Origin of the sequence: Delftia sp. GW456-R20, assembly GCF_001622915.1 — a bacterium.
Classification (GTDB): Bacteria; Pseudomonadota; Gammaproteobacteria; order Burkholderiales; family Burkholderiaceae_C; genus Comamonas; species Comamonas acidovorans.
On record NZ_LWCN01000005.1, the window covers coordinates 850739 to 1077871 of the forward strand.

Annotated in this window: 196 protein-coding genes, 1 pseudogene and 1 riboswitch (2 of these 198 only partly in view); of the genes and pseudogenes, 89 read left to right on the plus strand and 108 right to left on the minus strand. The window is 67.7% G+C overall.

The window, feature by feature from the left end:
• The 5 genes from A4F85_RS27705 to A4F85_RS29950 form a co-directional block, all read right to left on the minus strand.
• Positions 1 to 128: the 5' end (the start) of a RidA family protein gene (locus A4F85_RS27705; protein ID WP_063328441.1), read on the minus strand. 343 nt of this gene lie to the left of the window's left edge; the window shows 128 of its 471 coding nt (coding positions 1–128); its start codon is at positions 126 to 128; the stop codon falls past the left edge of the window.
• A 68-nt stretch (positions 129 to 196) separates the two neighbouring features.
• Positions 197 to 1012 (minus strand): ABC transporter permease, encoded by an 816-nt coding sequence (locus tag A4F85_RS27710; RefSeq protein ID WP_043796569.1) that lies wholly within the window; start codon positions 1010 to 1012, stop codon positions 197 to 199.
• 6 nt (positions 1013 to 1018) lie between these two features.
• The gene (locus A4F85_RS27715; RefSeq protein ID WP_063328442.1) at positions 1019 to 1870 is read right to left on the minus strand and encodes an ABC transporter permease; all 852 of its coding nucleotides are present in this window, start codon (positions 1868 to 1870) and stop codon (positions 1019 to 1021) included.
• 5 nt (positions 1871 to 1875) lie between these two features.
• Positions 1876 to 2730, minus strand: a complete 855-nt coding sequence (locus A4F85_RS27720) for an ABC transporter ATP-binding protein (RefSeq protein WP_063328443.1) — start codon at positions 2728 to 2730, stop codon at positions 1876 to 1878.
• A gap of 60 nt (positions 2731 to 2790) precedes the next feature.
• A complete protein-coding gene (locus tag A4F85_RS29950) occupies positions 2791 to 3702 on the minus strand; it encodes a hypothetical protein (protein ID WP_081816280.1) in 912 nt (303 codons plus the stop codon).
• Positions 3703 to 4034: 332 nt separating this feature from the next.
• Between A4F85_RS29950 and A4F85_RS27730 the strand changes: the two genes are divergently transcribed.
• Positions 4035 to 5819 carry a monovalent cation:proton antiporter-2 (CPA2) family protein gene (locus tag A4F85_RS27730; RefSeq protein ID WP_063328444.1) on the plus strand — a complete coding sequence of 595 codons (1785 nt, stop codon included), beginning with the start codon at positions 4035 to 4037 and terminating at the stop codon, positions 5817 to 5819.
• Between the two features lie 33 nt (positions 5820 to 5852).
• On the opposite strand, the gene A4F85_RS27735 is transcribed toward A4F85_RS27730, so the two are convergent.
• The 8 genes from A4F85_RS27735 to A4F85_RS27770 all read right to left on the minus strand — a co-directional run bounded on the left by A4F85_RS27735 (position 5853) and on the right by A4F85_RS27770 (position 15697).
• Positions 5853 to 6242: a VOC family protein gene (locus A4F85_RS27735; RefSeq protein WP_063328445.1), complete on the minus strand. Its 390-nt coding sequence runs from the start codon at positions 6240 to 6242 to the stop codon at positions 5853 to 5855.
• 88 nt (positions 6243 to 6330) lie between these two features.
• Positions 6331 to 6684, minus strand: coding sequence for an energy transducer TonB (locus tag A4F85_RS27740; protein WP_012207609.1), 354 nt, complete (start codon positions 6682 to 6684; stop codon positions 6331 to 6333).
• 79 nt (positions 6685 to 6763) lie between these two features.
• On the minus strand, positions 6764 to 9118 hold the full coding sequence (locus A4F85_RS27745) for a helicase C-terminal domain-containing protein (RefSeq protein ID WP_063328446.1): 2355 nt from the start codon (positions 9116 to 9118) through the stop codon (positions 6764 to 6766).
• Entirely contained in the window at positions 9115 to 10791 is a 1677-nt protein-coding gene (locus tag A4F85_RS27750) for a VRR-NUC domain-containing protein (RefSeq protein ID WP_063328447.1), read from the minus strand. Before A4F85_RS27750 ends, A4F85_RS27745 begins: the two co-directional genes overlap by 4 nt.
• A gap of 109 nt (positions 10792 to 10900) precedes the next feature.
• Entirely contained in the window at positions 10901 to 11713 is an 813-nt protein-coding gene (locus A4F85_RS27755) for an SDR family NAD(P)-dependent oxidoreductase (protein ID WP_082848312.1), read from the minus strand.
• A gap of 82 nt (positions 11714 to 11795) precedes the next feature.
• On the minus strand, positions 11796 to 13655 hold the full coding sequence (locus tag A4F85_RS27760) for a CocE/NonD family hydrolase (protein ID WP_063328448.1): 1860 nt from the start codon (positions 13653 to 13655) through the stop codon (positions 11796 to 11798).
• Positions 13656 to 13666: 11 nt separating this feature from the next.
• Complete coding sequence (locus A4F85_RS27765; RefSeq protein WP_063328619.1) at positions 13667 to 14644, minus strand: Bug family tripartite tricarboxylate transporter substrate binding protein; 978 nt, start codon at positions 14642 to 14644, stop codon at positions 13667 to 13669.
• Between the two features lie 36 nt (positions 14645 to 14680).
• On the minus strand, positions 14681 to 15697 hold the full coding sequence (locus A4F85_RS27770) for a porin (protein WP_012207617.1): 1017 nt from the start codon (positions 15695 to 15697) through the stop codon (positions 14681 to 14683).
• A gap of 165 nt (positions 15698 to 15862) precedes the next feature.
• On the opposite strand from A4F85_RS27770, the gene A4F85_RS27775 reads away from it, so the two are divergent.
• Positions 15863 to 16789, plus strand: coding sequence for a LysR family transcriptional regulator (locus tag A4F85_RS27775; protein WP_063328449.1), 927 nt, complete (start codon positions 15863 to 15865; stop codon positions 16787 to 16789).
• A 21-nt stretch (positions 16790 to 16810) separates the two neighbouring features.
• Here A4F85_RS27775 and A4F85_RS27780 read toward each other — a convergent pair whose 3' ends face one another.
• The 7 genes from A4F85_RS27780 to A4F85_RS27810 form a co-directional block, all read right to left on the minus strand.
• A complete protein-coding gene (locus A4F85_RS27780) occupies positions 16811 to 17563 on the minus strand; it encodes an ABC transporter permease (protein ID WP_170962118.1) in 753 nt (250 codons plus the stop codon).
• A complete protein-coding gene (locus A4F85_RS27785) occupies positions 17560 to 18801 on the minus strand; it encodes an ABC transporter substrate-binding protein (protein ID WP_047219193.1) in 1242 nt (413 codons plus the stop codon). Before A4F85_RS27785 ends, A4F85_RS27780 begins: the two co-directional genes overlap by 4 nt.
• Before the next feature lie 81 nt (positions 18802 to 18882).
• Positions 18883 to 19698 (minus strand): ABC transporter ATP-binding protein, encoded by an 816-nt coding sequence (locus tag A4F85_RS27790; RefSeq protein WP_063328450.1) that lies wholly within the window; start codon positions 19696 to 19698, stop codon positions 18883 to 18885.
• Complete coding sequence (locus A4F85_RS27795) at positions 19695 to 20783, minus strand: acyl-CoA dehydrogenase family protein (RefSeq protein ID WP_063328451.1); 1089 nt, start codon at positions 20781 to 20783, stop codon at positions 19695 to 19697. Before A4F85_RS27795 ends, A4F85_RS27790 begins: the two co-directional genes overlap by 4 nt.
• Positions 20773 to 21357 (minus strand): carboxymuconolactone decarboxylase family protein, encoded by a 585-nt coding sequence (locus A4F85_RS27800; protein WP_063328452.1) that lies wholly within the window; start codon positions 21355 to 21357, stop codon positions 20773 to 20775. The genes A4F85_RS27795 and A4F85_RS27800 overlap by 11 nt, the downstream gene beginning before the upstream one ends.
• A gap of 130 nt (positions 21358 to 21487) precedes the next feature.
• Positions 21488 to 22429, minus strand: coding sequence for an AraC family transcriptional regulator (locus A4F85_RS27805; RefSeq protein ID WP_016448374.1), 942 nt, complete (start codon positions 22427 to 22429; stop codon positions 21488 to 21490).
• 154 nt (positions 22430 to 22583) lie between these two features.
• Positions 22584 to 23357, minus strand: a complete 774-nt coding sequence (locus A4F85_RS27810; protein WP_063328453.1) for an AraC family transcriptional regulator — start codon at positions 23355 to 23357, stop codon at positions 22584 to 22586.
• Positions 23358 to 23538: 181 nt separating this feature from the next.
• Between A4F85_RS27810 and A4F85_RS27815 the strand changes: the two genes are divergently transcribed.
• Positions 23539 to 24807, plus strand: coding sequence for an MFS transporter (locus A4F85_RS27815; protein ID WP_063328454.1), 1269 nt, complete (start codon positions 23539 to 23541; stop codon positions 24805 to 24807).
• Positions 24808 to 24816: 9 nt separating this feature from the next.
• Here A4F85_RS27815 and A4F85_RS27820 read toward each other — a convergent pair whose 3' ends face one another.
• The gene (locus A4F85_RS27820; protein WP_063328455.1) at positions 24817 to 25845 is read right to left on the minus strand and encodes a Bug family tripartite tricarboxylate transporter substrate binding protein; all 1029 of its coding nucleotides are present in this window, start codon (positions 25843 to 25845) and stop codon (positions 24817 to 24819) included.
• Between the two features lie 203 nt (positions 25846 to 26048).
• Here A4F85_RS27820 and A4F85_RS27825 point away from each other — a divergent pair, with 203 nt between their 5' ends.
• On the plus strand, positions 26049 to 27827 hold the full coding sequence (locus tag A4F85_RS27825) for an IlvD/Edd family dehydratase (RefSeq protein ID WP_063328456.1): 1779 nt from the start codon (positions 26049 to 26051) through the stop codon (positions 27825 to 27827).
• Between the two features lie 57 nt (positions 27828 to 27884).
• The gene (locus A4F85_RS27830) at positions 27885 to 28577 is read left to right on the plus strand and encodes a GntR family transcriptional regulator (protein WP_043821684.1); all 693 of its coding nucleotides are present in this window, start codon (positions 27885 to 27887) and stop codon (positions 28575 to 28577) included.
• Positions 28578 to 28609: 32 nt separating this feature from the next.
• On the opposite strand, the gene A4F85_RS27835 is transcribed toward A4F85_RS27830, so the two are convergent.
• Positions 28610 to 28885: a ribbon-helix-helix domain-containing protein gene (locus A4F85_RS27835; protein ID WP_063328457.1), complete on the minus strand. Its 276-nt coding sequence runs from the start codon at positions 28883 to 28885 to the stop codon at positions 28610 to 28612.
• A gap of 66 nt (positions 28886 to 28951) precedes the next feature.
• Positions 28952 to 29785 (minus strand): AraC family transcriptional regulator, encoded by an 834-nt coding sequence (locus tag A4F85_RS27840; RefSeq protein WP_047474474.1) that lies wholly within the window; start codon positions 29783 to 29785, stop codon positions 28952 to 28954.
• Positions 29786 to 29855: 70 nt separating this feature from the next.
• Between A4F85_RS27840 and A4F85_RS27845 the strand changes: the two genes are divergently transcribed.
• The 5 genes from A4F85_RS27845 to A4F85_RS27865 all read left to right on the plus strand — a co-directional run bounded on the left by A4F85_RS27845 (position 29856) and on the right by A4F85_RS27865 (position 34233).
• Positions 29856 to 30518 carry an MSMEG_1061 family FMN-dependent PPOX-type flavoprotein gene (locus A4F85_RS27845; RefSeq protein ID WP_063328458.1) on the plus strand — a complete coding sequence of 221 codons (663 nt, stop codon included), beginning with the start codon at positions 29856 to 29858 and terminating at the stop codon, positions 30516 to 30518.
• Between the two features lie 28 nt (positions 30519 to 30546).
• Positions 30547 to 30951, plus strand: a complete 405-nt coding sequence (locus A4F85_RS27850) for a hypothetical protein (RefSeq protein ID WP_063328459.1) — start codon at positions 30547 to 30549, stop codon at positions 30949 to 30951.
• A gap of 123 nt (positions 30952 to 31074) precedes the next feature.
• Positions 31075 to 33318, plus strand: a complete 2244-nt coding sequence (locus tag A4F85_RS27855) for a TonB-dependent receptor (RefSeq protein WP_063328460.1) — start codon at positions 31075 to 31077, stop codon at positions 33316 to 33318.
• A gap of 97 nt (positions 33319 to 33415) precedes the next feature.
• Entirely contained in the window at positions 33416 to 33745 is a 330-nt protein-coding gene (locus tag A4F85_RS27860) for a type II toxin-antitoxin system PrlF family antitoxin (RefSeq protein ID WP_016448384.1), read from the plus strand.
• Positions 33742 to 34233 carry a type II toxin-antitoxin system YhaV family toxin gene (locus A4F85_RS27865; RefSeq protein ID WP_063328461.1) on the plus strand — a complete coding sequence of 164 codons (492 nt, stop codon included), beginning with the start codon at positions 33742 to 33744 and terminating at the stop codon, positions 34231 to 34233. Before A4F85_RS27860 ends, A4F85_RS27865 begins: the two co-directional genes overlap by 4 nt.
• 14 nt (positions 34234 to 34247) lie before the next feature.
• Here A4F85_RS27865 and A4F85_RS27870 read toward each other — a convergent pair whose 3' ends face one another.
• The 3 genes from A4F85_RS27870 to A4F85_RS27880 form a co-directional block, all read right to left on the minus strand.
• Positions 34248 to 34760, minus strand: coding sequence for an MgtC/SapB family protein (locus A4F85_RS27870; RefSeq protein ID WP_063328462.1), 513 nt, complete (start codon positions 34758 to 34760; stop codon positions 34248 to 34250).
• A 115-nt stretch (positions 34761 to 34875) separates the two neighbouring features.
• Positions 34876 to 36315 (minus strand): chloride channel protein, encoded by a 1440-nt coding sequence (locus tag A4F85_RS27875; RefSeq protein WP_063328463.1) that lies wholly within the window; start codon positions 36313 to 36315, stop codon positions 34876 to 34878.
• Positions 36316 to 36472: 157 nt separating this feature from the next.
• Positions 36473 to 37366, minus strand: coding sequence for a LysR family transcriptional regulator (locus A4F85_RS27880; protein WP_013800520.1), 894 nt, complete (start codon positions 37364 to 37366; stop codon positions 36473 to 36475).
• Positions 37367 to 37507: 141 nt separating this feature from the next.
• Between A4F85_RS27880 and A4F85_RS27885 the strand changes: the two genes are divergently transcribed.
• Complete coding sequence (locus A4F85_RS27885) at positions 37508 to 38563, plus strand: NAD(P)-dependent alcohol dehydrogenase (RefSeq protein WP_063328464.1); 1056 nt, start codon at positions 37508 to 37510, stop codon at positions 38561 to 38563.
• Between the two features lie 6 nt (positions 38564 to 38569).
• Here the strand turns inward: A4F85_RS27885 and A4F85_RS27890 are convergent, their stop codons facing one another.
• Positions 38570 to 39508, minus strand: coding sequence for a LysR substrate-binding domain-containing protein (locus tag A4F85_RS27890; protein WP_013800518.1), 939 nt, complete (start codon positions 39506 to 39508; stop codon positions 38570 to 38572).
• A 136-nt stretch (positions 39509 to 39644) separates the two neighbouring features.
• Between A4F85_RS27890 and A4F85_RS27895 the strand changes: the two genes are divergently transcribed.
• The gene (locus tag A4F85_RS27895; protein ID WP_063328465.1) at positions 39645 to 40670 is read left to right on the plus strand and encodes a Bug family tripartite tricarboxylate transporter substrate binding protein; all 1026 of its coding nucleotides are present in this window, start codon (positions 39645 to 39647) and stop codon (positions 40668 to 40670) included.
• A 7-nt stretch (positions 40671 to 40677) separates the two neighbouring features.
• On the plus strand, positions 40678 to 41565 hold the full coding sequence (locus tag A4F85_RS27900; RefSeq protein WP_063328620.1) for an N-formylglutamate amidohydrolase: 888 nt from the start codon (positions 40678 to 40680) through the stop codon (positions 41563 to 41565).
• A gap of 69 nt (positions 41566 to 41634) precedes the next feature.
• On the opposite strand, the gene A4F85_RS27905 is transcribed toward A4F85_RS27900, so the two are convergent.
• From A4F85_RS27905 to A4F85_RS27925, 5 genes are all read right to left on the minus strand, one after another.
• Positions 41635 to 41964 carry a DHCW motif cupin fold protein gene (locus A4F85_RS27905; RefSeq protein ID WP_013800515.1) on the minus strand — a complete coding sequence of 110 codons (330 nt, stop codon included), beginning with the start codon at positions 41962 to 41964 and terminating at the stop codon, positions 41635 to 41637.
• Between the two features lie 63 nt (positions 41965 to 42027).
• Positions 42028 to 42825, minus strand: a complete 798-nt coding sequence (gene cobF / locus A4F85_RS27910) for a precorrin-6A synthase (deacetylating) (RefSeq protein ID WP_063328466.1) — start codon at positions 42823 to 42825, stop codon at positions 42028 to 42030.
• Positions 42822 to 43712, minus strand: coding sequence for a precorrin-4 C(11)-methyltransferase (gene cobM, locus A4F85_RS27915; RefSeq protein ID WP_063328467.1), 891 nt, complete (start codon positions 43710 to 43712; stop codon positions 42822 to 42824). Before cobM ends, cobF begins: the two co-directional genes overlap by 4 nt.
• On the minus strand, positions 43709 to 44206 hold the full coding sequence (locus A4F85_RS27920) for a cobalamin biosynthesis protein (RefSeq protein WP_047219211.1): 498 nt from the start codon (positions 44204 to 44206) through the stop codon (positions 43709 to 43711). Before A4F85_RS27920 ends, cobM begins: the two co-directional genes overlap by 4 nt.
• Positions 44203 to 45405, minus strand: a complete 1203-nt coding sequence (locus A4F85_RS27925) for a bifunctional cobalt-precorrin-7 (C(5))-methyltransferase/cobalt-precorrin-6B (C(15))-methyltransferase (RefSeq protein ID WP_063328468.1) — start codon at positions 45403 to 45405, stop codon at positions 44203 to 44205. Before A4F85_RS27925 ends, A4F85_RS27920 begins: the two co-directional genes overlap by 4 nt.
• Between A4F85_RS27925 and A4F85_RS27930 the strand changes: the two genes are divergently transcribed.
• Positions 45404 to 46189 (plus strand): cobalt-precorrin-6A reductase, encoded by a 786-nt coding sequence (locus tag A4F85_RS27930; RefSeq protein ID WP_063328469.1) that lies wholly within the window; start codon positions 45404 to 45406, stop codon positions 46187 to 46189. The genes A4F85_RS27925 and A4F85_RS27930 overlap by 2 nt on opposite strands.
• Here A4F85_RS27930 and cobJ read toward each other — a convergent pair.
• The 4 genes from cobJ to cobG are packed head-to-tail and all read right to left on the minus strand — an operon-like array spanning position 46132 to position 49589.
• Positions 46132 to 46956, minus strand: a complete 825-nt coding sequence (gene cobJ / locus A4F85_RS27935) for a precorrin-3B C(17)-methyltransferase (protein WP_063328470.1) — start codon at positions 46954 to 46956, stop codon at positions 46132 to 46134. The genes A4F85_RS27930 and cobJ overlap by 58 nt on opposite strands.
• Positions 46950 to 47720, minus strand: coding sequence for a precorrin-2 C(20)-methyltransferase (gene cobI / locus A4F85_RS27940; protein ID WP_013800508.1), 771 nt, complete (start codon positions 47718 to 47720; stop codon positions 46950 to 46952). The genes cobJ and cobI overlap by 7 nt, the downstream gene beginning before the upstream one ends.
• Positions 47710 to 48339 (minus strand): precorrin-8X methylmutase, encoded by a 630-nt coding sequence (locus tag A4F85_RS27945; protein ID WP_034397236.1) that lies wholly within the window; start codon positions 48337 to 48339, stop codon positions 47710 to 47712. Before A4F85_RS27945 ends, cobI begins: the two co-directional genes overlap by 11 nt.
• The gene (gene cobG, locus A4F85_RS27950; protein ID WP_063328471.1) at positions 48339 to 49589 is read right to left on the minus strand and encodes a precorrin-3B synthase; all 1251 of its coding nucleotides are present in this window, start codon (positions 49587 to 49589) and stop codon (positions 48339 to 48341) included. The genes A4F85_RS27945 and cobG overlap by 1 nt, the downstream gene beginning before the upstream one ends.
• 247 nt (positions 49590 to 49836) lie before the next feature.
• On the opposite strand from cobG, the gene A4F85_RS27955 reads away from it, so the two are divergent.
• Together A4F85_RS27955 and A4F85_RS27960 are read left to right on the plus strand one after the other, a co-directional pair.
• Complete coding sequence (locus A4F85_RS27955; protein WP_063328472.1) at positions 49837 to 51600, plus strand: methyl-accepting chemotaxis protein; 1764 nt, start codon at positions 49837 to 49839, stop codon at positions 51598 to 51600.
• Positions 51601 to 51618: 18 nt separating this feature from the next.
• Positions 51619 to 52752, plus strand: coding sequence for a FecR family protein (locus A4F85_RS27960; RefSeq protein WP_063328473.1), 1134 nt, complete (start codon positions 51619 to 51621; stop codon positions 52750 to 52752).
• A gap of 54 nt (positions 52753 to 52806) precedes the next feature.
• Here the strand turns inward: A4F85_RS27960 and A4F85_RS27965 are convergent, their stop codons facing one another.
• Positions 52807 to 53517 carry a LexA family protein gene (locus tag A4F85_RS27965; RefSeq protein ID WP_063328474.1) on the minus strand — a complete coding sequence of 237 codons (711 nt, stop codon included), beginning with the start codon at positions 53515 to 53517 and terminating at the stop codon, positions 52807 to 52809.
• A 70-nt stretch (positions 53518 to 53587) separates the two neighbouring features.
• Here A4F85_RS27965 and A4F85_RS27970 point away from each other — a divergent pair, with 70 nt between their 5' ends.
• The 3 genes from A4F85_RS27970 (at position 53588) to A4F85_RS27980 (ending at position 55789) form a co-directional block, all read left to right on the plus strand.
• Positions 53588 to 54286 (plus strand): hypothetical protein, encoded by a 699-nt coding sequence (locus A4F85_RS27970; protein WP_063328475.1) that lies wholly within the window; start codon positions 53588 to 53590, stop codon positions 54284 to 54286.
• A gap of 164 nt (positions 54287 to 54450) precedes the next feature.
• Positions 54451 to 55053, plus strand: a complete 603-nt coding sequence (gene dsbG, locus A4F85_RS27975; RefSeq protein WP_063328476.1) for a thiol:disulfide interchange protein DsbG — start codon at positions 54451 to 54453, stop codon at positions 55051 to 55053.
• 58 nt (positions 55054 to 55111) lie between these two features.
• A complete protein-coding gene (locus A4F85_RS27980) occupies positions 55112 to 55789 on the plus strand; it encodes a glutathione S-transferase family protein (protein ID WP_231890638.1) in 678 nt (225 codons plus the stop codon).
• Positions 55790 to 55813: 24 nt separating this feature from the next.
• Here the strand turns inward: A4F85_RS27980 and A4F85_RS27985 are convergent, their stop codons facing one another.
• The 3 genes from A4F85_RS27985 to A4F85_RS27995 are packed head-to-tail and all read right to left on the minus strand — an operon-like array spanning position 55814 to position 61721.
• A complete protein-coding gene (locus tag A4F85_RS27985; protein ID WP_063328477.1) occupies positions 55814 to 57304 on the minus strand; it encodes an efflux transporter outer membrane subunit in 1491 nt (496 codons plus the stop codon).
• Between the two features lie 5 nt (positions 57305 to 57309).
• A complete protein-coding gene (locus A4F85_RS27990) occupies positions 57310 to 60465 on the minus strand; it encodes a multidrug efflux RND transporter permease subunit (protein ID WP_063328478.1) in 3156 nt (1051 codons plus the stop codon).
• A 26-nt stretch (positions 60466 to 60491) separates the two neighbouring features.
• Positions 60492 to 61721 (minus strand): efflux RND transporter periplasmic adaptor subunit, encoded by a 1230-nt coding sequence (locus A4F85_RS27995; protein WP_063328479.1) that lies wholly within the window; start codon positions 61719 to 61721, stop codon positions 60492 to 60494.
• Between the two features lie 137 nt (positions 61722 to 61858).
• Here A4F85_RS27995 and A4F85_RS28000 point away from each other — a divergent pair, with 137 nt between their 5' ends.
• Both A4F85_RS28000 and A4F85_RS28005 read left to right on the plus strand, forming a co-directional pair.
• A complete protein-coding gene (locus tag A4F85_RS28000; RefSeq protein ID WP_034397250.1) occupies positions 61859 to 62425 on the plus strand; it encodes a TetR/AcrR family transcriptional regulator in 567 nt (188 codons plus the stop codon).
• Positions 62426 to 62569: 144 nt separating this feature from the next.
• Positions 62570 to 63484: a LysR family transcriptional regulator gene (locus A4F85_RS28005; RefSeq protein WP_063328480.1), complete on the plus strand. Its 915-nt coding sequence runs from the start codon at positions 62570 to 62572 to the stop codon at positions 63482 to 63484.
• Here A4F85_RS28005 and acnD read toward each other — a convergent pair.
• Genes acnD through A4F85_RS28020 form a run of 3 tightly spaced genes read right to left on the minus strand, consistent with a single transcriptional unit; the run spans position 63472 to position 67751 of the window.
• Positions 63472 to 66099: a Fe/S-dependent 2-methylisocitrate dehydratase AcnD gene (gene acnD, locus A4F85_RS28010; protein WP_063328481.1), complete on the minus strand. Its 2628-nt coding sequence runs from the start codon at positions 66097 to 66099 to the stop codon at positions 63472 to 63474. The genes A4F85_RS28005 and acnD overlap by 13 nt on opposite strands.
• Before the next feature lie 60 nt (positions 66100 to 66159).
• Positions 66160 to 67356, minus strand: a complete 1197-nt coding sequence (prpC, locus tag A4F85_RS28015; RefSeq protein ID WP_063328482.1) for a bifunctional 2-methylcitrate synthase/citrate synthase — start codon at positions 67354 to 67356, stop codon at positions 66160 to 66162.
• Complete coding sequence (locus A4F85_RS28020) at positions 67353 to 67751, minus strand: acyl-CoA thioesterase (RefSeq protein ID WP_043821632.1); 399 nt, start codon at positions 67749 to 67751, stop codon at positions 67353 to 67355. Before A4F85_RS28020 ends, prpC begins: the two co-directional genes overlap by 4 nt.
• A gap of 117 nt (positions 67752 to 67868) precedes the next feature.
• Here A4F85_RS28020 and A4F85_RS28025 point away from each other — a divergent pair, with 117 nt between their 5' ends.
• Entirely contained in the window at positions 67869 to 69281 is a 1413-nt protein-coding gene (locus A4F85_RS28025) for a short-chain fatty acyl-CoA regulator family protein (protein ID WP_047218765.1), read from the plus strand.
• A 36-nt stretch (positions 69282 to 69317) separates the two neighbouring features.
• On the opposite strand, the gene A4F85_RS28030 is transcribed toward A4F85_RS28025, so the two are convergent.
• Positions 69318 to 70283, minus strand: coding sequence for a ferritin-like domain-containing protein (locus tag A4F85_RS28030; protein ID WP_012207662.1), 966 nt, complete (start codon positions 70281 to 70283; stop codon positions 69318 to 69320).
• 332 nt (positions 70284 to 70615) lie between these two features.
• Here A4F85_RS28030 and A4F85_RS28035 point away from each other — a divergent pair, with 332 nt between their 5' ends.
• Positions 70616 to 70966: a hypothetical protein gene (locus A4F85_RS28035; protein ID WP_063328622.1), complete on the plus strand. Its 351-nt coding sequence runs from the start codon at positions 70616 to 70618 to the stop codon at positions 70964 to 70966.
• Positions 70967 to 71030: 64 nt separating this feature from the next.
• Here the strand turns inward: A4F85_RS28035 and A4F85_RS28040 are convergent, their stop codons facing one another.
• On the minus strand, positions 71031 to 71237 hold the full coding sequence (locus A4F85_RS28040; RefSeq protein WP_013800491.1) for a hypothetical protein: 207 nt from the start codon (positions 71235 to 71237) through the stop codon (positions 71031 to 71033).
• A gap of 271 nt (positions 71238 to 71508) precedes the next feature.
• On the opposite strand from A4F85_RS28040, the gene A4F85_RS28045 reads away from it, so the two are divergent.
• The 3 genes from A4F85_RS28045 to A4F85_RS28055 are packed head-to-tail and all read left to right on the plus strand — an operon-like array spanning position 71509 to position 72648.
• Positions 71509 to 71832, plus strand: a complete 324-nt coding sequence (locus A4F85_RS28045) for a hypothetical protein (RefSeq protein WP_013800490.1) — start codon at positions 71509 to 71511, stop codon at positions 71830 to 71832.
• A gap of 27 nt (positions 71833 to 71859) precedes the next feature.
• Positions 71860 to 72381, plus strand: coding sequence for a low affinity iron permease family protein (locus A4F85_RS28050; protein ID WP_043821626.1), 522 nt, complete (start codon positions 71860 to 71862; stop codon positions 72379 to 72381).
• 33 nt (positions 72382 to 72414) lie between these two features.
• Positions 72415 to 72648: a hypothetical protein gene (locus A4F85_RS28055; RefSeq protein ID WP_013800488.1), complete on the plus strand. Its 234-nt coding sequence runs from the start codon at positions 72415 to 72417 to the stop codon at positions 72646 to 72648.
• Between the two features lie 7 nt (positions 72649 to 72655).
• Here the strand turns inward: A4F85_RS28055 and A4F85_RS28060 are convergent, their stop codons facing one another.
• The gene (locus tag A4F85_RS28060) at positions 72656 to 73534 is read right to left on the minus strand and encodes a c-type cytochrome (protein WP_063328483.1); all 879 of its coding nucleotides are present in this window, start codon (positions 73532 to 73534) and stop codon (positions 72656 to 72658) included.
• Between the two features lie 72 nt (positions 73535 to 73606).
• Between A4F85_RS28060 and A4F85_RS28065 the strand changes: the two genes are divergently transcribed.
• From A4F85_RS28065 to A4F85_RS28105, 9 genes are all read left to right on the plus strand, one after another.
• Complete coding sequence (locus A4F85_RS28065; protein WP_063328484.1) at positions 73607 to 73993, plus strand: c-type cytochrome; 387 nt, start codon at positions 73607 to 73609, stop codon at positions 73991 to 73993.
• A complete protein-coding gene (locus A4F85_RS28070) occupies positions 73990 to 74928 on the plus strand; it encodes a cytochrome c oxidase subunit II (protein WP_063328485.1) in 939 nt (312 codons plus the stop codon). Before A4F85_RS28065 ends, A4F85_RS28070 begins: the two co-directional genes overlap by 4 nt.
• Positions 74907 to 77456, plus strand: coding sequence for a cbb3-type cytochrome c oxidase subunit I (locus tag A4F85_RS28075; RefSeq protein ID WP_063328623.1), 2550 nt, complete (start codon positions 74907 to 74909; stop codon positions 77454 to 77456). The genes A4F85_RS28070 and A4F85_RS28075 overlap by 22 nt, the downstream gene beginning before the upstream one ends.
• Before the next feature lie 100 nt (positions 77457 to 77556).
• Positions 77557 to 78312, plus strand: coding sequence for a trehalose-phosphatase (otsB, locus tag A4F85_RS28080; protein ID WP_197485535.1), 756 nt, complete (start codon positions 77557 to 77559; stop codon positions 78310 to 78312).
• The gene (locus A4F85_RS28085) at positions 78309 to 79835 is read left to right on the plus strand and encodes an alpha,alpha-trehalose-phosphate synthase (UDP-forming) (protein WP_063328487.1); all 1527 of its coding nucleotides are present in this window, start codon (positions 78309 to 78311) and stop codon (positions 79833 to 79835) included. Before otsB ends, A4F85_RS28085 begins: the two co-directional genes overlap by 4 nt.
• 112 nt (positions 79836 to 79947) lie before the next feature.
• Positions 79948 to 81036, plus strand: coding sequence for an acyl-CoA dehydrogenase family protein (locus A4F85_RS28090; RefSeq protein ID WP_063328488.1), 1089 nt, complete (start codon positions 79948 to 79950; stop codon positions 81034 to 81036).
• The gene (locus A4F85_RS28095) at positions 81024 to 81782 is read left to right on the plus strand and encodes a PIG-L deacetylase family protein (RefSeq protein ID WP_063328489.1); all 759 of its coding nucleotides are present in this window, start codon (positions 81024 to 81026) and stop codon (positions 81780 to 81782) included. Before A4F85_RS28090 ends, A4F85_RS28095 begins: the two co-directional genes overlap by 13 nt.
• Complete coding sequence (locus tag A4F85_RS28100; protein WP_063328490.1) at positions 81779 to 82396, plus strand: class I SAM-dependent methyltransferase; 618 nt, start codon at positions 81779 to 81781, stop codon at positions 82394 to 82396. Before A4F85_RS28095 ends, A4F85_RS28100 begins: the two co-directional genes overlap by 4 nt.
• A complete protein-coding gene (locus tag A4F85_RS28105; protein ID WP_063328491.1) occupies positions 82393 to 83151 on the plus strand; it encodes a glycosyltransferase in 759 nt (252 codons plus the stop codon). Before A4F85_RS28100 ends, A4F85_RS28105 begins: the two co-directional genes overlap by 4 nt.
• On the opposite strand, the gene A4F85_RS28110 is transcribed toward A4F85_RS28105, so the two are convergent.
• The 3 genes and pseudogenes from A4F85_RS28110 to A4F85_RS28120 form a co-directional block, all read right to left on the minus strand.
• A complete protein-coding gene (locus A4F85_RS28110) occupies positions 83121 to 83681 on the minus strand; it encodes a DinB family protein (protein ID WP_063328492.1) in 561 nt (186 codons plus the stop codon). The two genes, A4F85_RS28105 and A4F85_RS28110, sit on opposite strands and share 31 nt — an antisense overlap.
• A gap of 22 nt (positions 83682 to 83703) precedes the next feature.
• Positions 83704 to 84561 (minus strand): PhzF family phenazine biosynthesis protein, encoded by an 858-nt coding sequence (locus A4F85_RS28115; RefSeq protein WP_063328493.1) that lies wholly within the window; start codon positions 84559 to 84561, stop codon positions 83704 to 83706.
• 63 nt (positions 84562 to 84624) lie between these two features.
• A pseudogene (locus A4F85_RS28120) lies at positions 84625 to 85028 on the minus strand (VOC family protein).
• A 69-nt stretch (positions 85029 to 85097) separates the two neighbouring features.
• Here A4F85_RS28120 and A4F85_RS28125 point away from each other — a divergent pair.
• A complete protein-coding gene (locus A4F85_RS28125) occupies positions 85098 to 86465 on the plus strand; it encodes an aminotransferase-like domain-containing protein (RefSeq protein WP_063328495.1) in 1368 nt (455 codons plus the stop codon).
• Here A4F85_RS28125 and A4F85_RS28130 read toward each other — a convergent pair.
• From A4F85_RS28130 to A4F85_RS28165, 8 genes are read right to left on the minus strand one after another with little or no spacing between them, the layout of a single operon-like run.
• Positions 86449 to 86889, minus strand: a complete 441-nt coding sequence (locus A4F85_RS28130; protein WP_043782985.1) for a nuclear transport factor 2 family protein — start codon at positions 86887 to 86889, stop codon at positions 86449 to 86451. The two genes, A4F85_RS28125 and A4F85_RS28130, sit on opposite strands and share 17 nt — an antisense overlap.
• 5 nt (positions 86890 to 86894) lie before the next feature.
• The gene (locus A4F85_RS28135) at positions 86895 to 87686 is read right to left on the minus strand and encodes an SDR family NAD(P)-dependent oxidoreductase (RefSeq protein ID WP_012207677.1); all 792 of its coding nucleotides are present in this window, start codon (positions 87684 to 87686) and stop codon (positions 86895 to 86897) included.
• Between the two features lie 5 nt (positions 87687 to 87691).
• Positions 87692 to 88252 carry a DUF3833 domain-containing protein gene (locus A4F85_RS28140; RefSeq protein ID WP_063328496.1) on the minus strand — a complete coding sequence of 187 codons (561 nt, stop codon included), beginning with the start codon at positions 88250 to 88252 and terminating at the stop codon, positions 87692 to 87694.
• The gene (locus A4F85_RS28145; protein ID WP_063328497.1) at positions 88249 to 89583 is read right to left on the minus strand and encodes an MFS transporter; all 1335 of its coding nucleotides are present in this window, start codon (positions 89581 to 89583) and stop codon (positions 88249 to 88251) included. The genes A4F85_RS28140 and A4F85_RS28145 overlap by 4 nt, the downstream gene beginning before the upstream one ends.
• Before the next feature lie 18 nt (positions 89584 to 89601).
• The gene (locus A4F85_RS28150; protein ID WP_063328498.1) at positions 89602 to 90228 is read right to left on the minus strand and encodes a hypothetical protein; all 627 of its coding nucleotides are present in this window, start codon (positions 90226 to 90228) and stop codon (positions 89602 to 89604) included.
• Entirely contained in the window at positions 90225 to 91493 is a 1269-nt protein-coding gene (locus A4F85_RS28155; protein ID WP_063328499.1) for an SAM-dependent methyltransferase, read from the minus strand. Before A4F85_RS28155 ends, A4F85_RS28150 begins: the two co-directional genes overlap by 4 nt.
• Positions 91490 to 92242, minus strand: coding sequence for a DUF1365 domain-containing protein (locus A4F85_RS28160; RefSeq protein ID WP_063328500.1), 753 nt, complete (start codon positions 92240 to 92242; stop codon positions 91490 to 91492). Before A4F85_RS28160 ends, A4F85_RS28155 begins: the two co-directional genes overlap by 4 nt.
• Entirely contained in the window at positions 92239 to 93585 is a 1347-nt protein-coding gene (locus A4F85_RS28165; protein WP_043825165.1) for an NAD(P)/FAD-dependent oxidoreductase, read from the minus strand. Before A4F85_RS28165 ends, A4F85_RS28160 begins: the two co-directional genes overlap by 4 nt.
• Before the next feature lie 140 nt (positions 93586 to 93725).
• On the opposite strand from A4F85_RS28165, the gene A4F85_RS28170 reads away from it, so the two are divergent.
• The 9 genes from A4F85_RS28170 (at position 93726) to A4F85_RS28210 (ending at position 105998) form a co-directional block, all read left to right on the plus strand.
• Positions 93726 to 94364 (plus strand): TetR/AcrR family transcriptional regulator, encoded by a 639-nt coding sequence (locus tag A4F85_RS28170; protein ID WP_063328501.1) that lies wholly within the window; start codon positions 93726 to 93728, stop codon positions 94362 to 94364.
• A 147-nt stretch (positions 94365 to 94511) separates the two neighbouring features.
• Entirely contained in the window at positions 94512 to 94991 is a 480-nt protein-coding gene (locus A4F85_RS28175) for a sigma-70 family RNA polymerase sigma factor (protein ID WP_063328624.1), read from the plus strand.
• Between the two features lie 2 nt (positions 94992 to 94993).
• The gene (locus tag A4F85_RS28180) at positions 94994 to 95947 is read left to right on the plus strand and encodes a FecR domain-containing protein (RefSeq protein WP_063328502.1); all 954 of its coding nucleotides are present in this window, start codon (positions 94994 to 94996) and stop codon (positions 95945 to 95947) included.
• A 97-nt stretch (positions 95948 to 96044) separates the two neighbouring features.
• Positions 96045 to 98588 (plus strand): TonB-dependent siderophore receptor, encoded by a 2544-nt coding sequence (locus A4F85_RS28185; protein WP_063328503.1) that lies wholly within the window; start codon positions 96045 to 96047, stop codon positions 98586 to 98588.
• A 138-nt stretch (positions 98589 to 98726) separates the two neighbouring features.
• On the plus strand, positions 98727 to 99242 hold the full coding sequence (locus tag A4F85_RS28190; RefSeq protein ID WP_063328504.1) for a sigma-70 family RNA polymerase sigma factor: 516 nt from the start codon (positions 98727 to 98729) through the stop codon (positions 99240 to 99242).
• A complete protein-coding gene (locus tag A4F85_RS28195) occupies positions 99239 to 100297 on the plus strand; it encodes a FecR domain-containing protein (RefSeq protein WP_063328505.1) in 1059 nt (352 codons plus the stop codon). The genes A4F85_RS28190 and A4F85_RS28195 overlap by 4 nt, the downstream gene beginning before the upstream one ends.
• Positions 100298 to 100439: 142 nt before the next feature.
• Positions 100440 to 102911 carry a TonB-dependent siderophore receptor gene (locus A4F85_RS28200; RefSeq protein ID WP_063328506.1) on the plus strand — a complete coding sequence of 824 codons (2472 nt, stop codon included), beginning with the start codon at positions 100440 to 100442 and terminating at the stop codon, positions 102909 to 102911.
• A gap of 115 nt (positions 102912 to 103026) precedes the next feature.
• Complete coding sequence (locus A4F85_RS28205; protein ID WP_231890639.1) at positions 103027 to 103785, plus strand: hypothetical protein; 759 nt, start codon at positions 103027 to 103029, stop codon at positions 103783 to 103785.
• Positions 103786 to 103880: 95 nt separating this feature from the next.
• Entirely contained in the window at positions 103881 to 105998 is a 2118-nt protein-coding gene (locus A4F85_RS28210) for a TonB-dependent siderophore receptor (protein ID WP_063328507.1), read from the plus strand.
• Between the two features lie 90 nt (positions 105999 to 106088).
• On the opposite strand, the gene A4F85_RS28215 is transcribed toward A4F85_RS28210, so the two are convergent.
• The 3 genes from A4F85_RS28215 to glmS all read right to left on the minus strand — a co-directional run bounded on the left by A4F85_RS28215 (position 106089) and on the right by glmS (position 109817).
• Complete coding sequence (locus A4F85_RS28215; protein ID WP_063328508.1) at positions 106089 to 107135, minus strand: hypothetical protein; 1047 nt, start codon at positions 107133 to 107135, stop codon at positions 106089 to 106091.
• A gap of 346 nt (positions 107136 to 107481) precedes the next feature.
• Positions 107482 to 107640, minus strand: coding sequence for a hypothetical protein (locus A4F85_RS30945; RefSeq protein ID WP_180288463.1), 159 nt, complete (start codon positions 107638 to 107640; stop codon positions 107482 to 107484).
• A gap of 257 nt (positions 107641 to 107897) precedes the next feature.
• A complete protein-coding gene (gene glmS / locus A4F85_RS28225; protein ID WP_063328510.1) occupies positions 107898 to 109817 on the minus strand; it encodes a glutamine--fructose-6-phosphate transaminase (isomerizing) in 1920 nt (639 codons plus the stop codon).
• Positions 109818 to 109954: 137 nt separating this feature from the next.
• Between glmS and A4F85_RS28230 the strand changes: the two genes are divergently transcribed.
• Positions 109955 to 110470, plus strand: coding sequence for an Lrp/AsnC family transcriptional regulator (locus A4F85_RS28230; RefSeq protein ID WP_012207697.1), 516 nt, complete (start codon positions 109955 to 109957; stop codon positions 110468 to 110470).
• A 217-nt stretch (positions 110471 to 110687) separates the two neighbouring features.
• Positions 110688 to 111848, plus strand: a complete 1161-nt coding sequence (locus tag A4F85_RS28235; RefSeq protein ID WP_063328511.1) for a sensor domain-containing diguanylate cyclase — start codon at positions 110688 to 110690, stop codon at positions 111846 to 111848.
• A 25-nt stretch (positions 111849 to 111873) separates the two neighbouring features.
• On the opposite strand, the gene A4F85_RS28240 is transcribed toward A4F85_RS28235, so the two are convergent.
• The gene (locus tag A4F85_RS28240; RefSeq protein ID WP_012207699.1) at positions 111874 to 112734 is read right to left on the minus strand and encodes a sensor histidine kinase; all 861 of its coding nucleotides are present in this window, start codon (positions 112732 to 112734) and stop codon (positions 111874 to 111876) included.
• 94 nt (positions 112735 to 112828) lie between these two features.
• A complete protein-coding gene (gene glmU / locus A4F85_RS28245) occupies positions 112829 to 114259 on the minus strand; it encodes a bifunctional UDP-N-acetylglucosamine diphosphorylase/glucosamine-1-phosphate N-acetyltransferase GlmU (protein WP_063328512.1) in 1431 nt (476 codons plus the stop codon).
• 104 nt (positions 114260 to 114363) lie between these two features.
• Here glmU and A4F85_RS28250 point away from each other — a divergent pair, with 104 nt between their 5' ends.
• Positions 114364 to 115338, plus strand: a complete 975-nt coding sequence (locus A4F85_RS28250) for a LysR substrate-binding domain-containing protein (protein WP_012207701.1) — start codon at positions 114364 to 114366, stop codon at positions 115336 to 115338.
• 126 nt (positions 115339 to 115464) lie between these two features.
• Here the strand turns inward: A4F85_RS28250 and tyrS are convergent, their stop codons facing one another.
• The gene (gene tyrS, locus A4F85_RS28255; RefSeq protein WP_012207702.1) at positions 115465 to 116697 is read right to left on the minus strand and encodes a tyrosine--tRNA ligase; all 1233 of its coding nucleotides are present in this window, start codon (positions 116695 to 116697) and stop codon (positions 115465 to 115467) included.
• A 167-nt stretch (positions 116698 to 116864) separates the two neighbouring features.
• Between tyrS and A4F85_RS28260 the strand changes: the two genes are divergently transcribed.
• Together A4F85_RS28260 and A4F85_RS28265 are read left to right on the plus strand one after the other, a co-directional pair.
• Positions 116865 to 118259 carry a peptidoglycan DD-metalloendopeptidase family protein gene (locus A4F85_RS28260; RefSeq protein WP_012207703.1) on the plus strand — a complete coding sequence of 465 codons (1395 nt, stop codon included), beginning with the start codon at positions 116865 to 116867 and terminating at the stop codon, positions 118257 to 118259.
• 105 nt (positions 118260 to 118364) lie between these two features.
• Complete coding sequence (locus A4F85_RS28265; RefSeq protein WP_063328513.1) at positions 118365 to 119513, plus strand: anhydro-N-acetylmuramic acid kinase; 1149 nt, start codon at positions 118365 to 118367, stop codon at positions 119511 to 119513.
• A 197-nt stretch (positions 119514 to 119710) separates the two neighbouring features.
• Here A4F85_RS28265 and A4F85_RS28270 read toward each other — a convergent pair whose 3' ends face one another.
• The 7 genes from A4F85_RS28270 to rplM form a co-directional block, all read right to left on the minus strand.
• Positions 119711 to 121009: an NCS2 family permease gene (locus tag A4F85_RS28270; RefSeq protein ID WP_012207705.1), complete on the minus strand. Its 1299-nt coding sequence runs from the start codon at positions 121007 to 121009 to the stop codon at positions 119711 to 119713.
• 176 nt (positions 121010 to 121185) lie between these two features.
• A complete protein-coding gene (gene xdhB, locus A4F85_RS28275; protein WP_063328514.1) occupies positions 121186 to 123612 on the minus strand; it encodes a xanthine dehydrogenase molybdopterin binding subunit in 2427 nt (808 codons plus the stop codon).
• A 1-nt stretch (position 123613) separates the two neighbouring features.
• The gene (gene xdhA, locus A4F85_RS28280) at positions 123614 to 125227 is read right to left on the minus strand and encodes a xanthine dehydrogenase small subunit (RefSeq protein WP_063328515.1); all 1614 of its coding nucleotides are present in this window, start codon (positions 125225 to 125227) and stop codon (positions 123614 to 123616) included.
• Between the two features lie 279 nt (positions 125228 to 125506).
• Positions 125507 to 126949, minus strand: coding sequence for a multidrug transporter subunit MdtD (gene mdtD, locus A4F85_RS28285; protein WP_013800450.1), 1443 nt, complete (start codon positions 126947 to 126949; stop codon positions 125507 to 125509).
• A gap of 116 nt (positions 126950 to 127065) precedes the next feature.
• Positions 127066 to 127440, minus strand: coding sequence for an iron-sulfur cluster insertion protein ErpA (erpA, locus tag A4F85_RS28290; protein ID WP_013800449.1), 375 nt, complete (start codon positions 127438 to 127440; stop codon positions 127066 to 127068).
• Positions 127441 to 127654: 214 nt separating this feature from the next.
• A complete protein-coding gene (gene rpsI / locus A4F85_RS28295; RefSeq protein ID WP_012207710.1) occupies positions 127655 to 128047 on the minus strand; it encodes a 30S ribosomal protein S9 in 393 nt (130 codons plus the stop codon).
• Positions 128048 to 128057: 10 nt separating this feature from the next.
• Complete coding sequence (gene rplM / locus A4F85_RS28300; protein WP_012207711.1) at positions 128058 to 128486, minus strand: 50S ribosomal protein L13; 429 nt, start codon at positions 128484 to 128486, stop codon at positions 128058 to 128060.
• A gap of 247 nt (positions 128487 to 128733) precedes the next feature.
• Between rplM and A4F85_RS28305 the strand changes: the two genes are divergently transcribed.
• Positions 128734 to 129606 carry a 23S rRNA (adenine(2030)-N(6))-methyltransferase RlmJ gene (locus A4F85_RS28305; RefSeq protein ID WP_063328516.1) on the plus strand — a complete coding sequence of 291 codons (873 nt, stop codon included), beginning with the start codon at positions 128734 to 128736 and terminating at the stop codon, positions 129604 to 129606.
• 7 nt (positions 129607 to 129613) lie between these two features.
• Here the strand turns inward: A4F85_RS28305 and A4F85_RS28310 are convergent, their stop codons facing one another.
• The 11 genes from A4F85_RS28310 to kdpF form a co-directional block, all read right to left on the minus strand.
• Positions 129614 to 130531: a septal ring lytic transglycosylase RlpA family protein gene (locus A4F85_RS28310; protein ID WP_063328517.1), complete on the minus strand. Its 918-nt coding sequence runs from the start codon at positions 130529 to 130531 to the stop codon at positions 129614 to 129616.
• 78 nt (positions 130532 to 130609) lie between these two features.
• Positions 130610 to 131437: a methylenetetrahydrofolate reductase [NAD(P)H] gene (gene metF, locus A4F85_RS28315; protein WP_034397320.1), complete on the minus strand. Its 828-nt coding sequence runs from the start codon at positions 131435 to 131437 to the stop codon at positions 130610 to 130612.
• Between the two features lie 22 nt (positions 131438 to 131459).
• Positions 131460 to 132647, minus strand: a complete 1188-nt coding sequence (locus A4F85_RS28320) for a TlyA family RNA methyltransferase (RefSeq protein WP_063328518.1) — start codon at positions 132645 to 132647, stop codon at positions 131460 to 131462.
• 175 nt (positions 132648 to 132822) lie between these two features.
• Complete coding sequence (gene ahcY / locus A4F85_RS28325; RefSeq protein WP_013800445.1) at positions 132823 to 134253, minus strand: adenosylhomocysteinase; 1431 nt, start codon at positions 134251 to 134253, stop codon at positions 132823 to 132825.
• Between the two features lie 70 nt (positions 134254 to 134323).
• Positions 134324 to 134408, minus strand: a riboswitch (S-adenosyl-L-homocysteine riboswitch).
• A 7-nt stretch (positions 134409 to 134415) separates the two neighbouring features.
• Complete coding sequence (locus A4F85_RS28330; RefSeq protein WP_034397322.1) at positions 134416 to 135159, minus strand: response regulator; 744 nt, start codon at positions 135157 to 135159, stop codon at positions 134416 to 134418.
• 26 nt (positions 135160 to 135185) lie between these two features.
• Positions 135186 to 137891 carry a sensor histidine kinase gene (locus tag A4F85_RS28335; RefSeq protein WP_063328519.1) on the minus strand — a complete coding sequence of 902 codons (2706 nt, stop codon included), beginning with the start codon at positions 137889 to 137891 and terminating at the stop codon, positions 135186 to 135188.
• A 34-nt stretch (positions 137892 to 137925) separates the two neighbouring features.
• The gene (locus tag A4F85_RS28340) at positions 137926 to 138789 is read right to left on the minus strand and encodes a TorF family putative porin (protein WP_063328626.1); all 864 of its coding nucleotides are present in this window, start codon (positions 138787 to 138789) and stop codon (positions 137926 to 137928) included.
• 83 nt (positions 138790 to 138872) lie between these two features.
• On the minus strand, positions 138873 to 140957 hold the full coding sequence (gene kdpB, locus A4F85_RS28345) for a potassium-transporting ATPase subunit KdpB (RefSeq protein ID WP_063328520.1): 2085 nt from the start codon (positions 140955 to 140957) through the stop codon (positions 138873 to 138875).
• Positions 140958 to 140960: 3 nt separating this feature from the next.
• Positions 140961 to 141695, minus strand: a complete 735-nt coding sequence (gene kdpC / locus A4F85_RS28350; RefSeq protein WP_063328521.1) for a K(+)-transporting ATPase subunit C — start codon at positions 141693 to 141695, stop codon at positions 140961 to 140963.
• Between the two features lie 78 nt (positions 141696 to 141773).
• Positions 141774 to 143480, minus strand: a complete 1707-nt coding sequence (gene kdpA / locus A4F85_RS28355) for a potassium-transporting ATPase subunit KdpA (RefSeq protein ID WP_034397325.1) — start codon at positions 143478 to 143480, stop codon at positions 141774 to 141776.
• A 114-nt stretch (positions 143481 to 143594) separates the two neighbouring features.
• Complete coding sequence (gene kdpF / locus A4F85_RS28360) at positions 143595 to 143693, minus strand: K(+)-transporting ATPase subunit F (protein WP_034397326.1); 99 nt, start codon at positions 143691 to 143693, stop codon at positions 143595 to 143597.
• A 288-nt stretch (positions 143694 to 143981) separates the two neighbouring features.
• Here kdpF and A4F85_RS28365 point away from each other — a divergent pair, with 288 nt between their 5' ends.
• The 4 genes from A4F85_RS28365 to A4F85_RS29960 all read left to right on the plus strand — a co-directional run bounded on the left by A4F85_RS28365 (position 143982) and on the right by A4F85_RS29960 (position 149823).
• Positions 143982 to 145607, plus strand: coding sequence for a peptide chain release factor 3 (locus A4F85_RS28365; RefSeq protein ID WP_063328522.1), 1626 nt, complete (start codon positions 143982 to 143984; stop codon positions 145605 to 145607).
• A 13-nt stretch (positions 145608 to 145620) separates the two neighbouring features.
• Entirely contained in the window at positions 145621 to 146679 is a 1059-nt protein-coding gene (locus A4F85_RS29955; RefSeq protein ID WP_082848314.1) for an acyltransferase family protein, read from the plus strand.
• Between the two features lie 96 nt (positions 146680 to 146775).
• A complete protein-coding gene (locus A4F85_RS28375) occupies positions 146776 to 148032 on the plus strand; it encodes an acyltransferase family protein (RefSeq protein ID WP_082848315.1) in 1257 nt (418 codons plus the stop codon).
• 18 nt (positions 148033 to 148050) lie between these two features.
• The gene (locus A4F85_RS29960) at positions 148051 to 149823 is read left to right on the plus strand and encodes a glycosyltransferase family 39 protein (protein ID WP_082848316.1); all 1773 of its coding nucleotides are present in this window, start codon (positions 148051 to 148053) and stop codon (positions 149821 to 149823) included.
• 28 nt (positions 149824 to 149851) lie between these two features.
• Here the strand turns inward: A4F85_RS29960 and A4F85_RS31455 are convergent, their stop codons facing one another.
• The gene (locus A4F85_RS31455; RefSeq protein ID WP_319076611.1) at positions 149852 to 150208 is read right to left on the minus strand and encodes a hypothetical protein; all 357 of its coding nucleotides are present in this window, start codon (positions 150206 to 150208) and stop codon (positions 149852 to 149854) included.
• A 63-nt stretch (positions 150209 to 150271) separates the two neighbouring features.
• On the opposite strand from A4F85_RS31455, the gene A4F85_RS28385 reads away from it, so the two are divergent.
• The 19 genes from A4F85_RS28385 to A4F85_RS28475 all read left to right on the plus strand — a co-directional run bounded on the left by A4F85_RS28385 (position 150272) and on the right by A4F85_RS28475 (position 177775).
• Positions 150272 to 151351 carry an acyltransferase family protein gene (locus tag A4F85_RS28385; RefSeq protein WP_063328526.1) on the plus strand — a complete coding sequence of 360 codons (1080 nt, stop codon included), beginning with the start codon at positions 150272 to 150274 and terminating at the stop codon, positions 151349 to 151351.
• Positions 151352 to 151425: 74 nt separating this feature from the next.
• Positions 151426 to 152385 (plus strand): glycosyltransferase family 2 protein, encoded by a 960-nt coding sequence (locus tag A4F85_RS28390; RefSeq protein ID WP_043820224.1) that lies wholly within the window; start codon positions 151426 to 151428, stop codon positions 152383 to 152385.
• Positions 152386 to 152433: 48 nt separating this feature from the next.
• Positions 152434 to 154269, plus strand: coding sequence for a hypothetical protein (locus tag A4F85_RS28395; protein ID WP_231890640.1), 1836 nt, complete (start codon positions 152434 to 152436; stop codon positions 154267 to 154269).
• An 86-nt stretch (positions 154270 to 154355) separates the two neighbouring features.
• Complete coding sequence (locus A4F85_RS28400; protein WP_034399018.1) at positions 154356 to 155153, plus strand: HAD-IIB family hydrolase; 798 nt, start codon at positions 154356 to 154358, stop codon at positions 155151 to 155153.
• Positions 155154 to 155794: 641 nt separating this feature from the next.
• On the plus strand, positions 155795 to 156382 hold the full coding sequence (locus A4F85_RS28405; RefSeq protein WP_013800427.1) for a fimbrial protein: 588 nt from the start codon (positions 155795 to 155797) through the stop codon (positions 156380 to 156382).
• Positions 156383 to 156495: 113 nt separating this feature from the next.
• Positions 156496 to 157257: a fimbrial biogenesis chaperone gene (locus A4F85_RS28410; RefSeq protein WP_063328527.1), complete on the plus strand. Its 762-nt coding sequence runs from the start codon at positions 156496 to 156498 to the stop codon at positions 157255 to 157257.
• A 274-nt stretch (positions 157258 to 157531) separates the two neighbouring features.
• Entirely contained in the window at positions 157532 to 160624 is a 3093-nt protein-coding gene (locus A4F85_RS28415; protein WP_063328628.1) for a fimbria/pilus outer membrane usher protein, read from the plus strand.
• 802 nt (positions 160625 to 161426) lie between these two features.
• Positions 161427 to 161981, plus strand: a complete 555-nt coding sequence (locus A4F85_RS28420; RefSeq protein ID WP_193761015.1) for a fimbrial protein — start codon at positions 161427 to 161429, stop codon at positions 161979 to 161981.
• 104 nt (positions 161982 to 162085) lie between these two features.
• Positions 162086 to 162862 (plus strand): fimbrial biogenesis chaperone, encoded by a 777-nt coding sequence (locus A4F85_RS28425; protein WP_063328529.1) that lies wholly within the window; start codon positions 162086 to 162088, stop codon positions 162860 to 162862.
• A 260-nt stretch (positions 162863 to 163122) separates the two neighbouring features.
• Positions 163123 to 165873, plus strand: a complete 2751-nt coding sequence (locus A4F85_RS28430) for a fimbria/pilus outer membrane usher protein (protein WP_442856630.1) — start codon at positions 163123 to 163125, stop codon at positions 165871 to 165873.
• Positions 165874 to 165988: 115 nt separating this feature from the next.
• The gene (locus tag A4F85_RS28435) at positions 165989 to 166777 is read left to right on the plus strand and encodes a hypothetical protein (protein WP_156517069.1); all 789 of its coding nucleotides are present in this window, start codon (positions 165989 to 165991) and stop codon (positions 166775 to 166777) included.
• Positions 166778 to 166934: 157 nt separating this feature from the next.
• Entirely contained in the window at positions 166935 to 167942 is a 1008-nt protein-coding gene (locus A4F85_RS29965; protein WP_082848318.1) for a fimbrial protein, read from the plus strand.
• A gap of 193 nt (positions 167943 to 168135) precedes the next feature.
• A complete protein-coding gene (gene putA, locus A4F85_RS28445; protein ID WP_063328533.1) occupies positions 168136 to 172173 on the plus strand; it encodes a trifunctional transcriptional regulator/proline dehydrogenase/L-glutamate gamma-semialdehyde dehydrogenase in 4038 nt (1345 codons plus the stop codon).
• Positions 172174 to 172252: 79 nt separating this feature from the next.
• Positions 172253 to 173755 (plus strand): sodium/proline symporter PutP, encoded by a 1503-nt coding sequence (gene putP / locus A4F85_RS28450; protein WP_012207739.1) that lies wholly within the window; start codon positions 172253 to 172255, stop codon positions 173753 to 173755.
• A gap of 152 nt (positions 173756 to 173907) precedes the next feature.
• Positions 173908 to 174252, plus strand: coding sequence for a type II toxin-antitoxin system RelE/ParE family toxin (locus A4F85_RS28455; RefSeq protein ID WP_013800422.1), 345 nt, complete (start codon positions 173908 to 173910; stop codon positions 174250 to 174252).
• Positions 174249 to 174581: a helix-turn-helix domain-containing protein gene (locus tag A4F85_RS28460; RefSeq protein ID WP_013800421.1), complete on the plus strand. Its 333-nt coding sequence runs from the start codon at positions 174249 to 174251 to the stop codon at positions 174579 to 174581. The genes A4F85_RS28455 and A4F85_RS28460 overlap by 4 nt, the downstream gene beginning before the upstream one ends.
• A 232-nt stretch (positions 174582 to 174813) precedes the next feature.
• The gene (locus A4F85_RS28465; protein WP_063328534.1) at positions 174814 to 175806 is read left to right on the plus strand and encodes a TRAP transporter substrate-binding protein; all 993 of its coding nucleotides are present in this window, start codon (positions 174814 to 174816) and stop codon (positions 175804 to 175806) included.
• A 147-nt stretch (positions 175807 to 175953) separates the two neighbouring features.
• The gene (locus tag A4F85_RS28470; RefSeq protein WP_043820239.1) at positions 175954 to 176469 is read left to right on the plus strand and encodes a TRAP transporter small permease; all 516 of its coding nucleotides are present in this window, start codon (positions 175954 to 175956) and stop codon (positions 176467 to 176469) included.
• Between the two features lie 19 nt (positions 176470 to 176488).
• The gene (locus A4F85_RS28475; protein WP_013800418.1) at positions 176489 to 177775 is read left to right on the plus strand and encodes a TRAP transporter large permease; all 1287 of its coding nucleotides are present in this window, start codon (positions 176489 to 176491) and stop codon (positions 177773 to 177775) included.
• A gap of 37 nt (positions 177776 to 177812) precedes the next feature.
• Here A4F85_RS28475 and A4F85_RS28480 read toward each other — a convergent pair whose 3' ends face one another.
• Positions 177813 to 178613, minus strand: coding sequence for an IclR family transcriptional regulator (locus A4F85_RS28480; RefSeq protein WP_063328535.1), 801 nt, complete (start codon positions 178611 to 178613; stop codon positions 177813 to 177815).
• A 165-nt stretch (positions 178614 to 178778) separates the two neighbouring features.
• On the opposite strand from A4F85_RS28480, the gene A4F85_RS28485 reads away from it, so the two are divergent.
• From A4F85_RS28485 to A4F85_RS28495, 3 genes are all read left to right on the plus strand, one after another.
• Positions 178779 to 180431 carry a GMC family oxidoreductase gene (locus tag A4F85_RS28485; protein WP_047218441.1) on the plus strand — a complete coding sequence of 551 codons (1653 nt, stop codon included), beginning with the start codon at positions 178779 to 178781 and terminating at the stop codon, positions 180429 to 180431.
• A gap of 48 nt (positions 180432 to 180479) precedes the next feature.
• Positions 180480 to 181808 (plus strand): MFS transporter, encoded by a 1329-nt coding sequence (locus tag A4F85_RS28490; RefSeq protein WP_016450054.1) that lies wholly within the window; start codon positions 180480 to 180482, stop codon positions 181806 to 181808.
• A gap of 180 nt (positions 181809 to 181988) precedes the next feature.
• Positions 181989 to 182849 carry a hypothetical protein gene (locus tag A4F85_RS28495; RefSeq protein WP_063328536.1) on the plus strand — a complete coding sequence of 287 codons (861 nt, stop codon included), beginning with the start codon at positions 181989 to 181991 and terminating at the stop codon, positions 182847 to 182849.
• A gap of 22 nt (positions 182850 to 182871) precedes the next feature.
• Here the strand turns inward: A4F85_RS28495 and A4F85_RS28500 are convergent, their stop codons facing one another.
• Positions 182872 to 183837 (minus strand): LysR family transcriptional regulator, encoded by a 966-nt coding sequence (locus A4F85_RS28500; protein WP_063328537.1) that lies wholly within the window; start codon positions 183835 to 183837, stop codon positions 182872 to 182874.
• A gap of 128 nt (positions 183838 to 183965) precedes the next feature.
• Between A4F85_RS28500 and A4F85_RS28505 the strand changes: the two genes are divergently transcribed.
• The gene (locus tag A4F85_RS28505) at positions 183966 to 185144 is read left to right on the plus strand and encodes an MFS transporter (RefSeq protein WP_063328538.1); all 1179 of its coding nucleotides are present in this window, start codon (positions 183966 to 183968) and stop codon (positions 185142 to 185144) included.
• Positions 185145 to 185147: 3 nt separating this feature from the next.
• Here the strand turns inward: A4F85_RS28505 and uvrA are convergent, their stop codons facing one another.
• The 3 genes from uvrA to A4F85_RS28520 all read right to left on the minus strand — a co-directional run bounded on the left by uvrA (position 185148) and on the right by A4F85_RS28520 (position 194603).
• Positions 185148 to 191105, minus strand: a complete 5958-nt coding sequence (uvrA, locus tag A4F85_RS28510; RefSeq protein WP_063328539.1) for an excinuclease ABC subunit UvrA — start codon at positions 191103 to 191105, stop codon at positions 185148 to 185150.
• A 435-nt stretch (positions 191106 to 191540) separates the two neighbouring features.
• On the minus strand, positions 191541 to 192524 hold the full coding sequence (locus A4F85_RS28515; RefSeq protein ID WP_013800410.1) for a porin: 984 nt from the start codon (positions 192522 to 192524) through the stop codon (positions 191541 to 191543).
• A 396-nt stretch (positions 192525 to 192920) separates the two neighbouring features.
• Positions 192921 to 194603 carry an MFS transporter gene (locus A4F85_RS28520; RefSeq protein WP_063328540.1) on the minus strand — a complete coding sequence of 561 codons (1683 nt, stop codon included), beginning with the start codon at positions 194601 to 194603 and terminating at the stop codon, positions 192921 to 192923.
• A 303-nt stretch (positions 194604 to 194906) separates the two neighbouring features.
• Between A4F85_RS28520 and A4F85_RS28525 the strand changes: the two genes are divergently transcribed.
• From A4F85_RS28525 to A4F85_RS28535, 3 genes are all read left to right on the plus strand, one after another.
• Positions 194907 to 195215 (plus strand): DUF485 domain-containing protein, encoded by a 309-nt coding sequence (locus A4F85_RS28525; RefSeq protein ID WP_013800408.1) that lies wholly within the window; start codon positions 194907 to 194909, stop codon positions 195213 to 195215.
• Positions 195212 to 196945: a cation acetate symporter gene (locus A4F85_RS28530; RefSeq protein WP_063328541.1), complete on the plus strand. Its 1734-nt coding sequence runs from the start codon at positions 195212 to 195214 to the stop codon at positions 196943 to 196945. Before A4F85_RS28525 ends, A4F85_RS28530 begins: the two co-directional genes overlap by 4 nt.
• Before the next feature lie 217 nt (positions 196946 to 197162).
• Positions 197163 to 197798, plus strand: a complete 636-nt coding sequence (locus tag A4F85_RS28535) for a YbhB/YbcL family Raf kinase inhibitor-like protein (RefSeq protein ID WP_063328542.1) — start codon at positions 197163 to 197165, stop codon at positions 197796 to 197798.
• Between the two features lie 21 nt (positions 197799 to 197819).
• Here the strand turns inward: A4F85_RS28535 and A4F85_RS28540 are convergent, their stop codons facing one another.
• The 7 genes from A4F85_RS28540 to A4F85_RS28570 form a co-directional block, all read right to left on the minus strand.
• Entirely contained in the window at positions 197820 to 198473 is a 654-nt protein-coding gene (locus A4F85_RS28540) for a 3'-5' exonuclease (RefSeq protein WP_063328543.1), read from the minus strand.
• Positions 198470 to 200323, minus strand: coding sequence for a DUF294 nucleotidyltransferase-like domain-containing protein (locus tag A4F85_RS28545; RefSeq protein ID WP_034397377.1), 1854 nt, complete (start codon positions 200321 to 200323; stop codon positions 198470 to 198472). Before A4F85_RS28545 ends, A4F85_RS28540 begins: the two co-directional genes overlap by 4 nt.
• Entirely contained in the window at positions 200324 to 200959 is a 636-nt protein-coding gene (locus A4F85_RS28550; protein ID WP_063328544.1) for a DsbA family protein, read from the minus strand.
• Between the two features lie 23 nt (positions 200960 to 200982).
• Entirely contained in the window at positions 200983 to 201225 is a 243-nt protein-coding gene (locus tag A4F85_RS28555; protein ID WP_063328629.1) for a DUF1289 domain-containing protein, read from the minus strand.
• Positions 201225 to 201728 (minus strand): YbaK/EbsC family protein, encoded by a 504-nt coding sequence (locus A4F85_RS28560; RefSeq protein ID WP_013800403.1) that lies wholly within the window; start codon positions 201726 to 201728, stop codon positions 201225 to 201227. The genes A4F85_RS28555 and A4F85_RS28560 overlap by 1 nt, the downstream gene beginning before the upstream one ends.
• A gap of 2 nt (positions 201729 to 201730) precedes the next feature.
• Complete coding sequence (locus A4F85_RS28565) at positions 201731 to 202672, minus strand: hydroxymethylglutaryl-CoA lyase (RefSeq protein ID WP_043820259.1); 942 nt, start codon at positions 202670 to 202672, stop codon at positions 201731 to 201733.
• Positions 202673 to 202781: 109 nt separating this feature from the next.
• Entirely contained in the window at positions 202782 to 203690 is a 909-nt protein-coding gene (locus A4F85_RS28570; RefSeq protein ID WP_063328545.1) for a LysR family transcriptional regulator, read from the minus strand.
• A gap of 91 nt (positions 203691 to 203781) precedes the next feature.
• Here A4F85_RS28570 and A4F85_RS28575 point away from each other — a divergent pair, with 91 nt between their 5' ends.
• The 3 genes from A4F85_RS28575 to A4F85_RS28585 all read left to right on the plus strand — a co-directional run bounded on the left by A4F85_RS28575 (position 203782) and on the right by A4F85_RS28585 (position 206765).
• A complete protein-coding gene (locus A4F85_RS28575; RefSeq protein WP_063328546.1) occupies positions 203782 to 204744 on the plus strand; it encodes a 3-hydroxyacyl-CoA dehydrogenase family protein in 963 nt (320 codons plus the stop codon).
• Complete coding sequence (locus A4F85_RS28580; RefSeq protein ID WP_063328547.1) at positions 204741 to 205622, plus strand: 3-keto-5-aminohexanoate cleavage protein; 882 nt, start codon at positions 204741 to 204743, stop codon at positions 205620 to 205622. Before A4F85_RS28575 ends, A4F85_RS28580 begins: the two co-directional genes overlap by 4 nt.
• Positions 205623 to 205730: 108 nt before the next feature.
• Positions 205731 to 206765, plus strand: coding sequence for a Bug family tripartite tricarboxylate transporter substrate binding protein (locus A4F85_RS28585; RefSeq protein ID WP_063328548.1), 1035 nt, complete (start codon positions 205731 to 205733; stop codon positions 206763 to 206765).
• 9 nt (positions 206766 to 206774) lie between these two features.
• On the opposite strand, the gene A4F85_RS28590 is transcribed toward A4F85_RS28585, so the two are convergent.
• The 5 genes from A4F85_RS28590 to A4F85_RS28610 all read right to left on the minus strand — a co-directional run bounded on the left by A4F85_RS28590 (position 206775) and on the right by A4F85_RS28610 (position 213079).
• A complete protein-coding gene (locus A4F85_RS28590) occupies positions 206775 to 207695 on the minus strand; it encodes a 2-hydroxyacid dehydrogenase (protein ID WP_063328549.1) in 921 nt (306 codons plus the stop codon).
• A 70-nt stretch (positions 207696 to 207765) separates the two neighbouring features.
• On the minus strand, positions 207766 to 209784 hold the full coding sequence (locus A4F85_RS31460; protein WP_063328550.1) for an acetyl/propionyl/methylcrotonyl-CoA carboxylase subunit alpha: 2019 nt from the start codon (positions 209782 to 209784) through the stop codon (positions 207766 to 207768).
• 51 nt (positions 209785 to 209835) lie between these two features.
• The gene (locus tag A4F85_RS28600) at positions 209836 to 210585 is read right to left on the minus strand and encodes a DUF4126 domain-containing protein (RefSeq protein WP_043820273.1); all 750 of its coding nucleotides are present in this window, start codon (positions 210583 to 210585) and stop codon (positions 209836 to 209838) included.
• Positions 210586 to 210651: 66 nt separating this feature from the next.
• A complete protein-coding gene (locus A4F85_RS28605) occupies positions 210652 to 211437 on the minus strand; it encodes an enoyl-CoA hydratase/isomerase family protein (RefSeq protein ID WP_012207769.1) in 786 nt (261 codons plus the stop codon).
• A gap of 34 nt (positions 211438 to 211471) precedes the next feature.
• On the minus strand, positions 211472 to 213079 hold the full coding sequence (locus A4F85_RS28610; RefSeq protein WP_063328551.1) for a carboxyl transferase domain-containing protein: 1608 nt from the start codon (positions 213077 to 213079) through the stop codon (positions 211472 to 211474).
• 92 nt (positions 213080 to 213171) lie between these two features.
• On the opposite strand from A4F85_RS28610, the gene A4F85_RS28615 reads away from it, so the two are divergent.
• A complete protein-coding gene (locus A4F85_RS28615; protein ID WP_013800394.1) occupies positions 213172 to 214905 on the plus strand; it encodes a Na+/H+ antiporter in 1734 nt (577 codons plus the stop codon).
• 44 nt (positions 214906 to 214949) lie between these two features.
• Here the strand turns inward: A4F85_RS28615 and A4F85_RS28620 are convergent, their stop codons facing one another.
• Positions 214950 to 216668 carry an AMP-binding protein gene (locus A4F85_RS28620; protein WP_063328552.1) on the minus strand — a complete coding sequence of 573 codons (1719 nt, stop codon included), beginning with the start codon at positions 216666 to 216668 and terminating at the stop codon, positions 214950 to 214952.
• Positions 216669 to 216804: 136 nt separating this feature from the next.
• Here A4F85_RS28620 and A4F85_RS28625 point away from each other — a divergent pair, with 136 nt between their 5' ends.
• Together A4F85_RS28625 and A4F85_RS28630 are read left to right on the plus strand one after the other, a co-directional pair.
• Positions 216805 to 217881, plus strand: a complete 1077-nt coding sequence (locus A4F85_RS28625) for an AraC family transcriptional regulator (RefSeq protein WP_063328553.1) — start codon at positions 216805 to 216807, stop codon at positions 217879 to 217881.
• 75 nt (positions 217882 to 217956) lie between these two features.
• A complete protein-coding gene (locus A4F85_RS28630; RefSeq protein ID WP_063328554.1) occupies positions 217957 to 218622 on the plus strand; it encodes a glutathione S-transferase family protein in 666 nt (221 codons plus the stop codon).
• A gap of 19 nt (positions 218623 to 218641) precedes the next feature.
• On the opposite strand, the gene A4F85_RS28635 is transcribed toward A4F85_RS28630, so the two are convergent.
• Together A4F85_RS28635 and A4F85_RS28640 are read right to left on the minus strand one after the other, a co-directional pair.
• Complete coding sequence (locus A4F85_RS28635; RefSeq protein ID WP_063328555.1) at positions 218642 to 219334, minus strand: HAD family hydrolase; 693 nt, start codon at positions 219332 to 219334, stop codon at positions 218642 to 218644.
• 99 nt (positions 219335 to 219433) lie between these two features.
• A complete protein-coding gene (locus tag A4F85_RS28640; RefSeq protein WP_063328556.1) occupies positions 219434 to 220486 on the minus strand; it encodes a hypothetical protein in 1053 nt (350 codons plus the stop codon).
• Positions 220487 to 220673: 187 nt separating this feature from the next.
• Between A4F85_RS28640 and A4F85_RS28645 the strand changes: the two genes are divergently transcribed.
• The gene (locus tag A4F85_RS28645) at positions 220674 to 221411 is read left to right on the plus strand and encodes a response regulator (RefSeq protein WP_012207777.1); all 738 of its coding nucleotides are present in this window, start codon (positions 220674 to 220676) and stop codon (positions 221409 to 221411) included.
• Here A4F85_RS28645 and A4F85_RS28650 read toward each other — a convergent pair.
• Together A4F85_RS28650 and A4F85_RS28655 are read right to left on the minus strand one after the other, a co-directional pair.
• The gene (locus A4F85_RS28650; protein WP_063328557.1) at positions 221381 to 223228 is read right to left on the minus strand and encodes a hybrid sensor histidine kinase/response regulator; all 1848 of its coding nucleotides are present in this window, start codon (positions 223226 to 223228) and stop codon (positions 221381 to 221383) included. The two genes, A4F85_RS28645 and A4F85_RS28650, sit on opposite strands and share 31 nt — an antisense overlap.
• Positions 223212 to 223625 (minus strand): YchJ family protein, encoded by a 414-nt coding sequence (locus tag A4F85_RS28655; protein ID WP_063328558.1) that lies wholly within the window; start codon positions 223623 to 223625, stop codon positions 223212 to 223214. Before A4F85_RS28655 ends, A4F85_RS28650 begins: the two co-directional genes overlap by 17 nt.
• Positions 223626 to 223791: 166 nt before the next feature.
• Between A4F85_RS28655 and A4F85_RS28660 the strand changes: the two genes are divergently transcribed.
• Positions 223792 to 224289, plus strand: a complete 498-nt coding sequence (locus tag A4F85_RS28660; RefSeq protein ID WP_063328559.1) for a DUF421 domain-containing protein — start codon at positions 223792 to 223794, stop codon at positions 224287 to 224289.
• 21 nt (positions 224290 to 224310) lie between these two features.
• On the opposite strand, the gene A4F85_RS28665 is transcribed toward A4F85_RS28660, so the two are convergent.
• From A4F85_RS28665 to A4F85_RS28680, 4 genes are all read right to left on the minus strand, one after another.
• Complete coding sequence (locus tag A4F85_RS28665; protein ID WP_013800386.1) at positions 224311 to 225102, minus strand: alpha/beta fold hydrolase; 792 nt, start codon at positions 225100 to 225102, stop codon at positions 224311 to 224313.
• Between the two features lie 142 nt (positions 225103 to 225244).
• Positions 225245 to 226375, minus strand: a complete 1131-nt coding sequence (locus A4F85_RS28670) for an acyl-CoA dehydrogenase family protein (protein WP_034397414.1) — start codon at positions 226373 to 226375, stop codon at positions 225245 to 225247.
• A gap of 66 nt (positions 226376 to 226441) precedes the next feature.
• Positions 226442 to 227104 carry an SDR family oxidoreductase gene (locus tag A4F85_RS28675; protein ID WP_063328560.1) on the minus strand — a complete coding sequence of 221 codons (663 nt, stop codon included), beginning with the start codon at positions 227102 to 227104 and terminating at the stop codon, positions 226442 to 226444.
• Positions 227105 to 227132: 28 nt separating this feature from the next.
• Position 227133 carries a 1-nt sliver of a pyridoxamine 5'-phosphate oxidase family protein gene (locus A4F85_RS28680; RefSeq protein WP_034397418.1) on the minus strand. The gene runs 623 nt beyond the window's last position, so only 1 of the gene's 624 nt is visible here; its start codon lies beyond the right edge, outside the window; the stop codon is cut by the window's right edge — 1 of its three bases falls inside, at position 227133.

Sequence of the window (227133 nt, forward strand, 5' to 3'; positions counted from 1 at the left end):
TGCCCGCTGACGAACAGCTGCTGGCCGTCGCGCACGACGGGGCTGTAGTTGCCGCCTATCTTGATCTCGCCATCGAAGCGGTGGCCGAGCTCGAGGGCGGCCTGGGCGAAGCGTTCATCTGCTGTCATGGTCTGGTGTCCGGAGTAAGGCAAGCGCGCAGTCTAGAGCGTGTTATGCACCGGCGCCTGCCGCGGCTTCAACTGCCCGTGGACGCGTAATGCCTCACCCCCATGCGCCAGGCGCCCGAGGCCAGCCAGAGGAAGGCAAAGCCGGCCAGCGGCGAGACCCAGCCCAGCCAGGCTGGTGCGCCCAGCGGGTCGGGCTTGCCCAGCACGGCCAGCGCCGGGTAGTAGGCCACGCAGGCCAGCGGCACGGCGAAGGTCAGCAGGCGGCGGAACCACTGCGCATACAGGGCCAGCGGGTACTGGGCGGCCTCGACGCTGCCGTAGCTCAGCACATTGGCGGCTTCCAGGCTTTCCACGGTCCAGAACGAGAGCGCGCCCTGCAGCACCAGAATGCCCAGGAACAGCGCCACGCCGCCCGCCACGGCGAACAGCGCCACGGCGACGGCCTGGGGCGTCCACACCACGGCGCCCTGGGCCGTGGCAAAGCCCAGCACCAGCAGGCCCTGCAGCAGGCGGCCCAGGCGGCTGATGCGCACGTCATGGCCCATGAGCTGCAGCCACACGGGGCGCGGACGCAGCAGCAGGCGGTCGAAGGCGCCCGTGCGCAGGAACTGCGTGCCCAGCACGTCGAAGCCCCGGCCCAGCGCATCGGCCAGGGCGAACATGCAGTTCACCAGGCCATAGAACACGGCCACTTCGCCGATGCGCCAGCCCTGCACCTCGCCAAAACGGTGGAACAGCGCCCAGACGGCGATGACCTCGATGCCCGTGACCAGGAACTGGCCCAGGGTCAGCATCAGCGCCGAGGCCGGGTAGCGCGCCTGCCCGCCCAGCGAGGCCAGCGCCAGGCGCAGGAACATGGACAGCGATCCTTTTTGCTTGGCCATGGCGCTCTACCCGCCCTGCACTTCGAGGCCGCGCATGGTGCGCGCCATGGCCGCGCGGCCCAGGGCCACGATCACGGCAATCCACAGGGCTTGCAGCGCCAGGCAGGCCAGCATCTGCACGCCGGCCATCTGGCCGAAATAGATGCGCGCAGGGATGTCCATCACGCCGGCCAGCGGCTGCAGCAGCAGCGCGGTCTGCCAGGCATCGGGCATCAGCGCCAGCGGCAGCAGGTTGCCCGACAGCACGATGACCACGGGCGCGGCCAGCGTGTTGATGCCTTTTTCATTGAGCGCGGCGGCAGCGGCAACATTCAGCAGCATGACCAGTGCCGTGGACAGCAGCAGCGCCAGCAGCATGGAGGCGGCAAAGCCCAGGCCTGCGGCCCAGCCGGCCGGCGGCTGCCAGCCCCAGGCGCCCAGCCCCATCAGCGGCAGGGCCAGCCCTGCAAACGCCACCATCAGCGCCACGCGCGGCAGCACGCGCGCGGCGATCCAGCCAGCCGAGCGCACGAACCACAGCGCATAGGCATCCACGGGCCGCAGCCGGTCATAGGCAACGGCGCCCGTGCGCACGGCCAGGGCCACGTCGGGGTCGCCGCTCCAGGGCAGCAGCGCGAACAGGCCCTGTGCCAGCCAGGTGTAGGTGATGGCGTGCTCCAGCGAGATGGGCGCGCCGGCCGATGCCGAGGCGCTGCCGTAGAACGCCGCCAGCACCATGGTCTTGATGGCGCCCCACCAGCACTGCGTGGCAAAGCCCGCGTAGGCGGCCGTGCGGTACTGCAGCATCAGCAGAAAGCGCGAGGCGAAGGCGGCCTTGTAGGGGCGCAGCAGGTGTCGCAGGCGGTGGCGCGGTCCCATGGCGCTCAGACCTCCGAGGCACCATGCATGGCGTAGAAGCGGGCGATCACGGCCTCGATGGCCATGTCCTGCCCCTCGCCCTCGCCCTCGCCCGTGCCATCGCGCTGCGCCGCCACCACCTGGGCGCGCAGCGCATCGACCGCGCAGTCGGCCAGCACGCGGCCATGGCCGATGACGATGACGCGCCGCGCCAGCGCCTCGATGTCGTGCATGTCATGCGTGGTCAGCAGCACCGTGGTGCCGCGCTCGCGGTTGGCGCGCAGCACGAACTCGCGCACGGCCAGCTTGGAGGGTGCGTCCAGGCCGATGGTGGGCTCGTCCAGGAACAGGATCTCGGGCTCGTGCAGCAGGGCCGCGGCGATCTCGGCGCGCATGCGCTGGCCCAGGGACAGCTGGCGCACGGGCTGGTCCAGCAGCCGCTCCAGGCTCAGCATGGCCACCAGCTCGTCGCGGGTGCGCGCAAAGCGCAGCGGATCGACGCGGTACAGGTCGCGCAGCAGGTTGAAGCCGTCGCCAACGGGCAGGTCCCACCACAGCTGCGAGCGCTGCCCGAAGACCACACCGATGCGGCCCACATGGCGCTGGCGGTCGGCGAAGGGGTCGCGCCCGTCCACCTCCACGCGCCCGCCATCGGGCCGCAGGATGCCCGACAGAATCTTGATGGTGGTGGACTTGCCCGCGCCGTTGGGGCCGATGAAGCCCAGCAGCTCGCCACGCTCCAGCGCGAACGACACGCCATCCAGCGCCTGCACCGTGCGATGGCGCGGGCGCACCAGCGCGCGCAGCGCGCCCATCACGCCGGGGTCGCGTTCATGGATGCGGTAGGTCTTGCGGAGGTCGTGGACGAGGATCTGGGGCATGGCGCTGGGCGGTGAGGGGGCGCGATTCTACCCGGCGGTGCTCGCCGGGGCCCCCGCCGTTCAGCGGATGCGGTGGATGGACCAGTTGGTGTCCTGCACGTTGAGGGCCAGGGTCATGCCGTTGGCGTTGTAGTGCAGGCCCACCACATCGCCTGCATTGAGCTGCACCTCGGCATCCAGGGGAACGGCTGAGCTCCCCAGGACGGTGCGCAGGGACAAAACCAGGGCGACATTGACGTTGAGGATGGGTAGCTTGGCTTGCGCCAGAACGTCGCCGCCATTGCGTCGCACCTCGAATGCGGGATTGACGCCAGCTCCCATGGACACCGAGACAGCAGCTGTCGTCGAGTAATTGACCACGCCGCCGATCTTGTATGTGCCTGTCGTGGGCACTGTGAAATTGCCGCTGACTGCATCGAACGCTGTATCCGCATAGAAAGGCGCATTGACCGTCCAGCCTGTCAGCGGGGTATTGCCAGAAGCGGTCAGCGTAAGCAGCTTGGCGGAAAAGCCCTGCTCTGCCAGGCTGGTTCCCGCTGCGCCCGTCGCACCCGAAGGGCCGGCGGGGCCTGCCGGACCGGGAGCGCCATCAGCCCCCGTGGCTCCGGTGGGCCCTGTCGCTCCTGCCGGCCCTGCGGGGCCGACTTGCCCTGCAGGGCCTGCAGCGCCGGTTGCTCCCGCTACCCCCGTTGCACCCGTTGCACCGGTCGCCCCCGCCAAGGACGCGGGATCGCAGCGTCCCAACGTGCCCGCCGCGTCATGGCAGATGGGGCTGGTCAGGCTCGGGGCCGTGGCCGGGAGGCCAGGCACGGCCACCGCGCCCGTGGGACCCACGCGCAGTGCCGCACCTCCGGCTCCAGAGTTGATCACCACGCCGCTGCCCGGAGCCGGGGTGATCACGATATCTGCCGCCAGGGCGGGCCCCAGGGGAAGACACATCAGCAAAAGGCTGTTCAATGCGTGTTGTTTCATGGTTCCTGTGATTCAGCAAAAGGTCGATGACAGCCCCAGGGCCGAGGCTGGGGTGCGGATTCGCCTGGCAAAGAGGGATGGCAAAAAGGGATTCGTGCCCGCCTTGCTCCTGGCAAGCTCGGGGGCCGGCCAAGCCGCAAAAAGAGCTGCGGCGGCGCGGACCCATGGCGGAAAATTGTGAAACTTTGTAGATAGTAGTTTCCAAAAGAATCTGCGTAAATACCCTTTTGCCCCAGCATCCGAGCAGGGCCGATCCCTTCAAGACGCGGGCTGCAACGTCCCTTTGCTATCCTGCGCGCCCATCGCACACCGCCCATCCAAGGAAACACAACATGGCAGCTGAAGGCAATGCAAGCCAGCTCGTAGGAATCGTCACGCTGCTGGGGGCCGCCGTGGTGGCCGTGCCGCTGTTCAAGCGGCTGGGCCTGGGCGCCGTGCTCGGCTACCTGGCCGCCGGCCTGGCCATAGGCCCCTACGGGCTGGGCCTGGTGACGGACGCGCAGACCATCCTGCACGTGGCCGAGCTGGGCGTGGTGATGTTTCTCTTCGTCATCGGGCTGGAGATGAAGCCCTCGCACCTGTGGGATCTGCGCGGCCAGATCTTCGGGCTGGGCAGCCTGCAGGTGGTGGTGTGCGCGCTGCTGCTCACGGGCGTGGGCATGGCCTTCGGCTTTCCGTGGCAGGTGGCCTTCGTGAGCGGCGCGGGCTTCGTGCTGACCTCCACGGCCATCGTCATGCAGGTGCTGGCCGAGCGTGGCGACATCCTGGCGCCGCGCGGCCAGCGCATCGTATCCATCCTGCTGTTCGAGGACCTGCTCATCGTGCCGCTGCTGGCCGTGGTGGCGTTTCTGGCGCCTGCCGATGCGGCGCCCGTGGCCACCTCGCCCCTGTGGCAACGCGCGGGCGTGGCCCTGCTGTCGCTGGGCGCGCTGGTGGGCGCGGGCCTGTGGCTGCTGAACCCGCTGTTCCGCATCCTGGCCAAGGCCAAGGCGCGCGAGGTGATGACGGCCGCCGCGCTGCTGGTGGTGCTGGGCGCCGCCCTGCTGATGGAGATGGGCGGCCTGTCCATGGCCATGGGCGCCTTCGTGGCGGGCGTGCTGCTGTCCGAATCCTCGTTCCGCCACCAGCTGGAGGCCGATGTGGAGCCCTTCCGTGGCCTGCTGCTGGGCCTGTTCTTCCTGGGCGTGGGCATGGCGCTGAACCTGGAGGTGGTGGCACTGAACTGGCGCATCGTGGGCATGGGCGTGGTGGCGCTGATGCTGGGCAAGGCGCTGTGCATCTATGCCGTGGCCCGCGTGGCACGCAGCAGCCATGCCGATGCACTGGACCGCGCCATCCTCATGGCCCAGGGCGGGGAGTTCGCCTTCGTGCTGTTTGCCGAGGCGCTCAAGCTCAAGGTGCTCAGCCCCGAGGTGCATGCCAACATGACGGCCATCGTCGTGCTGTCCATGGCCATCACGCCGCTGGTGGTGGTGCTGCACAAGCGCCTGGCAGGCGCCGAGGCCGTGTCGCTGGACGGCGTGGAGGCGCCGCAGGACCTGCGCGGCAACGTGCTGGTCATCGGCTTCGGCCGCGTGGGCCAGATCGCCAGCCAGGGGCCGCTGGCCCGTGGCGCCAAGCTGTCCATCATCGACAACGACCCCGACGTGATCCGCAACGCCGAGCCCTACGGCTTCAAGGTCTACTTCGGCGACGGCGCGCGCGCCGACATCCTGCATGCGGCCGGCGCCAGCCATGCCAGCGCCATCCTGGTCTGCGTGGACAGCAAGGCCGCCGCCACGCGCATCGTGGAGAACGTGCGCCACGAATGCCCGCACGCCCGCCTCATCGTGCGCGCCTATGACCGCGAGCACGCGCTGGAGCTCATCCAGAAGGACGCCGACCATGTCGTGCGCGAGAGCTTCGAGTCCGCCCTGCTCATGGGCCGCCATGCCGTGCTGGCCCTGGGCGCCACCGAGGACGAGGCCCGGACCCTGGAGTCCGAAGTGCGCGGCCGCGACACCGAGCGCTTTGCGCTGGAGACCGCCGGCGGCACCTTTGCGGGCCGCGCGCTGCTGCTGGGCAACATCGAGCGCATCGATCCGCCCCGGCACGACAAGCCCACCGCCAGGGACTGAGCGCGAAAGGGCTGCAGGGGCCGCAGGCCCCGCTCAATGCCGCTGGTTGATCTGTATGAGATTGCCGCAGGTGTCGTCGAACACCGCAATCGTGACCGGCCCCAGATGCGTCGGCGGCTTGGTGAAGCACACGCCGGCCGCGCTCAGGCGCTCGTACTCGGCCTGCACGTCGTCCACGCCGAAGAAGGTGGCCGGCACGCCGTCGGCATGCAGGGCGGTCTTGAACGGCCTGGCGGCCGGGTGCATGTCGGGTTCGAGCAGCAGCTCCACGCCATCGGCATCGCCGGGCGATGTCAGGGTGAGCCAGCGCGCATCGCCGCCCATGGGAATGTCGTGCTTGAGGACGAAGCCGAGCACGTCGCGGTAGAAGGCCAGGGCCTTGTCCTGGTCGTCGACGAGCACGCTGGTGATGACGATCTTCATGGAATGCTCCTTGTGTCGCTGCGCAGGGCACGCACCGGGCCCGCACCAGGCTGCACCGGATACACACCTGCCACCACCGGCAGGCCCGCTATTTCAGCAGGAAGGTGACGGGCACGCGCGTCCACATGCTGTCCGGCACGCCGTCGCGCGTGCCGGGGACAAAGCGCCACGTCCGCACGGCGTCCAGCGCCTCCTGGTCGAGCAAAGGATAGCCGCTGCTGTCTGCCACATCCACGGCCAGTGCCTTTCCGCTGGCGCCCACCAGAACCCGCAGCACCACCTTGCCTTCCTGCTCCAGCCGCCTGGCTTCCTTGGGATAGGCCGGCATCTTGTTCTCGCTGGCCTGCCTGTCAGGCACAGGCTGCACCACGCCTGCCGCAGCCGGGCCACCGGCCAGCAGGCCCAGGGTCAATGCAAGGATGGCGCAGCGCATGCGGGGCATTAGGAAGGCTCCTGGATGGGGACGGGATGGGGGTGGGATGGGGGTGGGGATGGCAGTCGTGGACTGGTGCGGGCCCGGATCATCGCATGCCCTCCACCCGCCACCAGCGCGGCAGCAGCGCCTGCACCTCGCCGCGCCGATAGCGGTCGTCGATGAGAAAGACCACGCCGCGGTCGCGCTCGCTGCGGATGACGCGGCCTGCGGCCTGGACCACCTTGCGCAGCCCCGGGTAGAGGTAGCTGTAGTCATAGCCCTTGTCCGCGCCGAACTGGCGATCCATGGCGCGCTTCATCTCTTCGTTCACGGGATTGACCTGGGGCAGGCCCAGCGTGGCCACGAAGGCGCCGATGAGGCGCTCGCCGGGCAGGTCCACGCCCTCGGAGAACGCCCCGCCCAGCACGGCGAAGCCCACGCCCTGCCCGGCTTCGGTGAAGCGGGCCAGAAAGGCCGCGCGACCCTCCTCGTCCATGGACGGGGTCTGCAGCCAGACGGGCAGATCGGGATGGGCGCGCTGCAGGCATTCGGCCACGCGCTGCAGGTAGTCGAAGCTGCTGAAAAAGCACAGGTAGTTGCCGGGCCGGCGCGCGTACTGCGCGGCCACGAGGTCGGCGATGGGCCGCAGCGAACGGTCGCGGTCGCGGTAGCGCGTGGAGATGTGGCCGGCCACCTGCACATCGAGCTGATCGGCCTGGAAGGGCGAGTCGGCTTCCAGCCAGTGCGTGCCTTCGGGCAGGCCCAGGATGTCGCGGTAGAAGTGCGGCGGGCTCAGCGTGCCCGAGAACAGCACCGAGGCATGGGCCGCCGCATGGCGTGCCGCCAGGTGGGGCGCGGGCACCACGCAGCGTATGCACAGCGTGGAGGCCGGCGTGCGACGGGGACCTGAGCGCCCGGGCAGCAGGTGGACATCGAACAGCGCATGGCCGCCGAACTGCTCGGCCAGCGCCATGAACTGCAGCGCTTCCCAGTAGAAGTCCAGAACCGGGTCGCCGGGCAGCATGGGGCTGTCGGCATTGGCGTCGGCGATGGCCGCCACGGCGCGCTGCACGGCGCCCAGCAGGCCTGCGGGCACTTCCTCATGGGCCTGGTAGCTGGCGGTCTGTTCCTTGTTCAGCGCACTCCAGCTGCGGCTGAGCCGGTCCAGCGCCTTGCGTACGGCACCGGTGGCCGACTTGCGGGCGGCCGCCAGGGCGAACTGCGACAGCTCGGCCGTGTACATGCGGCGCGCGCGCTCGAGCAGGTTGTGGGCCTCGTCCACCAGCACGCCCACCTTCCATTGCTGGGCCTGGGTGAGCGCGTACAGCATGGCGGCGCTGTCGTAGAAGTAGTGGTAGTCGGCCACGACCACATCGCTCCAGCGCACCAGTTCCTGGGCCAGGTAGTAGGGGCAGATGTCGTGCGCCAGCGCCACGGCACGCACGGCAGGCGGGTCCCAGGGCACCTGCTGCAGCGCGGCGGCGCGCGCGGCGGGCAGCCGGTCGAAGAAGCCGCGCGCAAGCGGGCAGGAGTCGCCGTGGCAGGCCTTGTCGGGGTGCTCGCAGGCCTTGTCGCGCGCCAGGATGGCGAGCACGCGCAGCCTTGCGGGTGGTGCGGGTGGCGAGGGCAGCGGTTGCGGCGCAGCCGGTTCCTGCGGCGGTGGCTGGTGCTGCTCGGCAATCTGCCGGTTCACGCTGGCCAGCGCCTGCAGCGCCAGGCCATGGCCCGTGCCCTTGGCCGTGAGGAAGAACAGGCGGTCCAGGCCCTGGTCCGGCATGGCCTTGAGCATGGGGAAGATGGTGCCCAGCGTCTTGCCGATGCCCGTGGGCGCCTGCGCCATCAGGCACTGGCCGCCCTGCTGCGCGCGCGCCACGCGGTAGACGGCCACGGCCAGCTCGCGCTGGCCCGCGCGAAAGCCCTGCATGGGAAAGCGCAGCGCGGCCAGCGCCGCCTCGCGCGCCGCGCGGTGGGCGGCCTCGCTGCGCGCCCAGTCCAGGAACAGCGCGCACTGCTGCTCGAAGAAGGCGCGCAGCGTGGCCGCGTCTTCCTCCTGCACCAGCACGGTTTCCTCCGAGTTGCCCACGTTGAAATACACCAGCGCCACGCGCAGCCGCTGCAGGCCGCGCGCCTGGCACAGCAGATGGGCATAGATGCGCGCCTGGGCCCAGTGCAGGGCGCGGTGGTGGGCGCGCACGCCCTCGATCTGGCCCCGGTAGGTCTTGATTTCCTCGAGCTGGCCAGCCTGGGCGTCGAAGCCGTCGGCACGGCCGCGCACGCGCAGGTCGCCGTATTCGCCGGCCAGGCTGATCTCGGTCTCGTAGTCCTTGCCCCTGCGCGACTGCACCAGGCTGTGGCCGGCCATGCCCTCCAGCGCGCTGGGCGCGGGCGTGAAGCGCAGGTCCAGGTCGCCCGCGCGTGCCGTGAACTCGCACAGCGCGCGCACGGCCACGGTGTAGCTCACGCGGCCTCTCCCAGCGGCTGGCCGCGCCACTGCACATGGCACACGCGCACGGGAATGCCGTGCTCGGCACAGTACTGCAGCCAGCGGATCTGGTTGTCCTGCAGCTTGTCGCCGGGGGCCTTGGCCTCGACCAGTTCGTAACGGCGCTCGGCCGGCCAGAAACGCACCAGATCGGGAAAGCCCGTGCGGTTGGCCTGCACGTCGCGCAGCAGCCGCGCAAAGAACAGCTTGAGGTGGGCGGCTGGAATGCAGTCCAGCGCCAGCGCCAGCAGCGGCGCGCTCAGCGTGCCCCAGAACACGAAGGGCGACTGCAGACCCTGCTTGTCGGCATGGCGCTGCACGATGACCTCGCGCCAGCTGCCATCGTCCAGATGCGCCAGACATTCCTCGAACAAGGCTGCGCGGCGCTGCACGAAGTCGGGTGCGGACAGGTCGGCCGGGCCGCTCTGGAACGGGTGGAAGAAAGCGCCCGGCAGCGGCGCGAAGATGGCCGGCCAGCACAGCAGGCCGAACAGCGAGTTGATGAGCGCGTTCTCCACGTAGAACACGGGCTCGGAGTCGCTGTGCCAATGGTCGCGCAGCACGTATTCGACCGATGCGGGCCGCGCCGGCAGCTCCAGCTCCACGTCCATGCGCATCTGCGCCACCACGGGCGCCAGCGCCGCCGCACGCCCGCGCGCGCCCTGCCCCAGGCTGCGGCGCAAGCGCGGCAGCATGCGCGCCACGCGCTGCAGCTCCTCGTCGCTCTCGGGCTGGGCCTGGGCGGCCTGGGCCAGCGCCATGGCATCGGCAAAGCGCTCCATGCGCTCGTACACGCGCATGCGCCTGTGGCGGGCGCCGGGGTAGCGGCTTTGCGCATAGGCCTGCTCGGCACGCTCCCAGTCCTGCATGCGCTCGCAGGCCTGGCCTATGCGCAGCAGCACCTTGGCGCGGCGCTGCTCCAGCCAGGCATTGCCGCTGGCGCAGCCGGCCACCTGCTGCAGCAGCGCATCGATCTGCACGCCCTCATCCAGCGCCGCGCGGCAGGCCTGCAGGGCCAGGTAGCCATCGACATCGGCACGCGACTGGAAGGCCCGCGACGCCGCATCGAAGGCCACGGCCTCGTAGCGGAACACGCCCAGGTCGGCCAGCACGAATTCCGACCAGTCCTGGTAGAGGTTGCCGAAGAACATCAGCCGAAAGCGCTCGCACAGCGCACCCACCATCACGCGCCAGGCGGCTTCGCCGGCTCCGACGCCCTGGGGCTGCCATTGCGCATAGGGCCTGGGCGCCTCATGCAGGGGCTGCAGGGCCTGCAAAAGCTCGGCCTTGCGCAGGCCTGAGTGAACGGGTGCGCCTGCGAACAGCTGCAGCAGCTCGGGCTTGGTGTGCAGCGCAAACAGCTCCTCCAGCGCCATGGGGTGGTCCGCGTCCAGCCAGCCCAGCTCCAGCAGGGGCGCGGCCGCGTCGGCAATGGCGGGAATCTCTTCGTACACCAGCTTGCCGGCCCGAAACCACGGCCCGCGCCGCATCAGCAAACGCACCATCAGCGCCTGCGAGGGCTGGGGCAGCTGCGTGAAACGGGTGAGGAATGCCTGCTCGGGCGCGTCCAGCAGATCGCCGTAACGCTGGCCAATCCAGTCCAGCGCGCGCTGGAAGTTGTGCAGGTAGTAGAAGCGGTGGGGAGGGAGCATGGGCCTGGCAGATCGGGCAGCCAGGCCGCTCGAAAACTGTATCTTTATACAGTCATCATATCAAACCCGGTAGTGCTCACTTCGCGCAACGGACTTGCCCCGGGCAGGCTCATCCGGCCAGGAAGCCGCCATCGGTCGCCAGGCAGTGCCCGACCACAAAGGCCGCCTCGTCCGACATCAGCCAGACGACGGCCGTGGCCACCTCCTGCGGATGGCCCATGCGGCGCAGCGGCAGGCCCGCCGCCACGGCATGCATGTCGGCAATGCCCGAGCCCAGCATCATGTCCGTGACCACGCGGCCAGGGGCAACGGCATTGATGCGGATGCCGCGCGGCGCGTACTCCATGGCGGCGGCGCGGGTCAGCGACAGGGCCGCAGCCTTGGAGGCGCCGTACAGTGACAGGCCCGGGTTGGGATTGCGTATGCCGCTGACGCTGGTGTTGTTCACGATGGTGCCGCCGCCCGTGGCCAGCATGGCCGCCAGTTCATGGCGCATGGCGTGGAAGACCGCACGCACATTCGTATCGAAGACCTGGGAGAAGACCGCATCATCCTGCTCGGCCAGCGCGGCACGCCGCTCCTGGAAGCCCGCATTGTTGAAGGCCGCGTCCAGCCGCCCGAAGCGCGCCACGGCCTGCTCCACCACCGCCGCCATGTCCTCCTGCCGCGTTGCATCGCAGGCCAGGAAAAGGCCGTCTGCCCCTCGCTGCCGGATTTCCTGCTCCAGCTCCAGGCCCAGCTCACGGCGGCGCCCCGTGACCACCACGGCGGCGGCGCCCTCCTCGGCCATGCGCAGGGCGGTGGCCCGGCCTATGCCGCTGGTGGCGCCCACCACCAGGCAGACACGCCCCCGAAGCCGCCCCGATGGTGCAAGGGCCGGCAGGGGGCCGGCCAGTTCCAACTGACGCTGCTGCATGTCCATGGCGATGTTCCTTCGCAATTTGGTTGCATGGTACAACCAAATTGCGAAACATGCCAGGCAGCCAAACGCGTGTGCTCTCCGCCTAGACCGCCACCACCGGCAGCACGATGCGCGAGGCATGGCAGCCTCCCAGGTGCACGCTGTTGACCGCCACCTGCCTGGGCCCCGCACTGCCCTCGGGCGCGCCGGTGTTGGGGTTCACGTCGAAACGCGGGAAGTTGCTGCTGGAGATGTCCAGGCGGATGCGGTGGCCCTTGCGGAACAGGTTGGAGGTGGGCATGGGCTCGATGGTGATGGCCACCACCTCGCCGGGCGTCATCAGCTCGGGCTGCTCCCAAGAGTTGCGGTAGCGGCAGCGCAGGATGCCGTCGGTGATGTTCATCGCATAGCCCTGCGGATGATCGGCGCTGGGCGGGTACTGGTCGATGAGCTTGGCGGTGAAGTCCGTGTCGGGCGCGGACGAGGACACCTGCAGCTCGATGGTGATGGTGCCCGTGACCTCCAGGTCTTGCTGCAGCGGCTCGGTCTGGAACACCAGCACGTCGCCGCGCTCGGACAGCGGGCCGTAGGGCGGGCGGGCGGCGAAGGTGCTCTCGTGCGTGACCTGGTCGTAGGCGCCTGCGAACATCAGCGGCTCACCCGAGGTGATGGAGCCGCCCAGGGTGGGCACGGGGCAGGCCGGGTCGAAGCGGTAGCTGCGCACGCCCGGCTGCGGCGCGGGCTCGCGGGCCAGCCTGCCGTCGGCGTGCAGGTGCCAGGCCGTGGGCTGCGTGCCGGGCACGGGCCAGTGGTCGGCGCTGCGCCAGGCCCCGCCGTGGTCCAGCCGGCCCTGGGCCGTGCGCGCGCCCGATCCGCCGCCCATGCGGAAGTAGCGCACGGCGGCTTGCTGGCGCGCGGGCATGGGCCGGCCCTTGAGCCAGTGGTCGAACCAGGCCAGGCGCATGGCCACGTAGTCGTCGGCCAGTGCGCCGTCGAGCACGGCATCGGGCCCGAAATCCACATCGCCCGCATGCGGGACGCTGCGCTCGCCATGGGTCCAGGGGCCCAGCACCATGCGGACCCGGCCATTGCCGCGCGACAGGCCCAGGTAGTTGTCCGTGGTGGTCTGCGCATACGGGTCCCACCAGCCGCACATCAGCATCACGGCCAGGCCGTCGAAGGCGCCGTAGTGGCCGGCGGCGTACAGCTCGGGCTGGCGCCAGTAGTCGTCAAAGCTACCGCGCTCCCACTGGCTGAACAGGTAGTCCTCGTACTCGGGCGCCCACTGCAGCGGCGAGTCGCCGCGCGACCAGGGCAGGCGCAGGCACCACTGGCCGATGTCGGCCTGCTCCAGCGCCTGGCGCGCTGCGGGCTCCAGGTGGTTGCTGCCGCTGCGCGCATTGCGAAGGGCCCAGACGGCCTGCTTCAGCTCGAAGGCACCGCCGTGGCGTATGCCGCCCCGGTAGGCATTCGCAAAGCCGCCGCATTCCAGGAACATGGCCTTGAGGCCCGGCGGCCTTTGCGTGGCCAGCGCAGTCTGCGTGTGCGCGGCGTAGGACAGGCCGTAGGTGCCCACGCTGCCGTTGCACCAGGGCTGCTCCATGATCCATTGCAGGGTGTCGGCGCCATCGTGGGCCTCGCCCAGGTATTTGGTGAACTGGCCTTCGGAGCCAAAGCGGCCCCGGCAGTCCTGCACGACCACGGCATAGCCTTCGCGCGCAAAGCGGGCCGCCACCTCGCCCCGGCGCATGGGAAGGGGGTTGGCCGCGCTGCGCTCGCGGCGCGTTTCCTCGCTCTTGCCGTAGGGCGTGCGCTCCAGCAGCACGGCCAGCGGGCCGGGATGGTGGGGGCCGAGGTTCTCGGGCAGATACAGGTCGGTGGCCAGGCGCACGCCGTCGCGCATGGGCACGGTGAGGCTATGGCGGACCACGCCGCCCAGCTCGGTGATTGATGTGTTGCTCATGCTGCTGGCGCTCAGTCGAGCTTGAGGTTGCGTTCCTTGACCAGCTTGGCCCAGCGCGCCGTGTCTTCCTGCATGAAGCGCGCCAGCTCCTGGGGCGTGGTGGGCGCGGGCTCGGCGCCCTGTGCCTCCAGAGACTTGGCCACTTCACGGTCCTGCAGCGAGCGCACCAGTGCGGCATTGACCTTGGCCACCAACGCAGGCGGCGTGCCGGTGGGCGCGAACAGGGCATACCAGATGTCGTATTCGAAGTCCTTGACGCCCGCCTCGGCCATGGTGGGCACCTGCGGCAGGGCACGCGAGCGCGTGGCGCTGGCCACGGCCAGCGGCGTGAGCTTGCCGGCCTTGATCTGCAGCACCACGCTGGGCACGGCATTGATGCCCAGCTGCACATGGCCGCCCACCAGTTCGTTGACGGCGGGCGCGCCGCCCTTGTAGGGAATCTGCAGCATGCGCGTGCCCGTGGCGGCCTGGAACATTTCCATGGACAGATGGCCTGGCGTGCCGTTGCCGCTGGAGCTGTAGTTCAGCGCGCCGGGGTTCTTGCGCGCCAGCGCCACCAGCTCCTGCACGGTGCTCACATTGAGGCTGGGGTGCGTGGTGAGGATGGGCACGTTGATCAGCACTCGCCCCACGGGCACGAAGTCGCGCGAGGGGTTGTAGGACAGCTTGCTGGACAGCAGGGGCGCCGTCACCATGCCCGAGCCCGCGCCCAGCAGCAGGGTGTAGCCATCGGCCGGCGCGGAAGACACCAGCTGAAAGCCATGCACGCCGGGGCGGTTGTCGATGACCACGGGCTGGCGCCACAGCTCGGACATCTTGCGGGCCACCACGCGCATGGCGGCATCGGCTGCGGCACCGGCGGGGAATGGCACGACGATGCGCACGGGCTTTTCCGGGAATTCGGCCGCATGGCCGGGCAAGGGCGCCAGGCCCAGCGCAAGGCCCAGTGCCAGGAAAGCCAAGGACAGGAAGCGTTGGAAGTGGGTCATGGGAATCTCCATTCTTGATGCGGGTGTGCAGGACGGTCAGAAGTCATGGCGCACGCCCGCGCCGATGGCGCGCACGGCCACGTTGGGGCGGCTGGAGTCCACGCCGTCGTGGTCCACGAAGGCCTGCAGTTCGGTGCGCTTGGACAGCGCATAGGTATAGGCCAGCTGCTGGCGCCTGCGCTTGCCGGTCAGCGAGGTCTGCACGTCGCGCTGCATCAGGTTGAGCACCACGGCGTGCGCGCCATGGCGCAGCCGCGTGCCAAGCATCCAGTAGTCCACGTCGGCGCGCGAGACGCCGGGCTTGTGGTTGAAGCGGTCGCGGCCCAGCAGCACATAGGGCTCGATGGCACCAAAGCTGTAGCGCAGTCCCATCTGCCATTTGCTGTCGAACTCGTTGGCCAGCAGGCCCCCGGCGCGCGTGTCCTTGGCGTAGCCCAGGCCGGCCGTCCACGGGCCTGCGGCGTAGCTCAGGCCCAGGTCCAGCGATCTGGCGTCGTCCTCCAGCCCTGGGGCCTTGGCATCGCCGCGCAGGTAGTAGCGCGCACGGAACACCGTGCCGCCCCATGACGGGCTTTGGTAGCCCAGCGAGTTGGAGGTGCGGTTGCGCGCATTGAGCATGGAGGTGCCGATGGCCGTGGCCCCGGCGTCATTGGCTGCGAACGAGGTGATGCCCGTGACCTGCGAGTACAGCGGCGAGCCCGTGGGATTGGCCGAGTCCAGCCGGCCCAGGGCCACCGTGCCCAGGCTGCCGCGCAGCGCCACGTAGCTGTTGCGAAAGGCCGGCGTGGTCAGCGAGCCCGTGTCCGCATCCAGCCCCATCTCCATGCCGAACAGTGCCTGCAGGCCGCCGCCCAGCTCCTCCTTGCCGCGAAAGCCCAGGCGCGAGGCGTTGTCGCGCTCTTCCATGGTGGAGCCGGCATTGCCGGTCTTGAGGTGGTTCACGGTCAGCCGGATCTGGCCGTAGACCTGCATGTCCTGCGCATGCGCAATCGGGTGGCCCAGGGCCGCGATGGACAGGCTGCAGACAGCGGCAATGCTTGGCAGGGCCTTCATGGAATCTTGCTCCTTGTGTTGTGCGTGTTCTGACGCCGCCGATTCTCAGGAGCCCCCGCATCCACCACAACGGTATGACGGACGCGTATTACCCTATGCGATTCGTGATGCGCCGTGCGCGCCCCCGGCCGCGCTGCCATCATGCAAGCACCGCCTGTACAACCCATGAATTTCAAGCAACTCGAAGCCTTCCAGGCCATCATGCTCAGCGGCTCCACCACGGGTGCGGCCGAGCGCCTGGGGCTGTCCCAGCCCGGCATCAGCCGCCTGCTGGCCCAGCTGGAGCAGGACCTGGGCCTGCGGCTTTTCATCCGCGAAAAAGGCCGCCTGGTGCCCACGCAGGAGGCCGAGGCCCTGCTGCACGACGCCCAGGTGCTCATGGATTCGGCCCAGTGCTTTCGCCGCCATGCCGAGCAGTTGCGGCTGGGCGGCTTCAAGCGCCGGCTGCTCAAGGTGGCCGTGCCCGGCACCCTGGCCACCTCGCTGATGCCGGCCATTGCCCACCAGTTCATGCAGGCGCATCCCGACGTGGTGCTGGAAGTGCTGTCGGGCTCCTATACCGAGACCGAGCGGGCCCTGCTGAGCCGCGACGCCGACATCGGCCTGGTGCGCCTGCCCATGACCATGCCCGGCCTGCGCACGCGGGCCTGCCTGGAGTCCGAGGCCGTCTGCATCATGCCCAAAGGCCATGCGCTGCAGGCGCTGGACGAGGTGACGCCGTCAGATCTGGTGGACGCCCCGCTGATCCTGCTGGGCCGCCAGCGCGAGATCCGCCAGGAGATAGACATGGCCTTTCGCCATGCGCGCGTGCAGCCGCGCGTGGCCGTGGAGGTGCATTCCGTGGGCGAGGCCTGCGCCCATGTGGCGCAGGGCCTGGGCGTGTCCATGGTCAACGGCCTGCTGGCCAGCTACTGCCAGCCCGGCGCCCTGTCCAGCCGCCCGTTCAGGCCGCGCATCCGCTACCAGTTGGCCATTGCCTCGCTGGAGGCGGCGGTGTTGTCGCCCCTGCAGGACACGCTGATCGCCCTGCTGGTCCAGGCCATCGTGGCCACCGGGCATGCCGCCCCGGTGGGCGACATGCCGAAGGCCTGATGCCCCGATGATGCCGGCCGCTCAGTGCATCCAGCGCTGGTGCAGCCACCGCGCCGCATGGTCCAGCGCATAGCCCAGGGCGCCGATCAGCACCACGGCAGCCATCAGCTCCGAATACGCCAGGCGGTCGCGCGTGTCGAGGATGAAGTAGCCCAGCCCGGCCGATACGCCCAGCATTTCTGCGGGCACCAGCACGATCCAGATGATGCCGATGGCCAGGCGCACGCCCGTGAGGATCTGGGCCGTGATGCCGGGCAGCACCACGCGCAGCACGGTCTCGGTGCGCGTGGCCGACAGGCTGCGCGCCAGCAGCAGCCAGTTGCGGTCCAGCTGGGCCACGCCGGCCGCCGTGCTCAGCAGGATGGGCCAGACGGCGGCGAAGGCCAGCAGGAAGTACACGGGCGCGTCGCCCACGCCCAGCACCATCACGGCAATCGGCATCCACGACAGCGGCGAGATCATGCGCAGGAACTGGAACACGGGCGAGAACGCCTGCGAGAACCCGCGCGACAGGCCCACCAGCACGCCCAGCGGCACGCCGACCACGAAGGCCAGCAGCAGGCCCACGGCCACGCGCTGCAGGCTCAGCAGGGTGTGCATCCAGATGTCGGCGCCCGTCAGCAACTGGCCCAGCGCCTGCAGGGAAGGCCAGGGCGCGAAGGCCGCAGCCACGGGCGTGCTGCGCGCCAGCAGCGCGCCGCCCACCCACCACAGGGCCAGGACCAGGGCCGCGCCCAGCAGCGGCAATCCAATACGTCGCAACACCTGGCTCACACCACGATGGTTTCGCGGCGCGAGAAATCGGCCGGAATGCCGAAGACCTGCGGACCGCCCACGGCCTGGATGGCCTTGCGCACGAAGCGGTCGTCCACCAGGTCGGTGGCCGCGAACTTGGGCTCCAGCTTGTCGAGGAAGCGCGTGTCGCCCTCGACCTTGGTGGCCTTGATGGCGCGCACCAGCTGCTCGGTGTACGAGGGATAGGGATAGGGCTGGAAGTCGATGCGCCGCTGGTGCCAGCCCTTGTTGACGACCACGCCGCTGGCCTCGTAGCTGGCGTAGTCGGTGGCGGCCAGCACCTTGGACAGCGTCTGCTGCGGATGCGGCGTGTAGCGGCGCTCGCCGGTGCTCGACAGCAGGCGCGCGGCGGCCAGGCGGTTGTCGCGCGTCCACAGCTGGGCCTTGACCACGGCATTGGTCACGCGCTGTGCCCATTCGGGCTTGTCGGCGATATCGCGCTCGGCCAGGAAGGTGACGCAGCAGGCGTGGTCCTTCCAGACATCGCCCGAGAAGCGCAGCATTTTGCCCACGCCCGCGATCTCGGCGGCGGCGTTGAAGGGCTCGGCCACGATGAAGCCCGCAATCGACTTGCCGGCCAGGGCCGAGACCATTTCGGCCGGTGCCAGCACGACGAGGTTGACCTCGTTGGCCGCAATGGCGCCGCCGCGCGCGCGGGTCACGGCCGTGAGGCCGGCCTTGCGCAGCACGTCCTGCAGCAGGATGTTGTGGATGGAGTACCAGAACGGGATCGCCACGGTCTTGCCGCCCAGGTCCTGCACCTTCTGGATCTCGGGCAGCACGGTCAGGCCCGAGCCGTTGACGTGGTTCCAGGCCACGATCTTGGCGGGGAACTTGGCGCCGTAGCGCACCCACAGCGTGGAGGGCGTGAGCAGGTGGATGACGTTGACCTGGCCCGAGACGAAGGCCTCGACGATCTGGGCCCAGGAACGGAACAGGCGCGGCGCCTCTGCCTTGAGGCCTTCGGCCTCGAACAGGCCATTGCCGTGCGCCACCAGCAGCGGCGTGGCGTCGGTGATGGGCAGGTAGCCGATCTTCACGGGCTGGTCATCGCCCTTGAAGGCCTGGGCGCGCGCATCGCCTGCGGCCAGCAGCGGCGCGGCCACCGAGGCCGTGGCCAGCGCGCCCAGGCGCAGCATGTCGCGCCGCGTGAGGCCGCAGCCGCAGTCCGACGAGGCGCAGATGTGGGTGTAGGAAGGGTGGTCCTGGAAGCTCATGCGAAAGACCTTTCAGAAGAGCATGGTTGAAGTCGAAGAAATGGCGGATCTGCAGGCGGATCGGCAGGCAGGCGAGCCGGATCAGGCCTGGGCCGCATGGCGCACGCCGTGCAGGGCCGAGAGGATGTCCAGCCGCAGCGCGGTCACGGCGGCGGCCTGGTCCTCGCGCGGGCGCGCTATGTCCACGCGCCATTCGCGCACGATGTGGCCGGGCCGCCCGCCCATCAGCAGGATGCGGTCGCCCACGAGGATGGCCTCGTCGATGTCATGCGTGACCAGCAGCGCCGCCGTGTGCCAGCGGTGGACCACGTCCACCATCAGCTCCTGCATCTCGGCGCGCGTGATGGCGTCCAGGGCCGAGAACGGCTCGTCGGCCAGCAGCAGCTGCGGCTCGCGGGCCAGGGCGCGCGCCAGGGCCACGCGCTGGGCCATGCCGCCCGACAGCTGCGAGGGGTAGAGCGCGCCGCTGCCGCCCAGGCCCACGGCCTGCAGCGCCTGCTCCACACGCTGGCTGCGGGCCTCGGTCTCCAGCTTCGGCTGGCGCTCGAAGTCCAGGCCGAAGCCCACGTTGCGCCGCGCGTCCAGCCAGGGCAGCAGGCTGGGCTGCTGGAACACGAAGCCCGCGCGCGGATGCGGCGCGGTCAGCGGCTGGCCGAGGAACTGGAGCTCGCCCCGGCTCCAGGCGCCGCCGTCCGGCGACTCCAGGCCGCCGAGCACGCGCAGCAGCGAGGACTTGCCGCAGCCGCTGCCGCCGAGCAGGCAGACGATTTCGCGCGGGGCAATGCTCAGGGAGATGTCCTCGAACACGGCCTTGCCGGGCGCATAGCCAAAGCCCGCGCCGCGTGCCTGCAGCACGGGCGCGGGAGCGTCAGGGGAGAAAGCTTCCGTCTGGGTCATGAACTGGCGGTTGCCAGGGCCGCGCCAGCCAGCGCACCCTGTAGCTGCGTGACGCTGGGCGTCACGATGGGGATGAAGGCCGCCTCGCGCCAACGGCGCGCAAATCCCAGCGGCTGGTCGCGATGATAAGCGCGCCCGCCGCTGGCGTGCAGCTCCAGCTGCAGGGACTGCTGCACGATGTCGTTCAATTCCAGGCGCAGGCGGAACAGGGCTTGAGGTCGGTCAAGAAAACGCCCGTCGGACAGGCCGGCATGCAGCGTGGCCGTGGCCAGTTCCAGCGCGTGGCGCTGCTGCTGCAGCGGGCCGCCCAGCACATCGCGCCCGGCGCCGGCACGGGCCGAGGCCGCCGCCAGCGAGGCGCGCGCCAGGCCGATGCACAGCCCCAGCTGCAGGCCCATGAAGGCGGGCCGCACGCGCGGCAGGAAAAGGTTGGCGTCGGCATGGATCACATCGGCCGGACCGATCTGCAGCCCCTCGATGGACAGCGCCGCCGTGTGGCTGCCGCGCAGCGCGATCAGGTCCAGGTCGGCGCTGCGCTGCAGGCCCGCCGCATCGCCGGGCAGCGCGGCCACGAAGGGCTTTGCACCGTCGCTGCGCGAGACGGCAACGGCCACCACGAAGCGATCCGGCGGCACCAGGTTGGTGGCCCAGGGCACGCGCCCGCGCAGTGCAAGGCCGTCGGCGCCGACAGTGCCGACAGGCGTGGCCTCGACCTGCAGGGCCTCGATGCCGCCCAGGTACTTCATGGCGTTGGACAGGCCCGTGGCACCCGCCTGCGTGCCCTGCAGCAGGCCCGGCAGCCAGCGCTGGCGCAGCGCCGCGTTGGGCGACTGCAGCAGGTATTCGACAAAGGCGCGCTGCGCCCAGAACACGAAGCCCGCCGTCAGCGAATGCCCGGCCACGCCGGCAATGGCCTCCAGCGCATCGCCCAGGCTGCCGCCCTGCCCGCCCTCGGCCACGGGCACGCCCAGGCCGAACAGGCCGTGCTGCGCCAGCCGGGGCAGCACTTCGTGCGCATGCGCGGGGCCTTCGTCCAGGGAGTCGGCATGGGCGTCCAGCCACTGCCGCAGCGAATCAGCCAGCATGTGTGTTCTCCTGCGGTTGTCGGAACTGTTCGGGCAGATAGGGCTGCAGCTGCGGGTTGACGGGGCTTTGCGCCAGGCTGTTGGCAAAGTTGCATAGCGTGGCCAGGCTGATGCCCAGCACCACCTCCAGCGCCTGCTGCTCGCTCAGGCCGGCCGCATGGAAGGCGGCCAGGGCCTCGTCGGCGACGGCGCCGCGCGTGGCGATCACGGCTTCGGCAAAGCGGCGCACGGCGTCCAGGCGCGGCTGGCCCGTGTCGCGGCCGTCCTGCAGCGCCACCACCTCGGCCTGGGTCAGGCCGGCCTGCTTGAAGGCCAGCTTGGTGTGGCCGGCCACGCAGAAGTCGCAGCCATGGATGCGCGCCGCCGTGATCTGCACCACCTCGCGCTCGGCCAGCGTGAGCTGGGCGCGCGCGTTGATCTGGCCCACGGTCACATAGGTCTCCAGCGCCTGGGGCGAGTTGGCCAGGATGGCGATCAGGTTCGGCAGGAATCCGTTGCCGGCCAGGGCGCGCTCCACGAAGGGGCGGCTGGCTTCAGGAGCGGTTTGCGGGGTGTGCAGGGTCAGGCGTGCCATGGTGCTTTGCAGGAATGAAGGAATGCCTTCATGATCGGCCGCGCCCCCCTTGCCATCAATGCCGCCGCGTCGCGGATTTATGCCCGAACGTGTCAACCCGCAGGCAGATGCGGCGGGCTCGGATGGCGGCTCAGCAGCAGCGTGCCTGCGCGCGCTGCCAGGCGCCGGGCTGCTCGCCCATCACGCGCTTGAAGGCACGCGAGAAGGCCGCATAGGACTCGTAGCCCACGGCCTCGGCCACCTGCCCTATCGCCTCGCCCTGGGCCAGGCGGCGTGCCGCCAGCTGCATGCGCAGCAGCAGCAGGAATTGCTGGGGCGGCTGGCCGCAGGCCTCGGCAAACTGCCGAAAGAACGTGGCGCGCGACAGGCACACGCGCGCGGCCATGTCGGCCACGCTCCAGTTGCGGGCCGGCTCGCGCAGCAGCTCGGCCACCAGCGGCGCAAAGCCCGGCCGGCGCAGCAGGCTCCAGATGCCGCGCGCCCGCGCATCGCCATGCGCGAGCTGGCGCAGGCCGTAGAAGAACAGCAGGCCCACCAGCCGGTCCATCACGGCCGAGGGCTCGGTGCCCGTGCGCAGCGCCTCGGCGCGCATCAGGTCGAATAGCATGGAGGCGCCGCTCATCGCATGGTCGTCGCCGCGCAGCACCAGGTGGTCGGGGAAGGCATCGACCAGCAGGCCGCGCATGGGGCCCTCGAAGGTGAAGAAGCCGCAGGCCAGCGCCGTCTCTCCGATGCCGGCATCGCCCGTGGCGGGACGCATGGCCTGCGGGGCGCAGGCCATGTCCGGGTCGGCATAGGGCGAGATGAAATGCGGCACATCGCGCGAGAGGAACACGCCGTCGCGCGGCTGCAGCTCCACCGAAGGCTGGCCCGGCAGGTGCAGCCAGCAGCGCCCGTCCAGGATCAGGTGAAAGCTGGCCCGCGCGCGCCCCGCCGTGGAGGCCCGCCAGCGCCCGCAGTACTGCCCCACATGGAACACGCTGGCGCGCCATTGCAGGCCGTTGAGCAGGCCGTCGATGACGCGATCGACCTGCGCTTCGGCCGCGCTGTCGGGGACTGGGTCGGGTAGCACGGTGGTACAGGCAAGGCAGTGGAGGGAATGCGGCCGGCCAGTATCGCCACGATGCAGGCGCGGGGGAACGAATCTTTGGGCATATGCTTGTGCCGCAATCGATATCTGGATCTGCATCCAAGTCCGCCCGGCCCGACCTTGGTCCGGTCGTGCCTCAGCGCTGGAAGCCCGAAGGCGGCACCCCGAAATGCCTTTTGAACATGGCCGTGAACGCGCTCTGGCTGGCGTAGCCGCAATCGAGGGCGATGTCGATGATGCGCTCGCCCGCCGCAATGCGGCCCAGCGCGAACATCAGCCGCGCCTGCTCGCGCCACTGGGCGAAGGGCATGCCGGTTTCCTTCACGAACAGGCGCTGCAGCGTCTTGGCGCTCACGCCCAGGCGCTGCGCCCAGTGTTCGGCGGTGGCGGTGTCGGCAGGCTCGCGCATCAGGGTCTCGCAGACCTGGCGCAGCCGCGCATCGGCGGACAGGGGCAGGTGCAGGGGCAGGACCTCGGCGGCGCGCAGTTCATCGACCAGCAGGTGCATCAGGCGCTCGTCGCGGCTGCCTTCGGCATAGTCCAGCGGCACGCCGACGGCGGCCACCACCAGCTCGCGCAGCAGGGGCGACACGTTGACCACGCAGGTGCGCGCGGGCAGGTCCGCAAAGGCCGAGGCGTCGATGTAGGCCGTGCGCATCTTCACGTCGCCCGACATGCGCACATCGTGCTCGGCGTCGGCCTCTATCCACAGCCCCCGGTTGGGCGGCACCAGCCAGGAGCCGGAATGCAGCTGCACGGACATCACGCCTTCGATCGCATACAGCAGCTGGCCGCGCGGGTGGGAGTGCCAGCCCGTGCTGGTGCCATGCGCCCAGTTGGCCTCCATGGCGGCCATGGGGCGCCCGGTCTGGTGGTACTTGAGGTATATGCGCGGCAGTTCTGCGGCCATGGGGCTTCCCGTCCTGTGCGGTTCTATGCGGCTCTATGCGGCTCTCTGTCCTGATCTCGACAATTGAAGTCAGTATAGAGAGAGACAGACGGACGCCAAACGCCTATCTTCGGTCCCACGGCCCATTGACCTTCGTCAACGCCGGACCCTGACCGTGCCGCCCTGCGGGGCCCTTTCCTCCATGACAAGCAACACCACCACTCTTGGCGCCCCGGGCGAGCTGGGCGCGCCTGCAACGCACGCCCATCCGGCGCCCGCCCATCCAGCACCCAGCCATGCCGCGCAGGGCTTTTTGCTGCGCATCGTCGGCGCCGCCGCCTTTGCCCACCTGCTCAACGACCTGATCCAGGCCGTGCTGCCGGCCGTCTATCCCATGCTCAAGACGGAGTTCTCGCTGAGCTTCGCACAGATCGGCTGGATCTCCCTGGTCTACCAGGTCACGGCCTCGCTGCTGCAGCCCTGGATCGGCCTGTACACCGACAAGCATCCCAAGCCCTACCTGCTGCCGCTGGGCATGGTGGTGACGCTGGTGGGCGTGGGCCTGCTGGCCCTGTCCACCAGCTACCCCATGCTGCTGGCCGCCGCGTCGCTGATCGGCGTGGGCTCGTCCACCTTCCACCCAGAGGCCTCGCGCGTGGCGCGGCTGGCCTCGGGCGGGCGCTTCGGCACGGCGCAATCGACCTTCCAGGTGGGCGGCAACACGGGCTCGGCCATCGGCCCGCTGATGGTGGCGGCCATCGTCATTCCGTTTGGCCAGCACGCGATCGCCTGGTTCATGCTGGTGGCGTTGCTGGCCATCTGGGTGCTGCTGCGCATCACGCACTGGCGCCTGCACCACGCGCCGGCCAAGGTGGTGGCGGCCGGCCAGCATGCGCTGACGGCGCTGAACCGCTCGCAGGTCATCCGCGCGGTGACCGTGATCTGCGTGCTGATGTTCGCCAAGTTCGTCTACATCGCGGCCTTTGCCAACTACTTCACCTTCTATCTGATCGAGCGCTTTGCCCTGCCCGTGCAGCAGTCGCAGCTGTACCTGTTCGCCTTCCTGGCGGCCGTGGCGGCGGGCACCTTCGCGGGCGGCCCGGTGGGCGACCGCATAGGGCGCAAGGCCGTGATCTGGGTGTCCTTCCTGGGCGTGGCGCCGTTTGCGCTGCTGCTGCCGCATGCCGACCTGTTCTGGACGGCCGTGCTGTCCATCGTCATCGGCCTGGTCATGTCCTCGGCCTTTGCGGCGCTGGTGGTCTACGCCCAGGAGGCCGTGCCCGGCCGCGTGGGTCTGGTCTCGGGGCTGATGTTCGGACTCATGTTCGGCATTGGCGGCCTGGGGGCTGCCGGCATGGGCAACCTGGCCGACACCCACGGCATCGTCTGGGTGTACAGCCTGGTGGCCTACCTGCCGCTGCTGGGGCTGGCAACGGCCTTTCTGCCGGAAACGCGGGCCCGGCGACGCTGAGGCGCAGCCTCAATCCGGCTGTATGCCCGCCTGCCGGATCACGGCGGACCAGCGCGCCACCTCCTCGGCGATCTGGGCTCGCGCCTCGGCAGGCGTGGTGAAGGTGGGCATGGCGCCCTGGGCGACCAGGGCGTCCTTCACTTCCTGCTGCCCCATCACTTCCTTGAGCGCGCCGCTGAGCCGGGCGACGATGGGCGCGGGCGTGCCCGCAGGCGCCAGCAGGCCGAACATCGACGTCACCTCGAAGCCCGACAGCCCGGCCTCGGCCGTGGTGGGAATGTCGGCAATGGAGGGCACGCGCTGCGCCGTGGTCACGGCCAGGGCGCGCAGGCGGCCACCTTTGATGAAGCCCTGCGTGGCGGGCAGGGTGTCGAACACCACATCCACCTGGCTGCCCATCAAATCGTTGAGCGCCGGCGTGCTGCCCTTGTAGGGCACGTGCGTCAGCGGCACGCCCGCCTGCCGCTTGAACAGCTCGGCCGCCAGATGCTGGGGCGAGCCATTGCCCGAGGAGCCGTAGTTCAGCCCGCCCGGCCGGCTTTTGGCCAGGGCGATGAACTCGCCCAGGCTGGCCGCCTTCACCGACGGGCCCACGGTCACCACCAGCGGCACGCGCCCCACCACGCCAATGGGCGCAAAGCTCTTGTCCATGGTGAAGCCTGCCGTGGACGCCATGAGCACGCTGTTGATGGAATGGCTGGTCAGCGCGCCCAGCAGCAGGGTGTAGCCATCGGGCTTTTCCTTGGCCACGGCGGCGGCGCCCAGGTTGCCGGCCGCGCCCGCCCGGTTCTCCACCACCACCGGCTGGCCCAGCGCCAGCGAGAGCCTTTGCCCCACCACGCGCCCGATCACGTCGGTGGCGCCGCCGGGCGTGTAGGGAACGACCAGCTTGATGGGCCGGGCCGGATAGGCGCCGTCGGCCAGCGCGGGCGTGGCCAGGCCTGGGCCCAGCGCCAGCGAGGCCAGCAGCGCCGCAGCCAGGGCGGCGCGCCGGTTGGGCGCATGAATGCGACGGATGCGGGATGCAGCAACAACCATGGGTATCTCCTCCTTTTGTCTTGTGTCGGAAAAACATGCCCGGCACGCACGCCGGGCACGGCTGCATGGTTGGTCAGATAGATTATTAATAATATAGGTGATAACGACGATAATAATCTGCGGCATCCGCCGCTATCCTGCCCCTCGACAAGGCAGCGCCTGCCTTCCGACCCCGCCAAGACCCTCTGCAAAGCACCCCACCCATGACCGACCCCAAGACTCCCGATGGCACTCCAGGCCATGACATCGCCCCCGCCGATGCGGCCACGGGCATCTCCAAGGGCCTGACCAACTACGGCGACCGCGGCTTTTCGCTGTTCCTGCGCAAGGCCTTCATCAAGGGCGCGGGCTATACGGACTCGGCGCTGCAGCGCCCCGTCATCGGTATTGCCAACACGGGCAGCAGCTACAACCCCTGCCACGGCAACGCGCCCCAGCTGATCGAGGCCGTCAAGCGCGGCGTCATGCTGGCGGGCGGCCTGCCCATGGACTTCCCCACCATCTCGGTGCACGAAAGCTTCTCGGCGCCGACCAGCATGTACCTGCGCAACCTCATGTCCATGGACACCGAGGAGATGATCCGCGCCCAGCCCATGGATGCCGTCGTGCTCATCGGCGGCTGCGACAAGACGGTGCCGGCCCAGTTGATGGGCGCGGCCTCGGCGGGCATCCCGGCCATCCAGCTGATCACCGGGTCGATGCTCACCGGCTCGCACCGCAGCGAGCGCGTGGGCGCCTGCACGGACTGCCGCCGCTACTGGGGCAAGTTCCGCGCCGAAGAGATCGACGCCGAAGAGATCGCCGACGTGAACAACCAGCTGGTGGCCAGCGTGGGCACCTGCTCGGTCATGGGCACGGCCAGCACCATGGCCTGCATTGCCGAGGCGCTGGGCATGACCGTGCCCGGCGGTGCCTCGCCCCCCGCCGTCACGGCCGACCGCATCCGCATTGCCGAGCAGACCGGCACCGAGGCCGTGCGCATGGCGCGCGACCGCCTGACCATCGACAAAATCCTCACGCCCGCCGCCTTCGAAAACGCCATGCGCGTGCTGCTGGCCATCGGCGGCTCCACCAACGGCATCGTGCACCTGGCCGCTATCGCGGGGCGCATGGGCTATGACATCGACCTCAAGGCCCTGGACCGCATGGGCCGCGACACGCCCGTGCTGCTGGACCTCAAGCCCTCGGGCGATCACTACATGGAGGACTTCCACCACGCGGGCGGCATGGCCACGCTGCTGCGCGAGCTCAAGCCCCTGCTGAACCTGGACGCCCTCACCGTCACCGGACGCACGCTGGGCGAAGAGATCGACCGCGCCGGCCCCGGCTTTGCGCAGGACGTGGTGCGCCCGCGCTCCAACCCCATCTACCCGCAGGGCGGCATCGCCGTGCTGCAGGGCAACCTGGCGCCGGGCGGCGCCATCATCAAGCAGTCGGCCGCCCATCCCAGGCTCATGGAGCACGAAGGCCGCGCCGTGGTCTTCGAGAACGCGGCCGACCTGGCCCACCGCATCGACAGCGACGATCTGGACGTGACCGCCGACGACATCCTCGTGCTCAAGAACATCGGCCCCAAGGGTGCGCCCGGCATGCCCGAGGCGGGCTACATCCCCATCCCGCGCAAGCTGGCGCGGGCCGGCGTCAAGGACATCGTGCGCATCTCCGACGGGCGCATGAGCGGCACGGCCTTCGGCACCATCGTGCTGCACGTCACGCCGGAGTCGGCCGTGGGCGGCCCGCTCGCCCATGTGCACAACGGCGACCGCATCACGCTGTCGGTGGCGCGGCGCGAGCTCACGCTGCAGGTCAGCGACGAGGAACTGGCCCGCCGCGCCCGGCTCCACCCCGTGACCGAGCCCACGGCCGAGCGCGGCTACCGCAAGCTCTTTCTCACCACCGTGAACCAGGCCGACCAGGGCGTGGACTTCGACTTCCTGCGCTGCGCCACCGAACGCGGCACCATTCCCGGCCCGCGTGAATAGTCGGCGCAGGCGGTCAATTCGGACAAAATGGCGTCTTTGTCCCAACCGCCTGTCTTGATGGTCGCTGCCGCCTCACTGCCGATTTCCCTGGATGCCGAACCCGCCCCCGCAGCCGACGCCCTGGGCGCCATGGTGGCCGCGCTGGAAGAGGACGTGGTCTTCGGCCGGCTGCACCCGCGCGAGCGCCTGGTCGAAGACGACCTCATGGCCCGCTTCGACGTCAAGCGCCACATCGCCCGCGAGGCCTTGGCCGCGCTGGACCGCATGGGCCTCATCGAGCGCCGCAAGAATGTCGGCGCCCTGGTGCGCTCCTTCTCCACCCAGGAAGTGCAGGAGCTGTACGAGCTGCGCGGCATGCTCGAAGTGGAGGCTGCGCGCAAGATCCCCCTGCCCGTGCCGGCCGAGAGGCTCGAACGCCTGACCTCCATCCAGCAGCAGCACGACGCCGCCGTGGCCGAAGGCAACGCGCGCCTGGTGTTCCGCATCAACCTGGCCTTTCACCAGGAACTGTTTGCGCTGGCGGGCAACGACACGCTGCACAAGGCCATCACCGAATACGCGCGCCAGACGCACCCCATCCGCTTCGCCTCCCTGGTCTCGGCCGACTACCGCGAGCGCGCACGCCAGGAACACTGGCAAATGATCGAAGCCCTGCGCGCCCAGGACCGCGACGCCCTGGTCCGCCTGTGCGCCGAGCACCTGCTGCCCTCGCGCGATGCGTATCTGAATGCGCAGTTGCAGCGGTTGTAGGCGAAGTCACCCCAGGAGCGACGCGGGCAGCGTCACGCGCCGCTGCCGCCGCTGCGCTCGGCAGCCAGACGCTCCCGCAACTGGCCGAGGGTGACGGCGCTGGAGGGATCAGCCCTCAAGGCGTCATAAGCAGGGCCTACCTCCAGGTGCAGCCAGCTATCCAGGCCGCGATCCTCGTCCATCAGCGCTTTCAACCCCGCGCAGATCACCTCGCTTTCGCTGGCGTACTCACCGGCCCTCACTTTGGCCCTGACCGCATCGGCGATGTCATTGGGCAAGGTGATGCTCATTTGCTGAGTGGTCTGCATGGGAGGCTCCCTGTAGGCAAGTGAGTGATCCTACTTTCATGTGGCAATCCAGTCGCCGACCCCGCCTCAGCTTGCACTCGCCCCCAGCCTCCCCCGGTACGCTGCAGGCGTCTCCCCGAACGTGCGCCGGAACAGCCCGATGAAGGCGCTGGCCGTGGCGTAGCCCAGGTCCAGCGCGATGTTCGTCACCGGCGCGCCGGCGGCCAGCATCTCCAGCGAGCGCATCAGCCGCGCGCGCTGGCGCCAGGCGGTGAAGCTGAAGCCCGTCTCCGAGACAAAGCGCCGGCTCAGCGTGCGCGAGCTGACCGCTGCCCAGCGCGCCCAGGCCTCCAGGTCGCGGGCATCGGCCGGGTCGGCGATCAGCGCGCGGGCGATGCGCTGCAGGCGCGGGTCTGCGGGCAGGGGCAGGCCCAGGGGCTCCACGGGCAGGGTGCGGATCTCGTCCAGGATCACCGCCATCACATGGGCGCGGGCCTGGTCCGCCGAAGGGCCTGGTTGCACGGGCTGCGTTGTGGGCACGCCTTGCTGCCATCCCCAGCCGGCGGCGCGCAGCACGGCCTCGCGCAGCAGGCCCGAGGTGCGGATGGCGCAGGGCCGCTGCGGCAGGTCGGCGCAGGCCGGCTCCGCCACATAGACGCTCCAGCCGTGGAAGGGACCATGGGAGCGGCCCGAATGCAGCTGGTGCGGCGGCAGCCACACGGCATGGATGGCGGGCACCACCCAGACCGCGTCTTCCACGCCCACCGACAGCAGCCCGCGCAGCGAGCCGAACAGCTGGCCGCGCGCGTGGCGGTGCGGCTCGGAGGCCAGCTCCTCGTCCTGGCTGCCCACGGCTGCGATCAGCACGGGGCCATCGGCACGGTTCACATGGCTGACCAGTTCAAGAATGGCATCGGGCATGGCGTCTTTGAGCTATTTGTTGGCTGATCCAGTCTACAGCCGCCAACGCCTTTGTTCTTACGCTTGTGCCATGCACACAGACAACACCGCCCTTGCAGAGCTGCCAGGCCCGGCCATCGACCTGGACTCGCTCTACGCCGCCCCGGCAGAAAGAATCCAGAAGGCCGTGCGCGACCGCCTGTCCGACTTCCACGAGGCCTATCTGCGCCAGGCCAGCTTCTTTTGCCTGGCCACGGCCGGCGAACGCGGCCTGGATGCCTCGCCGCGCGGCGGGCCGCCCGGCTTTGTGCAGGTGCTGGACGAGCGCACCGTGGCCTTTGCCGACTGGCCCGGCAACAACCGCATCGAATCCCTGCGCAACCTGCAGGCCGATGACCGCCTGGCCATGCTCTTCCTGTTCCCGGGGCTGGACATCTTCCTGCGCATCAACGGGCGGGGCCGCATCTCCACCGACCCCCATCTGCTGCAGGAGCTGAGCGAAGGCCGGGGCACGCCCAAGACCGCCACCGTGGTCCTGGTCGACGAGGTGCTGCTGCACTGCGGCAAGGCCATCCACCGCTCCAGCCTCTGGAACCCGTCAAGCCAGCTGGACCGCGCCGCCCTGCCCACCGTGGGCCAGATGATGGCCGCCCTCACGCAGTTGGCCGACGCCACGGCGCCCGCCATGGATGCCGCGCAACAGGAGCAGGCCAACGCCCACTACGCCCATGCGGTCAGGCACGACCTGTACTGATGCCCTGCTTTTTCCCAGGAACCATGACATGCTGATCGATACCTCCCGCTTTCCCCTGGTCTACCTGCGCGAACCCGAAGCGCAGGCACCGGCAGACGCAGGCAAAGGCAATGACGCATCGGCCGAAGCCCAGATCGAATCCCTGCTCGACCAGGGCCGGCACTTCGTGCTGCTCACCGACCACCTGCCCGGCGACCACCCCGAGGAAAGCCACGAAGAACGCAAGCAGCGCGCCCTGTTCTTCAAGCGCAACCGCGAACGCATGCGCCAGCTGTGCCGGGGCATGGTCGTCATCACGGGCGACCGCGCCGTGCCAATGGCCCTGCGCCTGGCCGTGCAGGGCATGGGCAAGGCGCTGGGCATGCGGGTTGCGTTCGTGCAGGGGGAGGATGAGGCGCAGGTCTGCTCGTGGGAGCTGCTTGGACAGGCGTGAAGGCGGGCCAGGCGGAGTGTGGGCACAAACAGACACATCTCCCTACAAGCTCCATACGGGGGAGTCGCATCGATAAAATTATTGGGAATCATTCTCATCCCGCATTCTCATCCCGTTTTCTCCATGCACTCCCCCCTCCACACGCTGACCCCGATCGCCGGGGCCCTGGCCCTTCTTTTGTCTGCTGGCGCCGCATGGGCCCAGCCTGCCCCTTCCCCGGTAACGGCCGCGCCCGAGCTGGGCACCGTCACCGTCGAGGCCAGCGCCGATGCGTCGGCTGAAGGCCTGTCCAGGCCCTACGCGGGCGGCCAGGTGGCGCGCGGCGGGCGGGCCGGGATTCTGGGCACGCGCGACAACATGGAGACGCCGTTCTCCATCACCAGCTACACCAACGAGCTGATCCAGGACCGCCAGGCCAAGAGCGTGGGCGATGTACTGCAGAACGATCCTTCCGTGCGCGTGGCGCGCGGCTTCGGCAATTTCCAGGAGTCCTACTTCGTGCGCGGCTTCGTGCTGGGCTCGGACGACGTGGCCTACAACGGCCTGTACGCGCTGCTGCCGCGCCAGTACATCGCCACCGAGCTGTTCGAGCGCGTGGAGCTGCTGCGCGGCGCATCGGCCTTTCTGATGGGCGCCAGCCCCAATGGCGGCGGACTGGGCGGCAACATCAATCTGCTGCCCAAGCGCGCGGGCAGCGATCCGCTGTCGCGCGTGACGGCAGGCATTGCCAGCGGCGGCCAGGCCTTCGTGGCGGCCGACGTGAGCCGGCGCTTCGGCCCCGACCAGGCCACGGGCATTCGCCTGAACGCCGCGCACCGGGGCGGCGATACCGCCATCGACCAGGAAAGCTCCAAGCTCGATCTGTTGTCCGTGGGCATGGACTGGCGCAGCCGCAATGTGCGCCTGTCGGGCGACATCGGCTGGCAGGACAACCGCCTCAAGCGCACGCGCACCAACGTCACGCCGGGCGCAGGGCTGGCCGCCATTCCTGCGGCGCCCGATGCTTCCTCCAACTGGGCCCAGCCCTGGACCTATTCCGACGAGCGCGACCTGTTCGGCACGCTGCGCGGCGAATGGGACATCAACAGCAATGTGACGGCCTGGGCCGCCTATGGACTGCGCCGCAGCTCCGAGAACAACTCGCTGGCCAACATCACGCTGGCGGCGGCCGGCAATGGCGCGGCCACCACCAGCCGCTTCGACAACGCGCGCAAGGACCGCGTGAGCACGGGCGAGCTGGGCGTGCGCGCACGCCTGAATACGGGCAGCGTGGGCCATGAGATCGTGGCCAGCTACTCGGCCTTCGACCTCAAGGTCTACAACGCCTATGGCATGAGCACGTCTGCGGTCCAGGGCAATGTGCTGAACACCAACCTCTACAACCCCAGCTACTACGCGATCACGCCGCTCAACTACCTGGGCAACGACCTGTCCAACCCCGCCTACAACCGGGGCACGCGCCTGAACAGCTTTGCGCTGGGCGACACGCTGTCGCTGATGGACGGCCGCATGCTGGTGACGGCCGGCGTGCGCCGCCAGACGATAGAGACCGACTCGGTGAGCTACCGCCTCGTCAGCAACGGCGCGGTCACCAGCCAGGGCGGCGTGCGCACGGCCTACGACCAGAGCCGCACCAGCCCGGTGCTGGGCGCGGTGTTCAAGCTCACGCCCCAGGTATCGCTGTACGGCAACTACATCGAGGGACTGGCCCAGGGCGACACGGCGCCGGCCAAGTCGGGCGACACCATCATCGCCAACGCGGGCCAGCAGATGTCGCCCTACGTGACCAAGCAAAAGGAAGTGGGCGTCAAGTACGACGGCGGCAAGCTGGGCGGCGGCCTGGCCTTCTTCTCCACCGACAAGCCGCGCTCGCTGATCGACGGCAACCTGTTCACCTCGGCCGGCAAGGACCGTCACCAGGGCGTGGAATTCAACGTCTTCGGCGAACCCATGCGCGGCCTGCGCCTGCTGGGCGGCGCCACCTGGCTGGACGCCAGGCAGCAAAGCACGGGCCGAGCCACCACCGACGGCAAGCGCGTCATCGGCGTGCCGCGCTTCCAGGCCACGGCGGGCGTGGAATGGGATGTGCCGGGCATCAACGGCCTGGCGCTGGACGGCCGCCTGGTGCACACCGGCGCCAGCTACGCCAACGATGTCAACACCCTGCGCGTGGCCGGATGGAACCGCCTGGACCTGGGCGTGCGCTACATGACCGAAGTGCAGGGCAAGCTGCTCACGCTGCGTCTGCGCGTGGACAACGCGACGGACCGCAACTACTGGGCCTCCGTAGGCGGCTACCCCGGTTCGGGCTACCTGACGGTGGGCGGTCCGCGCACGTTCTCGCTGAGTGCGAGTGTGGATTTCTGAGGCGGGATGCGCGTGCTTTCCGGGGAAGGAACCTTGCTCGCAGGCATGGTAATGCACCTGCATTACCATGCATGGCAGCCTATCAGGAGATGCCATCATGTTTTCGACACTTGAAGCCGAATCCACGCTCACTGACCGCTACCAGACCACCATTCCCGAAGCCGTTCGCCGCGCATTGCACCTGAGCAAGCGCGACAGGATCCACTACACCATCCTGCCCGGCGGGGAGGTCGTGCTCAGTCGCGCCGACTCCGCCGAGGATGCCGATCCCGTGCTGGGCCAGTTTCTCGGCTTTCTGGCCCAGGACATGGCAGCCCACCCCGAGCGCCTGCAGACCATGGATGCCCGTCTGGCGCAGCAGATCCAGGCGCTGACCGAAGGCATCGAGGTCGATCTGGATGCACCGCTTCTGGCAGACGACGAATGAGCGCCGTACCGCCCGCCCCCTTGCGCATCCACGGCTGGACGGTATTCATGCACCCGCTTTTCCTTGCCCAGCTGCAGGCGTTGAGCCAGGAAGTGGAGGGTCTGAAAACGAAGGACCCTGGCGGGTACACACGCAAGAACGCGACCAAGCGATTGGCAGCGATCCGCAAGCTGGCATTCGATGTCATCCCGCAGGATCCCACGCGGCCAGACTACCGCCAGGGCCATACCCTGGGCGAGGAGCACAAGCACTGGTTTCGGGCCAGGTTCTTCCAGCAGTACCGCCTGTTCTTCCGCTTTCACGCCCCCAGCAAAATCATCGTGTTCGCCTGGGTCAACGATGAGGACACCAAGCGAGCCTATGAGGGCAGCGACGATGCCTACAGGGTGTTCCGAAAAATGCTCGCCAACGGGCACCCTCCTGGCGATTGGGACAGTTTGCTGGCACAGGCGAAGTCCCCGCCATCACGCTCACCGCCGCACGCCTGAGCCGCAGCACGCCCTCAGGTCTCCTGCGGCTTGGTATCCGGCTCCGCATCAGCCAGCGGGGGCGGCGCACTGACTACGTGCGGCAGCATCACGAGGATGACGATGGCCAGCAGCGTGGCCAGCAGCGCGATGGCTTCGCGCCCCAGGCCGCAGGCCACGCCGATGGCGGCCGTCATCCAGATGCCGGCGGCCGTGGTCAGGCCCTGTACCTGTTCCTCGGAGTGGCGCTTGATGATGGCGCCTGCGCCCAGGAAGCCCACGCCGGCCACCACGCCCTGGATCACGCGGCTCATGTCGGCAATGCCCATGCCTCCGCGCTCGGGCACCAGCACGAACAGCGCCGCGCCCATGGCCACCAGCATGTGGGTGCGCAGGCCGGCGGCCTTGCCCTTGTGTTCTCGCTCGTAGCCGACGATGCCGCCCAGCAGGGCCGCCAGCAGCAGGCGCACCATGACGCGCGTGACCTCGGCCGCATCGGGCAGGCTGGAGAATTCCTCGGCCAGGGTGCTGGTTACTTCCTCCCACATGGCGCGTTCCTTTCCTCGGGTTGTGCGTCAGGACTCAGGAAGCGAGCATGGCGTGGCGTGCAGCGCGCCCAGGCCATCGCCCTTCGCCATTGCCTGTCAGCCAAGCGCGCCCGGCTCAGGCGCCTGCGGGCTTGTCCTGGTCCTTGGGGGGTGCAGCCGGCTCTGCGGGGCTGGCGGGCTCCGGTTCCGGCACGGCGGCCGGTGCAGGCTCAGTTGCAGGTGCAGGCTCGGGAGCAGGAGCAGGAGCAGGCACCAGACTCAGCATGTGCTGGGCCAGCGTCTCGTACAGCGGCCGGGCCAGCATGCGCGAGACCAGGCTGGCCAGCATGGCAGCGGCCATGAGGCTGAGCACCATGGAGTGGCCGTCCACCATCTCCATCACGATGATGAAGGCCGTCAGCGGCGCCTGCGTCACAGCGGCCAGGAAGGCGGCCATGCCCATGGCGATGAGGGCGGGCGCGATGTCTGCGCCCATGAGGCCGGCCACGTTGTGGCCCACGCCAGCGCCAATCGACAGCGAGGGCGCGAAGATGCCGCCCGGCACGCCCACCCAGGCCGACAGCCAGGTGGCGATGAACTTCAGGGTGACGTAGAACGAGGGCACGTCGGCCTGGCCCGCCAGCATGTGCTTGACGGCCTCCGAGCCCGCGCCGAAGGTGGCGCCGCCCGTGACCATGCCGATGACGGCGATCACCAGCGCGATCGCCGCCGCGAAGCGGATGGGAAAGCGCGCACGCAGCTGGTTGAGCCGCTCGGGCGTGCGGGTCAGCGAAGCGGCCAGCAGCTTGGCGAACAGGCCGCCCAGCACGCCGCAGGCCAGGGTCACGCACAGGCCGGGCAGCAGCGCGTCCCAGGTCAGGTGGGGCACCTGGATGCGCCCGAAATAGCTGAGGTTGCCGAAGGCCGACACGCCCATCAGGCCGGCCAGCACGATGGCCGCGATGATCAGGCCGCTGGAGCGCGACTCCAGCTTGCGCGACAGCTCCTCGATGGCGAAGACCACGCCCGCCAGCGGCGCGTTGAAGGCCGCCGCAATGCCGGCCGCGCCGCCGGCCACCAGCAGCGCATGGTGGCTGATGCCCGAATGCGGCCCGAACCAGCGCCGCGCATGGTGCATGACACCGGCGGCCACCTGCACCGAAGGCCCCTCGCGCCCGATCGACAGCCCTGCCGCAAAGCCCGCGCTGGCCAGGACCATCTTGGCGAAGGACAGCCACAGCGACACGAAGCGCCCGCGCTGCACGGGGTCCAGCGCCGGGTCCAGCGTGGCGATCACCTGCGGAATGCCCGACCCCGCCGCGCCCGGCGCCCAGCGCCGCGTGAGCCACACGGCGCCCGCCGTGACGGCAGGCATCCACAGCAGAACGGCCCAGCCGCCCTGCCAGTGGTAGATGCTCTCGAAGAGTTCAAAGCCCGCGTCGGCCATCAGCGTGAAGGCCACCACGCACAGCCCGGCGGCGGCCGCATAGGCCAGCACGATGGTGCGGTCCAGCCAGCGCCTGCCGTCCCGGAATTCCTGGTTCAGGTTGTGGAGGAAGTCGGGTTCTTGCTGCATCGCGTGAAGAGATCGCGTAGGGAAATCGCGTGAAGGAGTCGCGTCCAAGGACCGCGAAAGAGGCTGTGCGAAAGCCGTTCATTGTGCCCAAGCTGACCGGCCGCGTATGTCACGGGCGGCAATGCCTACTTCGCCGCTGCGTTGATGGCCAGGCGCCTCAGCCGCGCCAGCGCAGCGCATCGACCACCAGCGAGAACGCGGGCGAGGGCTGCCTGCGGCTGGGGTAGTACAGGTGGTGGCCGTCGAATCTTGGGCACCAGTCCTCCAACACGCGCTGCAGCTGGCCGCTCTGGATCCAGGGCATGACCTCGTCCTCGGGCAGCAGCGTGATGCCCAGCCCGGCCAGGGACGCATCGATCTGGGGCTGGGTGGTGTTGAAGATCAGCGGCCCGTCCACGCGCACATTCATCTTGCGGCCCCGGCGCTCGAACTCCCACACATACAGGCCGCCCGAGGTCACCATGCGCTGGTTGATGCAGCGGTGCGCCATCAGGTCCTGCGGATTCTTCGGAATGCCGTGCTCCGCGAAATACCCGGGCGAGGACACCACGGCCATGCGCAGCGGCGGGCCGATGGGCACGGCGATCATGTCCTTGTCGATGGTGCTGCCCAGGCGCACGCCGGCGTCGAAGCGCTCGGCCACGATGTCGCGGAATCCGTAGTACACGTCGAACTCCATGCAGATGTCCGGATAGGCGAGCAGCAGCGGCGCCAGCCGGGGCAGCAGGGTGCTTTGCAGCATGTAGTCGCCGCAGGTGATGCGCACCGTGCCGCCGGGCTTGTCGCGCAGCGCGGTCAGGGCGTCGAGTTCGGCCTCGATCTCGTCGAAGCGGTGACCTATGGCCTGCATCAGCCGCTCGCCCGCCGCCGTGGGCGAGACGCTGCGCGTGGTGCGCGTGAGCAGGCGGATCTGCAGCCGCTCCTCCAGCGCGCGCACGGTCTGGCTCAGCGCCGACTGGGTGACGCCCAGCGCAGCCGCCGCGCGCGTGAAGCTGCCCTCACGCGCCACGGTGACGAAGGCCAGCAGGTCATTGAGGTTGCGTCTTGCCATGGCCGCAAGCCTAGCGCCATCCATTGATTAGCTGTGCTGATAAGCCCATTAAGCATTGATTAGCTAGTCAGCAGGGCAGGCGGCGGCAAGAATGCCCGCATCCCTTTCCACACCCACCAGGCCTCCCACGAGGAACACCCCATGACCGTCAAAGCCTATGGAGCCCATGCGGGCGACCTGCCCCTGCAATCCCTGGACATCACGCGCCGCGCACCGGGCGCCCACGATGTGCAGATCGAGATCGCCTTCTGCGGCGTCTGCCACTCCGACATCCACCAGGTACGCTCGGAATGGGCGGGCACGCTCTACCCCTGCGTGCCGGGCCACGAGATCGTGGGCCGCGTCTCGGCCGTGGGCGCCCATGTGTCGGGCGTGAAGGCTGGCGATCTGGTCGGCGTGGGCTGCATCGTGGACAGCTGCCGCCATTGCGCGGACTGCGACGAGGGCCTGGAGAACTATTGCGACCACATGGTCGGCACCTACAACGGCCCCACGCCCGATGCGCCCGGCCACACGCTGGGCGGTTACGCGCAGAGCATCGTCGTGCATGAGCGCTATGTGCTGCACATCCGCCACCCCGAGGAACAGCTGGCCGCCGTGGCGCCGCTGCTGTGCGCGGGCATCACCACCTGGTCGCCGCTGCGCCACTGGGGCGTGGGGCCGGGCCACAAGGTGGGCGTGGTGGGCATTGGCGGCCTGGGCCACATGGGCATCAAGCTGGCCCACGCCATGGGCGCGCATGTGGTGGCCTTCACCACCTCCGAGTCCAAGCGCGAGGCGGCGCGCGCCCTGGGCGCCGACGAAGTGGTGGTCTCGCGCAACGCGGCCGAGATGGCGGCGCACGCCAAGAGCCTGGACTTCATCCTCAACACCGTGGCCGCGCCGCACGATCTGGACGCCTTCTTCACCCTGCTCAAGCGCGACGGCACCATGGCCCTGGTGGGCGCGCCGGCCACGCCCCATCCCTCGCCCCAGGTGTTCAACCTGATCATGAAGCGCCGCAGCCTGGCCGGCTCCATGATCGGCGGCATTCCCGAAACGCAGGAGATGCTGGATTTCTGCGCCCAGCACGGCATCGTCGCCGATATCGAGATGATCCGCGCCGACGAGATCAACGCCGCCTACGAACGCATGCTGCAGGGCGATGTGAAGTACCGCTTCGTGATCGACAACGCCACGCTGGCAATGACGCCGTGACGGGTCTCAGGCGGCGGCCGGGTGGATGCCCATGGCGGCGATATCGGCTGCCGCCGTGTCCAGCAGCCAGCGGCGGAACTCGGCAAAGCCGGGCCGGGGCCGCCGGTCGCCGGGCACGCACAGGAAATAGCCGCGCTGCAGCGTGACCGGCAGGTCAAAAGGCACCACGACGGTGCCGGCCCGCAGTTCCTCGCGCACCAGGCAGCGCTGCACCAGGGCCAGGCCCATGTCCGCAATCACGGCCTGGATCAGGATGGACACCTGATCGAACGCCGTGGCGAGGTTGGGCGCCTTGCGGCCGGCGCCGGCCGCGCGCAGCCACTGCGTCCAGTTGCCCGGGGCGGTGGTGTGGTAGAGCAGCGGCTCGGTGGCCAGGTCGCCGGGCTTGCGCCAGGCGCCCTGGGCCAGCCGCTGGGCCATGCGCGCCGGGTGGCAGATGGGCACCATCTCGCGGCCGATGACGTAGTCGCAGCTGCAGTGCGGCCAGTCCTCGGGGCCCAGGCCGGTGAGCACGGCGGCGTCGGGCGTGGGGCCCGTGAAATCCTCGCTCTTGCGGTAGGGCACGAAGTTCACGCGGATGCCGGGGTGCAGCTGCTGGAAGGCGCGCAGGCGCGGAATCAGCCAGGCGCTGGCCAAGGTGGGCACCACCGCCAGGTTCAGCGGCCGGTCGGCCGCGCCCAGGCGCAGGCGGGCGCTGGTTTCCTCGATGGCGGCCAGCGGCTCGCGCACGGCATCCAGCAGTTCCCGGCCCACGGGCGTGAGGTGCAGGGAATGCGCATTGCGCTTGATCAGCGCCAGGCCGTAGTGCTGCTCCAGCCGTGCCACGGCACGGCTGACCGCGCTCTGGGTGACGCACAGCTCGGCCGCCGCGCGCGAAAAACTGCCCAGCCGCGCCGCCGTGGCGAAGGCATGAAGCTCGGACATCGAAGGCGAGTGCAGACGCATGGAATACAGACCCTGAACGGGCATTGGCGGACAGCACAACGGCGCGCCCGAAGCCGGTGCGAGCATGCGCAACAGTCATGCTAGCGGCCAAATTGTCGTTTGGAAGCACGGGCCATGCCACCGACACTTTGTCGTCATGAACACGCCCACATCCCTTCGCTCACCGCTTGGCGCACCGCTTCGTGCACGCCGCAGCACCGTCCTCGCCCTTGGCGCCATCGCCGGCATCGCCCTGCTGGGCGCCACGGCGGCCCGTGCCGAGTTTCCCGACCGGCCCATCCGCCTCATCGTGCCCTTTGCGGCCAGCGGCTCGACCGACCTGGCCGCACGCCTGATCGGCGAATACGCGGCCCGCGAGCTGGGCCAGGCCATCGTGGTGGAGAACCGCGCCGGTGCAGGCGGCTCGCTGGGCATGGAGCAGGTGGCCAAGTCGCGCCCCGACGGCTACACCCTGGGCATGGCCACCATGAGCACGCACGGCTCCAACGCCGCCGCCTACGGCACCCGCCTCAAGTACGACCCGGTCAAGGACTTCGCCCCCGTCAGCAACGTGGCGACCGTGCCCAGCGTGCTGGCCGTCAACGCCAAGTTCCCCGCCAGGACCATGGCCGAACTGCTGGCCATGGCCAGGAAGGAGCCGGGCAAGATCACCTTCGCCTCGCCCGGCATGGGCTCGCTGGGCCATGCCAACGTGGAGTATTTCTCCAGCCTGGCGAAGATCGAGCTGCTGCACGTGCCCTACAAGGGATCGGGCATGGCGCTCAACGACGCCGTGGCCGGCCAGGTGGATGCGATCACGGACAACCTGCCCTCGGCCCTCACCCACATCCAGGCCGGGCGGTTGCGCGCGCTGGCCGTGCTCTCGGACAAGCGCTCCCCCGCCCTGCCCGACGTGCCCACCTACGGCGAGCTCGGCTTTCCGCAGATGGGCAATGGCGGCTGGTTCGGCATCGTCGCGCCGGCAGGCACGCCGGCGCCGGTGGTGCGCCGGCTCAACCAGGCCATCCATGCGGCCATGAAGCAGCCGGACTTCATCAAGAAGATGGAGGACGCGGGTGCCACCCTCATCCCCAACACGCCGCAACAGTTCCAGACCCAGATCGAGCAGGCCGTGGCGCGCTACGCCGCCGTGGCCAAGGTCGCCAAGATCAGCGCGGAGTGAGATGAAGATGCAGGACACCCTCCAGGACCAGGCCCTGTACGTGCTGCACCCGCCAGAGGGCGCCGCCATACCGCTGGTGTGCGATTCGCCGCACAGCGGTGTGCGCTACCCCGGCGATTTCGGGCATGCCGTGCCGCGCTCCGTGCTGCGTGCGGCCGAGGACACCCATGTCGAGGCCCTGTGGGGCGCCGCGCCCGCAGTCGGCGCCACCCTGGTGGAGGCGCTGTTCCCGCGCAGCTACCTGGACCTGAACCGCACGCTCGACGACATAGACCCGGCCCTGCTGGCCACGCCCTGGCCCACGCCGCTGTCGCCCGGGGAGAAGACGCGCATCGGCTCGGGCCTGATCTGGCGCACCGTGAAGAACCAGCCCATCTACGACCGCCTGCTGCCCGTGGGCGAGGTGCAGCAGCGCATTGCGCGCTGCTACCAGCCCTACCACCAGGCGCTGGCCCAGGCCGTGGAGGACACGCACCGGCGCTTTGGCGCGGTCTGGCACCTGAACCTGCACTCCATGCCCAACAACGCCTATGAGCGGCTGCAGATCCGCAGCGAGCGGCCTCTGGCCGACTTCGTGCTGGGCGACCGCGACGGCAGCACCTGCGAGCCCGCCTTCGTCGCCCTGGTGGAGGAATACCTGCGCGGCTGCGGCTACACCGTGGCGCGCAACGATCCCTACAAGGGCGTGCAGCTGATCGCCAGGATCGGCCAGCCCGCGCTGCAGCGGCACAGCATGCAGATCGAGATCCGCCGGCCCATCTACATGGATGAGGACACTCGCGAGCGCAACGCCGGCTTCGAGGCCGTGCGCCAGGACATCACGGGCCTGCTCAAGACCATGGCGGCGTACTTCGAGAGCCATGCGTCCGTCAGGCATTGCGCCGACCGGGCATGAACCCCTGGCATCCCGCGCCGTGCGCCACTGCAGCGCGCTGCAGTGGCCGTGGCGACGGTGTCGGGCGGTTCAGTCCACCACGAAGAGCCTGGCGCCCTTGGGCGAGCGCGAGCGGTGCGGCTCGGCGTTGTCCGCTACCTGGTAGCTCATGCCGGGCGTCAGCGTGAAACGGCGGCCGTCCGCCAGTTCGGTCTCCAGCTCGCCTTCCAGGCACAGCAGCACATGGCCCTTGGTGCACCAGTGGTCGGAGACATAGCCGGGCGTGTACTCCACCGTGCGCACGCGGATGTTGCCGAAGTTCTGCGTGCGCCAGAACGCCTGGCCGGCCTCGGCCGAATGCTCGGTGGGCGCCACGGCGGCCCAGTCGGTGGTGTTGAAGGGGATGTTGTCCATCTGCATGGCGGGATTCCTTGATGAAGGGGGTGTGCAGCTAGAGGGCCGGCGTCGGCAGCAGCCTCGGCCTCAGCCGCCGCGCCGCAGCAGGTAGATATCCATGATCCAGCCATGCCGCTCGCGCGCTGCGGCGCGGGCCTGCACGATGCGCGGGGCGGCCTCGGCCAGCGGGCCGCTGTCCAGCATCTGGCGATCCATGCCCAGGTAGGCGCCCCACCAGATGTGCAGGCCATGGGAGGGCAGCTCGGTGAAGCTGCACTGCCCGTCCAGCATCACCACAGCCGTGTCCACGCCGGGCGGCCAGCCCTGCTCGCGCAGCTGGCGGCCCGTGGTCACCACGAAGGGCTGGCCTATGCCGTTGAGCGCGATCGCATGCGCGGCGCACAGCACCTGCATGGAGCTGATGCCCGCCACCACGCGCACGCTGTGCGGCGCCGGCTGCATGCGCGCCGCGATGCGCAGCGTGCTGTCGTACAGCGCCGGGTCCCCCCAGACCAGCAGGGCGACCTGCAAGGGCTGGCCCGCCGTTCGCGGCGCCAGTCCATCGGCCATGGACCGGGTGATGGCCGCCTGCCAGCAGCGCGTGATGGCCGCATGCCATTCATCGACCTGGGCCAGGTAGTCGTCGCCCACGCTGCGGCGCACGGGCATGTCGAAGCCTTCGATGCGCGGGCCGGGCGCAGTGAGCACGGCATCGCACAGGTCGCGGCGCAGGGCGGCGAGTTCGGCCTTGTCATCGCCCTTGTGCGGCAGCAGGATCAGGTCGGCGGCCTGCATGGCGGCCTGGGCTTCGCGCGTGAGGTGGTCGGGGTTGCCCGTGCCTATGCCGATCAGGCTCAGCGCCACGGGCGGCAGGGCCGCGCTCATGGGGCGGGGTTCCCGAGGGGCACGTCGATCACGGTGTCGCTCCCGGGGTCGCTCACGGTGTCCCTCAAGGTATCCCTCGCGGTATCCAGCGCGGCATTCCCATGCACATCGGTGGCGGGAAAGCGCGGCTCGGTGCCCAGCGGGCGGTAGCGGCGGTCGTAGTCGGCCGCGTAGAGGCGGCTTTCGCCGAAGTCCTCGGCCTGCAGGCTGCGGCCCACCAGGATCAGGGCCGTGCGCTCCATGTGGGTGGCCACGGCCTCGGTCAGGCCGCCGACCGTGGTGCGCACCACGGTTTCGTCAGGCCAGCTGGCGCGCCAGACGATGGCCACGGGGCAGTCGGCGCCGTAGTGCGGCAGCAGCTCGGACTGCACCTTGGCGGCCACATGGATGGACAGATGGATGGCCAGCACAGCGCCCGTGGCCGCGAAGGCGGCCAGGTTCTCGCCCTCGGGCATGGCCGTGGCGCGGCCCGAAGTGCGTGTCAGCACCACGGACTGGCACAGGCCGGGCAGGGTCAGCTCCGCGCCCAGCGTGGCGGCGGCGGCCGCGAACGAGGGCACGCCGGGCGTGACGGTGTAGGCAATGCCGGCCTCGCGCAGGCGGCGCAGTTGCTCGCCCATGGCCGACCAGACGGACAGGTCGCCCGAGTGCAGGCGCGCCACGTCTTCGCCACGCGCCTCGGCGGCCTGGATCTCGGCCACGATGTCGTCCAGGCTCATGGATGCGGTGTTGACGATGCGCGCGCCCGGCGGGCAGTGCGCCAGCAGCTCGCGCGGTATCAGCGAGCCTGCGTACAGGCAGACCGGGCAGGCCGCCATGAGGTCGCGCCCGCGCACGGTGATCAGGTCGGCGGCGCCGGGGCCGGCGCCGATGAAATGCACGGTCATGCCGTTGCTCCTTGGTTCTTGGCCTGGCTGGCGTGGGCCAGGCAACAGTTCAGAGGTCCGCCCTGGCCCACGGCCAGGGCCAGGGTGGCGCTGCCATCGTCCGCGACCAGGCGGGTTACGCTCAGGGCGGAGTGCGGGCCTGCGGCGGCCAACGCCGCCGCCTCGGCCACGCTGCCCGTGCCATAGCGCGCCAGCATGCGCGGCGATTGGGTGACCACGGGCTGCCCGGGCAGTTGCCCTGGCGGCACGCGCACCAGAACGGCCGTGGGCACGACAGCCGCCATCCACGCGGCCAGCGCCGGGTGGCCGGCCTTGGTGTCCAGCACGGCCACGGCGCAGATGGGCTGGGGCGCGCAGGCGCTTGCGTCTGCGCTTTCCGGCAGCTGCGCCTGCGCCCGCTGCCACAGCGCCTGCAGCGCATGGGGCAGTGCGTCGGTGTGCAGGCCCAGGCCCAGCACGCCGCAGCGGTGGGGGATGGCTTCGTCCGGGTTCACCGCCGCCAGCTCCACTGCACCAGCGGCCGCGCAGCCTTCCAGCTGCGCATGCGGCCCAGCGGCTCGGCGCTGGAGATCTCCAGCCGCAGCAGCTGGCCGCCGTGCTCGGCCTGCAGTTGCACCAGCAGGGCCTCGGTCTCCAGCGTCACGGCATTGACCACCAGGCGGCAGCCTGCGGGCATGAGGGCCTGCAGGCGATCGAACAATTCGGCGTCAAAGCCGCCGCCCACGAACACGGCCTGGGGCCGGGCCAGCGCCTGCAGCCCGGCCAGCGCCTCGGGCGCCACGCCCTGCACCACGCGCAGGCGCGCCTGCAGTCCGAAGCGCCGGGCGTTGAGGCGGATGTTGTCCGCACGCGCCGCATGCTGCTCCAGGCTGATGGCCGAGCCACCGGCCAGGCACCACTCCACGGCCACCGAGCCCGAGCCGCCGCCCACATCCCACAGGCATTCGCCGTGGCGCGGCGCAAGAGCCGCCAGGGTCAGCGCGCGGGCCGGGGCCTTGGTGATCTGGCCGTCGTTGGCGTACCAGTGGTTGGGCCGGCCCGGCACCAGCGGCAGGGCCGCGCCGCCCTGGGCGAGCAGGGCCACGGCCACGGGCGCATGGGCCGGATCGGCGGCCAGGGCCTGGGCGGCTTCGGCGGCGCGCCATGCGCGGCGGCGCTCGCGCGGGCCGCCCACGGATTCCATGACCTCCAGGCGGCTGTCGCCCCAGCCCTCCTGCACCAGCCAGTCCGCCAGTGCGGCCACGGCGGCGCCATCGCGCAGCAGCACCAGCGACTGGCGGCCTGGCGACAGGTGCGGCAGCAGCTGCTCCACGTGGCCGGCGTGCAGGCCCAGGCAGACCGTGTCTTCCAGCTTCCAGCCCAGGCGGGACGCCAGCAGCGAAAATGTCGAGGGTTGGGCGTGGCAGCGCCACTCCTGCGGCGCCAGATGCGCCGCCAGTCTGCCGCCCGCCCCGAACCAGAACGGATCGCCCGACGCCAGCACCACCGTGGGCCGGCCACGGCAGGCCAGCACGGGCGCCACGTCAAAGGGCACGGGCCAGGGGCGGCCCCGCTCGCCGGCCTGGGCCAGCGCCAGATGGCGCGGCCCGCCAAAAACGGTCTCGGCCGCGTCCAGCGCGCGCAGCGCGGCGGGCGAGAGGCCGTCCAGGCCGTCTTCGTTCAGGCCCACCAATGTCAACCAGGGATCAGTCATGCCCCATGTTCTCCTGCTGGGCGGCACCAGCGGCGCCAGCCAGCTGGCCCAGGCCCTGCACCGCGCCGGCATTGCCGCCGTGTTCTCGTATGCGGGCGTCACGCAGTCGCCCGTGGCCCAGCCCCTGCCCACGCGCGTGGGCGGATTTGGCGGCGCCCAGGGCCTGGCGCAATTCCTGCGCGGGCAGGCCATCAGCCATGTGGTCGATGCCACCCACCCGTTTGCCGCGCAGATGAGCCGCAATGCCTGCCAGGCCTGCGCCGCCACCGGCACGCCGCTGCTGGCGCTGGAGCGCGAGCCCTGGCAGGCCAGTGTCGGCGATGCCTGGATCGACGTGCCCGACATGCAAGCCGCCGCTGCCGCCCTGCCCCAGGCAGCCGCCCGGGTGTTTCTGGCCGTGGGCCGCAAGCAGCTTGCGGCCTTTGCGGGCCAGCCCCAGCACCACTATCTGCTGCGCCTGGTCGATGCGCCCGAGCCCGGCAGCCTGCCCCTGCCCCACACCACGGTGGTGCTGGGGCGCGGTCCTTTCAGCGCGGCCGATGACGAGGCCTTGCTGCGCACGCACGGCATCGAATGGCTGGTGGCCAAGAACGCAGGCGGCGAGGCCACGCGCGGCAAGCTCGATGCCGCACGCGCCCTGGGCCTGCCCGTGGTGATGGTGCAGCGCCCGGCGCTGCCGCAGCGCCAGCGCACCGGGTCGGTGGCTGCGGTGCTGCACTGGATTGCTCATGGCGTGCTGCCGACGGCGCCGACAGCACCGCCCGCGCCGCCATCCATGCCGTAGTGGCGTGGCGTGTAGACCCAGCGGCCCACGCGGCGCGTGGCGCTGTTGCCCACCAGGACCACGGTGCGCATGTCGGCCATCTCGGGCGTGGCCTCGGCCAGCGTGCATACGTGCAAGTGTTCCTCGGGCGTGGACACGGCGCGCGCGAACACCAGCAGGCGCTGCGGCTCGCAGCGGGTGCGCAGCAGCTGCAGCAGGCGCACAAAGCCTTCGGGCCGACTCTTGGAGCGCGGGTTGTAGAAGGCCATGGCGAAGTCGGCCTGGGCCGCCAGTTCCACGCGCCGCGCGATCACCGGCCAGGGCTTGAGGTTGTCCGAGAGATTGATGCAGCAAAAGTCATGGCCCAGCGGCGCACCAGCGCGCGCGGCGGCGGCCAGCATGGCGGTGATGCCGGGCAGCACCTGGATATCGAGCGCCTGCCAGGCGGCGGCCTGCACCGCATCGACCGATTCAATGGCCTCGAACACGGCCGACGCCATGGCGAACACACCCGGGTCGCCCGAGGACACCACGACCACCTGCCGCCCCTGCGCGGCCAGCGCCAGCGCCTGGCGCGCGCGCTCCAGCTCCACGCGGTTGTCCGAGGCATGCCAGGCCACGGCCTGGCCCTGACCCGCCTGCGCCAGCAGAGCCTGCGCGCGGGACACATAGGGCAGGTAGCCGACCACATCGTCGGCCGCGAGCAAGGCGGCTGCGGCTTCGGGCGTGATCTGGTCCAGTGCGCCCGGGCCCAGCCCAACCACCGTCAGGCGGCCGGCGCTCACCATGCGGCCTCCGGCCGGCGGCCCTGGCCGTGCACGAGCACGATGGCGAAATAGGGGCAGGCGTCGTCGGACACATCGCCCAGGCGCGCGACCTGCTCGCTGTCCGTGGTGCCGTTCTGCACCAGCCAGGCGGCGTCAAGCCGGCCCGTGCGCTGCAGGGCGCGGCGAATGCGCGGCAGGTTGCGGCCGACCTTCATGACGACCAGGGCCTCGGCCGTCTGCATGCGGCGCACCAGCTCGTCTTCCGACAGGGTGCCGGTCATCACGCTGAGCACGTCGTCGCCCCAGGTGATGGGCTCGCCCGTGGCGTGCCAGCAGCCCACCATGCCGGGGATGCCGGGCACCACGTCCAGCGGCACCTGGCCGCGTTCGCGCAGCCGGGTGTACAGATGCATGAAGGAGCCGTAGAGGAAGGGGTCGCCCTCGCACAGCACCACCACCTGCCCGGTCTGCGCCAGCGCTTCCAGGCGCAGGCACCAGTCGTCGTAGAAGCGCGCCAGCAGGTCCACATAGGCGGGGCTGTCCACGGGCAGCTCGGTGGTCACCGGGTACTCCATGGCGTGCTCGGCGGCGCCTTGGGCCAGCAGGCCGTCCACCAGCTGGCGGGCCTTGCCGGGCCGGCCCTTCTTGCGGAAAAAAGCCACCTGGCGGGCGCCGCGCACAAGGCGGTCGGCCTTGACGCTCATGAGTTCGGGGTCGCCCGGGCCCAGGCCCACGCAGACAATGCCGGGCCCGCCCTGGCTGGGACGCGGCTGCCTACTCGACATGGCTGGCCAGTGCGTTGATGGCGGCCACGGTAATGGCCGAGCCGCCCAGGCGGCCATGCACGGCCATGCAGGGCACGGGCAGGTCCTGCATCAGCGCCTGCTTGGATTCCATGGCGCCCACAAAGCCCACGGGGCAGCCGATGATGGCGGCCGGCCGGGGGCAGGCCGGGTCCTGCAGCATGTTGAGCAGGTGGAACAAGGCCGTGGGCGCATTGCCGATGGCCACCACGGCCCCGGCCAGGTGCGGGCGCCACAGCTCCAGCGCGGCGGCGCTGCGCGTGTTGCCCATGTCACGGGCCAGCGCGGGCACGCGCTCGTCCGGCAGCGTGCAGATGATGGGGTTGGCGGCGGGCAGGCGCGAGCGCGTGATGCCCTCGCTGACCATGCGCACGTCGCACAGCACGGGCGCGCCGTTTTGCAGGGCCTGCGCGGCGGCCTCGGCCATGCCGGGGGAGAAGGCCACGTGTGGGGCCAGCTCCACCAGGCCGGCGGCGTGGATCATGCGCACCACCACGCGTTCCTCGACAGGCGTGAAGCGTTCCAGCGCCGCCTCGCGGCGGATGGTGGCAAAGGACTGCCGGTAGATCTCGGCGCCATCGGTTTCGTAGCGGTGCAGCATTATTCTTTTGAAAACAGCAATCCCGGATTGTCTCGCACCGAGGCCAGGGTCCGCTGCTCCTGCGCCCTATCCCCGGCACGGCCATGGCGCACTACGGAATAGACAGGGCCTTCGCCCTCGTCGTCACCTTCTGCCCGCAGCACCACCGTGGCCGGCGCCTGCCGCGCGCAGCCCTTGGCGCATCCGGTCACATGCAGGTGCGCGCCGTGGGGCACCTGCGGCGCCAGCTCCAGCGCCAGGGCCTGCGTGGGACCCAGGGCCTGGGTGCAGCCCGGCGCGCCGGTACAGGCGGATACGCGCAGGCGCGGGTCATGGGCGTGGGTGATCCAGTCAGCGGCGTTGTCCAGCCCTGCAGCCGTCCACCAGCGGGGCAGGTCGGCACCAGCTTCCGCGTTTTCGTCTTCCACCAGCAGCATGCGCCAGGGTGTCACACGCAAAAAGGCCTGCTCAGGCAAGGCGCGCACCAGCCGCGCCAGCGCCACGGCCGGCAAGCGGCCCAGCGGCGCGCCCAGCAGCCAGCCCACGCCGGGCACGGCACCGGGCGCCGGTCCTTCGCCGTGGGCCGGGGCTTCTGTCTCCACCCAGTCCAGTCCGGGGGGCGGCTGCAGTTGCGCCGCCACCGCGGCCATGCGTCCGGGCCGCAAGCCCTGGGCGCGGCGAAGGGAGGCCTGACCGGCAAACCAGCGCGCCAGCGCCAGGCCTGCGGCCACGGCCTGTTCCGCGTTGGCCACGGCCAGCGCGTGGTTGCGTCCATCGGGCTGCACCAGCCAGCCGGTGGCTGTGCGCTGCAGGCGGATATCGGCGGACACGCCCGCCAGCCGGCCCGGCGCGCCTTCCACCGACCAGCCGAACTTGGCCGGCAGGCCGGCCAGGTCATCGGCCGCATCCAGTGCCTGCTGGAGGGCCTGGCCCAGCGCATGGACCGACTCCTGCGGCCGGCATAGCGGGTCGACCACCAGATTGCGGCGGCGCTCGCGGCCCGCGTCGGCGTCCAGCAGGCCCACGGCCGCCAGGGCGCGCAGCACGGCGGCGTGCCGCCCGGGCGCAATGCCGCGCAACTGCACATTGGCGCGGCTGGACAGCTCCAGCGCGCCGTTGCCATGCACGCAGGCCAGGCGCGCCAGACGCCGCGCCTGCGCTGCCGTCAGGCGGCCCAGCGGCGGGCGCACGCGCAGCACCAGCCCATCGCCGGAGGCCATGGGCTGCCAGGCGCCGGGGCACCAGCCTTGGATGTGGGGAGGGGTATGCATGGGGTAGGGGCCCCGACTGTAGCGCCGGCGCACCCGGCATCCCAGGTGCAAGACCCGCATGCGTTCATGAAATGCGGACTTTCTTGATCCAGCCCGCCTGGGAAGCGGGCTGGTAACGCCTAACACCCATCTAGCCTAAATTTGTCAATTCAAGTTGAAATTTAACAATTCACCCTTAGGGTTTTATCAAATTGATCATTTATTTTTGATAGAAACTGATACTTGCACCACCTACCTGGAAAGCGCCATGAATCTCCGCACCTGGACCGTCAAGACCAAGCTCTACGCCGCCTTTACCGCCCTGGCTTTACTGGTCGCACTGGTTTCCGTATCTGCCCTTCATGCGCTGGACGGTTCCGACCGCAACCTGACGCAGTTCGTCGACGGCGTGAACGCCCGCGCCCATCTGGCCGAACAGGTGCGCGCGGCTGTGGACAGCCGCGCCATCGCGGCGCGCAACCTGGTGCTGGTGAACACGCCAGCCGATCTGGACATGGAAAAAACGGCCGTGTACGCCGCCCATGCCGCGGTCAAGTCCCACCTGGACCAGCTCAAGGCCCTGGTGGCCGCGCCCGGGGTGGGCGAGGAGGCTCGCGCCCTGGTCGCCCGCATCGACCAGATAGAGCAGCGATACGGCCCGGTGGCGCTGGACATCGTTTCGCTGGCGCTGCGCCAGCAAAGGGACGAGGCCATTGCCAAGATGAACAGCGAGTGCCGGCCGCTGCTGGCCCAGCTGATCGCGGCCACCGACGAGTACAGCCAGCTCACGCGCCAGCACGCCCAGGTCATGGTGGAGCAGGCCACGCAGTCCTATGTGCAGCAACGCAACATGCAGATCGGCGTGAGCGCGGTCGCCTTCGTGCTGGCCCTGCTCATGGGCCGGCTGATCGCACGCGGCCTGACACGCGCGCTGGGGGCCGAGCCTGCCCAGCTCGGTGAAGTCGCCCGCCAGATTGCCGATGGCAACCTCGACCCCGCACTGGTGCGCAGCGAAGCGCCCGCCGGCAGCGTGCAGGCCTCGCTCAACGCCATGCACCAGAGCCTGGCCAGCGTGGTCAGCGATGTGCGCAACAACGCCGACAGCGTGGCCGTGGCCAGCGAGCAGATCGCCAAGGGCAATGCCGACCTGAGCCGCCGCACCGAGCAGCAGGCCAGCGCGCTGCAGGAAACCGCAGCCTCCATGGACGAGTTGTCTTCCACCGTGCAGCAGAACGCGGACAACGCACGCCAGGTCAACCAGCTCGCGCGCGGCGCCAGCCAGATCGCGGCCAAGGGCGGCACCGTGGTGCAGGAAGTAGTGGGCGCCATGCAGGACATCCATGCCAGCTCGCGCCAGATCGGCGACATCGTGGGCGTGATCGACTCCATCGCCTTCCAGACCAACATCCTGGCCCTGAACGCCGCCGTCGAGGCCGCGCGTGCCGGCGAGCAGGGCAAGGGCTTCGCCGTGGTGGCCGCCGAGGTACGCACCCTGGCCCAGCGCAGCGCGCAGGCTGCCCGCGAGATCAAGCAGCTCATCACTGACAGCGCCACGCGCGTCAGCCAGGGCGCGGAGCTGGCCGACCAGGCCGGCGCCACCATGGCCGAGGTGCTGCAATCCATACAGCGCGTGACCGACCTCATGGGCGAGATCAGCAATGCCAGCGACGAGCAAAGCGCCGGTGTGGCCCAGGTCGGGCAGGCCATGAGCCAGATGGACCAGGTCACGCAGCAAAACGCCGCCCTGGTGGAGGAAAGCGCGGCGGCGGCCTCCAGCCTCAAGTCCCAGGCCCAGCGCCTGGTGCAGGCCGTGGCCATCTTCCGCCTGGGCGACCAGGACGGCGCGGCACAGCAGCCGCGTTTGCAGGCGCCGCTGCCGGCGTCCGTGCCCACCCGCGCGGCCACGGCATCTGCGCTGGCCCCGGCCAGGCCTGCGCCGGCACAACCCTCAGCCGGTGCGCGCCCTGCACGACCTGTACGCCTCGCTGCGGCCAAACCGTCTGCCGAATCGCAGGACTGGACCAGCTTCTGAGGCCGGGAATCCGCACGCATGCGCCGCTACCGCTCCTGCACCGCTCCCCTGGACAAGGCTGCGCAGGTGCGCGAACTGGAAGAGTTCTTCCGCGGGCAAAACCCCATCGACCTCGCTGCGGCCGACTGGCACACGCGCATGGAGCAAGGCCTGACCGCCGAGGAAGAAGCCGAATTCACTGAATGGCTGGCAGCCAGCACGGCGCACGAGGCCGCCTTGCGCCACCTGGGCCAGAGCCTGGCGGCAGCGCGGTCCACTCCCCCCGAACAGGTGGCGCGCCTGCGCGCGGAGCAGGCACGCCGGCGCTCGCAGTCGGCGCCTCACGCACACCCGGAACCGGCCCCGCAGCGCCCGTCCTCCGAAGAGCGCCAAGGCTGGAGCTGGTCCCGCCTGCTGCCGCGCCCTGCCCTGGCGGCCCTGTGCTGCACGGTGGCCCTGGCCGTGGGCGTGGGCTGGCACCAGTGGCAGCAGCAGCCCACCTTCACCAGCAGCCACCTGACCCCACGCGGCCAGGCCAGGACCATCACCTTGCCGGATGGCACCGCACTGTCCCTGGATGCCGATACCCAGGCGCAGGTAACTCTGTACCGCGACCGGCGCGAGGTGCGCATCACGCAAGGGCAGATCCTGTTTGCCGTGGCGCCCGACAGCGACAGGCCCTTTCATGTGCTGGCCGGCCCGGCGCGCGTCACCGTGGGCGGCACGCGGTTTTCCGTGCGCTATCGCGCCACGGGCATGGAGGCGGGCAGCGCCCAGGTGGCCGTGCAGGAAGGCCATGTGCGCGTGGCCAGTGCGCAAGGCACTGCAGCCGCTGGCGCCGCGCCCGCCGCCCTGGTCGCTGGCCAGGCCCTGAGCGTGTCGCCTGCAGGCGTGCTCGGTCCGGTGTCGGCTGTGGCGCCCGGCAGCATTGCGCTGTGGCGCAAGGGACTGATCCGCTTCGAGAACACGCCCCTGGCCGACGCCCTGGCCGAGCTGGAGCGCTACGGGCCGACCGGCCTGGTGGTGCACGACCCGGCCGTGGCGGCCCTGCGCATTGGCGGCAGCTACCAGACCAGCCGCCCCGCCGAGTTCGCACGCATGCTGGCCCAGATCCTGCCCGTCACTCTGGTGGCCGGGCCCGATGGCCAGACCGAGATTGCCGCTGCGCCTTGAGCACGGAGGCGGGGCGCCGGGGCCGCGCGGCGGTCTATCGAAACAGCTCGGTCGTCAGCTTCCCCGCAGCCGGCGCCGGTGTTCGACCACCGTGCCCAGCAGAACCAGCCGGTTCCTGTCGCTGCGCAGCACGGCATGGTCTTCGTTGAGCGGCACCAGATCAAAGACCTCGATGCCGTCCTCTCCCACACCGCGCACGCGGTACTTTCTGAGCAGCACCTGCCGCTTGCCATTCCTGGCCAGCACATGGTCGCCGGGCCGGGGGCTGGCCTGCGGATCGATCAGCACGCGGTCGCCCTCGCGCAATTCAGGCGACATGGCATCGCCCTCCAGCGCAAGAAAAAACGCACCGGGCGATGCGTTGTCCTTGCCGAATTCGATGTCCAGGGTTTCAGCAGACTCGGGGAATGCGCCGTCATCTGCCAGGGCTGCAGCCTGGGCATGCGAGAGAACGGGATATTGCCGCAATCCTTTGGGAAACTCCGGCAGATTGGTGCCGGGCGTGTCCCCCTCTGGAAGCAGGGCCGGCAAATCGGAAACCATCTTCACCAGCCTGGGACTGATTTCGAAAAGCGAAACCTTCAAGCCCTTGGCATACGCAATGCCCGCCTCCAGGCTGATGGGCCGGTTGCCGCTTTGGTGCTGGGAGACCATGGAGGAGCCGCCAGGAATGCCTGCCTTCTCTGCGAACTCGGCCTTGCTTTTCACGGTAGAGAGCAGGCGCTTGAGGTTCGCTGCCTCTTCGTCGGTGGTCCAAACTTTCATGTAGCGATGCTAATAATCGAAGGAATTAGCAATGCTTTTCATTTTTTGATAGCTATGCTAAATTTTTCCCATGAAAAACGCAGCCAGCAAAACCCTGTTCCACCGTTTCATCCCCGGCCTGCGCTTCCACTCGTTCTGGTACTACCAGGCACGCGGCTCCACAGGCAGGGTGCGCTGGGCGCGGCTGCCCATGGTGTCAGATGCCTGTGCACAGGCCGATCCCCATGGCGCCTGGTGGTGTGCGCAGCGGTGCGCCGCCGTTCTGGCGCAGCGGCCATGGCGGTCCATGCAACTGCCGCCCGGCCTGCCCGCGCAGCCGGATGCCCGCCAGATGGCGCATGTCCTGCAGCAATGGCTGCCGGGCTGGAGCGCTGCGCCGGCCAGCGTGCAGGTCTGTGCCCACGCGCTTGAGAACGGCGGCAGCGCGCTGCTGCAGTTGCATGTCTGGGCCAGGAGCGCGCCCAGCATTCTTTGGGCATGGGTGGTTGGGGTGGAGGTCCAGGCGCGCCAATCCCTTCAGGGGCTGGCGCCAGGCAGCCTGCAAGCCGGGCACCTGTCCCCGCGAGCCCTGCTGATCGTTCCCTTCGGCCAGGACATGCCCTGGGCCACCGGCCATACCGCCCGGGTACGCCTGCATGCACGGGGGCCTCAACTGCGCGGGCCGCATGAAGTGGTGGCGCAGGACGGCTGCTGGTTTGAAGACAGTGGCCTGGATGCCGTGTTGCTGAAGCCGGTCTTGCGCGTTCAGGATGAGCGCGTATCCCTGTGAAGGGCCAGATGGGGCCAGATGGCGCAAGCGATTTCCTATAACGATGGAACGCGGCGCATGCACTCCGACTCACACCGTCCGCAGCTGTTGCCACAGCACCAGGCGCTGCACCCTTGTCGCGCAGCGCCGCACCCTCATTCATTCAACCGTTTCAAGGAGTTCCCATGCATCTTCAACGCACCGTCCTTTTTGCAGGCATGGCTGCCAGCCTCTTTCTGGCGGCGGGATGGGCCACGGCCGCAGAAGGCCCTGCCACGGCCCAGGCCCCCCAGGCCAAGGCTCAGGCCGCCAAGCCGGCGGGCGACACCGTGCAGGCGCAGCTGGAGGCCTCCACCTGGGTGCCCGATGGCAAGGCCGATGCGCCGCGCGTGATCTACACCTTCACCGACCCCAACTGCAAGTACTGCCACAAGTTCTGGGACGCCGCGCGTCCCTGGGTGGACGCAGGCAAGGTGCAGCTGCGCCACATCCTGGTGGGCGTGATCCGGGACGACAGCCCGGCCAAGGCCGCCGCCATCCTGCAGGCCCCGGACCGCGCGGCCGCACTGATGGAGCACGAGAAAAAGTCCGCCCAGGGCGGCATAGCCCCCGCCTTCAGCGTCAGCCCCGACGTGCGCAAGACGCTGGAGGCCCACCGCAAGCTGATGATGTCCCTGGGCTTCCGTGGCACGCCGGGCATCGTGGTGATCGACAGCCAGGGCGGCACCAAGAGCTATGGCGGCATGCCGCGCGATGCCGCCCTGCCCGAGGTGTTCGGGGCGCTGTGAACGCGCTGCCGTGAACGGGACGCCAGGTGATGCCCACACCTCGGCAGCCGCGAGTAGCATGGCCGGCAGGATCACCACTGCGGAGAACGCCACCATGCTCAAGCTCTATGGTTTTTCCAGGGTCAATGCCGGCGCGCGCGGCCGCACGCGCGATCTGCGCGTACTGTGGGCACTCGAAGAGATGCAGCTGCCCTTCGAGATCGCGGGCATGGACCATCCCGCGCACGACCTGAACACCGAGGCCTACCGCCGGCTCAGCCCCTTCGAGCAGATTCCTGCGCTGGACGATGACGGGCAGGTGATTTCGGAGTCGGCCGCCATCGTGCTGCATCTGGCCAGGAAGTGCGGCCGGCTGATGCCCTCCGATGCAACCGGCGAAGCACAGGTGCTGCGCTGGTGCTTTGCAGCCATGAACACGGTGGAGCCCCCGCTGCTCAGCCTGATGGTTCTGGACTGGACGGCCGATGGCAGCTGCGGCAAGCACCGCAAATTCCTGGTGGGCTGGGCGCATCGCATGCTGGGCAACCTGGAGCGCTGGCTGGACGGGCGCCGCTTCATTGCCACCGACGAATTCACGGTGGCCGACATCCTGATGGCGCATGTGCTCGCCTGCATCCCGGACCGCACGCTGACCGCGCCCTGCCCCGCCGTGGTGGCCTACCGCGACAGATGCCTGGCCCGGCCCGCCTGGCAGCGGACCCTGGCTGCCTACAACGCGCGGGTGGAGGCGGCGTAGCCGGGGCTCAGGGCTGCTCGGTGCTCAGGGCTGCTGGAAGGCCGCCACAGGCTGGAACTGCGGTGGTGGTGGCGGCGGCGCAGTCCAGCTGCCGCCGAGCACGCGGAACAGCTGGGCCAGCGCCAGCTGCCGCTGGGTCACGGTATCGATGTAGGCGCTTTCATTGGCGAAGGCGTTGCGCTGTGCGTCCAGGTAGCGCAGATGGTCGTCCACCCCCGCCTGGTAACGGGCCTGCGCCAGCCGCAGGCTTTCGCAGCTGCTGTCGCGCAGCGCCAGGCGCGCGGCTTCCTCGCGGCGCAGCGTGTCGGTGGCGGCCAGGGCGTCGGCCACTTCGCGGAAGGCGGTCTGGATGGCCTGCTCGTAGGCGGCCACGGCCATGTCCTTGCGCAGCACGGCCAGGTCGAGGTTGGCGCGGTTGCGCCCCCCGTCGAAGAGGGGCAGCGCGACCTGGGGAGTGAACGACCAGGCGCGCTGGCCCGGGCGGAACAGGTCGGACAGATCGGCGCTGGACGATCCCAGGAAGCCGGTGAGCGAGATGCGCGGGAAAAAGGCCGCGCGCGCCGCACCAATGTCCGCGCTGCGCGCGCGCAGCCGGTGCTCGGCCGCCTGGATGTCCGGGCGGTGGATGAGCAGTTCGGAAGGCGTGCCGGCCGACAGGTCCTGCAGCAGCATGGGTACGTCGGACGACTTTGCCGACTGTGCAGACCGTGCGGACCCTGCGGACAGGTACGGCCCCAGATCTTCCACGCCCGTCAGCAGCAGCAGGGCGTTGCCGGCCTGGCGCAGCTCGCGTTCGCTGCGCTCCACGTCGGCGCGGGCCTGGGCGGCCAGGCCCAGGGCGTCCTGGTGATCCAGAGCCGTGGCCGTGCCCGCCTGGCGCCGCTGCGCGGTCAGGCGCAGCGAGGATTCACGGCTTTGCAGCGTGTGCTGCGCCAGTTGCAGGCGGCGCAGGGCCCCGTCGCGGGACAGGTAGGCCTGCACCACTTCGGCACCCAGGCTGATGCGGGCGGCGCGCGCGGCCTCTTCAGTGGCCAGGTACTCGCCCAGGGCGGCTTCGGACAGGTTGCGCACGCGGCCGAACAGGTCCAGCTCGAAGGCGGCCAGCCCCAGGCCGGCCTGCCAGCTGCCCTGCACCTGCGGCTGGCCCGTGGCATTCATGTCGCCCGGCAGGCGCTGGCGCGTGCCGCCGCCCTGCAGGCCCACGCCCGGCAGGCGGTCGGCGCGCTGCACCTGGTACAGGGCGCGTGCCGCCTCCACGTTGAGCAGGGTCTGGCGCAGGTCGCGGTTGTGGGCCTGGGCCAGGTCCACCAGCTGGCGCAGCTGGCGGTCGGCGATGAAGCTGTTCCAGTCCAGCGTGGCCGCCGACGAGGACAGCACGGGCGCCGCATCCTGCTGCGGCCACTGCGTGGGAATGGGCGCCTGCGGACGCTGGTGGACCGGGGCGAGGGAGCAGCCCGCCAGCACCAGGCTGGCGGCCAGGGCGCACAGGGCGCGTGGGAAGAAGTGCATGGACATGGCGCTTACTCCGTGAAGGTTGCCGGGGCCTGCAGGGCAGGCGGGGTGCCGGCCGGCGCCTTGCGCCGGAACAGGGACAGCACCCAGACGAAGAAGACGGGAACGAAGACCACCCCCAGCAGCGTGGCCGACAGCATGCCGCCGATCACGCCGAAGCCGATGGCGGCCTGGCTGGAGGCGCCCGCGCCCGAGGCCAGCGCCAGCGGCACCACGCCCAGGATGAAGGCCAGCGAGGTCATGACGATGGGCCGAAAGCGCAGCCGCGCCGCCTGCAGCGCGGCCTGCGCCAGGCTGTGCCCCTGCGCATGCAGGTCCCTGGCGAACTCCACGATCAGGATGGCGTTCTTGGCCGCCAGGCCGATGATGGTGATCAGGCCCACCTTGAAGTACACGTCGTTGGACAGGCCCACGGCCGAGGTGGCAAGCACCGATCCCAGCGCGCCTATGGGCACGATCAGCATCACGGCGGCGGGAATGCTCCAGCTCTCGTACAGGGCCACCAGCAGCAGGAACACCACCACGATGGCCAGCGCGAACAGCTTGGGCGCCTGGGCACCGGCAGCTTTCTCCTGGAAGGACAGGGCCGTCCACTCGTAGCCGATGCCGCGCGGCATCTCGGCCATGATGCGTTCCAGCTCGGCCATGGCCTCGCCCGTGGTGTGGCCGGGCCTGGCGTCGCCCGAGATGCGGAAGGCCGGATAGCCGTTGTAGCGCGAGATCTGCACCGGCCCGCTTTCCCAGCGCACCGTGGCAAAGGCCGACAGCGGCACCTGCTGCCCGCTGGCGTTGGGCACGTGCAGGCGCAGGATGTCCTCGGGCCGCGCGCGGGCCTGCGCATCGGCCTGCACCACAACGCGCTGCAGGCGGCCCGCGTTGGGAAACTCGTTGATCACGGCCGAGCCGTAGGCCGTGGACAGGGCGGTGTTGATGGCGCTGAAATCCACGCCCTGGGCCTGCGCCTTGCGCCGGTCGATGTCCAGCCGCAGCTGGGGCGCATCCTCCAGGTTTTCCATCATGGCGTAGGCAATGATGGGCGAGGCATTGGCCTTGGCCAGCAGCTGGTCGCGCGCGGCGATCAGCGCCTCGCGGCCCAGGTTGGCGCGGTCCTGCAGGCGCAGCGCAAAGCCGCCGGAGTTGCCCAGGCCGTCGATGGGCGGCGGGTCCACGGCCATGACGGTGCCGTCGGACAGGCGGGCAAAGCGCTGGTTGAAGTCCTGCACCTCGTCCCACGACGCCTGCCCGGCGCCGCGCACCGACCAGTCCTTGAGCGTGACGAAGGCCAGGGCCGCGTTCTGCCCCATGCCCGAGAAGCTGTAGCCCATCAGGAACTCGGCCTGGGCCGTGGCGGGGCGGCCCTGGATGTAGTCCTCCATGTCCTTGACCATGGCCTTGGTGCGCTCCGTGGTGGCGCCCGGCGGCAGCTGCACGCCGACGATGTAGTAGCCCATGTCCTCGTAGGGCACGAAGGATTCGGGCATGCGCGTGTACGCCACGCCCAGCCCGGCCACGATGGCGGCATACACCAGCATGCAGCGCCCGGCGCGGCGCACCAGCCGCTGGTTGAGCAGGTCAAAGCGCTCGGTCAGGGCTGCGAAGCGGCGGTTGAACCAGCCGAAGAAGCCCTTGCGCTCGGCGTGGTGGCCCTTGGCAATGGGCTTGAGCAGCGTGGCGCACAGCGCCGGCGTGAAGGTCAGCGCCAGCAGGCCCGAGAACAGGATGGACACGGCCAGCGACAGCGAGAACTGCCGGTAGATCACGCCCACCGAGCCGCTCATGAAGGCCAGCGGCAGGAACACGGCCACCAGCACCAGGGTGATGCCGACGATGGCGCCCGAGACCTGCTGCATGGCCTTGACCGTGGCGGCCAGCGGCGACAGCCCCTCCTCGGCCATGAGGCGCTCCACGTTCTCCACCACCACGATGGCGTCGTCCACCAGGATGCCGATGGCCAGCACCATGCCGAACATGGTCATCATGTTCACCGAAAAGCCCAGCGCATACATCACGCCCAGGGTGCCGGCCAGGCAGACGGGCACGACGATGGTGGGAATCAGCGTGTAGCGCAGGTTCTGCAGGAACAGCCACATCACCAGGAACACCAGCGCCACGGCCTCCACCAGGGTCTGGATGACCTTGCCGATGGCCACTTCCACGAAGCGCGAGGTGTCATAGGGCACGGCGTACTGGATGCCGGCGGGGAAAGTCTGCGACAGCTCGGCCAGGCGCGCCTTGACGGCCTTGGCGGTCTGCATGGCGTTGGCGCCGGGCGCCAGCTGCACGGCGGCGGCCACGCCCTGGCGGCCGTCCTCGCGCGAGGAAAAGCTGTAGTCCAGCTGGCCGACCTCCAGCCGCGCCACATCGGCCAGGCGCACGGCCGAGCCATCGGCCCTGGCACGCAGCACGATCTGTCCGAACTCCTCGGGCGAGGCCAGCGTGCCCTTGACGGCAATGGTGGCGCTCAGCTCCTGGCCGGGCCCTGCGGGCGAGGCGCCAAAGCTGCCGGCCGGCACCTGCGCGTTCTGGGCGGCGATGGCCGCGTTCACGTCCGCCACCGACAGGCCGTAGCCCAGCAGCTTGCCCGGATCGACCCAGACGCGCATGGCCACATCGGCCGCGAAGAACTGCACCTTGCCCACGCCGGGCACGCGGCGGATCTCGTTGTTGATGTTGCGCACGGCGTAGTCGGACAGGGCCACCTCGCTGTTGCCGCTGCCGCCGCTGCCGTCCTTGTAGGTCAGCGAGTAGATCATCAGGAAGTTGGCGCTGGCCTGCTCGACCTGCAGGCCCATCTGCATCACGGACGCGGGCAGGCGCGCCTCGGCCTTCTTGATGCGGTTTTGCACCTCCACCTGGGCCAGCGCGGGCTCGGTGCCCGGGGCGAAGGTGGCCGTGATCTCGGCCAGGCCCGTGGAGCCGCTGGAGGAGTCGAAGTACAGCAGCCCCTTGGTGCCGTTGAGCTCCTCCTCGATGACGCTGGTCACCGACTCCATCACCGTGGTGGCGGAGGCGCCCGGGTAGTTGGCGGTGATCGAGATCTGTGGCGGCGCCACGTTGGGAAACTGGGAGACGGGCAGCGCCGGTATGGCCAGCAGCCCGGCGAGCATGATGAAGATGGCCACCACCCAGGCGAAGTTGGGGCGGTTGATGAAGAACTTGGACATGGTCTATTCCTTGGGCACGCGCCGGCTCAGTCGCTGGACGTGGCGGAGCTGCCGGAGGCGCTGAAGGTGCCGGACAGCCCCGCCGTAGGGGAGGCCGCGGCATCGGAAAGGGCCGTGACCTGAACCCGCGCCCCGGGCTGCAGGCCTGCCATGCGGCCCACCACCACGCGCTCGCCGCCCTTGAGGCCTGCGCTGATCTGCCACTGCGCGCCATGCATGGCCGCGGTCTGCACGGGGCGCATCTGCAGCGTGTCCTGGCCATCCACCACCAGCACGTGGGCCTGCCCGTCGGTGCTGCGCTGCACGGCCCGCTGCGGCACCAGGATGGCGGCAGGGTCCACGCCCTGGCCCACGGTCACGCGCACATACATGCCGGGCAGCAGCATGCCGTCACGGTTGTCGAAGCGCCCGCGCAGCGCCATCTGGCCGGTGCCACGGTCCACCGTCACATCCGAGAACAGCAGTTGCCCCGTGCGCTGCAGGCCCGTGCCGTCCACCTTCAGGGAAACCGGCGTGCCGTCCTTACCCGCCGTCTGTGCCAGGCGGCCCTCGGCCAGGGCCGCGCGCAGGCGCTGGGCTTCGGCCACGGGCTGCTGGAAGTCGGCATAGACCGGGTCGAGCTGCTGGACCAGCGCCATGGGCGTGGCCTCGCCCTGGCCCACCAGGGCGCCCTCGGTGACCAGCGCACGGCCGATGCGGCCCGCGATCGGCGCCCTGACCGTGGCGTATTCCAGGTTCAGGGCGGCCGCCTGCACCTCGGCCTGGGCGGACTGCCGCGCGGCCTGGGCCGCCTGCAGGCGGGCCTGCATGGCCTCGAAGTCCTGGCGGCTGACCGCCTCCTGCGCCACCAGCGGCGCGTTGCGGCCGACCACGGCACGCGCATCGAGCAGGGCCGCCTCGGCGCTGGCCAGTTGGCCCTGGGCGCGGGACAGGGCGGCGCGCAGGGGCGCCGGGTCGATCTGGAACAGCACCTGGCCGGCCCGGACGTCGGCGCCTTCCTCGAAATGGCGGCGCAGCACGATGCCGGCCACCCGCGCACGCACCTCGGCCACGCGCACGGGCTCGATACGGCCCGGCAGCTCGCTGGACAGGGCCAGCGGCGCGGGCTGCACGGTGACGGCCTGCACCACGGGCAGCGCGTCACCTGCTGCGGCCGGAGCCTCGTTGCGGCCGCAGCCCGCTGCCAGGACGGCCAAGGCGGCCAGCACCAGGGCCGCCAGCGGCAGGCCACGTCGCTTGTTCAGACGCATGCTCATGTTCACAACCTGATTGAGTTCGATACGAAGGCCGCGATGGTACATATCAGAATCAAATGAGTCAATATCGATTCATTTGATGCTTCAAAACATCAACAGATAAAATCCATGCACTTTCCAAGGAGGCATGACAAGCGATGACGAGCACCAAGCAAGAGGACGAAGGCAAGCTGCTGGGCGCACTGGCACTGGCGCTGCTGGACGATCCCAAGGCCAATCTGCAGGAGCTGGCACGCGCCATCGGCATCAGCAAGGCCACGCTCTACCGCTTCTGCCCCACGCGCGACCAGCTCATAGACCGGCTCATAGGGCATGCGGCCGACACCCTGTCGCGCGCCATGCACGCGGCCGAGCTGGAGCGCCACGCGCCGCTGGAGGCGCTGCGCCGCCTCACCGCCCACTGCCAGGACCACCAGACGCTGCTGCTGTTCCTGATGTATTTCTGGCGCTCCGACATCTCGGTGGTCGGCCAGATAGAGAGCGAATGGGTGGCGGCCATGGATGCCTTTTTCCTGCGCGGCCAGCAGGCCGGCGTGTTCCGCATCGACATCACGGCCGCGGCCATGACCGAGCTGTGGCTTTCCATGGCCGTGGGCCTGCTGGATGCGGAACGGCGCGGCCGTGTTGCGCGGGCCAGCGTGGCGGCCGTGATGGAGCAGTCCTTCCTGCACGGCGCCCTGCAGCCCGGCGCACCGGCTGCGTAGCGCGCCGGGCGCCGATGGGGGAAACCGAGGTGATGAATGATGGTCATGCACTGCTTTCAATCGATGAAGGCAGCCATGGAATGGATTCGCATCAATGAACTAAAATTTTTCTAGTTCAAAAATCCATGAATTTTTCTCACCAAAATGCTCGAACGCACCCACCTTGCCATCGTCCGTGAAGTCGAAAAACAGGGCTCGCTGACGGCGGCGGCCGGCGTGCTGTGCGTGACGCAGTCGGCGTTGAGCCACAGCATGAAGAAGTTGGAGCAGCAGCTGGGCACGGACATCTGGCTGCGCGAAGGCCGCAGCCTGCGCCTGACGCAGGCCGGCCAGTACCTGCTGGCCGTGGCCCAGCGCGTGCTGCCTCAGCTGGACCTGGCCGAGGAGCGGCTGCGCCAGTTCTCCCAGGGCGAGCGCGGCGCGCTGCGCATCGGCATGGAGTGCCATCCCTGCTACCAGTGGCTGCTCAAGATCGTCGCGCCCTATCTGGCGAGCTGGCCCGATGTGGATGTGGATGTGAAGCAGAAATTCCAGTTCGGCGGCATCGGCGCACTGTTCGGCTACGAGATCGACCTGCTGGTCACGCCCGATCCGCTGTTCAAGACGGGCCTGGAGTTCGTGCCCGTGTTCGACTACGAGCAGGTGCTGGTGGTCTCCAGCGCGCATGCGCTGGCAGGGGCCGATTTCGTGGAAGCCGCCCAGCTCGCGCCCGAGGTGCTGATCACCTATCCCGTGCCCATGGACCGGCTGGACATCTACAACCAGTTCCTCATGCCGGCCGGCATCACGCCGCGCCGCCAGAAGGCCATAGAGACCACGGACATCATGATGCAGATGGTGGCCAGCGGCCGGGGCGTGGCGGCCCTGCCGCGCTGGCTGGTGCAGGAGTACGCGGGCAAGCTGGACGTGGTTCCCGTGCGCCTGGGCGCCAAGGGCATTGCCAAGCAGATCTTCCTGGGCGCGCGCGTGGCGGACCTGCAGACCGACTATCTGCAGGCCTTCATCGAGCTGGCGCGCCAGCCGCTGGCCGCTGGCACCCTCCCTGCTCAGGCTGCCTGAGCCTGCGCCAGGAAGTCCTGGGCAAAGCGCTGCAGCACGCCGCCCGCCTCGTAGACCGATACCTCCTCGGCCGTGTCCAGCCGGCAGATCACCGGCACGCGCAGCGTCTGGCTGCTTCTTCGTTCAATCACCAGAGTGAGTTGGGTTCCCGGGGTGCGCTCGCCTTCCACGCCATAGACCTCCGTGCCGTCCAGCCCCAGGGTCCTGCGGCCGGTGCCCGGCAGGAACTGCAGCGGCAGCACGCCCATGCCGATGAGGTTGGTGCGGTGGATGCGCTCGAAGCCTTCGGCCACCACGGCCTCGACTCCGGCCAGCCGCACTCCCTTGGCCGCCCAGTCGCGTGAGCTGCCCTGGCCGTAGTCGGCGCCCGCGATGATGATCAGCGGCTGGCGGCGGTTCAGGTAGGTTTCCATGGCCTCCCACATGCGCACCACGCGGCCTTCGGGCTCGATGCGCGCCAGCGATCCCTTGTGCTGCACGCCGTCGATGACGGCCATTTCGTTGACCAGCTGCGGGTTGGCGAAGGTGGCGCGCATGGCGGTGAGGTGGTCGCCGCGGTGGGTGGCGTAGGAGTTGAAGTCCTCCTCGGGCAGGCCCATGCGCGCCAGGTACTCGCCCGCCGCGCTGTCGGCCAGGATGGCGTTGGAGGGCGACAGGTGGTCGGTGGTGATGTTGTCGGGCAGCAGCGCCAGCGGCCGCATGTTGCGCAGCGTGCGCGGGAAGGCCGCCAGCGCGCCCACGCCTTCGGTGTCCCAGTACGGCGGGCGGCGGATGTAGGTGGACTGGGGGCGCCAGTCGTACTGGGGCGAGGCCTTGTTTCCGTCGTCCTTGCGGATGGCGAACATGGGTTCGTAGACGGCGCGGAATTGCGCAGGTTTGACTGCTTGCTCGACGATGGCGTCGATCTCCTCGTCGGCGGGCCACAGGTCCTTGAGGCGGATCTCGCGCCCGTCCACCACGCCCAGCACATCCTGCTCGATGTCAAAGCGCACCGTGCCCGCCAGCGCATAGGCCACGACCAGCGGCGGCGAGGCCAGGAAGGCCTGTTTGGCCTGGGGATGGATGCGCCCGTCGAAGTTGCGGTTGCCCGAGAGCACGGCCGTGGCGTAGAGGTCGCGCTCGATGATTTCCTGCTGGATGGCGGGGTCCAGCGCGCCGCTCATGCCGTTGCAGGTGGTGCAGGCAAAGGCGACGATGCCAAAGCCCAGCTGCTCCAGCTCGCTGAGCAGCCCGGCCTCCTTCAGGTACAGCTCCACGGCCTTGGAGCCCGGCGCCAGCGAGGATTTGACCCAGGGCTTGCGCGTGAGACCCAGGCGATTGGCATTGCGCGCCAGCAAGGCGGCGGCAATGACATTGCGCGGGTTGCTGGTGTTGGTGCAGCTGGTGATGGCGGCGATGATGACGGCCCCATCGGGCATCAGGCCTTGCGCCTCCTGGACGCGGGCGGCCTGCAGTTTTGCGGCATCGGCAATGCCGCGCTCGGCCAGGGCAGAGGTGGGCAGGCGCCGGTGCGGATTCGAGGGGCCGGCCATGTTGCGCACCACGGTGGACAGGTCGAACTGCAGCAGGCGCTCGTACTGGGCATCGGCCAGGCTGTCGCTCCAGAAACCTGCGGTGCGCGCATAGGCCTCGACCAGGCGCACCTGGGCCTCGTCGCGGCCGGTCAGGCGCAGGTAGGCCAGCGTCTGGTCGTCAATGGAGAACATGGCCGCCGTGGCACCGTATTCGGGGCACATGTTGGAGATGGTGGCGCGGTCGCCGATGCTCAGGCTGTCGGCCCCCTCGCCAAAGAATTCCACATAGGCTCCGACGACTTTTTGCTGGCGCAGGAATTCGGTCAGGGCCAGCACGATGTCGGTGGCGGTGATGCCCGCCTGGCGCCGGCCCGTGAGGCGCACGCCCACGATCTCGGGCAGGCGCATCCAGCAGGCGCGGCCCAGCATGACGTTCTCGGCCTCCAGCCCGCCCACGCCCACGGCGATCACGCCCAGGGCATCGACATGGGGCGTGTGCGAGTCGGTGCCGACACAGGTGTCCGGGAAGGCCAGGCCATCCTGCACGGTGACCACAGGGGACATCTTCTCCAGATTGATCTGGTGCATGATCCCGTTCCCTGCGGGAATCACATCCACGTTGGCGAAGGCTTTTTTTGTCCACTCGATGAAGTGGAAGCGGTCCTCGTTGCGGCGGTCCTCGATGGCGCGGTTCTTCGCAAAGGCGTCGGGATCGAAGCCGCCGCACTCCACGGCCAGAGAGTGGTCCACGATGAGCTGCACGGGCACGACGGGATTGACCTGGGCGGGGTCGCCGCCTTCGGCCGCAATGGCGTCGCGCAGGCCGGCCAGGTCCACCAGGGCGGTCTGGCCCAGGATGTCGTGGCAGACCACGCGCACGGGGTACCAGGGAAAGTCGATGTCGCGCCGGCGCTCGATGAGCTGCAGCAGGTAGCCGTCCAGCTGCGCGGGATCGGCGCGGCGCACGAGGTTCTCGGCGTGGACGCGGGCGGTGTAGGGCAGGCGTGCCCAGGCGCCGGGCGAGAGCGCATCGACGGCGGCGCGGGCGTCGATGTAGTGCAGCGTGGTGCCGGGCAGGGGTTTCTTGTGGGTATGGTTCATGGGGCGGATGCAATGCGGGCGGGCCTGCAGCCCGCCCGCCAGGTTCAGGACAGCGGCGGCTCAGGCGCGCGCATCGAGGGGCACGAACTTCTGGTCCTCGGGCCCCGTGTAGTTGGCGCTGGGGCGGATGATCTTGTTGTCCTGGCGCTGCTCGATCACATGGGCTGCCCAGCCGCTGGTGCGCGCGATCACGAACAGCGGCGTGAACATGGCCGTGGGCACACCCATCATGTGGTAGCTGACGGCACTGAACCAGTCCAGGTTGGGGAACATCTTCTTGACCTCCCACATCACCGATTCCAGCCGGTCGGCAATGTCGTACATGCGGGTGGTTCCGGCCTCGTCGGACAGGCGCTTGGCCACGCCCTTGATGACCACGTTGCGCGGGTCGCTGACGGTGTAGACCGGGTGGCCGAAGCCGATCACCACTTCCTTGGCATCGACGCGGCGGCGGATGTCGGCCTCGGCCTCGTCGGGCGTGTCGTAGCGCTTCTGGATCTCGAAGGCCACCTCGTTGGCGCCGCCATGCTTGGGGCCGCGCAGCGCACCGATGGCGCCCGCGATGGACGAATACATATCGCTGCCCGTGCCCGCGATCACGCGCGCCGTGAAGGTGGAGGCGTTGAACTCATGCTCTGCATAGAGGTTGAGCGAGGTGTGCATGGCGCGCACCCAGCCTTCGGACGGCCGGTGGCCGTGCAGCAGGTGCAGGAAGTGGCCGCCGATGGAGTCGTCATCGGTCTCCACCTCGATGCGCCGGCCCGAATTGCTCCAGTGGTACCAGTACAGCAGCATGGAGCCCAGGCTGGCCATGAGCCGGTCGGCAATGTCGCGGGCACCCGCCAGGTTGTGGTCGTCCTTTTCGGGCAGCACGCAGCCCAGGGCCGAGACGCCGGTGCGCATCACGTCCATCGGGTGGGCGCCGGCAGGCAGCTGCTCCAGCGCCTGCCTGACGCTGGCCGGCAGGCCGCGCAGCGCCTGCAATTTGGTCTTGTAGGCCTGCAGTTCGGGGCGCGTGGGCAGCTTGCCGTGCACCAGCAGATGGGCGATTTCCTCGAACTCGCAGACCTCGGCAATGTCCAGGATGTCGTAGCCGCGATAGTGCAGGTCGTTGCCCGAGCGGCCCACGGTGCACAGCGCCGTGTTGCCGGCGGTCACGCCCGACAGGGCCACGGACTTCTTGGGCTTGAATGCGGACGCAGATGGTGCAGTTGGCGCAGATGGCGCAGATGGCGCGTCGATGATCGTGGTACTCATGGAAGGGTCTCCTGGTTCAGATAGGAATGGGCAATGGCGGCAGGAAGGCCGTTGTGGTCGACAGCCACCATCTCGAACAGGCCCTTGAGCACGTCCTCGCAGGCAATGCCCGGAGCCTGGGCCGATGCGGTGACGCAGACCGTCATGGAGCTGCGCCCCACCCGGCTGACCCAGCCGCGCAGGACGATCTCGTGGCCCACGGGCACGGGCGCCAGGAAGTCCACGCCGGTGACGGCGGCCATCACCACCTCGCGCTGCGCCAGGCTGCGCGCTGCGAGAAAGGCGGCCTTGGCCATGAGCTGCAGGCCCTGGCCCGCGAACAGCGTGCCGTGGTGGTTGGCCAGCGCGGGCAATACCAGTTCGCGCAACTCGGCGGTTCCAGCAGGTGTTGTCATGCTTCGCAATCTACGCAAAATAGCGGCTCAGCCATAGGGCTGAAAAGGCGAATTCTTGCGAAACGAATCCCACGATATTGCGAATTCTGCGAATAACAGCCACCCGAGGAAACAGGCATGAAGAAGACATTCATGGGCGTCAAGCTGCGCAAACTGCGCGCGGAGCACGGCCTGTCCCAGATCGCCCTGGCCCACGCGCTGGGCCTGTCGCCCAGCTACCTGAACCAGCTGGAGCAGAACCAGCGGCCGCTGACGGTGTCGGTGCTGCTCAAGCTCAACCGTGCGCTGGGCGTCGATATCCAGCAGTTCTCGGAGGACGAGGAGGCGCGCCTGGTCGCCGGCCTGCGCGAGGCCCTTGCCGAGGCGCCCGAATCCATTGCCCTGCCCGAGCTGCAGGAAGTCGCCGCGCAGATGCCCGCCCTGGGGCGTGCGGTGATGGCGCTGCACCGCCGCCATCTGGAAGCCCTGGAGCGCATCGAGAGCATGTCGCTCAGGCTGGGCGATGACCGCTCGGACATGCCGGTGGCGCGCACCATGCCGTTCGAGGCCGTGCGCGATTTCTTCTTTGCGCACCAGAACTACTTCGATGAAGTGGACCGCGCGGCCCAGGCCCTGGCCGGCGAGGCGCGCGCGGACCCGGGCCATCTGGCGGACTGGCTGGTCCGGCGGCTGCAGCAGCGCCACGGCGTGCAGGTGCATCGCTCGGAAGACTCCCGGCAAAGCCAGCGCCGCTTCGACCCGGCCACGCGCTCGCTGTGGCTGTCCTCGGCGCTGGAGCCTGCGCAACAGGCCTTCCAGCTGGGCACGCAGCTGGCCTTGCTGGAGATGGGCGAGACGCTGGACCGGCTGATCGCCACCGCCGCCTTCCAGGGCGATCCGGCGTCATGCAAGCTGGCCCGCGTGGGCCTGGCCAACTACTTTGCGGGCGCGCTGCTGCTGCCCTACGACCTGTTCCTGGAGGCGGCCGAGCAACTGCGCTATGACATCGACCTGCTGGGCCAGCGCTTTGGCGTGGGCTTTGAAACCGTCTGCCACCGCCTGAGCACGCTGCAGCGGCCGGGCGCGCCCGGCGTGCCGTTCTTCTTCGTGCGCGTGGACCGCGCGGGCAATATCTCCAAGCGCCAGTCGGCCACGCATTTCCACTTCAGCCGCACGGGCGGCACCTGCCCGCTGTGGACGGTGTACGAGGCCTTCGGCCAGCCCGACCAGGTCCTGCGCCAGCTGGCCAGCATGCCCGACGGGCGGCGCTACCTGTGGATTGCACGCTCCGTCTCGCACGGGCAGCGCGGCTATGGTTCGCCGCGCAAGACCTTCTCCATCGGCCTGGGCTGCGACATACGCCATGCCGCGCGCCTGGTCTATGCCAAGGGGCTGGACCTGGGCGACCCGGAATCGGCCACGCCCATCGGCATGGGCTGCAAGGTCTGCGAACGCGACCAGTGCACGCAGCGCGCCTTTCCCTATGTGGGAAAGGCGCTGCATGTGGATGAGAACGCCAGCCGCTTTGCGCCCTATGGCGTGGGCGGCTGACGATTCCGTGGCCCGCGCGGTGCGCGGGATGCCCGGTCAGGCTGCGCTGCGGTAACGGTCGCGCAGGTCGCGCACTTCATCGTGGTTGCGCTGGGCACCCTGTGCCTGGCGCTCCACCACCACGCGCACGGCCGGTGGCAGCGGTTGCTTGAGCGCCTTGCGGTACTGGGCGAGGGCGGAGTCCTCGCCGCGCTCGCATTCCTCCAGCACCGCCTTGTCGTCCTGCGAGGTCAGGGCCGTCTTCACGGACACCCAGCCCCGGTGCAGCGCGCCGGCCACCGTGCCGCCCGATGCAGGCTCTCCGCCGAGCCTGCGGATTTCCGCTTCCAGCTCCCGCGCGGCAACACCGCACTCGGTGGAATGGCGCATGAACAGGGCCTTGAGGTCGGGCGAGTCGGCGTTCTCGGAGGAGGTGCGGAAGCCGTACTCGCCATCGCGGCAGGATTCAAGCAGGTCGTTGAGTACGTCCACCACATCGTCGTTGTCGATATCGCCCGTATAGGCGGGGGCGACGATGGTGCCCGTCTCGTCACGGACATCACGGCTGCCTGCGCGCGCCCAGGCGGCGCGGGCTGCGGGCCGGGCCTGGTCCCAGTCCAGATGGCTGGCGCCACGGCGGGTGGTCCATTCGCGCTCCCACTCGGCGTCGAAGGCATCGAAGTCGGCATCGCGGCGTGCGGCGGCAGCGTTCCAGCCCAGCTCGTAGGCGGGACGGTATTCCTCGTAGCTGCGGCCAGCCACGTAATAGGGCTCGCTCTGGTAGGCATCGCGCCAGTAGGCATCTTCAACCGTGGGGTTCACGGCCTCGGCTGCACCCTTGCCGGCCAGCCCGCCGACCACGGCACCGGCCACGCCGCCCACGGCAGCGCCGATGGGGCCACCCATTGCGCCGAATGCAGCGCCGGTGACGGCGCCGCCTGCTGCGCCTATGCCGGTGCCCACCGGGTGCGCGCCGGGTGCGTCGGACAGCGGGTCACGGTTTGCGGGGTTCGATTGCGTCATGGAATGTGCTCCTTGGCAGTTGAAAGTGATTCCTATGCTGATGGCCGCGGAGGCCGTCCGGCGTGCGCGCTTGCGGCCATGTGCCGTAGGAACGCAGCGCCCTGCCCTTGCGGACATCGCGCCAGTCCCCTGTGGCCATTTTTCGCACTGCCGCACAGGGCAAACACAGGGCAATCGGCGTGCCTGCCGGCCCTCCCGCATCGGACTGCATCCGAGCGCATCGGCACGCTCCTACCCCCAGGAAAGTGCTGTGCCCACCCCCGCTGCAAGCCCGCGCAGGCAGGCTTGGTCCATGACCCGGCCACGGTGGCCGGACCCCCTTGGAGATCACCATGCGCACCCCGAACAACACGGCTGCCACCGGCAGCGACACTCCCCGGATCGAACGCAGCGAAGACGCCAGCGCCGACCTGCCCGAAGGCAAGGACATCAACGAGCACCTGAGCGCGGAAAAGGATGTGGCCGATTCCATCGCCGAGGCCTCGGCGCACCGTTTCGACGACATGCCGCAGGACGGCCCGCTGAACTTCGACGATGAAACCGACATGGGCCACCCGCGCGGCAACACGCAGCGCGAAGGCGGCACCTGGCAGGCCGAGGGCGCGGACAGCGGCAGCCTCAGGCCGCCCGCCGAAATCCTGTCCGACCGCAATGGCCCCAGCGACCGCAAGAACGGGCGGTGATGCACCCTCGCACGCCATGAAAAAAGGGCACCCGAGGGTGCCCTTGTCGCGAGGAAACGGCAATTCATCCAGCGCCGCGGTCACCGCCTGGGCCGCCGCCCTTGTTCTGGCGCGTCTGGGCCTGGTTGCCGCTGCCGACATGGGCCTCGCGGTCATGGCGGCTTTCGGGCGTTCGCTGGCCTTCGTTCCTTTGCGTGGGCGGCTTCGCGCCCTGGCGGTTGTGATCGTTCTCCACCTTGCCCTTGCCGGGCTCCTGTCTGTCGCTGCTCATATCGCGCTCCTTGTCTAGGGTGCCGGGCCCCATCGCTGCAGGGCCGGACTTCCAGTCTAGGCAGCGCGCAAGGCCCAGGCAGCGGGTCATGGGCGCCCGCCGGCGTGGGGCGTCTCCCACAGGGCAAACGACGTGCCTGAGAACGGCGTTCAGGCGCGAGGCATCTTTTCGTTCCTGTGCTTTCGGCGTGGTCCCACGGCGGCTGCGCGCGGGCGAAGAGACCATGGCCCAAGCGCCGCCTGCGCAGGCCCGCGAACGAAAGGAAGACGCCATGAAAGACAAGACCCCATCCGCATCCAAGTCCTCTGCACCCACACAGGCGAAGCCGTCGGGCGATGGCCAGACCAAGCTGCCCGGCCAGGTGGGCAAGGCGCCGCATGCGCCCGGTGAATCCGATGCAGCCGACGCATCCGAACAAGGCCTGCGCCTTCCGCACGAGCGCGACCAGAGCCTGGACGCCACCAGCGATGCGCCCGACCCGGTGATGCGACAGGCCCATGACGACATTGTTTCCGGCCAGGTGGATACCGACATGCGGCAGACGCCGGGACTGGATGCCGAGCGGCGCAAGAAGATGGTGCGCAAGCAGCCTTGATCGATTTTTTCCGGACGGTTTTCCCCCATGCAAAGCACAAGTTCCACACCAAGCCGCCGCACACCGGGAGACGCCCTGGGCTCCATGCCCGAGACCAGCAGTGCCTCGTATGCCGACCACTCGCGCCTGCTGTCGGCCTTCGATCATTTCGCCAGCAGGGTGACGCGCTGGGCCGGCACGCCCATGGCCTTTTGCGTGGCCCTGATCTGCGTGGCCGTATGGGCCGTGGCGGGGCCGATGTTCCACTTCTCGGAGAACTGGCAGCTGGTCATCAACACGGGCACGACCATCGTGACCTTTCTGATGGTGTTCCTCATCCAGCAAAGCCAGAACAAGGACAGCGTGGCCCTGCACCTGAAGCTCAACGAGCTGCTGGCAGCCAACAAGATTGCCAGCAACCGCATGATCGGCATCGAGGGGCTGGACGAGGAGCAGCTGCAGCAAGTGGCGGCCTTCTACGTCAACCTGGCCGCCCGCGCGCGCGAAAGCGGAGCCTGCAAGGAATGCCACTCCATCGACGAGGACGACCCGGCACGGCCCGGCAACTGAGGCGGCCTGACTGCACTCCATCCAGTAGAACCCATGCCAGACATTCCCGATTGGCTCCAGTGGCCTGCCTTTGCGGCCTCCCTCATCGGCGCATGGTGGGTGGGCTCGCGTTCCGCCGGGCGGCGCAATGTGGGCTTCTGGATCCTGATGCTCAGCAATGTGCTGTGGGCGCTGTGGGGATGGTCCTCCGGCGCCTGGGCACTGGTGACGCTGCAGGCCTGCCTGGCCATCACCAACATCCGCGGCTCCATCAAGGCCGAGCGTTGAGCCAGCGCTAGCGCAAGCTGGCCAGGTAGGCAGCAATGTCCCGTGCATCCTGCTCGGCGACCCCCATGGCGGGCATGGCGGTTCCCGGCTTGACGGCGTCGGTCTGCACCAGCCAGCGCACCATGTTGTCGGGCGTGTTGTCCAACACGCCGGCAATGCGGGTACGGCGCGCCATGCCGTCCAGCGGCGGCCCCACCTGCGGGCTGGCCTGGGCCTGGCCCGCCACCGTGTGGCAGCCCACACAGGCGTACTGGTACAGGGCCCGCTGCCCGCGCACGGCATCACCGGGCCGCAGCGCCTGCACGGGCGGCCTGCACGGCTGAAAGACATCGTCCCGGCCCGCGTGTCCTGCGGAGCCCACCACCCAGTCCTGCCCCGCCATCGCGGCGAACTGCGGCGGCGACAGCTGCGGCATCTTCTGCACGAAGGCGACCACCGCCCAGAGATCGTCCTCCGACAGGCGAAATTCCCAGGAAGGCATGCCCGTCATCTTCAGCCCGTTGCGCGTGAGCCAGTACAGCTGGCCGGCGCTCCATCGCTGCGTGGCGTCGATCAGGGGCCCGGGCAGCGGCTGCATGCCCTGGCCCGCCGCCCCCTGCGCCACGCCGGGGCCGCCGTGGCACTGCACGCAGTGCTGGCGATAGCACTGCGCACCGCGCGCCAGCATGGCTTCGTCCGCCGCGCGCGGCGGCTCCAGGCCCCGCGCGTGGTAGCGCACGGACTGGCGCATGGCAATGTCCAGCAACTGGTAGACCGGCTTCAGGTGCTGGCGATTGGCGGCCACGTTGTAGACGCCGCTGGACACCAGGGCGGCAGCCAGCCCCGCTGCCGCGCAGGCAACGGCCAAAAGCGTGAGTGCCACGGTGCGCAGCTTGGTGGAGGCCATGAGAAATTGTCCTACCCGCCCTGCTGCGCGAATGTCAGCAGATCCTGATTGGGGACGCGGAATAATTTCCCCATGCCCGAGGCGCTCCCCTCCTTCCTGCACCGGCGCCAGCGAGTCGCCGCAAGCCTGTGCGCCGCTTTCTGGCTTGCGTGCGGCGGTGCGGCAGCTGGCGAGGAAAGCGCGTCGGTCGAGCGCGGCAGGCTCCTGCTGGCCCAGTACCGCTGCGGCAGCTGCCACAGCATTCCGGGGGTGGCCGATGCCCGGGGACGGGACGCCACGCCGCTGGACGGCTTCGGGCGGCGCAGCTATATCGCCGGGCGGCTGCCCAACCTTCCGGACCTCCTGAGCGCCTGGATCGTGCACCCGCAGGCACTGGTGCCCTCCACCACCATGCCGTCGCTGGGCGTATCGGCCACGCAGGCGCGCGACATGGCGGCCTACCTGGGCAGCCTCCAATGAGCGGCACGGCGGCCGCCACCCCCCAGTCATCGCTGCATGCGGGCAGCGTGCAGGCGGCCTCGTTCGGAGAACTCAGTGCCGTGCTGTCCGTGGGCGCGGCGGCGCTGCTGCTGGGCGTGATGCTGCTGCTGGCCCTGTCGCTGGGCCGCGCGCGTCCGGTGCGCGTGCGCCTGTGGCTGGTGGGTGGCGGCATCGCCCTGCCCGTTGCCGTGCTGACAGCCCTGTTCTTCTACGGAGAAAGCCGCCGCCCCGACTGGCGCCCCATGCCCCCGGCCGACGCATTGGTGGTGACCGTGACGGCACACCTGTGGTGGTGGGACATACGCTACAGCGATCCGCGCACGGGCGCCGAGTTCGTGACGGCCAACGAGGTCCGGCTGCCCGTGGGCCGGCCCGTGTACTTCGCGCTGGCCAGCGGCGATGTGATCCACAGCTTCTGGGTGCCGGCACTGGGCGGAAAAATGGACATGGTGCCGGGCCGTCTGCAGCACCTGCTGGTACAGCCCACAGCCGAGGGCCGCTGGCGCGGGCAATGCGCCGAGTATTGCGGCGAGCAGCATGCGCGCATGGCGCTCGACGTACTGGTGGTGGCGCCGCAGGCGTTCGAGCGCTGGTCCGCCGCGCAGGCGCGGCCCGCCTCCGTTGCCGTGAACCACCCGGGGCTGCAGGCCTTCGAGAAGCACCGCTGCAGCTTCTGCCACAGCGTGCGCGGCGTGGCCGACGAGGCCTCGCGCGGCCTGGGGCCGGACCTGACCCATGTGGGCGGCCGCCTGTCGCTGGCCGCCGCCAGCCTGCCCAACACACCACAGAACCTTCGCTCCTGGATCACCCATACGCAGCAGCTCAAGGCCGGGGCGCGCATGCCCTCGGGCGCCGGGCGTGTGCCCGACCACGAACTGGAAGACATCGCCGCATGGCTGAGCACCCTGAAATAGATGCTGCCCCGCCGCACGGCTTTCCCAGCGCCCTGCCCCGCCCCGCCGGCGAGCGCGAAGCCCTGGAGCGTGCCTGGGCACGCCCGCGCGGCTGGCGCATTTTCAGCGCCGTGAACAACACGCAGATCGGCGCCTTCTACATCGTGACGGCACTGCTGTTCTTCGTGCTGGGCGGCATCCTGGCGCTGGTGATGCGCGTGCAGCTGGCCGTGCCCGACAACGACCTGCTGGACGCCGCCACCTACAACCAGATGTTCACCATGCACGGCACGGTGATGATGTTCCTGTTCGCCGTGCCCGTGGTGGAGGCGATTGCAGTCTTTCTGCTGCCGGGCATGCTGGGCGCCCGGGACCTGCCCTTTCCCCGGCTGTCCGCCTATGCCTTCTGGGCCTATGCGATCGGCGGCCTGGCGTTCTTCTGCACCATCTTCTGGGGCGTGTCGCCCGATGGCGGCTGGTTCATGTACCCGCCGCTCACGAACAAGCAGTACTCGCCCGGCATCGGCGCGGACTTCTGGCTGCTGGGCATCGGCTTCATCGAAATCTCGGCGATTGCGGGCGCCATCGAGCTGATCGTCGGCATTCTCTTCACACGCGCACCGGGCATGACGCTGGGCCGGATGCCGGTGTTCGCCTGGGCCACCCTGGTCAGCGCGCTGATGATCGTGTTCGCCTTCCCGGCCGTGATCGCGGCCACCACGCTGCTGGAGCTGGAGCGCGCCTTCGACTGGCCCTTCTTCAATCCGCAGTCCGGCGGCGACCCGGTGCTCTGGCAGCATCTCTTCTGGTTCTTCGGCCACCCGGAGGTCTACATCATCTTCCTGCCTGCGGCCGGCATGGTGTCCATGATGGTGCCCGCCATGGCAGGCACGCCCCTGGTGGGCCAGCGCGCCGTGGTCTGGGCGCTGGCCGGCGTGGGCGTGGTCAGCCTGCTGCTGTGGATACACCACATGTTCGCGGCCGGCCTGGGACTGACGGCGCTGCTGCTGACTTCCATCGCCAGCTTCGTGGTGGCCATTCCGAGCGGGCTTCAGGTCTTCGCCTGGATTGCCACCTTCTGGCAGGGCCGCGTGCGCATGGACACGCCCACGCTGTTCCTGCTGGGCTTTCACTTCATCTTCGTGCTGGGCGGGCTGACGGGCGTGATGGTGGCCGTGATTCCGTTCGACTGGCAGGCGCATGACAGCTACTTCATCGTCGCCCACCTGCACTACGTGCTGATCGGCGGCATGGTGTTCCCCGTGTTCGCGGCCCTGTACTACTGGCTGCCCGTGTTCAACGGCGCGGCGCTGTCCGAGCGGCTGGGACGCTGGATATTCGCCCTGCTGTTCGGCGGCTTCAACATCGCCTTTTTCCCCATGCACCTGACAGGCCTGCTGGGCATGCCGCGCCGTGTCTACACCTACGCGGACGCGCTGGGCTGGAACGGGCTGAACCTGCTGTCCACCGTGGGCGCCTTCATCTTTGCGCTGGGCGTGCTGCTGCTGTTCATCGACGTGGCCCGGGCCGTGCGCCGGCCGGACCGCGACCATGGCAATCCCTGGCGCGCAGGCACGCTGGAATGGCTGCCGCCGCGCGAGTACGGCGTGCGCAGCATTCCCGAAGTGCGCGGCACCGAGCCGCTGTGGGACAGGCCATCGCTGGCGCAGGAAGTGGAGCAAGGCCGCTACTGGCTGCCCGGCACCGTCTTCGGCGGCCGGGAAACCCTGCTCACCGATGCGCGCAGCGCCCGGCCCGTGCAACTGCTGCGCCTGCCCACCGACGGCTGGCCGCCGCTGCTGGCCGCAGCGGGCACGGCCGCCTTCTTTTTGCTGCTGACCGTGGAATGGGTGGCGCTGGCCTTTGCCTGCGGCCTGGGCGCCATCGCCGCCATGCTGGCCTGGATCTGGCAGCTGGACCGCACTGCGCCGGCCCCCCGGGCCGAGGTGGCCACGGGCGTCTTCCTGCCCGTGCAGCCGGCCGGCAGGCGATCGCATTCCTGGTGGGCCGTGCTCATCCTGTGCACCGTGGACTTCACGGTCTTCGCCTCCTTCGCCTATGCCTACATCCACCTGTCGATGGCGCTGGAGGTCTGCCCTCCGCCGGGCGCGGTCCTGCCCGCGCCCTCCCGGGCCATGGCCAACGTGCTGCTGCTGGCCGCCAGTGCCCTGCTGCTGCGGCACTGCACGCGCTCACCTTTGGGAGACGGACCGCACAGGCAGCGCCTGCTGCGTGCCTGCGCCTTGGGGGCCCTGGTGTGCGCGGTAGGGGCCTTTGGCCTGTCGCTGGCAGGCCATCTGGATGCGGGGCTTTCACCGCGTGCGGACGGCTGGAGCGCGGCCGTGGGCGTCATCGTGGCCTACCAGGGCTTTCACTGCGTGCTGATGATGGTGCTGGGCGGCTTTTTGCTGGCCCGATCATGGTCCGGCCATCTGCAGCCCCGGGCGCGCGCCACGCTGGACAACGTGGGCCTGCTCTGGCAGGCCGCAGCCCTGCAGGGCATTCTGGGCGAGGCCATTTTGCGCCTGGTGCCGGCGCTCATGGGCTGACCGGGCCGCTTTCATCGAGAGACTGCGGCGCATGGCCGATCCCCGCACAAGCGCTCGGCTGACGGCCGATGGACCCGGCACTCGATACCTTGGTCTCTCCATGGAAACACCTCCGCTCCCCACCTGCAGATCCGCGCTGTTCCTCGACTTCGATGGCACGCTCGTGCCCCTGGCCGAGACACCGGACGCCATCAGGCAGGATCCCGCCCTGCTCCCGCTGCTGGCCGGCCTGCAGGGCCGGCTCGATGGCGCGCTGGCCATCGTCACAGGCCGTCAGATCGAGGTGCTGGACCGCTACCTGGCGCCGCTGTGCCTGCCCGCCGCCGGCGAGCACGGCCTGCAGCGGCGGGATGCCGGCGGCCGCCTGCACGCTCAGCCATCGGCTCTGCCAGAGACCGTGGCGCAGTTGTGCAATGCCTTGGCGACCGATCATCCCCGCCTGCTGGTGGAGCGCAAGCTCTCCTCGGTCGCACTGCACTACCGGCGCGCGCCAGAATTGGCGGCGCTGTGCCTGGATACGTTGAGCCGCGCACTGCGGCACCTGCCCGGTCTGGAGCTGCTGCACGGCAAATGCGTGCTGGAGGTCAGGCCTGCGGGCGTGGACAAGGGCCGCGCCATTGCGGCCTTTCTGCGCGAAGAGCCGTTCGCCGGCCGCACCCCCGTGTTTGCCGGTGACGATGTCACGGACGAAAGCGGCTTTGCCGTGGTGCAGGCGCTGGGCGGCATGGCGATCAAGGTGGGCGAAGGCGCAAGCGGGGCCCGCCACCGGCTGGACAGCCCGCAGGCCGTGCACGCCTGGCTGCAGTCCGCATGCATGCACCTGGCGGCACAGACCTGCGCGGAGGCCCTGCCATGAGCCGGCTGGTGGTGATCTCCAACCGCGTGGCCGATCCGGGCAGGACCGCAGCCGGGGGCCTTGCCGTGGCCATGGGCGATGCGCTGCGGCAGACGGGCGGCCTGTGGTTCGGCTGGAGCGGAACCGTCACCGACGACGGTGCCCAGGCCGCGCCTGCCGGCCATGTGCACCGCACCCAGGCCGGCAAGGTCACGCTGGCCACGGTGGACCTGGACCGCGCGGACCACGACAGCTACTACGCGGGCTACAGCAACGGCGTGCTGTGGCCCGTCTTCCATGGCCGGCTGGACCTGGCGAATTTCGACACGGGCCTTGCGGCCGGCTACCGCCGCGTGAACCAGCTGCTTGCGCGCCGGCTGCTGCCCCTGCTGGCGGAGGACGACATCCTCTGGGTGCATGACTACCACCTGATCCCGCTGGCGGCCGAGCTGCGCGCCCTGGGTTGCCGCCAGCGCATCGGCTTTTTCCTGCACATCCCGCTGCCGCCACCGACCCTGCTGGCGGCCATTCCCGAGCATGCATGGCTGATGCGCTGCCTGTTCGCCTATGACCTCGTGGGCCTGCAGACCCGCCAGGACGTGCAGCATTTCGAGCGCTATGTCTGCGAGGAGGCGGGCGGCCAGGCCCTGGGCGACGGCGCATTCCGCGCCCATGGCCAGCGCCTGGTGTGCCGCGCCTTCCCCATAGGCATCGATGTAGAAGGTTTCATGGCGCTTGCACAGGGCGGCGCCTCGCGGGACATGTACGAGCGCATGAAGCACGAATACGCCCAGCGCCGCCTGCTGCTGGGCATAGACCGGCTGGACTACTCCAAGGGCCTGCCGCAGCGCCTGCGCGCCTTCCGGGAGCTGCTGGCCCGCCATCCCGAGCAGCGCCGCAGCGCCACGCTGATCCAGATCGGATCGCCCACGCGCGAGGGCCTGGACGCGTATGCCGACATACGGCGTGAACTCGAATCGCTGTGCGGCGCCATCAACGGCGACTACGGCGAGCTGGACTGGATGCCCGTGCGCTACATCCACCAGACCCTGCCGCGCGATGGCATTCCGGGCCTGTGCCGTGCAGCGGCCGTGGGCCTGGTCACCCCGCTGCGCGACGGCATGAACCTGGTGGCCAAGGAGTACGTGGCGGCCCAGGACCCGGCCGACCCGGGCGTGCTGGTGCTGTCGCGGTTTGCGGGCGCGGCCGAGCAGCTGCAGGAGGCGCTGCTGGTCAATCCCTACGACGTGCACGGCACGGCAGCCGTGGTGCAACAGGCCCTGCAGATGCCGCTGCAGGAAAGGCGCCAGCGGCACCAGCGGCTGCTGCAGCGCATTGCCGAGCAGGACGTGCACTGGTGGCGCAGGGCCTTTCTGTCTGCCTTGAAAGAGGCCAGGCCGCTGGAGCACAGGGAACGGGAAGGCTTCGGCATCCCCGTTCCCTCGATCAGGCAGGAGCAGGCACCGCTGCGCCTGGAACTGGCCGCCTGCCCTGCCGACGGTGTGGAACGGGACGCCTGCCGGTCGGTGATCTCCGACAGGTAATGCCTTCCTGCTCCTGCGGCGCCGCGTTCATCCTCCCGGCACCATGGCATCGCCTGGCGTCTCCCCCCATTTTCCAGGCTGCGCAAGGCACGAAAAAGGAAGGTGAGCGGTGATGGCCCAGCACAACGACGAGCACGCCAATGCGTGGACATGCAGCGACACGCTGGCCCAGGCCTTGCGCGGCCATGCGGACCTGTCGCCGGCGGACCAATTGGCCCTGCTGGTAGCGCAGGGCGCCGACCGCCTGCCGCTGCCGGGCCATGGCCACACGCTGCAGCGCTGGCGAGCACTGGCCGAAGTGGCCGCCCACAGCCTGGGCCTGGCCAAGCTCTATGAAGGTCATACCGATGCCCTGGCCATCCTGTCCGAACTGCAGGCCGACCTGGCCACCGAAGGACTGCGCTGGGCCGTCTGGTGCGCCGAGCCGCCGGGCGAGCGCGTGCAGGCCACGGCGGCATCTCCCGACGCCACGCAACGCACGACGCTGCAGGCAGGCTCGGCGGTTCGCCTGTCCGGTCACAAGCCCTGGTGCTCCGGCGCCCGCGCCGTGGACCGCGCCTTGGTCAGCGGCTGGCTCGCAGACGGCCAGCGCTGCCTGATCGCCGTCACCATGGACCAGCCCGGCATACGCAGGGACGACAGCCACTGGCAGGCCGTGGGCATGGCCGCCAGCGCCAGCGCCGATGTGCACTTCGACGGCGCCACCGGCGTGCTGGTCGGAGCCCCGGGCCAGTACCTGAGCCGCCCCGGCTTTCACCATGGCGGCGCAGGCGTTGCGGCCTGCTGGCATGGCGCGGCAGCGCGCATCGCCAGCCATCTGCAGCAGGCCGTCAGTCAAGGCGAGGACCCGCACCGCCAGGCCCACCTCGGCGCGCTGGACGTGGCCCTGGCCAGCGCGGCCGGCCTGCTGCGCGACGCTGCGGCCTGCATCGATGCCACGCCATCGGACCCCTGCCTGCTGGCCGTGAGCCGCGCCCGCCTGGCCGTGGAAGCCGCCGCCGAAGAGGTGCTGCGGCGCGTGCCGCGCGCCATCGGTCCCGGCCCGCTGTGCAAGAACAGGGTCCTGGCGCAGCTGATGGCCGACCTGCCCGTCTTCATCCGCCAAAGCCATGCCGAACGTGACCAGGCCGCGCTCGGCCGCCTGCTGGCCGAGAAGGCACAGGCCTCGCAGGCACCGGGAGGCGCGGCATGGATGCTGTGAAGCCGCGCCTCATCGAGGGCCGGGGCACGCCCGAATCGCGCTGGCAGGCCTGGTTTGCGCAACGCCGGCCAGCGCAGGTATCCATGGACGACCTGCTGGACGGCCGGCGCCGCGCCGTCATCGTCGCGCCGCACCCGGATGACGAGATCCTGGGCTGCGCCGGCCTGCTGCACCGCTGTGCCGAGCGGGGCATGCCCTGCCTCATCGTCTCCGTGACCGATGGAGGAGCCAGCCACCCCGACTCGACGCTATGGCCGCCGCAGCGTCTGGTGCGCGAGCGCGTGCAGGAGAGCACCCAGGCCCTGGCCCTGCTTGCGCCGCAGGCGCAGGTGCTGCGGCTGGGCCTGCCCGACGGCCATATCGCCGAGCATGCCGCGCAGTTGCTGCAGCGGCTGGAGCAGTTGCTGCAGCCCTCGGATGCGCTGCTGTGCACCTGGCGCGAAGACGGTCACCCGGACCACGAGGCCACGGGACAGGCCTGCGCCGCGGCGGCCCGGCACACGGGCTGCCGGCTCTTCGAGCTGCCGATCTGGGCCTGGCACTGGGCCGAGCCCGGCGACGCGCGCGTGCCCTGGCACCGCGCCGCCGCCATTGCGCTGGCACCGCAGGAGCTGGCGCTCAAGCGCAAGGCCCTGTCGTGCTTTCGCAGCCAGCTGCTGCCAGACCCGTCCACGGGCCGCGACGCCGTCCTGCCGTCCTGGGCCACGCAGCGCCTGCTGCGCCCGTTTGAAGTGGTGTTTCTATGAACGGCGCCAGGCAGCACTTCGAGCAGATGTACCAGGCCGACCCCGACCCCTGGCAGGTCGCATCGCGCTGGTACGAGCGGCGCAAGCGCGACCTGCTGCTGGCCGCCCTGCCGCGCGAGCGCTATGCCTACGGCTTCGAGCCCGGCTGCGGCAATGGCGAGGCCACGCAGCGCCTGCTGCAGCGCTGCGACCGGCTGTGCGCCGTCGATTTCTCGGACAGGGCCGTGGATCTGTGCCGCCAGCGGATTGCACCGCAGGACCGCGCCCGCCTGGACCTGCAGGCCCTGCCCCTGCCCTGGCAATGGCCACAGGTGCCCCAGGTGCCCCAGGTGCCGCAGCAAGGCTTCGATCTCATCGTGGTCTCGGAGCTTGCCTACTACTTCGACGACGCGGCACTGGCGCATTTCAACCGCCAGTGCCTGGCCTCGCTGCAGGGCGGCGGTCACTGGCTCATGTGCCACTGGCGGCATGGGGCGCACGATCACCTGCAGACCACTCGCACCCTGCATGACAGCGTGTCGGCCCATGCGCAGCTGCACTTGCTGCTGAGCCACAGCGAGCCGGATTTCCAGCTGGACATCTGGCAGAAAACCCCTGAAAGGACGGACAGATGATCGGCGTGTGCATCCCAGCCCATGACGAGGAAGACCTCATAGGCCGCTGCCTGGACAGCGTGTTTTGCGCGGCCGCCCATGCCGACCTGCAAGGCGAGACCGTGGCCGTCGTCGTGGTGCTGGACAGCTGCCAGGACGCCACCGAATCGGCCGTGCGCCGCTGGCCCGCCATCCCCTTGCCGATTGCCGCGCGCAACGTGGGCAAGGCGCGGGCCCTGGGGTCGGAGTACCTGCTGCTGCTGGGCGCCCGCTGGCTGGCCTTCACGGATGCCGATACCACGGTCTCCCAGAGTTGGCTGGCAGACCAGCTGGCGCTTCAGTCCGACGTGGTCTGCGGCACGGTGCAAGTGGCCGACTGGTCGGCCCACGGCGTCCAGGCGGACACGGCGCGGCGGCACTTCGAGACCACCTACACGGACCGCGACGGCCACCGCCACGTGCACGGCGCCAACCTGGGCATCTCAGCCTGGCACTACCGCCAGGCCGGCGGGTTCGACGCACGCACCTGCGGCGAGGACCAGGACCTGGTGGACCGCCTGGCGGCCGGCGGCGCCCGCATCGCCTGGTCCGCGCGGCCGCGCGTGATGACCAGCGGCCGCGCCTACTCGCGCGTGGCCGACGGTTTTGCCGGTGCGCTGCGCCAGGGATGGGCTCTGCCCGGCGACGCGCCGCCTGAGCTGCCCGTGCTCCAGGGCGCCCTGGCGCAGCAGGCCCTGGCCCTGCCTCAACCGCAGGCCGGCTCGTCCACGCGGTAGCAGTCCCTGAGGAACACCGGCAGGTCGTTGGCCGGCGGCACGAAGGGCACCTGGTACATCATGTCGCTGACAAAGCCACGGTGGTAGCTGCCGTGGTTCACCACGTGCAGCACGATCTGCTCGCGCGTCATGGCGCCCTGCCCGCCGCCCACGAACTCGAAGTGCACGACCTTCGCCAGGTCTTCATCCGGGCACGCATCGACGAACTCCACATACCAGCGGTCCATTGCCTGCACCGATTCCCACAGCGCCTGCAGCGTGGGCGTGTCGTGGGTGTTGCGCATGGTGTAGCCATGTTTGCGGCCCTGCAGGTGGTGCCTGAAGATGTCCTCCACCACAAGGACGTGGTTCAGCGTGCGCACCATGTTGCCGAAGCTCGTGGGCCGCTGCTTCAGGGCCTCGCCTTCGGGCAGCTCCATCACGCTCTTGAAGGTCAGGCCGTTGGCCCAGGCCTTGTAGCGCACCAGCATTTTCAGGTTGGCCCTGGCCGATGAGACGGGAGCGCGCGGGCTCTCTTGGATCGCTGTCATTCGTGGGTTCTTTCGGTGTGGATCAAAGGCCGCTCAGTGCGCCTTCGACATGGGTGCGCGCAGTGCCGCCCACCCAGACCTGGCCCGTGCCGTCACGGGTCAGGAAGATGCGGCCGTCACGGCCCAGACAGCGGCCCTGGGCGGCAATGTAGTCGCTGTCCATCACCCCCGTCGCAAACAGCCACTGCGCCAGCGAGGCGTTGAGGCTGCCGGTGACGGGGTCTTCGACGATGGCGCCCTGGTGATCGGAGAAGAAGGCGCGCACCTCGCAGGCGGCAGGGCTGGCACCGCCGACACCCCTGGCATAGGGCCCCACCACGCCCACGTCCATGCGCGTGGGCCACTGCCGGGCCGGGTTCAGCGCCAGCACCTGCTCGGCCGAGGCCAAGCGGATGCCCAGCCAGCCGGGGCCGTTGTCTATCCACGAGGCGGCCTGCACCTCTTCGGCAGTGATGCCCAGCATGCGCAGCGCGGCATCCAGCTCATCGGCGGTGGGCGCGCCAAAGCGCAGCATGGGCGGCGCGGCGAATGCCAGCCGCCCATGCTCCTGCCGTATCTGCACCAGTCCCGCCCCGCACTCCTGGACGATGTGGCCTGCGTTCCTGGGCGCACCGCGCTGGGACAGCCAGGCATGGCAGCTGCCCAGCGTGGGATGGCCGGCAAAAGGCATCTCCCGGTCCAGCGTGAAAATCCTCACGCGGTAGTCGGCCTGCGCCTGCGTGGGCGGCAGCAGGAACGCGGTTTCGGAGAGGTTGAACCAGCGTGTCAGCTGCTGCATCTGTGCGGTGGTCAGCGCCTGCCCACCGGTGATCACGGCCAGCGGATTGCCGGACAGCGGGCCGCTGGCGAAAACGTCGACCATATGAACGGCAATGCTCATGAAGACGGTCCTTGTTGCATGGAAAGGAAAAGAAAGGGAAACGGGCGGCGGGCCCGATCTGCGCTACGGCCGCAAATCGGCGCGATGCACCACATGGACCTTGTTGCCGTCGGGATCGCGCAGGTAGGCGCCGTAGTAGCCATCGCCGTAGTGCGGGCGCGGGCCGGGCGGGCCTTCGTCGCTGCCGCCCCGGGCCAGGCCGGCGGCATGGGCCGCATCCACCGCGTCGGGCGACGGAGCCACAAAGGCCACCATGGCGCCATTGCCCGCCGTGGCCGGCTCGCCGTTGAAGGGGCTGTAGACATAAAAGCGCGGCAAGGCCGCCGGCGGCGCCACCCAGCACAGCGCGGCCGGCCCGCCATCGGGCTGGACGGCGCGGCGCTGCAGTCCCAGCGGGAAAAGCACTGCGTCATAGAAGCGGCCGGCCCTCTCGAGATCACGGGCGCCGACGGTATGTGGCTGAACATGGAGTGAACGTTACACTATCGAAAAATGAAATAGTGTCACGGCACACTCATTTTTTCCTTGCCCCGACCATGCTCCTGCCCTCCCCCTGGACGCCCCGTCTTGCGCGCATTGAAGCCAGTGCCGCCGAGCGGCTGGCGCGTGCCCTGGCCGACGACATCGTCGAAGGCCGGCTGGCCAGCGGAGACCGCCTCCCCGCCCACAGGGACCTAGCCGACAGGCTGCAGATCGGCCTGGGCTCGGTGACCAGGGCCTATGCGCTGCTGGAGCGCCGGGGGCTGACACGCAGCGTCAAGGGCCGTGGCACCTTCGTGGCGTCACAGCAGGCGCAGGCTGGCGAGGACATCGACCTGTCTTCCAACGCGCCGCCGGCCGCCATCAGTGCGCGCGTCCTGGCTCGTACGCTGACCGGGATTGCGCGCAGCATCGATACCGATCATTTCAACTTCTATGCCCCGCCCCAGGGCCACCTGGAGCATCGGCGCGTGCTCGTGCGCTGGCTGCAGACGCTGGGCCTGAACGTGGAACCCGACCACATGGTGCTGACCAGCAGCGCGCGCCAGGCGCTGTCGCTGGCCTTCGATCTGGTCTGCCAGCCCCGGGGCCGGCTGCTGACCGAGCGCATCACCTACCCCGGCGCCATTGCCCTGGCCCGGCGCAAGGGGTATGCCCTGCAGGGCTTGGCCATCGACGCGCAGGGCCTGCTGCCGCAGGCGCTGGCCGATGCGCTGGAGGGCATTCCCGCCGCCGAAGGCAAGGTGGTCTACCTCACCCCCACGCTGCACAACCCGACCACGGCCACCATGGGCGCGGAGCGCAGGCAGGCGATCGTGGACATCTGCCGCAGCGCAGGCGCCTGGATCATCGAGGACGGCGTGTATGCCGCCTGCTTGCCCGATCACGCACCCTTGGCCCATCTGGCCACGCTGGCGCCCGAGATCACGCTGCATGTGAACGGGCTGTCCAAGTCCCTGGGCCCGGGGCTGCAGGTGGGCATGCTGGTGCTGCCCGCTTCGCTGTGCGGCGCGGCTGTGGAGCTTGTGCAGGAGATGTCCATGGCGCCTTCGGCCCTCTCCTGCGCCGTGATCGATGAATGGCTGTCGCACGGCGTGGTCGCTTCCCTGCAGGCCGACCTGCGCCATGAGGCACAGCGGCGCTGCCGGCTGGCCGCATCACACCTCGCCCCGCACCTGAGTGGCTCCGGCCTGGTGCTGCACCCCGAGGCCTACAACGCCTGGCTGCCCATGGAGCGCGAAGCCGCCGGCCGCCTGGTATCGGCCGCAGCGGCGCTGGGCTTGAAGCTGACCGATCCGGGCTCGCTCATGGTGGACCCGCAGGAGCAGGCCAGCGGGCTGCGCATCTGCCTGGGTGCGCCGCGTTTCGACGCGCTGGACGGCGCCCTGGCGCAGTTGGCCCGGCTGCTTACTGCGGCGCCCTGAGCTTGTGCTGCAGTGCCCTGGCCACGGCGCCCAGCACGGGGACCTTGGCGAAGATTTCCTCCACCGGGTCCCAGAAATCGCGGTGCACTGCCACCAGCCCCTGCGCATCGAACTCCAGGTAGCTGGTGCCGCAGATGTGCATGGGCTGGCCGGATGCCCGCACAAAGCCCAGCTCCCACAGCAGAAAACCGCTGTCCCCCTGCACCGCGCCGTGGCTGACGGCGAAGCGGGGCCGGTCGAGCTGCTCGAACATGTGGGCAAACACGCGCTGAATGGCAGCGTGGCCGCGCACCTCGTTGAACGGGTCCTTGAACAGGGCCTGCTCGGCATACAGGGACAGCAGCGCCGGCAGGTTGTCGCGGCGCAGGGCCTCGTAGGCCTGGGCCAAGCGGGCCAGTCGCGGATCGGATATGCCGCTGCTCATGGGTTTCATGCTCCGGTGAAGCGGCGGACCGCAGAGAAATACCAGGCGTCTGGCAGGCAGCGCAGCAGGCGCACCCAGCGCGTGAAGCGGCGCGGGAAATTCATCTCGAAACGCCCCTGCGCCCAGCCCTGCAGCATATGCCGGGCCGCCTCGTCGGCGCCGATCAGGGCCGGCATGCTGAAGCTGTTTTGCGCCGTCAGCGGCGTATCGACAAAGCCGGGATTGATGATGGACACGCCCAGGCCCAGGCCATGCAGGTCCAGATAAAGGTTTTCCGCAAGGTTGTTGAGCGCCGCCTTGGTGGGGCCGTAGGCCAGGGACATGGGCAGCCCCCGGTAGCCGGCCACCGAGCCGACCAGGGCCAGATGGCCCCGGCCAGCCTTGAGCAGCATGGGCAGCGCGGCATCGAGCAGGTGCAGCACGCCGCCATAGTTCACGGCCAGGTGGTGCTGCATCTCGGCCAGGTCGAACTCGGTGGCGCGCAGGGGCCGGTAGTGGCCTGCGCAGTAGAGGATCAGGTCGGGCGCCCCGCCCGCGTGGGCCAGCACGGCCTGGGCGGCCGCATCCACGGCGGCGGCATCGGTCACGTCCAGCGGCAGGGCCAGGCAGCCCTCGCGGCCGCGCACGAAGTCCTGCAGCGCGCCGCCGTGCCGGGCGGAGACGATCACCCGGGCGCCCTGCCGGTGCAGCGCCTCGGCCGTGGCACGCCCTATGCCCGAGGAGGCGCCCACCACCCATGCCGAGCGTCCCTTCCAGTCAGCCAGCAGCGGGTTCAGCCCGCGCGAGAACAGCGGCATGGCCATCACTCCTTGACAAAGGACAGCGTCACATCGCCCAGGTGCACGCCGAGCTTGCTCATGGCCGTGCGGTTGAGCAGGGTGCGCCCGTCCATGAGGTACATCCAGTCATCCATGTGAACGTTCCAGACCCGCCCATTCACGGGCAGGGCCAGCACATAGCTCCAGCGGATGGCATTGCCCGCGCTCTGGCCCTGGGCCTCGCCCACCACGTCGTCGGCCCGGCCGCTGTAGCGGCCCTCGCCCAGGTGGCGGATATGCCAGACCCGCTCCTGCGTGCTGCCGTCGCTGTAGACGAAGTGCTCTTCCAGGGAGCCCTCGTCGCCATTCCAGCGGCCCGTCATGCGCACGGTGAATCGCTTGACCACCTTGCCCGATCGGTCCGTGAACATGCCGTGCGCCGTCAGCGGCCCGTTGAAATACTGGCGCAGGTCCAGCTGCGGCTGCTCCTTGGCGTAGTCCTGGACCGAAGGCCCGGCACAGCCCGCCAGGGACAGTGCCAAGGCCGCCCCCAGGCAGACGCGCCGCAGCGGCGAAAACGAAGCGCAGTGGGTGATGTGGCTCATGTGTGACTCCAGGAAGAATGCAATCGCTCGGCGCGCCAAAGCAGCAGCGCCGCCGCCAGCTTGAGCAGGCACGGCAGCCCGCCATAGGCCCAGGCCAACGCCTGCAGCCCAGCCGGGTCGGTGCCGCCGCTGCGGTAGCCCGCGGCGGACAGCAGGGGCAGGGCCAGGCCTGCGGCCAGGGCCAGGTTGAGCTTGGTGGCGCAGGTCCACCAGCCCAGGTAGCGGCCCTCGCCCCGGCCGCCCTGGCCGGACTCGTGGATCACGCCGGTGAGCAGTGCGCCCGGCAAGGCCAGGTCCGCGCCCAGGGCCAGCCCGCTGGCCAGGCAGATCACGGCAAAGGCCATGGCATCGCCCGCGCCCAGCCAGGGCGTGAAGCCGAAGGCCAGCACGCTGGCCAGCATGCCCGCCCGCCAGCTGGGCGCCAGGCCCCAGCGCGAGACGGCCTTCACCCACAGCGGCAGGCCCAGGGCCGCCGCGCCAAAGAAGCACAGCAGCAGCAGGGGCTGCAGTGCAGACGCCTGCAGCCTGTCGGCCACAAAGAAGGGCAGCAAGGTGGCGGGAACGGCCGCGGCCACGCCATTGAGCATGAAGATGGCCAGCAGCCGGCGAAACCCGGCATCCGCCCACGGAGAAGTGGAAGAGGCCAGGGTGGCCGAGGCCGGGGACTCCGCTTGCGGCATGCGGGGCGCAAAGGACACATGGGGCACAGGAGCCACGGGCGCCCGGAGCCGGTACAGCCCCATCAGCCCCAGCGCCAGGCCCAGCGCCAGCACGGCGCTGGTGGCGTCAAGGCCCATCACGGCCGGCAGCACGCTGGCCAGCAGCACGCCCGCCAGCGTGGCGCCCTCGCGCCAGGCCGTCACACGGGCACGCCAGGCGGGCTGGCCGCCCCAGCGGGTGCCCCAGGCCTGGTGGAGGATGGTGACGAAGCTGTAGGCCAGCGTGCACACCAGCAGGCTGCCGGCCAGCCAGCCCAGCATGGCGGCCTCGGAGCCGCGCGGCGGATGCCACAGCGCCCCGAAACCCAGCACCATCAGCAGGCTGCCCAGCGCAGCCGCCCGCCAGGCCGGCCGCACACCGCCGCGCAGCAGCCTGTCGGCCTGGCGGCCAATGGCCGGATCGACCACGGCATCGAGCGCCCGCGTGGCCAGCAGCACGGCGCCCAGCCCGGCCAGCGGCGCGCCGGCCACGCTGGCGTAGTGGTAGGGCAGGTTCACATACAGGGGCAGGGACACAAAGGCCAGCGGCGCGGCCAGCCCGCCATAGGCCAGCCCTGTGCGCCAGGGCAGCACGGGGGCGGGAGCGGGAGCGGGGGCCGGGACGGAGGTCATGGCATGGTCCGCTGGCGTTCAGCCCTGGCCCAGCAGCGAGGTGCGCATGGCAGGCGCCGAGGTCTGCGGCGCCAGCCAGATGCCGAAGAACAGGCGCGCATAGTCGGCATCGCGCAGCTGCGCCGTCTGCCGGCCGTTGTGGAAAAAGCGCACATCGCCCTGGCCGTCGTTCAGGCCCAGCAGCCGGTCCTTGGCCACCACATCGGGAAAGGCCTGCTTCATCAGGTCCAGCCATTGGCGGGCCTGCTCTTCGGTGAAGCTGCCGACCCTGCGCATTTCAGCGATGGAGCGCTCGGCAATGGCCGCGCCTTCGAGCTTGCGGTCGTAGACCAGCTCCAGCGCAAACGGGTGGCGGGCGTAGTCCTCGGGCAGCAGTCCGGGCGCGGCCCACAGCCGCGCCTCATAGACGCGCAGGCCGAAAAAGCGCAGCACGGCCGTGCCCATCAGGCGCGCGGACGGCAGGGCGCTGCGCAGTTCGGCCGGAAGTTCGGCGGTCGGGGTGATGGCGTGCAGGGCGTTGGACATGGTGATCAATGAAGGGGCAAGGACGCAGGCGGCGCCCCAGGCCAGGGCCTTGCGGCGGGGGGCGCGGGGTGCACTGGGGGCGCGCGGCGCACGGCGCGCGTGGGGTTGCGGGGCTGTCATGGCAGGGGCTTGCGCAGCGTGAACTGGACGACATCGGTGTTGCCGGTGTCGAAGGCCGCCTCGCAGTAGGCCAGGTAGAAGGTCCAGATGCGCACGAAGCGTTCGTCAAAGCCCTGGGCAAGCACGGCCTCCAGGCGCTCCTCGAAGGACTGGCGCCAGCGCCGCAGCGTTTCCGCATAGTCGCGGCCAAAGGCCATGCGGCGCTCCACCACCAAGCCGGCGCGCCGCGCCTCCTGCTCGAAGGCGGGGATGCTGGGCAGCAGGCCGCCCGGGAAGATGTACTGCTGGATGAAGTCGGTGGAGCGCAGATAGCGCGCGAACAGGTCCTCGCGCAGCGTGATGGTCTGTATGCAGGCCAGGCCCCCGGGCTTGAGGCAGTCGCGCAGCGTCTGGAAGTAGCCGCGCCAGTACTCGCGGCCCACGGCCTCGAACATCTCGATGGAGACGATGGCGTCGAAGGGCTCGCCCGCATGGCGCGCGGGCAGGTCGCGGTAGTCCTGGTAGCGCAGCTCCACCGCATCGGCCAGGCCCGCCTGCTGCATGCGCTGCTGCCCCCAGACCAGTTGTTCGCGCGACAGGGTCACGCCCGTGACCCGGGCGCCGAACTCCTGCGCCGCCGCCTCGGCCAGCCCGCCCCAGCCGCAGCCGATTTCCAGCAGGCGCTGGCCGGGCTGCAGCCGCACCTCGTCCAGCGTGCGCCTGAGCTTGGCCTGCTGGGCTTGCTGGAGGTCCGCGTTGCGCAGCGCTTGGCCCGTGCGGCCCTGGAACCAGGCCGCGCTGTAGCTCATGCCCGGGTCCAGCCACAGGCGGTAGAAATCATTGCCCAGGTCGTAATGGGCATGGATGTTCCTGGCACTGCCGGCACGCGTATTGCGTTGCAGCAGATGGCGCAGGCGGTAGCCCAGCCGGCCCCACCAGCTGCCATAGACCAGGCTTTGCACATGGTCGCGGTTGGCCATGCACAGCCTCAGCAGGGCGGCCAGGTCGGGGCTGTCCCACTCGCCGGCGATATAGCCTTCGGCCAGCCCGATGTCGCCCGATTTGAGCGTGCGCTCCAGCGCCTGCCAGTCGTGCAGCACGCAATGCGCATCGGCAGCTCCCGACGGCGGGCGGGGCAGGTGCAGCAGGCGGCCATCGGGCTGCTCCAGGTCCAGCTGCCCGTGGGGCAGGCGTTCGAGCAGGTTCAGCACCCGGCGCGCCCGTGCGGGCGTGCGGCGCGGCGCTGCCGCGGAGGGGCTCAGCAGGGGGGCGGCGGTAGTGTTCATCGTGTGACGAAGCGCTTGGGCTCGGAGGGTTTGCCATGGAAAGGCACGCGCTTGGCCCAAAGGCGCAGCGCATGCCAGTGGATGCGGGCGACCACGCCCAGCGTCATCAGGGGCGTGCCGAAGAAGGCGCGGCGCACGGTGGCGCCGTCGAGCGGGTGCAGCACGCCGCCCACGCTGGTCTGCAGCAGCGGACCGTCCTCGTCGTGCAGGTCCACGCGCGCCAGGGTGCGGTCTTCGCCGCGCTCGAAGCGGAAGCGGTACTCGCCGCGCACCTCGCAAAACGGCGAGACATGGAATTGCTTGCGCGCCACCTGCTCGCGGCCCCAGTCCAGGTCCGGCCCCGCCAGCAGATAGGCATGGCGCTCGCCAAAGGTGTTGTTGACCTCGGCCAGCACGGCGGCCAGCGAGCCGTCGGCGCGGTGCGCATACCAAAAGCTCACGGGCTTGAACACGTAGCCCAGCACGCGCGGGAAGGTGTGCAGCCAGACCTCGCCATCGGCGTCGGCTATGCCTTCGCTGTGCAGCAACTGCTCGAACCAGGCCAGTGCGTCGCAGCCGCCCTCGCCATGGTCGCTGTCATGAAAGCTCAGCCAGCCCAGCCGGTTGCGCCGCAGCGCGGTGTCCGGCTGCGTGCGCAGGCTGCGCAGCGGCAGCATCAGAAAGTAGCCGGGATAGCGGAAGGCATGCTCGACAGGCCGCAGGCGGCGGTGCCAGACATGGCCGAAGCCGATGAGGGGGCGGGCCGTCATGCGACCCCCTCGAAGGCCGCGCTGGCGGGCAGAACGGGCAAGGCCGGCAGGGCGCGCAGCAGTCCATCGGCCGCGTCCAGGCCCGAGCGCAGGCCGTCTTCGTGAAAGCCGTAGCCGCACCATGCGCCGCAGAACCAGGTCCGGCGCTGGCCCTGCACGCCGGCCACGCGGCCCTGGGCCTCGATGGCCGCCAGGTCGAACACCGGGTGGCTGTATTCGATGCGCGCATGGACCTGGCCTTCATCGATCGGGCGCACCGGGTTCAGCGAGACCATCACGGGCTGCTGCCACGGCAGGGGCTGCAGGCGGTTGAGCAGGTAGTGCAGGCAGACGCCGGCCTGGTCCCGCCCCGGGTCGGCCGCGCGTTCGTAGTTCCAGGCGGCCCAGGCCGCCTGCCTGCGCGGCAGCACGCTGGCATCGGTGTGCAGAACGGCCTGGTTGGGCTGGTAGCGGATGGCGCCCAGCACGCTGCGCTCCTGTGGCGTGGCATCGCTGCCGAGCAGGCGCAGGGCCTGGTCGCTGTGGCAGGCCAGCACCACGGCGTCGAACGGCTCCGTGCCGTTCGCCGTCTGCAGCAGTGCGCCGTGCGCGGCGCGGCGCAGGCCCAGCACGGGCGCATTCAGGCGCGCCTCGTGGCGGCCGTCCTTCAGCAGCGCGGCCACCATGCGCCGCACGTACTGGCGCGAGCCGCCGCGCACCGTGTGCCACTGCGGCCGGTCCGTGACCTGGATCAGGCCGTGGTTGTGGCAAAAGCGGATCAGCGTGGCCACGGGAAAGCGCAGCATCTGGTCGGTGGGGCAGGACCAGATGCAGCCCATCATGGGCAGCAGGTAGTCCTGACGGAAGGCGGCGCCAAAGCCGTGGTCGTCCAGAAAATCGCCGATGGCGCTGCGCAGCCGCGCTTCATCGCCTTCCTGGGCGATGCGCGTGGCCAGGCGGTTGAAGCGCAGGATCTCGGCCAGCATCTTCAGAAAGCGCGGGCGCAGCAGATTGCCCCGCTGCGCGAACACGCCGCCCAGCGAACTGCCGCTCCATTCCAGGCCCGCGCGGCCATCGGCCTCAGGCACCTGCACGGAAAACGACATCTCGGCGGCAGCCGTGGGCACCTGCAGTTGCTCGAACAAACGCGTCAGCAGCGGATAGGTGCGGTGGTTGAAGACCAGAAAGCCGGTGTCCACGCCCTGGCTCACGCCGCCCAGCGTCAGGTCCACCGTGTTGGCGTGCCCCCCGAAATGGCCGCCCGCCTCCAGCAAGGTCACGGCAGGCCCGCCCGGCGCAGCGGCCAGGCGGCTCGCTGCGGCCAGCCCCGCAATCCCCGAACCGATGACAGCAATGCGATGCATGGAGGCGCCCTTCTTGGTTGAACAGACCGACTAGACCACAAAGACCAAATCGTGAACTGATGAGTTCAAACTATAAACCAAACATACCCGCTTTGCACTATTTGGTATCAGATATGACCTGCGAGGTCTAAAATATCGCTATGACTAGCCGCTCCTCCATCAAAGAACAGATACAGCGCGTGCGCGAGCAGGCCATCGTGGCGGCCGTCAACCGGCTGCTGGCCACCAAGGGCTACGACGCCATGACGGTGGACGAGGTCGCGGCCGAGGCCGGCATGGCCAAGGCCAGCCTGTACAAGCTGTTCACCTCCAAGGAAGAACTGGCGGGCGCCGCCATGGTGGGCGTGCTGGACCGCGCCCTGGCCTTTGTGGACGGCCTGCGCGACACGGCGGCCCAGGCCGCCGAGGCCGGCACGCCGGTGCGCCCGCTGGACCAGCTCAAGGCCGTGACGTGCTGGGCCATGCAGACCCAGCTGGAAGGCGAAATGCCCTCCCTGCCGGCGCAGAACTCCAACCTCAGCGCCTCCCTGCAATCCAACGATGCCTACATGGACCGGCTGATCGCCCTGAGCAACCGCCTGAGCATCTGGATCACCGAGGCCCAGACCAGCGGCCAGCTGCAGCCCGCGCTGCCGGCCGAGCTGGTGCTCTACACGCTGTTCGCGCGGGCCTGCGATCCGGTGGTGGCCCTGCTCAAGGAATCGGGCCAGTACACGCACGCGCAGATCATCGACTGGGTCACGAGCACGACCTTCGACGGGCTGGCCGCAGCCGGTTGAAGGGCCGGCCCGGGCCGCTGTGGCCTCAATGCAAATGAGAATTCATATCAACTGGATAAAATGCCGGGAGTTCTTTGACGCACAAGAGGAAAGGCCCGGCACGTGCATCCATCCACCGACAGTGGCGCCAGCCAGGCTCTGGGCAGCATGTACGCGCAGCACAACCCTTGGCTGGTCGCGTGGCTGCAGCGCAGGCTGGGCAACCGCTGCGATGCGGCCGACCTGGCCCAGGACACGTTCACGCGCATCTGGGTCAGCGCCAGGACACAGGCCATCGAGGACATCCAGGAGCCCCGCGCCTACCTGACGACGGTGGCCCGGCGGCTGCTGGTCAACCACCTGGAGCGCCGCTCGCTGGAGCAGGCCTACCTGGCATCCCTGCACCTTCTGCCCCAGGCCACCGTGCTGTCCGTGGAGGCGCGGGCCATCCTGCTGGAGACGCTGCAGGAGCTCGATGCGCTGCTGGACGCCCTGCCCGCCAAGGTGCGCACGGCCTTTCTCATGTCCCAGCTCGAAGGCCTGTCCTACGAGGACATTGCCGCCCACATGCAACTGAGCGTGCGCACCGTGACGCGCTACATGGCCCAGGGCTTTCGGCAATGCCTGCTGGTGATGCTGGAGCGCTGAGCATGCAGGCCGCAGACGCACGCATCCTGGACGAGGCTGCCCGCTGGCTGGCCCGCAGGCACGCCTCGGACTTCAGCGCGGCCGAGCAGGCCGAGCTGGCACGCTGGCGCAGCCAGAGCAGCCGGCATGAACAGATCTGGCAATGCGCCGAGCAACTCAAGGGCCGCTTCAACACCGTTCCCGGCGCCGTCGGCATGGCCACGCTCAACCGCGCGCGTCCCTCGGCCGCAAGGCGCCAGCTGCTGCGCTCGGCCGTGCTGGCCCTGGCCACGCCCGCGCTGGGCTGGCTGGCCTGGCGCCACCTGCCCTGGCAGGACTGGACGGCCGACTACCGCACGGCCAAGGGCGAGCGCCGCGCGGTCACGCTGGCCGATGGCAGCCGCGTGCAGCTGAACACGGCCTCGGCCATCAGCGTGCGCATGGATGGCACGGCGCGGCGCATCCGCCAGCATGCAGGGGAAATCCTGGTCGAGACCGCGCATGCCCCGCCCTACGCCTCCCAGCCTTTCATGGTGCAGACAGACGACGGCCAGATGCAGGCCCTGGGCACGCGCTTCATCGTGCGCAAGCTGGAGCACGGCACGGCGCTGGCCGTGCTGGAAGGCGCGGTGCGCGTCACGCCGGCAGCATCGGCCAAGGCCGTGGTGGTGCATGCGGGCGAGCAACTGCATTTCGACGGCCATGGCGCCAGCGCCACCCGCCCGGTGGCGGCGCGGGACTCGGCCTGGACGCTGGGCGTGCTCTATGCCGAGAACCTGCGGCTGCAGGACTTCCTGGCCGAGCTGTCGCGCTACCGCGAAGGCCTTGTGCGGTGCGATGACGATGTCGCCGACCTGCGCGTCTCCGGCACGTACCAGCTGCAAGACACCGACCGCATCCTGGCCCTGCTGGCCCAGACCCTGCCGGTGCGCGTGCACGAGCGCAGCCGGTACTGGGTGACGGTGACGCGGCGCTGATTTGGATTTTTTTCTGCCAGGGCTGTCCGGTTTTTCACTCTCGCCTGTCAAGGGGTGTGAAAAGCACTTTCATCGACCGCCCAGAGGACAGAACACCATGCACTCCCCTTCTTCCACCGCCGGACCACGCGCCAGCCTGCGCGCCACCGCCTTGGCGGCCCTGGCCGTCAGCACCTCGCTGCTGCTGCACGCGCTGCCAGTCCAGGCGGCCGAGCCGGCCGCCAGCGCCGCTGCCCGGAGCTACCAGATCCAGCCGGGACCGCTGGGGCCGGCGCTGATGGCCTTTGCCGCACAGGCAGGCGTGAACCTGGGCATGGACCTGCAGCAGCTCGGCGGCATGGAGACACGCGGCCTGTCCGGCACGTTCTCCGTGGAGGACGGCTTTGCGCAGCTGCTGAACACGTCAGGCTGGACAGCGCGCCGCGTGGGTGCGGGCAACTATGCGCTGGAGAAGCTGCCTGCGGCGGCCCGCCAGGCGCCGTCCGCTGCAGCGGCCGTGCCCTCACCCTCACCCTCACCCTCAGCCCCGGCCGCTGCCCCAGCCGCAGCACAGGCCACGGAACTTGCCGCCATCACGGTGACCGCGCGCACGCAGAACAACCTGGTCGCACCCTCGCGGCAAGTCACGATTCTGGAAGGCCAGGAGGTGGAGCAGCTGCGCCAGGGCTCGGACAGCCTGGCCACCATGCTCAGCAAGGTGGTGCCTGGCATGGCGGACTCCAGCCACACCATCACCGACTACGGCCAGACGCTGCGGGGCCGCAACATGCTGGTTCTGGTGGACGGCGTTCCGCTGAACACCAACCGCGATTCGTCCAGGAACCTGGCCAACATCAACCCGGCCGACATCGAGCAGATCGAGGTGCTGCGCGGCAGCAGCGCCATCTACGGCAGCGGTGCGGCGGGCGGCATTGTCTCCATCCGCACCAAGCGGCCCTCGGGCGAGACGCGGGCCGAGACCATCGTCACCGGCTCGGCTCCCCTGTCGCGCCTGCGCGGCGCGGGGCTGGGTGGCGAGGTGCAGCACTACCTGTCCGGCGGCGGCGAGGTGGTCGACTACTCGGTGAGCCTGGGCGCAAAGCACATGGGCGGTGCCTTTGACGCCAAGGGCAACCGCATTGCGCCCGAGCCCAGCCAGGGCGACCTGTTCGACTCCAACATCTACAACGCGTCGGCCAAGATCGGCTTCAAGCTCGATGCCGACCAGCGCCTGCAATTGACCGCCAGCCACTACAACGCGGCCCAGGACACGGACTACGCCTCCGACCCGTCGGTGGCGCGGCTGCCGGCCGGAACGGCGGCGGCCCGCCCCATCAAGGGCCTGGTGCTGGCCGACCAGAACCAGATCAAGAACACCATGCTGGGCCTGGACTACGAGAACCGGGACATCGCAGGCAGCACGCTGGCCGCCCAGCTCTACTACCGGGATTTCTTCACGCGGTTTGCGCCCTTCGACGCACGCGCCGTGCCGGTGCGGGGCGCCAATGTCGACCAGTCCATGCAGAACTCCGAGGTCTTCGGCGGGCGCCTGACACTGAAGACGCCGCTGGGCGCCAGCAAGAAAAGCCTGCTGATCTGGGGTGCGGACTTCCACCAGGAGCGCACCGACATGCCCATCGACATCTTCGACCCCAGGGCCTATGACGCCAGCGGCGGCCTGGTCTTCAACAAGACCGGCCGCCTGGTCTACATGCCCCCGGTCACCACGCGCAGCATCGGCGCCTTCGCCCAGCTGCAGCACCAGTTCAGCGACGAATGGTCGGCCGAAGGCGGCCTGCGCTACGACCGCGCCCAGGCCAGCTTCAACGACTTCACGCCGCTGTCGCAATCGCGGGTGCCCAACCCCCAGTCCGTGAATGGCGGCACCGTCCAGTACAACGCCTGGACCTACAACCTGGGCACGGTCTTCACGCCGGTGAAGGGCCAGGAGTTCTATGCCTCGTACAGCCAGGGCTTCGAGCTGCCGGACATCGGCGTGGTGGTGCGCAATGCCACGCCGGCCTTCAACCTGGGCAACTCCAACCTGCAGGCGGTCAAGACCAACACCTATGAAATGGGCTGGCGCGGCAAGTTCTCCAACGTGATGGCCAATCTCAGCGTCTTCCAGTCGCGCTCCAACCTGGGCGCCGTGCAAAGCTTCAACAACGGCCTGTCCCTGCTGCGCACCCGCGAGAAGATCCACGGCATCGAAGGCGGCCTGGACTACTTCAGCGATGACGACCACTGGAGCGCGGGCGGCAGCTTCACCTGGATGAAGGGTCGCGAGCTGCCGCAGGCTGCCAGCGGCTACCAGGACATGACGGGCTTTCGCATCCCGCCGCTCAAGCTGACGGCCTATGTGGAGTACCGGCCCGATGCCCGCTGGAGCCATCGCCTGCAGGCAACCTCGTATGCCGCCAAGGACTACCGCCTGGACGGCAAGACCGGCTTTGGCCGCTATGACACGCGGGGCTACACCACGGTGGACCTGATCAGCCAGTGGAAGATCGACCCCAAGAACCGCGTGTCCCTGGGCGTGGAAAACCTGTTCAACCGCCAGTACTTCCCGCTCTACAGCCAGCTGCTGCGCAGCAACAACAACACCAGCCGCCTGCCAGCGGCCGGCACGGTGCTGAAGATCAGCTACGCGCACACCTGGTGACCTGCAGGCAGGCACCGATCGCCGGGGGCCTGCCAATACCCACCCGTGCAGCCCGGACGACCCCCTGGTTAAAATGAGAACCAATCGCATTAAGTCATTGATATCAGGGGATTCATCTTTGCGGTTGTGGGGGTCAGCATGTCATCCGGCGAATTCGCGCTGCACAACGAGGTCCAGTCGCTCTATCGTGACCATCACCGATGGCTGCGCGATTGGCTGCGCGGAAAACTGGGCTGTTCCCACCATGCCGCCGACCTGGCCCACGACACCTTCGTGCGCCTGCTCGGCCGCAAGGAGCGGGCGGACCCGGTGGACCCCCGCGCCTACCTGACCACCATCGCCCACGGCCTGGTGGTGGACTTTCACCGGCGCCGGGCGCTGGAGCGGGCCTATCTGGAATCGCTGGCCGCCCTGCCCGAGCCGCAGGCGCCCTCGCCCGAAGCACGCGCCATCGTGCTGGAGGCCCTGGTGGCCATCGACGCCATGCTCGACGGCATGAAGCCCGCCGTGCGCCAGGCCTTCATCCTCTCCCAGCTCGAAGGCCTGACCTATGCGCAGATCGCCGCCCGGCTGCAGGTGACCGTGCGCACCGTCAACAACTACATGCTCAAGGCGCTGGAGCACTGCTACCTCATCGTGGCAGACGGCGCATGACGGCCTTGCCCTCGAACAGCGACAGCGCCTTGGACGCGGCTGCACATTCGCCCACCCCCACCACCCCAGCCCAGGCACAGGCCCTCATCCGCCAGGAAGCGATTGCCTGGTACGCGCGCCTGTGCTCCGGCGATGCCACCGACGCCGACCGTGCCGCCTGGCAGCGCTGGCATGAGTCCCACCCCGAGCACCAGCGCGCATGGCGGCATTTCGACGCCCTGCAGTCCATGCTGCAGCGCGTGCCGGGCCACCTGGCCGCCTCCACGCTGCAGGCCAGCCGGCGCAGCCGCCGCCGGGTGCTGCGCGGCATCGGCGCACTGGTGGGCAGCGGGGCCGTGGCGGGCCTGTCATGGCAGCTGGCCGGCGGGCAGGGCGGCGTGCGCTCCTGGCTGGCCGACTACCGCACCGGCACGGGCGAGCGGCGCACCGTCACGCTGGCCGACGGGTCCGAGCTGACGCTGAACACCCGGACCTCGGTGGATGTGTCCATGGACCCCACGCGCCGGCTGCTGGTGCTGCGCGAGGGCGAGATCCTGGTGCAGACCGCCCATTCCCTGGCCGGGCCCGGCGCGGGCGCCAAGGATGGCCGCCCGTTCATGGTGCACACGCCGCAGGGCCGCATCCTGGCGCTGGGCACGCGCTTCACCGTGCGCAGCGAGGGTGGCGAGGGCGGTGACACCGTGGTGAGCGTGCTGCAGGACGCCGTGGAAATCCAGCCCCTGCAGGACCCCAGCCGCAGCCTGCGGCTGCAGGCCGGCCAGCAGGCCAGCTTCAGCCGCAACGGCATGCTGCCCGCCCAGGCCGCCGACCCGGCCCTGGTCAGCTGGGTGGGCGGCAGCCTCATCGTGGACGGCTGGCGGCTGGAGGACGTGGTGCGCGAACTCGCACGCTACCGGCCCGGCCGCCTGGCCTGCGACCCGGCCGTGGCCGGCCTGCGCGTGTCCGGCGTGTTTCCGCTGGCCGACACGGACAAGGCGCTGGCCGTCATCACGCGCGCCTTCCCGGTGCGCGCGGCCGGCCTGTCGCGCTACTGGCTGACCCTGGTGCCCGTCTAGGGCCAGCCCAGGGCCAGCCAGGGTCAGCCATTTCCCCATGCCGCACAAAAAACTTCGCGGCCCATTTTCATCTTTTGCGATCTCGTTCGGCTCCCTTCATGAAAGCCCTTGTCTCACCGCTGTTCATGGCCAGGAAACCCGAATGCAAACGCCCTTCACACCGACACCCGCCCGCGCGGCGCTGACCTGCCTGCTGGCTGCGGCGGTGGCATGTGCGGCCCCCGGCCACGCGGCCGAGCCCCTGGCGCAGACCCGCCAGGCCGCCAGGGCCTATGAGATCGGGGCCGGCCCGCTGGCCTCGGTGCTGGGCCAGTTTGCGGCGGCCGCAGGCGTGGCCCTGTCCTATGACCCGGCCAGCACGCGCCAGCGGCAGTCGGGCGGCCTGCGCGGCAGCTATACCGTGGGCGCGGGCTTTGCGGCCATCCTGGCGGGCTCCGGGCTGGAGGCGGTGGAAGGCGGCGCGGGTGAATTCATCGTGCGCAAGGCGGCCATGCCCGCCACGGCAGGCGCTGCAGCGGCCGACGCCACCGAGCTGCCCGCCGTGCGCGTCGTGGCCCGGGCGGCCCCTGCCCCGGTCGATGCCGACGAGCGCTACCAGCCCACGCCCGATGCCTCCAGCCTGCGCACCACGGCGCCCGTGCTGGAGATCCCGCAGGTGGTCAACGTGGTGCCGGCCCAGGTGATCCGCGACCAGCGCCCGCGCAACCTGGACGAGGCGCTGGCCAATGTCAGCGGCGTCACCCAGGGCAACACCCTGGCCAGCACGCAGGACACCATCATGAAGCGCGGCTTCGGCACCAACCGCGACGGCTCCGTCATGCACAACGGCATGCCCCTGGTGCAGGGGCGCGGCATGAACGCCGCCGCCGAGAGCGTGGAAGTGATCAAGGGCCCGTCCTCGCTGCTGTACGGCCTCATGGACCCGGGCGGCGTGATCAACGTGGTCAGCAAGAAGCCGCAGCTGCGCCAGCGCACGGCGCTGTCGCTGCAGGGCTCGGGCTACGCGGGCGGGCGCAACGGCACGGGTGCCACGCTGGACACCACGGGCCCCATCGGTGAGAACGGTCTGGCCTATCGCCTGGTCGTCGACCATGTGGACGAGGACTACTGGCGCAACTTCGGCCAGCACCGCGAGACGCTGGTGGCGCCGTCGCTGGCCTGGTATGGCGACGACACCCAGGCCGTGCTCTGGTACGAGTACCGCAAGTACCTGACGCCCTTCGATCGCGGCACGGCGCTGGACCCGGTCACCCGGCGCCCGCTGGACCTTCCGGCCACGCGCCGCCTGGACGAGCCCTTCAACCAGATGACGGGCGAGACCCACCTGGCCCAGCTCTCCGTGGACCACCGCCTGGGCAGCGGCTGGGCCGCCCACCTGAACCTGAGCTACAACCGCGAGATCTACGACGCCAACCAGCTGCGCGTGAACGGCGTGAACACCGCGCGCGGCACCCTGCAGCGCAGCAACGACGCCACGCACGGCGCGCTCAGCACCGACAGCTATGGCTCGGCCTATGTGGACGGCAGCGTGCAGCTGGCCGGCCTGCGCCATGACCTGCAGTTCGGCGCCGATGCCGAGTACCGGCTGATCTACCGCTCCGACCTGCTGCGCCAGGCCGTCACCTCCACCTTCAGCTACACCAACCCCGTCTATGGGCTGGAGCAGCCCTCGGCCACCGTCTCGGCCAGCGACAGCGACCAGAGGGACCAGCTGCACAACCAGTCGCTGTTCCTGCAGGACGCCATCCACCTGGGCGACCGCTGGGTGCTGACCACCGGCCTGCGCTACCAGACCTGGCGCCAGACCGCCGGCCGGGGCCGCCCGTTCAAGGCCAACACCCAGGCCGACGGCACGGCCTGGCTGCCGCGCGCCGGCCTGGTCTACCAACTGGCCAACGGCCTGTCGCTCTACGGCAACTACTCGCAGTCGCTCAGGCCCACCTCCACCATCGCGCCGCTGGCCAGCGGCACCGTGATCGACTCGGGCGTGGCGCCCGAGGAGGCCCGGTCCTGGGAAGCCGGCGCCAAGCTGGACCTGCCAGGGCAGCTCACCGGCACGCTGGCGCTGTTCGACATCCGCAAGAAGAACGTGCTGGTGTCCCAGTTCAACGACGCCACCAAGCTGACCGACTGGCGCACCTCGGGCGCGGCCCGCTCGCGCGGGCTGGAGGTGGATGTGGCCGGCGAGCTGGGCCGCCAATGGAGCGCCATCGCGGCCTTCGCCTATGTGGATGCCAAGACCACGCAGGACCCGCTCTACCAGGGCAACCAGCTGTGGAACGTGGCGCGGCAGACAGCCTCGCTGTCGGCCGTGTACGACTTTGGCCAGGTCCTGGGCGGTGTGCTGGGCGAGGGCCGGCTGCGCGTGGGCGGCGGCCTGCAGTACGTGGGCAGGCGGCCCGGCGACTCGGCCAACTCCTTCTGGCTGCCGGGCTACACCGTGGCCCATGCCTTTGCCACGTATGACACGCGGATCAACGGCTACAGGACGCGCTTTCAGCTCAACGTGAAGAACCTGTTCGACCGCACCTACTACCCGTCGAGCGCCAACACCTACTTCATCTCGATGGGCGACGCGCGCCAGGTGCTGCTGCGCGCCACGGTCGAGTTCTGAGCGGGCGCCAGCCCCGCCCCCGGCCTTTCCTTTTCCTGTGTCTGTCCCGGCCCGCAGCCGCATGCGATGCCGCGCATCACGCATCACCTCCATGAACTTCCCGGAAGTCTTTTCCATGCACCGCCAAGCAACCGCCCCCTCCCCCGCTTTTTCGCGCCGCTCGGCCCTGCTGCTGGCTGCCGCCGGCCTGCTGGCCGGCAACCTGCCTGCACCGGCCCTGGCCGCCCCGTCCAACTCGCCTGCCACGCCCAATCCCCCCAAGAAAGTGCTGCTGGTGGTGCGCGTGGAAGGCAAGAGCCTGCCCGTGGACCAGAAGATCCAGCAGCACCTGGCCGCGCGCGGCTACGCCGTCACCCTGCACAGCCAGTACGCGCCCGTGGAGGCCGCGCTGGACGCGGACCTGGTCATCCTCTCGTCCACCATCCGCTCGCATGACCTGCTGGGCGCCTACCGCAACGTGCCCGTGCCCCTGCTGACCTGGGAGAACGACCTGCTCGACGATCTGGCCATGACCGGCAAGCGCGCGGGCACCGATTTCGGCAGCGTGGAAAAGGACCGCTACGTCTGGCTGGTCAACGCGCCCCACCCCATGGCGGCCGGGCTGCCGGCCGGCGTGGTCGATGTCTATGAAAAGCAGGCCACCATGAGCTGGGGCAAGCCCGGCCTGGGCGCCACCACCATCGCCACCGTGCACGGCCACCCCGACAAGGCCGCCATCTTCGGCTACGAGAAGGGCGCCACCATGGACTACGAATCGCTGGCCCCCGCGCGCCGCGTGATGTTCTTCCTGGACAACGAAACCTTCCCTAACCTCTCCGCCGCCGGCCTGAAGCTGTTCGATGCCGCCGTGGACTGGGCACTGCAAGTGCGCTGATCTCCGCCGCTTACCTCCCCGCTTATTTCCGCCGCTTATCGCCTCGCCGAACGCCCCGCCAAACGCTTTTTTCCTCTATTGACTGGCCATTGCGCATGCCTTCCTCCTTCCACACCCTCCCCCCCATTGCCGGCATGCCCCGATCCTGCCTGTGCCTTGCCCTGGCTGCCATCCCCGTGATGGCCTTCTCCCAGGCTGCCGACGCACCGTCCACGCAACTGGAAACCGTGCAGATCCAGGCCGAGAAGCAGCAGAACAACGAAGACAACTTCGTCGCCCGCAAAACCACGGGCGTGCTGCGCTCCGATGCGCCGCTGTTCGAGACCGCGCAGTCCATCAGCGTGGTGACCCAGCGGCAGATCGAGGAAAAACAGGTCAGGTCCGTGGCCGAGGCGCTGGAGAGCGTGGCCGGCGTGGCGTCCGGCTCGTACGGCCGGCGCGGCTGGGATGACTTCATCATCCGCGGCCAGATCTCCAGCGCGCAAACCTATGTGGACGGCCTGCGGGCGCAGACCTCCACCAATGTGCTGCGCTCCGAGGACATCTTCGGCATCGGCTCCATCGAAGTGGTCAAGGGCCCCACCTCGGTGGGCTTCGGCCTGGCCCTGCCGGGCGGCCTGGTCAACCTGACCACCAAGCGCCCGCAGGCCGAGTCGTTCTCGCGCGCCGGCATCAGCGTGGGCAGCTATGGATTGAAGGAGGCCAACTTCGACCTGAACTACTCGCCCGACGGAAGCCGCAAGGGCGCCTTTCGCATCGTGGGCCGCGCATCCGACCAGAACGATCCCACGGACTACGTCTACTTCAAGAACCAGTACCTGGCGGGCTCGTACAACTTCGACCTGGATGGCAGCAACGAGCTGTCCGTCATCGCCAGCTACCAGCACCGCAACTACATCCGCAACCAGGGCATTCCGCAGAACTACGAAAAATACGGGCGCAATGTCTTCATCGGCGAACCCGACCGCAGCTACGAGGTGGACTCCTACCGCCTGGGCGCCAACTACGCGCACTACTTCGACAACGAATGGGTGTTCCGCCAGAACTTCGCGCTCACCAAGGGCAGCAGCCTGAGCAACTCGGTCTTTGCGGCGGCCAATGCCAGGTTCCCCCTGGTCGCGCGCCAGATCAACTACCAGGACAAGCAGGACGTCAACATCGCCCTGGACAACTACCTGCAGCGCAACTTCCGATTCGACCGCGTGAACTACGAGCTGACCGCCGGCATCGACATGATGCGAGAGCGCAGCGACTACTACCAGCGCGTGGACAACATCAACCCCTTCAACGCCGACAACCCGGTCTATGGCGTCACCTCCATCAAGGAGGGCAAGCCCTCGCACAACCTGACCTACAGCCAGTACGTGGGCCTGTACCTGCGCAACACCATCAAGATCGATGAGAAATGGATCGTCGGCCTGAACGGCCGCCATGACTGGACGCGCGTGGAAATCCAGGACAGGCTGGCCGGCGGCTCCGTCAGCAACAGCAACACCGCCTTCACGGGCAGCGCCTCGCTGATGTACCAGGCCAGCGAGTTCCTGGCCCCCTACGTCAGCTACTCCACCTCCTTCATGCCCGTGACGGATGCCGGCATCAACGGCACGCTGCTCAATCCCGAGGAAGGCAAGCAGACCGAACTGGGCGTGAAATTCCAGGCCCTGGACCGGCGCGTGCAAGGCTATCTGGCGGTGTATGACCTGCGGCGCAAGAACGTCACCGAGAACGACGCCACGCTGGGCTACGCCGTCCAGACTGGCGAGCAGACCACCAAGGGCTTCGAGGCGGAAGTCGCCGCCTCGCTGACGCGGCAATGGAATGTCTCGGCCGCCTACAGCTACATTCCCTCGGCCCGGACGTCCCAAAGCCTGACGGCCAGCGAAATCGGCAAGCGCATCAACCATGTGCCCAAGAACGCAGGCTCCGTCTTCACGCAGTACTACTTCAACCCCGACCGCCTGGGCTGGAACATGGGCGCAGGCCTGCGCATGCAGGGCGCCCGCACGGCGCAGCGCGGCACGGCCTTCGTCAACCTGGCCAAGTACACCCTGCTCGACCTGAACCTGGGCTATGAAGCGAAGTCATGGGGCCTGAGCCTGGCCATCAAGAACCTGCTGGACAAGGACTACGTCCAGGGCACCACACCGAACGCGCAGCTGCTGAGCTTCGGCAGCCCGCGCACGCTGATGGTGAGTGCCAGGTTCAAGTACTGAGGCTGGCTGGCTCCTTCAAGCATGCGAGCCTTTCAGCCAAGGTGCGCAACCCGGCACCGCCGATAGGCGGGCGCCGGCTGCGCCCCGGCTTCATGGCCCCTTGCGCAGCGAGATCGGCGTGCCCCAGACCGGGTCGGCCGCGCCCTGGCGGCCCAGCGTGGTGACCTGCATGGGCACCAGGCGTGCCATCAGCTTTTCCTGCTCGGCGTTGAGATTGGCGCGCGTGGCCAGATAGTTGCGCGTGAACTCCATGGGCGGCGGCAGTGTGTGGACGGTGAAGTCTTCCAGCGGGCATTCCACCTTCTCGGCCGCCACCTTGCGGCAGCCTGCCTGGCGGAACTGGTAGCTGGGCGTCTTCAGGTGCGAACGCTGGCTCAGCACCAGTTGGCCGCCCTCCAGCGTGAAGCTGGCCAGCGCCTGCCTGGGCGGCACGCGCACCTGGACCTTGAGTGCGGGAATGTCGCGCGAATCCGTGTCCTGGTAGTAGCCCGCCGCCATGCCCGGCGTGCTGTCGGTGACCATGCGCTCGCCCCAGGCCACGCAATTGCCCGAGGCGCGGTGCACCGTGGTGCAGTACTTCTCGATCCGGCTTTGCGAGTGCGTCGTGCCCTCCTTCCAGTTCATCTCGGTATAGAACTGGCGATAGGTTTCCGGCGACAACGTGGCCGTTCCAAGGGTGCCGCGGCCTGCGCCGGTGGCCCCGGCCTTGGCGCCCAGCTGGTCAAGCTGGGCATTGAGCCGGTAGTCGTCACCCCCCGTCATCAGGTACTTGCCCGGCGGCAGCACATGGACCTCGAAGGCCTTGAACAGATAGGTGGTCTTGGGGTCGCGCTGCAGCGCGTTGTTCTGGAACTTGCGGCCAAACACGATCTCCGGCTTGTCCTCATGGGTCCAGACCACGTTGGGAGTCCACTTCGACATGCCATCGGCGTCGGCCAGCGACTTGTGCGGCGTCAGGTCAGCCACCAGCACCACGGCCATGTTGGCCTTCAAGGCTTCGCTGATCACCCACAGCGTCTTTGCCTGCTCCGCTTCCTCCTTCTCGAGCTGCCCGCTGGAAGGCGGCGCGGCACACCCTGACAATCCCAGGGCGAGCACCAGGGTCGGCAAAACGAAGCAGGGGCGCTGCAGTGTCATCGTTGAAATCCTTCGGGGGTTGATGCTGGAAAGGCGTCATTTTGCGGGGAGATCTCCGGCGGCCCCGGCCAGGGGCAGGCCCTCGACACGGAAAAGCCGCCCGAAGGCGGCCGGTTCCAGGGAGCGATGCACCAGCGCTGGCTGCGATCAATCAGCGTTGCTGTGGCTGGCGCAAAGGCTGCCCTTGTTGGCGGACGTTCGCCTTGCACTGCATCTGGCTGTAGCTCCTGTCCGTGATGGGTTGCCCCATCTGCATGGGAACATGGACCGGATGCAACGGGCCTCTCGTGGGAAGAAGCTGTTTCATGGTTCCATCCTCACGTCAAACGGAACGCCGCCCAGCCCGTCAGCGGGACTGATTGGGCTGCTGCTGGCCTGGCTGGTTCTGGCCAGGTTGCTTGTGCTGGGGGTTGTCCTGCTGCTGCTGACCCGGGTTTTGCTGGTTCGGGTTCTGCTGCTGCGGGTTGTTTTGCTGCTGCTGTTGCTGGTCGTTTTGCTGAGCCATGGGTATCTCCTTCACATGGTGGTCAAAGAGGCGCGTCAAACGAAGCGCCCGACTGCAGCGCAGATATGCACTGCGCTGGTAACCAGTGTGGGACCAGGCATGCGGCTCAGCCGTAGGACCGGCCACAGCGTGCGCAGCCCCATGTTGCGACACCGCAGGTAGGCCAGCCGCCGGGTGTCCGACGGACATTTCGCACAGGGGCAACGAAGGACCAAGGCAGGTCACGACCTGCGCCCTGCTGCCCCCGGCCCTCTGCCTCACTCCACCGTCACGCTCTTGGCCAGGTTGCGCGGCTTGTCCACGTCGGTGCCGCGTGCGCAGGCCGTGTGGTAGGCCAGCAGCTGCAGCGGGACCACGTGCAGGATGGGGCTCAGGGCGCCGTAGTTCTCGGGCATGCGGATGACGTGCATGCCTTCGCTGCTTTCGATGTTGGTCTTGGCATCGGCCAGCACATAGAGCACGCCGCCGCGCGCGCGCACTTCCTGCATGTTGCTCTTGAGCTTTTCCAGCAGCTCGTCATTGGGCGCGACCGTGACCACGGGCATGGCGCTGTCCACCAGGGCCAGCGGGCCGTGCTTGAGCTCGCCCGCCGGATAGGCCTCGGCGTGGATGTAGCTGATTTCCTTGAGCTTGAGCGCGCCTTCCAGCGCAATCGGGTAGTGGATGCCACGGCCCAGGAAGAGCGCGTTCTCCCGCTTGGCGAAGTCCTCGGACCAGCTGATGACCTGGGGCTCCAGCGCCAGCACCGATTGCAGGGCCACGGGCAGGTGGCGCATGGCGGCAAGGTATTGCTGCTCCTTTTCCTCGCTCAGGCGCCCTTGCGACTGGGCCAGGGCCAGGGTCAGCAGGAACAGGCCCGCCAGCTGGGTGGTGAAGGCCTTGGTGGAGGCCACGCCGATCTCCACCCCGGCGCGCGTGATGTAGGCCAGCTCGCATTCGCGCACCATGGCACTGGTGGCCACGTTGCAGACAGTCAGCGTGTGCTTCATGCCCAGGTTCTGGGCATGGCGCAGCGCGGCCAGGGTGTCGGCGGTCTCGCCCGACTGGCTGATGGTGACGACCAGGGTCTTGGGATGGGGAACGCTGGTGCGGTAGCGGTACTCGCTGGCCACTTCCACGCTGCAGGGCAGGCCGGCCAGCGCTTCGATCCAATACTTGGCCGTGCAGCCGCTGTAGTAGCTGGTGCCGCAGGCCAGGATGAGCACGCGGTCGATTTCCTTGAACACGCGCCAGGCCGAGGTGCCGGCCTTGCCGTCCGAGCCCGCGCCGTCGAACAGCTCGGGCACGATGGCCTGCACGCCTTCCAGCGTGTCGGCAATGGCGCGCGGCTGCTCGAAGATTTCCTTTTGCATGTAGTGGCGGTAGGGGCCCAGCTCGGCCGCGCCGCTGTGGGCGTGCACGGTGCGCACGGGGCGCTGCTCGGGCGCCAGCCGCTCGCCGCCCTTGCCCACCAGCCAGTAGCGGCCGGGCTGCAGGTCCACGATGTCGCCCTCTTCCAGGTAGACGATCTGGTCGGTCACGCCGGCAAGGGCCATGGCGTCGCTGGCCAGGAAATGCTCGGAGCCATCCTGGCCCACGCCCAGGATCAGCGGTGAGCCGGCGCGCGAGCCGACCACGCGCTGCGGTTCGTCCTTGTGCATGACGGCGATGGCGAAGGCACCATGCAGCCGCTGCGTGGCGGCCTGCACGGCCTCGAACAGGTCGCCGCCGTAGAGGCTGTCCACCAGGTGGGCGATGACCTCGGTATCGGTCTGGCTGGCGAAGACATAGCCCTTGGACTGCAGCTCGGCGCGCAGGGCTTCGTAGTTTTCGATGATGCCGTTGTGCACCAGGGCCACGCGGGCCGGCTGGTCGGTGTCGGCCACGGGCGAGACGCCAGGGCCGTGGCTGAAATGCGGATGGGCGTTGCGCACGGCCGGCTCGCCATGCGTGGCCCAGCGGGTATGGGCAATGCCGGTGTGGCCGATGACCTTGTCCTGCTGCACCTGGGCCATGAGTTCGGCCACGCGCGCCGTGGAACGGGCGCGCTGCAGGCCCTGGCTGTGCACGCCCTGGGCGTCCAGCGCCTGCACGGCCACGCCGCAGGAGTCATAGCCGCGATATTCCAGGCGCTGCAGGCCCTGGACGAGGACGGGGACGATATCGCGGAAGGAAACCGCTGCGACGATGCCACACATGGACAAGCTCCTTGTTTCGAGATGACGACGGATGCTACGCAGGTTGAAAAGAAATTTCTCGCCAAATTTCTTTATCTATTGAACTAATATTTCATCAAAACCAGCACAAGAAATATTATTTCAATTCATAGAATTCAATGACACAAAATTCCATAGAACTGGACGCCACCGATCTGCGGTTGCTGCAATTGCTGCAGGTCGATGCCAGCCGCAGCAACCAGGCCCTGGCTGCGCTGCTGCAGCTGTCGCCGCCCACCTGCCTGCGCCGCGTGCGGCGGTTGCAGGAGACCGGGCTGATCGAGCGGCAGGTGGCCATCCTCCAGCCGGAACGCCTGGCCGCCGCCCTGGGCCACGGGCTGCAGGCCATCGTGGAAGTCTCGCTGGACCGCCAGGACAGTGATTCGCTGGACAGCTTCGAGCGCCGCGCCGTGGCGCTGGACGCCGTGCAGCAGTGCTGGCGCGTGTCGGCCGGGCCTGATTTCATCCTCGTGGTGGCCGCGCCCGACATGCCGGCCTACCTGGAGCTGAGCCGCGCGCTATTCACGGGCGACGCCAACGTGCGCAATGTCAAGAGTTTTTTCAGCGTCAAGCGCGCCAAGTTTTCCACCGCCATGCCGCTGCCGTCCACAAATCCCGGAACAGCCGCCGAATGAGGCCAGGAGCCTTGATTTTGTGAGTATTTGTGCTCATCAGGAAGCTACGCTGCATCAGGCCCGCGTAGGACAAGAGGCCTGCAATGTGTCCCGAACGCCAACTTTGGGCAACGTTAAACTTTAAGGCGTTGCGCACGCACGGGGACAATGATACAAATTGATGCAACAACACTTTCTGACGCGCTAGGCAATCGGCGCGCACTCGGCTCGCACCGCCATGTCCTTGCGCCAGCGCATCCATCGCCGAACCTACCCCTTGCGCGTCTCCAGCATGGCATTGGGCGGCCTCGTCGTGGGCACGGCCATGACGGAGATGGGCGCCAGCCCGGCGGTCTGGGGCTTTGTGCTGGTGAGCGCCCTGGTCTGGCCGCACATCGCCTTTTTGCACGCCCGCCACAGCCGTGACAGCCACCGCGCCGAACACGCCAATCTGCAGATAGACGCGCTGATCATCGGCAGCTGGATTCCCGTGATGCATTTCTGCGCATTGCCCAGCATTGCGCTGCTGGCCATCAGCATTGCCGACCGCAACCACACGGCCACGCGCGACGGCTGGCTGCAATCGCTGGTGGCCACCTTGGTGGCTGCCGCTGTGGTGGCCCTGCTGCTGCGGCCCGTGCCCGACTGGGAGGCCAGCCTGGCCGTGCAGCTGAGCATGCTTCCCCTGCTCCTGCTGCACAGCGTGTTCTCCAGCTGGTCCACGCGCCAGCTGGTGCGCAAGCTGGCACGGCAGAACGTGAAGCTGCAGGTGCTCAGCCGCATCGACCCGCTGACCACGCTGTACAGCCGTGACTACTGGTGGCAAAAGGCCCGCGCCGCGCTGCGCGACTACCGGCAGACGCAGGCCTCGGCCTGCCTGCTGATCGTGGACATAGACCACTTCAAGCGCATCAACGACAGCTTTGGGCACACCGTGGGTGACGAGGTGCTGCAGGCCATCGGACTGACCATCCGGCACTGCCTGCGCTCGCACGACGCGGCCGGCCGCTACGGCGGCGACGAATTCGCCGTGCTGTGCATGCACACCCAGCTGGACGACGCCTATGCGGTGGCGCTGCGCATACGCAACCAGTTGAGCCAGCTGCGCGTGCGCGAGCATCCCCAGCTGCGCGTGAGCGCCAGCATTGGCGTGGCGGCGGCGGACCCGAGTTTTCTGTCGGTCAAGGACTGGATCAATGCGGCCGACAGCGCGCTCTACAGCGCCAAGGATGCCGGGCGCGACCAGGTGATTCCCGCCGCGCCGCTGATGGCCGGCAGCGCGCCTGCCCGAGCGGGAACAGGCTTGGACGCAGACCCCGATACTGGCTCCGACACGGGCCCGGACACCAGGGACTCCCGCCCCACGCACCAGCCCGAGCCGGACGACACGCTGATCTGAGGGCAGGCGCCAGCGGCAGGCGGTCTCAGAGCCCGCGATCGGCGCGCCGCACTTCGCCGCCGGGCCAGTTCAGGCAAACGCAGCAGCCGCCCGCGGGCGTGGCGCGGATGGTGGCCTCGCCGCCGTGGCGGCGCATCACGCCGCGCACCAGGGCCAGGCCCGTGCCCAGGCCGGGGAACTCGGATTCGCGGTGCATGCGCTGGAAGATGCCGAACAGCGCTCCCGCACGCGAGGGATCGAACCCCACGCCGTTGTCCGTCACGCTGAGCGTGATGCCGCCGTCGGCATGGCGCTCCACATCGATGGCAATGCGCGGCTGGTCCACGGGCCGGGTGAACTTGACGGCGTTGTCCAGCAGCGCCTCCAGCACCTGGCGCAGCAGGGCCGCGTCGGCACGCACGGCGGGACTTTGCTGCGGCAGGCTCCATTGCAGCCGCGCCGCCGCGCCGCAGGCCGCCCAGCGCGGCTGCGCCAGCACGGCCGTGCGCGCCTGCTCCAGCAGCTCCTGCAAGGCGACGGGCTGCCACTGCATGGGCGTGCGCGCGGCGCGCGACAGGGCCAGCAGGCCGTCGAGCATGCCGCCCATGCGGCGCGCCGACTGGTCCATGGTCTGCAGGAAGCCGCGCGCCTCCTGCAGCTCCTGCGGCGAAGGCGCGGCCTGCGACAGCAGCTCATCGACCAGGGGGCCGAAGGACAGCACATGGCGCAGCGGCGCGCGCAGGTCGTGCGACACCGCATGCAGCCATTCCTGCTGCGCGGCGCGCAGGGCCTGCAGCTCCTGCTCGCGCTGGGCCAGGCGCTCCAGCGCGTCCTGCAACGTGCGGGGAGGGCCCTGCAGGTCGGCGGCGGGGTCGGGGGGCGGATGGGGTGCGAAAGGTTCCGTCATGGCATGGACAGGGTCAGGAGATTCGGCAAATCGGCGTACCCCGTACGGGACCCGCCGGCGATGCGGGCCCTCGAGCCCACGTGTCTCGGAAGTCTCAGGACTTGGGCAGTTTGACTGGGCGCTTCCAGCTGGTGATGCTCACCTGCCTGCCCCGCGATACCGTGAGCACGCCGGGCTCGGTGCTCTTGGTGACCGTGGAGCCGCCGCCCACCGTGCCGCCCGCGCCAATGGTGACGGGCGCCACCAGCACGCAGTTGCTGCCGATGTGCGCGTCGGCCTCGATCACCGTGCGGTGCTTGTTCACGCCGTCGTAGTTGGCCGTGATGGAGCCGGCGCCGTAGTTGACGCGCTCTCCCACCGTGGCATCGCCCAGGTAGGCCAGGTGGTTGGCCTTGGCGCCATCGGCCAGCACGGAGTTCTTGACCTCGACGAAGTTGCCGATGTGCACTTCGCGGCCCAGTTGCGCACCGGGGCGCAGGCGCGCAAACGGGCCGACCAGGGCGCCCTCGCCCACGCTGACGCCGGCCTTCTCGCCATCGACATGCGTGTACGGATGGATGACGGCGCCCGCCGCAATCGTGGCGTTGGCAATGCTGCAATAGGCGCCGATGCGCGCACCTTCGCCAATCTCCACATGGCCGCTGAAGATGCAGCCCACGTCGATCTCCACATCCTGCCCGCAGGCCAGGCGTGCGGCGCGGCCCGTGCGCGGGTCGTCGCGCAGGTCAAAGCGCGCGGGGTCGGCCAGGCGCACGCCCTGCTCCATCAGCGTGCGGGCCTGGGCGCCCTGGTGGGCGCGCTCCAGCTCGGCCAGTTGCAGCGGGCTGTTGACGCCCGCCACCTGCACCGGGTCGGCAATGCAGTGCGCGACCACGGGCACGCCGTCGGCTACGGCCATGGCGACCACGTCGGTCAGGTAGTACTCGCCCTGGGCGTTGTCATTGGTCAGGCGGGCCAGCCAGCCGGCCAGGTGGCGGGCCGGCACGGCCATGATGCCGCTGTAGATTTCCTGGATGGCGCGCTGGGCGTCATTGGCATCCTTTTGCTCGACGATGCGCTGCACCGTGCCGTCTTCGCCGCGCACGATGCGGCCGTAGCCTGTGGGATCGGACAGGCGCACGGTCAGCAGGGCCAGCCGCTGGCCATCGGCCGCATCGACCAGGGCGCGCAGCGTGTCGGCCTGCGTCAGCGGCACATCGCCCGAGAGCACGATGACCATGCCGTCGCCCGCCAGCGCGGGCACGGCCTGCTGCACCGCGTGGCCCGTGCCCAGCTGCGGCTCCTGGCGCACGAACTTCAGCGCCATGGAGCCGCCCTGGCAGGCCGCCGCCATGGCGGGCTCCACCTGGTCCGCGCCGTGGCCCGTGACCACCACGGCCGAGCGCGCATCCAGCTGCGCCGCCGTGGACAGCACATGGCCCAGCAACGGGCGCCCCGCCAGGCGCTGCAGGACTTTGGGAAGGCGGCTTTTCATGCGCGTGCCCTTGCCCGCGGCCATGATGACGAGATCCAGAGGTGCTGTCATAGGTGATTCATCCAAAACGCCAGAACCTGTGCCGGCAACGCCGCCGATTATCTGCCCGCCAAGGGCTGCGGCCGGTCACACGATTGACGTATGCTGGCGGCGCCATGCCCCATGCCACCACTGCCCCCGTTCCCCTGCTGCGCACACGCGCCATCGGAGCCGGCCATCTGCGTGCCTTCCTGGCCGTGGCCCGGCACCTGAATTTCCGCGCGGCAGCCGACGAGCTGTCGCTGACGCAGTCGGCCGTGAGCCGCCAGATCCAGTCGCTGGAGGATGAAGTCGGCGTGCCGCTGTTCCTGCGCCACACGCGCGCCGTGGAGCTGACCGGGGCCGGCGCCCAGCTGCTGCGCTCGGTGGCGCCCGCGCTGGAGCAGATCGACGCCTCGGTGCGCCAGATCCGCCAGACCGTGGGCCGCAAGAGCGTGGCCATCACCACCTGGGCCAGCTTTGCCGCCATGTGGCTGATCCCGCGCCTGGAGTCCTTCCAGCGCGCCTGGCCCGATATCGACATCCGCATCGACACCAGCGACACCGTGATGGACCTGGACACCACCGACGTTGACCTGGCCCTGCGCTACGGCCGTGCGGGCGACGGCTGGCCCCAGGCGCAGCGCCTGTTCGGCGAGCAATTGGCCGTGGTGGCCAGCCCGCGCCTGCTGGCCGGCGGCCCGCCGCTCAGGACGCCGGCCGATGCCGCGCGCTACACGCTGATCGAGACCGGCGACGCCCACCGCATGCCCCAGCTGGAATGGCTGGGCTGGCAGCGCTGGTTCGGCGTGCAAGGCTGCGACCAGTTGCAGCCGCCGCGCTGGCTGTACTTCAACTACGCCCACCAGATCGTGCAGGCCGCCCTGGCCGGCCAGGGCCTGGCGATTGCGCGGCTGCCGCTGGTGGCCGATGCGCTGGCGGCTGGCGACCTGGTCGAGGTGCTTCCCGCACACCGGCTGGAATCGCCGCTGGCCTACTGGCTGATCGTGGGCCCGCGCAGCGCAGCGCGTCCCGAGGTGGCCGCCTTCTGCCGGTGGCTGCAGGAGCAGGCCGAGGTCACGCGCGAAACCGTCGAATCGCCCCCGGCTTGAAAAATACCCCCACGCTCCCCCGAAGGGGCCGTTTTCATCTTGGGGCGGCCCGGCGATGAAAAAAGGACGCGGGCATGCCGGCGTCCTTCATTCCTGCGCAGCCGGGCGCATGGCCCGGCGCGGGTATCAGCCCAGCGTCACGCGCGCAAACTTGCGCTTGCCCACCTGCACCACATAGGTGCCGGCTTCGAGCTTGAGGCCCCGGTCGCTGATGGCCGTGCCGTCCACGCGCACGCCGCCGCCGTCGATCAGGCGGTTGGCCTCGCTGGTCGAGGGCGCCAGGTTGGCCTGCTTGAGCAGGGCACCGATGCCCAACGGCGCGCCCGACAGGCTGACCTCGTCGATCTGGTCGGGAATGCCGCCCTTGCTGCGGTTGTTGAAATCCTGCTCGGCCGCATCGGCCAGCGCCGCGCTGTGAAAGCGCGCCGTGATTTCCTTGGCCAGCAGCACCTTGGCGTCCTTGGGATTGCGCCCGCCTTCCACCTCGGCCTTGAGCGCGGCGATCTCGGCCAGGCTCTTGAACGACAGCAGGGTGTACCAGTTCCACATCAGCGTGTCCGAGATGCTCAGCACCTTGGCGAACATGGTGTTGGCGTCCTCGGTGATGCCGATGTAGTTGTTCTTGGACTTGGACATCTTGTGCTCGCCGTCCAGGCCCACCAGCAGCGGCATGGTGAGCACGCACTGCGTGTCCTGCCCGTATTCCTGCTGCAGATGGCGGCCCATGAGCAGGTTGAACTTCTGGTCCGTGCCGCCCATCTCCAGGTCGGCGCGCAGCGCCACCGAGTCATAGCCCTGCAGCAGCGGGTAGAGGAACTCGTGCAGGCTGATGGAGCTGCCGTCGGTGAAGCGCTGGTGGAAGTCGTTGCGCTCCATCATGCGGGCCACCGTGTACTTGGCCGACAGCTCGATCATGCCGCGCGCGCCCAGCTTGTCGCACCACTCGCTGTTGTAGCGCACCTCGGTGCGGGCGGGGTCCAGCACCTTGGCGGCCTGGGTGTAGTAGGTCTCGGCGTTGACCTTGATCTGCTCGGCCGTCAGCGGCGGGCGCGTGCTGTTGCGGCCCGAAGGATCGCCGATCAGGGTGGTGAAGTCGCCGATCAGGAAGATCACCTGGTGGCCCAGGTCCTGCAGCTGGCGCATCTTGTTGAGCACCACGGTGTGGCCCAGATGGATGTCGGGCGCCGTCGGGTCCAGGCCCAGCTTGATGCGCAGCGGCACGCCGGTGGCCTCGGAACGGGCCAGCTTTTGCACCCAGTCCGCCTGGGGCAGCAGCTCATCCACGCCGCGCAGGGTGGTTTCAAGCGCTTGGCTTACACCGTCGGTGACCGGGTATGTTGTAACAGCAGATTGATTCATAAGGGTTTTTCGCCAGGCCGCGTAGGACTGCGTCGGTATACTCCGGGGATTTTCCCGCTGCGGCGAATTCTAGACGCCCGCCTATCCGCACCGCAGAGCGCGGACTTGTTGCCCGTCTGGAGAGCGTATCCCGCCGCTGCGATGCTGTCCGGCCCTCGCAGGGCCGGATGCGCGCAACCCAAGGATCTGATGTTGTGAAATATGGCTTGAACCATGCCAGCGGTGCTCTTGTTGCGCGGCTGACCTCCGTGATCCAGCAACACCCCAAGCGTGTCACCGCAGCACTGGCAGCCATCTTGCTCACGGGCGGCGGCGGCGCCTTCGCCGTGGCCAACCTGGGACCCGATCCGGCCGACCTGCCGGTGCGCATGCTCTCCACGCCCGTGGAATCGCTGGCCGAAGGCCAGACCCTGGCCGAGCTGACCGACAGCGTGCAGGGCATGTCCCTGTACCGTTCCGAATACACGCGCGGCAGCGACACGGCCGAAACCCTGCTCCAGCGCCTGGGCGTGGCCGATCCGGCCGCCGCCGCCTTCATGCGCGGCAACGACCAGGTTCGCCAGCATGTGCTGGGCCGCGCCGGCCGCCTGGTGACGGCCGAGACCACGCCCGACCACCAGCTGTCGCAGCTGACTGTGCGCTGGGCGCCCGACGAGGACGGCAGCTTCCGCCGCCTCGTGGTCGAGCGCAAGAACAATGAACTGAGCACCCGCATCGAAACGGGCAAGCTGACGGCCTCGCCCCGCCTGGCCGGCGGCATCATCCGCAGCTCGCTGTTCGCCGCCACCGACGCGGCCTCCATCCCCGATGCCGTGGCCATGCAGATGGCCGACATCTTCCAGGGCGACGTGGACTTCCGCCGCAGCCTGCGCAAGGGCGACCGCTTCTCCGTGGTCTACGAATCGCTGGAAGCCGATGGCGAGCCGCTGCGCGCGGGCCGCGTGCTCAGCGCCGAGTTCCACAACAATGGCAAGGTCGTGCAGGCGCTGTGGTTCCAGGACGAAGGCAAGGCCAAGGGCGACTACTACACCATGGACGGCAAGAGCCGCCGCCAGGCCTACCTGACCTCGCCCGTGGAGTTCTCGCGCATCAGCAGCGGCTTTGCCATGCGCATGCACCCCATCCACAAGACCTGGCGCGCCCACCTGGGCACGGACTTCGCCGCTGCCACGGGCACCAAGGTGCGTACCGTGGGCGACGGCACCGTCTCCTTCGCGGGTGTGCAGAACGGCTACGGCAACGTGATCTTCGTGGACCACGCCAACAACCACACCACGGTCTACGCCCACCTGAGCCACATCGGCGTCACGCGCGGCCAGCGCGTGGAGCAAGGCGACATCATCGGCAACGTGGGCTCCACGGGCTGGGCCACCGGCCCGCACCTGCACTTCGAGTTCCGCGTCAACGGCGAGCACCGCGATCCCATGACCATCGTCCAGGCCACCGATGCCGCCCGCCCCGTCTCCAAGGCCGGCCGCGCCGCCTTCGACAAGATGGCCGCGCAGATGCGCATCGAGCTGCAGGCATCGAACGAAGCACTGGCCCTGGCCAGCGAACGCTGAGCCACCGCGCTCCCATCCCGCAAAGGCTGCCCTGGCAGCCTTTGTTGTTTCAGGCGCATCCTTTTGTGATCGTGGGTCCCAGGCCGCAGGGCTACCATTGCCGGCATGAACCAGCCCCCCCCCTTCCCCATCGCCCACCGCTACTGCATAGGCCTGATGTCCGGCACCTCGCTTGACGGGGTGGACGGCGTGCTTGTGGACTTTGCCGAAGGCACGCAGGTGCTGTGGCATGCCAGCCGGGGGTTCGACGCCACGCTGCGCGCCGAGCTACTGGCGCTGAACACCCCCGATGGCCGCGACGAGCTGCACCGCGCGGCGCTGGCGGCCAATGCGCTGGCGCGCAGCTATGCCGAGGTGGTGCGGGAACTGCTGCAGGCCACGGGCCTGGCGCCCGCGCAGATCGCCGCCATTGGCGCCCACGGCCAGACCGTGCGCCACCGGCCCCAGATGTTCGACGGCACGGGCTACACCTTGCAGCTCAACAGCCCGGCCCTGCTGGCCGAGCTCAGCGGCGTTGCCGTGGTGGCCGATCTGCGCAGCCGCGACGTGGCCGCTGGCGGCCAGGGCGCGCCGCTGGTGCCCGCCTTCCACCAGGGCGTGTTCGGCCGGCCCGGCGAGACGGTGCTGGTGCTCAACATCGGCGGCATTGCCAATCTCAGCGTGCTGGCGGGCGATGGCACGGTGCTGGGCTTCGACTGCGGCCCCGGCAATGCGCTGATGGACGGCTGGTGCCAGGCGCACACGGGCCAGCCCTATGACGACGGCGGCCAGTGGGCGGCCACGGGCCAGGTGCTGCCCGCCCTGCTCGACCGCCTGCTGGCCGAGCCTTTCCTGCAGCAGCCGCCGCCCAAGAGCACGGGGCGCGACCTGTTCCACGCGGACTGGCTGGCCGGCCATCTTTCCGCCAGTGCAACCAGCGCCGCCGATGCCCGCCCTGCCGACGTGCAGGCCACGCTCACCGAATTCACGGCCCGCGCCTGCGCCGGTGCCGTGCAGCGCTTCGGGCGTGGCGGCGGCGAGCTGCTGGTCTGCGGCGGAGGCGCCTTCAACACGCAACTGATGCAGCGCATCGCCGCCTTGCTGCCTGGCGCGGCCGTGGACACCACGGCCGCGCGCGGCCTGCCGCCTCAGCAGGTGGAGGCCGCCGCCTTCGCCTGGCTGGCGCGCCAGGCCCTGCTGGGTTTGCCCGGCAACCTGCCCGCCGTGACGGGCGCACGCGGCCCGCGCATCCTGGGCGCCATCCACCCCGCATAAAAAAACCATGCAAGGCATCCGCCAAGCATGGGCCCACCAAACATCTTGCCTGAGCCCAAAGCCTATGAAACTGGCGCGGCCCAAAAGCAGGGACGCCGAGCAAGAGCCGCCTCGCGGCGAAGGCGTCGTCCCCCTCCCGCGAAGCGAGAGAGGGCGCCGTGCATACGGGGGAAGGCGCGTAAGCGCCTCAGGGGGTGCTATCCGCCGATATAGACGAACTTGAAGAGGAAGACGCCGCCGATCAGCCACACCATCCAGTGCACTTCCTTGGCGCGCCCCGTGAACAGCTTGAGCACGGCATAGGTGATGAAGCCGAAGGCCAGGCCATTGGCCACCGAGTAGGTGAAGGGCATGAGCAGGGCCGTGACGGCGGCGGGGATGGCCTCGGTGGTCTCGCCCCATTCAATCTCGGTCAGCTCCTTGAGCATCAGGCAGGCCACGAAGAACAGCGCGGGCGCCGTGGCGTAGCCGGGCACCACGCCGGCCAGCGGCGACAGGAACAGGCAGCACAGGAAGAGCACGGCCACGGTCAGCGCCGTCAGGCCCGTGCGGCCGCCCGCTTGCACGCCGGCCGCGCTTTCCACATAGGCCGTGGTGCTGGAGGTGCCCAGCAGCGAGCCCGCGAAGATGGCGCCGCTGTCGGCCAGCAGCGAGCGGTTGAAGCGGCCCATGCGGCTGGGCACCAGCAGGCCCGCGCGCTTGGCCACGCCCATCAGCGTGCCCGTGGCATCGAACAGCTCGACCAGGAAGAACACCAGCACCACGTTGAGGATGCCGCCCGTCAGCGCGGACTTGATGTCCAGCTGCAGGAAGGTGGGCGCAATGGAGGGCGGCGCAGAGAACACGCCGTGGAACTCGTTGCCTGCGAAGAAGAACGAGGCCACGGTGACGGCAACGATGCCGATCAGGATGGCACCCGGCACCTTCAGGCGGTCCAGCACCACGATGATCAGAAAGCCCAGCGAAGCCAGGATGACTTCGGGCTTGTGCAGATCGCCCAGGGTCACGAAGGTGGCCGGCGATGCCGCGACGATGCCCGCGCTCTTGAGCGCGATCAGCGCCAGGAACAGGCCAATGCCCACGGTGATCGCTATGCGTATGGACTGCGGTATGCCCTTGATGATCAGCTCCCGCAGGCCGAACAGCGTCACCAGCAGGAACAGGCAGCCCGAGACAAAGACCGCGCCCAGCGCGGCCTGCCAGGTGAAGCCCATGTGCAGCACCACCACGTAGGCGAAATAGGCGTTCAAGCCCATGCCCGGCGCCAGCGCGATGGGATAGTTGGCGTACAGCGCCATGATGGTCGTGCCCAGCGCCGCGATCAGGCAGGTGGCCACGAAGACGGCCCCCTTGGGCATCCCCGCATCCCCCAGGATCGAGGGATTGACGAAGATGATGTAGGCCATCGTCAGAAAGGTCGTCAGGCCCGCGACCAGCTCGGTTCTTACATTGGTGCCGTGCTCACTGAGCTTGAACACCCGTTCCATCCAGTTCATCGCATTGTCTCCGTGTTGTTTTCGCATGCGGGGCGCAACGGTTGTGAAAGCGCCCAGGGTTGAGCACCGGCTGTCCAGGCCGGCACAAGGCATGGCACCCTGCCGGGCGGCCATGGACCTGGTGGCGCGCATCGCTGCGCGCCGATTCAAGGAATGAGGGGGCGGCGCCGGTCCGCTCAGCTCCCGGCGGCCTGCACGGCCTCGATGGCGCGCAGGATGGATTCAGGCGTGGCCGGCGATTGCAGCGGGGGATTGCTGCGGTGCCCGCCCGCGGCCGAGACGGCATCGCGGATGGCGAAGAACACCGAGAACGGCAGCAGCAGCGGCGGCTCGCCCACGGCCTTGCTGCGGTGGATGGAGTCCTCGAAGTTGTCGCCCTCGAACAGCCGCACGTTGAACACGGGCGGGCAGTCGTTGGCCGTCGGGATCTTGTAGGTGCTGGGCGCGTGCGTGGTGAGCTTGCCGCTTTGCGGGTGCCAGACCAGCTCTTCCGTGGTCAGCCAGCCCATGCCCTGGATGAAGGCGCCCTCGACCTGGCCCACGTCCACGGCCGGGTTCAGCGAGCGGCCCACGTCGTGCAGCACGTCGGCGCGCAGCAGCTTGAACTCGCCGGTCAGCGTGTCCACCACCACCTCGCTCACGGCCGCGCCGTAGGCGTAGTAGAAGAAGGGCCGGCCCTGCATGGTGTCCTTGTTCCACGACAGGCCGGGCGTGGCATAGAAGCCGTCGGACCACAGCTGCACGCGCTCGATGTAGGCCTCGCCCACCACGGCCTTGAAATCCAGCACCTTGCCGTTGACGTGGACCTGGTCGTTGGCAAAGCGCACGTCCTCGGCACGGCCGCCATGGCGCTCTGCGGCGCAGGCGGCCAGGCGTTCGCGGATCTGGCGCGCCGCATCCTGCGCGGCCTTGCCGTTGAGGTCGGCCCCCGTCGATGCCGCCGTGGCCGAGGTATTGGCCACCTTGGTGGTGTCGGTGGCCGTGACGCGCACGCGCCCGAAGCCCACGCCCAGCTCGTGCGCCACGACCTGGGCCACCTTGGTGTTCAGGCCCTGGCCCATCTCGGTGCCGCCGTGGTTCACGAGGATGGAGCCGTCGTTGTAGACATGGACCAGGGCGCCGGCCTGGTTGAAGTGCTTGACGTTGAAGGAGATGCCGAACTTGAGCGGCGTCAGCGACAGGCCGCGCTTGAGCACGGGGCTGGCCGCGTTGAACTCGGCGATGGCATCGCGGCGCGCGCGGTAGTCGCTGCAGGTCTCCAGCTCGGCCACCAGCTCGTGGATCACGTTGTCGGTCACGACCTGGCTATAGGGCGTGACATTGCGCTCGGTCTTGCCGTAGAAGTTGACGCGGCGCACATCGAGCGCATCGCGCCCCAGCTCGCGCGCCACCGTCTCCATGATGTTCTCGATGGCGATCGCGCCCTGCGGGCCGCCGAAGCCGCGGAACGCCGTATTGCTCTGCGTATTGGTCTTGCCGGAGTAGCCGTGCATGGACACATCGGGCAGCCAGTACGTGTTGTCGAAGTGGCACAGCGCGCGCGTCATCACGGGGCCGGACAGGTCGGCCGAGTGGCCGGCGCGCGAGACCATGGAGATCTCGGCGCCGAGGATACGGCCCTCGTCGTCGTAGCCCACCTCGTACTCGTACCAGAAGCAGTGGCGGCGGCCCGTGATCATGAAGTCGTCATCGCGGTCCAGGCGCAGCTTGACGGGGCGGCGCAGCCGCGTCGCGGCCACCGAGGCCACGCAGGCGAACAGAGCCGACTGCGACTCCTTGCCGCCGAAGCCGCCGCCCATGCGGCGGCACTCCACATGCACGGCGTGCGAGGCCACGCCCAGCGCATGCGCCACCAGGTGCTGCATCTCGCTGGGGTGCTGGGTGGAGCAGTACAGGTGGACGGCGCCGTCCTCCTTGGGAATGGCGTAGCTGATCTGGCCTTCCAGGTAGAACTGCTCCTGGCCGCCCACGTAGAACGATGACTTCAGGCGGTGCGGCGCCTCGTCCATGGCGCGGCGCGCGCCGCCTTCATTCGTGCTGCGCGCCAGGTGCATGGGCGGCAGCACGTACTGGCCCAGCTCATGCGCCTGCTGGGGCGTGAGCACGGGCGGCTCGGCCGCGATGTCGGCCGCCGCCTTGGCCTGGGCCGCAGCCAGGCGCGCAGCCTCGCGGCTTTCGGCGATCACGGCGAACAGCGGCTGGCCCAGGTAGCGGATCTCGCCGCTGCACAGGATGGGGTCGTCGTGGATGATGGAGCCGCAGTCGTTGACGCCGGGAATGTCCTCGCCCGTGAGCACGGCCACCACGCCGGGCATGGCGCGGATGGCATCCAGCCTGAGCGCATTGAGCCGGCCATTGGCCACGGGCGACAGGCCCAGCGCACAGTGCAGCGTGCCGTCCAGCTCGGGCAGGTCGTCGATGTAGGCGGCCTCGCCGGCCACATGCAGATGGGCCGACTCATGCGGGCGGCTGATGCCCACGCGCTGGCCCTGGGTGTGGGCACCGGCCTCGGCGCGCTCGTCCACGCGGAAGGCGGTGTTCTTCAGGTAATGCGCAAAGGCCTCGGACGAGTGCAGCAGGGAGGGATCGATGGGGCGGTTCATTTCAGGCTCCTTGGTGCACTGCGTGGGGCATCACGCTCCAGACGCTGGTGGCCTGCAGCGGCAGCGGCTGCTGCGGACGTGTCTCCAGCCACAGGCGCTGCAGCAGGTTCTGCGCCACCTTGAGCCGGTAGTCGGCGCTGGCGCGCATGTCGGACATGGGCTTGAAGTCCTGGGCCAGCGCGGCCTGGGCGGCCTTCACTGCGGCCTGGTCCCAGGGCTGGCCCACGATGGCCGCCTCCGCCAGGGCCGCACGCTTGACCACGGCGGCCATGCCGCCAAAGGCCAGGCGGGCGGACTTCACCACCTCGCCATCGAGCTCGATGGCCAGCCCCGCGCACAGCGCCGAGATATCGCAGTCAAAGCGCTTGCTGATCTTGTAGGCACGGGTCTGGCGCCGTGCAGCGTCCAGCGGCACGGCCAGGGCCTGCACGAACTCGCCCGGTTCCAGCTGGTTCTTCATGTAGTCCAGATAGAAGTCATGCAGCGGCATGCGGCGCACGCGTGCGCCCTTGCGCAGCTCGATCTGCGCGTCCAGCGCCATCAGCACGGGCGGGGAGTCGCCAATGGGCGAGCCATTGGCCACGTTGCCGCCCATGGTGCCCGCATGGCGGATGGGCACGGAGGCAAAGCGCAGCCACACGTCGGTCAGCCCCTCGAAGCGCTGCGACAGCGCCGACCAGGCCGATTCCAGCGAGGCACCGGCGCCGATGTACAGCTCGCCGCCTTCCAGGCTGCCCGCGCCGCGGCGTTCCTCGACGCGCTTCATCTCGGCCACGTCGCCCACATAGACGATGTCGCCCAGGTCGCGGAACTGCTTGGTCACCCACAGCCCCACATCGGTGGAGCCTGCCAGCAGGCGCGCGCGGGGCTTGGCCTCGCACACGGCGGCCAGCTCGTCCAGCGTGCGCGGAGCGTGGAAGCTGTCCACACGGCCGCCCTGGGCGGCGTTGGGAGCGGCGTAGTCCAAGCCGGCATCCTGCGCGCGCAGGCCCTGCAGTGCCTGCACCACGGGGTCGGTGGCCATGCGCGTGGCGGGCAGGTCGAACATGCGCTGGCCTGCATCCAGGATGGGACGGTAGCCCGTGCAGCGGCACAGATTGCCCGACAGCTCGTCGGCCAGCTGCTGGCGCGAGGGGCGCGTGCCGGCCTGCTGGTGGTGCTCGTAGGCCGACCACAGCGACATCACGAAGCCCGGCGTGCAAAAGCCGCACTGCGAGCCATGACAGTCCACCAGCGCCTGCTGCACGGGGTGCAGCTCGGCACCGCCTGCGGGCTTGCCGGTGGCACAGCCCTGCTTGCCGGCGCACTGGCCCTTGACGTCCTCCACCGTGAACAGCGCCTTGCCATGCAGCGTGGGCAGGAACTGGATGCAGGCATTGACCGTCTGCAGCTGCAGGCCGCCCACGGCGTCGGGCGCGCCGTCTTCGGCCAGCTCGGCGATGACCACGGTGCAGGCGCCGCAATCACCTTCGTTGCAGCCCTCCTTGGTGCCGGTGCAGCGCGCGTCGCCGCGCAGCCAGTCGAGCACCGAGCGCGTGGGATGCGGCCCCTGTACCTCGACGATCTGGCCGCGGTGATAGAAGCGGATGGGTTGGGAACTGGGGCTCTGGCTCATGCTCGTGGGGGCAACTGCTGGTGCGTGGACTGTTCGGATCACGACTTACGCAAATTCCGAGGAAGAAAGCCGCTGGCCCTGTGGCGATGGCGTGTTTGCGTTCTTGCTTGCGTAAGTCCTGCGGATGTACCCGAGATTAAGTCCAGCCCCGCCCAAACGCATAAGACGGCCTCGATATTTCCTATGCGGGCTGCCATATATCCTTGCCAAAAACAAGGGTAAACCCGCAACAAAAGTGTGGATTACAGCGGTTCAGGGTTCAAAAGCTATGCACAGCCCTCACTCGTGCTCGGCCGGCTCCAGAGGCTTGGGCCGCACATCCTCATCGTCGCCGAGCTGCGAGAAGATCATGGTCGAGGCCAGCGTCACCGCGCCCATGCAGACGAAGGTGGCGCGGAAGGCATTGAGGGTGTGCTGCGGCGTGTCGCCGCCGAACCATTCGCTGAAACCGGCCAGCACCGCGCCTGCGGCGGCCACGCCCATGCCCATGGCCAGCATCTGCACCATGGACAGCAGGCTGTTGCCGCTGCTGGCGTTGCCGGCATCGAGGTCCTTGAGCGTGACGGTGTTCATGGCCGTGAACTGCATGGAGTTGGTGGCGCCGAAGATCAGCAGCTGGACGATGACCACCCACAGCGGCAGCGCCGTGGAGACCGTGCCGAAGCTGGCGATCATCAGCGACAGCACCAGGGTGTTGCCCATGAGCACGCGGCGGTAGCCGATGCGCTGGATGAGGGTGGTGGTCTGGCGCTTCATGGCCATGCTGGCCAGCACCGTGGGCAGCATCATCATGCCGGCCTGCAGCGGAGAGAAACCCAGGCAGACCTGCAGCACCAGCGGGATCAGGAAGGGCATGCAGGAGCTGCCCAGGCGCGAGAACAGGTTGCCCAGCAGGCCCACGCGCAGGCTGCGCACGGCAAACAGCTCGGGGGCGAACAGCGGGTCGGGCCGGCGCAGCGCGTGCAGCCAGTAGGCGGCCAGGCTCGCCAGGCCGAAGATCAGCAGCACGAAGACCATGGCGCCGTGGATGCCCTTGCCCGACATGCTGTCCAGCGCCAGCGACACGGCCACCATGCCGAAGGCCAGCAGCGCATAGCCCACGCCGTCGAAGCGCTTGACGGCAAAGCGGTCGCCCACCGGCATGAAGCGCAGCGTGGCGGCCAGGCCGATCAGGCCCACGGGCACGTTGACCAGGAAGATCCAGTGCCAGCTCACGTACTCCACCATCCAGCCGCCCAGCGTGGGGCCGATCAGCGGCCCGACCAGGCCGGGGATGGCCACGAAGCTCATGGCCTTGAGGAACTGCTCGCGCGGAAAGGCGCGCAGCACGGCCAGCCGCCCCACCGGCATGAGCAGCGCCCCGCCCATGCCCTGCAGCACGCGCGCAGCCACCATCAGCTGCAGGTTGGGCGCAATCGCGCACATCACCGAGCCCAGCACGAACAGCGCAATCGCCCACAGGTAGACACGCCGCGTGCCGAAGCGGTCGGCCATCCAGCCCGAGGCCGGGATCAGCATGGCCATGGTCAGCGAGTAGGCGACGATGACCGACTGCATGCGCAGCGGGCTCTCGCCCAGGGCCTCGGCCATGGTGGGCAGCGCGGTGTTGACGATGGTGCCGTCCAGCGTCTGCATGAAAAAGCCGATGGCCACAAGCCATAGCAGCACCGAACGCGAGGAGGATGTGGTGGAGGCGGAAGCGCTTTTGTCTTCAGGAATCATGGCAAGGCAGGGAGGGCGCAGGCGTTAAAAAACCGCCTGCGCATTGCTGCGCGGCGGTTGGTGGCGTGTTGTGCGGCGGGCTGCTGTGGGCTTCACTGCAGCGCGGCCGACAAGGCTTATACCGAGAAGCTCGATCCGCAGCCGCAGGTGGTGGAGGCGTTGGGGTTCTTGATCACGAACTGCGCGCCCTGCAGGTCTTCCTTGTAGTCGATCTCGGCACCCACCAGGTACTGGTAGCTCATGGCGTCGATCAGCAGCGACACGCCATTCTTGGTCATGGTCGTGTCGTCGTCGTTGGTGATCTCGTCGAAGGTGAAGCCGTACTGGAAGCCCGAGCAGCCGCCACCTTGCACGAACACGCGCAGCTTCAGGTCAGGGTTGCCTTCCTCGGCGATCAGATCGGCCACCTTGGCAGCTGCGCTGTCGGTGAAGACGATCGGGGTGGGCATTTCGGCGGTGGTGGTTTCGGTGATTTCTGCGACGGCGCTCATGGGGATACTCCGAAGTTCTCAATTGGCCCGAATGGTACAGCAAAGGGCTCGGGAATTCCCGGGGCTGCCGGCTTGACGACAGTGCAAGTGGGGGCATTGGCCACCAACGGCGAAGGTGAATGCGAAGGGTTTGCATCGCCCAGAAAAAAACCGCCGGCAAAGGCGGTTTTTTTCTGGGGAAAGCCCCGGGGGACTTTCCTGCAGTGCCAGCGGATTAACGCTTGGAGAACTGCTTGGCGCGGCGTGCGGAGCGCAGGCCGACCTTCTTACGTTCGACTTCACGAGCGTCACGCGTCACGAAGCCGGCTTGGCTCAGGACGGGCTTGAGCGCTGCGTCATAGTCGATCAGGGCGCGGGTGATGCCGTGGCGGGTAGCGCCGGCCTGGCCGGATTCACCACCACCGTGGACGTTCACTTGAATGTCGAAAGCTTCCAGGTTGCTCGTCAGAGCCAGGGGCTGCTTTGCGATCATGATCGAGGTTTCGCGGCCGAAGTATTCCTGAATGTCCTTGCCATTCACGGTAATCTTGCCGGAGCCCTTCTTCAGGAACACGCGTGCGACGCTGGATTTGCGACGGCCGGTGCCATTGTTCCAATCACCAATCATCTAGGTCTCCTTAGATTTCCAGAGCCTTGGGCTGCTGGGCGGTGTGGGGATGCTCAGCACCGCCGTACACCTTGAGCTTCTTGATCATTGCGTAGCCCAGGGGACCCTTGGGCAGCATGCCCTTGACGGCCTTTTCCAGAGCACGGCCGGGGAACTTGGCCTGCATGTCGCGGAAGTTGGTGGCAGTGATGCCGCCGGGGAAACCAGAGTGGCGGTAGTACACCTTGTCCAGGTTCTTGGTGCCGGTGACCTTGAGCTTGGAGGCGTTGATGATGACGATGAAGTCGCCGGTGTCAACGTGAGGTGTGTAAATGGCTTTGTGCTTGCCGCGCAGACGGAGTGCCACTTCGCTGGCGACACGTCCGAGCACCTTATCGGTGGCGTCAATCACAAACCACTCGTGTTGCACCTCAGCGGGCTTTGCGCTGAATGTAGACATGAGTTTTCTCTTTCAAGAAAGGTTTGGCGGGTCCTTTTCCGCGGTCGGCGCTTCTTCAAAAAGGAAGCCTCTTAGGCGGGGATGTAAACTTCGCCGCGGGACCCTAAAATCGCTGCGAAGCCCTCCATTATACAAAAACGGCAGGTCTTCGCCATCCCCCCTTGCGCCGCACTGGCTTCAGCGCCGGCCCCCATCCTTCAGCCGCCACGGACAACCACCCGGCAGCGCGGCTGGTTACCATACGCCTATGTTCAGTTACCGCCACGCCTTCCATGCAGGCAACCATGCCGATGTGCTCAAGCACACCGTGCTGATCGCCACCCTGCAATACCTCCTCCAGAAGGATGCCGCCCTCACGGTGCTGGACACGCACGCCGGCGCCGGCCTGTACCGACTGGACGGCGACTACGCCAACAAGAGCGGCGAGTCCGCCGACGGCATCATGCGCCTGGCCCAGGCCAAGGAGGCCGAGCTGGCCCCGGTGCTGCAGGCCTACCTGGCCACGGTGCGCTCCTTCAACCAGGGCGCGCAGCTGCGCAACTACCCGGGCTCGCCCTTCATCATCCAGTCCCTGCTGCGCGTGCAGGAGCGCGACAAGCTCAAGGTCTTCGAGCTGCATCCCACCGACATGCGCTCGCTGGCGGGCAACATTGCCCAGCTCGAAGCGGGCCGCCAGGTGGCCGTGCTGCACGAGGACGGCTTCGAAGGCATCAAGAAATTCCTGCCGCCACCGTCGCGCCGCGCCCTGGTGCTGTGCGACCCCAGCTACGAGCTCAAGAGCGACTACGCCAAGGTGCTGGACATGGCGGCCGACAGCCTCAAGCGCTTTGCCACAGGCACGTATGCGGTCTGGTATCCGATCATCCCGCGCCCCGAGGCGCACGATCTGCCGCGCCGCCTGAAGACCATGACCACCAAGGCCGGCAAGAGCTGGCTGCATGTGGAGCTCACGGTCAAGAGCAACAAGACGTCGGAGCGCGGCGGCCTGCCGGCCAGCGGCATGTTCCTGATCAATCCGCCGTTCAATCTCAAGGAACAGCTCAAGCCGGCCATGCCGCAGCTGGTCAAGCTGCTCGGTCAGGACGAGAACGCGGCCTTCACGCTCGAATCGGGCGGCTGAACACGGTTCAGCGCGAGCTCGACGCCGCAGAGGCCACTGCCGTGGCCGAGGCTGCGGCGGGCGCTGCGGCCTTCGCCACCGGCTTGGCGGCAGGGGCGGCACGGCTGGCCACGGCCGTGCGTGCATTGGGCCTGGGTGCGGGCGCCTTGGCCTGCACACGCGGCCGGACCGGGGCCTTTGCCTGAACCTGGGTCCGCGCCTGCGTTTGTGTTTGTGTCTGTGCCCTGGCCTGCTGAGTCTTCTTGAGGGACTCTGCCTTCCTGGCCGTGACCAGGGTTTCGGGGCATTCTTCCTCGCCTTCGTCGAGCTGCCACAGCTCCACGGGCTTGATGCCCAGGCCGACCATGCCCAGCTCCTGCGCAGCAGCCTGGCTCAGGTCGATCACGCGGCCGGGCGCAAACGGCCCCCGGTCATTGATGCGCACCACCACCGTCCTGCCTGTCGCGGCGCTGCGCACGCAGACACGGCTACCGAAGGCGAAGCTGCGGTGCGCAGCCGTCAGCTCTTCCTTGTCGAAACGTTCGCCGCTGGCCGTCAGCCGGCCATGCAGGCCCGGGCCATACCAGGAGGCCAGGCCTTGCTGGTCGCTGTCGCGAGATGGAACGAGGGCGAAATCGGGATTGGAGGGAGTGTCGGCACTCTCTTCCGGCGAAGCCGGTTCGGAGGGCCTGGCATCCGCGGACCTGGTGGCGGGCGGCGTGGCCCGCGAGGCGCGGCTGCTGCGCTTGCCTGCGGAGGGAACGGCCGCAGGCGTCTGGCCTTCAGCCATGGACTCGGCGCCTGCCGAACCGGCAGAACCGGCCATCAGGGCGCCGGACTCGGCATCGGTTTCGGCCACGGGAGCCGGTGCGCAGCCAGCCAGGGTGGCGGTGATGGCACACATGGCCAGCCAGCGCCAATGCAGGCGTCGAAAACTACGATCCATGGGCAAAAACCTCCAGGGAACGCCTGACCGTTCCCAAGTTCTAGAGGGCCGCCCGGGGCCGGCGCAGTGGCTGCGCGCTCAAAGGCCCAATCGATCGCAGATTTCCAGCGTGGCGACGCTCTGGTTCATCGTATAGAAGTGCAGCCCGGGAGCGCCCTGGCTGCGCAACTGCTCGCATAGACGGGACACGACATCGAGGCCGAAGGCGCGAATGGACGCCGTGTCATCTCCGTAAGCCTGCAGACGCAGGCGGATCCAGCGCGGGATCTCGGCGCCGCAGGCGTCCGAGAAGCGCATCAGCTGCGTAGAGCTGGTGATGGGCATGATGCCGGGAACAACCGGTGCATCAAGCCCCATGCCGCGCGCCGCATCAACGAAACGGCAGTAGGCGTCGGCATTGTAGAAATATTGGGTGATCGCGGAATCCGCGCCAGCGCGCACTTTAGCCGCAAACGCTTCCAGATCGGAATGTGGGGATTTCGCCTGCGGGTGGACCTCGGGATAGGCTGCCACCTCGATGTGGAACCAGTCGCCGAACTCGCGGCGGATGAATTCCACGAGGTCGCTGGCGTACTGGAATTCACCGCCCAGGCCGTAGCCGCTGGGCAGGTCGCCGCGCAGCGCGACGATGCGGCGCACGCCCATGGCCTTGAGCTCCTGCAGCTCGGCACGCACCTTGTCGTGCGTGGCGCCCACGCAGGAGAAATGCGATGCCGCGCTGACGCCTTCGCTCTGGATGTCACGCACCATGTTGAAGGTGCCGGCCTGCGTGGAGCCGCCCGCGCCATAGGTGACGGAGCAGAACTGGGGCTTGCGCGCATAGAGGTTCTTGCGCACCTGCACATGCTTGGCCGCGCCTTCGGGCGTCTTGGTCGGGAAGAATTCGAAGCTGATCGGAAAGCTCATGTAAGACTCACTGCTCAGTGTTTCATTCGTTGCGTTTGCGCAGCTTGGCGCGCCCCGGTCCAGGCACGCCGAACTCGGTGCTGGTGTCGATCACACGCTCGTTGCGCTGCTCGCGCAGCACGGTGCGGGACACGCGCTTAGGCGCGGCTTTCACGGCCGAACGGGGCTCGTCGTCGTCCTGCGTTTCAGGCTGTGCAGGCTCCTTCACCACGGCCGCCTGCTGGGCATGCACGAAAAATTCGCGGTTGCCGTCACCGCCTTCGATGGCCGACTCCATCCAGCCCTTGACCTCCAGCCCCAGCTCGCCCAGGCAGGTGCGGATGCGCTGCTCCACCTCGGTGAACAGGGCCGCATCGCGCACGATGCCGCCCTTGCCGACCTGGCCCGGCTGCAGTTCGAACTGCGGCTTGACCAGCATCAGCAGCTGGCCATGCGGCTTGAGCAGGCGCGTGACGGCCGGCAGCACCAGGGTCAGCGAGATGAAGGACAGATCGCCCGTGACGAAGTCGAACTGCGGCGTGATGTCCACGTCGGCAAACTCGGCGCGGCGGCGGCGCTGCGTGGCCACCGTGCCTTCTTCCCGGGCCTTGCCCTTGGCCGCGCGCTCGGCCTTGAAAGCCTCGATCTCTTTTTCCTTGGCGTCGTCGCTGTCGTCGTAGTCTTCATCGACCAGACCGCCGTTGCGCATCCAGGCATAGGGCGCCACGGGCTGGGTGTCGTTGTCGTCGGGATCTTCTTCCCAGCGTTCGGACAGCACTTCCTCGCAGGACTCCTGCAGGCCCTCGGCCGTCACCGCGCGGGCGTTGACGCCCTCGACGCAGATCACACGCACATCCGAGCGCAGCCGGTCATGCAACTGGCCGTGGCCCACGTCCACGCCGATGACCTGGGCGGCGCCCGCCTGCAGCAGGCAGTCGGTGAAGCCGCCCGTGCTCTGGCCCACGTCCAGGCAGCGCAGGCCGTCCACCGACAGCTTGGTGGCCGCCAGCGCGCCTTCCAGCTTGAGCCCACCGCGCGAGATGAACCGGGCCTCGGCCCCGTCCAGCAGCTGCAACTCGGCACCCGCAGGAATCTCGTCGCCGTTCTTGGCAACCTTCTTCCAAGGCGTCAGCGGCGTCATGCGCCATTGCACGCCACCCGCAATCAGCCGCTGCGCCTGCGAGCGCGTGGCCGCATGGCCGGCTTCCACCAAAAATACATCTGCGCGCATAGCGTCGTTCCCAGGAAATCTCTAAACCAATGACGCCAAGCGGCGCCGCACCCCACAACTGGCAGGGCCCAACTCAGGGACACCGAGCAAGGGCCGCCCCGCCGCGAGGGTGTCGTCCCCCTCCCTTGCGAAGCAAGTAGAGAGGGGGAAGCGGCGCAAGCCGCTCAGGGGGTGCTTAATAGCGATAAGTTTCGGGCTTGTAGGGGCCCTGCTTGCTCACGCCGATATAGGCGGCCTGGCCGTCCGTCAGTTCGGTCAGCATGGCGCCGACCTTCTTCAGGTGCAGTCGGGCGACCTTCTCGTCCAGGATCTTGGGCAGCACGTAGACCTTGCCGACCTCGTAGGCATCGGGCTTGGTGAACAGCTCGATCTGGGCGATGGTCTGGTTGGCGAACGAGGCGCTCATCACGAAGCTGGGGTGGCCGGTGGCGCAACCCAGGTTCACCAGGCGGCCCTTGGCCAGCAGGATGATCTTCTTGCCGTCAGGGAAGGTGATGTGGTCCACCTGGGGCTTGATTTCTTCCCACTGGTACTGCTCGATGGAGGCGACGTCGATCTCGTTGTCGAAGTGGCCGATGTTGCAGACGATGGCTTCGTTCTTCATGGCCACCATGTGCTCGTGGCGGATGATGTCGCGGTTGCCGGTGGTGGTCACGAAGATGTCGGCCTTGTCTGCCGCCCATTCCATGGTCACGACCTTGTAGCCTTCCATGGCCGCCTGCAGGGCGTTGATGGGATCGATCTCGGTGACCCAGACTTGGGCCGACAGCGCGCGCAGCGCCTGGGCGCAGCCCTTGCCCACGTCGCCGTAGCCGGCCACCACGGCAACCTTGCCGGCGATCATCACGTCGGTGGCGCGCTTGATGCCGTCCACCAGCGATTCGCGGCAGCCGTAGAGGTTGTCGAACTTGCTCTTGGTGACGGAGTCGTTGACGTTGATGGCACGGAACTTCAGCGTGCCCTTGGCCGACATCTCGTTGAGGCGGTGCACGCCGGTCGTGGTCTCTTCGGTCACGCCGATGATGTGGGCGCTCTTGCGCGTGTACCAGGTGGGGTCCTGGGCCAGCTTGGCGCGGATGGCGGCGAAGGCGATCTTCTCTTCTTCGGAGGCGGGGTTGTCCAGCACGGACAGGTCCTTTTCGGCGCGCATGCCCAGGTGCAGCAGCATGGTGGCGTCGCCGCCGTCGTCCAGGATCATGTTCGGGCCTTCGCCTTCGGTGCCGGCGGCGCCGAATTCAAAGATGCGGTGGGTGTAGTCCCAGTAGTCGGCCAGCGATTCGCCCTTGATGGCGAACACGGGCGTGCCGGTTTCCGCGATGGCGGCAGCAGCGTGGTCCTGCGTCGAGAAGATGTTGCACGACGCCCAGCGCACTTCGGCGCCCAGGGCCTTGAGCGTCTCGATCAGCACGGCCGTCTGGATGGTCATGTGCAGCGAGCCGGTGATGCGCGCGCCCTTGAGGGGCTGGGCAGCGGCGAATTCCTCGCGCGTGGCCATCAGGCCGGGCATTTCGGTTTCGGCGATCAGGATTTCCTTACGGCCCCAGGCAGCGAGGGAAATGTCAGCGATGGCCGTGTCGGCGGAAACGGGACGAACAGCAGCGTTCATGGTTTTCTCCAAAAGATGAATGAAAAACCACGTTCTGCGGGAGACGAAAAAAAGCTCACCGCACAGAAAGCGTGGGCGAGCGTCGTTGCAGGTATGACTCCGAGCCTCGCGACCACGCCTGATGTGTGGGGGCCGCTGCAACGCTCCTCGGAGAGGCGCTGATTATACCGATCCCGGGGATGCCTCACCGCCCAGCCCCACAAGCCGGTAGCCCACCTGCAGCTCGGTCACCAGGTGGCGCGGCTGGGCCGGCTCGTCCTCGATCTTCTGGCGCAGATTGGCCATGTGCACGCGCAAGTAGTGGGCGCGGCTCAGGTACTCGGGGCCCCAGACCTGCAGCAGCAGCTGGCGGTGGGTCATCACACGGCCCTGGGCGGCGATCAGGGCCGCCAGTAGGCGGAATTCGATGGGCGTGAGGTGCACCGGCTGCCCCGCGCGCCGCACCTCATGCGTGGCCAGGTCCACCTGCACCGGGCCGAAGTGCACCTTGCTGGACGCGGCGGTGCCGCCCGCCCCACCGGCGGCGCCCAGCTGCTGGCGGCGGCGCAGCATCACGCGCAGCCGGGCCAGCAGCTCGGGCACGCCGAAGGGCTTGACCAGGTAGTCGTCGGCGCCGGCATCCAATGCGGCCACCTTCTCGTCCTCACGCTCGCGCGCGGAGAGCACGAGCACGGGCACGGAGGACCACCCGCGCAGCTCGGTCAGGACCTGCTTGCCATCGGCGTCCGGCAGGCCCAGGTCGAGGATGACCAGATCGGGCTGGCGGCTCGCCGCCTCGATCAGGCCACGGCGCGCGCTGTCGGCCTCGAAGACCTGCCAGCCTTCGTCTTCCAGCACCAGGCGCACGAAGCGGCGGATGCCGGGATCGTCCTCAATCATCAGGATGCGGTTGGCGGGCGTGCTCATGGGGGGCTTTCGTGCATGGCGGGACTCTAATCCAGCGCAGGCTGCTCGGGCACGGGAAAGCGCAGCGTGAAGATGGTGCCCGGGCCGGGCCGTGCGGCGGCGGCCTCGATGCGCCCGCCATGCGCCTCGACAATGCTGCGCACCAGCGCCAGGCCCAGGCCGATGCCCGAGACGGTGGACTCGGCCGTGCCGCGCGTGAAGGGCTCGAACAGCGTCTCCACCGGCAGATGCGATGGCAGGCCCGGCCCGCCGTCGCGCACGGACAGCAGCAGTTCGCCATCCTGCACACGCGCACTGATGGCCAGCGGCGTGCCGGCCGGCGTGTACTTGGCGGCGTTGTCCAGCAGGTTGACCAGCACGCGCTCCATGAGCAGGGCATCGAGCTGCAGCAGCGGCAGGCTGGCGGGCACGTCGGTGCTCACGGGATGCTGGCCCAGGCGCGCGCGCATCTGGCGCAGCGCGCTGCCCACCACTTCGTCCAGCGGCAGCCATTCGCGCTGCAGGTGCACGCCGCCTTGCTGCAGGCGCGCCATGTCCAGCAGGTTCTCCACCAGGCGCTGCATGGCCTGCGCCTGGATGCGGACCTGCTCCAGCATGTCGGCCGCGCCGCCCGGCGGCACATGGCGCTGCGCGGCCTCGGCCGCGCCCAGAATGGTGGTCAGCGGCGTGCGCAGGTCGTGCGAGACGGCCGACAGCAGGGTGTTGCGCATGCGCTCGCCCTCCATGGCGATCTGGGTCTGCTGGGCCACGGCCACAAAGTGCTGGCGCTCCAGCGCAAGCGCCACCTGGCTGGCGCAGGCCTCCAGCAGACGCTGCTCCTCGGGCACCTCCAGGCGCTGCGGCGCACGCAGTTGCAGCACCAGCACGCCGCGCATGCGCACGGGTGCGGCCAGCGGCACATAGCGGGCCGGTGCGGCCGGCAGCGTGTCCGTGCCCTGGCCGGCCTGCTGGCCATGGTCCATGGCCCAGCGCGCAATGCTGTCGTCCATGGGGCAGGGGCCACCGCCCGCGGGCCGCAGGCGCTCGTCGGCACCGGGCAGCAGCAGCCCGGCCTGGGCGTCGAACACGCCCGAGACCGTGCGCAGCGCGATCTCCACCACCTGCTCCTGCGTGAGCGCGCCCGACAGGTCGCGCGCCAGCCGTGCCAGGGCGCCTGCGCGTCGCTCGCGCTCGGCCGCCACGCGCGCCTCATGCCGCAGCCGCGCCATGAGCTGGCCGCAGACCAGGGCCACGCCCAGCATCAGCACGAAGGTGAACAGGTACTGCGTGTCGTTGACATGGAAGGAGCCGCGCGGCGGCACGAAGAAGTAGTCGAAGCACAGTACCGACAGCAGCGCGGCCCAGGCACCGGGGCCCCGCCCCCAGCGCAGCGAGGACAGCACGACGATGAGCAGGAACAGCATGACCACATTGGCCGGGTCGAAGATGCGCAGCAGCTGCTCGGCCAGCACCGTGGCGGTCAAGCAGGCCAGGGTCACGCCGGCATAGCCCTTCCAGGGCAGCGGCCTGCGCCGCAGCGGTGCGGCAGGCGCGGCCTCGGTCCGGGCCGCGCTGGATCCCCCGGAGAGCACCAGCACGTCGATGTCGGGATGCAGCTGGACGATGCGGTCGGGCAGGCTGCGGCCCCACCAGCGCCAGGGCGACCATGCCGGGCGCGGCGGCTGGGCCAGCACCAGGCGGCTGGCGTTGCGCTCGCGCGCGAAGGCGACCAGGGCCTCGGCCACATCGGCGCCCGGCAGCGTGGCCGTCTCGGCGCCCAGGCGCGCGGCCAGGGCCAGGGTCTTGAGCACGGCGGCCTGCACGCTGCGCGGGCGGTGCTGGCGCTCGGGGGCGTCCACGTAGACCACCATCCAGTCCGCATCGAGCCGGCGCGCCATGCGCGCGACCTGGCGCACCAGCGCGTCGTCGCCCGCGCGGCCGGCCACCGCCACCAGCAGGCGCTCGCGCGCAGGCCAGACCGTGCCTATGGAGCGCTCGCGCCGGTAGTCGCGCATGTCCTCGTCCACGCGGTCGGCCGTGCGGCGCAGCGCCAGCTCGCGCAGCGCCAGCAGGTTGCCGCGCCTGAAGAAGTTGCGTGAGGCCCGCTCGGCCTGCTCCAGCATGTAGACCTTGCCGTCCTTCAAGCGGCGCAGCAGCTCGTCGGGCGAGATGTCGACGACGATGACCTCGTCGGCATCGTCGAAGATCTGATCGGGCACGGTCTCGCGCACCGTGATGCCCACGATGCCGCCCACCACGTCGTTCAGGCTTTCCAGGTGCTGCACGTTGATCGTGGTCCAGACATCGATGCCTGCGTCCAGCAGCTCCTGCACGTCCTGCCAGCGCTTGGGATGGCGCGAACCCGGCGCATTGCTGTGCGCCAGTTCATCGAGCAGCAGCACGCGCGGCCGCCGCGCGAGCGCCGCATCCAGGTCGAACTCGCGCAGCGTCCGCCCCTGGTGCGGCAGCTCGCGCAGCGGCAGCTGCTCCAGGCCATGCAGCTGCTGCGCCGTTTCCTTGCGGCCATGGGTTTCCACGAGTCCCACCAGAACCTCGCGGCCCCCCTGGCGTTCGCGCTGGGCGGCGGCCAGCATGGCGTAGGTCTTGCCCACGCCTGCATTCGATCCGAAGTAGATGCGCAGCTTGCCCCGTCCCTCCTGCGCCCGCTCATGGCGCAGGCGCGCGACCAGGGCGTCGGGATCGGGGCGCGGCAGACCGGGCGGCGCCGGCTCGGCAGAGGACGAAATGGGCATGGTTCTCAGCCTAGCACCAGAGCGTGCTCCCACACTAGAACGCCGCCGACAGCGACAGCACCCAGCCGCTGCGGCCCAGGCTTTGCATCTGGCCCGCCGCGTTGGCCGCGCGGTAGTAGCGCGTGTCGGCGGAGGTGCCGGCCCAGGCCAGCGTAGCCGTCCACGGTCCCCAGCTGCGGGCCAGCGAGACGCGCCAGTCGGCATACGACAGTTCGCTGTAGTTGCGCACCTGCGTGTGGCCGGCATGCAGGCCCAGCACGGCCCAGTCGCCCAGCGGGTGCTGGTAGTTCAGGTCCAGATAGCTGCTGCCGCGTGAGCTGCTGCTGCCGGGAAGTGCCTCGGCAAAGGCCGTGGCCGCCGTGCTGTCGCGCAGCCCGAAGTAAGGCGTGAGCGCCAGCGACCATTTGGCGCTGAAGCCGCCGTTGGTGACGCCCAGATAGGCCTCGGTGGTGTCGTAGCGCACGCCGCCGCTGCCATCCCCGCGGGGCACGCGCGCGCCGGGGTAGTTGTAATGCAGCAGGCCGATGTCGCCCGTCCAGCCCGCCGGCAATTCGGTGCGCCAGCCGCCGTACAGGTCCAGCTCCAGCGCGCGGCCATCCAGATAGCTGTGGCGCGACACGCTGGAGCCGGACACGCCCAGGTAGGCGCCGCGCGGCAGCGACAGCTCCAGCCCGCCCTGCAGCGCAGGCCCCATCCAGCTTTGCGAGATGCCACGGAAACGGTAGTCGCTGAGCAGCGTCACGCTGCCGGTGAGGGCGTAGGCGGGTGCGGGCGATTGCTGGGCATCGGCACTGGCAGCGCTGACGGGGGAGGTCTCGGCCTGCGCATGGCAGGATGCGGCCGCCAGCGACAGCAGTGCGGCCAGAGAGAAACGGGGGACGGCACCAGCGGCCGCCATGGAGGGAACGGATTTCATCTTGGTTTTCTTGAAGAGAAGAGCAAAGCGGGGCCTGCCCGGGCGGGCAGGCGGGCCGCACAGGGTCACGCCAGATTCAGAGCCACCAGCAGCATGTCGATCAGCTTGATGCCGATGAAGGGAACGACCAGGCCACCCAGGCCGTAGATCAGCAGGTTGCGCCGCAGCAGGGCCGAGGCACCGATGGCGCGGTAGGGCACGCCGCGCAGGGCCAGCGGGATCAGCACGATGATGATCAGCGCGTTGAAGATCACGGCACTCAGGATGGCCGAGCCCGGGCTGGCCAGCCCCATGACGTTGAGCGCCGACAGCTGCGGATAGGAGCCCACGAAGGCGGCCGGGATGATGGCGAAGTACTTGGCCACGTCGTTGGCCACGCTGAAGGTGGTCAGCGCGCCGCGCGTCATCAGCATCTGCTTGCCGGTCTCCACGACCTCGATGAGCTTGGTCGGGTTGCTGTCCAGGTCCACCATGTTGCCGGCCTCCTTGGCCGCCTGGGTGCCGCTGTTCATGGCCACGGCCACGTCGGCCTGGGCCAGGGCAGGTGCGTCGTTGGTGCCGTCGCCGGTCATGGCCACCAGCCGGCCGGCGGCCTGGTGTTCGCGGATCAGGCGCAGCTTGTCCTCGGGCGTGGCTTCGGCCAGGTAGTCGTCCACGCCGGCCTCGGCCGCAATGGCCGCCGCCGTGAGCGGGTTGTCGCCCGTGATCATCACGGTCTTGATGCCCATGCGGCGCAGCTCGGCAAAGCGTTCGCGTATGCCGTGCTTGACCACGTCCTTGAGCTCGATCACGCCCAGCACGCGGGCACCGTCGGCCACGACCAGCGGCGTGCTGCCGCGCCGCGACACATCCTCCACCACCTTGAGCATGGCGGGCGGGAACTTGCCGCCCATGGCTTCGACGTGGCGGCGCACGGCGTCGGCCGCGCCCTTGCGCAGGCTGCGCGTGCCGCCGTCGGGCTGCGGCATGTCCACGCCGCTCATGCGCGTCTGGGCCGTGAAGGGCACGAAGACGGCATGCAGGGTTGCCAGGTCACGCTCGCGCAGGCCATGCATTTCCTTGGCCAGCACGACCACGCTGCGGCCTTCAGGCGTCTCGTCGGCAAGCGAAGCCAGCTGCGCCGCATCCACCAGTTGCGCGGCCGTCACGCCGGGCGCGGGCAGGAACTCGCTGGCCTGGCGGTTGCCCAGCGTGATGGTGCCGGTCTTGTCCAGCAGCAGCACGTCCACGTCGCCGGCCGCCTCCACGGCGCGGCCCGAGGTGGCGATCACGTTGGCCTGCATCATGCGGCTCATGCCCGCCACGCCAATGGCCGACAGCAGGCCGCCGATGGTGGTCGGGATCAGGCACACCAGCAGGGCGATCAGCACCGTCAGTCCCACGACCTGGCCGCTGCCCGTCAGCTCCACCGCAAAGGACGAATAGGGCCGCAGCGTAACGATGACCAGCAGGAACAGCAGCGTCAGCCCGACCAGCAAAATGGTCAGCGCCAGCTCGTTAGGCGTCTTGTGGCGGCGGGCCGACTCCACCATGGAGATCATGCGGTCGAGGAAGGACTCGCCGGGATTGACGGTGATCTGCACCACCAGCCAGTCCGACAGCACGCGCGTGCCGCCGGTGACCGAAGAGAAGTCGCCGCCGGCCTCGCGGATCACGGGGGCCGATTCGCCGGTGATGGCGCTCTCGTCCACCGAGGCCACGCCCTCGATCACGGTGCCGTCCAGCGGCACGGTGTCGCCGGCCTCCACCAGCACCCACATACCCGAACGCAGTTCTTCGGCACCCACGGGATGCCAGCGGCTCTGGTAGTTGGCCTGCTCCAGCTTCTTGGCGACGGTGCTGCGCTTCATGCTGCGCAGGCTGGCGGCCTGGGCGCGGCTGCGCCCCTCGGCCAGCGCCTCTGCAAAGTTGGCGAACAGCACGGTGAACCACAGCCACAGCGCAATCGCCAGGATGAAGCCCGCAGGCGCTTCACCTTCGCCCGCCAGGGCCTGGGCCCAGAGCAGGCTGGTGAAGATGGCGCCCAGGTAGACTACGAACATCACCGGGTTGCGCCATTGCGCGCTGGGTGCCAGCTTGCGGACGGAGTCACCCAGCGCCTGGCGCACCAGCGAAGGATCGAACAGGGACAAAGCAGTTTTGCGCGACATGGCTTACTCCTTGGCGGCATGGACTGCCGCAGGCTGCAGCGTCGCGGCCGAAAGATCGTCCAGCGCCAGATTCAGCTGCAGCACGTTCACACGCGGCTCGCCCAGCAGGCCCAGCACGCGCGGCTCCACCTGCTGGCGCAACAGTTCCTGGACCTTGGCCACGGGCAGTTGGCGCTCGCGGGCCACGCGCGGCAGTTGCAGCTCGGCATTGGCCACCGAGATGTGCGGATCCAGGCCGGAGGCCGAGGCCGTCACGGCATCCACAGGCACCGCAGCATCTGCAGCCAGGCCATTGAGTTCGCGGTAGGCCGCCACGCGCGCCGCCACGGACTCCTTGAGCGCCGCATGGGTCGGCCCCTGGTTGGTGGCAGCCGACAGCGCAGCGTTGTAGGGCGCGGCCACCGTGGCATCGGCCTTGTCGGGATCAGGCGCCGTGGTGGCGCTGGGCCTGCCCTGGAAATAACGGGGCGAGGCGAACTCCTGCCCGATCAGGGCCGAGCCCACGACCGAGCCCTGGCGCATGACCAGGCTGCCATTGGCGGTCTTGGGAAACGCAGCCTGGGCCACGAGCGTGGTGACCAGCGGATAGGCCAGGCCCGTGACCACGGCGACGAACAGCGCCGACCGCAGGCTGGGGCCGAACAGCGAGCGCAGCCCGCCTGGAACGGCCTGCGTTTGTGCCTGCGCATCAGCGCGCAGCACCGGCAAGGGGCCGGAAGTATGTGTTTGAACTTGCATCTCGAAACCTCCGCCGCACGGCCCTGCCAAGGCAGAACCGGCGGCCAAGAAAAAAACGGGCTCAGCTGGCTCAGGGATTCAGGGGTAGACCTGTCCTGACAGCATCTGCAGCTGCTCGACCACGGGCCCCAGGGCCAGCGAAGGCAGGAAGGTCAGCCCGCCGACCACGACCACCACGAAGACCAGCAGCCCCATGAACAGCGGCGTGGCCGTCGGGAAGGTGCCCGGCCCCGCAGGCACGGTGGGCTTGGCCGCCAGGCTGCCGGCCAGGGCCAGCATGGGCAGCAGCGTCAGATAGCGGCCCGCCAGCATGGCCAGGCCGATGGTGGTGTTGAAGAACGGCGTGTTCGCATTCAGGCCCGCAAAGGCCGAGCCGTTGTTGGCCGTGCCCGAGGCATAGGCATAGAGCACTTCCGAGAAGCCATGCGGCCCCCGGTTGGCCAGGCTGGCCAGCGTGTCGGGCCAGACCGCCGCCAGCGCCGTGAAGCCCAGGACGGAGATGGGATGCGCCATCACGGCCAGCATCACCAGCTTGATCTCGCGCGCCTCGATCTTCTTGCCCAGGAACTCGGGCGTGCGGCCGATCATCATGCCGGCCAGGAAGACCGTGAGGATGGCGTACTGCAGCAGGTTGATCAGGCCCACGCCATCACCGCCGAACACGCAGTTGAGCATCATCTGTGCCAGCGGCACCAGCCCGCCCAGCGGCGTCAGTGAGTCATGCATGGCATTGACCGAGCCCGTGGTCGCGGCCGTGGTCGTGGCCACGAACAACGCCGTATCGGCGATGCCAAAGCGCAGCTCCTTGCCCTCCATGTTGCCGCCCGGCTGGGTGGCGCTGATCTGCTGGTCGGCACCTGCGGCCGTGAGCAGCGGATTGCCGGCCTGCTCGGCCGTGAACACCAGCGCCAGAAAGCCCACGAACATCACCAGGCAGGCGCCGAACAGCACCCAGCCCTGGCGGCGGCGCAGCAGCATGGAGCCGAAGGCATAGGTCATGGCCGAGGGAATCAGCAGCATGCCCAGGATGTGGATGGCATTGGTCAGCGGCGTGGGGTTCTCGAACGGATGGGCCGCGTTCATGCCAAAGAAGCCGCCGCCGTTGGTGCCGATGTGCTTGATGCTCTCCAGGCTGGCCACGGGGCCCAGCAGGATCTGCTGGCGCGCGCCCTCCAGCGTCGTCGCCCAGACCTGGCCATCCAGCGCCTGCGGCACGCCCTGCCACACATAGACCAGGGCCACCACAAAGCTCAGCGGCAGCATCACGCGCCACAGCACGCGCACATAGTCCACCCAGTAGTTGCCCAGGTCCGATGCGCTGGAGCGCGCCAGGCCGCGGATGAAGCCCGCAGCCGCGACCACGCCCGTGATAGCACCCGCAAACATCATGAAGGTGATGGCCACCATCTGCGTGGCGTTGGACAGGCTGCTCTCGCCCGAATACGCCTGCCAGTTGGTATTGGTCACAAAGGACGCGGCCGTGTTGAAGGCCAGGTCCGGCGTCTGCGCCGCATTGCCCAGCGCATTCAGCGGCAGCCAGCCCTGCGCGCGCAGCAGCGCATAGCCCAGCAGCAGCATGGCGCCGTTGGACAGCAGCAGCGCCAGCCCGTAGCGCTGCCAGCCCATGCGCTCGGCCGGGTTCACGCCCAGGGCACGAAAGCTCAGCCGCTCGATCCAGGCATGGTGCTCACTCGTGAAGCAGCGTGCCAGCCACTGCCCCATGGGCACGGCCAGCGCCGTCATCACCAGCAGCACCAGTGCATATTCCATCCAGGTCAACCACATGGCGGTCTCCTTTCAGGCAGTCAAATCCGGCCCAGCGCCGCCACGAAGGCCAGCAGGCCCCCGAAGCAGCCCAGGCTCAGGGCGATAAAGATCAGGTCTTGCATCTGCGCCACCTCAGAACTGCTCGGGCCGCAGCAAGGCGTATCCCAGATAGACAAACAGAGCCAGAGCGCCCAAGGCGCCCAGCCATCCGGTGATTTCGGTCAGGGTCATAGGAATTTCTCCCGCATCGGCACCGCTTGGCGGCACCTGTTGTTGCGATGGGGAAAACTCTAGGGCCGGGGCTGTCAAAAGCGGATTGAGATTGCGGCATGCCGTATCAAGACGGCATCAAGAAACCAGGGGCACGACTTACATCCCTGTTCGCCGATATTTCCAGTGCGAAAGTAGAATGGCGGCCATTTACGGCCTCGCTTGGCTCCATGCCCAATGGCCGCCCGCGACAGACATTACGTCTCCCTTTCCTGGCAGGCACCGCCCTGCCTTTGCGCTTTCAATACTGTGTCATACGCCTCTGAAACCCGGCGCCGCCGGACTTTTGCCATCATTTCCCACCCCGACGCGGGCAAGACCACGCTGACCGAAAAGCTGCTGCTGTTCTCGGGCGCGATCCAGATCGCGGGCGCCGTCAAGGGCCGCAAGGCCAGCCGCCATGCCACCTCCGACTGGATGGAAATCGAAAAGCAGCGCGGCATCTCGGTGGCCAGCTCGGTCATGCAGATGAGCTACCGCGATCACGTGGTCAACCTGCTCGACACGCCCGGCCACAAGGACTTCTCGGAAGACACCTACCGCGTGCTCACGGCCGTGGACTCGGCGCTGATGGTCATCGACGCCGCCAACGGCGTGGAATCGCAGACCCGCCGCCTGATCGAGGTCTGCCGCCAGCGCGACACGCCCATCATCACCTTCGTCAACAAGATGGACCGCGAAGTGCGCGATCCGCTGGACATCCTCGACGAAGTCGAGCGCGAACTGGGCATGCCCTGCTGCCCCGTCACCTGGCCTGTGGGCCAGGGCCGGCAGTTCGGCGGCATCATCAACCTGCTCACCCAGACCATGACGGTGTTCCAGCCCGGCAGCGAACGCCGCCCGCAGGACTTCGAGGCCATTCCCCTGGCTGAGGCCGACAAGCTGCGCGCGCGCTTCGGCCAGTCCTTCGACGATGCGCTGGAAAGCATGGAACTGGCCCAGGGCGCCTCGGCCCCCTGGGACCACGAGGCCTTCCTGGCAGGCAAGCTCACGCCGGTCTTCTTCGGCTCCGGCGTGAACAACTTCGGTGTCATGGAAGTGCTGGATGCCGTGGTCGACATGTCGCCCCCGCCCGGCCCCCGCAAAAGCTCGCTGCTGGTCAACAAGCAGCCTGTGGAAAAGATCATCCAGCCCGAGGACGAAGGCTTCTCCGGCGTGGTCTTCAAGGTCCAGGCCAACATGGATGCCAACCACCGCGACCGCATCGCCTTCGTGCGCGTGGCCTCGGGCAAGTACACGCCCGGCATGAAGATGAAGGTCCAGCGCACTGCCAAGGAGCTGCGCCCCACATCGGTCGTGACCTTCATGAGCCAGCGCCGCGAAGCCGTGGAAGAAGCCTATGCGGGCGACATCATCGGCTTCACCACGCACGGCGGCGTTCAGCTGGGCGACACCATCACCGACGGCACCAACCTCCAATTCACGGGCCTGCCCTTCTTCGCCCCGGAAATGTTCATGACCGTGGTGCTCAAGAATCCGCTGCGCACCAAGCAGCTGCAGCAGGGCCTGATGCAGCTGGGCGAGGAAGGCGCCATCCAGGTCTTCAAGCCCGAGGCCGGCGGCAACATGCTGCTGGGCGCCGTGGGCCAGCTGCAGTTCGAAGTCGTCCAGCACCGCCTGAACGCCGAATACGACTGCGACATCCGCTTGGAAGGCTGCCAGTACACCGGCGCCCGCTGGATCACGGCCGACACCCCGGCCGAGCTGCGCGAATTCGAGAACGCCTACCCGCTGCGCATGGCGCGCGATGCGGCCGATACGCTGGCCTATCTGTGCACCTCGCCGTATGACGTGCGATTGGCGCAGGAGCGGTTTCCGAAGATTCACTTTCATCCGCTGCGCGAGCATGCGGGGTTGGCGTTGCAAGGTCAGTAGTCAAGTCTGAATCATGGCAATTACTTCAGCCACCCATCAAGGCAACAACTTCGATTTTATCCGTATCGTTGCGGCCTCCATGGTCCTGTACAGCCATCACTATGCGCTGACCGGACAGATGGAACCGTCGTTTTTCGGTTTGTACAGTCTGGGCGGACTTGCAGTTGTCATCTTCTTTATTATCAGCGGCTATCTGGTCATGAACAGCTGGTGGAAAGATCCTAACGTGCTGCGATTCAGTTTGCGGCGTTTTCTGCGCATATGGCCTGCATTGACTTTTGTTGTAGTACTCACTGCCTATGGACTCGGCACATGGATGACCGAATTGCCAGCGCGGCAGTATCTTGAGCACGGAGCAACATCCGACTATCTGCGCACGCTATGGATGGAAATTCATTATGTTCTGCCTGGTGTTTTTACACACAACCCCTATCCCAGTGGCGTCAATGGATCACTGTGGACAATACCTTACGAAGTACGTTGTTACATAGTGCTGGGTATTGCTGGTACTTTAGGCTTGCTTAAATTTCGGCCTGTACTTCTGCTTTGCGTGGCTGCTTTCATGGCATGGTTTCTTTCGCGCAGCAATGCAGACATCACAGGGGTCACGAACTACGGCCGAGAGCTCAGCGCCTTCTTTTTAGCGGGAGTCTCCGTGTGCGCCTTGGAAATCTACTGGCGCCGCAACCCCTTGCTGTGGGGCACCGGGGTCTTGCTTTCGTTCGTGGTTGCCTGGCTCGCTGGCTGGCGGCACACAGCCATGTTGATCGGCCTGCCCTTTCTGATCATTTACGCAGGGACTCTCGCAACGCCAATCATTCGCCGAGCAGGACGATGGGGTGATCCATCTTACGGGATCTATCTGTTCGCCTTCCCCATCCAGCAGGTTGTGATTTTCTATACTTGGCCAAATCTCGGATTCACGGGGACGCTCTGCCTTGCCGCCTTATTGACAATAACACTGGCCTATGCCAGCTGGCACTTGATAGAAAAACAGGCAATCAAACTCAAACCCCGCAAACCGCGCGTCCAACACAGTGCAGAGAACATACAAGCCAGATTTACCACCTGATATACCGAGCCTGCAATCAATATATCAATAACAGATTGCAAACAAATAATACGTGCCACCCAGCATTTCGCTTTCAAGCATTAGGCCAGTTGTTTCATGATATTTAAAAATTTTCTGGAACTCGAGAAAAAAACTTCATCCGGACTATATCTGGATAATCTCACTGGCATCCGCGCATTGGCCGTTTTATGGGTTCTTATTCTCCACACCTGGGCAATCACTGGTGGCGGAAGCGTAAATTTCAATATTCCATTCACAACTCACGAAATTGGAGTTACGCGAGTCATTCGCATGGGAGAATGGGGCGTGGACATATTCTTCGTCCTCTCAGGATTTCTTCTAACCACACCTTTCCTGAGAGCAAGAAAAAATGTTCCATTTATTGAAGGGACACTTGATTTTTACCGGCGCCGAGCGCTGAGGCTGCTTCCAGCCTACTACTTCACAATACTGGTACTCATATACTTCCTACTATACGGACTCGGCAAATTACCGACTCCTGCAGAAATGCTTCAGCATGTGCTGCTGGCGAATACATGGTTTGAGACCCCCCCCTTGCGCGGTGCTTTTTGGTCTCTCCCGGTTGAAGCCCTCTTCTATGTGTTCCTGCCATTCCTGATATTTGCAGCATCCCGCTGCAAATCATTTCACACGGTCTTTATTTTCCTCATATTTCTAACGATTGCGCTGAGATTCATTGTCATAAATACACCGACCATCCAATCCAAAGGGATATTTCTCTTTTCATTCTTTGGCCGAATGGATCAATTCTCTCTCGGCGCCATTGCTGCATATTTCTGCATAAAGCATCCTGCCTCTCCCCGCAAGGGCAGCATGATTCTTATTGCCAGCATCATAGGCATGCTTATTTTCATATCGTTTATTGGCCGACGTGGAAATCTATTCGAGAACAGAGACCATTTTTACTACTTCTTCCAAACCATTGTCGGCATCATATCCGCCGCCATGATATACGGTGCTGCATCCCATAGTAAAATTGCCAGGCTTTTATTCGGCAATCGGGTCATGATATTTATCGGAACCATCAGCTACAGCATATATCTCTGGCACACCATTATTCTTGACATCTTTGTGATGACAAACCTGCCACATGGCTTGACACCCGACAACAAGCTCGTTGCCACGATACTCTACACTTGGCCACCGATATTGATCGCATCCTTCTTGTCATATTTATTCATAGAGCGTCCCTTTCTAAAGGTGCGCCATGAGCCCGAGAATAATTCGGCGTCTTTCATCTCAAGGCGCCCAATTATTTTCCTCAGCCTCTCAGCCATTGCACTGGTCGCCCTGACTTATGCATCACAAGCGATATACCAAATAAACCACTAAGCAGTCTGTGCCAGTTCAATGACCCAAACAGCAAGTCCTTTGTTCACCGGGAAAACCAATGCCAGCAATGCCTGGTGGATCTTTGGCTTGATTGCACCTTTGATCATTTATGCAACCAGAGCCGTCCCATTCATCGCCAGCCCCGACGTCTCATTCGACACCGCCTTTACCTATCTACCACTTGCCAGAAGGCTGCTAAGCGATCCGGCAGAGCTTTGGAATAGTGTCGACATACTAAAAACTGCGCCAGGACCATTCGTCTATATGGCGCTTGGAAATGCCGACACCAACCAACTCAAGGCGATCAATCTTGCCATGGGACTGGCAATGGTGGTCATGTTTTTCGACGGAGGCCGTCGCATTGCCGGCGCCGCAGCTGCAGCCACAGCTGCGTGGCTCTTTGCACTTTCACCCTATTTGCCCCACCTCAGTACCTATGTCATGGTGGAGGCCCCTTTTCTTTTTCTTGTCACGCTATGGTTCTGGGCGTCCATATGGGCACTCGAACAGCATGGTTGGCGCAGCTTTGCGGGAGTTTTCCTTGCAGGAGTAACGCTCGCGGCAGCGACTCTAACAAGAGCCACTTTCATGTACTGGCTACCCGCTGCGATCATATTCTTTGGTTTGCTGACAAGATTTCCATTTTTTGGATCTCGAAGTGCATGGCTTCGTCTCGCCATCATCCATCTCACAGCTTTTGTTCTGGTTTTCAGCTACATAGCCCGAAATGCGGTGGTATTCGATAAACCATCCGTCGCAGCTGGCGCAGGTGCGGCCCTTTATTTCGGCAGCAACCCGATGCTGAAAGGACAGGAACCTCCATTTTTCGGATTGTCCCATGACGAATTCACCGTCGTAGACAATCTTTCTCACCTTTCCATCACTGGCGATAAACGCCTGATAGCAGTGGCACGAAATATCATCGCAGACATGCCATTGCCAGAACTCACCAAACTATATATAGAAAAGGCAGGTGCGTTACTTTTCTTCAGCAAAAGCGATCTCAAGTACTACGGCCCTCGTATATGGCGTTCAGCACTATTGACGCTCGCCGCTATAGGGTTTTTTCTCGGTCGCAGGCACCCGATAGTCTGGCTGCTCGCAGGAACCGCTCTTTATCAATTGAGTGTACACATTCCTGTTCTCTACAATCCTCGATACAGCGTCACCGCACTGGAACTGCAGTTGACGCTATTGGCAGCCATCGGCTTGAGTCTTTTGTGGCAAAGAAGGAAAAATCTCCGCGTCATGTTGTTGGCCGCAACGGCCGTCTTGCTGAGCATTCTCGGCGGATCTTGGCATATGCGTTATAGCGCTCCTGTGTTGCCTGATCTTGAGGCGGTCCCGCACAAGGCACTTCAAATAGCCGATCCGTCCGAACTGAGCGTTGAGGGCTTCGAAGGAGATCCATTTCACGGCCTTTCAAATTCACCATCGGGCAGATTCTCAATCACTTGGGAAGGAAATATCCATCCTGTCAATAATTTGACAATCCTGCGACTGCGCATCCCTGATATGCGAGGCGAGTGCTCCAAGGTGTGGGTGAAATATACGAATCAGGCTGGAAAACTACGGGAAGAAATAATCAACATCAGGGGCTTCGGTCCAGGGCAGGATTTCGCACGAGGCATGCTTTTCGTCATGTCCGAAGGCGCCGGAAAATCCATCCAACTTGCCTTCGAATGCAAAGCGAATACTCAGATGCAACTCTCTGAAATAGGCCTTTATGAAGCAAGCCTAGGAATTTATTATCGTGCACGAGTCTTGCAGAAGCTAGAGAACCGCCCCTGACACCCACATCCGAATCAGACCCATGCCACTACATCTGATAATAATCACCATCGCCTGCGTCTTCGGCATCTCCCTGGGGCAGATGCTTTTCAAAAAGGCCGCCTTGGCCATTCCCGCCGCTGCCTCCTGGCAACACTGGATGTTCAATGGCTGGTTGATCACCGCCCTTGCTCTCTATGGAATCACGACCTTGGTATGGATCTGGGTCCTGCGCCATGCCCCGCTGCATCTCGCCTACCCCTTCATGGGTCTGGCTTTCCTGATCGTTCCGTGCCTCGGATGGATGTTTTTGGGAGAACCAATCCGCATTCCAACGCTTGTGGGTGGAGCACTGATTCTTGCGGGAATAGCGATAACTGCGCATGCATCCTGAAATCATGATCATGTGTGCGTTCCAGAAATCAGAGCGAACCCGCCATTCGCCATATATCGCCTTTTCCGTGAAAAAATGAAAGCCAACCTGCATTGGATACAGGCCTTGCGCGGCCTCGCAGCACTATTGGTGCTATTTTTTCATATGTCCCCTCACTGGGACCTCGTTCCCATACTGGCAAGCTTGACCAGCCCGATGAAATGGTGGTTCTCCGGCGTAGACATATTTTTCGCACTCAGCGGTTTTGTTGTCTACCGCTCGGCACGCAATACAGTGTCGGCAACCGGCTTGTGGCCTTTTGTCAAAAGGCGGCTACAGAGAATTTACTTCGGCTATTGGCCTATCCTTCTGTTGATAGCCCTGACAACGATATTTGTCTACGGCTCTGACCTTCCCCCACTCAAGAAAATGGTATTCAGCACGCTGCTGCTGTATCCCAACATATGGGACAACTGGCTTCCTCCGGCCTGGTCCTTGACCATGGAGATCTATTTCTACCTTTGGATCGCACTGATAGCGTTGTTACCGCAGCGCCACCAGATCAAGGCCATCGTTTGTGCCATGCTGCTGCTGATCGCTTGGGGTGTTGGGTGCCTGGTTGTTGACCCTGCCGGTGTGTTCAACGGCCAGCAGCCCCTGCGCTATCTTCTGACAGGGCTGGGTCTGGAGTTCCTGGCAGGTGCGTTGGTTGCTCACGCGCATACATCGGGTTCTCGGATATTTAAGACTCCCATCCTGACCATACCAATTTGTATCGTGCTGATGGCGGCAGGTGTGTCCCTGGGAATGACCTCGCCATACTTTGATCGAATCGAAATCATGCGGGCCGCAAGCTTCGGCGTGATGGGAGCAGCAGCTCTTGTTCTGGCACTCACGCTTGAGCAAACTCCGCTGGCACCTCCCGCATGGCTCGTAAGGATCGGAGATGCCTCATACAGCCTGTACCTGCTTCACACGTTCTTGCTGGACGCAAGTGGCAGGGCGCGTGTACAGCTGCAAATCGACAGCCCCACGGTCTTGCTGTTTTTCATGCTGGCATTACCAGTCACGATTGTGCTCATCAGCATGGTATGGTACCGCCGGGTTGAAAGGCCCATCATGGAAGCTTCATTCAGAGGGGGATCCCTGGCCTTGCCAAGGAGAATCCAAGCGTGAATCCCCTGATTGAGGCACAGCAAGCTTCTGCTCGAACTTATCAACAGCCTCCCCGCCATACAGCAACAACGAGCATGAAAATCGCCGTCGCCATCCCCTGCTACAAGGTCACCCAGCATGTACTCGGTGTCATTCGCGATATCGGGCCTGAAGTCGAGAAAATCTATGCAGTGGACGATGCCTGCCCGGCTGGCAGCGGACGGTTCATTGAGGAAAACAACACGGATACGCGTGTGCGTGTACTCTACAACCCCGAGAACCGAGGCGTCGGAGGAGCCATAGTCACGGCCTACAAGGCAGCCATTGCCGACGGCATGGACATCGTTGTCAAGATAGACGGTGACGGCCAGATGGACCCCTCGCTGCTGCCGCTGTTCGTGCGACCCCTGCTGCGCCGCCAAGCCGACTACACCAAGGGCAACCGCTTCTACCGGCCGGAATCGGTACAGGACATGCCGCCGGTACGCCTGTTCGGCAATGCGGTGCTGTCCTTCATGACCAAGCTCAGCTGCGGCTACTGGAACGTAATGGACCCCACCAACGGCTACACCGCCGTGCGCACCTGCGTGCTGGCCGAGCTGCCTCTGGACAAGCTAGAAAACCGCTATTTCTTCGAAACCGACATGCTGTTCCGGCTGAACACCGTGCGCGCTGTGGTCAAGGATGTGCCCATGGATTCCGTCTACGCGGATGAGGAGTCCAATCTCAAGATCGGCAAGGTGCTACCTGAATTCCTGCGCAAACATGGCTCTCGCCTCTGGCGACGCTATGTCTACAACTATCTGGTACGTGACTTCAATATAGGCACGCTGTACAGCCTGAGCGGCACTCTGCTGGTTGTGCTGGGCACTCTCTTTGGCCTGTGGCATTGGATTGGCGGCAGCAACCACCCCGCCACCAGCGGCACGGTCATGCTTGCCGCCTTGCCCGTCATCATTGGCATCCAGTGCCTGATCGCATTTCTGCATTACGACGTCAGCAGTGTTCCCACCGAGCCAGTCAGCCTGTCTCTGGAAGACCTGGCCGGCGATTGATCAGCGCCTGGTGAACGCATCTGGCAAACCTACTCGTCGGATATCCATATGCATCAACTTCTCCGCCTTTCCGCTGCGGCGCTGTCATTTGGATACCTGACCCTTGCCACCGGGTCAGATGCGGCTCCTGTTTCCCGTCCACCGCTCATCCTGGCCCCCAGCATCGAAGGATGGTTCATCTGCGATGAGGCTGCTGGCAATGCGAAGTTGAGAACGCTCGAGGAATTGTTCAATTTCTGCCGCACGAGAGGCATTGATGGCGCTCCAGCCATCGAGCAATTGCTGGACAAGCTGGAGCCGGGTGGACCTCAAGGCTCCGTCCAAGTGGGCTACACCATCACCCTGCCCCTGCTGACGCTGTATCGGCCTACCGCTCAAGGCTGGGAGATCGACGCAACCCGTGTGGAAAGCTTTTTGAATGTCATCCGCAAGGTGGAGCGCCCGGTTGTGGTCTACCTCATGGCAGATCACTTCGACTCCACAGGCCCCATCGTTGTCGACCTTGCCCAAGATCCCCGCAACCTGATGCAGTTGCGTGATGGCAAACGATTGGAGCTTGGCTATTTCGGCTATCGGATCATGCCGTACACACTGTCGGATGACCCCGCCATTGCCGTCAACCAGTACCGTTTCAAGGCACTGGAGTACGTTGCAAAGAGAATCCGAGCGCTTCCCGAGGCGGTGCAAAAGCGCATCGTCGCCTACACGCTGCCGGGCGAACTGCACCACATGTTCCCTGACTTCCAGAACGGCATGGGCGCCTACCAATCCATCCAGGTCACAGACTACAGTCCGGATTCCGTTGCAGGCTTTCGGCGCTGGCTGCAGTCCAAGTACAAGGATGTGGGGCAGCTGAAAAAGCAGACCGGACTGGATTACCCATCGTTTGATGCCGTTCCTGCACCTTCCAAGGACATTCGCAAGGAGCGCCTGAGCTCCTTTGGCGAGCACTATGACGCCTACGCAGGTGGCACGCTGCCGATTGCAGGCTGGCTGTGGGACCCAGAGCAGGCCGTGAAAAAGCTGGATCTGTACGTGGATGGCATATTCGTCGCGCCTGTTGCCCGCGGGCTGGGCAGGCTGGATGTCTACCGTGCCGTGGATGCGATCACCGATCCCAACACTGGCTTTCGGCATGATTTGGACTATCGAGACCTGCCACCAGGCAAACACATCGCGCAGGTCGTTGCCGCAACCCATGAACGACGGTACCTGCTGGCCAATGTGGAGTTCATGGTCGTTCCGCGCGATCAGAGCAAGGTATCGGCACAGCCTCCCAAGCGACTGGGATGGATGCCGAGGATCTCAACGCTGCGAGGAGTACGCACCTGGCTGGACATGCCAGCGGGGCCACAGGACCTCTACTACAACCCGTTGGCGCACGATTGGAACACCTACCGCGAATCGCAGGTGTACGGTCTTCTGAAAGCCTTCCATCAAAGGGCCGTAGATGCAGGGCTGCCGGCCGAAAAGATCTACTCGCATCAGATCGTGGCGAATGTGAACTCGTCCTGGAACCCGCAATTGCTTGCCTCCGACAAGACGATCGGTGGCGATACGCCCTGGCGAACCGGCGTGAACATGTATGGCGGCACCACCAACAGCGAGTGGATGCGCAACTACATGAGGCAAATTGGCATCACCAGTTACGGCGTCCCAGAGTTCAACCCGCAGCAGTGGAAGCGCGAAGGAGTGCACCTGAAAGCCATGCAGTCGCACTATGACAACGGCGCAACCTTCATCAGTCCCTACTACTTCTCGCTGATTCCCGCACGCCTGGGCGCAGCCGAACACGGCGTCAACCGCATGGAGCTGTCCCCCGACAACCCCAAGGACGGCTCCGACAAGTTCTACAAGGCCATCGTCGAATTCGCCAGGCAGTAGGATGGAGCCCTTGCGCGCACGGTCCGTGCGCGCAAACGCTGCCCTTTTACAAGCCGCCCCGGGCGGCTTTTTGCATTTTGACGACCGTGCCTACCACTCTCCAGCCACTGTCCCTCTGGACACCTCCCGCATCGCCGCTCGGCATCCTCACCGACATCGACGACACCCTGACCACCGAGGGCGTGGTGCCGGCCCATGTCGTCGATGCCATCGCCCGGCTCAAGCAGTCCGGCCTGCGCGTGGTGCCGATCACGGGCAGGCCCGTGGGCTGGAGCGAGCCTTTTGCCCAAGCCTGGCCCGTGGATGCCATCGTGGCCGAGAACGGCGCCGTGGCACTGCGGCGCAATGCGCAAGGCGGGCTGGACAAGCTCTACCAGCAGGACGAGGCCACACGCACCGCCAACTACGCGCGCATGCAGCAGGTGTTGGCAGAGATCGAGGCCACCGTGCCCGGGGCGCTGCGCGCCACCGACTCGGCGGGCCGCGAATGCGACATTGCCGTGGACCACAGCGAATTCACCCAGATGCCCCAGCAGGACATTGACCGCTGCGTAGCCATCATGAAGGCGGCGGGCATGAACGCCACCGTCAGCTCCATCCACATCAACGGCTGGTTTGGCGCGCACAACAAGCTCGAAGGCGCGCGCTGGATCCTGCGCACCCTGTTCGACATCGACCTCGACGCCACGCTGGACCGCTGGATCTACATCGGCGACTCCACCAACGACCAGCTCATGTTCGAGCACATGCCCCACAGCCTGGGCGTGGCCAACATCGCGCGCTTCGTGCCCCAGCTCAAGCACCTGCCTCGCCACGTCACCCAGGCCGAGCGAGGAGACGGCTTTGCCGAAATGGCGCAGTACCTGCTGACCCAGCGCCCCTGATCCACAGGGCCCAGGGACGGTGCAGCCCTTGCAGACCTGCGCCTTCGCCTTCGACTACCCCATCGGCCCCTCCTGATCTGCGGGACCCGCGCTCCCCCCGCAGACACCATCACCCTCAGCACAGCCAACCGCCCGGCGCAGGCGGGCTGTGCACCCTCTTTCCCCCATTCGACAGAGCAAATCTAGGACTATTCCTAGATCAAGCATCAATTATCAGAATGCGCCCTATTTCATATAGTGGCGGTGCACACCTAGAATCCATCACATACCCAAAGAACAGGTTTTTGTTTCGCCTTTTTCTTTGACAGTTTCTCTCCTGCATCCCATCCGCGCCATTGGGCACTGGTGTATTTGAACAATTCAACTTCAAAAATGCCAGAGAAACAAACCTCGCCCATCCCTCGCCAACGCTCCCTCATTCGAACAATTTCTCCATGTAAGCGCCACCACCTATTCCAGCATGATCGCAACCCCCTGCAAATCCTTGACCATGCTGACAGTTACCAACCATTGGATTGATGAGGTGAACATGGAACACTGATGATTTATTAACCACTCAACCATTCACACAGTCTCTTATTCCACCAGCGCATTCATCGCTGCTGGAATTTCATTTATCTCTTCAACTCGAGGGAATACCCATGAAAAAGATCGCATTGCTGACATCGGTTGCCGGCCTGGTCATGATGGCCATGAACACCGCTCAAGCAGCAGACGGCACCATCAACTTCACGGGCGAGGTGGTCACCACCACCTGCAAGGTGGACACCACGGTCGCCGGCGCCGCCAAGGACGGCGTGAAGCTGCCCAACGTGGCGAACAACCAGCTGGCCACCGTGGGTGCCACGGTCGGCCGCCAGGCGTTCTCGCTGGAACTCAGCGGCTGTGAGCTGGCCACCGCCACCTCCACAGCGCCCGTCTCCAAGGTCGCCGTGTTCTTCGAAGCCGGCCCCAACGTAGACCTGGTCACCGGCATGCTCAAGCCCGCAGCGGCCAGCGGTACTGGTGCGCCCACCGTGGCCTCCGGTGTCCAGATCGCCATCGTGGATCCCAGCAACAACGAGCGCCTGAAGATCGGTTCCGCCCAATCGCGCTTTGTGGACATCGACAACAAGGTCGGTGGCAATGGCCGGGCCATCATGCGTTTCGCCTCCGAATACGTGGCCACCGGCCCCGTGACGGCCGGCCGTACCGACACCTCGGTGACCTACTCGCTGGTCTATCAGTAATCACTGACTTTCAGGCATATCGGCCGCCTTGCGGTGGTCGATATGCCGTGTCTTCTGCTTTTCTGACATGGGCCCGGCCCCAGTCTTTCGCTCAAAACCCAGAGAGTTCTCCGATGCTGACGATCAAACGTTCATATGGGCTTGCTGCCATCCTGTTGTCCCTTCTTCTTGGAACGGCGGCACAGGCCAGCGTGACATTGACGGGCACGCGCATCATATTCCCCAGTGGCGAGAAGGAAGCCACCATCCAGCTCACCAACGAAGGCAGCAAACCTGCCCTGGTGCAGACCTGGCTGGACAAGGGCAACAACCAGGAATCGCCTGAGAACATCGACGTTCCCTTCGTCATCACGCCCACCATCATGCGCATTGAGGCGGGCAAGAGCCAGACGTTGCGCATCATCTATTCGGGCGAAGCACTGCCTGCCGACAAGGAATCCCTGTTCTGGCTCAACGTGCTGGACGTCCCGCCCAAGGCGGAAATGGAAGGCGACTCCAACAATCTCCAGTTCGCCTTTCGCACTCGCGTCAAGCTCATGTACCGGCCCGGCAATCTGCCCGGCAATGCCCAGGAGGCTCCTGCCCTGCTTCAATGGTCGGCAGGCGTTGACGCCAAAAACCAGCCTGTGTTGAACGCACGCAATCCCAGCGCCTTTGTGGTCAATGTGGCTGGCGTTGAATTGCAGCTCAACGGCAAATCCTTCGAGGCAGGCGTCGGCCCCGTTCTTCCCGGCCAGGTGGCCGCCTTCCCAATCAAGGAACCTGCGGGTGCCAATATGGCTGGTGCGACCGGTGCCACGGTGATGTTCAGCAGCATCAATGATTGGGGCGCCAGTCTCAACCACGAAGCCAGAATTGGCAATTCCGCCCAATAAACAGGGCAATGCGAGCACAGCCACGCGAATCCCCCGTCCTCTCCGGTCTGATTATCTAACGCCACTGCATTTTCAGCCCGGCCAGCACACCGATACCCAGCGTTAATACCCAGCGAAATTGCATCGGTCTCTTTACCGGGACTGGCACATCGGCCTTGGCCGTTCGCTTTGCATCGGGCGCACAGCATTAGGAGATAAGCAAATGATCAGGCCAGTCTTTCCATATTCAGAAAAGGGAATCAAAAGCCGGCATACAAGGCAAGGAAAAGGAACAATCCCGGGGCCAGGCCAAGGCCCTGCCGGATATTTCCAACTGAAGCCCGGCCATGCGCTGCTGCTCTCCGTGCTGGTGTGCTGGCAGTCCGAGGCCCAGCAGGGCCAGCAGGTCAAGGAAGTCACGACCTCCACGTCCACCGGCCAGTGGCAGCCCACGCCGGCTGCCGTCGACTTCGACCCCAGCTTTCTGAATACCGGCAAGCAGACCATTGACGTCTCGCGCTACTCGCGCGCCAACGTGGTCACGGCAGGCAGCTACAACCCAGACATCTACATCAACGGCAACTGGGTTGGCCGCAGCGAAGTGCAGTTCAAGGCACTGGCCGGTTCGCAGGACGCGCTGCCCTGCCTGGACAAAGCACTGCTGGAGAAGGTGGGCATCGACCTCTCGCGCCTGCCGCCCGAGGCCGCCTTGAAGCTGGTGGCCGACGGTGGCTGCAACCGTCTGGACCAGATCATCGCGGGCGCCTTCACCAGTTTCGACTTCGGCAAGCAGCGACTGGACCTGAGCGTGCCCCAGGCCTCGCTGCGCCGCTCGGTGCGTGGCTATGTCAGCCCCGACCAATGGAGCGCCGGCGTGCCTGTCGGCCTGCTCGGCTACCAGTTCAACACCTACCACGGGCGCTCCAGCAACGCAGAAAACACCACGCAGAGCTACCTGGGCCTGAACGGCGGCGTCAACATCGACCGCTGGCATTTCCGGCACAACGGCTCATTCAGCTGGGCGGACACTGGACGGGGCAACTACCAGAACATCTCCACCTACGCACAGCGCGACATTGCCGACTGGTCTTCCCAGCTCATACTGGGCGACACCTACACGGGTGGCGACCTGATGGACTCCACCTCGTTTCGCGGCATACGCTTGAACAGTGATGACCGCATGCTGCCCGACTCCCAGCGCGGCTACGCGCCCGTGGTGCGCGGCGTGGCCAACACCAATGCCCGAGTCACCATCACGCAGAACGGCATCAAGCTCTACGAAACCACGGTGGCGCCCGGCGCCTTCGTCATCAACGACCTCTACCCCACGGGCTACGGTGGCGACCTGCAAGTCAGCATCACCGAGGCCAATGGTGCCGTGCGCAGCTTTGCCGTGCCCTACGCGGCCGTGCCGCTGTCGCTGCGCGAGGGGCAGGACCGCTACAGCCTCACGGCGGGCGTGGTGCGCCACCTGCCCAATACCTCGCCGCTGTTCTCGCAGGCGACCTGGCAGCACGGCTTCACCAACATGCTGACCGGCTACGGCGGTGTGTCCGTGGCCAAGGGCCATATCTCGCCCATGATTGGCGCGGCGCTCACCACGCCCTGGGGTGCCTTTGGTGCAGATATCACGCACGCCTCCACCAGCATTCCCAATGACGGCTCCTTTTCCGGACAGAGCTTGCGTGCCAGCTACGCCAAGTCCTTTGCACAGACCGGCACCCACGTGGCCATTGCCGCCTATCGCTACTCCACCAACGGATTCTTCGGCCTCAACGACGCCATGCGCGCACGGGATCAGGCCAATCTGCTACGGCCCTCCACGGACCTGTACCGGCCTCGCAACCGCGCCTCTCTGGTCATGGGCCAGCAGTTTGGCCCCGGGGGAGGCAGCCTCAGCCTCACGGCGTCCACTGCCAAGTACTGGAACCGCCAGGGCTCCAACGTCGACTACGCCATTGGCTACAGCAACTCGTTCCGCAACATCTCCTACAACCTCTCCGCGGCGCGCCAGCGCGATGCCTGGGGACAGTCCAACACGTTCCTGCACGTGGGCCTGTCGATTCCGCTCAGCATGGAGCGCGGCATGATGCTCTCCACCAATACCAACCGCGACTCGCGCGGCCGCGTGCAGGCCCAGGCCAACCTGTCCGGGCTGCTGGGCGACGACAACGCCATCTCCTACGGCCTCAGCGCCAACCACAACACCGGTGGCATGAATGGCAGCAGCACCAGTGCCAGCGCCAACGCCACCTACCGCGCATCGCAGACCGAACTCAGCGGCAGCGTCAGCGCCAGCAGCGGCTACCAGCAGTTCTCGGTAGGCGCGCGTGGCGCCATCGTGGCCCACCCGGGCGGCGTGACGCTGTCGCAATCGGTGTCTGACACCTTTGCCATCGTGGAGGCCAAGAACGCGGAAGGCGCGCGCATCAACAACGCGCCCGGAGTGAAGGTGGACAGCCGGGGCTATGCCGTCGTCCCGTATCTGACGCCGTTCTCGATGAACGAGGTCTCCATCGATCCCAAGGGCCTGTCGACGGACGTGGAACTCAAGGAAACCAGCCAGCACGTCGCGCCGCTGGCCGGCGCCGTGCCACTGCTGGTGTTCAAGACAGCCTATGGCCGCTCGGCCGTGATCCGCGCGCGGCAGGCCGGCAACATGCCTGTGCCCTTTGGCGCCAGCGTGCTGGACATGGACGGCAAGGAGTTGGGCATGATCGGCCAGGCCGGCAAGCTTCTGGCGCGTGGGCTGTCAGACCAGGGCGAACTGCAGGTGCAATGGAAGACCGACACCGGCATGGTGGGCTGCAACCTCTCCTATACCCTGCCTGAAAGAAAGCGCAGCACCACCTACCAGCCGCCGCAGAGCCTGGAACTGCCCTGCGTGGCCAGCAGCAACCTGGTGCCTGCGGCCACCGACGTGGCATCGGCCAAGCCGGGCAAGACCGCTGCAACCTCAACCGCAACCACCAATGCCAAGACAGCCGTGGCAGGCGCCCCGGCCTCCAACGCTGCGTCGGCCGTGGCTCTGGCCGGCATGACCCAGGAACGTACGGCAGCAACGGCACCGGCCACGGCAGTCGCCAGCGCCCCGGCAGTCACTGCGGCGGCAGTGCTGCCCGCTCGTGCCACACAGCCGAGCGACAGCCAGCAGGCACTGAAGCTGGAGCGCAACCTGGACGGCCTGCGCATGAGCGTCAAGATCAGCGCCTTGCCCACCACGGTGCCAGTCACCAGCAACACGGGCAGAACTCCCGTGGCGGCAGGGCACGACGCAGGCACCGGCAAGCACAAGCCGCCGCAGCAAACCCTGCGGGCTGACCGTCCGCTGGCCATCCTGCAGCCCAGCTTGAAGATCAGGGTCCTGGCATCGGCCGATCAGACATAAGCACCGGAAAAGCAGCCCAAATGGGCCCCTGCCAATGCAGGGCCACGTTGATTGCCTGCACCAGCAGGCTTCCATTTCCGACTCCCGCGCCGACTGCAGATACGTTGGTACGGGTAGCCATCGGCATGCAGCTATTTGCCGCCACTGCCCAAACGCTGTTCATCAAGGCCCGCAAGATTGACTGCGGGCCTTGTGCCGCAGGGCGGCACAGCCGAGACCTTGCTCTTCTGGCAAAGACCATCGTCCGCTTGTCTGCAGGCATCAGCTGCATCGCAGATCCCCCCAACCCATAGGCGACAGCCTTCCCACAAGGCTTTGCCCCGCCATTTCTGGACCCGCGCACGCACAGTTCGGATCACCAATTGGTAAGCAATTGAAGACAAGATAGGACTATTCCTAGGGAATCCCGAAAAATCCGCTCAAAAGATCAGGGAATTCCTAGAGAGAAAATCGCGAAATTCAGAATTATCCAATTTCATTTCAGCGAGCATGTGTTGACAATAGGCCGATCAGACAAATTGCCAAAAATCAGAATCTGATTCTTCGAAATTTTGTCATCAACGAGAACAATCCACCGTCAATTCATATTCCCAAAAAGCCTCTTCAGCCACACCCAATTGACGCATAAAAAATATTACCTGCAACTTTCAGCAGCAGCAACTCTATAGCCATCGATATCTGGAATCATTCAAAAATATCCAATATCAAATCAAAAATGGAGGTGCGTCAAAGAAAAAGTTTCAAACAAGATCATTACTTCAATCCACCATATTCATCAAACTCAATTTCATCAGGCATAAATATGAAATTTTCTGCATTGAAATTTTCGGTTGCGGGCTTGTCCTTGCTTGCACTGAGTTCTGTCCATGCGCAATCCACTCAGAGTGGAATCGTCAGATTCACAGGGAATATTTCTCCTGTCACCTGCATCGTCAATCTGGGCAGCAGGGACCAGAAGATCGATTTCGGCGTCGTGCCTCCCAACGCCAACGGCTTCACGTCTGGCGGTGGCGCCGTCGGCAACGTTGCTCTTCCCGCCCATCAGAGAACGATCACCATCAGGCTGGATGGCTGCTCAACCCCAGGAGCGAACAATCAGCCCACCACTGCCACGGTCCGTTTTGATGGCCCCATCAGGAACGGCCGCATCAATACGAGCAATGCCACGGCCGACATCCAGTTACTGGAGAACAACTCGACAACGGCCATCTGGGATCTGAGCGGCCCGTCCGCGCCTGTCAACCTGCAATCAGGAACCAATACGCTCAACTACATCGCCAGGTACTACGTGGCTGCCGTGCCCCTTGCCTCAGGAGAGGCGAATGCTGAAGCGACTTTCACCATGAACTATCAATAGGCAGTCCACCGCCTCAGAGAAGCGCCGGCCACCTTCTGGTGGCTGGCGCATTCACCCCCAATGCCTGTGGCATTTCTCTCATATACAGAAATTCAGGATCTCCTATGCCGGTGAAAAATCGCCGATCCAGTCTGCTGTCACATTGTTTCGCCATGGCCGCATTGCTTATTTGCGGCCTCCCGGCCAATGCCAGCATAGTCCTCTATGGAACACGGGTCATATTTTCAGGCGACGAGACGGAAGCCACCCTCAAGATTTCCAATGAAGGGAAATTGCCATCGCTGGTGCAGTCATGGCTGGACACGGGCGATGGAGATATGGCGCCCGAGGGCATAGATGTGCCCTTTGTGATCGCGCCGTCGCTCACCCGCCTGGAAGCCTCGGACCAGCAGATGCTGCGCATCATCCATTCCGGCCGGACCCTACTCCAGGACAGAGAGTCATTGTTCTGGATCAACGTGCTGGACGTGCCGCCCAAGACCGAGAACGCGAAAGGCTCCCAGGGCAGCCTCGCACTGGCCTTTCGCACGCGCATCAAGCTGATATATCGCCCCAAGGGCCTGCCGGGCGAGCCCAGGGATGCGCCTGAACAGTTGCAGTGGTCCGCAAGCACCACCCAAGACGGACAGGCCGTACTTCATGCCCGCAATCCGACCGCGTATGTCGCCAATCTGGGTCATATCGCCATAGAGGCAGCCGACCAGAGTTTCAAGGTGACTGTAGGGCATGTGCTGCCAGGAGAAACAGCGACGTTCGCACTTCAGAAGCCCGCCGAGAACGAGCAACCGCCCAAGGAGCTTCCCGCTGGGGCAGTCGTGGTCTACACCAGCCTCAACGATTGGGGCGGGGCCGAGGGCCACAGGGTCGAACTTGGGCGCTGACGGTAGCCGAAGCCCTAACGCAGCACCGAAAGCCTCCATGCCGGTCACGCGTGACTGGCCGAGGTAGGCAGCACGGCGCAGCAGGTGCAAAAAAGGCATGTCCATCGAGAGGGATTGCTATGAAGAAAAAAGCCGACAGGGTACGGAAGCCAGGCTGTTTCCCGTTCAAGGCCAAACCACTACATGCCTTGCTGCTGGCAGTACTGGCCTGTTGGCAAATGGATATGCGCGCCTCGCAAACAGAGCACACCGCCGGCAGGATGCCGCCCGCACGCGCACAGCACATCGAATTCAACAGCAGCTTTCTGCGAGGAGGCGACGGGATCGATGTCTTGCGTTTTGCAGAGGGTAATTCTGTGGAACCGGGTCTCTACAACCCGGACCTTCTGGTCAACGGCAACTGGATGGCCCGCACCGAGGTGCGGTTCACTCAACGCAGTCGGGGTGCCAGTGCCCAGCCCTGCTTCAACATGTCCCTGCTGGAGCAAATGGACATTGACATGGCGAGCCTGCCGGCGAACGAGGATGTTGTGGATGAAGACCCAGCGTGCCTGCGCATTGAAAAGGTCGTCCCCGGCGCTTCCGCAAGCTTCAACGTAGGTTTGCAACGACTGGATGTGAGCGTTCCCCAGATCCTGATGCGGCGCGTGGCAAGCGGCTACGTGAGTCCGGAGCAGTGGAACGCGGGCGTGACGACCGGCACGCTCGGCTATGACTTCAACACCTACCATGCGCGCGGCGGGCCAGCGGGCAGCAGCACCCAGGGCTACCTGGGCCTGAACAGCGGCTTCAACTATGCGCGCTGGCATTTCCGGCACAGTGGCTCGTTCAGTTGGAGCGATCAGGGACCGAGCCGTTATCAGAGCATCTCGGCCTATGCGCAGCGCGACATCGCCGACTGGTCATCGCAACTGATCCTGGGCGACACCTACACCGACGGGGAGATCATGGACTCGGTCTCCTTCCGCGGCCTGCGGCTGCGCACGGACGACCGCATGCTGCCCGAGTCGCAGCGCGGCTTCGCGCCCGTGGTGCGCGGCGTGGCCAATTCCAACGCCCGGGTGGTCATCCGCCAGAACGGCATCAAGCTGCAAGAGACCACGGTGGCACCGGGCGCCTTCGTGATCAATGACCTGTACCCCACCGGCTATGGCGGCGACCTGCAGGTGGACATCGAGGAGGCCGACGGCTCCGTGCGTTCCTTCTCGGTGCCCTATGCGGCCGTTCCTCGTTCGCTGCGCGAGGGCCAGCACCGCTACAGCCTCACGGCGGGCGCGGTGCGCGGCCTGCGTGAGAGCGCTCCGTTCTTCTCGCAGGCAGGCTGGCAGTACGGCTTCTCGAACATGCTCACGGCCTATGGCGGCGCCACGGTCGCCAGGGGCTATTTCTCGCCCACGGTGGGCGCCGTGTTCAATACACCATGGGGTGCCTTTGGCCTGGACCTCACACACGCCAACACCCGCATCCCCCATGACCGCAGCTACTCAGGACAAAGCCTGAGAGTCACCTACGCCAAGACCTTCCCGGAGTCCGGCACGGGCATCACCCTGGCTGCCTACCGCTATTCCACCAACGGGTTCTTCGGCATCAACGAGGCCATGCGGGCGCGCGACCTGACCCGGCCCGCTGCCAGCGGCGCACCGCCCCTGCTGTCGCGCCCGCGCACGCGCGCCGCAATGACACTGAGCCAGCGCCTGGGCGAGCAAGGCGGCAACCTGAGCCTTTCCGCCTCCATGGACAACTACTGGAACCGCGCGGGCCGCCGCGTGGACTACACGCTCAACTACAGCAGCTCGTGGCTGGGCGTTCCCTACAACCTGTCGGCCTCGCGCCAGCGCGATGCCTGGGGCCGCCCCAGCACGCAGCTGTACGCAGGGGTGACGATTCCGCTGGGGGCGGGAAAGCCCAGAGTCATGAGCCGTTTCACACATGACTCGCGCGGCGGCAACCAGTTGCAGGCCAGCACCTACGGGCAGGCCGGCAGCGATCTCTCCTATGGCCTGAATGCCGAATACGGCAGCAGCGGCAACCAGGGATCGCGCCTCAATGCAGGCGCCAATGCCCTCTACCGCCGCCCGTACACGCTGTTCAGCGGCAGCGTGAGCGCGGGCCGGGCCGGCCAGCAACTGTCACTGGGCGCGCGCGGCGCCTTGGTCGCCCACCCCGGAGGGGTCACGCTGTCGCAGCCCCTGGGCGAGACCTTCGCCATCGTGCAGGCCCCGCATGCCGAGGGCGCGCGCCTCACCAATACGCCCGGCGTACGCATCGATGCACGGGGCTATGCCGTGGTGCCCTACATGACACCCTATGCCATGAACGAGGTGTCGCTGGACCCCAAGGGCATGTCCATGGATGTGGAACTGCAGGAGGCCAACCGGCGCGTCGCACCGGTGGCCGGTGCCGCCGCCATGGTGGTGTTCAAGACGAGCTACAGCCGCTCAGCCGTGCTGCGCCTGACGCAGGCGGACACGTCGCCCGTGCCTTTCGGCGCCGTCGTCTCGGCCGAGAGCGGCAAGGACCTGGGCATGGTCGGCCAAGCCGGCAAGCTCATGCTGCGCGGCCTGTCGGACCAGGGGCAGCTGCACGCCCAGTGGAAGGCCGGCGATGGCACGGCCCATTGCAGCATGGCCTATTCGCTGCCGGCGCGGGAGCGCTCCACCGGCTCCCGTGTGCCAGCCAGCATGGACCTGCACTGCGTGCCGTCCCATCTTGCCGCAGCGCCGTCCCATCAGGCCGCGCTGACACACAGAGCCGAGACCTCGCGCCCCATCGCCATCCGCCAGTCCAGCCTGCCCTTCCAGGCCGAGAAGCATCTTGGCGATTTGCGGCTGAGCCTGCGCATCAGTGTCTTGCGCACCACGGCCGATGCGAAGCAGTACACGGGCCAGGCGCAACCGCCCTTGGCGCCGGACGGCCAGGCAGACAACAGCCCTGGCCTGCGGATCGATCGCAGCCTGGTGGGTGAATTGCGGGACTCGCCAACACAAGCCCAGGCCTCGGTCGGCGTCTGAACCGACGCGGTACATGGCTGTGCCCACCTCCTTTCCGGCACGCGGTCCGCCGGTCACCTGCCCTGCGATATTGAAATCCAAGAACCGCCTTTTCATTCAGCAACGGAGCATTTTCATGACCATTACCCGTGCCATCGCATTGTCCTCAGTACTCTTCATCTTTTCCATAGGCCAGGCACATGCGCAAGCTTTTTGCTCTAACGATGGAGTCGGCAATTCCATCAACGATGGCAAAAATCACTATGTCCTCCTGCCCAGTAGAACGCTGGAGGTCCCACTGCCGTTTGATATTGAATCTCGTGCAATCGGCAGTGTAGTAGGCCGCGTCGCCTTTCTCCCTTATATCATCAACAAGAAAGATACTGGAATGAAAGGGGGTGCAATGTTCTGTGCAAAATACCAAACCTCTGGCTGGTATGGCGTGGGCACCTTTCACCAGAAGCACCGGGCTTATGAGAGCTCCATTCCCGGCATAGGACTGCGCATAGATTTCAGAAAAATGCCTATTCCGACCGACCCAAGCAATGCAATACAGAGCTACTTTTCCATCCAGGAACTGTCCGATGCTCCCATCTATATCTATCTGGTGAAGATTGGCCCGATCAAACAGGCAGGGCCCCTCAAAGGGGTTTTCCTTCAATACAAGGTCGACGACGTGGTCATTGCCCAATACCAGTTTGACCGTGAGGCCGCCGCTCCGACCGGTCCGTTCTGCACCGCGAGCCTCAGCGCAGAGAACCCGGCCACGGCCGCTGTCGCCCATTCTTCCGGTCTCCCCGCTGCTGAGGGCAGGCTGCCGGAAATGATCGCCAAAGCTCCATCCTGCCTTGCTGATGAACTGCCAGGCATCAAGCCGGTCATGGGAAGTTCCAGTGTCGCCCAGCTTTCGCTCAACCGCCACTGATCCCAAGCCTGCCTTTGCGAGGACCTTGGAGCAGGCGCTGCACTCCTCAGAGATGCCATGCGCCTGCACATTCCAGGGCTAACGGCACACGGCACACGGCACAAGACGCCACGTTGTTCTTTCGAACTGCCGCCTTGATTCCAGATGGAGAACCAGAATGAATATATACAAGCTTTTCGCATTTTCCATGGGAATCATTTTTTCCACCATTTCCGCATCCCATGCAGCAATCTGCATGCCGGCTGACTCCAACCCGACCACTGATGGAAAGAACCATTACATTGCATCTTACCCCGTGAATCAGGTCCTGAATTTACCCATCAACATAAACTCCGAACCAAACGGCAAAGTGTTTGCAACAATTCCGATTAAACCAGTAGTCGACAACAAGACTCATTCATCAATAATTGCACAAGTGGTTTGCTCCGGCGCTAGCAGACCTTCATTTTCAGGAATCGGAGCACCTGATGTCAGAATCTACCCCACCAATGTCTCCGGAATAGGATTGCGAATATCGATGAAGGGGATTGGAACAATTCCCAACGAACTGCCCATACTAACAAATTCGTATCCCATTCCCGAGGGAGAAAATTTCATCATTACAATAGAATTCATAAAAACAGGACCCATCAGTACTATTTTTGGAGATATCCAACTGGCAGGACCATACATGGAAATGAAAATTGCCGGAGCACTCGCCGCGCAATACGTTTTCTCCGGTGTCACCCTGGTCCCCATCAATCCCACCTGCACGCTGGTGTCGGACAGCATCAGCGTACCGCTGGGCACGCATCCCGACACACGCTTCACGGGTTTGGGTGCGACCACGGACAAGGTGCCCTTCTCCATCCAGCTGAGCTGCTCCGGCGGCGACCCGAACACCCAGATCAAGCCTTTCGTGACGCTGTCGGGCACGACGGACACGCAAGTCCCCTCGGTGCTGGCGCTGACCGGCTCGCAGGTCAGCGGCGTTGGCGTGGAGGTGCTGAGAAATGGCGCGATCCAGGGCTTTGGCGCAGCCAACGGCTGGCAGGCGGGCACGATTTCGCAGGGCACGGCAAATTTCCAGATCGACCTGGAGGCGCGCTACCGGCAGATCAGGAATACCGTGAGCGGCGGTGGCAGCGCCAATGCCTTGGCGACCTTCACCATCGACTACCAGTAGGCCGGTCGCAGCACGGCCGCAACACGGCGGTAACACGGCGGTATCGGCTTGTGCCACGAGACAAAAGGGTTAACCCCAGTCCAAAAACGTCGCAACCTCTGCGACATTTCAACCAAACAAGGTTGCACCATGTCTTCTTCATGGTGTATCTCCATTCGCATTTCCCACCTTTTCCATTCCTCACTGGCACACCATGTCCACCACCGTAGGCATCAAGGTTGATGACGCTCTGCGCGAGCGCATCCGCATCGCCGCCCAGCAGATAGGGCGCACACCGCACTGGCTGATCAAGCAGGCGGTTGTCCAGTACGTCGATGCCCTGGAGCGCGGCGCGACCACCATCCGGCTGTCCAGCGCGGGCGACAGCCAGGGCGATGTGGCGCTGGAAGAAGAGCAACCCAGCAGCCCGCAAGAGGTGCAACCCTTTCTGGAATTCGCCCAGTCCATCCTGCCGCAGACGCCGTTGCGCGCTGCCATCACGGCCGCCTGGCACCGGCCCGAGCCCGAGTGCCTGCCGGTGCTGCTGCCGCTGGCACGCGCCCAGGATGCCCAGCAGGCCGACAAGGTGCGCGAGCTGGCGACCCGGCTGGTGCAGGGCCTGCGCGATGCGCCGGCCGGCAGCGGCGTGGCGGCGCTGGTGCAGGAGTTCTCGCTGTCCAGCCAGGAAGGCGTGGCGCTGATGTGCCTGGCCGAGGCGCTGCTGCGCATTCCCGACCGTGCCACGCGCGATGCGCTGATCCGCGACAAGATCAGCAAGGGCGACTGGCGTGCCCATGTGGGCCGCTCGCCCTCGCTGTTCGTGAACGCGGCGGCCTGGGGCCTGGTGTTGACGGGCAAGCTCACGTCCACCAGCAGCGAGAAGAACCTGTCGTCGGCGCTGACGCGCGTGATCGGCAAGGGCGGCGAGCCGCTGATCCGCCAGGGCGTGCACCGCGCCATGAAGCTGATGGGCGAGCAGTTCGTGACGGGCCAGGACATTGCCGAGGCGCTGGCCAACAGCCGCGCCTATGAAAAACAGGGCTTTCGCTACAGCTACGACATGCTGGGCGAGGCGGCCGCCACCGATTCCGACGCACAGCGCTACCTGCAGGCCTACGAGCAGGCCATCCACGCGATTGGCGCGGCCTCCAACGGACGCGGCATCTTCGAGGGGCCGGGCATCTCCATCAAGCTGTCGGCCCTGCACCCGCGCTACAGCCGCGCGCAGTACGAGCGTGTGATGGCCGAACTGCTGCCGCGCGTGCTGCAGCTGGCCGAGCTGGCCAAGCAGTACGACATCGGCATGAACATCGACGCCGAAGAGGCCGACCGGCTGGAGCTGTCGCTGGACCTGCTGGAGGCCTTGTGTGCCGCGCCCTCGCTCAAGGGCTGGAACGGCATAGGCTTTGTGGTCCAGGCCTACCAGAAGCGCTGCCCGCAGGTGCTGGACTACCTGGTGGACCTGGCCCGCCGCAGCCGCCGCCGCCTGATGGTGCGCTTGGTCAAGGGCGCCTACTGGGACAGCGAGATCAAGCGCGCCCAGGAAGGCGGCCAGGCCGGCTACCCGGTCTATACGCGCAAGGTCTATACCGATGTGAGCTACCTGGCCTGCGCGCGCAAGCTGCTGGATGCGCCCGATGCCATCTACCCCCAGTTCGCCACACACAACGCGCAGACCCTGGCCAGCATCTACCACCTGGCCCAGGCCGTGGGCGGCAGCTACTACAGCGGCCAGTACGAGTTCCAGTGCCTGCACGGCATGGGCGAGCCGCTGTACGCACAGGTGACGGGCCCGGCCTCCGAAGGCAAGCTGGCCCGCCCCTGCCGCATCTATGCGCCCGTGGGCAGCCATGAGACGCTGCTGGCCTATCTGGTGCGCCGCCTGCTGGAGAACGGTGCCAATACCTCGTTCGTGAACCGCATCGGCGATGCCTCCGTGCCGGTCTCCGACCTGGTGGCCGACCCGGTGGACGAGGTGATGAAGATCGCGCGCAACGAAGGCCGGCTGGGCGCCCCCCACCCGCGCATTGCGCTGCCGGCCGATCTGTTCGCGCAGCAGGGAGACAAGCCAGGGCAGGCCCGCGCCAATTCCCAGGGCCTGAACCTGGCGCACGAGCAGCAACTGGCCTCGCTGGCCGCCGCGCTGCTGCACAGCACGCGCCAGACCTATCTGGCCGCCCCCGCGGATGCCGACCTGCCGGCCGACCCGGCGCGTACCGAAGGCTGGCAGCCCATGCGCAACCCGGCCGAGCTGTCCGACATCGTGGGCTGGGTGCGCGAGGCCACGGCGGCCGAGGCCGAAGCCGCCGCCGCGCGCGCCGCGCAGGCCGCGCCCATCTGGGCCGGCACACCGCCCGCCGCCCGTGCCGACGCGCTGGCCCGCGCCGCCGACCTGCTGGAGCAACGCAGCCAGCCGCTGATGGGCCTGATCATGCGGGAGGCAGGCAAGACCCTTTCCAACGCCGTGGCCGAGGTCCGCGAGGCCGTGGACTTCCTGCGCTACTACGGCGCCCAGGCGGCCGCGCATTTCGACAACGCCGCGCAGCGCCCTCTGGGCGTGGTGCTGGCCATCAGTCCCTGGAATTTCCCGCTGGCCATCTTCTGCGGACAGGTGGCTGCGGCCCTGGCTGCCGGCAACACGGTGCTGGCCAAGCCTGCCGAGCAGACACCGCTGACGGCCGCCGCCATGGTGGCCCTGCTGCACGAGGCTGGCGTGCCGCGCGACGCGCTGCAGCTGGTGCCGGGCACGGGCGAGACCGTGGGCGCAGCCCTGGTGGCCCATGCCCAGGTGGCGGGCGTGATGTTCACGGGTTCCACCGAGGTGGCGCGCCTGATTGCACGCCAGCTGTCCCGCCGCCTGTCGCCTGCGGGCCGCACCATTCCGCTGATTGCCGAGACCGGCGGCCAGAACGCCATGGTGGTGGACTCCTCGGCCCTGGCCGAGCAGGTGGTGGCCGATGTGCTGGCCTCGGCCTTCGATTCGGCCGGCCAGCGCTGCTCTGCCCTGCGCCTGCTGTGCCTGCAGGACGAGGTGGCCGACCGCACGCTGACCATGCTGCGCGATGCGCTGCAGGAGTGGAACCTGGGCAACCCCGACCGCCTGAGCACCGATGTGGGCCCCGTGATCGACGATGCGGCGCGGCGCCAGATCGAGCAGCACATAGAGCAGATGGCCGCAGCGGGCCAGAAGGTCACCCGCGTGGAACGCAAGGACGGCGTGCTCAATGGCCACTACGTGGCCCCGGCCCTCATCGAGATCGACAGCACCACGCGCCTGCAGCGCGAGGTCTTCGGCCCCGTGCTGCACGTGATCCGCTTCAAGCGCGAGCAGCTGGACGCGCTGGTCGATGGCATCAACGCCACCGGCTACGGCCTGACCTTCGGCGTGCACAGCCGCATCGACGAGACCATTGCCCACCTCACCCAGCGCGTGCATGCGGGCAACATCTATGTGAACCGCAATGTGATCGGCGCCATGGTGGGCGTGCAGCCCTTTGGCGGCATGGGCCTGTCGGGCACCGGCCCCAAGGCCGGCGGCCCGCTGTACCTGCACCGACTGGCGCAGGGGCCGGCCAGCGCGGCGCTGTCCGTCTTTGCGCGGGCCGAGTCGTCCGCCCAGGCACCGCTGCAATTGCTGGGCCTGCTGCGCGAGACGCTGTCCAAGGCCCCGCCCCAGGACATGTCTGCCGATGAGCAGGTGCAGGCCCTGGCCGCCTGCGACGAGGCCCTGGCCGCCTCGCGCCTTGACGCCGCCATGCTGCTGCCCGGCCCCACGGGCGAATCCAACCGCTACCGCCTGCTGCCGCGCGGCCCCGTCTGGGCACTGCCGCGGACGCCGCTGGGCCTGGTGGCCCAGGTGGCAGCAGCCCTGGCCAGCGGCAACGCCTGCCATGCCGTGCTGCCCGACAATGGAACAGGCGCCGACAGCGGCTGCGCCGCCACCTGGCAGGCGCTGCGCGCCGCTGCGGGCGATGCCGGTGTGCCATGGCTGCACAGCGCCAGCGCAGACTCCCTGGCCGATTCGGCAGCGCCCATGGCGGCCTTGCTGTTCGAGGGCGACGGCGACGCCCTGCTGCAGGTCTGCGCCCAGGTCGCCGCGCGCGACGGTGCCCTGGTGCGCGTGGAAAGCCGCAACAGCGACGAGCTGCATGCGGGCCGCGGCTATGACCTGGCTGCGCTGTTCCACGAGCAATCCATCAGCACCAATACCGCCGCCGCAGGCGGCAATGCACAGCTCATGACCATGGCTTGAACCGCCGGGGCCGGCACAACCGGCCCCTGGCAAGCGCCCCGCACCACCCGAAAAAACACGACCAACGCAGGACACTTCAATGCAATTCAACTGGAACGACCCGACGGCGATCATGTTCGCCATCTACCTGGTCGCCATGCTCGGCATCGGCGCCATCGGCTACTTCAGCACCAAGAATCTTTCCGACTACATCCTGGGCGGCCGCAGCCTGGGCAGCTTCGTGACGGCGCTGTCGGCCGGCGCCTCGGACATGAGCGGCTGGCTGCTGATGGGACTGCCCGGCGCCATCTACCTGTCGGGCCTGTCGGAAGCCTGGATCGCCATCGGCCTGATCCTGGGTGCCTACCTGAACTGGCGCCTGGTGGCGGCGCGGCTGCGCCTGTACACCGAGCGCGCCGGCAATGCGCTGACGCTGCCCGACTACCTTGCCAACCGCTTCGAGGACCACTCCAACGTGCTGCGCATCGTGACGGCCGTGGTGATCCTGGTGTTCTTCACGCTGTACTGCGCCTCGGGCGTGGTGGCGGGAGCGCGCCTGTTCGAGAACATGTTCGGCATGCCCTACAGCACGGCCCTGTGGGTGGGCGCGCTGTGCACCATCGCCTATGTGTTCATCGGCGGCTTCCTGGCCGTGAGCTGGACGGACACCATCCAGGCCTCGATGATGATCACGGCGCTGATCCTGGCGCCCGTGATCGCCTGGCTGGCCGTGCAGGGCCATCTGCAGCCGGGCCAGGACCTGCACGCCATCGTGGCGGCAGAGAAGTTCGACCTGTTCCGTGGCGCCAGCTTCGTGGGCGTAGTCTCGCTGCTGGCCTGGGGCCTGGGCTACTTCGGCCAGCCGCACATCCTGGTGCGCTTCATGGCGGCATCGTCGGTGCAGACCATTCCCTCGGCGCGCCGCATCAGCATGACCTGGATGATCCTGTGCCTGGCCGGCGCCGTGGCCGTGGGCTTCATCGGCATCCCCTACTTCGCGGCCAACCCCGGTGGCGCCGCCGCCGTGAACGCCAATGCCGAGACGGTGTTCATGGAGATCACCAAGCAGCTGTTCAACCCCTGGATCTCGGGCGCGCTGCTGGCGGCCATCCTGGCGGCCGTGATGAGCACGCTGTCGTGCCAGCTGCTGGTGTGCTCCAGCGCGCTGACCGAAGACATCTACCGCACCTTCCTGCGAAAGAACGCCAGCCAGATCGAACTGGTCTGGATCGGCCGTGCCATGGTGCTGCTGGTGGCCTTGATCGCCATCGCCATCGCCAGCAACCCCGACTCCAAGGTGCTGGGCATGGTCAGCTACGCCTGGGCCGGCTTCGGCGCCGCCTTCGGCCCGGTGATCATCCTGTCGCTGTTCTGGAGCCGCATGACGCGCGGCGGCGCGCTGGCCGGCATCATCACCGGCGCCGTGACCGTGCTGGTGTGGAAGCAGTTCGGCTGGCTGGGCCTGTACGAGATCATCCCCGGCTTCATCCTGGCCTGGCTGGCCACGGTGGTCGTCAGCCGCATGGGCCCTGCGCCTTCGCAAAGCATCCTGAAAGCGCATGCGGCGGTGGAGAGCGAGTTCGAGCGGATCGGGGCACGCTGAGCCGTGCGTACGAAGACGGCACCCCTGCCATGACGCAAAACGCCCGATGCCTGCGCCTCGGGCGTTTTTGCTTTGATGCACGCAATCAATAGGCCATACAGCCGCTTTACGCCTTCGGCATGCCTGTATAAAATTTTATACAAGGATCTTCCATGGAGCAGGACAAAGACATCCGCTGGGTCGGATCCTCATACGACGATCTGCGGGACTTTCCCGCAGGCCCCAGGCGAGATGCGGGCTTTCAGTTGAGCAAGGTTCAGGCAGGCCAGGAACCGGAGGACTGGAAACCCTTCGACGACGTGGGCGCCGGGACACGGGAGATCCGCGTGAGGGACGCCAGCGGAGCGTTCCGGGTGATGTATGTGGCCAAGTTCGAGGAAGCGGTCTATGTCTTGCACTGCTTCCAGAAGAAATCACAGGTGACAAGCCGGCACGACAAGGACATCGCATCGGCGCGCTACCGTGCCGTGGTCCACATGAGAAAGGCCAACAAATGAAGATCGATACAGAAATCCGCCATGTGACCAAGGCGAAGGCAAACCTCTTTCTGGAGCTGGGCTTTCCTGAAGACGAGGCATTGAAGCTGCAAGCCGCATCGCGCCAGCAGATCAACGACACCCATCTTCTCAAGGAGCAACTGATGGCGGAGCTGGCGCAATGGATTGCACAGCACCACCTGAAGCAGTCAGACGCGGCAGAGATCCTGATGGTGTCCCGCCCGCGCATCTCGGATGTGGTGAACAGAAAGACTGCAAAGTTCACCATTGACGCCCTGGTTGAAATGTTGAGCCGCGTGGGAAAGCCGGTGCGTCTGTCCATTGGTTGATATGCCGATCGCTGCCCACGACATCGCCAAATCAGATGCACCTCAACGCACATGACGAGCGCTTTGTACGTGGTCGCCACAAGGGGAGTGGTCACTACAATCCATGGGCTCTTTTTTTCATCGCCGGGCCGCCCCAGGATGAAAAGCGGCCCCCTGCAGGGGACCGCGGACCTTGCCCTGCAAGGGGAGCGTGGGGGCCATTTTTCAACACACAACAAGTGAGACTGCCGCTATGCAAATGATCCGCCGCACCCTTCTTTCGACCTGCGTGGCCGCCATGGCGGCTGCTTCGGCTGGCGCCGTACTGGCCCAGACCAAGGAGGTCAAGGTGGGCTACGCCCTGGCCGTGAATTCGCACTACGGCGCGGCCGCCCAGGCCTGGGCCGATGCGGTGGAAAAGGGCACGAACGGAGCCTACAAGTTCAAGCAGTTCCCCGCGTCCGCCCTGGGCGGCGAACGCGAGCTGATCGAGGGCCTGCAGCTGGGCACGGTGGAGGCGGCCATCGTCTCCACGGGTGCCATCAGCAACTTCGTGCCCGATGTGGGCGTGGTGGACATTCCCTTCCTGTTCCGCGACACGCAGCATGCGCGCGCGGTGCTGGACGGCGCCTTCGGCCAGGAGCTGCTGGCCAAGTTCAGCAAGCGCGGCCTGGTCGCGCTTGCCTGGGGCGAGCAGGGCTTTCGCCACCTGTCCAACAACAAGCACGCCGTCAACGGCGTGGCCGATCTCAAGGGCCTGAAGATCCGCGTGACCGAGAACCCCGTGCACATCACGGCCTTCCGCACGCTGGGCGCATCGCCCACGCCCATGTCCTGGCCCGAGGTGATCGGTGCACTGCAGCAGGGCACGATCGACGGCCAGGAGAACCCGATCTCGGTGCTGGCCTCGGCCAAGCTGTGGCAGGTGCAAAAGCACCTGACGCTGACGGCCCATGTGTACGCGCCCATGGCCCTGCTGGTGTCGCCCTCGTTCTGGGGCACGCTGAACGACAGCCAGAAGGCGGCCTTCACGCAGGGCGCCAAGTCGGGAGCCATCGCTTCGCGCGTGTTCGTGGACACGGTGGAGAAGAAGGGCGTGGAAGAGGCCAAGAGCCACGGCATGCAGGTGGTGGAGAAGGTGGACCAGGCCGCCTTCCGCACCGCGCTGGAGCCGGCCTACAAGGAATACGCGAAGAAGTTCGGCCAGAAGACGCTGGACACCATCGCCAACGCCAACGCCAAGTAATCCTTCCTGCCACGGGCGGCCTGCCCGTGGCACCGGGCCGCCGTTGCGGGCAAGCCCCATGGCCCCGCACGGCGCCCACGCCGATGATCTGACCTCCGACGGCAGCCCGGCCCTTGCGCCACTCCCCTCCTGCCCTCGCCCACTCCTATGCTCAACCGAATCGAACGCGCCCTTGTGGCCTGCAACCGCTGGCTGCTGATCGTGCTGTTGCTGGCCATGGCCTGCATCGTGTTTGCCAATGTGGTGCTGCGCTACACCACGGGCGACTCCATTGTCTGGGCCGAGGAAGTGGCCCGGCACATGATGATCTGGGTCACCTTCCTGGGCGCGGGGCTGGTGCTGCGCTTCGGCGGCCATGTGGCCATCGACAACCTGCACCGCTCGGTGGGCACGCGCAAGGCGCAGTGGCTTCGCCGCCTCGTGGTGCTGGGCGTGGGCCTGTTCTGCGCGGTGATGGCGGTGGCCTCGTCGCAGTACGTCTGGGCCACGCGCTTCCAGACCACGGCGGCCACGGACATTCCGATTTCCTTCGTCTACGCGGCCATGCCCGTGGGCTTCGTGCTGATGCTGGTGCATCTGCTGTTCATTGCGCGCGGCTACGTGGCTGATGGCTCCTTCGCCGAATCCGACGAGATGGATGCCGACGCAGCCGCGTCGATCTGATCCACCAGGCAGACACATCATGGGTATCACGCTTTTCATCGCCATCATCGTCCTGCTCACGCTGGGCTTTCCGGTGGCCTTCGCGCTGGCGATCTCCGCCGCACTGGCCGTCTTCGTGGGGGGCCGCTATCCGCAGCTCATCGTGTTCAAGGAGATGTTCACGGGCATAGACAGCTTTCCGCTGATGGCCGTGCCCTTCTTCATCCTGGCGGCCGAGCTGATGTCGGGCGGCGCGCTCACGCATGTGCTGCTGCGCTTTGCCGCGCAGTTCGTGGGCCATCTGCGCGGCGGCCTGGGCTATGCCAATGTGCTGTCGCTGACGCTGTTCTCGGGCATTTCGGGCTCGGCCCTGGCCGATGCGGCCGGTCCCGGCTCGATGATGGTCAAGATGATGGACAAGGCCGGCTATGCACGCTCCTACGCGGCGGCGCTGACGGCCAGCACGGCCATCGTGGGCCCCATCATTCCGCCGTCGGTGAGCATGATCATCTACGCGCTGCAGGATGAGAACGTGTCGGTGGGCGGGCTGTTCATGGCCGGCTTCATTCCCGGCATCCTGATCGCGCTGGCCATGGCCGCCGTGAACTGGTGGGTGTGCAGGAAGCGCGACTACCGCTCCACCGAGCCGCGCCCTGACGGCCGCACGATGTGGATCAACAGCTTCAAGGCGATTCCCGCGCTGATGCTGATCGTGCTCATCGTGGTGGGCATCCGCTTCGGCATCTTCACGCCCACCGAGGCGTCGGTGGTGGCCGTGTTCTACGCCCTGGTCTGCGGCAAGTGGGTGTACCGCACGCTGCAATGGTCGGCGCTGCCGGGCATTGCGGCGCGCTCGGCCATGCTGACGGCCTCGGTGCTGCTGGTGATGGCGACTTCGGCCGCCTTTGCCTGGGTGCTGACGGTGGAGGGCATTCCGCAGTACCTGTCCGAGCTGATCGTGAGCTGGGAGCTGTCGCCCACCCTGTTCCTGGTGGCGGTGAACATCCTGCTGCTGGTGTTCGGCATCTTCATGGAGCCGCTGCCCGGCGTGATGATCCTGGTGCCCATCCTGGCGCCCATTGCGTTCAGCCTGGGCATCGATCCCACGCACTTCGCCATGGTGGTGATCGTGAACCTGACGCTGGGCATGATCACGCCGCCCGTGGGCGGACTGCTGTTCGTGACCTCGGTGGCCACGCGCGTGTCCATCACCGATCTCACGCGCGAGATGCCGCTGTTCCTGCTGGCCCACTTCGTGGTGCTGTGCCTGCTGACCTTCATCCCTGCGCTGTCCACCTGGTTGCCGCATACGCTGGGCTTCCAGTGACGACAAGGGCCTCTTGAAGAGGCCCTTTTTTTCGGATTCAGAACAGCAGGCCGGCCATGCGCTGGGCCGTTTCCTTCAGGTGCGGCAGGCCCTCCAGCGCCTGCGCCAGCGGCATGCGCGCCTCGGGCGCATGCACGGCCAGCGTGGCGCGGCACTGGCCCTTGGCATCGCGTACGGGCACGGCCACGGCGATCATGCCGCGCATGAATTCCTCGCGATCGCAGGAGTGGCCTTCGCGCACGATGCGCGCGCACTCCTGTGCCAGCGCCTCGGGCGTGGTCAGCGTGTTGGCCGTGCAAGCGGTGAGTTCCACGCTGTCCAGGATGGCGGCGCGCTTGGCCACGGGCATGTGGGCCAGGAACAGCTTGCCGCTGGCCGTGGCGTGGATGGGCACCATCGATCCGGCCTCCAGCTGGATGCGCAGCGGCCAGTGGGTCTCGACACGGTCCAGGTAGCGCACGCGCGTGCCGTCCAGCACGGTGAGGTTGCAGGTCTCGCCCAGACGGGCCACCAGCTGGGACAGCAGCTCATGGCGCAGGGCCTGGCGCGGGTCGGCTTGCAGGGCGCGCACGGCCAGGCTCAGCAGCTTGGGGCCCGGGGAGAAGCTGCGGTCACCCTCATGGCGCAACAGCCATTGCCGCGCCTCCAGGTGGGAGCACAGGCGCGAGGCCGTGGCCTTGGGCAGGTTGAGCGCGGCTGCGATGTCCATGAGGCCTGGCGGGGACTCGGCCTGGGTCACGAAATCGAGCACGGCCAGGGAGCGATCGGAGACCGAGTTCGCTTCGTCCTGCCGTGCAGGGGTGGGGTCCGGGGCAGCGCTGGCAAGGGATGGCGGCATGGGGCGGTGTCGTGTCGTGTGGAAGGCCGGAAACGCTTTCGATCATGCCTGATCGCCAGGGGACGACAAGGGTTTGCGCGGGGTTGCAGTCCACGGCGGCAACGAATAAGTTTCACTTAAAGGAACAAACAGTTCCTTCAAAAGAAACTCAAAAGGAGCCACCGCATGCCGGACCCCATCGACAGCTATGACTACGTGATCGTGGGAGCAGGCTCTGCCGGCTGCGTGCTGGCCGCGCGCCTGTCCGAGGACCCGGCCACGCGGGTGCTGCTGCTGGAGGCCGGCCCGCCGGACCGCTCGCCCTGGATCCACCTGCCCATCGGCTACGGCAAGACCATGTGGAGCCCCGTCTACAACTGGAAGTTCGAGACCGACCCGGACCCCAACATGAACGGCAGGCGCATCTACTGGCCGCGCGGCCGCACGCTGGGCGGCAGCAGTTCGATCAACGGCCTGATCTACGTGCGCGGCCAGCGCGAGGACTACGACCACTGGGCGGCGCTGGGCAATGCGGGCTGGTCGTATGAGGAGGTGCTGCCCTACTTTGTGAAGTCCGAAGGCAATGCGCGCGGCGCCTTCCCGGGCCATGGCGCGGACGGGCCGCTCAAGGTCTCGGACATCGGCGCACAGCATCCGCTGATCGAGGCCTTCATTGCCGGTGCAGGCCAGGTCGGCGTGCCCCGCACCGAGGACTTCAACGGCCGCGACCAGGAGGGCGCAGGCTACTACCAGCTCACCACCCACAAGGGCCTGCGCTGCAGCACGGCCAAGGCCTATCTGGGCGAGGCCCGGCGCCGCCCCAATCTGCGCATAGAGACCGATGCCATGGCCACGCAGTTGGTGCTGCGCGGCCGGCGCGCCACCGGCATCCGCTACCGGCAAGGCGGGCAGGAGCGCCAGGCCCAGGCGCGGGCCGAGGTGATTCTGTCGGCAGGCGCCATCCAGTCGCCGCAGCTGCTGCAACTGTCGGGCATAGGCCCGGCCGCGCTGTCGCAATCCCTGGGGATTCCCGTGGTGCACGATCTGCCGGGCGTGGGCGAGAACCTGCAGGACCATCTTCAGATCCGCCTGGGCTACGAATGCAGCCAGCCCATCACCACCAATGACCAGCTCAATTCCTGGGTGGGCAGGACAAGGCTGGGGCTGGAGTGGCTGCTGTTCCGCTCGGGCGCGCTGGCCGTGGGCATCAATCAGGGCGGCTGCTTCATGCGTGCGCTCAGGGACGAGCAGGGCCGGCCCGTGGCGGCCACGCCCGACATCCAGTTCCACGTCTCCACGCTGTCGGCCGACATGGCAGGCGGCCAGGTCCATCCGTACTCGGGCTTCACCATGTCGGTCTGCCAGCTGCGGCCCGAGTCACGCGGGCAGTTGCGCATCCGCTCGCGCGATGCCTTCGAGCCGCCTTCCATCCAGCCCAACTACCTGGCCACCGATCTGGACCGCCGCACCAACGTGGCGGCCGTGCGCGCGGCACGCGCCATTGCCGACACGCCGGCCATGCGCCCCTTCGTGAAGCGGGAGGTCAAGCCCGGCCCCGATGCACACAGCGATGCGGAGCTGCTGGAGTTCTGCCGCAACCACGGCGCCACCATCTTCCACCCCAGCGGCACCTGCCGCATGGGCAGCGACGCCCTGGCCGTGGTCGATGCGCGCCTGCGCGTGCACGGCATGGCCGGCCTGCGCGTGGTCGATTGCTCGGTCATGCCCACCCTGGTCTCGGGCAACACCAACGCGCCCGTGGTGATGATGGCCGAGAAGGCCGCCGACATGGTTCGCGAAGACAGGCACGGAGAGACAGGGCAGCTCAAGGTCGCATGACTGCCCGTTCCTGCATCCCGGCAATGCGACAGACAACCAGGAGACAGCATGACGACGGCAACCGATCCCAGGGTCATCCGCAAGGTGGTGACCTCCGCGCTCATCGGCGCAACCATCGAGTGGTATGACTTCTTCCTGTACGGCGTGGTCGCCGGCATCGTGTTCAGCAAGCTGTACTTTCCCAGCGACGATCCGCTGATCTCCACGCTGCTGGCCTACACCACCTTTGCCGTGGGCTTCGTCACGCGGCCGCTGGGCGGGGTGATCTTCGGGCACTTCGGCGACCGCGTGGGGCGCAAGAGCATCCTCGTGGTCACGCTGATGATCATGGGCGTGTCCACCTTCCTTATCGGCCTGCTGCCCACGCATGCGCAGATCGGCGTGGCCGCCCCCATCCTGCTGCTGCTGTTGCGCGTGGCCCAGGGCATAGGCCTGGGCGGCGAATGGGGCGGTGCCGTGCTCATGGCCTACGAATACGCGCCCAAGGAAAAGCGGGGCTTCTACGCCTCCCTGCCCCAGGTGGGCCTGGCCATCGGCCTGTTCATGGCCTCGGGCGTGGTGGCCCTGCTGTCCTGGCTGTGTACGGAAGAGCAATTCATGGCCTGGGGCTGGCGCGTCGCGTTCCTGATCTCGGGCCTGATGGTGGCCGTGGGCATGTACATCCGCCTGCATGTGAAGGAGACGCCCGAATTCGCAGCCGTCAAGGCACGCAATGCCGAGACCGCGATTCCCTTCATGGACATGATGCGGCGCTATCCGGGCAATGTGCTCAAGGGCATGGGCGCACGCTATATCGACGGCGTTTTCTTCAACGTCTTCGGCGTGTTCTCGATCAGCTACCTGACCTCCACCCTGCAGATCAGCCGCACCGATGCATTGATCGGCGTGATGGTCGCCGCCGTGGTGATGTGCTTCACGATTCCGCTGTTCGGCCGCCTGTCCGACCGCCTGGGCCGCAGCCGCGTGTATCTGTGGGGATCACTGATCACCGCAGTCTCGGCCTTCCCGGCCTTCTGGCTCATGGCCCACAGCGGAGGCAATGTGCTGCTGATATGGATCGCCATCGTCGTGCCCTTCGGCATTCTCTACGCGGCGGTCTACGGTCCCGAGGCGGCCCTCTTCTGCGACCTGTTCGACGCCAAGGTGCGCTACACCGGCATTTCCTTCGTCTACCAGTTCTCGGGCATTTTCGCGTCCGGCATCACGCCCATCATTGCGACGGCGCTGGTCAAGACGGCCGGTGGCAGCCCGTGGCTGGTGTGCCTGTATGTGGTGTTTGCGGGAGCGGTATCGGCCTGGTGTGCCTGGGCGATCGGGCGGGATGGACAGGGTGCCCGCGCCTTTCGGCCCGTGGGCAATGCCAGGGCAGGCCTGTGAATGGATGGAACTCGGGCGCTTTCAAGAAAGGTGAATACGCACGCCGGAAAACACATTGCCGGCGTACGAACCCATTTCACGGACTCCAGCAAAAACCACTCAAAACCATCGCACTGTTTCTCTTTGTAAAGACGATGGCTAGAATGCCCATGCATTTTCTTAATCAGACAGAGAGGGACCATGTTCAAGAAAGCATTGGCAGCAGCCATCTTGCTGGGCTGCGGCCTGGCGCACGCATTCATGCCCAGCAATGGCACCTGGGTCGTGACTTCCGAACTCAACGGCAAGCCGGGTCGCGGACTCGCCCTTGATGCGCAGAACGGCACCCTGGTCATGCAGATGTATGCCTACGAGCCCAGCGGGCAGCCTAGCTTCTACATGACGTCGGGCGCCTTGACCAACAACCGTTTTTCGGCGCCGCTGATGCGCTATACGGGTGGCCGCTATCTGGGCAGCGGCCCTCTGTCGGGCACAGAAGACCGGAATATGGGCCAGGTCAGCATGCGCTTCACCAGCGGCGTTTCGGGGTTCATCACGCTGCCCGGCGAGCAGGAAGTGGCGATTTCGCGTTTCAACTTCGGTTACCCCGCCGTGGCATCCAGCCTGCGCGGAATCTGGGCGCTGACTTCGTTCGGCAGCGAAGGCGTTTTCTCCGAAGTCGTGAATATGCAGCTGCAGACACCCGCCACGGCGAACGGAAATGGCCTGATGGAAACGGCAGACCGGCTGTTTGGCTGCGAACACCAGATCCGGGGCAATCTGGCGGGCGGCGTGCTGTGCGTGAAGATCACCAGCTCTGGCCAGTTGCTGCGTTCCTACTACTTCGTCTACAGCGTGAACGAGGGTGAAGGCAGTTCCCGCACCAATGGAACCCGCCCCGAACAGGTGATGGTTGTCAAGCGCCTGCTTGACCCGAAGGGCGTGGGCACAGGCATCGTCTACGCGGCCGATGCACCCGTGGACCCAGTGCCCACCGTGCTGCACGACATCATCGAAAACCTGTCCTTCAACGCCGCACCTCTGCCAGCCGAGCAGGAGTGACGCCCCCACTGCCGGCTACCCCTCAGGGCAGCGCCGGCAGCTGCTCCGCATGCCGCAGGTCCACATGCTGCTGCAGGAAGTCGAGCACGGCACGCGTGCGCGGGGGCAGGCGGTCGGGCTTGCCCAGGTAGACGGCGTGGATGGGTTCCAGGTCGCCCGTGTTGAATTCCTCCAGCACGGGCACCAGCCGGCCGGCGAGCACGTCGGCCCAGGCGTGGTACAGCGACAGGCGGGCCAGCCCTGTGCCGTGCAGCGCCAGCTCGCGCATCACATCGCCATCGTTGACGCGCACCACCTCCCCGATATCGACGGCCACGCGCTGGCCGTCCACCAGAAATGGCCAGTGCGGTATGGCGCGCTGGTAGCTCCAGCCCAGGCGCACATGGTGGCCCAGCTCGTCTGGATGCAGGGGCCGGCCCATGCGGGCCAGGTACTCCGGTGAGGCCAGGATGACCTGCCGCGTGTGGCCCAGCAGCCGCGCCACCATGTCCGAGGGCGGAAGCTGGCCCCAGCGCACGGCGATGTCCGTGCCGGCCTCGACCAGGTCCACGATCTGGTCCGTGAAGCTCAGTTCCAGGCTCAGCCCGGGATGGCGCTGCAGCAATTGCGGCACCAGGGGCACGAGCAGCATTTTTCCGGTCGATGAGCTGGTGTTGATGCGCACCAGGCCGCGTGGTTCGCTGCGCACGGCCACGCAGGCCTCCAGTTCCTCCAGGTCGGCCAGCACGCGCTTGCCGCGCTCGAACAGCTGGCAGCCTTCGGGCGTGAGATGCAGGCGCCGCGTGCTGCGCTGCAGCAGCTGCACGCCCAGGCGCGCCTCCAGCCGCGACATGCTCTTGCTGACGGCCGAGGGCGAGATGCCCAGGTGGCGTGCAGCGGCTGATAGGCTGCCGCGCTCGGCGACGAGGATCAGCATTTCCAGCTCGGCAAAGCGGTTGGCATCGGCGCTGCCTGTGTCGGTGGCCGTGGGTGGGGCAAGTGCGGGCATGGCGTCTCCTGAAAGAGGTCATCTATTCCCTACAGGAACAGATACGTTTCCATTATTCCATCTACACAAAGGTATGTTGCAGTGCGACATTAATGGACATCACACCAAGGATCACAAGGAATCCGTCCATGCCTCTTTCCCTACTCGCCCTGGCGGCCGGTGCCTTTGGCATCGGCACCACGGAATTCATCATCATGGGCCTGCTGACACAGGTCAGCCAGGATCTTCACATCAGCATTCCCACGGCGGGCTCGCTGATTTCGGGCTACGCCATCGGCGTGGCCGTGGGCGCGCCCGTGCTCACGCTGCTGACGCGCCAATGGCCGCGCAAGCGCCTGCTGCTGGCGCTGATGCTGATCTTCATCGCCGGCAACCTGGCCGCCGCGTTCGCGCCCAGCTATGAATGGCTGATGTCGGCGCGCGTGCTGACCTCGCTGACCCACGGCACCTTCTTCGGCGTGGGCGCCGTGGTGGCCACGGGCCTGGTGCCGGTGGACAAGAAGGCGTCGGCGATTGCGCTGATGTTCTCGGGCCTGACCCTGGCCACCCTGCTGGGCGTGCCTGCCGGCGCCTGGATCGGCCAGATGTTCGGCTGGCGCAGCGCCTTCCTGGCCGTGGCCGCGATCGGCGTTCTGGCCTTTGCAATCCTGGCCGCCTTCGTGCCGCGCGACCAGGGCCGCCCCGAGGTCACGCCGCTGGCGCAGGAGCTTGCCGTGCTGGCCAACGGCCAGGTCTGGCTGGGCCTGGGCATCACGGCCTTCGGCTTTGCGGGCGTGTTTGCGCTCTACACCTATGTGGAGCCGCTGCTGACCCAGGTGACCCGCATGGGCGACAGCCTGGTGGCACTGACCCTGCTGCTGTTCGGCGCGGGCCTGGCCGCAGGCAATCTGCTGGGCGGCAAGCTGGCCGACCGGGGCGTGATGCGCGCCCTGGTGTGGAGCATTGCGGCGCTGATGGTGGTGCTGGCGGCAGGCCGCTGGGCCTTCGGGAACCAGGCCGTGGCCATGGCCTATGTGATCGTGCTGGGCGTCGTGGCCTTCGCCACGGTGGCCCCCATGCAGATGCGCGTGCTGGACCAGGCCGGCCCCCAGGGCGCCAACCTGGTCTCCAGCCTGAACATTGCGGCCTTCAACCTGGGCAACGCCCTGGGTGCCTGGGTCGGCGGCCTGGCTCTGGCCGGTGGCCTGGGCCTGGTCAACCTGGGCTGGGCCGCCGCCGCGCTGACGGCCGTGGGCCTGGTGCTGGTCTTCTGGAGCAGCCGCCTGTCCGCAGGCTCCGCACGCAGCGCAGGCGTGGCCTGCGCCTGAGGCTCAACGGGCCAGCACGGGCTTGAGCGCCTTGCCCGTGTGCGTGCCCGCAGCCACCAGATCCTCGGGCGTGCCGGCCGCAATGATGCGGCCGCCGTCCTTTCCGCCTTCGGGGCCGAGGTCGATGATCCAGTCGGCCTCGGCGATCACGTCCAGGTCATGCTCGATGACGACCACGCTGTGGCCCGCATCCACCAGGCGGTGCAGCACACGGATGAGCTTGTCCACATCGGCCATGTGCAGGCCCACCGTGGGTTCGTCCAGCACATAGAGCGTGTGCGGCGCCTTGTTGCCGCGCCGGGTCACATCGTCGCGCACCTTGGTCAGCTCGGTGACGAGCTTGATGCGCTGGGCTTCGCCGCCCGACAGCGTGGGCGAGGGCTGGCCCAGCGTGAGATAGCCCAGTCCCACGTCCTTGAGCAGCTGCAGCGGGTGGGCGATGCTGGGCATGCTGGCGAAGAACTCGACGGCCTCGTCGACCTCCATCTGCAGCACGTCGCCAATGCTCTTGCCGCGCCAGGAGACGGCCAGGGTCTCGGGGTTGAAGCGCGCGCCATGGCAGACCTCGCACGGCACCTTCACGTCGGGCAGGAAGCTCATCTCGATGGTGCGCATGCCCTGGCCCTCGCAGGCCGGGCAGCGGCCTTCGCCGGTGTTGAACGAGAAGCGGCCGGCCGCGTAGCCGCGGGCCTTGGCCTCCAGCGTTTCGGCATAGAGCTTGCGGATGGTGTCCCAGAAGCCGATGTAGGTGGCCGGGCAGCTGCGCGGGGTCTTGCCGATGGGGGTCTGGTCCACTTCCAGCACGCGGTCTATGCCCTCGAAGCCCTGCAGGCCCTTGCAGCCGGACAGCGCAGGCGCCTTGCCGGCGTCCATGGCATCGCGCCCGGCCTTGGTGGCGCGCTGGCCCACCCAGGCGGCCACATTGGCCAGCATCACGTCGCGCGCCAGCGTGGACTTGCCCGAGCCGCTGACGCCCGTGACTGCCACCAGGCGCTTGAGTGGCACACGCGCATCCACGTTCTGCAGGTTGTGCAAGTGGGCGCCGCGCACGGTCAGCCAGCCCAGTGCGTCGGACGCGGGTTCGGCGTCGACAACGACAGGCGCGGCCTTCTTTTTGGATTTGGATACCTTGACAGGCGCGGGTTCCGGCACCGGTTCGGCCACGGCGGCAAGCTCGGCGGCCGCCTGCGGCGGCTGGCCTTCGCCCACCCAGCGGCGCGGCTGGAACGGGTGGCGCATGGCGTGCAGCAGGTAGCGGCCCGTGATGGAGTCCTCGGCCGCCATGATGTCGGCCGCCGTGCCCTGGGCCACCAGGCGGCCGCCGCGTATGCCGGCGCTGGGGCCGATGTCGATGATGTGGTCGGCGCGGCGGATGGTGTCTTCGTCATGCTCGACCACGACTAGGGTGTTGCCCTTGTCGCCCAGCTTGTGCAGGGCGTTGAGCAGGATCTGGTTGTCGCGCGCATGCAGGCCGATGGTGGGTTCGTCCAGCACATAGCACACGCCCTGCAGGTTGCTGCCCAGTTGCGCGGCCAGGCGGATGCGCTGGGCCTCGCCGCCCGACAGCGTGGGCGCACCACGGTCCAGCGTCAGATAGCCCAGGCCCACTTCCTCCAGGAATTCGAGGCGGCTCTGGATCTCGGGGATGAGGTCGCGCGCAATGTCGGACTCGCGTCCGGACAGTGCCAGCGCCTGCACCCATTGGCGCACGTCGTTGACCGACAGCTGGGCGATCTCGGCAATGCCCACGCCATGGAAGCGCACGGCGCGCGCCGTGGCGTTCAGGCGTGTGCCCTGGCAGGTGGGGCAGGTCACTTCGGCCAGGTCTTCGATTTCCTGGCCTTCGAACTTGACCTCGCGGCCCCGGTTGTCCTCGACCAGCAGGGTGTCGTCATAGACCTTGCGCTGATCCTTGGTGAGCTTGACGCCCGTGCCCACGCAGTCGGGGCACCAGCCATGCTTGCTGTTGTAGGAAAACAGGCGCGGGTCCAGCTCGGCATAGCTGGTGGCGCAGACCGGGCAGGCGCGCTGGGTGGAGAACACCTGCAGGCTGCCGATGCCGGCCGTGCTCCGGCCGCCGGCCATGGCATCGGCCAAGTTGTCCAGGCCGGACAGCACATGCAGCACGCCCTTGCCTGTTTCCAGCGCCTGCGCCAGGTGGCCGCGCAGTTCGCGCTCGTTGGCAGCCGTGACGGTGACGCTGGCCACGGGCAGTTCGATGGTGTGCTCCTTGAAGCGGTCGATGCGCGGGAATCCCGTGGTGGGCAGGAATTCGCCGTCCACGCGCAGATGCGTGTAGCCGCGCGGGCGCGCCCAGTCGGCCAGTTCGGTGTAGACGCCCTTGCGGTTGACCACCAGCGGCGCCAGCAGGCCGATGGTCTGGCCCCTGAACTGAGTGAGCAATTGGGCCGCGATGCTTTCCGCCGTCTGCGGCTGCACGGCGGCGCCGTCGTGGATGCAGTGCTGCGTGCCCAGCTTGACGTAGAGCAGGCGCAGGAAGTGCCAGACCTCGGTGGTCGTGCCCACGGTGGACTTGCGCCCGCCGCGCGACAGGCGCTGCTCGATGGCCACGGTGGGCGGAATGCCGTAGACCGCATCCACCTCGGGCCGGCCCGCAGGCTGAACGATGGAGCGCGCATAGGCGTTGAGCGACTCCAGGTAGCGGCGCTGGCCTTCGTTGAACAGGATGTCGAAGGCCAGCGTGGACTTGCCCGAGCCCGAGACGCCCGTCACCACGTTGAACTTGCCGCGCGGGATCTCCACCGACAGCTGCTTGAGGTTGTGCTCCTTGGCGTTGACGATCTCGATGGCATTCCTGGCCGCGGCGCCCGACATGGCATGCGCCTTGCGCTGGCTCTTGTAGAGCATGGGGGCGACCTCGCGCACCGCCTCGCCGCCCACGCCCATGGCCAGGTCGTACTCGCGCAGCGCCTGGGCCGTGTGCGAGCCGGGAATCTGGCGCACTTCCTCGGGCGTGCCCTGGGCCACGATGGCGCCGCCGCCGTCGCCGCCTTCGGGGCCGAGGTCGATCAGCCAGTCGCTGGCACGGATCACGTCGAGGTTGTGCTCGATGACGATCAGCGAGTGCCCGGCCTCCAGCAGCTTGCGCAGCGCGCGCATGAGCTTGGCGATGTCGTCGAAGTGCAGGCCCGTGGTGGGCTCGTCGAACAGGAACAATGTGCCCTTCTTGGCCAGCGCCTGCTTCGACTTGGCCTGGGACTTGGCCGCCTCGGCCAGGAAGCCCGCGAGCTTGAGGCGCTGGGCCTCGCCGCCCGACAGCGTGGGCACGGGCTGGCCCAGCTTCACGTATTCCAGGCCCACATCGACGATGGGCTGCAGGGCGCGGATGACCTCGCGGTCCTGGGCGAACAGCAGGGCCGCCTCGGCCACGGTGAGCTCCAGCACATCGGCCACGTTGAGCTTGCGCGGCTGCAGCTCGCCGGCCGCGTGGCGCTCGATCGTGACTTCCAGGATCTCGGGGCGGTAGCGCGTGCCGTTGCAGTCGGGGCAGCGCAGGTAGACATCGGAGAGGAACTGCATCTCCACATGCTCGAAGCCCGAGCCGCCGCAGGTGGGGCAGCGGCCGTCGCCGCTGTTGAAGCTGAACTTGGCGGCCGTGTAGCCGCGCTGGCGCGACAGCGGCGCAATGGCGAACAGCTCGCGGATGGAGTCCCAGGCGCCCACGTAGCTGGCCGGGTTGGAGCGCGCCGTCTTGCCGATGGGCGACTGGTCCACGAACATCACGTCGCTCAGGTGGTCGGCGCCCAGCAGGCGCTCGAAGGCGCCGGCCGCATCCGTGGGCTTGCCGAAGTGGCGCATCAGCGCGGGCACCAGCACGTCCTGGATCAGCGTGGACTTGCCCGAGCCACTGACGCCGGTGATGGTGACCAGGCGCTGCAGCGGAAAGTCCACGTCGATGCTGCGCAGGTTGTGCTCGCGCGCGCCTTCGAGGATGAGGCGTGGCGTGGACTCGGTCACCATGCGCTTGAGGCCGAAGCCCACCTGCTTGCGGCCGCCCAGGTAGGCGCCGGTCAGCGTGTCGGCATGTCGCAGGTCCTCGGGCGTGCCGTCGAACACGATCTGGCCGCCGCGCGCGCCGGGGCCGGGGCCCATGTCGATCATGCGGTCGGCAGCGAACATCACGGCCGGGTCATGCTCGACCACGACCAGGGTGTTGCCCGCATCGCGCAGGCGCTGCATGGCCTCGGTGATGCGTTCCATGTCGCGCGGGTGCAGGCCGATGCTGGGCTCGTCGAGCACGAACAGGGTGTTGACCAGCGACGTGCCCAGGGCCGTGGTCAGATTGATGCGCTGCACCTCGCCGCCCGACAGCGTGCGGCTCTGGCGGTCCAGCGTGAGGTAGCCGATGCCCACGTCGCACAGGTACTGCACGCGCGCCATGATTTCGGCGTGCAGCATCTTGAGCGCCTGGGCCTCGCCGTCATGCAGCGGGGCATCGACTGCCGGCGCCAACTGCTGGAAGAAGTCGCGCAGCCGCACCAGGGGCAGCTGCATCAGGTCGTGCAGGCAAAGGCCCGGCAGCGCGTCCAGCTGCTCACGGCTCCATGCCACGCCCTTCGGCATGAAGCGGCGGTAGCGGCCTTCGTCGCCGGGCGGCAGCACGGCATCGGCGGCCTGCTTGCCGCCCAGGCGCCACAGCAGGCTTTCGGTCTTCAGGCGCGCGCCGCCGCAGGTGGGGCATTCGGTATAGCTGCGGTACTTGGACAGCAGCACCCGGATGTGCATCTTGTAGGCCTTGCTCTCCAGGTATTCGAAGAAGCGCTTGATGCCGTACCAGGTCTGGGTCCACTTGCCGTTCCAGTTGGGCGAGCCGTCCAGCACCCAGCTCTTTTGCGCGTCGGTGAGCTTGGCCCAGGCCGTGTCGCGCGGAATGCCTTCGGCCTCGGCATGGCGCATCAGGTCGTCCTGGATCTCCTTCCAGGCCGGTGTCTGCACGGGCTTGATGGCGCCCGTGCGCAGGGTGAGCTTGTCGTTGGGGATGACCAACCCCCAGTCCACGCCGATCACGCGGCCAAAGCCCCGGCAGGCCTCGCAGGCGCCCACGGCGGAGTTGAAGGAGAACAGCGAGGGAATCGGCTCCTGGTAGCTCAGGCCGCTTTCGGGGCAGTGCAGGCCCAGCGAGAACTTCCACAGCTGGGGCTCGGTGGGCTGGCCACCTGCAGCTTCCACGGCGGAGTCAGGCAGCACATAGACCGTCATGTGGCCGCTGCCGCGCTTGAGCGCGACCTCGATGGCCTCGTAGACACGCGCGCGCTCCACATTGCCCAGGCGGAAGCGGTCGGCCACCACGTCCAGCATCTTGACCTTGAGCGGCGCCGCCGCCTTGGCCTTCTTGCCCTTGGCGTCGGCGGCAGGCTCCACGGCGCCGGCCTTCTCGGCCTCGCGCTCGGCCTGGACCTTGGTGAAGCCGCTGGCCGACAGCCATTGCTCCACCTCGGCGGCCGTGGTGTTGGCGGGCAGCTCGACGGGGAAGGTGATGGCGATGCGCGGATCACCGGCCTGCCGGCAACGCTCGGCCAGCTCCTCCAGCACGCTGTCGGGCGTGTCGTGGCGCACGGGCACGGCGGTGTCGCGGTCGAACAGCTGGGCTGCGCGCGCGAACAGCAGCTTCAGGTGATCGTTGAGCTCGGTCATCGTGCCCACGGTGGAGCGCGAGTTGCGGACGGGATTGGTCTGGTCGATGGCGATGGCCGGCGGCACCCCCTCCACACGGTCCACGGCCGGCTTGTCCATGCGGTCCAGGAACTGGCGCGCATAGGCCGAGAAGGTCTCGACATAGCGGCGCTGGCCTTCGGCATACAGGGTATCGAACACCAGGCTGGACTTGCCCGAGCCGCTGGGCCCCGTGACCACGGTCAGCTCGCCGGTACGGATGTCGAGATCCAGGTTCTGGAGATTGTGCTGGCGTGCGCCGCGAATTCGAATCAGACCGTGCGTCATGGGTGTTCTGTGGTCAGTGGGAGCCAAACATTCTAGGCAGTCCATGCGTCAGGCATCAGACGCTTCTCAATACCTGTATTTTCATACAGGTTAAACAAAAAGATACCCCCTCGACGCATACGCGCGACCATAAAAAAACCCCGGAACCAGTCCGGGGCTCGTGCCTCTTGCCGAGGGCTTACTTGGCCATCTGCACGGAGGCAGGCATGGCCTGCTCACCCGGCACACCCTTCACCTGGGTGACGGCCAGCAGCGACACGACAACAAAGGCCAGGCAACCGGCCGCGATGATCCTCATGGTTTTTTCCTTGATCAGGCTTTGAAAAGACGAGCCCAGACAAAAAGGCCCCGCACCTTTCGGTACGAGGCCTGATATGGCAGGCAGGTGCTGATTGGAACAGACCTGCTTTGCTCGCGGCTTACGCCGCGCGGCGATCAGAATGCGTGACGCACGCCCAGCGCGAAGGAGGAGAAGTCCGCGCCCTTCACACCGGTCATGTAGTTGGCGCCGGCCTTGTTGTCCACCTTGGTGTAGTAGCCGTAGACCTTGGTGCGCTTGCTCAGGTTGTAGTTGTAGCCCAGGGTCCACTGGTTGGCACCGGAGTCGGCAATGTTGCTCCACTTGTTGGCGTGGCCCAGGTTCACGTGGAACTCGGAAGCGCCCAGGGTGTACATGCCCGACAGACGGAAGTTGTTGCGCGTGCCGCGGATCTGCTCGTCGTTGCGCTGGTAGTAGCCACCGACCACGAACTGGCCGAAGGTGTAGGCAGCGCGGAAGGCGGCCTGCTTGTCTTCGTCCACCTGGCTGTAGCCGGCGCCCAGGGCCAGAGGGCCCACGTCGTAGTTGACGGCCAGGTCATAGCCGTTCTTGCGGGCGGGCGTGGCCTTCTCGTGCATGGAGACCGAGCCTTCGACCGTCAGGCCACCGATGTTGGGGGTGGTGTAGGAGATCTTGTTGGCGGTGCCCAGGCCGCTGGCGAACCAGACGGGATCGAAGTACAGCGCGTCGGACGAGGTACCCGTGTCATGGTTGTGCATGCTCACGTAGTCGGCCGTGGCGAAGTACGAACCGGGGAAGAAGTTGCCCATGCGGATCTTGCCGAAGCTGCCCGACAGGTTCACTTCGCTCTGGCGGCCGAAGGTCAGCGCGCCGGTGGAGGAGGAACCCATGCCGGTGTCGGAAGCGAAACCGCTTTCCAGCACGAAGCCGGCCTTCAGGCCGCCGCCCAGATCTTCGACACCGCGCATGCCCCAACGCGAGGAGTTGTTCTCCATCTTGTTGACGGTCTGGTCACCGATCTTTTCGCGTTCGATGGTCGTGTTGATACGGCCATAAATCGTCACGCTGCTTTGCGCCATCACGGTGGTGGAACCCAGCACGGCCAGCACGGCCAGGGCAACGCGGTTCATCTTGATCATCTCGGCATCTCCTTGGGATTGTTGAGTGGGTATTCTTGAAATCTCAGGGCCGACTCCGGCTCTAGATCAGTGCCATTTGCGGCTGCTGCGGATTCTAGGTGCGGGCATGTCAAAAAATGTATGCCCGCCTCTGAAAATGCGCCATCTGATGCTTTGCTGCCACAGGCATGACATGGAAAACCATTAGAAGCACCCAAAGAAAAAGCCCACGGCAAACCGCCATGGGCTTTCGTCAATGCAGCGCCACAAAACACAGTCGGATACTGCGCACACCGCATGCAACCGGCGCGGCCCAACTCAGAGACGCCGAGCAAGAGCCGCCTCGCGGCGATGGCGTCGTCCCCCTCCCGCGAAGCGAGAGAGGGGGAAGGCGCGTCAGCGCCTCAGGGGGAGCCCTCAATCATTCGCGTAGATATCCACATCCTTGGTCTCGCGCAGGAACAGCGTGCCGATGATGGCCGTGGCGCCTGCAATGACGATGGGATACCAGAGGCCGCTGTACATATTGCCGGTCTGGGCCACGATGGCGAACGACATGGTGGGCAGCAGGCCGCCAAACCATCCATTGCCGATGTGATACGGCAGGCTCATCGAGGTATAGCGGATGCGCGTGGGGAACAGTTCCACCAGCATGGCGGCGATGGGCCCGTAGACCATGGTCACGAGGATGACCAGGTAGGTCAGGATGGCGACCATCATGACCTTGTTCATCTTCGCGGGGTCGGCCTTGGTGGGGTAGCCGTCCTCGGCCAGCACCTTGGCCACGGTCTTCTTGAACTCGGCGTCCTTGGCCTTGGCTTCCTCGGGGTTCAGGCCCTTGATGGAGAACGAGGGGATCTCGGTGCTGCCGATGCGGATGAAGGCCGTCTTGCCGGGCGCTGCGTCCTCGGAGTCATAGCTGACCGAGCCTGCGGCCAGCAACTGCTTGGCCACGTCGCAGGAGCTGGTGAACTTGGAGGTGCCCGTGGGATTGAACTGGAACGAGCATTCCTTGGGATCGGCGACGATGACCACCTTGTTCTTGGCCTGTGCCGCAGCCAGGTCGGGGTTGGCCGCTTCGGTCAGCGCCTTGAACACGGGGAAGTAGGTCACCACGGCCAGCACGCAGCCCAGCATGATGATGGGCTTGCGGCCTATCTTGTCGGACAGCGAACCGAAGATCACGAAGAACGGCGTGCCGATGATCAGCGCCGCCGCGATCAGCAGGTTGGCCGTCACCGCATCGACCTTGAGCTGCTGGGTCAGGAAGAACAGCGCATAGAACTGGCCCGTGTACCAGACGACAGCCTGGCCGGCGGTCAGGCCGATCAGCGCCAGGATCACGATCTTGAGGTTGCGCCATTGGCCGAAGGACTCGGTCAGCGGGGACTTGGAGACCTTGCCCTCGGCCTTCATCTTCTGGAAGGCCGGCGACTCGGACAGCGTCATGCGGATCCACACCGAGATGCCCAGCAGCACGATGGACAGCAGGAAGGGAATACGCCAGCCCCAGTCCGCGAAGGCCTGCTCGCCGATGGAGGTGCGCACGCCCAGGATCACCAGCAGCGACAGGAACAGGCCCAGCGTTGCCGTGGTCTGGATCCATGAGGTGTAGGCGCCGCGCTTGCCGTGCGGCGCATGCTCGGCCACGTAGGTGGCCGCACCGCCGTACTCGCCGCCCAGGGCCAGGCCCTGCAGCATGCGCAGGCCGATGAGGATCACCGGCGCCGCCACGCCGATGCTGGCGTAGGTGGGCAGGATGCCGACGATGAAGGTCGACAGGCCCATGATCAGGATGGTCACGAGGAAGGTGTACTTGCGCCCGATCATGTCGCCCAGCCGCCCGAACACCAGTGCGCCGAAGGGCCGCACGATGAAGCCGGCCGCGAAGGCCAGCAGCGCGAAGATGAAGGCCGATCCCGCATCGAGCCCGCTGAAGAATTGCTTGGCGATGATGGCCGCCAGCGATCCGTAGAGATAGAAGTCGTACCACTCGAAAACCGTGCCTAGCGACGAGGCAAAGATCACCTTGCGTTCTTCCGGAGTCATGGGCCGCGGGGTCGCCTTGACCCCCGCGCCTTGCGATGCGTTGATAGCCATGTCTGTCTCCTTGATTTATTGAATATTTAGCGGGCTTGCCATAGGCCCGCCGATTCACTATCCGCCTGCCTGCTGACGCGAATCTGACTCACCTCTTACAGAAATTGACGGCGAACTGAACGATTTCTTACTAACTCAGCAGCAACCCTGATGCCGTCTTTTTCCATGTGAAAAGCACCGTAAAAACCCTGCCAAACCATGCTGCACTGCGTAAGCACTCGGTCAGAAGCGCTTTCCAGAATGCGCCGCAAGGCTGCAGATCCATGGGGCTGCCGCCGCGATTCCAACTTCAGGAGACAAACCATGACCGATCCGGTGGTAGACAAAATACAGCGCCATCCCAAATACCAGGAGTTGCGATCCAGACGCAATCGCCTGGGCCTTTTTCTGACGCTGCTGATGCTGGTCGTTTATTACGGCTATATCGCGCTGATTGCCTTCGACAAATCATTTCTGGCCCAGCCCATTGGCGCGGGCGTGACCTCGCTGGGCATCCCGATCGCCATGGGCGTGATCGTCTTCTCGGTGATCATCACCGGCCTCTACGTGCGCCGCGCCAATGGCGAGTACGACAAGCTCACCCAGGACATCCTGAAGGACGCCACGAAATGAAGAATTCCGCACAACGCATGCTGCTGGCTCCCGCCGTGGCGCTGGCCCTGACGGGGCCCGTGCTGGCCGCCGGCGGAGATGTCGGCATGGCCGCCAAGCAGGCCACCAACTGGACCGCCATCATTCTTTTCACGGCCTTCGTCGTGGCCACGCTGTGGATCACCAAGTGGGCCGCGGGCCGCACCAAGTCGGCCGCCGACTTCTACACGGCCGGCGGCGGCATCACGGGCTTTCAGAACGGCCTGGCGATTGCGGGCGACTACATGTCGGCCGCCTCCTTCCTGGGCATCTCGGCCTCGGTCATGGCCAGCGGCTATGACGGCCTGATCTACTCCATCGGCTTCCTGGTGGGCTGGCCCATCCTGACCTTCCTGCTGGCCGAGCGCCTGCGCAACCTGGGCAAGTTCACCTTCGCCGACGTGGCAGGCTACCGCTTCTCCCAGACGCCGTTCCGCGCCTTCGCGGCCAGCGGCACGCTGGTGGTGGTGGCCTTCTACCTGATCGCGCAGATGGTGGGCGCGGGCCAGCTGATCAAGCTGCTGTTCGGCCTGGACTACTGGATCGCCGTGGTGCTGGTGGGCGGCCTGATGATGATCTACGTGCTGTTCGGCGGCATGACGGCCACGACCTGGGTGCAGATCATCAAGGCCTGCATGCTGCTGGCCGGCGTGACCTTCATGGGCTTCATGGTGCTGGCCAAGTACGGATTCAGCCCCGAGGCGCTGTTCGCCGAAGGCGTGCGCGTGCGCTCCGAGATCGCTGCCAACAACGGCGCCGACCCCTCGGCCGCCGCCAAGGCGGGCCTGGCCATCATGGGTCCGGGCGGCTTCATCAAGGACCCGATCTCGGCCATCAGCTTCGGCATGGCGCTGATGTTCGGCACGCTGGGCCTGCCCCACATCCTGATGCGCTTCTTCACCGTGCCCGACGCCAAGGAAGCACGCAAGAGCGTGTTCTGGGCCACGACCTGGATCGGCTACTTCTACGTGCTGATCTTCATCATCGGCTTCGGCGCCATCACCCTGGTGCTGACCAACCCCGAGATGGCCGATACGGTCAAGGGCGTGATCCACGGCGGCGCGGGCACGGCCAACATGGCGGCCGTGCTGGTGGCCAAGAGCGTGGGCGGCGACGTGTTCTACGGCTTCATCTCGGCCGTGGCCTTCGCCACCATCCTGGCCGTTGTCGCGGGCCTGACGCTGTCGGGCGCCTCGGCCGTGTCGCATGACCTGTACGCCACCGTGATCAAGAAGGGCAAGGCCGACAGCGCCGCCGAGCTGCGCGTCTCGCGCATCACCACGCTGACGCTGGGCGCCATCGCCGTGCTGCTGGGCATCGTGTTCGAGAAGCAGAACATCGCCTTCATGGTGTCGCTGGCCTTCGCGGTCGCTGCCTCGGCCAACTTCCCCCCACTGCTGCTGTCGGTGCTGTGGAAGGACTGCACCACCAAGGGCGCGGTGATCGGCGGCTTCATGGGCCTGATCTCCTCCGTGGGCCTGACCGTGGTCTCGCCCCCGGTGTGGGAGGCCACGCTGGGCAACCCCGCAGGCTCGGCCTGGTTCCCCTACGCCTCGCCCGCGCTGTTCTCCATGACCATCGGCTTCGTGGGCGTGTGGCTGTTCTCGGTGCTCGACAAGAGCGCCCAGGCCGCCAAGGAACGCGCCATCTTCCCCGCGCAGCAGGTGCGCTCGGAAACAGGCCTTGGCGCCTCGGGAGCTTCGGGCCACTGAGCCACCGAGCCCCTCAGGCTCCCACCATGCAAAGCCGGGCCCAGCGCCCGGCTTTTTTGTTGGCGTGGCAGCAGCCGCCCTCAGATTGATCGGCTGGAGAAGGCGCGTGATCGGATATGCGATGGCCGGCGCCGTCCAGGCCTCTAGACTTGCGGGGTCTGCGCAGCTTCGCCTGTGCAGCACCGCTTCCCTCTTCAACGCACAGGACAGATCCGACATGCAACTCATCAGCCAAAGCTTCCAGGACGGCCAGGCGATTCCCGGCGAATTCGCGTTCGCGGTGCCCGATGCGGCCTCGCACGTGGCGCTGTCGTCCAACCGCAACCCGCACCTGGCCTGGAGCGGCGCGCCTGCGGGCACGCAGTCCTTCGTCGTGGTCTGCCATGACCCCGACGTGCCCAGCCGCGGCGACGATGTGAACCAGGAAGGCCGCGAAGTGCCGGCCAGCCTGCCGCGCGTGGATTTCTTCCACTGGCTGCTGCTGGACATTCCGGCCGCCACCACCGAGATCGCGGCAGGCGCCCAGTCCGACGGCGTCACGCCGCGCGGCAAGAGCGGCCCGGCCGCCCCCGGCGGCCTGCGCCACGGCATCAACGACTACACGGGCTGGTTCGCGGGCGACGAGCAGATGAAGGGCGACTACTTCGGCTACGACGGCCCCTGCCCTCCGTGGAACGACAGCATCGTCCACCACTACATCTTCACCGTCTATGCGCTGGCCACGCCCACGCTGGCGGTCTCCGGCGAGCTGACCGGCGCCAACGTGCGCGCGGCGCTGCAAGCCGGCCAGGTGCTGGGCAAGGCCAGCATCACCGGCCTGTACAGCCTGAACCCGTCAGTCTCCGCCGCTTGAGCGAACGCCTTTCCGGGCGCTCTACGTCGCGCCGGCCAGCCTGCGCAGCTTGATGAAGGCAAGCGCCGCCATCACGGCGTCGTTGAGCGCGTCGTGGGCCTCGCGCTGCGGCAGGCCCAGGTCGGCCATCAGCGTGGCAAAGCGCAGGTCGATCTCGGGCGCCTGCTGCTGCCAGGGCAGCAGTTGCCGGAAGCGGTGGTCGTAGTACAGGGCCGAGACCTCGATGCGCTCGTTGGGCAGGCCCGTGCCCAGCCAGGGACGCAGCACGCGCTCGATCATGGCCACATCGAATTCCAGGTAGTAGCCGACCAGCGGGCGGCTGCCGATGAAGCGCAGCAGCTGCACCAGCGCGTCCTCGATGGCCAGACCCCGGGCCAGGTCCCGCTCGCGCAGGCGGTGGATGCGCACGCTGTCGCCGGGCACGCTGCGCGAGGGGCGCACCAGCAGCTCCAGGCGCTCGCTGGACAGGATGCGCTCGCCCACGATGCGCACGGCGCCGATGGAGATGATCTGGTCGCAGCGCACATCCAGGCCCGTGGTCTCGCAGTCCAGCGCCACCCATTCGCCGGGCGGCGGCGCATCGAAGAGAAAGGCATAGGCGGGGTCCGCCAGCCTGCGCCGCTGCCAATTGCGCCGCAGGCCCGCCACCAATTTCGACAGGGGTGCCGCGCTCATACCGCGTCCAGCCGCAGGCGCTGGCGCAGCAGTTCGCGGAAGCGCCGCACCACGGCCAGCGTGTCCTTGAGCAGGTCGCGCTCCAGGCTGCTCAGGCGCGCCGGGTCCACATGGCCGGTGACGGGGCGGCCCAGGTCGATCTCGGCCAGCCCCGCCTGCAGGCGCAGGCCCATGAGGAAATGCAGGCCCTGGAGCAGTTCCTGGCCCTGGGCGCCGTCGAGCACGCCCTTGTCCACCAGGGCCGCGATGCGCTCGGCCGTGCCGGTGGCGGCGATGCGCTGGGACAGCGCCAGGCTGCGCACGCCATGGACGATGGGGAAGATGCCGGCCTTCTTCAGGTGCACGGGCGCGCCCTCGCCGCCGCGGCCCAGCAGCCGCTCCCACCAGCTGCCCGGCTCGTGCGCGAAGGCGTCGACGGCCGAGGCGAAGCGCGCCACCTGGGCATCGCTGTCCAGGGCCAGCGCCATCAGGTCGCGCCGCACCGTGGCCAGCAGCGCAGCATCGCCCGCCACCGCATGGGCGTCCAGGAAGATCGCCAGGTGCATGAGGCCCTCGGGGCCGGGCAGGATCAGCCATTCGCGCACCTGCCTGCCGAAGCTGGCCACCGTGCCGCGCCACTGCGGGTTGCTGAGCATGATGCCGCCCGGGCATTCGGGGTAGCCGAAGCGCTGCAGCTGCGCGGAAAAGCGCGCGCAGATGGCGTCGAGGTCCTGGGGCGGCGCATAGCCGTCGCGCAGCAGCAGGCCGTTGTCCTGGTCGGTCTTGAGCAACTGCTCGCCGCGCCCCTCGCTGCCCATGACGAAGAGGCAGCTGTGGGCCACCAGGTCCGGCGGCGCCAGCATCTGCCAGGCACGCTCGAACAGGCGGGCATTGAGCTGCTGCACCAGCCGCGCCATCAGGGCCACCCGCGTGCCGCCCCGGTGCAGGGCGGCCACCAGGCGCGTGATCTGGGCGGCCGCCTGCTCCAGCGCCTGCAGGTCGGCGGCCTGCTCGATCTGCACGGTGATCAGGTGGGAGTGGTTGGCCAGGAAGCTGAACAGGTCCAGCGCCTCCAGGATGCCCAGCACCTGGCCCTGTGCATCCAGCACGGCCAGCCGGTGCACGCGCGCGCGCAGCAGCACGACCAGGGCATCGCCCAGCTGGTCGTCGGCGCGCACGGTGAACACGGGCTGGCTGGCGAACTCGCCCACGGCCAGCCGCTCCAGCGGGCGGCCGTCAAGGATGGCGCGCTGCAGCGTGGTGCCCGTGAAGATGCCCAGGCCGCCCTGCGGCAGTCCCGAGACCAGCACGCAGGTTGTGCGCTCTGCATGGAATAGGCGCACAACAGAGACGATGTCGGTGGCCGCATCCACCACATGGGCGGCACGCAGATAGGCCTGGTCCACGCGCGCCAGCGTCAGCGACTGCAATTCGTGCCGGTCGGCGCGCTGGGCCAATGTGCCCAGCTTGTGGCCCAGGTCGGAGAACAGCAGGGCTCCAAAGGCCGTGTTGCGCGCGATCAGCTCGCCCACGGTTTCGCGCGCAAGCTGGTAGGCGATGAGCTCCTCGGCCACGGTGAAGCGGCTGCCCGTGCGGCCGGCCACCAGGGCGCGGCCGTCGAAGCTGTCGTCGGGGCCGTAGCTGGCCAGCACCTCGTCGCCCTCGGTCTGCACCACATGGCCCTTGATGATGACGAAGAGGTGGGTGGGCGCCGAGCCGGCATCCAGCACCACGGCGCCCTCGGGAAAGTAGGCGATGTCCACGCCATCGCGCACCAGCGCCTGTTCGTCGGGCGTGAGGCAGTCGAAGGGCGAGGCGGCGAAGTTGAAGGCGTTGGGCATGGGGCGGGGCCGTTGTTCCAGCCCCGCCATTCAAACCTTCAGGCCTTGCTCCACGCTTGCAGCCGCGTCCCAGCCGCTGTCGAACCAGCCATCGCCTTCCAGGTAGGCACGCAGCATGGGCAGGCTGTCCAGGCCCCAGAAGAGGCGGCCATCGACCTCCCAGGCCGGCACGCCGAACAGGCCTTGCGCGGCGGCGGCGTCGGTGTTCTCGCGCAGCAGGCGCTTGGCGTTGTCCGCCGCATCCGTGCGCAGCTGCGGCGCCAGCGTGGCGCGCAGTGCGTCGAGCCGCGCGGGGTCCAGCGCGTCGGCGCCGCCCAGCCAGACATGGCGCAGCACGGCGTCCGCCACAAAGCGGTTGATGGTGCCGTCGTCGCTGCACTCCAGCGCCAGGCGCAGCAGCGGCAGCGGGTTGAACGGATGGCGGGCCGGCATGTCCAGCCCCACGCCCGTGGCATGGCCCAGCCAGCTCACATGGCGATAGGTCCATTCGCGCTTGCCCGCGATGCCGGCCGGTCCCGGGTTGGCGTGGCGCTGCAGCAGCGCGCCCAGCAGCACGGGGCGGTACTGAATGTGGTGGCTGATGCCCTGCAGCGCCTGCGGCAGTTGCGCGAACGCCAGCCAGGCGTAGGGCGAGATGAAGTCGAGATGGAAGGTGATCTGCTTCATGGCAGGTGCGTCGTGATGGGGATCTAGGGTGCGGTGGCCGCGATGCCTGCGCGCTCCAGCAGCGCGCTCCAGATCGCCAGGCGCTGCGGCGCGTCGGACTTGGACCAAGCGCGGATCTCGTCGATGGTGCGAAAGCACCCTTCGCAATGGCTGCGGTCGGGCGTCATGCGGCAGACCGAGATGCAGGGCGAGAGCACGGGTTCCTCTTCGGCACGCGGAGCGTATGCGGCGCGGGCCTTCTGGGCCAGCATTTCCTTGGGGCCCATCATGCCGCCACCTCCTGCACCACGTCGGCCCAGGGCGCACCGGCCAGCAGTTGCAGCGCGGCCGGTGTGGCCGCGAACACCGCATGCGGATGGCCGGCAGCCGCCCAGACCGTGTCGAAACGCTGCAGTTCCCGGTCCACCAGGGTCACGGGCGTGTTGGCATGGGCCACGGGGCTGACGCCGCCGATGGAAAAGCCCGTCTGCGCCTTGACGAAATCGGCGTCGGCACGGCCCACGGGGCCGACCAGGGCCGCGACCTTCTTCTCATCCACGCGGCGGTCGCCCGAGGCCACGACCAGCACGGCCACGCCGTCGCTGCGGCGGCGGAAGATGATGCTCTTGGCCACCTGGCCCACAAGGATCCCCAGCTGGTCGGCCGCTTCCTGGGCCGTGCGCGCGGCGCCGTCCAGCATGCGCGGTCCGTCGCCGTGGCCGGCCTGCTGCAGGAAGGCCGCCACGCGCTGCACGCCTTCGGGAAGATGGTGGAGTTCAGATCCGCACATGCTCACACCGCCTCGCATGCAGCCGCGCTGGCGCGCTTGGTGAGCAGTGCCTTGGCCACGCGCGACTGCGTGGGGCGGCCCAGGTGGTCGCTGATGAACTGGCCGGCGTCAATCAGCTTGTCCAGGTCGATGCCGGTCTCTATGCCCATGCCCTGCAGCATGTAGACCACGTCCTCCGTGGCCACATTGCCCGTGGCGCCCTTGGCGTAGGGGCAGCCGCCCAGGCCCGCCACCGAGGTGTCGAACTGCCACACGCCCAGCGACAGCGCGGCCAGCGTGTTGGACACGGCCTGGCCGTAGGTGTCGTGGAAGTGGCCCGAGACATCGTCGATGGCGAAGTGCTGCAGCGTGGCCTCGATGGCCTTGCGCACCTTGACGGGCGTGCCCACGCCGATGGTGTCGGCCACGCCCACATGCTGCACGCCGATGCCCTTCATGAGGCCGGCCAGGTAGGCCACGCGCTCGGGGGCGATCTCGCCTTCGTAGGGGCAGCCCACGGTGCAGCTCATGGCGCCGCGCACGTAGATGCCCTGGGCGCGGGCGGCTTCGGCCACGGGGGCGAAGCGCTCGATGCTTTCGGCAATGGAGCAGTTGATGTTCTTCTGGCTGAAGGCCTCGCTGGCTGCGCCGAAGACCACGATCTCGTCGGGCCACAGTTCACGCGGCGCCGACAGCGCGGCCTCCAGGCCCTTCATGTTGGGCGTGAGCACGCTGTAGCGCACGCCGGGGCGGCGGACGATGCCGGCCATGACTTCGGCGTTGTCGGCCATCTGCGGCACCCATTTGGGGCTGACGTAGCTGGTGACCTCGATTTCCTTGAGGCCGGCTTCCTGCAGGCGGTGCACCAGCTCGATCTTGACGGCGGCGGGCACGGGCTGTTTTTCATTCTGCAGGCCGTCGCGGGGGCCTACATCGACGAGTTTGACGCGGGAAGGAATGCTCATGGGGTGTTCTCACCGGGATGACGGGTACGGCCCCTATTGTCCAGGCTTGCAGGCCCGGGCACCACCCCATATCCTGCCGGGCCATGCACAACGGCTGCCAGCGCCCCTTTCAGCCCGGCAGGGCCGCCATTTCCTCGCGCAGCATCTCCACCATGCGCGCGGCAGCCGGCGACAGGCGGCGGCCGCTCAGGCGCACCAGGCCGATGGGGCGTCGCAGCACCGGCCGTGCCAGCGGGCGCGCCACCACCTCCGGCCGCTGCACCACCTGCGCGGCCAGCAGCGGCAGCGCGCTCACGCCCAGATCGGCGGCCACCATGGCCGCGATGGTGGCCAGGTGCTCCACGGCGTACTGGGGCGCAAAGCGTATGCCGTGGGTCAGCAGGGCCTCGTCGGCGTACTGCCGCACGCTGGTGCCGGCCGGCATGGAGATGTGGGGCAGATGGGCCACGTCGGCCCAGCCCAGATCGCCGCGCCCGCGCGCCAGCGCATGGCCGCGGCCCAGCAGCAGCACGAAGCGGTCGGAGGCCAGGGGCAGGTAGTCCAGGTCGGCATAGGCGGGGTTGGCCGCCGTGAGCGCAAAGTCCACGCGGCCCGCGCGCACCATGTCGAAGGCCGGCCCGGCCAGGCTGTCGAACAGCTCCAGGTGCACGCCCGGATGCTCGGCCGCGAAGCGCGCCAGCACGCGGGGCAGCAGGCCCGCGGCCAGCGAAGGCAGGGCCGCCAGCGCCAGCCGGCCCACCTGCACCTGGGCCACCTCCTGCACGCGGCGCACGGTCTCGTCCATCTGGTGGCGCAGGATGCGCGCCTGCTCGGCGAAGACCTCGCCGGCCTGGGTCAGTTCCACGGCGCGCGTGGTGCGCTCGAACAGGCGCACGCCCAGCATCTCTTCCAGCCGCGCCAGCGTGCCCGAGACGGCCGACTGCGACAGGTGCATCTGCAGCGCCGTGCGCCGAAAGCTCAGCGAATCGGCCAGCGCCAGAAAGACATCGACCTCGCGGGCCGACCAATTGATCTTCATGGCCGATCAGTTTATCGAAAAATGCGTCTTTACCGTTCAATGACGGCTGCCTAGACTGCGCCTCAAATCCATGAAATCAGCAGGAGACAGCATGCACAGCAGTTCGCCGCGCAACGCGCGCACGGTGGTCGTCGGGGGAGGCACCATGGGTGCCGATGTGGCCGTGGTCCTGGCCCGGGGCGGCGCCCTGGTGACCGTGGTCGACCCCGGCGCGGCACGGCGCGAGCTGCTGCTGCAGCACATTGCCATCGAGCTGGCCACGGCCGGCTTTGCCCGGTGCGCGTCCCAGGTCTCGGTCTGCGCGGCGCTGGAGGATGTCGCCTGGGACGGCGTGGCCCTGGTGGTGGAATGCATCACCGAGCGGCTGGATGCCAAGCAGGCGCTGTTCGCCGAACTTGAGGCGCATGCGCCGGCCGACGCCGTGCTGGCCAGCAACAGCTCTGGCTTTCCCATCAGCGCCATCGCCAGCGGCCTGCCCACGGCGCAGCGCATGCTGGGCCTGCACTTCTTCATGCCCGCCCATTTGGTGCCGCTGGTGGAAGTGGTGCTGGGCGAGCGCAGCGATCCGGCCCTGGGCCAGTGGCTACACGCCTTCATGCGCGGCTGCGGCAGCGTGCCGGTGCTGGTGAAGAAGGACAAGCCCGGCTTTCTGGCCAACCGCATGCAGCATGCGCTGTCGCGCGAGGCCTTCGCCCTCATCGACGAGGGCATTGCCTCGCCCGAGGATGTGGATGCCGCCGTGCGCTTCGGCTTCGGCTTCCGCTTCCTGGCAGCCGGCCCCGTGCTGCAGCGCGACCATGCGGGCATCGAGGTGCACTGCGCGGCCGCCGCCACCATGTACCCCACGCTGTCCAACACCGATGTGCCGGCCCAGGCCCTGCGCGATCGCGTGGCGCGCGGCGATCTGGGCATGAAGACCGGCAAGGGCTTCTTCGACTGGCCCGAGGACCGCCGCCTGGCCGAGCGTTCCCGCTACGACGCGCTGCTGCGCCAGGGCCTGGCCCTGCTGGCCAGCGAGCTGCCGGTGCCGGAGCAGGCACAGGACACGCCATGAGCACGCAGGTCCCCACGTCAACCGCGTCGCCCACATCGCCCACGTCAACCACGTCGCAGTGGAGCGACCCGCTGATCGTCACCGTGGCCCCCAATGGCGCCTACAAGCAGCCGGCCGACCACCGAGCCCTGCCGATCACACCGCAGGCGCTGGCTGCCACGGCACGCGCCTGCCTGGATGCCGGCGCGGCCATGATCCACATGCACATCCGCGACGCCCAGGGGCGCCACAGCCTGGATGTGGGCGGCTACCGCGAAGCCTGGCGCGTGGTGCGCGAGGCCGTGGGCACGGACATGGTGGTGCAGATCACCAGCGAGGCGGCCGGCGTCTACCGCGCGCCCGAGCAGATCGCCATGGTGCAGGCGCTGCGGCCCGAGGCCGTCTCCATCGGCCTGCGCGAGATCGACCAGCCCGAGATCGGCGATGCGGGACTGGCGCACTTTTTCACGGGCCTGGTGCGCGACCAGGTCATGGTGCAGGTCATCCTCTACGACGTGGCCGACCTGCGCCGCTGGCAGGCGCTGCGCGCCCAGGGCGTGGTGCCCGAGGCGCCCTGGTTCCTGCTCTTCGTGCTGGGCCGCTACAGCGCTGGCCAGACCTCGCGGCCCCAGGACCTGCTGCCCTTTCTTGCGGCGCATGACGGCGGCGAGCCCTGGGCCGTGTGCGCCTTCGGCGCCACGGAAAACACCTGCATCGCGGCAGCCGCCGCGTTTGGCGGCCATGCGCGCGTGGGCTTCGAGAACAACCTGCTGACGCGGGACGGCCACACCGCGCCCGACAACGCCGCCCTGGTCCGCCAGGCCGTGGTGTCCGCCCAGGCGCTGGGCCGCCCCCTGGCCACGGCCAACGACATACGCCGGCGCTTCACACCGGGCTGAGCACCAGGCGCCTTACAGGCCCATAAGCCCATAAGCCCATAAGCCGATAGGCCCATGAGCCCGCACAAGACGGGCCTTCCATTCCAACCAAAGGCAGGAGACACAACCATGCAACAGCCCACCCACGGCACGCGGCGTGACGCCATCGCCAAAATCAAGGCAGCCACCGCATTCACGGCGCTTCCCCTGGCCTTCATGGCCCTGGGCCTGGCGGGCCAGGCCTCGGCCCAGACCCCGTCGCCGGCGTTCCCCAGCAAGACCATCCGCTTCGTCGTGCCCTATCCACCCGGCGGCCCCACCGACCTGATGGCACGCATGCTGCAGCCCGAGCTGCAGCAGCGCCTGGGCGTGACCGTCATCGTGGAGAACAAGAGCGGCGCGGGCGGCAACCTGGGCAGCGCCGAGGTGGCCCGCCAGGCACCGGCCGACGGCCACACCCTGCTGCTGGCCGCCAGCGGCCCCATGGCCGTGAATTCCTCGCTGTACAAGAGCATGCCCTTCAACCCGCTCAAGGACCTGGAACCCGTGGTGCAGCTGTCGGCCTTCCCGCTGGTGCTGGAAGTGCATCCCTCGCTGGGCGTCAAGACCGTGGCCGAGCTGCTGGCCCTGGCCAAAACGGGCAAGACACTGAGCTTTGCCTCGGCCGGCAATGGCACGCCCCAGCACCTGGCGGGCGAGCTGTTCAACTCCATGGAGCAGGTCAAGCTGGGCCATGTCCCCTACCGGGGTGCGGGACCGGCACTCAACGACCTGATCGGCGGCCAGGTGGGCGTGATGTTCGACATCGTGGGCAGCTCGCTGCAGCACATCCAGGGCGGGCGCCTGATCCCGCTGGCCGTCACCTCGGCCGAGCGCACCAAGGTGCTGCCCGACGTGCCCACCATGGCCCAGGCCGGCGTGCCCGGCTACCAGATCACGGGCTGGCATGGCATTGCCGTGCGCGCGGGCACGCCGCCCGCCGCCATCGACAAACTCAATGCCACGGTCAACGCCATCTTCAAGGACCCGGCCTTTCGCACGCGCTGGGAAGCCATAGGCACGCCGGCCGTGGGCGGCACGGCGGCCGAATTCGGCGCCTTGATCAGGAGCGACTCCCAGCGCCTGGGCGCGCTGGTGCGCAGCACCGGCGTGACGCTGGACTGAGCGCGCCCGTCAGTAGCCGCGCCGCAGGTCCACGCGGCCGCTCACGGCCTCGCCCCGGCTCAGCGCCGCGACCTTGCCCACGATCTGCTCCACGCTGTCGCGCGCCAGGGTGCGGGCCGAGGTGTGGGGCGTGAGCGTGATGCGCGGATGCCGCCAGAAGGCATGGCCGTCGGGCAGCGGCTCGGTGCGGAACACGTCGAGCAACGCGCCGGACACATGGCCCCCGTCGATGGCGGCGATGAGGTCCTCGTCCGCCACATGGCCGCCGCGTCCCACGTTGATGACATAGGCGCCCGGCTGCAGCAGGGCCAGGCTGCGCGCGTCGATGATGCTGTCGGTCTCGGGTGTCAGCGGCAGCAGGTTGACGAGGATGCGGGTGGCGCGCAGAAAGGCGTCGAAGTCCTGCGGGCCGCAGAAGCCCCGCACGCCGTCGATGGCATGCGGCGTACGGCTCCAGCCGTTGACGGGGAAATCGAACACCGTCAGCGCGCGCGCCACGCGCTCGCCCATGCGGCCCAGCCCCATGACGCCCACGGGGTAGTCGGCACGCCGGGGATTGGGCCGGTGCTGCCACAGGCCGGCGGCCATGTCGGCCTCGTAGCCGTCCAGGCCCCGGAAGAAGCGGATCACGGCCTGGCTGACATATTCGGCCATCTGCACGGCCATGCCGGCGTCCTCCAGGCGGTAGACGGGAAGGTCGGGTGGCAGGCGCAGCGGCAGCAGCGCATCGACACCCGCGCCGATGTTGAACACGGCCTTGAGGCCGGGCTGCTCGTCGATGAAGCGCTGGGGTGGCGCCCAGACCAGGGCGTAGTCGGCCTGCGGCGCGCCCGGCGACCAGATGTCCACCTCGGCGCCCGGCAGGGCCGCGCGCAGTCCTTGCAGCCAGGCGTCGGGCCTGGTGTCTTCGCAGCAGAAAGTCACTCGCATAGGTGGACAAGCCTAACGGCCTGGCGACGCACACGCGCGACTTTTGCGCAAAACTGTCTTGCCTGCGGGCTCAGCTTTCCAGGCGCAGCAGCTCGGAGCCTTCGGTCACCTGGTCGCCGGGCGCATACAGCAGCTCGGCCACCACGCCGTCGCCGGGCGCGGCGATGGTGTGCTCCATCTTCATGGCCTCCATCACGGCCAGCGGCTGGCCCTTGCTGACCTTGTCGCCGGCCTTGACGGCAAAGGAGACCACCTTGCCCGGCATGGGCGCCGTCAGGCGGCCGCCTTCGGACTGCACCTCGCCCGCATGGGCCAGCGGATCGGCCAGGCCCAGCACGGCTGCGCCCTGGGGAGCGAACACATGGCATTGCTCGCCCAGCACATGGACCTGGGCGTGCAGGCGCTGGCCCGCGAACTGCACGTCGAAGGCGCCGTCCCCGGCCTGTTGCCAGGACAGCAGGCCCTCGGCGAGGGACTCGCCCTCGCCCACGGCCAGTTGCAGCGCGCCGTCATGCAGGTAGCGCAGGCGCGCGGGCACGGCGGCCTCGCCCTGGCGGAAGTCCCAGCGCCGCTCGGCCACGCCGTGCGAGCGCCAGCCGTCCCGGCGGCTGAAGGGGTCGGCGGTTTCCTGTGCGCGCTCGGCCTGCAGCACCTGGGCCACGGCGGCGGCCACGGCCTGGGCCTGCGGCAGGCGCTGCTGGTGGAACAGATGCTGCTTCTCGCGCTCGATCAGCGCCGTGTCCAGCTTGGCGGTTGCAAAGGCATCGCTGGCGATGACCAGGCGCAGGAACTGCACATTGGTGGCCAGGCCCACGATGCGTGTCTCGGCCAGGGCGGCATCGAGCCGCGCCAGCGCCTGGTCGCGCGTGTCGCCATGCACGATGAGCTTGGCGATCATGGAGTCGTAGAAGGGACTGATGGCATCGCCCTCGCGCACGCCATCGTCCACGCGCACGTCGCCGACACGGAAGCTGGCGCAGTCGGGCTTGCGGTAGACATGCAGGGTGCCGGTGGCGGGCAGGAAGCCGTTGTCGGGGTTTTCGGCGCAGATGCGCGCTTCGATGGCGTGGCCGGTGATGCGCAGCTCGTCCTGGCGCTTGGGCAGGGGCAGGCCGCTGGCCACGCGCAGCTGCCAGTCCACCAGGTCCTCGCCCGTGATGGCCTCGGTCACCGGGTGCTCGACCTGCAGGCGGGTGTTCATTTCCATGAAGTAGAACTTCATGGCCTCGGGCTGGTCGTAGCCGCCGGGCTGCTCGACGATGAATTCCACCGTGCCCGCGCCCACGTAGTTCACGGCCTGGGCGGCGGCCACGGCGGCCTCGCCCATCTTCTGGCGCAGCGCAGGCGTCATGCCAGGCGCGGGGGACTCCTCCAGCACCTTCTGGTGGCGGCGCTGGACCGAGCAGTCGCGCTCGAACAGGTAGACGCAGTTGCCCTGGGTGTCGCCAAAGACCTGGATCTCGATATGGCGCGGGCGCAGCACGTATTTCTCGACCAGCACGGCGTCGTCGCCGAAGCTGTTGATGGCCTCGCGCTGGCAGCTGGCCAGGGCGGCGGCAAAGTCCTCGCTGCGCTCGACCAGGCGCATGCCCTTGCCGCCGCCGCCCGCGCTGGCCTTGATCAGCACCGGGTAGCCGATGCGGTCGGCCTCGCGCTGCAGCAGCTGCGGGTCCTGGTCGGCTCCGTGGTAGCCGGGCACCAGGGGCACGCCGGCCTTTTCCATGAGTTGCTTGGAGGCCGCCTTCAGGCCCATGGCGCGAATGGCCGAGGGCGGTGGGCCGATGAAGACCAGGCCGGCATCGGCGCAGGCCTGGGCGAATTCCTCGTTCTCGCTGAGAAAGCCGTAGCCGGGGTGGATGGCCTGGGCGCCCGTGGCCTTGGCGGCCTCCAGGATGCGTTCCCAGCGCAGATAGCTGTCCTTGGGGGCGCTGCCGCCGATGTGCACGGCCTCGTCGCAGGCCTGCACATGCTTGGCGCGGGCATCGGCGTCCGAGTACACGGCCACGGTGCGCACGCCCATGCGGCGGGCGGAAGCCGCGACGCGGCAGGCGATTTCACCGCGGTTGGCGATCAGGATCTTCTTGAACATGCGTTATCTCCAGTGTTTTCTCTGCAGCCCCGGTCATTCGGCGACCGGCGGCTATGGTTTTTGATTCATCGCGGGAGACCCGCCCAACAGCGAGCGCAGGCGCTGCACCACGGCCTTGAGAAAGCGCCACAGCGCCCAGGTCAGCAGCCACAGGGCGATGACCACGACCAGCAGCACGGCGGCGAAGGCCAGCGGATGCGTGAGCGCCAGCCAGATCGCGCCCACCGAGGCACCGTCCTCCACCAGGCTGGCGCCCACGTTGGAAAACGGCTCCGGCGAAGTGTTGATGGCCGCGCGCGCCGTGCTCTTGGCCACCTGGCTGGACAGGGCCAGCGAGCCGCCCATCAGGGCCGCCATGGTGGCCATGGTCGCGCTGTCGGCGCCGAAGACACCGGCCGCCAGCGCCGCGCCCGCCGGGATGCGGATCACGCTTTGCAGCAGGTCCCAGACCGAGTCCACGCCGGGGATCTTGTCGGCGAAGAACTCCACGAACAGCAGCGCGCCGCTGGCGAACAGCAGGGCCGGATGCTCCAGCACATGCAGCCCGCCCGGCAGCGCCACCCAGCCCAGCGCCCCCAGCAGCCCGGTCACGAAGACCACGGCGTAGAGCCGAAAGCCGCTGGCCCAGCCCAGTGCGGCGGCCAGCGCCAGCAGGCCGGCCATGTCCATGCCGCTGGTGGCCTGGCCCACGCGCTCGGCCACTTCGCCAGCCGCCTCGCTGACCGTGTGGTGCACGGCCGGGCCCGGGTACAGGCCCACGGACTGCAGCCACTGGACGAGGGAGTCGGTCAGGGTGCTCATGGTGTTGGCTCGGCGTTGGCTCGGCGTTGCTCGGTGGTCGCGCGATGAATGGGCAGCCTGCGCGTGTCAGGCCAGCCAGGCCGGCTTGCGCTTTTGCAGGAAGGCCTGCACGCCCTCCTTGCCCTCGGCGCTGGCGCGGATGTCGGCGATGCCTTCGACGGTGGCGGCGATCAGCTGCTCGTTGATCTCGCGCTCGGCCACGTCGATCACCAGGCGCTTGCAGGCGCGGGCGGCGGCGGGACCGGCGCTGACCAGGTGCTTGAGCAGGCCGTCCACGGCGTTGTCCAGCTCGTCGGCCGCCACCACGCGGTGCACGAAGCCGATGCGCAGCGCCTCGGCCGCGTCGAAGCGCTCACCGGTCAGGAAGTAGCGGTGGGCGGCGCGCGCGCCCATGGCGCGGATCACGTAGGGGCTGATGGTGGCGGGGATGAGGCCGATCTTCACCTCGGACAGGCAAAAGCCCGCGCCCTCGGCGGCCACGGCCATGTCGCAGGCAGCGACCAGGCCCATGCCGCCCGCATAGACATCGCCCTGCACGCGCGCGATGGTGGGCTGCGGGCATTCGTAGATCACGCGCAGCATCTCGGCCAGCAGGCCGGCGTCCTCGCGGTTCTCGTCGCGCGAGTAGTCGGCCATGCGGCGCATCCAGTTGAGGTTGGCGCCCGCGCAAAAGGCCGGCCCCTCGGCGGCCAGCACCACGGCGCGCACGTCGCTGCGCTTGCCCACGGAGTGGAAGGCCTGGGTGATGTCGGCGATGACCTCGTCGCTGAAGGCATTGCGCACTTCGGGCTGGGTCAGCGTGATGGTGGCCAGGGGGCCCTGGAATTCGAGGGTCAGTGCGGTGGTTTTCATGAAGTACCTCGCTGCAAGGAAAGAGGGGCCGCCGTCACATGCGGAACACGCCGAAGCGCGTGTCCTCTATGGGCGCGTTGCGCGTGGCCGCCAGGCCCAGCGCCAGCACGCGGCGCGTGTCGGCAGGGTCGATGACGCCATCGTCCCACAGGCGCGCCGTCGCGTAATAGGGGTGGCCCTGATCCTCGTACTGCTGGCGGATGGGGGCCTTGAAGGCCTCTTCCTCCTCGGCCGTCCATTGGCCGCCCTTGGCCTCGATGCCGTCGCGCTTGACGGTGGCCAGCACGCTGGCCGCCTGCTCGCCGCCCATGACCGAGATGCGCGCGTTGGGCCACATCCACAGGAAGCGCGGCGAGTAGGCGCGGCCGCACATGCCGTAGTTGCCCGCGCCGAAGGAGCCGCCGATGATGATGGTGAACTTCGGCACGGCCGCCGTGGCCACGGCCGTGACCAGCTTGGCGCCGTGGCGGGCAATGCCTTCGTTCTCGTACTTGCGGCCCACCATGAAGCCCGTGATGTTCTGCAGGAAGACCAGCGGGATCTTGCGCTGGCAGCACAGCTCGATGAAGTGCGCGCCCTTGACCGCCGATTCGCTGAACAGGATGCCGTTGTTGGCGATGATGCCCACCTGCATGCCCTCGATGCGCGCAAAGCCGCAGACCAGGGTGGCGCCGAAGCGGGCCTTGAACTCGTCGAAGCGGCTGCCGTCCACCACGCGGGCGATGATCTCGCGCACATCGAAGGGCTTGCGCGTGTCCACGGGGATCACGCCGTACAGCTCGCCGCCATCGAACAGCGGCGCCTCGGGGGGCAGGTCGCCAGCCGCCGGCTGCTTGGCATGGTTGAGGTTGGCCACGGACTGGCGCGCCAGCGCCAGCGCGTGGGTGTCGTTGTGGGCCAGGTGGTCGGCCACGCCCGACAGGCGCGTGTGCACGTCGCCGCCGCCCAGGTCCTCGGCGCTGACCACCTCGCCCGTGGCGGCCTTCACCAGCGGCGGGCCGCCCAGGAAGATGGTGCCCTGGTTCTTGACGATGATGGACTCGTCGCTCATGGCCGGCACATAGGCGCCGCCGGCCGTGCACGAGCCCATGACCACGGCGATCTGGGCAATGCCCTCGGCGCTCATGTTGGCCTGGTTGAAGAAGATGCGGCCGAAGTGCTCGCGGTCGGGAAACACATCGTCCTGGTTGGGCAGGTTGGCGCCGCCCGAGTCCACCAGATAGATGCAGGGCAGGCGGTTCTGTGCGGCGATCTCCTGGGCGCGCAGGTGCTTCTTCACCGTCATCGGGTAGTAGGTGCCGCCCTTCACCGTGGCGTCGTTGCACACGATCATGCAGTCCACGCCGCTGACGCGGCCGATGCCGGCGATCAGGCCCGCGCCGGGCGCGTCGTTGCGGTACATGTTGAGCGCGGCCAGCGGCGCGATCTCCAGAAAGGGCGTGCCCGGGTCCAGCAGCATGGCCACGCGGTCGCGCGGCAGCAGCTTGCCGCGCGCCACGTGCTTGGCGCGCGCGGCCTCGCCGCCGCCCTCGGCGACCTTGGCCACCTGGGCCTGCAGGTCTTCGACCACGTCGCGCATGGCGGCGGCATTGGCCAGGAAGTCCGCCGAACGCGGATTGAGTTGGGTGCCCAGAATGCTCATGTGTGGCCTCTTCTTGTGTTTGCCCGATGCGGGCGCTTGGTTTTTTCGAATGTGCTGCAAAGAACGGCGGCCCGGGCTGGGGAAAATGCCGTATGCACACCGTTGAAATCGTCTTGCTCGTTTTGCTGCTGGGGGCACTGACCGGCATTGCCGCGCGCTATGTGCGCGCCATCCCGCTGCCGCTGATACAGATCGCCCTGGGAGCGCTGATCGCCTGGCCGCAAAAGGGCCTGCACATCGCCTTCGATCCCGAGCTGTTCCTGCTGCTGTTCATCCCGCCGCTGCTGTTCGCCGACGGCTGGCGCATCCCCAAGCGCGAGTTCTTCTCGCTGTACCGCCCCATCCTGCGCCTGGCGCTGGGCCTGGTGCTGTTCACGGTGGTGGGGCTGGGCTGGCTGATCCACTGGCTGGTGCCCGGCATGCCGCTGACCGTGGCCTTCGCGCTGGCCGCCGTGGTCTCGCCCACCGATGCCGTGGCCGTCTCGGCCATCACGCGCAACCTGGGCATGCCCGAGAAGACCATGCACATCCTCGAAGGCGAGTCCCTGCTCAACGATGCCTCGGGCCTGGTGGCGCTGAAGTTCGCCATTGCCGCCACGCTGACCGGCCTGTTCTCGTGGACCGAGGTGGCCAAGGAATTCATGTGGATGGCCCTGGGCGGCCTGGGCGTGGGCACGCTGATCGGCTGGGGCTTTTCCTATGCGCGCAGCACCATCACGCGCCGCCTGGGCGACGTGGCGGCCACGCAGATGGTGCTGCTGCTGATCCTGCTGCCTTTCGCCGCCTACATCGTGGGCGAAAAGATCGGCGTGTCGGGCATCCTGTCGGCCGTGGCCGCGGGCATTGCCACCAACTTCGCCGACCTGGAGCGCAGCAGCTACATCAGCGAGCGGCTGCAGACCGAGGGCACCTGGAGCATGGTGGAAGCCTCGTTCAACGGCGCCATCTTCCTGCTGCTGGGCCTGCAGCTGCCCTCCATCATCGGCGTGACGCTGCACGATGCGGGCAGCGAATGGTGGGTGCTGGTGGGCTATGTGGTGATCATCTCCAGCGCGCTGCTGCTGATGCGCTGGATCTGGCTGACCCTGGGCGTGCAGCGCAGCCTGGCTCGCGCCCACTTCCAGGGAAAGATGGCAGAGCGCCCTTCCCACCTGCTGAACCTGGCCACCACCATGGCCGGCATACGCGGCGCCGTGACGCTGGCCGGCGCGCTGTCCGTGCCCATGCTGCTGAACAACGGCCAGCCCTTTCCGGGCCGCGAGATGCTGATCTTCCTGGCCACGGGCACCATCTTGTTCACCCTGGTGCTGGGCAGCATCGCGCTGCCGCTGATCCTGCGCCGCATGCCCCAGCCCGGCGAATCGCCCACGGTGCGCGAGGAGCGCCTGGCGCGCGTGGCCGCCTGCCAGTCCGCCATTGGCGGGCTGACGCTGAGCGAGGAAGAGATCCAGGGCCACACGCCCGAATGGGTGGCCATGCACCAGGAGGTCATGGGCCACCTGACGCAGGAGTACCGCAACCGCGTCCAGCTGCTGGACGACGGCAGCGGCACGGCCTCCAGCATCGAGATCCAGCGCGAGGCGCCCGAAGTCGTGCGCCAGCGCAAGCTGCGCTACCTGCTGGAGATCGAGCTGCGCCTGCGCTGCATCCACCAGGAGCGCGACGCGCTCTACGCCGAGCGCCAGGCCCACCGCATCAACGACGAGTCTCTGCGCCGCCTGGTCAGCGAGCTGGACATGCAGGAGATCTCGCTGCGCAAGCGCCTGGTCGTGGCGCGCCGCGCTGCCGCCTCGGCCGTGGCCGCGCCCGAGGGCGGCACGCACTAGGCGGCACGCGGTGGACAGCTGGCGGCAGCGCATGAAAGCAGCCCTCAGGCGGTCCTGGCCGGGCGCAGATCCAGCATGGCGATCATCTCGTCGCGGATCTTGAATTTCTGGATCTTGCCGGTCACCGTCATCGGGAAGGCCTCGACGAAGCGGATGTAGCGCGGCACCTTGTAGTGGGCGATCTGGCCCTTGCAGAAGTCGCGCACGCCGTCTTCGGTCAGCGCCTGGCCGGGCTTGACGATGATCCAGGCGCACAGCTCCTCGCCGTAGCGCGCGTCGGGCACGCCGACGACCTGCACATCCTGCACCTGCGGGTGGCGGTAGAGGAATTCCTCGATCTCGCGCGGGTAGATGTTCTCGCCGCCGCGGATCACCATGTCCTTGATGCGGCCGACGATGTTCACGTAGCCCTGCTCATCCATGGTGGCCAGATCGCCTGTGTGCATCCAGGCATCGTCGTCGATGGCCTCGCGCGTGCGGGCCTCGTCCCCCCAGTAGCCGTGCATGACCGAGTAGCCGCGCGTGCACAGCTCGCCCGAGACGCCGGGCGCCACCACCTCGCCCGTGGCCGGGTCGACGATCTTCACTTCCAGGTGCGGCTGCACCTTGCCTACGGTGGACACACGGCGCTCCAGCGGCGTGTCGGCATCGCTCTGGCAGCTGACGGGACTGGTCTCGGTCATGCCGTAGGCGATGGTGATCTCGGACAGGTGCATGTCGCTGACCACGCGCTTCATCACCTCGATGGGGCAGGGCGAGCCGGCCATGATGCCGGTGCGCAGCGTGCTCAGGTCGAACTCCTTGAAGCGCGGGTGGTCCAGCTCGGCGATGAACATCGTGGGCACGCCGTGCAGGCCCGTGCAGCGCTCGGCCTGCACGGTCTCCAGCACCAGCAGCGGATCGAATCCGTCATTCGGGTAGACGATGGCCGAGCCATGCGTGAAGCAGGCCAGGTTGCCCAGCACCATGCCGAAGCAGTGGTACAGCGGCACGGGAATGCACAGCCGGTCCTCGGGCGTCAGCCGCATGCACTCGCCGATGAAAAAGCCGTTGTTCAGGATGTTGCGGTGGGTCAGCGTGGCGCCCTTGGGAAAGCCCGTCGTGCCGCTGGTGAACTGGATGTTGATGGGGTCGGTGTTCTTGAGCGTGGCGGCCACGGCGTCGATGCGCGCATCCTGCGCATCACCGCGGGCCAGCAGGCTGGAAAAGCGCAGCATGCCGGGCTGCTCTTCGCCCTGCCCTGCGACGTCGATCCAGACCACGCTGCGCAGCTGGGGCAGGCGCGCGCAATGCAGGCGGCCGGGCTCGGCCGTGGCCAGCTCGGGTGCCAGTTCGCGCAGCATGCCCAGGTAGTCGCTGGTCTTGAACTGCGCCATGGTCACCAGCGCCTTGCAGCCGACCTTGTTGAGCGCGTACTCGACCTCGGAGGTGCGGTAGGCCGGGTTGATGTTGACCAGCACCAGGCCGACCTGGGCCGTGGCCAGCTGCATCAGCACCCATTCGGCGTTGTTGTGCGACCAGATGCCGACGCGGTCGCCCTTGTCCAGCCCCAGGCCCAGCAGCGCGCTGGCCAGGCGGCGCGCCTCGGTGTGCAGGCCGGCATAGCTGTAGCGCAGGCCCTGGTGGCGGCTGACCAGGGCCTCGCGATCGGGCTGGCGGGCCGCCATGTCGGCAAAGAAATCGCCGATGGTCTGCTCGATCAGCGGCACATCGGTGCGGCCTTGGGCATGGCTGGAAGCGAGCGGGGCGTTCTGGGCGGGCATGCGTTGTCTCCTGTGTCGTCGGCGGCGCCTGGGACGGGCAAATGCAGTGGCCTGCCCCGTCACGGCAGCTATTGCGTGGCAGCATAAGGGCCAACCCCGAGCAGAACAGGCCACGAAGGTTGCAATAATTGCCAGCATGTTCACCCCCTCGCTGGTCAAGACCCCCCTGCCCCAGGCGGCCGCCACCATGGCCTCCGCACACCCTGCAGTTACGCCCATGGCCTTTGTGCAGGCCATTATGCTGGCCTACGAACGCCGGGGCATCAGCGCCCTGTCCGCCCTGGAGAAGGCACAAATCGCGCCAGACTCCGTCAAAGAGCGCAACGAGTGCATCACGGCGCTGCAGATGGAGGCACTGTCCGATGCCGCCATGCGCGAACTCGACGACGAGGCCCTGGGCTGGTTCTCCCGGCGCCTGCCCTGGGGCAGCTACGGCATGCTGGCACGCGCCAGCATGGGCAGCGAGCAGCTGGGCCTGGCACTGGCGCGCTGGTGCCGCCACCATGGCCTGCTGGCCGAAGACATCCGGCTCACGCTGGCGCAGGAAGACGGCTTGGCCACGCTGGCCATCGAGGAGCTTTCCACGCTGGGCGCCATGCGCGAGTTCTGCCTGCTGTCGGTGCTGCGCAATATCCACGGCTTGGCCAGCTGGTTCATCGATGAGCCGCTGCCGCTGCGGCGCGCCTGCTTTCCCTTCGATCCCCCGCCGCATGCGGGCGTGTATGCGCTGCTGTTCCCGCCGGGCGAGGTGGAGTTTGGCGCGGCCCGGGCCTGCCTACAGTTCGACGCACGTTTTCTGGATATGCCGCTGACGCGCGACGAGCCTGCGCTGCAGCGCATGCTGCAGCGCGCCCTGCCGCTGCAGGTGCGCCCCTACCGGCGCGAGCGCCAGCTGGTGCAGCGCGTGCGCCAGCTGCTGGCGGCCGACGCCGAATGCCTGCAGACGGCCGACACGCTGGCGCGCCAGCTGCACCTGTCCCAGCGCAGCCTGCATCGCCAGCTCAAGGAAGAAGGCGCCTCGCTGCAGGCGCTCAAGGACGAGGTGCGGCGCGAGCGTGCCGTGGCCCTGCTGCTGCGCACCAGCCGGCCCATCAAGCGCATCGCGCAGTCCTGCGGCTTTCTCAACGACAAGAGCTTCATCCGCGCCTTCCGGCTGTGGACGGGGCTGTCGCCTTCCGAATTCCGCAAGAGCGCGCGAGCCCGGCCCGAGTGAGGGCCGCGCGCATCCTGGCGCGATTTGCATCCTGCGCGACAGCCGCCGTCCGCGCATCTGGCCTAGGCTTTGCGCATGCACCATCTCCACCACTGCGTCAGCGCGCGCTCCTTCCGCGCGCTGTGGATGCTCGAAGAATTGCAGCTTCCCTACACGCTGCACATGCTGCCGTTTCCGCCGCGCGTGCTGCAGCGCAGCTACCTGGAGCTCAACCCGCTGGGCACGGTGCCGCTGCTGCGCCACGGCGAGGCCAGGCTGACCGAGTCAGCCGCCATCTGCGAATACCTGGCCGCCCTGCACCCCGGGGCGGGCCTGTCCGTGCAGCCGCAGGAGGTGGGCTTTGCGGCCTACCTCAACTGGCTGCACATGAGCGATGCCACGCTGACCTTCCCGCAGACCCTGGTGCTGCGCTATGCGCACTTCGAGCCGGCCGAACGGCGCCAGCCCCAGGTGGCCCAGGACTACCAGCGCTGGTTCCTCGCGCGGCTGCGCGCCGTGGAGCAGGCCGTGGAACAGCGCGACTGGCTCACGGCAGACCGCTTCACCGCTGCCGACGTGGCCGTGGGCTATGCGCTGATGCTGTCGGCGCACCTGGAGATGGAGTCGCAATGGGGGCCTGCCACCCAGGCCTACTGGCAGCGCCTGCAGCAGCGGCCCGCCTTCCAGCGGGCGCTGCAGGCCGAGCAGCAGGCCGCGCGTGCGCAGGCCGTGGACGAGACGCCTTCGCCGCGGCTGCGCTAGGGCCGGCTCAAGCCCAAGCTCAAGCGCTGGCGCTGGCCTGCCCGATGGCGCGCAGCATGGCAGGCAGCTCGCCCATGTCGCCGAACACGCAGCTGGCGCCGGCCTCGAGCAGTTGCTCGGCCGATGCGTGGCCCTGGTCGGCCGGGAAGTAGCCCCAGACCGTGGCGCCTGCGGCCACGCCGGCGGTGACGCCGGTCACCGTGTCCTCGATGACCAGGCAGCGCGCCGACTCCACGCCCAGGGCGGCGGCGGCGGCCAGGTACACATCGGGAAAGGGCTTGCTGCGCGGCAGCTCATGGCCGCTGAAGACGCGGCCCTCGAAATAAGGGGCCATGCCGACCTGGGCCAGCTGCATCTCCACCTTGGCGCGGTCCGCGCCCGAGGCGCAGGCGATGCGGCCAGCGCACAGTGCATGGGATTCGCTGACGGCGGACAGCGCGCCGTCAATGGCCACCAGCTCGGCGCGCAGCGCGGCGTTGCGGCGCTCGTAGAAGGCGGCCATCCATGCGTCGGTCAGCGGCTTGCCGGTGCGCGCCTCGATCAGCGCGGCCTGGCTGCGCACGGTCTTGCCGATGAATTCGCGCAGGCATTCCTCGGTGCTGATGGGCCAGCCCGATTCATTGAGCATGGTGCACAGCACGCGGTTGGTGATGGATTCACTGTCGACGAGCACGCCGTCACAGTCGAAGAGCACGGCCTCGAAAGCAGTCATGGATGGATTCTCGAAACAAACTGAGCAAGGGCGCCCTGGGGCGCCCTTGCTGCGGAAAATGGCCGGATTATGCGCCGGCCGCGCATGCCTGTGCCCTGCTCAGGGGAAGGAGGCACCGGCCAGCGGATGGATCATGCGCTTGACGTTGCGCACCGAGATGGAATGGAACTGGCCATCGTCGGTGACCACATCGCCGAAGGCGAAAAAGCCTTCGGCCGCGTTGCGGTTGAACTGCTCCAGGCGCTGCGCGAGGCTGGCGTTGTTGGACACGGATTCGAGGCGGTACTCGATGGCGCCCTGCTGGTCGCCGCTCTTTTCGTACAGCTGCACGCCTTCGGTATTGCCGCGCAGCACCAGGGCGCCACGCAGCAGGTGGCCCTTGGCACCCATCTCGTCCAGGCGCTGCTTCAGCGCCGTGCCGTTGGCCATGCCGAAGGGCGCGGCCAGGGCGAACACCGCGTACTCGAAGGCCGGCGCCTTGGAGTCCTTGACGTAGAGGTTGAACATCTCGTCGCCCGAGATCAGCGGGCCCGTGTAGCGGAAACCCCGGCCGCTCATCTCGGCCAGTTGCTGCGTGAAGCCGGACGTGTCCAGCGCACCCACGGCGGGGCGCGTCTCGTAGCTGTAGGTGGCGGCGGCGCTGCTGCTGCGCACATAGAGGTTGCGCAGGTCCTGCGTGCTGCTGGGGAACGCCATGCCCGACTTGTACAGGTAGCCCTGCGCACCCTGCGCATTGAGCTGGGCCACCAGGGCCGAGACGCCCGCCACGTCGGCCACCATGCGGTAGTCCAGGCGCGTGCCGGTGTGGGCCGTGTCGGTGACGTAGAAGTCACCGATGGGAACGGGGAAGGTCGTGCCGCCCGAGGCCAGGCTGTAGGTGAAGGCATAGCCTTGCGCCCCCAGCGTGTTCATGGCGGACAGGGCCGCGTCGAAGTTTTCGGCAGCCGTCTCCATGCGGTACTGGCCGGTCACCGGGGTCGTCGTGCCGCCGCCGGGGTTGCCGGGCGTGCCGGGGTTGCCGGGATTTCCGCCATTGCCGGGATCTCCGCCGCCCGGTTCTCCCAATCCACCACCACCGCCGCCGCCACAGGCGGCCAGGGTTCCCAGAAGCATCAATGCCGCACTGCGGCGGGTGAGCTGTACCATCTTCATGACTATCTCCCCTTCTCGTTGAATACGTGCCCGTTCCATGCGGAATCTCAGGGCATCGGCGGCGATTTTGGGGAGTTGGCCGACATCCGGTCACCCCCCGGCCGGGGGGTAATCGTTACGATGTGCGCAAGGTGTATCCGGGCGCGCCCTGGCGCTCCAGCCCTTTCGACATGCCTTTGCGCGGACCATGCACAGCCATCCCCTCCTGACCGATTCCTCCTGTCTCCAATCGGGGCGCTATGCCCTGGTGATCGACGACCACCCGCTGACGGCCATGGGCGTGTCCGAGTTCCTGAAACAATTCGGCCTGTCCGAAGTCCATGCCGTGGCCGATGCGGGCGAAGGCCTGCAGTGCATGGCCGGCAGGGGATCGCCGCATCTGGCCATCGTGGATTTCTGGCTGGGTGCCAGCGCGGGCACGGACGTGGTGCGCGAAATCCGCACGCTGGCGCCCGCCTGCCGCGTGCTCATGACCAGCGGCGACACGCATGGCGCGATTGCCCTGAAGGCACGCGCGGCGGGGGCCCATGGCTTTGTGCTCAAGTCGCAGCCGCCGCAGGTGCTGCAGCAGGCCGTGGCTGCCCTGCTGCGCGGCGAGACCTGGTTCCCCGCCGCCCCGCTGGCGCCGCAGTCGCCCGGCGGCGCCCATGCCATCCGCATGACGGCGGCCGAGCTGGGCCTCACCCCGCGCCAGGCCCAGGTGCTGGACCTGGTGCTGCGCGGCCTGCCCAATCCCAGCATTGCGCAGTTGCTGCACCTGTCGCCCCACACGGTCAAGGAGCATGTGGCAGGCGCCCTGCAGCGCCTGGGCGTGCACAGCCGCATCGACGCCATCACGCGCATGCAGGGCATTGCGCTGGAGCTGCCGCCCTCCGTACCGCCGACAGATACGGTTCAGGCGCCGGCCACAGCCAGCCTGCGCTGAAGCAGGGCCAGCAGCGCCAGCGGGTCCACGGGCTTGCGCAGCAGCAGATAGCCCAGTTCCTGCGCCTCCTGCTCCAGCGCCGGTGACGGCTCGCCGCTGAGCAGGGCGCCCGCCGCCTGCGGCGCTTGCGCCAGCACGTTCTGCAACAGCGCAAAGCCGTTCTCGCCCCGGGCCAGATGGTGGTCGCACAGCACGAAATCGGGGTGCTCCCCCGCCGCCAGCCAGTCGGCCACCTCGCGGCCTGTGGCGGCCACATCCACCTGCAGCCCCCAATCGCGCAGCAGGCCAGCCAGGGCCCGCGCCACCTGCGCATCGTCATCGACCACCCAGCACCGGCCCTGGAGCAGGGGCGGCCGGGCCTGCGCCTGCGCCTGTGGTCCCTCGGACTGCGGCAAGGCCGCCTGCACATTCAGGCTGGACGGCAGTTGCAGCCAGAAGCAGGACCCCCGCCCCGGCGTGGACAGCAGGCCGTGCTCCACGCCCATGCGCCGCGCGGCTGCGGCCACGACGGCCAGGCCCAGGCCCTGGCTGCTCACGCCGGCCAGGGGGTCGGCCGCAGGCTGGGCCGCGCGCCGGGCCGCCTGGCCTGAGCGCGCGCGAAAGTGCGGTGCGAAGACATGGGGCCGGTCTTCGGCCGCAATGCCCAGGCCCGTATCCCAGACCTCGATGCGCCAGCCCCCGCCGTGCACGCGGGCGGCCAGCAGCACCCCGCCGCGCTGGGTGTAGCGCAGGGCGTTGTGCAGCAGGTTGAACACCATCTGGCGCAGCAGGGCCTCATCGGCACGCACCAGGCTGTCCATGCCGCGCGCCACGCGCCAGCGCAGCACCAGCCCGCGCTGGCGCGCCTCGGCCGCGAACAGGCGCGTGGCATCGCCCAGCAGAATGCGCAGGTCCATCACCTGGGCGCGCAGCTCCCAGGTGCCGTTCTCCAGCCGCGACAGGTCCAGCAGGTCGTTGCACATGGTGCCCAGCGACTGGGCACAGGCCTGGGCATCGTCAAGCACGCCTGCCAGCGCGCCGTCGGCATTGCGCTGGCGGGCGGTTTCCACCAGCAGGCCCAGGGCATGCAGGGGTTGGCGCAGGTCATGGCTGGCGGCCGACAGGAAGCGGCTCTTGGCCTCCAGCGCCTGTTCGGCCTGCTCCTTGGCGGCCAGGTAGCGCTCGGCCAGCAGCTGGCGATCACGCTCCTGCGCCCATTGCTGCAGCATGAGCTGACGCGCCCCCCAGGCATGGCGCGCGATGGTGGCGCCATACAGCATGAGCAGCGGCAGCAGGTACAGGCCTCTGTTCGGGAAGTACCAGACCACGGCCAGCAGCATGGCGCCGTACAGCACGCCGAAGAAGCGCTTGAACACGGCAGCCGCCGGCGCCAGGAAGGTGGCGGCCGAGGCCACGACGCCGCACAGCACCAGGTAGATGAAAAGCCGGAATTCATGGCCGCTGCCATGGGTCAGCGGTATCGCCAGCGCCCAGGAACCGGCGTTGAGCAGGGCCATGCGGCCCATCACGCGTTCCCAGCGCTGCAGCCGCGCTGGCAACTCGGCCGATGGCACGGCAGCACCCAGGTCCCGGCGCAACTGGCGCCGCAACCCGACAAAGACGCAGGCCATGAACGCCATGCCCAGCCACCACAGCAGCAGCGGCACCTGGAAGGCGCCCGTTTCGTGCCGCTGCAACCAGACCACGATGCCGGGGATGATGAGGGCCGCCGCCTCGGACGAGCCCCGCGATGCGATGGACAGCAGCAGCCGCTGGCGCTGCTGCAGTTTCCACAGCGGCTCGGCAGGGCCGCCGCCGTGTTCAGAACTGGTCGCCATCCACGTAGAGCCAGCGCCCGGCTTCGCGCACGAAACGGCTGCGCTCATGCAGGCGCACGGCGCGGCCACCCACGCGGTAGCGCGCGACGAATTCCACCTCGGCACTGTCCTCGCCGGTGCTGCGGAAGTCCTTGACCGCCAGCCCCAGCCAGCGTGCCGAAGGCTCGAAGTCCAGCGTGGCAGGCCGCTGGCTGGCGTGCCAGGTGGCCAGCAGATAGGCGGTGTCCTCGCGCACGAAGGCGCTGTAGCGCGAGCGCATCAACGCCTGGGCGTCGGGCGCAGGGCAGTCGCCGAAATGGTCCAGGTAGCGGCCGCAGCAGGCATCGAAGGCCAGGGGACGGCCCTTGGCATCGTGCTGGCCGCAGGGACAGGCCGGGGAGGTGGCGGCAGCGCTCATAGCGGCTGGCCCTGCGGAACTTGCGGAACTTGCGGAACTTGGGAGAGGACGGCGCGGGAGCAGGAATGCATGTCAGTCACGGCCGCCTTGCTGCGACCGGGTTCTTGATGGAGGACAGGCGGGCCATGATACTGACCGCGGGCCCTCGGGCCTGTAAGGAGAGCCCATGTTTTCAATGTCGGTCCCATGGTGGGAGTTCGTGGTGCGCGGCGTGGCCGTCTACCTGTTTTTGCTGGTATTCCTGCGCCTGACCGGGCGGCGCCAGACGGGGCAGTACGCGCCGTTCGACCTGGTGCTGCTGCTCATCCTGTCGAATGCGGTGCAGAACTCCATGAATGCCGGGGACAACTCGCTGATCGGCGGCATGGTCTCGGCCTCCACGCTGATCCTGTGCCATCTGCTGCTGTCCTGGCTGACCTTTCGCTTTCCCGCGCTGGAGCGGCTCATCGACGGCAAGGCCAAGGCCCTGATCAGGGACGGACACCTGAACAAGGACCTGATGCGCGAGGAACGCATCACGCGCGACGATATCGAGGCCGCGCTGCGTGCGGGCGGCTGCCTGCACCTGCGCGAGGTGGAGCGCGCCACGCTGGAGACCGACGGCAGCATCACCGTCGTCCTGCGCCGCCGCGACAGCGAGAACGAGGGCGATCCGCCGGTCTGACCCCCTGCCCGGCAGGCCCTGTCAGTCGAGCTGCTCCAGGAAGCGCTCGATGGCCAGGTTCACGGGCTGCGGATGCGTGAGGTTGGCCGCATGGCCGGCACCCGGCACCTCCACCCACTGCGCCCTGGGCAAGGCCTTGGCCATGGCGCGTGCACGGTCGGGCGCGATGGCGGTGTCGTCCGTGCCATGGATGACCAGGGCCGGCACATGGATGTCGGGCAGGCGCGGGCTGATGTCATCGCGCTGGGCCAGCGCCAGAAAGCTCTGCCCCAGGTTGATGGGCGTGGCCTTCTTCCATTTGGCACGCCAGGCCGCCGCGCCGCTCCAGCCCTGGCCCAGGATGGTGCGCTCCACCGTGGTCGCCATGTCGTCGCTGAGGCCATGCTCCATCCAGGCGCGCAGCAACGCTTCGTGGTGGGGCATCTGCTCGGGGTCTTCCAGCATGGCCTGGGTGTCGATCAGCACCAGCGCGCGCACGATCTCGGGGTGGATGAGCGCGCAGCGCAGCGACAGGTAGCCGCCCTGCGACATGCCGACCAGCACTGCGCGCTCCACGCCCAGGTGCTCGAGCAGGGCGGCCAGGTCGTCGGCCGAGTCGTAGTAGTCGAAGGGTGCGCACTGCTCGGGGTCTGCCGTCTGGCCATGGCCGCGCTCGTCCCAGCTGATGCAGCGAAAGCGCCCCTGCAGTGCCTGGACCTGGGGAGCGAACATGGTGTGGTCCATGAGCAGCCCGTGCGAAAACACCAGGACCGGGCCTCTCCCGCCCGTGTCCTCGTAGTACAGGTTCTGGCCGTTGACGGAAGCGATGGGCATGTCGGGATCTCCTGCGAAGGTGGTCACAAACCTGCCGGAAACGGCCGCCCGCCTCTCTCGGGCGCCGTGCCGGCGATGCTCCATGCTAAGCCCTGCGGGTGTCAGGGCCATCCGGCCCGACCCGCAGCGTGGGGGATTGGCCTCAGGCCAGGGCGCGCTGGATGAGAATTTTCTGCACGTCGCTCGTTCCCTCGTAGATCTGGCAGACGCGCACGTCGCGGTAGATGCGTTCCACGGGGAAGTCGCTGACCACGCCATAGCCGCCCAGGGTCTGGATGGCGGCGCTGCACACGCGCTCGGCCATTTCGCTGGCGAACAGCTTGGCCATGGCCGCTTCCTTGAGGCAGGGCAGGCCGGCATCGCGCAGGCTGGCCGCATGCCAGATCAGTTGGCGCGCGGCCTCGATCTGCGTGGCGCAGTCGGCCAGGCGAAAGCCCACGGCCTGGTGGTTGAAGATGGGCTGGCCGAAGCTCTCGCGCTCCTTGGAGTACTGCAGCGCGCAATCGAAGGCCGCACGCGCCATGCCCACGCTTTGCGCGGCAATGCCGATGCGCCCGCCTTCCAGCGCCGACAGCGCAATCTTGTAGCCCTCGCCCTCGGCGCCGATGAGGTTGGCGGCGGGGATGCGGCAGCCCTCGAACTGGATCTGGGCCGTATCCGAACTGTGCTGGCCCAGCTTGTCCTCCAGCCGCAGCACCTGGTAGCCGGGTGCGGAGGTCGGAACGATGAAGGCGCTCATGCCGCGCTTGCCCGCCGCCTTGTCGGTGACGGCGATGACGATGGCCACGTCGCCGTTCTTGCCGCTGGTGATGAACTGCTTGACGCCGTTGATCACGTAGTCGCTGCCGTCGCGCGTGGCCGTGGTGCGCAGCGCCGAGGCATCCGAGCCCACATGCGGCTCGGTCAGGCAGAAGGCGCCCAGCATCTCGCCGCGCGCCAGCGGCGCCAGCCATTGCTGCTTTTGCGCCTCGCTGCCGTAGCGCATGAGGATGGCGTTGACGGGGCAGTTGGTGACGCTGATCACCGTGCTGGTGCCGCCGTCGCCGGCTGCGATTTCCTCCAGCACCAGGGCCAGGCTCAGGTAGTCAAGGCCGGCGCCGCCGTACTCCTCGGGCACGCAGATGCCGTAGGCGCCCAGCGCCGCCAGGCCCTGGTGCACGTTCTTGGGAAAGTGGTGTTCCTTGTCCCAGCGTGCGGCATGGGGCGTGATTTCGGTGCGCACGAAGTCGCGCACCGCGTCACGGATCATTTCCTGGTCTGCGTTGAGCAGCATGTCTTGTCTCCTGATTCTTGTTTCGTTGTTCGTTGTCCGTTGCGCTGGTCGGATCTGCCGTCGGATCTACCAGGCGATGCGCTGCCCGTCATGCCGCAGCATGCGGCCCCGGTCGGCCGGCGTGACGCCGGCCAGCGTGCGCACCAGGCCCTGCACGCTTTGCTCGACGGTGAAGGTGGCAGCCGCGCCACCCATGTCGGTCTGCACCCAGCCCGGGTCCAGCGCGACCACGGTGGCGCCCGGCCATTGCGGCTTGGCGCTGGCCACGACCATGTTGAGCGCAGCCTTGCTGACGCGGTAGAGCCAGGCGTCGGATTCGGCGTCGGCCAGCAGCGACATCTGGCTGGAGAACAGGCCGAACACGCCGCCCGCCGCCTCGACCAGCGGCGCCACCTGGGGCAGCACCTGCATGGCGCCCAGCACATTGGTGTGCATGACGCGGTCGAACTGCTCGCGCGTGGGCGGCGTGGCCGAGCTGTGGGCATCCCACACTCCGGCCACATACAGCGCCAGCTCGATCTTCTCGCCGTCGAGCTGCCAGGCCAGGCCGCTGACGCTGGCCGGGTCGGCCACATCCACCAGCAGCACCTTGGCGCCCGTGGCCTCGACGCGCTCGCGGTCGGCCTCGCTGCGCACCGTGGCGACCACGCTGCGGCCCTGGGCCGCATAGGCCTCTACCAAGGCAAAACCAAGCCCGCGCGAGGCGCCCAACACCAGAGTGACTGCCATGTCTTTCGACCTTTCAAATGGAATGCGGT

Coding starts and splice junctions, on each gene's coding strand:
- A4F85_RS27710 (WP_043796569.1), bottom strand. CDS start 1,012: ATGGCCAAGCAAAAAGGATCGCTGTCCATGTTCCTGCGCCTGGCGCTG.
- A4F85_RS27715 (WP_063328442.1), bottom strand. CDS start 1,870: ATGGGACCGCGCCACCGCCTGCGACACCTGCTGCGCCCCTACAAGGCC.
- A4F85_RS27720 (WP_063328443.1), bottom strand. CDS start 2,730: ATGCCCCAGATCCTCGTCCACGACCTCCGCAAGACCTACCGCATCCAT.
- A4F85_RS29950 (WP_081816280.1), bottom strand. CDS start 3,702: ATGAAACAACACGCATTGAACAGCCTTTTGCTGATGTGTCTTCCCCTG.
- A4F85_RS27730 (WP_063328444.1), top strand. CDS start 4,035: ATGGCAGCTGAAGGCAATGCAAGCCAGCTCGTAGGAATCGTCACGCTG.
- A4F85_RS27735 (WP_063328445.1), bottom strand. CDS start 6,242: ATGAAGATCGTCATCACCAGCGTGCTCGTCGACGACCAGGACAAGGCC.
- A4F85_RS27740 (WP_012207609.1), bottom strand. CDS start 6,684: ATGCCCCGCATGCGCTGCGCCATCCTTGCATTGACCCTGGGCCTGCTG.
- A4F85_RS27750 (WP_063328447.1), bottom strand. CDS start 10,791: ATGCTCCCTCCCCACCGCTTCTACTACCTGCACAACTTCCAGCGCGCG.
- A4F85_RS27755 (WP_082848312.1), bottom strand. CDS start 11,713: ATGGACATGCAGCAGCGTCAGTTGGAACTGGCCGGCCCCCTGCCGGCC.
- A4F85_RS27760 (WP_063328448.1), bottom strand. CDS start 13,655: ATGAGCAACACATCAATCACCGAGCTGGGCGGCGTGGTCCGCCATAGC.
- A4F85_RS27765 (WP_063328619.1), bottom strand. CDS start 14,644: ATGACCCACTTCCAACGCTTCCTGTCCTTGGCTTTCCTGGCACTGGGC.
- A4F85_RS27770 (WP_012207617.1), bottom strand. CDS start 15,697: ATGAAGGCCCTGCCAAGCATTGCCGCTGTCTGCAGCCTGTCCATCGCG.
- A4F85_RS27775 (WP_063328449.1), top strand. CDS start 15,863: ATGAATTTCAAGCAACTCGAAGCCTTCCAGGCCATCATGCTCAGCGGC.
- A4F85_RS27785 (WP_047219193.1), bottom strand. CDS start 18,801: ATGAGCTTCCAGGACCACCCTTCCTACACCCACATCTGCGCCTCGTCG.
- A4F85_RS27790 (WP_063328450.1), bottom strand. CDS start 19,698: ATGACCCAGACGGAAGCTTTCTCCCCTGACGCTCCCGCGCCCGTGCTG.
- A4F85_RS27795 (WP_063328451.1), bottom strand. CDS start 20,783: ATGCTGGCTGATTCGCTGCGGCAGTGGCTGGACGCCCATGCCGACTCC.
- A4F85_RS27800 (WP_063328452.1), bottom strand. CDS start 21,357: ATGGCACGCCTGACCCTGCACACCCCGCAAACCGCTCCTGAAGCCAGC.
- A4F85_RS27810 (WP_063328453.1), bottom strand. CDS start 23,357: ATGGCCGCAGAACTGCCGCGCATATACCTCAAGTACCACCAGACCGGG.
- A4F85_RS27815 (WP_063328454.1), top strand. CDS start 23,539: ATGACAAGCAACACCACCACTCTTGGCGCCCCGGGCGAGCTGGGCGCG.
- A4F85_RS27820 (WP_063328455.1), bottom strand. CDS start 25,845: ATGGTTGTTGCTGCATCCCGCATCCGTCGCATTCATGCGCCCAACCGG.
- A4F85_RS27825 (WP_063328456.1), top strand. CDS start 26,049: ATGACCGACCCCAAGACTCCCGATGGCACTCCAGGCCATGACATCGCC.
- A4F85_RS27830 (WP_043821684.1), top strand. CDS start 27,885: ATGGTCGCTGCCGCCTCACTGCCGATTTCCCTGGATGCCGAACCCGCC.
- A4F85_RS27835 (WP_063328457.1), bottom strand. CDS start 28,885: ATGCAGACCACTCAGCAAATGAGCATCACCTTGCCCAATGACATCGCC.
- A4F85_RS27840 (WP_047474474.1), bottom strand. CDS start 29,785: ATGCCCGATGCCATTCTTGAACTGGTCAGCCATGTGAACCGTGCCGAT.
- A4F85_RS27845 (WP_063328458.1), top strand. CDS start 29,856: ATGCACACAGACAACACCGCCCTTGCAGAGCTGCCAGGCCCGGCCATC.
- A4F85_RS27850 (WP_063328459.1), top strand. CDS start 30,547: ATGCTGATCGATACCTCCCGCTTTCCCCTGGTCTACCTGCGCGAACCC.
- A4F85_RS27855 (WP_063328460.1), top strand. CDS start 31,075: ATGCACTCCCCCCTCCACACGCTGACCCCGATCGCCGGGGCCCTGGCC.
- A4F85_RS27860 (WP_016448384.1), top strand. CDS start 33,416: ATGTTTTCGACACTTGAAGCCGAATCCACGCTCACTGACCGCTACCAG.
- A4F85_RS27865 (WP_063328461.1), top strand. CDS start 33,742: ATGAGCGCCGTACCGCCCGCCCCCTTGCGCATCCACGGCTGGACGGTA.
- A4F85_RS27870 (WP_063328462.1), bottom strand. CDS start 34,760: ATGTGGGAGGAAGTAACCAGCACCCTGGCCGAGGAATTCTCCAGCCTG.
- A4F85_RS27875 (WP_063328463.1), bottom strand. CDS start 36,315: ATGCAGCAAGAACCCGACTTCCTCCACAACCTGAACCAGGAATTCCGG.
- A4F85_RS27880 (WP_013800520.1), bottom strand. CDS start 37,366: ATGGCAAGACGCAACCTCAATGACCTGCTGGCCTTCGTCACCGTGGCG.
- A4F85_RS27885 (WP_063328464.1), top strand. CDS start 37,508: ATGACCGTCAAAGCCTATGGAGCCCATGCGGGCGACCTGCCCCTGCAA.
- A4F85_RS27890 (WP_013800518.1), bottom strand. CDS start 39,508: ATGCGTCTGCACTCGCCTTCGATGTCCGAGCTTCATGCCTTCGCCACG.
- A4F85_RS27895 (WP_063328465.1), top strand. CDS start 39,645: ATGAACACGCCCACATCCCTTCGCTCACCGCTTGGCGCACCGCTTCGT.
- A4F85_RS27900 (WP_063328620.1), top strand. CDS start 40,678: ATGCAGGACACCCTCCAGGACCAGGCCCTGTACGTGCTGCACCCGCCA.
- A4F85_RS27905 (WP_013800515.1), bottom strand. CDS start 41,964: ATGCAGATGGACAACATCCCCTTCAACACCACCGACTGGGCCGCCGTG.
- cobF (WP_063328466.1), bottom strand. CDS start 42,825: ATGAGCGCGGCCCTGCCGCCCGTGGCGCTGAGCCTGATCGGCATAGGC.
- cobM (WP_063328467.1), bottom strand. CDS start 43,712: ATGACCGTGCATTTCATCGGCGCCGGCCCCGGCGCCGCCGACCTGATC.
- A4F85_RS27930 (WP_063328469.1), top strand. CDS start 45,404: ATGCCCCATGTTCTCCTGCTGGGCGGCACCAGCGGCGCCAGCCAGCTG.
- A4F85_RS27925 (WP_063328468.1), bottom strand. CDS start 45,405: ATGACTGATCCCTGGTTGACATTGGTGGGCCTGAACGAAGACGGCCTG.
- cobJ (WP_063328470.1), bottom strand. CDS start 46,956: ATGGTGAGCGCCGGCCGCCTGACGGTGGTTGGGCTGGGCCCGGGCGCA.
- cobI (WP_013800508.1), bottom strand. CDS start 47,720: ATGTCGAGTAGGCAGCCGCGTCCCAGCCAGGGCGGGCCCGGCATTGTC.
- A4F85_RS27945 (WP_034397236.1), bottom strand. CDS start 48,339: ATGCTGCACCGCTACGAAACCGATGGCGCCGAGATCTACCGGCAGTCC.
- cobG (WP_063328471.1), bottom strand. CDS start 49,589: ATGCATACCCCTCCCCACATCCAAGGCTGGTGCCCCGGCGCCTGGCAG.
- A4F85_RS27955 (WP_063328472.1), top strand. CDS start 49,837: ATGAATCTCCGCACCTGGACCGTCAAGACCAAGCTCTACGCCGCCTTT.
- A4F85_RS27960 (WP_063328473.1), top strand. CDS start 51,619: ATGCGCCGCTACCGCTCCTGCACCGCTCCCCTGGACAAGGCTGCGCAG.
- A4F85_RS27965 (WP_063328474.1), bottom strand. CDS start 53,517: ATGAAAGTTTGGACCACCGACGAAGAGGCAGCGAACCTCAAGCGCCTG.
- A4F85_RS27970 (WP_063328475.1), top strand. CDS start 53,588: ATGAAAAACGCAGCCAGCAAAACCCTGTTCCACCGTTTCATCCCCGGC.
- dsbG (WP_063328476.1), top strand. CDS start 54,451: ATGCATCTTCAACGCACCGTCCTTTTTGCAGGCATGGCTGCCAGCCTC.
- A4F85_RS27980 (WP_231890638.1), top strand. CDS start 55,112: ATGGCCGGCAGGATCACCACTGCGGAGAACGCCACCATGCTCAAGCTC.
- A4F85_RS27985 (WP_063328477.1), bottom strand. CDS start 57,304: ATGTCCATGCACTTCTTCCCACGCGCCCTGTGCGCCCTGGCCGCCAGC.
- A4F85_RS27990 (WP_063328478.1), bottom strand. CDS start 60,465: ATGTCCAAGTTCTTCATCAACCGCCCCAACTTCGCCTGGGTGGTGGCC.
- A4F85_RS27995 (WP_063328479.1), bottom strand. CDS start 61,721: ATGAGCATGCGTCTGAACAAGCGACGTGGCCTGCCGCTGGCGGCCCTG.
- A4F85_RS28000 (WP_034397250.1), top strand. CDS start 61,859: ATGACGAGCACCAAGCAAGAGGACGAAGGCAAGCTGCTGGGCGCACTG.
- A4F85_RS28005 (WP_063328480.1), top strand. CDS start 62,570: ATGCTCGAACGCACCCACCTTGCCATCGTCCGTGAAGTCGAAAAACAG.
- acnD (WP_063328481.1), bottom strand. CDS start 66,099: ATGAACCATACCCACAAGAAACCCCTGCCCGGCACCACGCTGCACTAC.
- prpC (WP_063328482.1), bottom strand. CDS start 67,356: ATGAGTACCACGATCATCGACGCGCCATCTGCGCCATCTGCGCCAACT.
- A4F85_RS28020 (WP_043821632.1), bottom strand. CDS start 67,751: ATGACAACACCTGCTGGAACCGCCGAGTTGCGCGAACTGGTATTGCCC.
- A4F85_RS28025 (WP_047218765.1), top strand. CDS start 67,869: ATGAAGAAGACATTCATGGGCGTCAAGCTGCGCAAACTGCGCGCGGAG.
- A4F85_RS28030 (WP_012207662.1), bottom strand. CDS start 70,283: ATGACGCAATCGAACCCCGCAAACCGTGACCCGCTGTCCGACGCACCC.
- A4F85_RS28035 (WP_063328622.1), top strand. CDS start 70,616: ATGCGCACCCCGAACAACACGGCTGCCACCGGCAGCGACACTCCCCGG.
- A4F85_RS28040 (WP_013800491.1), bottom strand. CDS start 71,237: ATGAGCAGCGACAGACAGGAGCCCGGCAAGGGCAAGGTGGAGAACGAT.
- A4F85_RS28045 (WP_013800490.1), top strand. CDS start 71,509: ATGAAAGACAAGACCCCATCCGCATCCAAGTCCTCTGCACCCACACAG.
- A4F85_RS28050 (WP_043821626.1), top strand. CDS start 71,860: ATGCAAAGCACAAGTTCCACACCAAGCCGCCGCACACCGGGAGACGCC.
- A4F85_RS28055 (WP_013800488.1), top strand. CDS start 72,415: ATGCCAGACATTCCCGATTGGCTCCAGTGGCCTGCCTTTGCGGCCTCC.
- A4F85_RS28060 (WP_063328483.1), bottom strand. CDS start 73,534: ATGGCCTCCACCAAGCTGCGCACCGTGGCACTCACGCTTTTGGCCGTT.
- A4F85_RS28065 (WP_063328484.1), top strand. CDS start 73,607: ATGCCCGAGGCGCTCCCCTCCTTCCTGCACCGGCGCCAGCGAGTCGCC.
- A4F85_RS28070 (WP_063328485.1), top strand. CDS start 73,990: ATGAGCGGCACGGCGGCCGCCACCCCCCAGTCATCGCTGCATGCGGGC.
- A4F85_RS28075 (WP_063328623.1), top strand. CDS start 74,907: ATGGCTGAGCACCCTGAAATAGATGCTGCCCCGCCGCACGGCTTTCCC.
- otsB (WP_197485535.1), top strand. CDS start 77,557: ATGGAAACACCTCCGCTCCCCACCTGCAGATCCGCGCTGTTCCTCGAC.
- A4F85_RS28085 (WP_063328487.1), top strand. CDS start 78,309: ATGAGCCGGCTGGTGGTGATCTCCAACCGCGTGGCCGATCCGGGCAGG.
- A4F85_RS28090 (WP_063328488.1), top strand. CDS start 79,948: ATGGCCCAGCACAACGACGAGCACGCCAATGCGTGGACATGCAGCGAC.
- A4F85_RS28095 (WP_063328489.1), top strand. CDS start 81,024: ATGGATGCTGTGAAGCCGCGCCTCATCGAGGGCCGGGGCACGCCCGAA.
- A4F85_RS28100 (WP_063328490.1), top strand. CDS start 81,779: ATGAACGGCGCCAGGCAGCACTTCGAGCAGATGTACCAGGCCGACCCC.
- A4F85_RS28105 (WP_063328491.1), top strand. CDS start 82,393: ATGATCGGCGTGTGCATCCCAGCCCATGACGAGGAAGACCTCATAGGC.
- A4F85_RS28110 (WP_063328492.1), bottom strand. CDS start 83,681: ATGACAGCGATCCAAGAGAGCCCGCGCGCTCCCGTCTCATCGGCCAGG.
- A4F85_RS28115 (WP_063328493.1), bottom strand. CDS start 84,561: ATGAGCATTGCCGTTCATATGGTCGACGTTTTCGCCAGCGGCCCGCTG.
- A4F85_RS28125 (WP_063328495.1), top strand. CDS start 85,098: ATGCTCCTGCCCTCCCCCTGGACGCCCCGTCTTGCGCGCATTGAAGCC.
- A4F85_RS28130 (WP_043782985.1), bottom strand. CDS start 86,889: ATGAGCAGCGGCATATCCGATCCGCGACTGGCCCGCTTGGCCCAGGCC.
- A4F85_RS28135 (WP_012207677.1), bottom strand. CDS start 87,686: ATGCCGCTGTTCTCGCGCGGGCTGAACCCGCTGCTGGCTGACTGGAAG.
- A4F85_RS28140 (WP_063328496.1), bottom strand. CDS start 88,252: ATGAGCCACATCACCCACTGCGCTTCGTTTTCGCCGCTGCGGCGCGTC.
- A4F85_RS28145 (WP_063328497.1), bottom strand. CDS start 89,583: ATGACCTCCGTCCCGGCCCCCGCTCCCGCTCCCGCCCCCGTGCTGCCC.
- A4F85_RS28150 (WP_063328498.1), bottom strand. CDS start 90,228: ATGACAGCCCCGCAACCCCACGCGCGCCGTGCGCCGCGCGCCCCCAGT.
- A4F85_RS28155 (WP_063328499.1), bottom strand. CDS start 91,493: ATGAACACTACCGCCGCCCCCCTGCTGAGCCCCTCCGCGGCAGCGCCG.
- A4F85_RS28160 (WP_063328500.1), bottom strand. CDS start 92,242: ATGACGGCCCGCCCCCTCATCGGCTTCGGCCATGTCTGGCACCGCCGC.
- A4F85_RS28165 (WP_043825165.1), bottom strand. CDS start 93,585: ATGCATCGCATTGCTGTCATCGGTTCGGGGATTGCGGGGCTGGCCGCA.
- A4F85_RS28170 (WP_063328501.1), top strand. CDS start 93,726: ATGACTAGCCGCTCCTCCATCAAAGAACAGATACAGCGCGTGCGCGAG.
- A4F85_RS28175 (WP_063328624.1), top strand. CDS start 94,512: ATGTACGCGCAGCACAACCCTTGGCTGGTCGCGTGGCTGCAGCGCAGG.
- A4F85_RS28180 (WP_063328502.1), top strand. CDS start 94,994: ATGCAGGCCGCAGACGCACGCATCCTGGACGAGGCTGCCCGCTGGCTG.
- A4F85_RS28185 (WP_063328503.1), top strand. CDS start 96,045: ATGCACTCCCCTTCTTCCACCGCCGGACCACGCGCCAGCCTGCGCGCC.
- A4F85_RS28190 (WP_063328504.1), top strand. CDS start 98,727: ATGTCATCCGGCGAATTCGCGCTGCACAACGAGGTCCAGTCGCTCTAT.
- A4F85_RS28195 (WP_063328505.1), top strand. CDS start 99,239: ATGACGGCCTTGCCCTCGAACAGCGACAGCGCCTTGGACGCGGCTGCA.
- A4F85_RS28200 (WP_063328506.1), top strand. CDS start 100,440: ATGCAAACGCCCTTCACACCGACACCCGCCCGCGCGGCGCTGACCTGC.
- A4F85_RS28205 (WP_231890639.1), top strand. CDS start 103,027: ATGCACCGCCAAGCAACCGCCCCCTCCCCCGCTTTTTCGCGCCGCTCG.
- A4F85_RS28210 (WP_063328507.1), top strand. CDS start 103,881: ATGCCTTCCTCCTTCCACACCCTCCCCCCCATTGCCGGCATGCCCCGA.
- A4F85_RS28215 (WP_063328508.1), bottom strand. CDS start 107,135: ATGACACTGCAGCGCCCCTGCTTCGTTTTGCCGACCCTGGTGCTCGCC.
- A4F85_RS30945 (WP_180288463.1), bottom strand. CDS start 107,640: ATGGCTCAGCAAAACGACCAGCAACAGCAGCAGCAAAACAACCCGCAG.
- glmS (WP_063328510.1), bottom strand. CDS start 109,817: ATGTGTGGCATCGTCGCAGCGGTTTCCTTCCGCGATATCGTCCCCGTC.
- A4F85_RS28230 (WP_012207697.1), top strand. CDS start 109,955: ATGACACAAAATTCCATAGAACTGGACGCCACCGATCTGCGGTTGCTG.
- A4F85_RS28235 (WP_063328511.1), top strand. CDS start 110,688: ATGTCCTTGCGCCAGCGCATCCATCGCCGAACCTACCCCTTGCGCGTC.
- A4F85_RS28240 (WP_012207699.1), bottom strand. CDS start 112,734: ATGACGGAACCTTTCGCACCCCATCCGCCCCCCGACCCCGCCGCCGAC.
- glmU (WP_063328512.1), bottom strand. CDS start 114,259: ATGACAGCACCTCTGGATCTCGTCATCATGGCCGCGGGCAAGGGCACG.
- A4F85_RS28250 (WP_012207701.1), top strand. CDS start 114,364: ATGCCCCATGCCACCACTGCCCCCGTTCCCCTGCTGCGCACACGCGCC.
- tyrS (WP_012207702.1), bottom strand. CDS start 116,697: ATGAATCAATCTGCTGTTACAACATACCCGGTCACCGACGGTGTAAGC.
- A4F85_RS28260 (WP_012207703.1), top strand. CDS start 116,865: ATGCGCGCAACCCAAGGATCTGATGTTGTGAAATATGGCTTGAACCAT.
- A4F85_RS28265 (WP_063328513.1), top strand. CDS start 118,365: ATGAACCAGCCCCCCCCCTTCCCCATCGCCCACCGCTACTGCATAGGC.
- A4F85_RS28270 (WP_012207705.1), bottom strand. CDS start 121,009: ATGAACTGGATGGAACGGGTGTTCAAGCTCAGTGAGCACGGCACCAAT.
- xdhB (WP_063328514.1), bottom strand. CDS start 123,612: ATGAACCGCCCCATCGATCCCTCCCTGCTGCACTCGTCCGAGGCCTTT.
- xdhA (WP_063328515.1), bottom strand. CDS start 125,227: ATGAGCCAGAGCCCCAGTTCCCAACCCATCCGCTTCTATCACCGCGGC.
- mdtD (WP_013800450.1), bottom strand. CDS start 126,949: ATGATTCCTGAAGACAAAAGCGCTTCCGCCTCCACCACATCCTCCTCG.
- erpA (WP_013800449.1), bottom strand. CDS start 127,440: ATGAGCGCCGTCGCAGAAATCACCGAAACCACCACCGCCGAAATGCCC.
- rpsI (WP_012207710.1), bottom strand. CDS start 128,047: ATGATTGGTGATTGGAACAATGGCACCGGCCGTCGCAAATCCAGCGTC.
- rplM (WP_012207711.1), bottom strand. CDS start 128,486: ATGTCTACATTCAGCGCAAAGCCCGCTGAGGTGCAACACGAGTGGTTT.
- A4F85_RS28305 (WP_063328516.1), top strand. CDS start 128,734: ATGTTCAGTTACCGCCACGCCTTCCATGCAGGCAACCATGCCGATGTG.
- A4F85_RS28310 (WP_063328517.1), bottom strand. CDS start 130,531: ATGGATCGTAGTTTTCGACGCCTGCATTGGCGCTGGCTGGCCATGTGT.
- metF (WP_034397320.1), bottom strand. CDS start 131,437: ATGAGCTTTCCGATCAGCTTCGAATTCTTCCCGACCAAGACGCCCGAA.
- A4F85_RS28320 (WP_063328518.1), bottom strand. CDS start 132,647: ATGCGCGCAGATGTATTTTTGGTGGAAGCCGGCCATGCGGCCACGCGC.
- ahcY (WP_013800445.1), bottom strand. CDS start 134,253: ATGAACGCTGCTGTTCGTCCCGTTTCCGCCGACACGGCCATCGCTGAC.
- A4F85_RS28330 (WP_034397322.1), bottom strand. CDS start 135,159: ATGAGCACGCCCGCCAACCGCATCCTGATGATTGAGGACGATCCCGGC.
- A4F85_RS28335 (WP_063328519.1), bottom strand. CDS start 137,891: ATGCCCATTTCGTCCTCTGCCGAGCCGGCGCCGCCCGGTCTGCCGCGC.
- A4F85_RS28340 (WP_063328626.1), bottom strand. CDS start 138,789: ATGGCGGCCGCTGGTGCCGTCCCCCGTTTCTCTCTGGCCGCACTGCTG.
- kdpB (WP_063328520.1), bottom strand. CDS start 140,957: ATGTCGCGCAAAACTGCTTTGTCCCTGTTCGATCCTTCGCTGGTGCGC.
- kdpC (WP_063328521.1), bottom strand. CDS start 141,695: ATGCAAGTTCAAACACATACTTCCGGCCCCTTGCCGGTGCTGCGCGCT.
- kdpA (WP_034397325.1), bottom strand. CDS start 143,480: ATGTGGTTGACCTGGATGGAATATGCACTGGTGCTGCTGGTGATGACG.
- kdpF (WP_034397326.1), bottom strand. CDS start 143,693: ATGACCCTGACCGAAATCACCGGATGGCTGGGCGCCTTGGGCGCTCTG.
- A4F85_RS29955 (WP_082848314.1), top strand. CDS start 145,621: ATGGCAATTACTTCAGCCACCCATCAAGGCAACAACTTCGATTTTATC.
- A4F85_RS28375 (WP_082848315.1), top strand. CDS start 146,776: ATGATATTTAAAAATTTTCTGGAACTCGAGAAAAAAACTTCATCCGGA.
- A4F85_RS29960 (WP_082848316.1), top strand. CDS start 148,051: ATGACCCAAACAGCAAGTCCTTTGTTCACCGGGAAAACCAATGCCAGC.
- A4F85_RS31455 (WP_319076611.1), bottom strand. CDS start 150,208: ATGATCATGATTTCAGGATGCATGCGCAGTTATCGCTATTCCCGCAAG.
- A4F85_RS28385 (WP_063328526.1), top strand. CDS start 150,272: ATGAAAGCCAACCTGCATTGGATACAGGCCTTGCGCGGCCTCGCAGCA.
- A4F85_RS28390 (WP_043820224.1), top strand. CDS start 151,426: ATGAAAATCGCCGTCGCCATCCCCTGCTACAAGGTCACCCAGCATGTA.
- A4F85_RS28395 (WP_231890640.1), top strand. CDS start 152,434: ATGCATCAACTTCTCCGCCTTTCCGCTGCGGCGCTGTCATTTGGATAC.
- A4F85_RS28405 (WP_013800427.1), top strand. CDS start 155,795: ATGAAAAAGATCGCATTGCTGACATCGGTTGCCGGCCTGGTCATGATG.
- A4F85_RS28410 (WP_063328527.1), top strand. CDS start 156,496: ATGCTGACGATCAAACGTTCATATGGGCTTGCTGCCATCCTGTTGTCC.
- A4F85_RS28420 (WP_193761015.1), top strand. CDS start 161,427: ATGAAATTTTCTGCATTGAAATTTTCGGTTGCGGGCTTGTCCTTGCTT.
- A4F85_RS28425 (WP_063328529.1), top strand. CDS start 162,086: ATGCCGGTGAAAAATCGCCGATCCAGTCTGCTGTCACATTGTTTCGCC.
- A4F85_RS28430 (WP_442856630.1), top strand. CDS start 163,123: ATGCCGCCCGCACGCGCACAGCACATCGAATTCAACAGCAGCTTTCTG.
- A4F85_RS28435 (WP_156517069.1), top strand. CDS start 165,989: ATGACCATTACCCGTGCCATCGCATTGTCCTCAGTACTCTTCATCTTT.
- A4F85_RS29965 (WP_082848318.1), top strand. CDS start 166,935: ATGAATATATACAAGCTTTTCGCATTTTCCATGGGAATCATTTTTTCC.
- putA (WP_063328533.1), top strand. CDS start 168,136: ATGTCCACCACCGTAGGCATCAAGGTTGATGACGCTCTGCGCGAGCGC.
- putP (WP_012207739.1), top strand. CDS start 172,253: ATGCAATTCAACTGGAACGACCCGACGGCGATCATGTTCGCCATCTAC.
- A4F85_RS28455 (WP_013800422.1), top strand. CDS start 173,908: ATGGAGCAGGACAAAGACATCCGCTGGGTCGGATCCTCATACGACGAT.
- A4F85_RS28460 (WP_013800421.1), top strand. CDS start 174,249: ATGAAGATCGATACAGAAATCCGCCATGTGACCAAGGCGAAGGCAAAC.
- A4F85_RS28465 (WP_063328534.1), top strand. CDS start 174,814: ATGCAAATGATCCGCCGCACCCTTCTTTCGACCTGCGTGGCCGCCATG.
- A4F85_RS28470 (WP_043820239.1), top strand. CDS start 175,954: ATGCTCAACCGAATCGAACGCGCCCTTGTGGCCTGCAACCGCTGGCTG.
- A4F85_RS28475 (WP_013800418.1), top strand. CDS start 176,489: ATGGGTATCACGCTTTTCATCGCCATCATCGTCCTGCTCACGCTGGGC.
- A4F85_RS28480 (WP_063328535.1), bottom strand. CDS start 178,613: ATGCCGCCATCCCTTGCCAGCGCTGCCCCGGACCCCACCCCTGCACGG.
- A4F85_RS28485 (WP_047218441.1), top strand. CDS start 178,779: ATGCCGGACCCCATCGACAGCTATGACTACGTGATCGTGGGAGCAGGC.
- A4F85_RS28490 (WP_016450054.1), top strand. CDS start 180,480: ATGACGACGGCAACCGATCCCAGGGTCATCCGCAAGGTGGTGACCTCC.
- A4F85_RS28495 (WP_063328536.1), top strand. CDS start 181,989: ATGTTCAAGAAAGCATTGGCAGCAGCCATCTTGCTGGGCTGCGGCCTG.
- A4F85_RS28500 (WP_063328537.1), bottom strand. CDS start 183,837: ATGCCCGCACTTGCCCCACCCACGGCCACCGACACAGGCAGCGCCGAT.
- A4F85_RS28505 (WP_063328538.1), top strand. CDS start 183,966: ATGCCTCTTTCCCTACTCGCCCTGGCGGCCGGTGCCTTTGGCATCGGC.
- uvrA (WP_063328539.1), bottom strand. CDS start 191,105: ATGACGCACGGTCTGATTCGAATTCGCGGCGCACGCCAGCACAATCTC.
- A4F85_RS28515 (WP_013800410.1), bottom strand. CDS start 192,524: ATGATCAAGATGAACCGCGTTGCCCTGGCCGTGCTGGCCGTGCTGGGT.
- A4F85_RS28520 (WP_063328540.1), bottom strand. CDS start 194,603: ATGGCTATCAACGCATCGCAAGGCGCGGGGGTCAAGGCGACCCCGCGG.
- A4F85_RS28525 (WP_013800408.1), top strand. CDS start 194,907: ATGACCGATCCGGTGGTAGACAAAATACAGCGCCATCCCAAATACCAG.
- A4F85_RS28530 (WP_063328541.1), top strand. CDS start 195,212: ATGAAGAATTCCGCACAACGCATGCTGCTGGCTCCCGCCGTGGCGCTG.
- A4F85_RS28535 (WP_063328542.1), top strand. CDS start 197,163: ATGCAACTCATCAGCCAAAGCTTCCAGGACGGCCAGGCGATTCCCGGC.
- A4F85_RS28540 (WP_063328543.1), bottom strand. CDS start 198,473: ATGAGCGCGGCACCCCTGTCGAAATTGGTGGCGGGCCTGCGGCGCAAT.
- A4F85_RS28545 (WP_034397377.1), bottom strand. CDS start 200,323: ATGGCGGGGCTGGAACAACGGCCCCGCCCCATGCCCAACGCCTTCAAC.
- A4F85_RS28550 (WP_063328544.1), bottom strand. CDS start 200,959: ATGAAGCAGATCACCTTCCATCTCGACTTCATCTCGCCCTACGCCTGG.
- A4F85_RS28555 (WP_063328629.1), bottom strand. CDS start 201,225: ATGGGCCCCAAGGAAATGCTGGCCCAGAAGGCCCGCGCCGCATACGCT.
- A4F85_RS28560 (WP_013800403.1), bottom strand. CDS start 201,728: ATGTGCGGATCTGAACTCCACCATCTTCCCGAAGGCGTGCAGCGCGTG.
- A4F85_RS28565 (WP_043820259.1), bottom strand. CDS start 202,672: ATGAGCATTCCTTCCCGCGTCAAACTCGTCGATGTAGGCCCCCGCGAC.
- A4F85_RS28570 (WP_063328545.1), bottom strand. CDS start 203,690: ATGAAGATCAATTGGTCGGCCCGCGAGGTCGATGTCTTTCTGGCGCTG.
- A4F85_RS28575 (WP_063328546.1), top strand. CDS start 203,782: ATGCACAGCAGTTCGCCGCGCAACGCGCGCACGGTGGTCGTCGGGGGA.
- A4F85_RS28580 (WP_063328547.1), top strand. CDS start 204,741: ATGAGCACGCAGGTCCCCACGTCAACCGCGTCGCCCACATCGCCCACG.
- A4F85_RS28585 (WP_063328548.1), top strand. CDS start 205,731: ATGCAACAGCCCACCCACGGCACGCGGCGTGACGCCATCGCCAAAATC.
- A4F85_RS28590 (WP_063328549.1), bottom strand. CDS start 207,695: ATGCGAGTGACTTTCTGCTGCGAAGACACCAGGCCCGACGCCTGGCTG.
- A4F85_RS31460 (WP_063328550.1), bottom strand. CDS start 209,784: ATGTTCAAGAAGATCCTGATCGCCAACCGCGGTGAAATCGCCTGCCGC.
- A4F85_RS28600 (WP_043820273.1), bottom strand. CDS start 210,585: ATGAGCACCCTGACCGACTCCCTCGTCCAGTGGCTGCAGTCCGTGGGC.
- A4F85_RS28605 (WP_012207769.1), bottom strand. CDS start 211,437: ATGAAAACCACCGCACTGACCCTCGAATTCCAGGGCCCCCTGGCCACC.
- A4F85_RS28610 (WP_063328551.1), bottom strand. CDS start 213,079: ATGAGCATTCTGGGCACCCAACTCAATCCGCGTTCGGCGGACTTCCTG.
- A4F85_RS28615 (WP_013800394.1), top strand. CDS start 213,172: ATGCACACCGTTGAAATCGTCTTGCTCGTTTTGCTGCTGGGGGCACTG.
- A4F85_RS28620 (WP_063328552.1), bottom strand. CDS start 216,668: ATGCCCGCCCAGAACGCCCCGCTCGCTTCCAGCCATGCCCAAGGCCGC.
- A4F85_RS28625 (WP_063328553.1), top strand. CDS start 216,805: ATGTTCACCCCCTCGCTGGTCAAGACCCCCCTGCCCCAGGCGGCCGCC.
- A4F85_RS28630 (WP_063328554.1), top strand. CDS start 217,957: ATGCACCATCTCCACCACTGCGTCAGCGCGCGCTCCTTCCGCGCGCTG.
- A4F85_RS28635 (WP_063328555.1), bottom strand. CDS start 219,334: ATGACTGCTTTCGAGGCCGTGCTCTTCGACTGTGACGGCGTGCTCGTC.
- A4F85_RS28640 (WP_063328556.1), bottom strand. CDS start 220,486: ATGAAGATGGTACAGCTCACCCGCCGCAGTGCGGCATTGATGCTTCTG.
- A4F85_RS28645 (WP_012207777.1), top strand. CDS start 220,674: ATGCACAGCCATCCCCTCCTGACCGATTCCTCCTGTCTCCAATCGGGG.
- A4F85_RS28650 (WP_063328557.1), bottom strand. CDS start 223,228: ATGGCGACCAGTTCTGAACACGGCGGCGGCCCTGCCGAGCCGCTGTGG.
- A4F85_RS28655 (WP_063328558.1), bottom strand. CDS start 223,625: ATGAGCGCTGCCGCCACCTCCCCGGCCTGTCCCTGCGGCCAGCACGAT.
- A4F85_RS28660 (WP_063328559.1), top strand. CDS start 223,792: ATGTTTTCAATGTCGGTCCCATGGTGGGAGTTCGTGGTGCGCGGCGTG.
- A4F85_RS28665 (WP_013800386.1), bottom strand. CDS start 225,102: ATGCCCATCGCTTCCGTCAACGGCCAGAACCTGTACTACGAGGACACG.
- A4F85_RS28670 (WP_034397414.1), bottom strand. CDS start 226,375: ATGCTGCTCAACGCAGACCAGGAAATGATCCGTGACGCGGTGCGCGAC.
- A4F85_RS28675 (WP_063328560.1), bottom strand. CDS start 227,104: ATGGCAGTCACTCTGGTGTTGGGCGCCTCGCGCGGGCTTGGTTTTGCC.